The sequence below is a fragment of the Rheinheimera sp. D18 genome (genome assembly GCF_004345025.1).
Lineage (GTDB): Bacteria > Pseudomonadota > Gammaproteobacteria > Enterobacterales > Alteromonadaceae > Alishewanella > Alishewanella metallidurans.
The window spans coordinates 576,716-807,401 of record NZ_CP037745.1; the positions used below are offsets into that span (position 1 = coordinate 576,716).

Consider the following 230,686-nt stretch of genomic DNA (forward strand, 5'->3'; position numbering starts at 1 on the left):
GTTGAGCGCCACTTTAAACCTGAAGCCAAAGCGCGGATGGAAACCTTAGTAGCTAACCTGATTAAAGCCTATGAGCTGTCCATTAACGAACTGGAATGGATGACGGCAGAAACCAAGGTAGCCGCGCAGGAAAAACTGAGCAAATTTACGCCGAAAATTGGTTACCCGGACAAGTGGAAAGATTACTCTGCGCTGGAAATCAAAGCCGATGACTTAGTCGGTAACTTCGTGCGCTCCAGTCACTGGGGCTACGACGAAATGGTGGCCAAATTAGGTAAGCCAATCGACAAGAGCGAATGGTTTATGACGCCACAAACGGTGAATGCCTATTACAACCCGGTGAATAACGAAATCGTGTTCCCGGCCGCTATTTTACAGCCTCCGTTCTTCAATATGGACGCTGACGACGCGGTAAACTACGGCGGTATTGGTGGTGTTATCGGCCACGAAATTGGCCACGGTTTTGACGATCAAGGCGCGAAATACGATGGTGACGGCAACCTGCGTAACTGGTGGACCGAGCAAGACAAAGGCCAGTTCCAGGCCCGCGGCGCTAAGTTAATTGGCCAGTACAACAAGTTTGAACCGTTGCCAGGTGTTAACGTTAACGGTGCCGTGGCACTGGGTGAAAACATCGGTGACTTAGGCGGTATGACAGTAGCGCTTAAAGCTTACCAGTTATCACTGGATGGCAAAGCAGCGCCGGTAATGGACGGCTTTACCGGCGAGCAACGGTTCTTTATCAGCTGGGCGCAAGTTTGGCGTACTAAGTTCCGTGAAGAAGCGCTGCGTCGTCAGTTAAGCACTGGCCCGCACTCACCGGCGCATTATCGCGTTATTGGTGTGCTGCCGAATATCCCGCAGTTCTATACCGCTTTTGATATCAAAGAAGGCGATGCGATGTACTTACCACCAGAGCAGCGCGTTAAGATTTGGTAAGTTAATTCTGTTATACTACACAGGCTGAGCACGCAAGTGTTCGGCCTTTTTTATATTTTATTAAGCTCATCCTAGGTGCAGGTTAGAATTCCGCTCTGGTCGACACAGAGTGTTTGAGCCCTGCCGTAGGCATTAGGGCGACAAATTCGTCGGGAACGAATTTGAACAGCTTTGCTGGCTTGCGAAGGGCAGGATGCCCGAAGTAGTTGCTGTGGCGAGCCAGGGCGGGGTTGTAACCGGCAGTCTACTTAGCTAAGCTGCCCAATTCGGGATTCCAACCTCGTTTCCTCATTTTTAAGTAACGAGGTCTGACCATTATAACTCGTGGATATGTAGAGTTTGCTCTTGTATTCACGGTATTTATATCCACTATAAGTGGCGTTGTTAACGGCCCGATGTCAATTTGGCCTGAATTTTCATATAATTGACCCCATTCATTCCGTTGAATGACGTTGCAGTGGCAAGACTGCAGCCAACGACCAAGAGGATCATACTGTGCTACAACAATATCGCGAACATGTGGCCGAGCGCGCAGCGCAAGGCATTCCGCCAAAGCCGCTCAATGCCGAGCAGGTAGCAGCATTAGTTGAACTGTTAAAAAATCCGCCAAAGGGCGAAGAAGAAACCCTATTAGATTTATTAATAAATCGCGTACCGCCGGGTGTAGACGAAGCGGCTTATGTTAAAGCTGGCTTTTTAGCTGCGCTAACTAAAGGCGAAGTAAGCTGCAGTTTAATTAGCGCCGAACGTGCTACTGAACTATTAGGTACTATGATGGGTGGTTACAATATTGAGCCATTGATCAGCCTGTTAGATAACGAAAAATTAGCACCTATTGCTGCTAAAGCCTTGTCACACACCTTACTTATTTTTGATGCATTTCACGATGTGACAGACAAAGCCGATGCCGGCAACGTGCATGCAAAACAAGTTGTACAAAGCTGGGCTGATGCCGAGTGGTTTGAAGCTAAACCAGCATTAGCAGAAAAAATTACCGTAACGGTATTTAAAGTATCGGGCGAAACTAACACTGATGATTTATCACCAGCGCCAGATGCATGGTCACGCCCAGACATTCCTCTGCACGCGTTAGCAATGCTGAAAAACGCCCGTGAAGGTATTAACCCCGATCAAGCTGGCACGGTAGGCCCAATTAAACAGCTAGACGAGCTGAATAAAAAAGGCTTCCCACTGGCCTATGTTGGCGACGTAGTAGGTACTGGTTCATCACGTAAATCTGCGACTAACTCAGTGCTGTGGTTTATGGGTGACGATATTCCCTACGTGCCGAACAAGCGCGGTGGTGGTTTTGTTTTAGGTGGTAAAATTGCGCCTATTTTCTTCAACACCATGGAAGACTCAGGTGCACTACCAATTGAAGTTGACGTGAACAAGCTAGAAATGGGCGATGTGATCGACATTCTACCGTTTGCTGGCAAAATTGTGCGTCACGGTACTGATGAAGTATTAGCTGAGTTTACCTTAGCAACCGACGTATTAATTGACGAAGTGCGCGCCGGTGGCCGTATTCCGTTAATCATTGGTCGTGGTTTAACTGACCGCGCCCGTGAGTTTTTAGGCTTTGGTCATTCAGATAAATTCCGTCGGCCACAAGCTAAAGTTGACTCAGGCAAAGGTTATACTCTGGCGCAGAAAATGGTGGGTAAAGCCTGTGGTGTGAAAGGTGTTCGCCCAGGTGTGTACTGTGAACCAAAAATGACCACTGTAGGTTCGCAAGATACTACCGGCCCAATGACACGTGACGAGTTAAAAGACTTAGCCTGTTTAGGTTTCTCTGCTGACTTAACTATGCAGTCATTCTGCCACACTGCCGCTTATCCAAAACCGGTAGACGTTGATACCCACCATACGCTGCCAGATTTTATTATGAACCGTGGCGGTGTATCACTGCGCCCAGGCGACGGTATTATTCACAGCTGGTTAAACCGCATGTTACTGCCTGATACCGTAGGTACGGGTGGTGATTCGCATACGCGTTTCCCAATTGGTATTTCATTCCCTGCGGGTTCTGGTTTAGTGGCCTTTGCCGCGGCAACCGGTGTTATGCCACTGGATATGCCGGAATCGGTATTGGTGCGCTTTAAAGGTGAAATGCAGCCCGGTATTACGCTGCGCGATTTAGTGCACGCTATTCCGTACGTAGCTATTCAAAAAGGTTTATTAACCGTGGATAAGAAAGGCAAGAAGAACGTGTTCTCTGGCCGTATCTTAGAAATTGAAGGCTTACCTAACTTAACCGTTGAGCAAGCTTTTGAATTGTCAGACGCTTCTGCAGAGCGTTCAGCAGCGGGTTGTACTATTAAGCTGTCAAAAGAATCAATCGCGGAATACTTAGAATCAAACATTGTTATGTTGAAGTGGATGATTGCTGAAGGTTACGGTGATGTGCGTACTATTGAGCGCCGCGTTCAAGCCATGCAAGCTTGGTTAAAAGATCCGCAGTTAATGTCTGCTGATGCTGATGCCGAGTATAACGAAATCATTGAAATTGACTTAGCTGACATTAAAGAGCCGGTATTGTGTGCGCCAAACGATCCGGATGATGCGCGTTTATTATCTGAAGTGGCTGGCGATAAGATTGACGAAGTATTTATCGGTTCATGTATGACCAACATTGGTCACTTCCGTGCTGCAGGTAAATTACTCGACAAGTTTAAAGGCCAGTTACCAACCCGTTTATGGATAGCACCGCCTACCAAGATGGACCAAGCACAGTTAACTGAAGAAGGTTACTACAGTATTTTTGGTAAAGTCGGTGCACGTACTGAAATGCCAGGCTGTTCACTGTGTATGGGTAACCAAGCACGGGTTGCTGAAAATTCAACCGTAGTATCTACTTCTACGCGTAACTTCCCGAACCGTTTAGGTCAGGGCGCTAATGTGTATTTGGCATCAGCGGAGTTAGCGGCAGTGGCGTCTATTATTGGTAAATTACCAACAGTAGCCGAATATCTGGAATACGCTAAGCAAATTGATGCTACGGCAGCTGATACTTACCGTTATTTGAATTTCCACCATATGCCGCAATACACCAAAAAAGCGGATAACGTGATTATTCAACAAGCGGTATAAGCGCTAACGTTAATCAAAAGGCCTGTTACGACAGGCCTTTTTTGTTGCTAAACCTACTGAATATTGATCTTTCTACGCTAAGTTGAGACACTGCTGGCCTAAAACGGATATTAAGTGAGACAAAATTGCATGTTATCAGATGTTTAATACTCGGAAGTATTTTCAGTTTTGTCTTTAGTACAGTATTGGCCAATGAGCTAAGCTTACCTGAATATAGTAAGTTGGCTAAAACCGATCCACAGGTACTAATAGAATTATTAACCAACGCCAATACCGTACCTAGCGTGTTAAGTGCCGCTGATAACGCGTTGTTGTTAAGTACTGCGTATTACGCCTTATCGCAAGCTCAACCTGCTATTGAATACGCTGAAGCAGGCTTAGCTGATAGTGCATTGCAGCAACAAAACCCTATTGTTTTTCATCAGCTTAAGCTAGCACGGGCGGTTGCCTATGATCTAGCAGGAACACCGGCAAAAGGCCTAGTTGATGCTAGTAATGCTATTACTTGGGCACAAAATAACCAGCAAACCGGTGTCTTAGTTGGTGCATTATTTAGCCGCGGTGCGTTGTATATCAGTTTAGTTAATTATCTTGATGCCTTACGCGATCTAAACCTCGCATATCAGTTGGCTGAGCAGCAGCCGGATCTTGACACGCATAAAGCAGAAGTTGCTGGCATGATTGCGTTGGTATATGAATATCGACGTGAAGATGCTTTAGCCATACCGTATTTTACCGAAGCCGTGGCTTATCAGCGTGCTGAGAAAAATTGGTTAGAGCTAAGTGTCGCTCTATATGGCTTGGGCCGAGCCATCAAAAACACCGGCGATCTCAAACAGGGTTTAGCCCTGCTAACTGAGTCGGCAACCATAGCGCGCCAAGTTGATGACTTTCAAGGTATTGCTTATGCGGAAAAAGAAATTGCCGGCATTGAATTAATACAAGGGCAAAACGCCAACGCAAAACAGCTTTTTCAAAGCGCACTGCAGATATTTAATCAGGGCGACAACCGCTATATGCAGCTTGATACTAATCTTAGTTTGGCCAAAATAGCCTTGTTAGAACAAGATGCCAAGCAAGCTGCACAGCATTTGCAGCAAGCCGAACACTTTGTTAACCCTGAGACGATGCCAATTCAAGCCTTAGCCATTGAAAGCACTAAGGCAGAGCTTTTGGCGCTAAATGGCGAATACAAGCAAGCATATCAACTGTTGTCAGCTAACCAGCAGCGCAAACAACGCTTAGACAACCAACAAAGTGCAGAGCAGTTGCATCAGTTACGAGTTAAATATGATGTTGAAGCCCAGCAAGCCGAAAATAAGTTGCTGGCGCAACAAAATACGTTACAGCAGATCCAAAATGCCGCGCAAAATCAGCAAAAATGGTCACTCATTTTATTATTGGTGTTAAGTTCAGCGTTAATTTTCTTATTGCTTATGTTGTTTCTTCGCGCGCGAAAAAATAAACGATATCTTGAGTTATTGGCAGAAACCGACGGCCTAACTGGGGTGTATAATAGACGTAAAATTATGGAGCTATTTCAGCAGCAGTTTGAACTGGCGCAGCGTAGTGACCAAGCATTAAGCATAGCGATATTAGATTTAGATTGGTTTAAACAGATAAATGACCAATTTGGCCATCAAACGGGTGACGAAGTATTATGGCGTTTTGCCTCATTATGTAAGCAGCAGTTGCGAAAAAGTGATCTGATTGGCCGTATTGGTGGAGAGGAGTTTATCGTTATTTTTCCATGCACCGATCTTGCTGCGGCAGAGCAACTAGCCAAACGCCTATGTGCGAAAACGCGTGAGTTAGAAACGATGATGCCCAAGCCGGGTTTATCGGTGTCGGTATCTATAGGCTTAGCCTGTAATCAGCAGTTACTATCGGGCACTGAATTTATTGCAGCAGCAGATAAAGCGTTATATTTAGCCAAACAGGCGGGTCGAGATCAGGTTAAGCTGGCCGATTACAGAAAACTTAGTGTTTAAGCGCTGTTTTAATTCTGCATTTTAAGCTTGGAGTAGTTAAGTGGAATACGATTTTATTTATGACCGTAATAGCCGCAATTATAGTATGCGGCTGGGTACTGAGCATGAAGTGTTAGGCCGGTTTTTATTAGATGAGTTTGGCCAGCAAGTTGAAGCTTATTTGCCGCTGCTGCAACAGCTTAATGCGCTGAAACCGCAGCAGAGCATGCAATATCAGGGGCGGGAGTTTCTGTTAGAAGTTGAGCGCAGTGAAGTGACAGTGCGCCATAATACGTTGCTAGGTAGTGCCCACACCACGCTAGCTGAGCAGCAACAATTAGCCTATGATGATTTGCAGCTAGATGAGCAGGGTATGATTAGCCAGTGTGGCTTAGAAGATTTACTGCAATTGCTGCAGGCATGGCAGCAGTTTTTAGCCGGTAAATAAGTTAAGGCTGCCAGCTTTGCATTTCAAATAGCCGTGAGCTGCAACGCTCAAAGGCAAAGCTTAGTTGCTTGGCTTGGTATAGCTGTAAAATATCCACTTCGGCACTAATCAGTAGTAAGCACTTTTGCTCATAACATTCATCTACTAAAGCAATAAACCGCCTGGCTTCGTCGTCTAATTTGCTAACAAAGTACTCTTTATTTTCGCGCTGATACTGATCTTCAACGCCATGCACTATCGCTTTTGCTGCCTGATAACTAAATTGCGGTACTTGATACAGCGCAATAGCCTGATAATCGCTAGCCAGCGCCATATAATCGAGCTGACTGCGTGGGCCGGAGCACAGTGCCATAAAGTCAAAGCCAATAACCTTATCGTTGCGCCACAACACAGCAATATCTCGGTTCGCGATAGTTATTGCTGAGCAGGGCGTAACACTACCAAACGTTTGTTCGGCTAATTTCTGTAATTGCAACATGCTGGCGTGCTGTAAATAATAAGGCTGTGCCGTGGTTATTTGGCGCCGATAGTCGATGCCGTTATCCAATGCGATAACCTGACAATATTGTTGTAGCAAGGCAATAGTGGGCAAAAATCGCTGTCGTTGCAAGCCGTTATAGTACAGATCGGTTGGTGGCGCATTGGATGTGGTTACTAGCACTACGCCTAGTTCAAATAAATAGCGCCAAAGGGTGCCAAGTAGCATGGCGTCGCCAATGTCTGAGACAAAAAACTCATCAAAACACAGCAGCTTGTACTGTTTGGCCCAATTAGTGGCGATATGCTGTAGTGGTTCGGCGGTGCCACTGATGGCGTGTAGTTCTTTGTGCACCCGTGCCATAAAGTGATGAAAATGCAGTCTGATTTTGCGCGGTGTTTGCACCTGCTGGTAAAATTGATCCATCAATAAGGTTTTACCCCGGCCAACCGGGCCATAAATATATAAGCCGTTAATGCTGGCGTTGATATCAGCATTAAGCTGCTGCGCTAAAGCATGTAATTGCGCCAGCAGTTGGTATTGTTGTTCATCGTAATGCAACTGACCTTGTTCAATTAGCTGTTGGTAATGCGTTAGCACGGCTGCTTATAATCCTTTTAACTTAACACCCTAAATATGGCTAGTTTAACACGGTTCTAACTGTAGGTGTTTAGCATGGGCAATGCTAACCCGCTGATGACTAACAATAATCAGTAGGCCATCGCGTTGGCGTTTCAGCAGTGCGGCTAATACCTGTTCGGTGCTGGCGGGGTCTAGCCCGGCGAAGGGTTCATCGAGTAATAATATCGGCCTTTCTGCTAATAATAACCGCGCTAGCGCAATGCGCCTGGCTTGCCCGCCTGACACTGCCGCGCCATATTCGCCCATCACCGTATCTAAGCCAGCGGGCTGTTGCTTAGCCCAATCCGCTAAGGCGACGTCAACAAGCACCTGCCACAGTTTGTCATCGCTAGCATCTGGTGCTGCTAAACGCAGGTTTTGTGCTAGCGTGAGATCGAAAATATCTGGTTGCTGAGTGAGGTAACCTAAAGTTTCGTCTAACTGCCAGTGCGCATAAGCGTGGTTATTTAATTCAAGTGCACCGGTGCAGGATAATTGATTAGCCAGAGTCATTAGTAGTGTGGTTTTGCCACTGCCAGATGCACCACTAATTAATAGAACATCGCCGCTGCGCAGGCTGAAACTGACGTTATCGGGGCCGTGCAAGGCTTGGCCTTGTCGAGCAGACAGTTTACTGACATTTAAACTAAAGGGTGCATTAGGTATGGCCTGCTTGACGTCAGCTACAACAGCATAGCCGTCAGCTAACTGATTTAACCGATCTCGTGCTGACATACTTAAACCTAGCGCCATAAAGCTCTGGCATAGCGGCAGTAGCGCTTCATTTAATGCCCAAAGTGCCAACAGTGCAGATAGCAATAAGGGTACGCTTAGCGCAGCATGGTTCACCAAGACACTGCCTTGCCACAATAATGCCAGTAGGCTAAGTGCCAACAAGCTTTGCTGAATTAAGCTAACCCGACTAGCAAGCTGCTGCTGACGTAATTGTAGGCTCATGTAAGCATGGTCGTGCTGGCTAAAATATCGAGTTTTGTCTTGCCAACGCTGCCAAAGTAATAATGAGGTTAGCATTGCTAACTGCTCTAATAATACGGTGCGTCGTGTCGCTGCGGCTTGGGTGTCTTGTTTGGCCAGCGCAATGCCTGGGCGTAATGTAAGCAGCGGTATTATCAGTGCTAATACTAATGGTAGGCCTGCGCTATAAAATAGTGCTGGCGCTAGCAGGTACCAAAATAATAATACCAGTGCGCTAAGGCTGCAGGCCCAAAACCACGGTGTAACGACTTTGAGTGGCAGCTGGTCAAGTAAATCAATATCAGTAACTAAGCGCTGTAAGGTATCGGCTGAGTGGCGGTTATGCTGCTTGCTGCGCGCCAACGTAGCAAAGCTCTGTACGCGTAAATCTTTTAGTAAGCCCAACGCAGCATAGTGCGAAGTTAGGCGTTCGGCATAACGCCCAGCAGTGCGGCCAATAGCGCATAAGCGAATAATGGCGGCGGGGCGAAAGTAATCAAAACTTATTGCACCAATGCTGGCCATGCCGGCTAAGGCTGCGGCGCTAATAAACCAGCCTGATAAGGCCAATAAGGTAACGGCAGACAATAGCGTAATAAACCCCAGCAACAGTGCTAATAGCCAAGCTTTGCTGCGGCTATGTAATAAGTTGCGCAACTTAATTGGCTGATTAGCTAACATGGTTAAACGTTGCTCCTGTGGTCGGCTTAGTGCTATCGGCAAGATTTATTACCTTATCGAGCCAAGCTAAACCGTCAAGCTGATGGCTAACAATAATCACTGTCTTGCCCACGCTTAACTCGGCAATAAGCTGATGTAGTCGATAAGCTGTGTCGGGGTCTAAATGCGCAGTTGGTTCGTCTAATAGCCAAAGCTGGCTATCACGCAGCAGCAATTGCGCTAGCGCCAAACGTTGTAATTGCCCGCCTGATAAACCTAACCCGCGTTCACCCAACAAGGTATTTAACTGCAGCGGTAACTGCTGAACTAATGGCCAAAGCTCTACTTGTTGCAAGCTTTGGATCAGTTGTTGCTCGCTGGCTTGTGGTGCGGCCAAACGTAAATTGTCGGCAATGCTGGCGGCGGCAATACTGCTGTGTTGTGCCATATAACCCAGTTGCTGTTGCCAGTGCAGACGCTCAAGTTGCAGCAGCGGTAGTTGATTAACGGCAATAGCACCTTGATAGGGCAAGAAGCCAAGCAGCGCATGTAATAAACTGGATTTGCCGCAACCACTTGGCCCTTGTAATGCTATACGTTCGCCAGCTTGAATACTTAGGTTTACCGGCGCTAAGCGTTGTCGGCCATCGCTAGCAAGAATATGTAGCTGCTGAAACTCAATGCTTGGCGCTTGGGTTAACTTAAGTTGTTGTGTACCTGGGTGTTGCCAGGCATGGCTTTGCAATATTGGCGTAAGTTCAGCTATAGCTGCTTCGGCTTGCGCTTTGGCATGGTAATCACTGCCTAGTTGGCGCAGTGGTGCATAAAATTCAGGCGCGAGTAATAAAATAAACAACGCCCCTTGATAAGGCACCGGTATTTCGCCTTTAGCCCAGGGTAAAATACCCAGTAAACCTAAGCCCAAATATACAGCTAATAAGGCGATAGCTAGGGCAGAGAAAAACTCCAGCACCGCGCTAGATAAAAAAGCCAGTTTAAGCACCGCCATAGTGCTGTCACGGTAGCGCTCAGCAGCGTTTGCCACTGACTGCTCGGCACGCTCGGTTGCTTGTAATTGTTGTAGCGTATTCATACCGCGAACTAAGTCTAAAAACCTGCCACTCATCCGGCTAAGTAACTGCATTTGGCGCTGGCTGGCCGCTGCGGCAGCATTGCCTAGCAGCACCATAAATATGGGTACTAAGGGTGCGGTAACTAATAAGATAATGCCGGCTAAAGTGCTGTAGCTCAGGATGGCAATGACTAACAATATTGGTGTAATTAACACCAGATAACGCTGCACATAGTAACGGCTAATAAAGCCATCTAGTGCATCAACTTGATCCAGCAATTTACTGCTTAAGCTACCATCGCTGCCATACTGGCTTTTGCCCGGGCCGGCCGCAGCCAGTTTGTCGAGCAAGCTACTGCGTAAATTTTTTCGCACGATTAAACTGGCATTAAGGCTTAATTGCTCACGGCCATATTGCAACAGTGGCCGACCAAGCAAACATAACACTAGCCAAGGTAAAACTGAGATTAATAGCGTGTTGGTAAGTGGCTGCTGTTGCTGACTGGTTATTAGCCAATCAGCAAACAGCATTGCCAGTAGGTAGCTTTGCAAAATAAACAGCAGGCTACTAGCAACCGCCAACAGTAACGCTAAGTGCAAAGGTTTACGCTGTGGCCGCAATAACTGCTTTAGCTGCGCCACCGCGGTAACCGAACTAGTCAGCTTGAGTTTCCTCGTCTTCGTAACCGTTAAATTCCAGCCACATTGCGTTGATAATGCCAAACGAGCAGGCCATTAATACGCCTAAAATCCAGGCAAAATACCACATGATTTATTCTCCTTGGTTTAGTACAGCGAATTACTGTTATCGCGAATATGCTGCTCAGTAACCCGGCCACGCATCACAAAATAGCTCCACGCCGTGTACATTAATATTAACGGCACAAAGATACAGGCGACGACAAACATAATCATCAGCGAGGTTTCACTTGCGGTAGCGTCCCACATAGTTAAGCTATGCGCAGGCGTACTGCTGGAGGGCATAACAAACGGGAACATACTAATGCCAGCAGTAAGAATAACCATCGCTATTGCTGTAGCCGAGCTGACAAAAGCCGTAATATGCCTCTGAGCTTTGCTGGCTAAGGCGCAAACTAAAAAGCCTACCACGCCCAGCACCGGCACTAGCCATAATAGCGGCCATTTACCATAGTTTGAGAACCATGCACCTGCTGCTATGACTACGCTTTTTTCTGTAGTGCGGTTAGCTCCGTTAGTATCAATAATGCTAGTAACGCTGTAACCGTCAACGCCAAAATATAGCCACACGCCAGCGAGAACAAAAATAACGGCGCACATTGCTGCAATTGCAGTAGAGAGTTTTTCACTGCGGGCTTTTAGTACCCCATCGGTTTTTAGTTGCAGGTAAGCCGCACCATGATTAACAAACATCAGCAAGCTAAGCACACCAGCAAGTAGCGCAAAGGGGTTTAATAGCGCCCAAAAACTACCGGTGTAATGCAAGCGTAGAATGTCATCAAAGTAAAACGGTACACCTTGTAGTAGGTTACCAAAGGCGACACCAAAAATAAGCGCTGGAATAGCCGAGCCTGCGGTTAACGCCCAGTCCCAGCGGTTACGCCAAGCATCGTTGTCAATTTTAGAGCGGTATTCAAAACCGATTGGCCGTAAAAATAAGGCAAATAATGTCAGCATTAGCGCGATATAAAAACCACTGAACGACGCAGCATACACCGTGGGCCAAGCGGCGAATAAGGCACCGCCGGCAGACACTAGCCACACCTGATTACCGTCCCAGTGTGGGGCAATGGTGTTAATCATAACGCGGCGTTCGTTATTGGTTTTACCAATAACTTTTAACAAGGCTGCTACGCCCATATCAAAACCATCGGTAACGGCAAAGCCAATCAGTAATACGCCAATGAGCAACCACCAGATAAATCTTAGTGCTTCGTAATCCATGTTATGCCTCCTTCGTTACAGCAGGGCTTTCTAAATCATATTTACCGGTATGTAAGGTAGATGGGCCAATTTTGGTGTATTTAATCATTAGCCACATTTCGATAATAACGAAGATGGTATACAGCACCACTATGCTACCCAAGCTAAACCAAATGTCGCTAACGCTAAGTTGTGATACCGCCATATGGGTTGGCAAAATTTCACCAATTGCCCATGGCTGACGGCCATATTCAGCAACAAACCAGCCGGTTTCACACGCTAACCAAGGTAAAGGTAAGCTAATGACGGCAAACCTAAGCAGCCATTTGGGTTTGTTTACCGTGCGTTTGGCGCTGTGCCAAAATGACAACGCAAATAGCAGTAGCATTAACATGCCGCAGGCGACCATGACACGAAACGCCCAAAATAACGGCCACACTTTAGGAATTGAGCCTTCTACCGCAGCGGCTATTTGCTCGGGGCTGGCATTAGCCACATCGTCGGTGTAGCCGCTTAATAACATACCGTAACCTAAATCGGCGCTAACTTCGTTGAAACGGTTTACGGTAACGGCAGATTTATCGCCAGCGCGGTATTGCTGCATTAACACATAGGCTTCTTGACCACGAATTATACGTTCTAAATGTTGCTGTTTTAGCTCGTGCAAACCCGGCACTTCTTTATCCAGCGAACGTGTGGCAATAAGCCCTAATACCGCTGGAATTTTTAACGCGTAGTCGGTAGTTTGTGTTTCACTATTGGGTAAACCAAATAAGGTAAAGGGTGCTGGTGCAGGGTGGGTGTGCCATTCGGCCTCTACTGCGGCCAGTTTCACTTTTTGCACGTCACCTAGTTCATAACCTGATTCATCACCCAGTACAATAACGGATAATGCGCTGGCTAAACCAAAGGCTGACGCGATAGCAAAGCTGCGCCTTGCAAAGGCGAGGTCGCGGCCTTTAAGTAAATACCAGCTAGAAATTGCTAACACGAAAATGGCACCAGTGACATAACCGGCTGATACGGTATGCACAAATTTGACCTGAGCGACGGGGTTAAAAATAACCTCGCTAAAGCTGGTTAGCTCCATGCGCATGGTATCAATATTAAATACTGAGCCAACCGGATGCTGCATCCAGCCATTGGCAACTAAGATCCACAGTGCGGATAAGTTGGTCGCTATGGCCATTAACCAAGTAACTAATAGGTGTTTTTCTTTACTGAGTCGATCCCAGCCAAAGAAAAACAAACCAAATAATGTTGATTCAAGGAAGAAAGCCATTAAGGCTTCAATAGCCAGTGGCGCGCCAAAAACATCACCCACATAGTGCGAATAGTAGGACCAGTTTGTACCAAACTGAAATTCCATCGCGATACCGGTAGTTACGCCGATTGCAAAGTTAATACCGAATAACTTACCCCAGAATTTGGTCATATCACGATAAATGGTTTTGCCGGTCATCACATAAACCGATTCCATAATTGCCAGTAAAAATGCCAAACCGATAGTAAGAGGAACAAACAGGAAGTGGATCATTGCCGTAAAGGCGAACTGAAGCCGTGATAGGTCTACAATATCCATCTGCATACTCCGCGTGCGCAGGTTAAAAGGAGCTGTACTCACAAAGTGGTACAGTTTTGACACTATACAAGCATAGGCAGCTAACACCTATGTGTTAGATCAAGTTTTCAAAACTTTATATTAGCGAAATTGAATATTTTACCGTTTGCGCGCTAAAAAGGTATCGACAGCTTTATTTGATGCTGCAAGTTTTTTTCGACCTTGGGGGCAGGTTTGGGTTAACAAAATAAATAAGGTATCTATAACTAACTCTTGGGCGTTGCGCGCCAGTATTGATGATAACCGTGCTGAACCTTCGTCTGCCACCGTGTACAAGTTTACCCCAGCTAGCTTAGCCACGCTATTATTGCCATAAGAGGTAATAGTGATTATCTGTACACTATTGGCTGCGGCTTGTTCGGTTATTTTTACACTATCAGGTGTTTCGCCAGATTCACTTAACACCACCAATACGTCTTCTAAGGTGTAATTAGCAATATTAGCGAGCTGAACGTGGGTATCGGTTTCGGCTAATGCGGCAATACCTAATTTTTGTAGCTTAAAAGAGAAATCTTTTGCTACTAATGCCGAGCCGCCTTTGCCACATAACAATACTCGTTTAGCATTACGTAACCATAATGCCGCCTGTTCAAAATGAGTTTGCGAGTTAATAGCATGGGTTTTTTGCAGCACATTAATTTTGCTCGCAAGTAATTTTTGCGTCATGGCGCTAAACGTATCGTCTAACGAAATTTCACCATGCAATTTATCAGTGCTTAGTATCGGAGCTTGACGATGTAGGCTGTCGTTAATGGCAAATTTGAAATCAGGGTAACCTTTATAGCCTAGTTTTTGGGTAAAACGCACCACGCTTGCTTGGCTTATGCCGACTGCTTTAGCCAGCAGTTGTGAGGGCATATCACGAATATGATCAGGGTTAGCTAAAATGTAGTCTGCCAGTTGCTGTTCAGCGCGAGGAAGCTTTTCACGTAGGGCATTAATTTTATCGAGTACAGACATCTGGTGGTCCTGTTTACTTGGCAGCTAGGCACAGTAGGGTAAAACGGCTTTAACCAGCAGCTTATTACGATAGAAACCAATTGAAAAGCCCAGCCTGTAATACAGGCTGGGAAACACCGAGTCTTAGCTTAAAACGCGGGTGTGTAACGCAGTGAAACGCCTAAAGTACGACCTAAAACTGAGTAATCGCTAACAGTATTAAAATGGTTAGCGCCAGATAGGGGTAACGGTGGTGCTTTATCTAACAAGTTATCAACACCGGCTGTAACGCGCACCTCATCAGTTGCTTGCCATGATGCTGATAAGTCAATATAGTTTTGCGCGGCAATACTGATACTGCGGTTAGCATCATTTTCAACCGAGCCAATACGGCGCCAGCCCAGTTGTACGCCTACTGTGTCAATATTCCAGTCTAGTGTCATGCGGTGTTTGTAGTCGGCTTGTAACACGCTAGCAAAGTCGCCTGAACACGCACTGCCAAAGGTACCTTTACAATCTATTGCGGCAACTGTGGCATTATTTTGCCGAGTTTGTTTAGTAATAATTGTACCTTGGTATCCCGCTTTCATGCTGCCGCCCATAAAGGCAGGTGCTGCAAAGCGGTAATTTAATGCTAAATCAAAGCCACTTTGTTTCATTGCCGCTAAGTTAAAGTCGTTCACTATGGCGGTGCTAATTAACCCCGTTTGTGGGTTACGTGGTACTGCATCACATAATGGGTTGCCGGCGACAGGGTTGTCGATATAGCAGTTTTTCAGAGCGGCAGCGGGCTGTATTTGGCTTACCGCGTCCGTAATTTCAATATTGTAGTAATCCAAAGTTGCATCGAAGCCGTCGATATAAGACGGTGTGAACACCAAGCCTAGGGTCGATGATTCGGCTTGCTCTGGTTTAATATTGGGGTTACCACCATAGGTATAGCTTGCCGTTGATGCATCAAACGGCGTGCCAACAGCTGCTGCGCCATAGCGCGCACACTGCTCAGCATTACCCGTGCCTAATAAACACGGATCACCGTTAAAACGACCAGCAAAGCGCGGTACAAATTGGGCGTCGGTTTGATCAAACAACGCCAGTGATAGCGCGGTAATAGGGCTAGCAAATTCGCCTAGGTTAGGCGCACGAAACGCGGTTTGGTGGCTAGCGCGAATACGGACATCGCTATTAATCGCCCAGTTTAAACCTAACTTATAAGTGTTTTTAGCATCGGTATTAGAGTACTCCGAAATACGATAAGCGCCTTCAAAATCTAATTGATCAAAAAACGGCATATCAAATAACAACGGAACTAAAACTTCGGCATAAACTTCTTTACTATCAAAGCCAGCGTTCATATCAAATACGCTAACAGCCGCATAACTGGTGCCATTACGAAAAGCATCGCCAGGTATTTGTTTGCCAGACTCTTTACGATATTCATAACCTAACGCATAGCTTACTGCGCCGGCTGGTAGTTCAAATAGGGGAGTTGAGTCGCCAGAAAGTGTTGCGGCAAGCACGTTTTGCGTACGCTCACGGTTTGAATAGAGTAATGGTGTGCTAAAGGAGCTTAGGTCTAAATTAGGGTCAAATAAGTCGACGCTATTGGCAATTGCAGCAAACCTGCTGCCACCTGTATTGTTGATCTTATAGGCATTGTTATAAATAGTTGAGGTTTCGTCGGTACGGCCAAACTGCGCGTACATGTCATAGCGTAAGCTATCGGTGATATCGCCTTTTAAGCCAAACTGATACTGACTAGACTCACGCACGGCATCGGTATGCTGTAAACCTAAACCTAAATTCCGTGCCACGTTAACTACGGCTTGTCCATTGCTATCAAAACTAATTAAATTTCGTGCTTCAGCTGGAATAAACGGATTATCGATGGTTAATGTTACCTTCTCGTTAACGCTAACCGGAGTTTGACCACTAGCGCCAGCACCGTTTACCTTAACTTTGGCATACATAACCCGGCCATATAGCTGAGCATAATCGCTAAATTCTGTATCAAAAAATAAGCCCGCTGATAAACGGTCCATAGGCTGAATTAAGTTACGCTCACCATTGATGTTAGTGTTATTGGCAGTAGCCGTAACTGCGCCACTATCACTAATACCAAAGCTATTACCGCTGGCTACATCAGTATAAAAACCACCGGTGTTAATCATGCTGTTACTGTTTTGCATGGCCCAACTACGATCACCCGCCAGCAACGCTTTACGCTCAGAATAACCAACATAACCGGTAAGATGACCACGACCATTAGCAATATCACCACCAAACACAGCTTCAGTGTTTAGCTTTTCTGCACCATCTTGCGCGGTTTCATAGCTCGCTGATAGCTCAACGCCGTCGAACTGGTCGTCCATAATAAAGTTCACCACACCAGCAACGGCATCGGCACCATAAACAGCAGCAGCGCCGCCAGTTAATACGTCAACCCGCTTAATTAAACCAGCAGGGATAATATTAACGTCAACCGAGTTACGAAAACTAAAAGGCACCGCCCGAGTGCCATTAATTAATACCAGTGTACGGTTTTGGCCAAGGCTGCGCAGGTCAATGGTTGAAGAACCTAAAGAGTCACCTACTGTAGCGCCGGTCGCATTTGCACCAGCGGCTGCTTGTGGCAGTTTTGCGGTAATATCTTCTACGTTTACCGCGCGGTCTAGCTGAATTTGCACTTCATCTACTGAGGCAACAGGGCTTGATGCAACTAACTCAGTACGCGCAATACGCGAACCGGTAATAGTAATAACTTCCGGCTTTTCAGCACTGTTAGTACTGTCTTGTTGCTGAGCTAATGCTAGATGGCTAAACAGTGCTAAATTAACTGCTAGCGCCAGTTTGGATGCGTTGCGTAGATTAAAGCTGTTATGTTTATTGCTGAGATAGGTTGTCATCTTTATATACTCCCTGTTGCTAGCGCAATGATATTCGTTCAGATTAATGGATTTTTTATACGTTGTTCGCTATTTATGCTGAATTTATACGCCAGCTGTTTTGCTTTTGCAATTTTATTTAGTGAGAATACATATATTGTTGGATAAATTATTCATGGTAAAGTTAAGCTTCGTGCCCGAACGTCATGCTCAAGGAAATAATAATGCACAGCCATATACAGCAGCTATTTGATATTGCCGCTAAACCCAGTCGTAAAATAATTGGCCTAATGAGCGGCACCTCGCTTGATGGTTTAGATGTGGCATTGTGTGAGCTGAGTGGCGACGGTTTAGACACTAACATTAGCGTATTGCAGTTTATGACCGTTGATTATGACGCTGACTATAAGCAGCGGGTAAAAGCGGTGTTTGCTAAGCGCGAGGTTGATTTACAAAGTGTCACCTTACTTAACCCGTGGATTGGCCTAGAGCATGGCAAAATGATTAACCAGTGTTTAGCCAAATGGCAGTTAACTGCGGCGGATGTTGATGTGATAGCCAGCCACGGCCAAACTATTTTTCATTGCCCTAAACGCAAACATAACCTTGCCGAATATGGAAATGCGACGCTGCAAATTGGCGATGGCGACCATCTTGCAGTAACAACTGGCATAACTACGATTAGCGATTTTCGCCAAAAGCATATTGCTGCGGGTGGCGAGGGTGCGCCTTTAGCGGTGTATGGTGATTATCTATTGTTTAGTAGCCGTGACGAAAATCGCATAATGCTGAACATTGGCGGTATCGCTAATTTTACTTGGCTGCCACAAACTCTTGATGCTAATGCGGTGTTTAGTAGTGATATTGGCCCCGGCAATACCATGATGGATGCGTTTATCCAGCGGCATTATCCCGCTCAATACTTTGATGCCGATGCTAAGCTAGCAAGGGCCGGTAAGGTAAGTGAGCCTTTACTGGGGGCCTTGATGCAAGATGAATTTTTTACCCTTAACTTTCCTAAAACGACGGGGCCAGAGGTATTTAATTTAGCCTATTTAGCTAACGCCCAACAGCAGTCTGGCACGCAAAGTTTAAGCCATGCCGATATTATGGCAACGTTAAACTGTTTTTCCGCACAGATGATTATTGCGGCTATTAAGCAAACCACCGCGCAGCTAGATAACTTTGTTATTTATGCCAGTGGTGGTGGCATTCATAACCCCGTATTAATGAGCCAAATTCAACACGCATTACCTGAAGTAGCTATAAAAACTACTGCCGATTTAGGTATAAACCCAGATGCTAAAGAAGCGGTGTTATTTGCCGTACTGGCAAATGAATGTTTAGTTGGTGGTAAACAGCAGTTTAGTAATGCGCGTGAAGGCATACCTGGCGTAACTATGGGTAAAATTAGCTTTGCTGATTAGTACATGCGTTCGCTCTACAATATAGCTTGCTGGCGCAACGTTTCCAGCTGTGCCAGCCGTGCATGGTAGCTAACATAGTTTACAGTCATGCTGTTCAGTACCTTTCCTACCGGATTGTATAGCCAGCTGTACCAAGTTGGTTCAGTTGCCGCATGGCCATTAACCTGAGCTAACAACATGCCAGCGAGCTGATTACGACTTGCTTGACTTTGAAACAGCGGCTTTAGTATCAGCCATTCTAATTTATCAACTGCGCTCAGATCATTTGTTGCTGTATCACTTAGTAGCAATGTTTCTGTTACGTTGTTGCTAAAAGCCCATTCGCCAGACATTGCTTGAAGCAGGCTTAGCTCTTGCTCAGTAAAAGGGCTTAGCCAGCTTTGCGGTCGTATAGCAGCGTACTGCTGTGCACTGAGTTGCTGCCTAATAGCCTGGGCAAAATTAAAATGCCGTTTTATAGCCTCAGCGCCTATTAACTTAGTTAACAGCATATTGTGCTTAGGCTGTAGTGAGCGCCAAAACTGCATATCTTGCTGCAACAGTAGCTGTACCTTTTCGGTGTCTTGTTGTTGTGCTGCCAGCCAGGCTTGAACCAGAAGCAGCCGTTGGCCGTTTAACAGGCTGCGAAAAGACGGCAAGGTTGCAGCGGCATCGGCAGGAATAAGTTCATACCAGGCAGTAAAGCTGCGCACCTGCTGATAAAAATCGATTGTATCTTGATGCTGTGCTATCCATAGCGCCAGCTCTGGTTGGGCCATTAATACCGCGTTGCACTCGGTTATATTGCACTGGCGCAACAACTGAGCAAGGGGTTCTGACAACTGATATTCACCCTGCAGCTCATATTGCTGCAAAAACAAGTAGCCATTATTGTCAGCGCTTTGTTCAACGTCTGGCGCTACGCTTTGTTGCAGTTGCTGCAGCGTGATTGCGGCCTCTGATGGCGCTTCGTCTTGCCAGTTAATCAGCACCAGTAGCAAATACAATATGACAAACAGCGACACCAATGCTGCTAAAAATTTACCCAACCCTTTAACCAGTTTTAATAACAGCGCCATTCCGTTAGCCTTATAAAATAATTCAACTGTATACTTCAAATCTATTACCCAAAAAACCGGTTAATGATACACCACGAATGTTCATTACCCAAATAAGCATACCAGTTCATGGCGTCTTGGTAGCTAATGGGGTCGGTTTGCATAAAGCGGCCTAGCTTTGGATGATATACCCGAGCTTTGTAATGGTAAAGCTCGGTGCCGGGTATCAGGATTTGGCCGGTGTATCTAAAGCGTGAAGCGCTTTGGTTAATCGGCTCGCCATAGGGGCCGTAGCGGTGGGTAGTTACTACACCGCCTGTGGCGTTGGTTTCACTGACAATAGAGCCGCGCTCATCAGCTAGCAGGTAACGCTTATTGCTGGTGCCAGTGCCGGTGTACCACACTAGCGGGTCGTCGGTGCCGGCGCCATGTATGTAGCGGTTTAGCAAAGCGCCGCTGGCGTTGTATTCGGCCACCAGCTCGTCGCCGTCGTATAAAAAGGTGGTTTTACTGCCGTTTAACGTACTGCTGTTCAGCCGGCCTATGGCTTAAGGTAGTGCCGGCTAGGCGCCGCCTGGGATCAAATCTTGGCTTTGCTATTCAGCAGAGGCAAAAGTCAAGACCCGACCCCAAGGCTCCACGACCCCAAGGCTCCACAGCAGAGGCAAAAGTCAAGACCCGACCCCAAGGCTCCGACCCCAAGGCTCCATGAAACTGATTCAACTCGGTTACCAACATGCTCTGCGAGAGGTCCCGGAGCTTTAGAATCAATGGGGTGATTCAATGAACCTGACCCTTTTGATTGTTAAGCCATACTTGGGATCAAATCTTGGCTTTTGCTACTCAGCAGAGGCAAAAGTCAAGACGCGACCCTGAGGTTTCCTGCGCTACATAACATGCTGTGTGCTACCCGGCAAATAAAGGCGGGGCAATCGGGCCATCAGGTTTCCTCCTTGAAGTACCTGAAAAAACTAGCCCGCTAATGGCGTAGATTCAATGACCCTATTGATTCTTGCTCACATATACTTAAGCAGTATCCCAACATAAGCAAAGATATAGACGATGAAAGCTGTTGTACGTATAGGCAAATTCTCTTTTCCTGCATCTACCTTGTCGCCCAAGGCAACATAAACCTCTCCGCCTCCTAAAAAGTAAATAATATTTCTCAACAGAAAAATTATTGCGACAAACAAGACTAAATCAGTGACGAGCTCACCCGAGTAATCAACTAAGAACAACAAAAAGACAAAATGAACAAGCACAACAATTAACCATGCAAACGCTAAGGTTTTTTTATTTTCCTTCATACGAAGATACCTGATCAGCTACTAAATTACCTATTGCGCCTCTTACAGGCTGAGGGACTGTAATGCGATAAAGTTGGAATGTTACTAAGGCACCTACAGTGAATCCCGTTAACGGGCCGTATTCTCCACGGTAGGTAAGGAAGCCAGTAGCACTCACACCTGCAATGAACATTACTCTGTTAGTTGGTGCCATGATTGCAACTTTACCTACAACATTGCCAATATCAGAAACTACATTAATAGCTTTAGCTTCAGCATAGGCGTGGTTTTCTTCATTTTGTAAACCACGCATCAAACATTGTGGCTGATTGCAAGCACGCATTTTGGTTGGGTATACTTTACCATTAGCTTGCCGCGACGAATACCTGTCACGCATGCGTCCTGAATCGTTAAGATCAGACACATCTCCGTCAATTTTATACCCACCACAGCCTCTGTCGGTTTTATACTTTCCGCATAAACCACTTGGGTCAACCTTATTAACCGGATCATTCCCGCCATAGGCATACCAGTTCATGCCATCCTGGTAGCCTATCGGGTCGGTTTGCATAAAGCGGCCGAGCTTTGGATGATATACCCGCGCTTTGTAGTGGTAAAGCTCGGTGCCGGGGATAAGAATTTGCCCGGTGTACCTAAAACGTGAAGCACTTTGGTTTATCGGCTCGCCATAGGGGCCGTAGCGGTGGGTGGTTACTACACCGCCTGTGGCGTTGGTTTCACTGACAATAGAGCCGCGCTCGTCGGCTAATAGGTAGCGCTTATTGCCAGTGCCAGCGCCGATATACCACACCAGCGGGTCGTCGTTGCCAGCACCATGAATATAGCGGTTGAGCAAGGTGCCACTGGCGTTGTATTCGGCTACTAGCTCGTCACCGTCGTATAAAAAGCTGGTTTTACTGCCATTTAGGGTACTGCTATTAAGCCGGCCTATGGCGTCGTAAGCCAAATTCGTGGCAGGACCTGACCCTATTTATAAGTAGTTCGTTATAACAATAAGGCTCGATCTACCACGGGTAATATCTCAGCAGACTTTAAAAGCATATTTCCAACATCTTTAATTAAGATACCTTTAATATATTTAGAATCATGCTGTGCCGAGTGGCAAAATAAATCCAGCATACTTACTATTTCCCCATATGTTGGATTAGAATAAAGCTCTTTTACAGCGTCATAACCGATGACTTCTTCTAGCATAATCCAAGGTTCTGCATCATAAGACCTGTTTTCATTCACAGCAGTAACACATAATTTGATGATTTCAGCAAGGAGAACCAATCGCTCACAATTTGTATCCATTAAAGTCTCTCCCAAAATTCCCACTTCGGTACGCCTGGCGTTTCTTGCCAAGGTCTGTGCCGCCCAATCCCTCCTGGACCCCTTCTATGATAGTGAGGCAATACTTTACCTCTTGCCCATTTAGGTAAGCGGCTCGCAGCTTTACCTTGATTAGGAAGACGGCCTACATCTAGGCGAGCATTATTTTGTCCAATACCTATTGAAAATCCACCATATTTATCATGATGGCCGAACTTAAGCCAACCTGTCTTAGTTAATCTAGCGCCAAGAGCACCAACACCAGCAGTTCCAAGCGTAAGAGATGTATTAACAGCTGTTTCGGATGTCCATAAAACAGCTAAAAACAAACCAGCTCTTGCAGTAGGATCTTCGTGCCAATCTGAACTTACAACTCGTTCAGCCCAATATTGAGCTGCATTGTCACCCGCTTCGGTACCCGGTAAATAGCTTCCTAACGTCCGCTTCTTTTGTGAAAATCCCCCTGTCAGATCAGACACATCTCCATCAAATTGATACTCACCGCAGCCTCTGCTGCCCTTAAATCGGCCACATAAACCATTTGGGTCAGTCATATTAACCGGATCATTGCCCACATAAGCATACCAGTTCATGCCGTCTTCGTAGCCAATAGGGTCAGTCTGTAAGAAGCGGCCTAGCTTTGGATGATATACCCGAGCTTTGTAATGGTAAAGCTCGGTGCCCGGTAGCAGGATCTGGCCGGTGTATCTAAAGCGAGAAACGCTTTGGTTAATCGGCTCGCCATAAGGGCCGTAACGGTGGGTGGTAAACAGCCGTTTAGTAATGCGCGTGAAGGCATACCCGGCGTTACTATGGGTAAAATTAGCTTTGCTGATTAGCGCATGCGTTCGCTCTACAATATAGCTTGCTGGCGCAACGTTTCCAGCTGTGCCAGCCGTGCATGGTAGCTAACATAGTTTACAGTCATGCTGTTCAGTACCTTTCCTACCGGATTGTATAGCCAGCTGTACCAAGTTGGTTCAGCTGCCGCATGGCCATTAACCTGAGCTAACAACATGCCAGTGTGCTGATTACGACTTGCTTGCCTTTGAAACAGCGGCTTTAGTATCAGTCATTCTAATTTTTCAACTGTGCTCAGCGCCTATTAACTTAGTTAACAGCATATTGTGTTTAGGTTGTAATGAGCGCCAAAACTGAAAACTGGCTGCAGCAGTAGCTGTACCTACATCAAAAGAACTATGTTTTCGACATGACGTAGTTGCCTTGTTAAAGTTTCCGTGCTAGTTTTTTTGCTTAAATGTTTCTTTAATTAAACAGGGAGTGTTTACAGTGAATCTAAGAAAATTTTCTGTTTTTGCTTTATACCTCGGCATGGTGTTTACATTGCAAGCTCAGACACTAACAGTAAAGGAAAAGCCTTTTGCCTCGTATGAACCTTATGCGAATTTTTTTGGTTTTTCTGATACTGAAGCATATATGAAATTTGCTCAATCAATGGAGAAACTAAGAAGTCAACAATTAAGGTCTGAAGTAGATATTTGGGCTTTACCTCAAGTTAAAAAGGCGTTAAATGATAATTATCAAACGCTTGGCTCAGAAGAAAAATCAGAATTAAGTGTAGTCGTCAATCAAAGGCAACGAGAGTTAGCAGATTTGCTTGGTGTGACAGTTAAAGATTTACTTCCGCTGATGAATAAATATTTGGATTTCGCTGAACTGCAGGAGTCGTTGCATCAGATAGAACAATCTAAAAATAAAGACTTATACTCATCCGCGGAAGATGATGAGGAAATTGAACGTATAACGGTTAATGGACAATTATTATTCTCTTGGGGAGGATATGGCTCAATAATGATGGGAATTGGTTTAGCTGAGTTAGCCGGAACTAGAGGAATAAGCCAATATCAAGAATTTGAGGTGGTTTTTATTGAGCGGCAAACAGTCCAAACATTTATGTACAATAATTTTTCTGGGGCGTGGGCTCGGTCTTCAGAGCGGGAGCTATTGCCCAATGAGCACATTGGAATTGAGTAATGATGGACTAGCTCTTCATAGAGCTGACAGGGAACAATTTTGTGATAGCACATGTCAGATTCTTTTGCGTGTAGTCGTCTCTCTATAAGCCTCATGATCTGATTCTGAGGTATTTCAAGGTATTAGCGCGTAATGTGCAGCTGAAACAGGATTACCCTAACAAACCAACCGTTGAAGCCCTAGACGGGCGAAAACGAGTCCCCATGGATGGGTTTACGACGTGTTGGCGTGGGTAAGCATGTTGAAAATAGCAGCTAACTAAGAACGCTACGCTTTTTGCACTGTTGGATGCACACCCGCAATCATACAGCGCACTGAACCGCCGGCGGCTTCTATTGTTGGCACTGCTAGCGGCAGTAGGCGGGTATATTGGCCAAGCGTGGTTTTTTGTGCTTCGCTTAGCGCGTTAAATGCCGTTTCAGATAATGCTAACACTGAGCCGTCTGCAGCTTGCAATTCTAAAGCATTGCCGCAAAACTGATGAATTTGCTGGTTGCTTAGCTCAATTACACTAAGGCCACTTTGTTTAAATAAGTTATATAAACGCGGCTTATCGGCTGTGGCCACCATGTTCATGCCAATCATGACAAACTGTGTTGCCACGCACATTAAAACATTGGTGTGATAAATGGGCATATTATGCTCATCAGCCGCATTAAATAGCACGTCTTGATAACCAAGCAGCTGACATACTTGGCGCAATAGTTCAGCATCAGTGCGTTTAGATTCTACGGCGTAGGCCAGTTTATGCTGGTGATCAAATACAATAGAGCCCGTGCCTTCTAAAAACGTATCTTCGTTGGCAAAGTGGCGAAAATCAACGTATTGCTGGTACTGATAGTTGGCTTGTAAAAAATCGATAATATCTTGGCGATATTCTAAGCGCCGGTTGTCGGCATACATGGGGTAGCTAATAACTAAGCCATTGTGATGAGTGGAAAACCAGTTGTTTGGGAATACCGAGTCGGGTGTGCTGGTGCCTGTATCTTCAAAAACATGCACTTGTATGCCGTTATTTTGCAATGTTGCTATAGCATTAGTCACTTCAGCATAAGCTGCCTGTGCTGATTGCTTCGCATCAAGTGGCCGTTGAAAGGCGTTATCGGCCATGGTTTGCGGGTTAGACACAAACTGATGTGGGCGCACCATAACAATAGCGTTAGGTGCTTGTATATTTACTGTTGTATTCAAGGTTTAGCTCTCACGAATGACCGAAAATAAATTACGCGGATCGGCTTGCTGGGTAATTAAATCTAAAATTTGATATTCCGGCTGTTGCAGCAATAAATCACGGATAAACACCAGCGCAGAAAAATCTTCACTGGCAAAACCCACGCCATCAAACACAATTAATTGCTGATCATTATCGCGCGCTGTTACCTGCTGGTTTACCACCTGATGAAACTCGGTAACGGCAAAGTTAGCTGGTAAGTGTTGAATTTCACCCTCAATACGCGTTTGTGGCTCAAACTCGACAAATACTTTATCGGCACGTTGTAAAATTTTACTGTCCAGCTCGGTTTTACCCGGGCAGTCGCCGCCAATAGCATTAATAAATACGCCGTTTGTTATCATATCATTGTGCAATACGATGGCGTTTTTCTTATCAGCAGTGCAGGTAGTAATAATGTGTGCACCAGTAACGGCTTCAGCGGCAGATGAGCATATAACCACGTCAATATTAAAACCCTGCAAGTTGTTGTAGGTTTTTTCGCTGGCGCTGCGGTCAATGTCATACAGCCTAAATTGGCGAATACCTAACACGGTTTTCATTGCTAAAGCTTGGAATTCAGATTGGGCACCATTACCTATTAAAGCTAAGGTGGTCGCATTAGTTGGTGCGCAGTATTTGGCCACCATAGCTGAAGTAGCAGCCGTTCTTAATGCGGTTAACACACACATTTCAGATAATAGGATAGGGTAACCGGTAGCCACGTCGGCTAATAAACCAAACGCAGCCACGGTTTGTAAGTCTTGCTTGGTATTAATCGGGTGGCCATTTACGTACTTACAGGCAAACATATTGCCATCACTTACTGGCATTAACTCAATAACACCATCTTTAGAATGGCTGGCGTAGCGGGCTGATTTTTCAAATAAGTGCCAGCGCTTATAGTCGGCTTCCACACACTTAACTAACGCGCTAATGCAGGCCTCTATACCAAGCGTATTAATGAGCTTTTTCATGTTTGCCACGCTAACAAAGGGCACTCCTTGCTTGGGCGCGATTATAAAATTATCCATGTTTTACCTTGTTACGTCGTTGTGTTGTGAATCGTTTATCTGTGTCGCTAATGTTAGAAGATGTCGCTGTTATTTAAAATGTCAAAAATATATACTAAGTGAGTTGTTTTTAGGCAAATTGCTAATTGTTAACTTGCACTTTGCTATGTCTGGCCGTTAACTGAAGTAAAACCAATGAAAGCTTATATATATGACTCATTAGATAGCGCGCTAATTGGCGAATTGCGTAAAGATGGGCGGGCGTCTATTTCTTATTTGGCTCAAGCACTAAAGGTGTCGCGGGCGACAGTACAAAACCGCTTAGATCGACTGGTGTCATCCGGCGCTATTTTAGGTTTTACCGTGCGAGTGCGGGCCGAGGTAGAGCAGCAGGTAGTGCGCGCCATTATGATGATTGAGGTGACGGGTAAATCGACGTCTCAGGTCGTGCAAAAAATACGTGGCATACCAGAGCTGGTTAAATTGCACACCACGAATGGCGCGTGGGATCTCGTTGCAGAAATACAAACCACCAGTTTAGCTGAGTTTGACCGAGTATTGCGCCAGGTAAGGGAAGTAGACGGCATTCTTAATAGTGAAACCAGTTTGTTACTATCCAGTATGTAGTTCATGCGCTTGCAGGTAAGAAAAAGCGACGCCTGATTGATAAGCGTCGCTTTATCAGAAGCTTACTGGTAACTCCACGTTTGTGTTAAGCCACTAAAGCTTTGATAAGCACGAATGCCAACGTGCCACTTACCGGCTTGTGGGTTAGTGATGGTACAAGACTCTGTGCTACCGTTTTTATATGGACGGCAAGTATAGGATGAGGTGGTAGGTGCGCTGCCAAAACGCAGATATAAGTCAGCATCGCCGCTGCCACCGCTAATGTTTACTTTTAAGCTTTTAGCGCCGGCTGGCACCGTAATTTCGTTGCGTGCCCAGTTACCGCTAGTCGCGCTTAAGTTAGTTAAGGTGCCTGAATTACTGTCACCTGGAGGCGTAGTGCCGCCACAAGCGGCATTAACACCTACCACGGAAAAGGCCGCGGTTACATCGGCTTGGCTGTAACCTTTATCTGCGGTAGCTTTATACACACCACAGGCCGCGTTGACATAATTACTGTTGGCGTTCCAGTAAATTTGGTTGGCAAGGGTAAATACTTCAAAGGCTTTACGTGTAGTCCAGCCGCTAGTGGTGGCGAGTTTGTAAAAGGCTTTGTTAAATACACCAGAACTGTGGTGAACGTCCATGCCCGATCTAAAATCACTGGCGTGGCCTATTGAGCTGCCATCTTGCGGCGGGTTAGCCATGTAGCGTAGCGCACCATTACTTTTGAAAATATCAGCACCTACTTTCCAGTCATTGCTGCCGTGCATAAAGTTTTCTGCCGCTTCACCAGCCATATCGGAGAACGCTTCGTTAATACCACCTGATTGGCCGCTATACACTAAGCCTGAATTAAATTCGGTAAAGCCGTGGCTTACTTCGTGCGCAGATACGTCTAGGCTTACTAATGGATAGAACGTCGAACCACCGTCGCCAAAGGTCATTTGGCTGCCATCCCAAAACGCATTTTCATAGTTATTACCGTAATGCACGCGCATCCGCAGTTTGCGCTGTAACGGGTTAACGCCAATCCACGCTTGATACATATCAAATACTACACCACCATAATAGTGAGCGTCGTTAAGGGGTGAGTAAGCGCCATTAATTTGCTTTACGGTATTGGTTGGGCAGGTGAACTGATGAATGCTGCCACCAGAAGTTGAGCCATTCATATTAATAGTTTCAACATTGTTATTAGTCATACGGCAATTGTTGTCGACGTTTAAATAACCGTAATCTACACCGTAATAGTACTGGCCGGTTTTCTGGTTACCGCCTGGGCCTTGTGCATCTTTATGCGCAATACCTTCCCATTGCTGCAGTACTTCTGCGCTATTAGCGTCAATAATATAGAATGGGCGGCTTGGCTCGCCATTTACCTCGGTAACATAATCACTGATATACACTAAACGCGCTTGCTGGTTGTCATCGAGATACACCCACAATTTCGCTTTTTCGCTAAGTTGTTTTAATGCTTGTAGATCAACCTTAAGTGCACCACCCAACTGCTTTGCCACAGGCAAGAAAGCTTTACTTGCTGTAAGCGCGGGTGTCGCAGAAGCTAAATCATGGCTAATGGCATTAACTACTTCGCCACTAACATCGCTAAAACCTGCTGCTGACTCTAATGCCACCACACTATGGCCCCACACCGGAACACCTTGGTACAACTGCTGTAAACGAACCTTGTTTTGGCCATCAGCACGCACAATGCTACGGCTAACTGCAAACGCCGGTTCATCGGCATTCATGGTTTGCTGCTGGCTTTGACTAGATAATAATTTTATATCGGCAGTAGTTGCGGGGGTAACGTCAGCAGCAACAGCCGATTGGCTGCAAGCGAGCAGCACCGCGATAGCGGTAGCTGATAATATCGGATTACGCATCTCGTGTTTCCTTAATAAGGTTAATTATTTGTTTAATTCTTTAGCTTTGCATTCACAGCAACTGTAGCGGAATGCCAAACAAATAACTGAGATGAGAAATAAAAATCAGCAATATATCAGCTGAATATCAAAACGCTGTTTCAGCGCTGGGTAAAGTCGTAAATGAATAAAAAATGTCGCGTCTATTGATAAAAAAATAATGGCTTAACTTACTTTTAGCTACCAAAACGAGTTGCAGCAAAACGATTTAATAAGCGGTGTACGATGTAACACATTAATAATGTTGCGATAATGGCAACAGCTATGCTGCTAAAACGGTATAGCGCACTGTAAATAAGATCATTGGTTGGCGTTAAGTATTGGCCAAATAAAATACCTAAGGTTGTCATAGCACCAAACCCGACCCCCGAGCCACTGGCTTCTTTTACATGCACCTGAGCAAACAGTAATACGCCCAACCAAAACAAGGGTGCGATCAGTATTAACAAGCCATACCAATTATATAAAACCACTTGTATTAGCACGCCAAAGGTTACCCCTAATAAGGTGCCAATGGCCCGTTTACGCGCGTAGCCTAGTGCACCATTCCAGTGCATTGGGAACAGCAACAGTAGGGTGGTGGCCTGCGCTGACATCGAATCCCGTAAATCAAAAACTTGGAAGAAAATGAAAGACGCCGTGGCAATTAGAGTACCTAATAGCGCTTCATGGCGCATACGATTAGCGGATTTGTCGACTTTTTCTGGCGATTGCCGTGGTGCGACATCAGGCCAAATTGCGGTCATTACATAGGCGATAACGCCTGCTAGTATCGTAGCCCAGAAGTTACTAAAAATAAGCGCATTGATATCCGAGCCAGGGTAGCTAGCAAAGTGCAGCATAATACTTAGGCTGATTACGCCATTGGCGCCAAATAAAAATAAGCTACCTTTAGACATAGCGATAAAGCGGTATAAGAATAGGCCAAACACTATCGGTAGCATTAATGCCGGGTGGCCACCAAATAGCCCACCGATAATGCCAACCTCAACTCCGGTCATCGCGGCTGATGCTAATAATTGCCGCATAGCATGGCCGTTCATTACGGGTACTAAGCCAAGGAGTAACATGGGTGTTACGGTGAAAAATACACCATAGGGTAAATTTAATAATTTACAAATCATAAAACCAATACTGGCGCCGGTAGCAATGCGCAAGCATTGGCGTAAGTCGTTGGCGCTTAATGGGCTATGGCGTAATAACATCTAACTTGGCCTATGCATAAAGGGGGGCTATGGTTTAATAAATATAATGTAAAATGCTAATGGCTTTAATTTGTAGCTTGGCAAAAAAGCCTAGTACCGGGTTATCTGGCACTAGCTGCACGGTGGCGCGAGCACCGGCGGCTAAGGTGTCACTGGGCGTGTGTTGCAGCTGCAGATGTAAGCGCAGGCGTTGAGCATCGCGCACCCAGCGCTCTGACTCTTGTGGTGCGGCCAAACGTGCGTTAGCATCAAATTGCCCCGCACTTACACCGGCGTCAATAGAGGTAACGGTTGCAGCATATAGTTTGCCGGGTTCGGCATCAAAGCTAATCATTGCCTGATAGCCTGGGTTAATGCCGCGTAAACTTTTCTCTCTAAAGTCAGCAATAATATCAATCTCATCGGATACTAAAGCTAATAATGGCTGGCCTGTAGCAGCAAAACTACCGGCGTCTAGCTGTAAGTTGGTGACAATACCCTGGTGATCGGCACTAATGCGGGTATAAGCAAGATTCAGCTCAGCCTGCTGCAAATGATTTTGTGCTTGGCGTAGTTTTAAATTGTCATCACCTAAGGTGCCGCGATTAACCTTAAGTTTCTCTAAACGCGCTTTAGCTGCCAGTAAATTTGCCTCAGCGGCTAAGGCATCACTATTCGCTTGGTCAGTTAGTTGCTGTGACACTCCGCGGGTTAGATATAAAGTATTTAGGCGTTTAGCAATAATCTGTTGTTGCTCAGCCATGGCACTACTGGCCTCAACTTCTGCGGCGGCGGCATGTAAAGCGGCATCAAGTTCGGTGTTATCTTGTTTTGCTTGTTCTAGCGCTAATTTGGCTTGAGCAACGGCAAGTTGATAAGGCGCAGCATCAATAACAAATAGCAGCTCTCCTTGCTGTACCCTTTGGTTGTTTTTTACCGCGACAAGGCTAACTTTACCGCTGATCTGAGGCGTTACCTTGGTAACCGTTCTGGTAACCATAGCTTGCGGTGTTAGTGGAATAGTGGCATCGGCAAACATAAAGTAACCAAATAGCAGCACAAATAACAGGCTAGATAATTTCACTAATCTGGCAAATTGTTGATCGGGAGTTCTAGCGTTTTTCATTACAGCGTACCGTGTTGTTGGCGAGTTTAGTTAATGCGTTGTCGGTAATAACCGCGAGTACGCGGCTAAATTCTGTTAGTTCCTGCTCGTTAACGCTGGCTAATAATTCGCCGCGTACCCTGACTATATGAGTTTCCATTTGTTTTAATATCTCTACGCCGGCATCGGTTAGGCTAACTACCCGCGCGCGTTTGTCGTTAGTACAGCTGCGGCGAATAATAAACTGCTGCTGTTCTAACTGGTTTAAAGTACGCATTAACGAAGCTAGCTCAATTTCTAGCGCATCAGCTAATACCTTTTGGCTTACGCCATCGCCTAGTTGGCTAATTTTCCACAGCGCTGTCCAGCGCGGATGGGTTAAACCCAGCGGAATTAATTCGGCGTCGGCCACTGTGCGCCATAGGCGATGTAAACGCCCTAAGCGTTCGGCAAGTGATAATTCAGTAGTGAGGTGGGCCATACAATTAACTATTTTACTTAGCATGCTAACAATTGTAATTGATTAGCACGCTAAGTAAATATTTTTTTGTTAGAAAGTTTAGTGAGACTCGCCTAACGATTTAATGGCTTGCACCATGGCAACCATTACTTTTTGCGCATCGCCATACACCATCTGGGTGTTGTCGGCATAAAACAGTGCGTTTTCTACGCCAGAATAGCCTTTACCTTGGCCGCGTTTAACCACGTAAACTTGCTTTGCTTGATCTACGTTTAAAATGGGCATGCCGTAAATAGGCGAGCTTTTATTACTGCGCGCGGCTGGGTTTACGGTGTCGTTAGCGCCAATAACAATAGCGACATCGGCTTCTTTAAACTCGGCGTTAATGTCTTCCATGTCAAAAATAATATCGTAAGGCACGCCGGCTTCAGCCAATAATACGTTCATATGGCCCGGCATACGGCCAGCTACCGGGTGAATAGCAAATTTTACGTCTACGCCCGCGTCTTGCAGCAGCTTTACCAGTTCATAAAGTTTATGTTGGGCTTGTGCTACCGCCAAACCGTAACCCGGCGCAATAATTACCTTGCTGGCATAGCGCATATTGATACCCGCATCTGCGGCATCAACGGGTTTTTGGCTACCCGCTATTTCGCCTTGTTCCTCATCACCGTTGGCGCCAAAGTTAGAAAACAACACATTGGCAACCGAGCGGTTCATGGCTTTTGCCATTAATAAGGTTAATAGCGAACCGGCGGAGCCAACGACCATACCGGCGATCATCAGTGCGGGGTTGTTAAGCACATAGCCTTCAAAGCCCACCGCCAAACCAGTAAAGGCATTGTATAACGAAATTACCACCGGCATATCAGCGCCGCCAATGGGCATGGTCATCATTACGCCATAAATAAGTGCGACGACAAAAAAAGCAATAAATACCGTCATTGCCACTGCGCCACCTTGCGATACCATATATGCGCCTAGCGCTAATAATATAAGCAATAGGCTGCCGTTAACCGCTTGTAAGCCAGAAAAACGCAGGGTTTTACTAATGCGCCCATCTAGTTTTGCCCAAGCGATTAGCGAACCTGATAACGACACTGCACCAATAACGCCACCCAGTATGGCCAAAGTTAAGGAAATGCTGCCGTGAGTTTTGTAGCCAATAAGTTCGATGGCAGCAATGGCCGCTGCCGCGCCGCCACCCATTCCGTTATATAATGCCACCATTTGAGGCATTTCGGTCATAGCCACTTTTTTACCGCTGCGCCAAGCCCAACCTAAGCCTAATACTAGGGCGATAACAGCAAGGCTAATATTGGTAGTTAAATGGGGTTGTGCCGCTGGATTAACATCTAGGGTATAAAGAAAACTTGCCAGCACAGCTAACACCATGCCGCTACCGGCAACCACAATGCCTGAACGAGCCGTAACCGGTGATGACATGCGTTTTAGGCCGTAAATAAATAGAAATGCGGCAATAAAGTAACTTGCATCAATTAACAACGCTGCATTCATTGCTTACTCCTTCACCTTTTTGCCAGATGGCTTAAACATTTGTAGCATGCGCTCTGTTACCACATAGCCGCCAGCAGCATTGCCAGCGCCCAACAATACGCCAACAAAACCAATTATTTGTTCGGGTAAGCTGGTAGCATTAAGCAGCGCCCATAGTGCGCCGACTACGACAATGCCGTGAATAAAGTTAGAACCCGACATTAGCGGGGTGTGTAAGATAGCTGGCACACGGCCGATAATCTCAAAACCAGCAAAAGCAGCGAGCATAAAAATATACAGCGCGACAAAGCCGGATAAAACCGTAGTGGTGTAATCCATGATTATTTCCTAAATAGCTGGTGCATTACTGTTGTTCTAAAGCGGTTTTTACCGCTGCAGGTTTAATCTCGCCGTTATGGGTAAGTACGGTTTTTGCTAAAACTTCATCGTCCCAATTTAAATTAATGGCGTTATTGATAATCATCAGTTGTAGTAAGTTAAGCAGGTTTTTGGCGTAGAGTTCTGAAGCATGCTCGGCCAGCATTGACGGCACGTTAAACGGTGCAGCTATAGTTATTTGGCCTTGCTCAATAGTTTTGCCAGGTTGGCTGTATTCACAATTTCCACCGCCTTCGGCGGCAAGATCAATAATTACGGCACCGAGTTTCATGCCGTCTACCTGTGCTTTACTAATTAGCTTGGGCGATGGCCGACCAGGAATAGCTGCAGTGGTAATAACAATATCGGCCTGTTGAATATGCCGAGTTACCACGCTGGCAATTTTTTCTTTTTCGTCAGCAGTTAGCTCGCGAGCATAACCGCCTTCGCCACGAGCATCGACGCCGGTATCAACAAATTTTGCCCCAAGTGATTCGGCTTGTTCTTTAGTTTCAGGGCGTACGTCGTACCCTTCTGTGATAGCGCCTAAGCGTCTAGCGGTAGCTAGAGCTTGTAAGCCAGCGACACCTAGCCCCATAACTAAACAGCGTGCCGGACGAATAGAGCCGACTGCTGTGGTCATCATGGGTAAAATACGCGCGAGCTTAGTGGCGCCGAGTAATGCAGCATAATAGCCGGCTAATGCCGCTTGAGAAGACAGGGCGTCCATGGCTTGGGCTCGGCTAATGCGAGGTACCTGCTCCATGGCAAAGCAGGTGATGTTTTTATCGCGCAGTAAACGGGTGAGTTCAGGCTCTTTATGGGCATAAATAAAACTGAGTAAAATGGTGCCGGGTTGCAGTAAGTTAACTTGTTCTAGCGTAGGTGGCTGCACGGCAAGCACAATGGCGGCATCGCTGAGTAGTTCGCTGTCGCTGTGGGCAAAGCTAACTGTGCTATAAGCGCTGTCTGGTAATTTACTATTAAGACCTGCGCCACTAAAAATACAAATATCACAGCCAAGCTTGCTGAGCTTTTCTGCTACAGCCGGCACCATGGCAACGCGTTTCTCGTCTGGCCTGCGCTCCAATAGCACGGCGACCTTAATGGGCATATTTTATACTCCTTAATATAACTGTTTGAGGAGTATAGTCTTTATTGACAGACTTGTTACTGTAGCGAAAATGATATCAACTATTTTTGTCGCTGATATGGCAAAGTTTCGTGACAAAAAATAGCGGGTTAATGCGGACTGGTAAGGTTGTCTAAAGCGTGTTGTAGCGCGGCTAAAATATCCGAGCTTTTACGCAGCACCCGTAATTGCCAAAATAACTCTGCTGCTGCCGGATACTGCAGTTTTAAATAACTAAACCATTGTTTAATGCGATTGGCATAGTATTGGCCTTTATCGCCAGCAATTTCAAATTCAGAATATTGCATCAACAGGGTTAATACTTGCGGCCAAGGCATAGCGGCAGTGTTATTGCGGATCGTTTGCGCTAAATTCGGCATCGCTAAGGCGCCACGGCCGAGCATAATATCTTGGCAATTAGATTGTTGCTGGCACAACTTGGCATCGCTGGCGGTCCAAATTTCACCGTTGGCAATTAGCGGGATAGCAACCTGTTGTTTTATTTTCGCGATCCAAGGCCAGTAGGCCGGCGGCCGATAGCCATCGCTTTTAGTTCTGGCGTGTACGGTCAGCATGCTGGCGCCCGCAGCGGCTATCGCTGATGCGTTATCTAAGGTTAGGCTTGTATCATCATAGCCAAGGCGAATTTTGGCGCTAACTGGAAATTGTGCTGGCACGGCATCACGTACGGCTTTAACAATCTGGTATAACTGCTCGGTTTCCTTTAATAATACGGCGCCGCCGCGGCTTTTATTGACGGCTTTGGCGGGGCAGCCAAAATTTAAATCGACACCGGGCGAGCCTAATTCCACTGCCCGCACCGCATTTTCTGCTAGCCAGTGTGGTTCTTGGCCAAGTAACTGAATACGCACGGGTGTGCCAGCAGCGGTTTTGCCAGCAGTTAATAACTCTGGACATATTCGTGTAAATACCCGCGCAGGCAACTTTTGATCGACGATACGAATAAATTCGGTAATACATAAATCGTATCCACCAATCCGCGTTAGCATGTCACGCATTAGGTGATCGACCACACCTTCCATTGGCGCTAGAATAATATTCATCGACGACGGGTAATATAATGGATGCGAGCTAACTGAACAGGCAAGGCTTAAACTTTATAAATGGTATTGATTTGCTGCCGATGCAGTAACTCAGCAAGCTCGGGCAACTGCAGCAGTTCAATTTCTAACACCTCAAGTATGGTGCTGTTGTGCTGCTCCCATTCAGGGTCTAAGTTTAAATTAAATAGTTGTCGGCTTTCGCCAGTAAAGTGTTCTGCCAGCTTTAACAAAGCAAATAATTGTCGTTCGATCAGACTGTCTGATTCAAGGATTAACGCTGGGCTATGATGGTAGGCAATCACATTGCATAGCTCTGTGGTTAAGCCCCAAGACTCTGCAATTAAATAGCCGAGTACTTCATGGCAGGTGTGAAAATGCTGTTCTTCTATTTCGCTGTAACCATACTGGGCAACTAAGCCCTGCTGCATCAGTTGCTCATAATTAGCAGCCTGTTGCTGAATTAGTGCAATACCGGCATTGTGGAATAACCCTAAGCTATAACAATCGTCCTGTATAGCCTGCGAGAAGTTGAAATGCTTTGCCAGCGTCATGGCAGTATTACCGGTTTGCAATGCTGTTGCCCAGAGCTTTAGGCTAAATTTATCGTCTTTACCGTCGGATAACGTAAAGCGTATCAGTACACTGCGCACCAACTTTAACACGCGGCTGACACCTAAAAATTTACAGGCGTGCTCAACCGATGTGATTTTTTGACGTAAGCCAAAAAACGCGGAATTTACCACTTTTAACGTAAAGCCAGCGATGCCGATATCTAGATTAATTAGTGTAGCAATACGCTTAATGTTGGGTTCTGGAGCGTCGAGTTGCTGCTGAATATGCAGCAATATTTCTGGCTGTGGCGGTATGGTAAAACCATTTAGCGCCTGTTCAATTGCTGACATGTCAATGGCCTGTGCCATGAAGCTCTCCGTAATAAACCGCATAACAACACGCTAGCAAAAGCCGGCATGGTAAATAATTCTGCGTCATTATGACGGCTATGTGCTTAAGAGTCGAGGTAGGGGCGACCTGACATGAGCTGTTGCGCAAATTGTTGCTCACTTTGCTGCTCGTTTAATTGTAAGTCATTAAACTGCACATCAAACTGGATCAGTTCTTCATCATCTAAATGCTGGGCAACTAAACGATCAGGTACATGGCCAACTTGACGATAAGCATTAATTGCAACTTGAGCGGCTTGTTCCATGAGCAATAAAAAGTGGCCAAGCGGAAATTCTTGAAAAATTTCTGCATCTAAATGTGCCCAGCCTAATAAGTCACCGCTAATGCTGCCATCTGAATGATCGGTAAACAGCATAGATACCGCAGCGCAAGCTGGGTTTTCGCCCATCTGATATTGTTCAACATCTTCGCTGCTAAACAGTAACACATAGCCAAAACCAGGGCTGCCCTCAGCGTCCATGTCGTCGAATGAGGTATCGTACAACAAAAAAAAGCGATCTTCGGTCATGACTGGCTCCTGCTGAAAAAGTGGCCGCTAATTCTACCTGAATTTGCGCCAATGCTAAAGCTGCAACGGTAAATGCTACTAAGTTGTTGGTAAATGGGCGCTATTAGTGCTTAAAGTTAGGTTTGTGCTTGATAGGGTATTTCTAGCAATAAAGCCAAAGCCAATAATAAAGCTTGTTCTTGCATTTCTAACAAGCCATCGGCACGGACGCAGGCATCAATGGCTTGCCATAATTGTTGCTTTTGCTGTGGTGCTAATGCCAATAGTGCTGGCAGCTGTGTGTTTAAGCAGGCAAATATGTCGGTTGGGCGTGACGCTGTAACGCTAAAAGGTAAGCTGGCAATCGCGGCTTGCCAAGCTTGTTGTTGTTTGTCGGTATCACCGGCGGTACTACTAACTAAGCTTAGTAAGGCTAATACGCTGTCACTGTGTTGCGCTAAATCTTGGTTAGAATAACGACGAGCTATTTTTTCGTTGTCAAAGTACACCGCAACACTGTGTTTTATAAACTGGCTGCTCAGCCACGCCGCTAAGGTTGGTTGGCTGCTAGCTGTTAAAAGCGCCTCTAACAAAGCATTAAATTGGCTAAACTGGGTTTTTGACAACATTTTAAGTGCGGGGATCACGCGTTGCAGCAGTTGAACTTGTTGTAAGGTGTCTAAGGCATCAACGCTGTCGCACAGTTGGTCGACCTGTTGTAATAATTCAATAGAACCGAGTTGTTTAATCTGCTGTAACTGTGTCGCACGGACAGTATCGTCGTTGTGCAGTATTAGGCAGCAAACGAGCGCTTGAGCTGGTTCGGGTTGCCGACTGCTATGCAGCAATAACAACGGCAAGGCTTGCTGTAACCGTTCGGCATTACTCTTTTTCTGACCACTATTGTCGGTTGTTTGCTCGTCAACTAAATTAGGTTCAGTGCCTGTTTGTGCCGGGCGCGGTGTCGGAAACTTACCATTCCATTGTGGTTCTAAGCGTTTAATCCGGGTAGCTAATGGCGGGTGGGTCGCAAATAGTGATAGCCAGTGGCTAACCGCATTACCAAAAAATAAGTGGCTGTTTTCATCAGCATTTTGATTGGTAATTTTACTACCATTACTAGAGCTGCCAATAATTTTTAGCGCGCCAGCAATGCCGCGCGGGTTGCGAGTAAATTGCACTGCGCTAGCGTCAGCTAAATACTCGCGTTGTCGGCTGACGGCTGCTTTAATTAGATTGCCAAAAAATGAGCCAAGGTAGCCAACGGCCACCAAGCCAACGGCTAAAAGTACGATACCACCCGCGCCATTTTTATTGTTACCAGAACGGCTACTGCTGCGCATTACCCGGTTATGGCTGCTGCCACGTAAAATGTAATAGCCAATATGACCAACAAATAAAATGCCATTTAAAATAGCGATAAGGCGAATGTTCATCCGCATATCGCCATTTAAAATATGGCTGAATTCATGGGCAATTACCCCCTGTAATTCATCGCGATTTAGCTGTTGCAAACAACCTTGAGTAACGCCAATTACCGCATCGGCAGGGCTATAGCCTGCGGCAAACGCATTTATGCCTTGCTCCGGTAATACATACACTAGTGGCACGGGCGTGTTCGCGGCTAGTGCAACTTCTTCAACAATATTTAATAAACGTCGCTGCAAGGGATCTTGGCTGTCGGGGGCTAACCTAACGCCACCTAAGGATTCGGCAACGACCTTGCCGCCGGCTTTTAGCTGTAGCCACTTCACTAGCACCGCCACGCTGACACCAGCAATGACCACAGTGGTTATTAGCAGGAATAAGTCCCAAGGTAAATGCTGCCAATTACGGCTGTCGGAAAAGTGTTCTGTATCAACAAAGCCTAGCGCTATCACAGCAATAACATTAGTTAGCAGTATCAGCAGCAATACAGCTAGCGAAAACAGCGCAATAAGAATGCGCGTATTGCGCCGCGCTAAGTCTTGTTGGGCAAAAAAGTTACTGCTCATTTATTAACCGGCGTTAGCGATTAAAAGCTAACTTTTGGCGCAGCTTGAATAGCGGCGCTGTCAGCAAACTCAAGTAATTTCGCATCGGCGGCATGGCCAAAGCTGGCGGCAAAAATAACCGGCGGAAAACTCTGTTTGTAGCTATTGTATTCGGTAACCGCATCGTTAAAGGCTTGGCGTGCAAAAGCCACGCGGTTTTCTGTGCTGGTTAACTCTTCCGATAGCTGCATCATATTTTGATTAGCTTTTAAATCTGGATAGGCTTCCATTACCACGTTTAAGCGGCTCATTGCGCCTTGTAATGCTCCTTCGGCACTGGCTAACTGCGATATAGCACCTGCATCACCAGGGTTATTTGCGGCAACTTTCAAGCCGGCTAATGCCGCATTACGTGCATTAATTACCGCTTCTAACGTGTCGCGCTCATGTGCCATATAGGCTTTGGCAGTTTCAACTAAATTAGGGATCAGGTCATAGCGGCGCTTAAGTTGTACTTCAATTTGCGCAAAGGCATTTTGAAAACGATTTTTTAATTTTACTAATGCGTTAAAAATGCTAATAACCCAGAACACTAGTGCAACGAGGATAACGAGGATAATTAAGCCGGTCATGATGACTCCGATAAATGGGGTAATATTGCTAATCATTGTTAACAATAGTTTAAACTCTGTCTAGTCTTTATTCGGTGAAACAGCACTAAAGTATGATAATTAGTGTTTGCTGTCCTAGCGTTGGTAATTCAGGTTGGCTGCGGTATTATAAAGGCAATGAATTAAGGGGTTTATATGAGCGAGTTTCAACATATTTCGGTAATGCAAACAGCAGAGTTATTGGCTGCAGGTAAGGTAGTGGTTGCCGATATTCGTGATGAACAAAGTTATAACACAGGCCATATCGAGGGGGCTTATCATCTTACTAATGGCAGCCTTAATAGCTTTATGCAGCAGTTTGAGTTTGACCAACCTGTGGTCGTGGTATGTTATCACGGTAACTCTAGCCAAGGGGCGGCGCAGTATTTAGTGCAGCAAGGCTTTGAGCAGGTATTTAGCCTAGACGGGGGCTTTGAAAGTTGGCGCACACAGCAACCTTTTGTGAGTGATGACCGTGCATAAATTTGCTGAGTTAAATTCTGCGCAGGCCGCACAATTGTTTGCTGATTATTGCAACGCCAATGGGCTAGATGTGAGTGCGGTTGTAAAGCAGCCTAATTTTGCCGAGCTTTATGTCGCACCCGAACAGCTTGCTCAGGTTGAAATAGAGTTTCAACGTTTTATAGCGCAGCCTTCCGATGCGCGCTATCAAGCAGCCGCTTGGCAATTAAGCCAGCCTAAAGTGGTGCAGGGCAAGGCGCTGCCAGCGTTTAATTTACTTAACGTTTGGCAACAAGCGCCAATAACCTTGTTCGTGATAGCGCTATGTGTACTGGTTTATATCTGGCAACAGATAGACTGGCCTAGTGTTAGTGCGTTATTGCAATTAGACAAACCCAGCCAGCTATGGCGTTGGTTTACACCAATGTTATTGCATTTTGATCCTACCCATTTAGTGTTTAATTTAGCCTGGTGGTTATATTTAGGCCGGCAATTAGAGTCACGCTTAGGCGGTCTGATGTTGTTGAACATCGCTCTATCGGTTGCGCTGGTGTCAAACGCGGCACAGTATTTTATGGTGGGTCCGCATTTTGGTGGTCTGTCGGGAGTGGTATACGGGCTATTTGGTTACTTTTGGCTGACAGGGCGGCTTAACCCTGCGCAGGGCATTAATATTAGTTCAGGCTTAGCCGGCTTTATGCTGTTGTGGTTAGTGCTAGGCTTTTTCGACATACTTTGGGTTAGCATGGCAAACTGGGCACATTTAGGTGGCTTACTTGCAGGCGTGGCTTGGGCCTGGCTATTGCGCAATCAGCCAGGGCGTAAAGTGATATAAGTTGTCAGGCTGAATTATTGATAGAGGTATTTAGTAAATAAAATATCTCTGATCATGGGTTCACCCGCTTCTTTTTTCATGGTTTCTTGCAGCTTTTGTAGCATAGCCATGCGTATTTCTTCACGGCCGGTAAGTGATTTAATTTTATCCTCCGGCTGTTTGGTGAACATGCCAATAATAATATCTAAGATTAGTGGTTCATGATGTTCTATCGCTGGTAAAAACGCTTTGTCTTCAAGCATTAATTCTACCGTAACGCGAATATAACCCAAGCTGCGACGATTACCCGATATATAGTTAGTAACGATGTCTGGGTCGAAGCCGTAATAAACAATTTCTTTGGGCGTTTCTTGCCCAGCTGACGGCAAAGACACCAGTAATAACGGCGCTGATAACAGCAGTGAAAGCAGCAAACGTTTTATCATAAGTATCACTTTTAGTTGGTAAAAAAGGGTAGGCAGCACGCTAACCATAGCGCTAAGCCAAGTATTTTACCAGTTAAGCTTGGCTGCGGTAAGGGGTTTTTCTGCGTTTGCTATAGCTGAAAAAACTTGCTGAAGTTGTTATGATGGCGCTAGATTTTTTTGCACAGAATTATTGTTGTGAGCATACCCTTTATTTCACTTGATAGTAGTTGGCAGGACGCTAACAAAGCTGTGTTACCAGCAACCTTAGCGGCTTGGGTTTTAGAACCGGCCTCGTTGACCGCACGGTTAAAGCAGCATTGTAGCGAGTTTCGTGTGCAGGTATTGCAAGAGCGGCCGGTAGCGTTGCCTAATTTTTTACAGCCGCTGTTACCTAATACCAAGCAAGCACAGGTACGTGAGGTTATTTTGTGGTGCGATAACCAGCCTTGTGTCTACGCTCAAAGTTGGCTACCTGAGCAAACTATTAATACACTGCGGCCACTAGCCAGTTTAGGTGAACGGCCGTTGGGTGAATATATTTTCCAACATCAAAGCCTCCGTCGTGGGCCAATAGAAGCAACCACATTAGCGATTGAATTCGCACAATTAAATTTAGCAAGTACCTGTTATGTAAGACGTTCGGTGTTTCAGTTAGAAAATCAGCCCTTACTAGTAGCAGAAGCCTTTTTGCCGGCAATGGCGAATTTGGCTAGGTTAGTACGATGAAATTAGCACTAACTGCGTCACACTGGCGTTACTATTTGCAGCTAATGCGCTTAGAAAAACCGATTGGCACTTATTTATTATTGTGGCCAACCTGGTGGGCCTTGTGGTTTGCGTCAGAAGGCGCACCACAGTTACATTTCTTATTAGTGTTTACACTAGGCGTAGTGCTAATGCGCGCTGCCGGCTGTGTGATTAATGATTATGCTGATCGACATTGGGATGGTGCCGTAGAGCGTACCCAGCATCGACCGTTAGCCAGCGGTGTGGTAAGTACAACTGAAGCCTTGCAGCTATTCACCTTACTACTGTTATTAAGTGCCAGTTTGTTGGTGTTTCTTAACTGGCAAACGGTACTGTTATCTTTGGTCGCGGTGCTGCTTGCTGCAGCGTACCCTTTTATGAAACGTTATACCCAGTTACCGCAAGTAGTGCTAGGAGCAGCTTTTAGCTGGGGGATGCCCATGGCCTTTATGGCGATTCAGTTACACTTGCCTCCTGTGTTATGGTTGCTTTATTTCGCCAACTTACTGTGGACAGTGGCGTATGATACCTATTACGCGTTAGTTGACCTGCCGGACGATGTTAAAGTAGGTATTAAATCTACGGCCATTTTATTTGGCCGTTATGTGTTACCTATTATTGCGTTACTGCAATTCAGTAGTTTGTTGTTATTGCTTGCTGCAGGTTATTTGGCACAGTTGCATTGGCTATATTATTTAAGCCTAGTTGCGGCGCTGGGCTGTTTTGTTTATCAGCATCGCTTAGCCAAAAAAAGCCGGCAGGGCGCCTTTGCTGCCTTTTTACATAACCACTATGTGGGTATGCTAATTTTTGCTGGCATAGCGCTAAGCTATCTCGTTCAAGGATAAGTAAAGATGACGCGATTTTTAACCAGTTTAGTTTTATTGCTGCCATTGTTTGCCTGTGCCGTAAGTGAACAGCAATTAGCCGAATTTAGCGTAGTGCCGCTACAAATAGGCACACAACATATACAGGTACAGCTGGCCGATACTGATGAAAAACGTGCTCAAGGCCTTATGTTTCAACAAACTGCTGAACCGGGCATGTTTTTGTTATATCCAAAGCCAAGAGCTATTTCGTTGTGGATGGCTAATACGGCGCTAGCACTAGATGTAGCTTACATTGGCCCAGACTGGAGTATTGTGCAGCTCGTGCAACTGGACCCCTATGATGAAACACCAGTGCCATCGCCTGGCGCCATTATTGCTGCATTAGAAATGCCGCGTGGCTGGTTTGCCAAACACGGGGTAATGCTGGGACACAAAGTACGTTTTAATCCTAATCCTAATCCTTAGCGTGGCGTTTTACGCTTAAGCCTTGACCCGAGTTACAATTCTAGCTCGGGTCAAGGCTATAATTTTACTTTGTTAATTTGCGTTGTAACAGCAGATAATACAACACCGGCATTAATAACATTGAGACTAAAGGTGCGGCTAACATCCCGCCGAGCATAGGCGCGGCAATTCGCTGCATAACCTCATTACCGGCGCCACTACCAAACATGATGGGTAATAGGCTGACTATTATCGTTAATACGGTCATGGCTTTTGGCCTTACCCGCTGCACGGCTCCTTGCATAATCGCCTGCCAGAGTTGCTGCCTATTTTGTGGCTTAAGCTCTTCTACCGCGCGTTTTAAGTACAGTAGCATAACGACGGCAAATTCAGCAGCCACGCCGCCTAGAGCAATTAACCCTACCGCTACCGCTACCGAGAGTTGATAATCGAGCAAATAGAGTAACCATAGGCTGCCACTTAGCGCGAAGGGTAGTGAAATAAGCACCAGTATCACGTCGCTAAAACGGCGAAAGGTGAGGTAAAGCAAAAATACGATAAGGAGTAAGGCAAATGGCACTAAATGTTGCAAACGCGCTGTAACTCGCTGCATGTATTCATATTGACCACCTAAGCTAACACTGACTTGGGTTGGAAACTGCTGTTGTGCCAACAGAGTTTCAAGTTCGTTAAGGTAGTGGCCAAGTTCGGTATCAGGCAGTAAATCAATATATAGCCAAGTGGTTAAACGTGCATTTTCAGAGCGGATCATTACTGGGCCAGTTTCCACTTTAACCGTAGCAACCTGCTCGAGTAAGATATAGGCCCCATCAGAGGTTTGCAGCGGCAACTTTGCGATGTCATCCGGATGGCTGCGGCTATCACGAGGAAAGCGCAGGCTAATGTCATAACGTTCACGGCCTTGAATACTTTGCGCAACGGGTGCGCCACCAATAGCAAAGGCAACATATTGTTGTAGCTCGGTTAGGGTTAAATTATAGCGCCCTAGCTGATCGAGTTTTGGTGTGATGGTTAAATACAAACCAGCATCAGGGCGTTCGGCAAACACTGAACGGCTGCCTGCAAGAGGCTTTATTGCGGCTTCTAACTGTTGAGCAACAGCAGAAATTGTCGTTAAATCTGGGCCACTAACTCTTACCCCCACGGGTGTACGAATGCCGGTAGATAGCATATCAATACGGGTTTTTATCGGCGGAAGCCAAGCGTTGGTCAGCCCAGGTATTTGCACGGCGTGATCGAGGTCGGCAATAATATCGTTTAGGCTGTAACCCTCACGCCATTCGCTTTGTGGTTTTAGCTTAATACTGGTTTCAAACATAGTAAGCGGCGCCGGATCGGTCGCGGTGTCGGCGCGGCCGCTTTTGCCCAATACTGCCGCGACTTCTGGCACGGTTTTAATTAGTCTATCGGTTTGTTGTAGTAAGCGCGCAGCCGTTGCTGGGCTTAATCCCGGTAACGTTGTTGGCATATAGAGTAAATCGCCCTCAGCAAAGGCTGGCATAAATTCGCTAGACAAGCGCTGCCAAGGTAGCGCGCTTGACGCAAGTGCAATAAGCGATAATAAAATAAGTAGCTTAGGAAAGCGTAGGCTTATACTTAGCAACGGGCGGTATAGCGCAATTAAGCTGCGGCTTAGCGGGTTACTGCGCTCGGACGGTATCTTGCCGCGTAATAGATACAACATTAACACCGGAATTAAGGTTATAGCTAACACGGCTGCGGCGGCCATGGCAAAGGTTTTAGTATAAGCCAATGGCGCAAATAATCGGCCTTCTTGCGCCTCTAGCAAAAATACTGGCATAAAACTAACGGTAATAATTAACAGCGAAAAGAACAGCGCTGGGCCTACATCAGTGCAAGCGCTAGTAATGGTTTGCCGAAACTGTAGCTTGGTTAGCGTTTGGCCTTGCTCTCTAGCTTGCTCGAGCTTTTTATGGCCATGTTCAACCATAACAATAGCGGCATCGACTAAAGCGCCAATAGCAATAGCAATGCCGCCTAAGCTCATTACGTTGGCGCTAACGCCTAATAACTGCATTAACAAAATGCTGGCTAACAATGCCAATGGTAGGCTAATTACGGCAACTAGCGCTGAGCGCGCATGTAGTAAAAATACCAAGCAAATAAGTGCAACGACCGCCATTTCTTCTAGCAGCTTAGAGCTCAGATTATCTACGGTATGATGAATAAGCTCAGAGCGGTCATACACCACAACAAACTCAACGCCCTGCGGTAAGCCGGCTTGCAGCTGAGTTATTTTGTCCTTTACTGCATTAATCGTGGTTAGCGCATTTTCGCCATGACGCATCACAATAACGCCGCCAATAACTTCACCTTCACCGTTAAGCTCAGCAATGCCGCGCCGTGCTGCCGGCACGCTTTGTACTGTACCTACATCGGCTAGTGTTAATGGGTAATCTGCACTATTTCGCACGCCCAGAGGCACGGCTGCCAGATCCGCTAACGTCTGAATATAGCCACCGGCCTGCACTAAAATTTCGGTTTCGGCCACTTCAATAATGCCACCGCCCTGTTGCTGGTTGTGTTGACTGATGGCATTAATAATTTGCGCTAAGGTGACATTAAACGCACGCATTAAACGAGGCTCTAATTGCAACTGATAGGTTTTTTTCATGCCACCAATACTGGCCACTTCGGCCACACCGGCAACACTTTGTAGTTCAGGTTGTAAATAAAACTGCTGCAAACTAGTAAGTTGTTCTAGCGATTGTTTGCCAGTTTTATCTTGTAATGCATATTGAAAAATCCAGCCTACACCGCTGGCATCTGGGCCAAGTGATACCTTAGCACCGCTGGGTAAATTAACGGTTTGTAGATATTCTAGCACCCGAGATCTTGCCCAGTATGGGTCGGTGCCATCTTCAAAAATAACGTAGAGATAGCTATCGTTTGGCATAGAAAAGCTGCGTACCGCTTTGGCTTTCGGTACGGCTAACAGTGCACTAGATAGTGGGTAACTTAGTTGTTGCTCAATCGTTTCTGGCGTTTGCCCAGGATAACTGGCTTTTATAATTACCTGTACATCAGATAAATCGGGTAGGGCATCAAGCTTTATTTGCTGGCTGGCTTGGTAACCGAACAGCGCCAAAGCGAGGGTAGAAAGTAGCACTAATAACGGGTTTTGCACCGACCAACGAATAATAGCCTTTATCATTTAAGCGCTCCTAATGCTGATGCGCGCTGGCGCTGCTAACAGGTAACTGGCTTAAGCTGGCTTCTGCATCGAGTAAGAATTGGCCTGATACCACAATTTGCTCATCGGGCATTAAACCAGACAATACCTCAACGTAATCTTGGGCATGATAGCCGGTGGTAATGGTGCGTACGCTAAAGTTGTCGTCGTGCTTAATAATAACGCGACTTGCTTTGTCTGATAACAACACCGCTTCGCGCGGTACGGTTAATACGTCGGTTAAGGGCGTACCGTATAGCCTTACTGGCAACAGCATATTGGGTTGAAATAGTTTGGCGCGGTTATTTGCGCTCATGCGTACTTTGCTACTGCGACTTTGTACATCGAGTGCAGGATAAATAAAATCTACCTTAGTTTTAATTGCGTTTTGGTGCTGCGCAGGTATATCGACTTCGGCCGCCATACCTGTTGCTAACATGCGTTGTTGTGCTTCTGGTACATCGGCAACAAGCCAAACTCGGTCGAGCTGAGTTATTTCCATTAGCGTGTCGCTGGGGCGAATAAACATGCCGTCACGCACGTTTAACATGGTAATTACGCCGTCTTGCTGTGCATAGGCTGTGATATGGTATTGGCTTTGTTTAGTTTGTTGTAATTGCTGAATATCTTTTTCGGCTAACCCCAGTAAACGCAAACGGGTTTGTGCACGTTTCACTAAACTAGCGCTACGCTCGCCATTTTGCGCGCTAACGGACAATGCTTGCAGGTAGTCATCTTGAGCAACCAAGAGATCGGGCGCGTAATAGCTAAATAACTTATCGCCCGCTTTAACTTGTTGGCCAAGTGTACGAACATAAAGTTGCTCTATCCAACCTTCCGCACGTATATGGCTATGATAAATAGCATCTTCTGGATATTGTACCTGAGCAAAGCTATCAATAATGCGCTCCAAGGTGCGGGTTTTCACGGTTGCAACTCGTATCGCTAGTGCTTGTTGTATTGCGCCAGAGACATTAACACTCGGCTCACTTTGCCGTTGCTTTTCAACTAAGTGCATACCGCAAATCGGGCAGCTACCCGGTTTATCTTGTTGAATTTGCGGGTGCATAGGGCAAGCAAAAATAGTTTTTGCGTCGGTGGGAGTCGCTTCATGTTTCGTATGACTAGCGTCATGCTCGGTATGACTGGTTTTTTCGACTAAGTGCATACCGCAAATCGGGCAGCTACCCGGCTTATCTTGTTGTACTTCTGGGTGCATAGGGCAGACATAAAGGCTTTGTGCCTTGCTGTGGTTAACCGCAGGCGCGGTTACTGCTGACGTATGACTTTGGTGTTGATGCTCGTGTTCATTATGCTGTTGCGCGGATAACGAAAAAGCTACCTGTAATAACAGGCCCATCAAAAAATAGATGCGCATAAAATGCCTCAAATTAAATAAAAAAAACGCTGTGCTAAAGCACAAGTAACGTAAATTTAACTAATTTAGACATTTATAGGTGGTGGCGGATCATCCGCAAATAGCATTAAGGGTAGGCTGGGTGAGTATTGCGTAATAACATTGGTCGGGCGTAGATAACAAAAAAGCTCAGTACCAAGCAAAGCACCTGATGACGCACAATGCTTAGCGCAGCAATCACCCTTGCATTGATGCTGATCTTGATTGCAACAACTGTGGTCGGTGTCAGCAGTTACCACTACTGGGTCGTTATGACAATGCCCTGCACTGGCTACACTGATGGTGTGTGGTTGCTGTTCAAGTACCGTATTTACCGAGTTATGAGCATGGGCTAGTTGCGCCGTGCCGGTAAGACCGGATAGCGTTAAGGCAAATAGCAATACATAACTGAGTAGGGTGCGCATGCTGATCATAATAAACGCTTTAGCTTGCCGGATCTACTATGCCGTTAATACTCGTGTTTTTACGAAACCAACCGGCAATACTGTAGCGGGTGTCTATAGCTGGCAAAACTTCATGTGGAAAACGCTCGCTTTCAAATAACACTAGGCTGCCTGCGGTGGGTAATAACTTATCTATTAACACGTTATGTTCATTGTATAGTGCCAGTTCACCACCTGCTGTCACCGAGTTTAGATAACTGACTGTAGTAAGCACTCGGTTAGAGCGACCGCTAAAGGCATCAATATGCTTTTGGTAATAATCGCCTTGACGATAACGAGCGAAATGACATTCAAAATCAAATAAGCCTAAAAAGCAGCGTCGATTAAATGCTTGTTGTAGTTGTGCCATTAATTGCAAATAGGCTTGTTGTGCTGCGCTACGCCCATTAAACCACTGGGTTGCATCGCGGCGAATTTGCTTGTTAAGTTGATGGTCGTTTTTTCGGCCAATACCCGCCGGCGTTAGCTCTGCATCAAATTGAGCTTCATGCAACAAGTCGGCATTTAATTGTGGCTGTAAAAAGTTAGGTAACCAAACCCAACCGTGCTGATAAAACGCGGCAATAATTGCATCGAAATTAAGCTGGTCGTTGAGTAAAACCGCAGAGTGCATAGCCGTGCTCAATAAAGTAAACAGCGCTATTGTCGCTGAAAAACTCATGGTAACAAAGCGGATTTTATTATGTTGTGATAATAGTTTATTTCGCTTACTTCTAGACTAAAGTTAGCGAAGTTACGTAATCCTATTTACTAACGGAGGATTTATGCAGCAAAAATATCTTTATACCACAATGTTATTAGCGCTACTGACCGGATGTAGTCAGTCAGTATCTGACTATAACAACGAAACGCCAGTATTGAAGTTAAGCGAATTTTTTCAAGGTGAAAGTAAAGCTTGGGGTGTATTACACAACTGGCAGGGCAAACAAAGCGTGCGATTTAGCGCGGAACTGTGCGGAAGCTGGCAAGAAAACAACGGCAACTTGTACGAGCTATTTCATTTTAGTGACGGGCGCGTTGAGCAACGACACTGGCAGTTGCAACAAGCCGCGGATGGCACAGTAACGGGCACTGCTGGCGATGTTGTGGGTAAAGCGACTGGGCAACTAGCGGGTAACGCCTTGTATTGGCAATACACATTGCGCATTCCTTATAACGGCGACACCTTAGATGTAAAGGTTAAAGACTGGATGTATCTTATTGATAATGAAAATTTAATTAACCGGAGTACCTTGCATAAGTTTGGTTTGAATGTCGGTGAACTCACGTTATCTATTCAGCAGCAAAATAAAAACGCCGACTGTGCGGCGTTACAGGAAAAAATTGTTCAACTGGTACGTACTCAAGCCGAATAAATGGCTTGAGTTTTACGGCTTAGCCGTCGGTTGAGTAGGGTACTGTTGAAATATTAAACCGACTACTTTGGCAATAGCTTGTTTAGGCTGTTTTAAATCAGAGTTTTTCAATGTGCCTTCTGAAATGCCTTCCCAAACGAGCTGCTTTTTCACCGAGTCTATAACATCAATATTTACCGTACCGTGCTTATAGTGAATAGTGTCAACGTCGTTAGCAAAAATTGGAAAACCAGCATAGATACCGCGGCGATAATTATAATAGCCATAGTTAATGCTTGCCGATGGCGTAGAGCGCACCTCAGTACGGTTTTCGACATTGGAGTTAAAGTTAATGATCAAATCAGCGTTAGTTTCACTATATTTATAACCCAACGCTGTCATTTCGTTATTAATAGCATCTTTAAAGTGCTGTGTTATCAAAGAGGTATAGCCAGCACTGTCGGTTGCCGGTTCAGCCATAAAACTAAAGGTTTTATAGCCGGAAAAATTAGTATTAGCGGCGGTATCTGTGCGTACACTTGGTCCACTTGCACAACTAGCAAGCAGCAAACTTGTTGCGGCAGTACATGCAATGAGTAGATATTTAATGTTTTTGCGTAGCATATAGATATTCCTATGCGTGATCTGGTAACGGCATCTTTGCCAATAAATAGTACAACCAGATGAGTTTAGCCATGTATTGCTTAAAGCCAGCTTAACATTTGGACAGCTTATTTAGCTAATAAGTTCTCTAATGTTAAATATAACTAAGTTGCAATATAGATAATACAGAGTACGTTTTGCCTTGGCTAACGGCCCAGTTGAGACGATAAATTAGCTGACCCAAACCGTGCTAAATAAATTAAGCTTATGATTTAAATTGAAAATTAACTATATAAGCCTAACCCCTATCTTGATATAAATAGCGTTAGCTATAGCTTGCAACTCATATTAAACTAGATAACAGCATAGTATGCGACAACCTGAAATACTGCTAAGGTAAAGGCTGTTGATATACCAAACTGATGATGTTGTGTTTGTTGATTAAAAATACAAATACTACTGGAGTATAGCGAGAGCTGATAATGAATGCAGTGAACCAAAACAACAATAAAAATGAACAACAGGTTATTGCCGACTTGACGCAAACTGCACAGCAGCAGTTAGAGGCCAGTTTAGTCGATTTTTCTAGCCAGCTATTAAATGCGCAGCAACAACAGTTGCAACATTTTGCTACTACGGTAATTGCTGATAGCCAAAAGCAGTGGCAACAGCGCTTGCTTGAACAAGAGCAGGCCTATCAAAAATTATTTAAAGATTGGCAGCAAACTAAGCTGCAGCTAGATTCGACAGCATCTGTTAATGGCGTCGATAATCAAGAGCTAATCAAGTTACGTCAGCAATATCAAAGCGCTAGCGAAGAGTTAGAAACCGTCAAACAAAAATTGACAGATTCACTACAAGACCGTTCTGAACACGCTATGCAGCTTGAACATTTGCAGCAACATTTAAAGCAAGTGCAACAGTCTGGAAGTAGTAATGCTGATACAGAACACAAACTGCAACAAGCTGAGCAGCGTGTTAGCCAACTTCAGCAGCAAATAGCTGGCGCCGAGGCCGACGCCGAGCAAGCTAAAGCTGCCCTGCATGAAATGAAACTGGTGGTGCAACAAAGTAAAACAGAGCTTAAGCTTGCCGTTGAGCAGCAACAAAGCCAAGTACAGCAAATTAATGCTCTACAAGCCAAATATGAACAACAGCTTGAGCACCTGCAACAGCAATTAGTAGAACAAACCAAAGCTTTTGCTGAAGAGCAGCAGCATTTTGCACAAGTAGAGCTTGCACAGCAGGAACGGCAGCAGGCGATGGTGCAGTTGCAGCAAGAAGTGTATGACCGTAAAAAAACGCATGAACTACAGCAACAAAAAATTCAGCAATTACAGCAACAGGTTGCGTCGGTATCTGAGCAGCATCAAGCACAAGTCGAGCAGTTACAGCAGCAAGTTGCAGAAGCGCAGCAGCAACTTGATGCAGCGGATCAGCAATTAGCGCTAACGCAAAATGAGGCAAGTAATTTAGGCTCTGAGCTTACTCGTCTGCAAGCTGACTATGTTAATTTAACTGAACAAAGCCAAAATAGTCAGAATAAACAGCAAAAACTAGAAGGCCAACTTGAACATGCGCAGAACCGTCAATATGCCGCTGAGCAAAAGCAACAACAAGAAGCCGATAGTAGCCGCGAGCTGATCCGTACCCTGCGTATTGAACTACAACAGCAGCAGGAAGCGCATCAGTTGCAAATTCAAGATATGGAAGAGCGCTTGATGGAATTCAAACTTAAGTTTGAATATGCGCAAAAACAGCTGAAAGTAATCAGCTAAATTTAATAGGTACTTGCTACCCATTCGTAATAATTACAGCCTTAGTGCACGCAGCAGTATTACTACTGTAGCGCATTAAGGCTGTAACTGTTTTCATCGTTACAGCCTATGCCTTCAGGACAAAAATGAAACAAAAAGCCAATAATTTTCAAGTAATGCGCGAACTGAGTTTTTATCAGCAAGCCGCTATCGCTGCAACCTTGCTAGAGCGGATGTTGCCAAATTACGAGTTGTTTGCCGAAGTAACGCAAACGGGTGATGCCCAATTAACGCGCCATATTCTTACCTTGGTATGGGAGTGGCTAACGGTAAAAAAAGTTAAAATTAACTTTGAAAAATTATCTGATGAGTTGGATCAAGTAACACCAGAAGTAACTAATTTTGATATCTTTGGTGTGTACCCCGCAGTTGACTGTGCTACAGCATTGGACATGATGTTAAGTGGTATAGCGCAGCAAGACGCCAGTGAATTTATTAATGTGGCGAAAATTTCTCAAGCAACAGTCGCGCGTTTAATAGAGCACGAGAGTATTGATGATGATATTACTACTGAAGCTGAGTTGAAAAAAATTGTGCGCGATCATCCATTAATGCAATATGAAATGGACTGTTTTGCTGAGTTAATTGCGCTGGTAACACCGTTAAAGCAATTTGGTCGTGAAGAACGTCAGCAGTTGCAAAACTGGGTAAAAGAGCAAGGACTAACCAATTTAGGTATGGAACTTAGCTCTAGTTAATAAGTGCGGATTAGAACCTAGGCTAACCTATCAATTTACGCATGATGGTTAGCTGCGCTGGTACAGGCGATACGCTAGTTGACCAGCAATTTTTTCTTTTAGTAAACGCCAGTTTACCGGCAGTTCTGCTACTTTAAGCTCTTTCTCGGTTTCTAAATAAATTAGCGCGTTTTCTGTTAACCAATGATTTTTTTCTAATGCTTGGCAGCAGTTAATGGCTAGATCTTTGCGAAATGGCGGGTCAATAAACACTAGGTTGTATTGTTGGGTTGCTGTGCTTGCTAACCAGCTTAAGCAGTCTTTATTTACGACATGGGCGTTATCGCATTTTAGCAAGGTTAAGTTTTTAGTCAGGTTTTTCGCTAGCGGCAGCTCGCGCTCAATTAAGGTGGCGTGGCTGGCATAACGTGACAACGCTTCTATCGCTAAACTGCCGCTACCAGAAAAGCAATCAAGCACATTAGCACCGTCTATATCATGCATTAACCAGTTAAATAGCGTCTCTTTAACTCTATCGCTAGTGGGCCGTAAGCCGTCAGCATCTAAGACCGCTAATTTACGACCACGCCATTTACCGCTAATAACTCTTACTTCGCCAGGTGCACCGCTAACGGCAGCTAGTTTATTAGCTTTGTTGGGCGAGTTTTTTGCTCTGCTTTTTACCTGTTTCATCTAATCCGTTTTGCCTTTAACACAAAGGTGTTAGTATATCTGTCAAGTTTACCTTAGTTTTTAACTGCATACACTTACGCTTATGAGCAAAAAAAATAAACTCTTCTCTTGGCTGGGGTTTGGTAAAGAAGACCGTCAAGCAGAAACCACTACGTCACACACTGAACCATCAGACACGGCGGTGCATAGCACTGAGCCGGCTGAACCCATATTGCCTGAAACCACGCTGGTTAAAGCCATAGTTGGTCAGCCTGTTATTAGCGAAAAAGTTACTGAACCTGACGTGGCGACAGAGCCTAGCATTATAGTTGAGCCAACAAAAAAAGTAGGCTTTTTTGCCCGACTTAAACAGGGTTTATCTAAAACCAGCCAAAATTTAGGTTCAGGCTTAGCTGATTTATTTAGCGGGCGTAAGATCGACGAAGAGCTATACGAAGAGCTAGAAACCCAGCTGTTAATGGCTGATGTAGGTGTAGACACCACGCAAAAGCTGATTAGTCAACTTGAGCAGCATGCTAGCCGTAAAGCACTAAAAGACTCGACTCTGTTATTTGATAAGCTGCAATCAGATATGGCAGCTTTGTTACATGATGTGGAAAAACCACTGCAGCCAGTCAATGAAACTGGGCCGTTTGTTATTTTAATGGTTGGAGTTAATGGTGTCGGTAAAACCACCACCATTGGCAAGATGGCGCAGCAGTTTAGGCAACAGGGTAAAAGTGTGATGTTAGCTGCCGGTGATACCTTTCGTGCTGCTGCGGTCGAGCAGTTACAGGTGTGGGGTGAACGTAACCATATACCTGTTATCGCTCAGCATACCGGCGCCGATAGCGCATCAGTCATTTTTGATGCGTATCAGGCAGCAAAAGCACGTAAAGTAGATGTGCTTATTGCCGACACCGCCGGTCGGTTGCAGAATAAAGCGCATTTAATGGAAGAGTTAAAGAAAATTGTCCGAGTACTGCAAAAAATAGACGTAGCTGCGCCACATGAGGTAATGCTGACGCTAGATGCGGGAACCGGACAGAACGCACTGAACCAAGCTAAGGTATTTAATGAAGCCATACCGTTAACCGGTATCAGCTTAACTAAATTAGACGGTACGGCCAAAGGTGGAGTAATTTTTGCCATTGCTGATCAGTTTAAAGTGCCACTGCGTTATATCGGTGTAGGTGAGGGCATTGACGACTTGCGGGTATTTAATAGCCAAGACTTTATTCGCGCCTTATTCAACCGGGAAGTATAACCATGCTGGAGTTTGATCAAGTTAGTAAAAGTTACGCCGGCGGTTTTGTTGCGTTAGACCGGGTGAGCTTTAAACTAGAAAAAGGTGAAATGGCATTTTTGACTGGGCATTCAGGCGCTGGCAAAAGTACGCTATTAAAACTTATTAGCTTGATTGAACGTCCGAGTGTTGGCCGCGTGCTAATTAACGATGTTGATTTAAGCCGGATTCGCCGGCCACTTATTCCATACGTGCGTCGTGATATCGGTATTATTTTTCAAAACCATCGCTTACTGATGAACCATACCGTATTTGATAATGTTGCTCTGCCATTAGTGATAGAGGGCTTTAGTGGTAAAGACATGGTAAAGCGGGTACATGCTGCGCTAGATAAAGTCGGCTTGCTAGATAAAGTGCGTTGTTTGCCGCAAACGTTATCTGGCGGTGAACAGCAGCGCGTAGGTATTGCCCGTGCCGTGGTGAATAAACCACCACTATTACTAGCTGACGAACCTACCGGTAACCTTGACCCTGACTTATCAAAAGACATTATGCGGGTATTTGAAGCCTTTAATCAGGTTGGAGTGTCAGTGTTGGTTGCTACGCACGACTTAGGTTTAGTCGCGCGTATGAAATATCGCACGCTAACCTTGAAACAAGGCAAGATGATTAATGACGGCTTGCTGCAATATCAAGAGGACCCACTATGAGTATTTTATTTTCGGGTCGAGTAAGTAGTGGCGCAACAACCCGCAAAGTCGGTGTTGGTCGGCGTTTTTTCATGTTTTGGGTTAACCATGTGCGCCAAGCATTATTTAGCCTTGGTGAGCTGTGGCGTACGCCCTCGGCGTCTATTCTTACCATTGGTGTACTTGGCGTTAGCCTTACTTTACCGGCAACACTGCATCTGCTGGTTAAAAACGTACAACAGGTCAGTGACAGCTTTACTCAAGCGGCTGAAATAAGTTTATTTATTCGAGAGGGGGTTAGCGACACACAAATCAGTAGCCTGCATAAAATCCTGCAGGCAGATCAAGATATTGCTCGGGTTACACACATTAGTAAACAACAGGCCTTAGCTGAATTTGCTCAAGTAAGCGGTTTTGGCTCGGCGTTAAATTACCTAACCGATAACCCGCTGCCTGATGTGCTGCTAATACTACCAAAAAACACCAGTGCCGATAGTGCTCGGCAGTTGATGGCGCGATTGTCTAAAGAACGTATTGTCGAATTTGGCAAGCTGGACATTGATTGGCTAACTCGGCTTGATGCTATTGTTAGCCTATTGCGCCAAGCTGTACTTATTATTGCGGTGTTATTGCTCGGTGCAGTATTGCTGATTATAGGTAATACCATCCGTCTGTCTATTATGAGTAAAAAAGACGAAATTGAAGTAATGAAGCTGGTTGGCGCAACCGACGCCTTTATTCAGCGGCCATTCTTGTATAGCGGCATATGGTATGGCGTATTTGGCGGTTTATTAGCTTTTTTAATCGTCGAAACCATGTTGTGGTGGCTGCAAGGTGCTATTGTTAGTGTTACGTCGTTATATGAAAGTGAATTTCACTTAATGGCGCTGAGTATGGCTGAATTTTTAAGTCTGATGTTACTTGCAATACTGCTTGGCCTAAGTGGCTCTTATTTATCGGTGCGCCGTCATATAAGCGCTATTGAACCTACCGGCCCTTAATAGCATTTCATTATTACATTCTATTTTTTAGATTAAGCAGTTCTAAAGTTTGATGAAACTTAAATTAGCACTCTATGTCAAAGAGTGCTAATATCGATGCAATTAGTTTAGGACAGGACGCAAAAATGAGCGATACAGCAGAAATGATCTCCTTACCCGTAGCAACCAGCAGCAGCTTGGAAGCGTACACTCATGCTGTCAGTTCCATTGCCATGTTAACTGCAGATGCAGAGCGCAGCTTGGCTGAACGCTTACACCAAAACGGTGATTTAGAAGCTGCACGTCAGCTAATTATGTCGCACTTGCGCTTTGTAGTGCATATTGCTCGCAGCTATTCAGGTTATGGTTTACCGGTAAGTGATTTAATTCAAGAAGGTAATATTGGTCTGATGAAAGCGGTAAAACGCTTTGATCCAAATGTTGGCGTGCGCTTAGTATCATTTGCTGTGCACTGGATAAAAGCCGAGATCCATGAGTACGTGCTGAAAAACTGGCGCATAGTTAAAATTGCGACCACTAAAGCGCAACGCAAATTGTTTTTTAACCTGCGTAAAGCGAAAAAGCATTTAGGCTGGTTTAATCAAGAAGAAGTGAAAAACGTTGCTGAGTCGTTAGGTGTTGCGGAGCATGAAGTGCGTGAGATGGAAGCACGTATGAGCAACTACGACATGCCGTTTGATGCTCCAGATGAAAACGAAGAAGCGGCTTACACTGCGCCAGTGTATTATTTGGAAGATAAAGCATCAGACTTAGCAAACCGTATTGAAGAAGACCAGTGGGATACCGCAGCAGTTGACCGTCTGCAAGCCGCAATGCGCACGCTTGATGAGCGTAGTCAGGATATTGTGCGAGCGCGTTGGTTAGACAATAACAAGTTAACCCTGCAAGAGTTGGCTGACCGTTATAGTGTTTCTGCGGAACGCGTGCGTCAGTTAGAAAAAAATGCGATGAAAAAATTACAGGCTGTACTGAGTTAGTAACGCAAACAATTTTCGGTTTGGTTAATGCCGGTCAGTTAAGCTGACCGGCATTTTTATTTCTACTGGCGTAAGTAAGAACATGTTCTCTGTGCTAGTACGAATACTCTTCTATGCTATCAACTTTTAAGCTATAGGCTGCTTGGCCTAAATCATGCGACATCACTTCCGTTGTTAGCGTACCGGTGATCCAAAACGGCGAATAAATCATGTCGGCATTTAATTTTTTTGCTCCGCTGACAAAAATCATTTGGTTTGGCGGCGGCGGCGGCACGTGAATACAAGCACCGAAATAGGGCACTAAAAAGAAGCTGGTAACGTTTTGCGCGTTATCGAACTCTAGCGGCACCACAAAGCCCGGGATCCGTACCTTAGTGTTGTTATATTTTTCTACAACCTTGGCCGAGCTAAGTATTTGCTGCCACTGTTTTGCTGCAGGGTCATCGCCTTGATAGTTCTCATCAAACGGCGATGGCTTAGTATAATCGTGTTCTACTTCTGGTAATTGTTGTAATGCTTTTAAGTCTTCTTCAGGCATTAAATCTGTCCACTCAAGCGTGGTAACATCATTAGCGCTGGCCGTGACACAAAGCAGACATGCGACCAGTGTCAAATATAACGCAATAGATAACGTTCGTAGCATTGGAGCTCGCCCCTCTAAGTTGGCATAATGGTAAAAACGCCAACATCATAACATGACACTAAGGGCGCCTGTGACCGACAAGCCGAAAATTCCCGCGATTGAACTCAAACAATTACAATTTTATTACCTTGCTAACGGCTGGCAACTTAACGTACCAGAGCTTAGCTTGCGTGTAGGCCAGCACTTATTTGTTCGTGGTGCGTCTGGTAGTGGTAAAACCACATTATTAAACTTACTTTGTGGTATTACAAAACCTGTTAGCGGCGAACTTTATGTCAGTGGCCAAGCCTTGCATAGGTTGTCAAGCAGTGCGCGAGATAGCTTAAGAGCAAAGCATATTGGTGTAGTATTTCAGCAACTAAACCTGATCCCCTATTTATCGGTACTGGACAACACCTTATTAAGCAGTCATTTTGCCGGCCAGAATAAAGCTGATGCCACGGTGCGGGCAAAAGTACTACTGCAGCGGCTTGGCTTAGAGTCAACGATATGGCATCAAAAAGCCGCAGCTATTAGCGTTGGCCAACAGCAACGTGTGGCTATTGCTCGGGCGTTGCTACCAAAGCCTACTTTATTAATTGCCGATGAACCTACATCGGCGTTGGATAGCGACAACCGTGATGCGTTTATGAAGGTAATGCTAGCAGAAGCGGATAGCAATGGCTGCACGGTGATATTTGTTAGCCATGATCAAAGCTTAGCTCAGTACTTTGCTTACCAATTAACGATGCAGAATTTGGCGCTTGGGGTGCAACCATGTTAATGAAGCTAGCAAGGTTAAGTTTATGGAACCGTCGTGGCACTGTGCTAATGACCTGGTTATCGTTAACTATTAGTATTGCATTGCTAATTGGTATTAATCATTTACGCATTGAAGCAAAAACCAGCTTTACCAGCACAGTGTCAGGTACCGACCTGATTGTTGGTGCGCGCTCTGGCCAACTTAATTTATTACTGTACTCGGTATTTCGCATTGGTAATGCCACCGCGAATATTAGCTGGCCCAGCTATCAGCGCATTATTAAACATCCGCAAATTGCCTGGAGTATTCCTATTTCGTTGGGCGACTCGCATCGAGGCTATCGAGTAATGGGCACTAATAGTGATTATTTTACCTATTATCGTTATGCGAATAATCAGCCATTAGTGTTGCGTCAGGGCCAGCCATTCGCAAGTGTTTTCGATACGGTATTAGGCGCCGAAGTAGCGCAAAAGCTAGGCTATAAATTGGGGCAACAAATAGAGTTGTCACATGGCGTTGGTGCGGTAAGTTTTAGCCAGCATAAAAATAAGCCCTTTACTGTCGTTGGTATCTTGGCGCGCACCGGCACTCCGGTTGATCAAACGGTGCATGTTAATCTTGAAGCTATTGAGGCAATACATTTAGATTTGCAACAAGGCGCACCCAAGCCAACGCAGGTAACCCGCGAGCAAGCGTTAGCACACGACTTAACCCCTAAAGCAATTACCGCTTTTATGCTGGGATTAACGTCACGAATGGCAACCTTTACCGTGCAGCGACAAATTAATGAATTTAAAACCGAACCCTTAACCGCAATTTTACCCGGCGTTGCGTTAGCTGAACTGTGGCAAATGTTAGGTATGGTTGAGGGCCTACTATTGTTGATTAGCTTATTAGTTTTGCTGGCGGCTCTGGTTGGTATGATTACAACACTACTGGCTTCAATGAAAGAACGGCAGCGTGAAATGGCCATTTTACGTGCTGCAGGTGCGCATCCTTGGTATTTGTTTGTGCTAATTCAGCTTGAAGTATTATTAGTAACCCTAGCGTCGATGCTATCGGCATGTGTATTACTATTTATGAGTTTGGTGTTGTTACAAGACAAATTAGCGGCTGATTTTGGCTTATTTATTAGCTTAAACATTCTTAACCAAGCTACGTTGTATTGGGCGGTCGGTATTCTGGCATTATCTAGTGTGTTAGCCACTATTCCTGGCATGTTAGCCTATCGAAATACCTTAGCCGACGGCCTTACGGTTCGTTTGTAGTTAACTGCAATGGGCAGTTTAGCGTAACAACACAGCCTGTATCTGCGTTATGCAGGCTAATTTCACCTTGTAACAAGTGTGAAACTAGGTTGAACACTAAGGTTAAACCTAGGCCTTTTGCGCCCGCGCTGCGTCGCGTGGTAAAAAAGGGCTCAAAGGCTCTGGCGAGTTCGTGCTTATCCATACCTCGACCATTATCTCTAACCTCAAGCTGCCAACTGTGTTTATTCTGGCTAGTACGAATAATAACTTGCCGTTTTTGTTCGGTATTAAAAGCATGAACGCAGGCGTTTTCAATTAGGCGCGTTAAAATGAGCGCCAGAGGGCTGGCAAAGCTTTGCACTTGCATACGCTCTGGAATATGTATTTGCACTTCAACATGGTGCTGTTTTAGTATCGATTCGATGCTAGATAATACGTCGGGAATAAATCGATTTAACTGTAAGTTTTCTGCTTTTTTCTGCTCTGAACTTGCAGCAGCCGTTTGTTTAAAGCTATTAACTAAATCGACGCTGCGCTGCAGGTTGGCATTTACCATTGCTATGCAGTTTTTAATGGCATTACCGTTATGGGCAAAACGCTGGCGCGTAAGTTGGTTGGCGTGAAACAATTGTTCTAACTCTAGCAAGGTAGCTTCCGCGTGGCTATTAGCGGTTACGGCAATACCTAATGGCGTATTAATTTCGTGAGCAATACCCGCCACTAAACGGCCCAAACTGGCCATTTTTTCTACTTCAATTAAACGATGTTGAGTCTGCTGTAGTTGCTCTAAAGACTGAGTTAACTGCTGAGTACGTTGGCTAACTATTTGCTCTAGCCCGCTATTTAGTTGCTCTAATTCGTTTTGGTAGCGAACGCGCTCCGATGCACTAAGCGCGCGGCCATAAATATCCGCGAGAAAACTGGCGAAGGTAATTTCATCGTTATTCCATAATTTCGCTTGGCGATGTTCAAGGCAAATAATGCCAACCATAGCACCATGATGATGTATTGGAGTATCTAGCATTGAACAAATCTGTAACGGCGTAAGGTAACAAGCCGAAAACTCGCTGGTTTGTGGATGCTGGTGTGCATCACTCGCCACGATATTTCGTTCGCCATCTAAAGCCGCAAAGTAACGTGGGAAATCAGCGCGTGCTAACGCCATATTAGGTTCAGGATGGTGTTCGGCGCAATCAAGCAAGTAAATACAGCGCATTTGCATCCGATCGTCTGATAACAACCAAACGCTCGCACGATCAATTTCTAGCCCTTGCGCAATACTACTTAACAGCAAGCGGCTACTTGCCGTTAAATCGCCTTTATCGACATCCGGGTTACGGCTAATGTTAAATAAAATATCGTGTAAATTAGTTAGCATAACGACAATTAATACTCCGCATAATCGTATTTTACAGAGAGAACCCATTGTTTGTATACCAACAAGGTATAGCATTTACATTAGGTGAATACGAAACTTTTCTGAGTATTTTCATTGTCTTGGTAACATAGCGTTTTACACAAACTGCCTAGCGTGCAAACCGCGACCAGCTATTCACACTTGTGATGCGCTATAGCACAGCGCCAGTTGCGGCCTTGCATTAGATAAGGTGTCAGATAGCTGAGCTTCTAGCATAGTATGCAATTGCAGATAATCCGCATTTAACGTAGATGAAATAGTACGCGCATCTAAATAGTAGGGCGCTCGAATACCATTAAAAGCGATGGGTTTGCCTATTTGTATAAAGTGAATACCAACGCGACGCAGTGCTCTGGCCAGTGCGGGCTCTATCATAACGTAAGCATGCACACGACCTGCGCGTAAACACGTTATTTGGGCAATTAAATATAATGAAATAGCCACTAATTTACTGCAGCTACGCTCAGCACTTAGCGCGTTTGGCGTTAACGATGTTGCGCAACGAATTTCTGCTGGCACCGCAAGCCGAGAAATCTCACAAATATGTTGACGGTCAAAGTTTTGCGGCGCAAATGAGGTATCAATCCATTCATTGTCAAAATGCTGCTCTATTGGCAATAATTCGTGGTTGTCGCTGCTAGTAACGATACGTACCGTACCGGCAATAGTGTTACTTGCTAAATGATTTACCGCAATGTGTACCGATCTCTGATCAAAATTGTCTTGCTCTAGCCGGCCAACTCGGGTTGGCTCAAACTGTAACTCTTCACAGTACACTTTGTGGCGTAAGCGATAAACGCGCTTTTTTTGCTGCGCTGAGTTCGCTTGCGTTGCCTGAAAGTAGTGTAGAAAATGGTGCCACGGCTTATTTACATCAACAGCCTGTTCTTGCTCTGTTAGCACCGCAGCATTATTGGCTGCAAACCCTAAGCTCATTTTTTGCCCCAAAGATACGCGCTATGGTTTAATTGCACGTTATTATTTTTTAAGATCTAAGTTAAACCTGACAAAACCAATCCTTGGGTAGGCTGCCTAGTATTCACAAGTGAATTTTGGGCGAAAAGCACTATGCTGCTGAAAATGACGCAGGTCAAACCCTGCAGAAGAAATAATGTGTAAAAAACAGCAGTTTTTTACTAAAGCTTTGATTTTAACAAAGTTAAAAAATTAACCTTTTAATGATAATTAGTGTGTTTTATTCAGTTTAAATTCACGAAAACACTAATTTTTAACCTTAAGCTATTTACGTCGGCCTTGTTCAAGGTTCTGAATTGTTAATTGCACTTGACGCGCCAAGGTGCGTAGCATGACTAAGCGGTCGTCATCCAGCGAAATTTGACAACGTAATGCTGGCATCACCCCGGCAATGTGCTGCTCTAATGCTCTGCCAGCGTCGGTTAGCACGACTTGCTTTACTCGTTCATCGTGCGTGGCACTCTCGCGCTTTAACCAACCTTTTTGCTCTAGCTTTTTAACTAACGGCGTTAAGGTTCCAGAGTCAAACAGGGTTTGGCTACCTAAATCACCTAAACTGATGTTGTCTTGCTGCCATAAAGCCAGCATCACCACATACTGCGGGTAGGTAAGATCGAAGGGCTGCAATAATGGCCGATATAGCCTGATAACGGCATTAGACGCGCTATATAACGCAAAGCAGATTTGTTGCTCTAAAGGCACGGTTTTAGTCATTGGCAATTATCCAGAAAATTTACGCTAGTGTAGCAAAAATACCCGATGTCGCGAATATAACTACGGAATATACCTTTCGCAAAATAATCTTGCGCGCAAGATTATTTGTTGCTAGTATAACCAGGTTAGCAAATGGCAACTAAACGTATTTACGAGGTTATAATGGATATTTTATATAAAGCTGTAGTGACATCAACCGGTGGTCGTGATGGCAGTGCAAAATCGAACGATGGTTTACTTGATGTAAAACTTGCCCCACCAAAAGAACTTGGTGGTAACGGTGGCGCAACTAACCCAGAACAATTGTTCGCCGCGGGTTATTCAGCCTGCTTTATTGGCGCAATGAAGTTTGTCGCAACTCAGACTAAGCTGTCATTGCCTAATGATTTAAGCCTACGTGCTGAAGTTGGTATTGGTAAAATTGAAGGCGGTTTTGGCCTAGATGTTGATTTATTTGTTAGCTTGCCAGGAATGGATAACGGCGCCGCTGAAGATTTAGTGAACCAAGCGCACCAAGTATGCCCATATTCAAATGCCACTCGCGGCAACATTGAAGTGCGTTTGCACGTTAGTGTTTAAATGACAGATAAAGAAAAAGGCCAGCATTTCTGCTGGCCTTTGTCATTTGGTGGAGCTGGCGGGAGTTGAATTATGTATAAAATCAAACATATTAGATACTTATAGTGAAAATGGCATTGCCATGTTTATATCCCTTATAGAGTATTTTGGCAATCCTTTCAAAATTTACCAGTTAGCTTCTTCTTTTGCACTTGCCATATATGACTTAAGATCAATTAAAGAGCGAGAGATCGAGTCTTCTGCTTGAGAAACGATTGATTTTTCGCTAATGCCAGAGTTATTAAACGCATCTAGAAAACTAATTCCATTATCAATTGGAGTATTAGTGTAACGAAAATTATTATATCGAATCTGATATCTCCCATCTTTTGTACGTATCTCAAGTGTGTGTGGTATCCAAATTTTACTAGTTATATAGCTTCCTGTGAAAGAGCCCTTTACAATTAACTGATTGTTCTCCCTATCGTTTAGTTGAATCACATCATTTGCAGAGACATAATTTCGAGTGACCCAAACTAAGGCACTGTCATACAATTCCTTTGCTGTACCAGTCTGATTAACAATCTCACTATATTGAAAGCCATCAGAATTTTTTTCCAAATTGATTCTTTGTCCACTAGGAATAGGTGGTTGTGAAGTTGCAGCACAAGCTGACAAAATAAAAGCACAAAGGAAAACAATTGAAAATTTTAAGAAGTTTTGCATAATTTATAAATCCTTTTTTTAACAATTTTAATTACATATCTTGGAATAATTAGTTAGTAAGTTCAAGCATCAAGCCCTTAAATATTAGATAATATCAACTTAGTATAAAAAGAGATTGAAATACTTGGCTAAAGGTAATTTGTTTAAATTATTTTTAATCTATCCAGCGCCCGTAAATCAATCGAATCATACCCCAGTCTTTATGCCCCATTTGTTTGGCTAACCATGTTGGATCTTTCCCCGCGGTTAGCATGGTCGATGCGTAGGTATGGCGGCATTTATAGGGGCGGCGATATTTAACTTGTGCTTGTTTTAATGCAGGTGTCTAGAAGCGTTCACGTATCATTTTTTTTGCGCTACGAGGTGCGGGGAAGGCACAATCTGCGCTTCTAACTTAAGTGTTAATATTTTGTACGATGAAGTACTTTTAACATCTGTTGGCTCATTTAGCGGGAAGTGGAATGAGCAGCGAGTTCTATTTAACTTATCCAATTTTCTAATCGTAGACCTTGTACACGTTCAAACTCTTTCATGTTATTTGTAACTAAAGTCAAACTTTCGCTTCTAGCGTGCGCACTAATATGCAAGTCGTTAACACCAATCGGAGTGCCTGCTTTTTCTAGCTCAGCTCTGACTTCACCATAGTGCTGTGCTGCTTTTTCACCATATTGTAAAATAGTTAATCTAGAAACAAAATCTTCTACTGCTTGCCGGTTTTGTTCAGGCTTAGTACTTTTTTCTACACCATGACAAAGCTCTGCGTATGTTATTGAGCTAATGCACATTAACCCTGCGTACTTGTTAAAAGTTTCTAGTACTTCAATTGGGCGGCGTTTTATCACGTAAATGCATATATTGGTATCAAGCATGTATTTCAGCATTAAAAGGCTTCCCGTTCTTGCTGTTCTTGCGATGCCCGTTCAGTCATAAAGTCATCAGTAACAGTTGTACCTTGCAAGAAAAACGAATCCCAGCTGTTAGTCACAGGGGTTAATATGCGGTCTTTACCGACTATACGAACCGCGACCTTTTTAACATCATCAGGAAAGCGGGCGTCAATTGGCAAGCGAACTGCTTGAGTATTATTGTTTTTAAACACTGTACCTGTACTCATAATTACCTCCACTAACTAGATAGTAGAAGTATATACCTTGATTGGTAGATACTCAAAGTATCTACTTTTGTTTTGTTAAACTAATTTAGCATTAGAGCAGGCTAACTGCTGGATAATTGGCGTTTAAAAAAGAACAAAGAAAAAGGCCAGCATTTCTGCTGGCCTTTGTCATTTGGTGGAGCTGGCGGGAGTTGAACCCGCGTCCGAAAAACCTAGATCGTCGGTACTACATGCTTAGCACATTCATTTAGTTAACCCTCTGAGCGCCGAATGGCAGGCTATCGTCGGGCGAGCCTGATTGGTTTTAACGTTTTGTCTCCAGGCGAAGACGCGACGCGATCCTGTTAGGGGTGATCTTCCAGAGTCTCAGCTTACAGGCATGCGTGAGGGGAAGAGCTATCTACTGCCTATTAAGCAGCGATTGCGTATGTTTCGTCGTTTGCGACTAGTTTTTTGCGGTTTTTTTACGAGGCCTACCGCACCTCGGCATGCACCTAAGAGTTCGTGAATCCCGTCGAATCCAGAATCAGCCCCGAATTCTGTGGTGTTACACTTACTACATCAGTGTTTGGCTATTGTACGCAGCTGCTAGATGTTACACAAGTAGCTAATGTACCTTTACCGTTTTTCTACCTCAAACCTTAGATGGGGTTAACCAATAAAAGTTTCAAGGGCTGTATTAACGTTTTGAATGTTTCATCATACGTTCTTTTTCACGTGACCAATCTCGATCTTTTATATCGTCACGTTTATCAAACGTTTTCTTACCTTTCGCTAAATGAAACTCTAGTTTCACCCAGCACGCTTTCCAGTACATCGCGGTGGCAATTAGCGTAAAACCCTCACGATCTTTTAAACCAATCAGTTTATCGAGTTCGCGTTTGTGCAGTAACAGTTTACGGTTACGTTCAGGGTCGCAAACAACGTGGCTTGAAGCACTATTTAGTGGCTGAATTTGCGCACCTAATAAGTAGGCTTCGCCCTGATGTAAAATAACGTAGGAATCGGATAGGTTAACTTTACCTTCACGAATGCTTTTTAATTCCCATCCTTGCAAGACCATACCGGCTTCATAGCGGTCTTCTAAAAAGTACTCGTGTCGCGCTTTTCTGTTTTGCGCGATAGTACCATTTTTATTTTTACTGGTTTTTTTAGTGCTCATAATTTGTTATTTTCGCAGCTCTATTTTGGGTGTCGGCGATGGCTCAAGCCTTGTTGCAGCGCGTCAATCTGTTACAATCGGCGGCGAGTTTATAGGGGAGTGAGTATGCCACAAATTGAGCGCAGTGCGCTGGTTTTTTATAGTGCACAGCAGATGTTTGATTTAGTCAATGCTGTACCTGACTATCCGCAGTTTCTGCCTGGCTGTACCTCTGCCCGTATTGTTAGTCGGTCTGATACAGAGATGGTGGCGGCGCTTACTGTTTCCAAGGCCGGTATTGGTCATACTTTTACTACGCGTAATACGTTGTATCCCGCACAGCGCATTGCTATGCAATTAGTTGATGGCCCGTTTAAACAATTACAGGGTGGTTGGGAGTTTCAGCCATTAAGCGCGACGGCGTGTAAGGTGATACTGAAACTAGAGTTTGAGTTTTCTAACAGATTAATTCAATTCGCCTTTGGTAAAATATTTACTGAGCTTACCGCGTCAATGATTAATGCATTTACACAACGGGCAAAACAGGTATACGGGGTGCAGCATGACTGAGCAAATTACTGTAGAAGTAACGTACGCCTTACCTGAACGACAAAGCTTACTTACCTTAACTGTAGGGCGCTTATGTACAGTGCAGCAAGCAATTGAACAAAGTGGTATTTTGCAGCAATTTGTCGATATAGATTTAACCCGGCAAAAAGTAGGTATTTGGAGCCGTCCGGTTAAACTAGATGATGTGGTAAAAGCGGGTGACCGCGTAGAAATTTACCGAGCGTTAATTGCCGATCCAAAAGATTTACGTCGACGCAGAGCTGAAAAAGCTAAAGAAGAAGGGCGAGCAGATAAAACTACCGGCGGCCGAGTACATGATGCTAAACCAGTTAGCGAATAAAAAACCAGCTTAACGCTGGCTTTTTATGTTGCGGTTTTTTTAAATATCGAGTGGCGTGTTAAAGTCTGCTGATTTTTCAAAATCACCTTTTAAATCAACTAGCTTGTCGTCTTTAAACTCAACAATAAGCTGTTTCTTAAACTGGCTGCCGTTACCGCCTTTTAATGCGTAAAAATAATGCCAGGTATCATTGTCAAAAGCATTACTGGCCACTGGCGTACCTAGTACATACTTTACTTGTTCTTTAGTCATGGCAATGCGCAGTTTATCGATATCTTTTTGCTCTAAAAAGTTACCCTGTGGTACATCAATGCGATATACCCAGCTACTACAGCCATTTAGGCTTAATAAACCGATTACCAATACTAAGGTTGCTATTACTGCTTTCATTTGTCACATCTACTTTATCTGAATGGGCTTATCATACCTCATGACAAGCCCGCTGAAAAATCTTCTTTCAGACTACGGGGGCACATAAAAGTTCGCGTGCATTGGCAAGCGCACTGGCACTAATATTTTCACCGGCCAGTAAGCGGGCAATTTCACTGATCCTGTCTTCATCACTGAGTTGGCGCATACGGGTTTCTGTAGCTTGACCGTCGGTATATTTTTCGACAAATAATTGTTGATGCCCCTGACTTGCTACCTGTGGCAAGTGGGTAACACAAATAATTTGTGTTGATTCACCTAACTGGCGTAATAAACGGCCAACGCCGGCGGCTACAGGGCCACTGATGCCTACATCTACTTCATCGAATATAAGTGTTGGTGTAGTAATTTTATCGGCCAAAATAACTTGTATGGCTAAGCTGATACGGGATAACTCACCGCCTGATGCCACCTTGTGTAGTGCTTGCAGTGGTTGCCCAGGGTTAGTTGAAACCTGAAACTCTATTGCATCTATACCGTTTGCGCTGGCTTGCTCTGGCGTTAACTTTTGCATTTCTATGCTAAAACGTGCGTTAGCCATACTTAATTCGTGCATGCTACGGCTAATTTTTTCACTTAGCGTTGCGGCAGCTTGCTGACGTAAGTCGCTTAGCTGTTCGGCCTGCACCATATAGTGCTGTTGTGCTTGTATAATATCTTCGTTGAGTTGCTGTAGCCGTTGATCATTGCCAGTTAACGTGGCTAATTGTGCTGCTAGCTGCTGGTGTAGTATTGGTAGCTCTTCGTTAGCAACTTGATGTTTGCGCGCTAGGTTTAACCATTGACCAAGTCGCTCGTCAATTTGAGCTAAACGCTCAGGGTCTAACTCAACTTTATCGGCATAGCGGCGCAGTTCACGGCTGGCTTCTTCGGTTTGCAGTAGGGCATCATTGAGCATTTGGCTGATATTGTTTAACGCAGGGTCTAAACTACTGAGTTGCTCAAGCTGTGCGGTGGCGACGGATAACGCCTGATAAATATTTTGTTGTTCATCATCGTAGAGTAGCTGTAAACATTGTTGGCTTTGGCTTAGTAATGTATTGCCATGGCTTAACCGGCTATGTTCGGCTTCAAGTTCTGGGTATTCGCTTTCTAAGGCAGCAAAATTATCCAGTTCTGCAACTTGATATTCCAACAGCTGGCGTTGTGCGTCGCGTTGATGTTGTGATTGCTCTAATTCGCTATATTCGCGCTGCAGTTGTTGCCAGTGGCGCCAAGTATTGCGGGTTGCTTCACGTGCATTGCTGTTAGTGGCAAATGCATCAACTAATTGACGTTGGTAATCTTGTTTTAGCAGTTGCTGATGCGCATGCTGACCGTGAATGCTTAATAAATGCTGGCCCAAGGCTTTAAGCTGCTGTGCCGGCACTTGCACGCCATTTATATAACCACGTGAGCGGCCTTCACTGCTAACCACACGGCGCACTATACATTCATTGCCCATAGCGAGGTCTTGTTCGGCTAACCACTGTTGTGCAGCACTAAGTTTACTAATATCAAAACTGGCAACAATGTCGGCTTTGTCCGCACCTGGGCGAACTACACCGGCATCGGCGCGTTCACCTAAACATAATGATAGGGCGTCAATGGCAATTGATTTACCAGCACCGGTTTCACCAGTAATGGTAGACATACCGCTGGCCCAATCTATTTCTAGCGCACGGACAATGGCAAAATTACTGATATGCAGATGACATAGCATAGGATGCTCCGGTTCTGGAAATTGTTACTGTGAAAAATAACAGTGGTTATTTATACAGTAACTTTATACAGTAATTTACGCGCTGGCAAGTGGGGAGTTAATAAAGTTTGCTGCCCCAACCGAGTTTGTTACGTAGCACGTGAAAATAGCTGTAACCCGGCGGGTGCACTAGCCTAAGTGGCGTGGGGTATTTGCGAATATAAATATCATCACCGGGCATAACGGCAAGAATAACGTGGCTGTCGCAGCTTATTTGTAAATGAGCATCATTGGTACTGGCAACCTTAAGCCGAATTTCACTGCTGCCTGATACCACTAATGGCCTGCTGCTTAGTGTATGGGGGAACATTGGCACTAAGGTTACCGCGTCTAAATCCGGGGTAAGGATAGGGCCGCCACCAGATAAAGAATAAGCCGTAGAGCCGGTTGGTGTGCTAATAATTAAACCGTCAGAGCGCTGACTATAAACAAAGTCGTCGTTAATATAGGCTTCAAATTCAATCATGTGTGCCACCTTGTCGGCGTGCAACACTGCTTCGTTTACTGCGCTGTTACTGCTTTTGATTACGCCATGGCGATGCACTGATATTTCTAGCAGGTTACGCTTTTCGGTAACAAAGTTACCTGCCAGCACTTCGCTTAGCGGTTGTTCAAAATTTTCGGGAGCGAGATCAGTTAAAAAGCCTAAATTACCTCGGTTAACACCCAGTACGGATACATCAAACCGCGCGAGCACTCTGGCTGCGCCTAGCATATTGCCGTCGCCACCGACCACGATTGCCAAATCACATTTTTCGCCAAGCGCCACTAAATCTAATACATCGACATTGGGAATGGTTAGCGATTCTGCTACGCGCTCTTCAACATACACCTTTAAGCCTTGCTGCTGTAAAAAGGTATACAGTGCCATTAGGGTGTTGTTAGCACCCGCGTGGTGGGGTTTGCCAATTAGGCCGACGGTGTTAAAGGCGTGTTGCATAGTGGTGTCCTTTCAATGCGTTATCGCAGTATAACGGCAGCAAGCGTAACAGACTAGCGGTGAATGTCGCTTGAATTATAAGCCGATGCCCCCATATCAAAACTCAGTAAAGCAGTGAGAGCGGTAAATGACGTTAACCCTTAGTAGGCCTGAGCTAATTTTAAAGTTGATCGTAGAGCAGTATCTGTTAGACGGCCAGCCAGTGTCATCTAAGTTATTGGCAGATAATACTCAACTAGCAGTGAGCTCGGCTACGGTTCGAAATACTATGATGGCACTTGAGCAACAGGGCTTAATTCGCTCGCCACATACTTCGGCAGGGCGAATTCCTACCTCTGCCGGTATTCGATTATTTATCGACAAAATGTTGCAACTGCAACCTTTAACTAGCTTTTGGAACAATGAGCTTCAGCGCAAATTAGTGCCGCAGTTGCCGGTATCGTTGCTATGCCAACAGGCGGGGCAACTGTTAACTAACTTAACTGGGTTTGTCGCTATTGTTAGTGCACCAAAGGCCGATGGTCGTATTGTGCGGCAAATTGATTTAGTGCGTCTTGCAGCCGATAGATTATTATTAGTTGTAATAGATGAAGACGGTGATATTTTGCACCGTGTGTTGCACTGTGAAATGGCAATTGATAACAGTACATTAAGTAAAGTATTGTGTTTGCTTAATGCGGCATTAGGTGGTGGCGGCCAGTGGCAGGATGGCATTGAGCGGCTCGGCACTATAATGCGTAGCGAAACAGCGTTGTGTCAGCAGTTGTTACAAAAAGTGCTGGGGCAACTAAGTTTAGATGAGTTACAGCAACATCAGCCGTTAGTTTATGGCCAACATCAGTTATTATTGACGCCAGAATACCAGCAAAATTCTGCTTTGCAGCAGGTTATGCAAATGCTAGAGCGGCCAGATGGTTTAATGCAGTTGTTAGATACCGTGACACATGATGACCAGCCCAAATTGTTGTTGGGTAAAGAGTCAGGTTTTGTTGAGCTAAGTAATGTTAGCGTTATTGTGCGGCGCTATCAAACTCAGCCAAAACGCTTGATTGCGTTATTAGGCCCAAGGCGAATGAATTACGCCCGTTTAATTCCATTAGTTGACGCTTGTGCTCGCCAGTTAAATTTAAACTTGAATCGGCGCCAAGCATCCCCATAATACATCTACTTAATTTGGGAGTAGTAATGCATGACTGAGCAACAACAGCCAAACGAAAATACCACTGAGCAAGCAAACGAGCACGCCGACACTGTAGAGTTATCAGGTGAGCAGGCTGTTATAGCCAAACTTGAAGCCGAGTTAGCCGATGCCAAAGCGCAGTTAACTGAGCAGCAAGATCTGATGTTGCGTATTAAAGCTGAATCAGAAAACGTGCGTCGCCGCGCCAGTATGGACGTAGAAAAGGCGCATAAATTTGCGCTAGAAAAATTTGCCGGTGAGCTATTATCCGTAGCCGATAATTTAGAGCGGGCGTTAGAATTTATTAACCGTGAAGACGAAGCGGTAAGAGGTTTAGCTGAAGGTGTTGATTTAACACTAAAAGGTTTCTTAGATACCATCGCTAAATTTGGTGTTAACCAAGTTAGCCCGTTAGGTCAGCCGTTTAACCCTGACTTACACGAAGCTATGAGTATTCAGCCATCGGCAGACGTGGCGCCAAATACCGTTACCTTTGTTATGCAAAAAGGCTATGAGTTAAATGGTCGCTTGTTACGTCCGGCTATGGTTGGTGTTTCTAAAGCTCCCGAATAGGCTGCGGTGTCACCACTAATATTTTGATAAAACCGGCATCTTGCCGGTTTTTTTATGTTAAAACTAACGTATTACTATACCGTGTAAAAAGTGGCTGATAGCGTGCTTAAGCGACAATATATACAACAAATTCCAGAGGTTTGTATGCCACCGCAGTTTATTCGGGCTGTAAAACAACTTATTCCAGCAGAACGCTACTTTGACGATCCGATCGCGACACTAGCCTTTGGTACTGATGCCAGTTTTTATCGTTTAATACCTAAATTAGTGCTACGCATTGAAAGCGAGTCTGAAGTTGTCGCGCTGTTAAAGCTTGCTAATCAATATCAGGTTGCTATTACTTTTCGTGCCGCAGGCACCAGCTTATCCGGCCAAGCGGTAACCGATTCGGTGTTGTTGGTGCTAGGTGAAAACTGGCAACAGCGCGAAGTGCGCGGTTTAGGTGAGCAAATTCGTTTACAACCCGGAGTTATAGGTGCGCAGGCCAATAGTGCGCTTAGCAAATTTCAGCGCAAAATTGGCCCAGATCCCGCATCAATCAACAGCTGTAAAGTTGGCGGTATTGTTGCTAATAATGCCAGCGGTATGTGCTGCGGCACGGCGCAAAATAGTTTTAATACTATCGCGGCAATGCGCATAGTGCTGTTTGACGGCACGGTTTTGGATACCGAAGATGCGCTCAGCGTGACTGCATTTAAGCAAAGCCATGCCCAGCTATTAAATGATTTGGCATTGCTAGGCGCACAAACTCGCGCTAACACAGTACTGCGTGAAAAAATTCAACATAAATATCGATTAAAAAACACCACGGGCTTTTCATTAAATGCGCTAACAGAGTTTAACGACCCGATAGATATTTTAATGCATTTAATGGTGGGTTCTGAGGGTTGCCTTGGTTTTATTAGTGCCGTTACCTATAACACCGTGCCGGATTATCCGCATAAAGCCAGCGCTTTACTGGTATTTGAGTCAGTAGAAAGTTGTTGTCAGGCGGTTAGGATCTTAAAAACGGCTAAGGTGTCAGCGGTTGAATTGCTAGATAGGCGCAGCCTACGCTCAGTTGAACACAAAGAGGGTATGCCAAGCTGGGTGAAAACCTTATCTGCGAATGCGTGCGCTTTGCTAATTGAAACCACCGCAGCTAGTGCTAGCTTATTGCAACAACAGTTAGCTCAATTAAATATAGTAATTCAACAGTTTACACTAGAGCAGCAAGTAAGCTTTAGTACAGATCCGGCAGTATATAACCAGTTGTGGGCTATTCGTAAAGGTACCTTTCCTGCGGTTGGTGCGGTGCGCAAAACGGGCACTACGGTAATTATTGAAGATGTGACCTTTCCACTAGAAAAACTGGCCGAAGGCGTGTCTAGGCTGCAGCAATTATTTGATAAATATTATTACACTGAAGCGATTATTTTTGGTCATGCTTTAGAAGGTAATTTGCATTTTGTTTTTACTCAGGGGTTTGACGACGGTACGCAGGTTGCGCGGTATGAAGCCTTTATGCAGGAAGTAACCAGTTTGGTAGCTACTGAGTTTGGCGGCTCGTTAAAAGCTGAGCATGGCACGGGTCGTAATATGGCGCCCTTTGTTGAACTAGAGTGGGGTAGTGACGCTTATCAGCTAATGTGGCAGATAAAGCATTTACTAGACCCGAAACATATTTTAAACCCTGAAGTGGTGTTAAGTCATAATCCTAGGTTGCATTTGCAAAACTTGAAGCCGCTCCCCCCGACGCATTTTTTAGTTGATAAGTGCATAGAGTGTGGTTTTTGTGAACCAGTGTGTCCATCGAAAAAACTTAGCTTAACGCCGCGCCAGCGCATCGTAACGCAGCGTGAAATATCACGTTTAAATCGCAGTGGTGATGACCCTAAACGTTTAGCTGCTTTGCAGCAGGCCTACCAATATCAAGGCAACGATACTTGTGCTGGCTGCGGTATGTGCAGTACTGCATGCCCTGTGGGTATTAATACCGGCGACTTAACCCGACAACTGCGCGCCGCCAATAATCGGCGCTGGCAGGGTACGGCCACTTTTTTAGCTCGGCATTTTGCTACTGTATCTAGGTTAGCTAAGTTGGGGCTAACGCTAGGTAAGCTATTTAGCCCACTACTGCCATTTTGGCACTCGGCTATGCCGCAGGCTAATTATGCTAAATTACGCACTCGCGATAATGGCTTACAGCCCGTTATTTACCTTGCGGGTTGCTCTGGCCGGGTAATGGCGCCACAAGCAAACAGCAAAGATAGCCGCAGCTTATTGCAGGTTAGTACCGATTTATTAGCTAAAGCCGGTTATCAGCTTATTGTACCTGAGGGCATTAATAGTCAGTGCTGTGGTATGCCGTTTCAGTCGAAAGGTCAGTTTGCTGCAGCTAGCCAAAAACAGCTGCAACTAGAGCAGTGGCTGTTGCAAGCAACCAATAACGGTGAGTTACTGGTGTTTTCGGATACCAGCCCATGCAGTTTAACGCTTAAAGGTAAGTTAGATGGTCGGTTACAAATTATTGATAGTGTTGATTTTTTATTAAGCAAGGTGTTACCTAAGCTTAATGTTACACCGCTTAACGACGCGGTTGCACTGCATGTTAGCTGTAGTGCAAGCCAGTTGGGACAGCAGGATGCGCTGCAAGCGTTACTTAGTGCCTGTAGTAATAATATTGTCGTGCCAGAGGGTATTAGTTGTTGTGGCTTTGCGGGCGATAAAGGTTTTAACTTACCTAAGCTTAACGCATCGGCATTATCTGGCTTAAAAGCGCAAGTCCAACAATGCGCGCAAGGCGTATCAACTAGCCGTACCTGCGAAATTGGTTTATCACACCATAGCGGTGTCGAGTATCAGCATATTGTGTATTTGCTTGATAGATGCAGTAGTTAAGTATATTTACTGCAATATTTTAGCTAAGGTTAAAGCTATATTGGGTTACTTGTCCCAGTATTGTTGATTGCAATTATTTATCGCAACTATTTAGTGCAACTTAGGAGTCGCATGCAACCGCCGCTAACACCCATAAATGAAAGTGATCGCCTTGAGGCACTTTATGCGACAGGTTTGCTTGATACACCAAGTGAGTTACGTTTTGATCGCTTAACCCAACTGGTTCAGCTGTGTTTAGGCAGCGACATTGTTTTAGTGTCGTTAATAGATACAGCACGGCAATGGTTTAAATCAAAGCAGGGCGTAGCCGTTTGTGAAACGCATCGCGATATTTCTTTTTGCGGCCATGCGGTGCTTGCAGACGATATTTTTGAAGTTACTGATGCCAGTCTTGATCCGCGCTTTACCGACAATCCGCTAGTAACCGATGCGCCCTTTATCCGTTTTTATGCCGGTGCACCACTTACTGTGCAAGGTGAGCGTATTGGCACACTATGTATTATCGATGCTAAGCCACGTCAGCTAAATGCCAAAGAGCGCCAAATTTTACGTAAGTTTGCGGATGCGGTAGAGCAAGAAATTATCGACCGCCAACAAGAATATGCCGAAGTAGCGCTAAACGCCAGTCGCGATCAATTTGAAAGTTTAGTGGCTAACATACCCGGAATTACTTATCGCTGTGACGCCGATGAACATTGGACTATGCGCTACATGAGTAGCAGCATTGACCCGTTATCGGGTTATCCAGCCAGTGACTTTATTGCTAACTCGGTGCGCAGCTATAGCAGTGTCATACACCCCGATGACACGGCACGTGTAGAAACGGTAGTAGCCGACGCGGTGTTGCACCGGCACGGTTGGATACTTCAGTATCGAGTGATACACAAAGATGGCCGTGTGATATGGGTAGAAGAGCGCGGTAAAGCTGGCTATGACAGCAATAACAACGTGCGCTATCTAGATGGTTTTATTCTGGATATCAGTGAAGAGAAAAAGCTAAAACATCAACTTATTACGTTAACTTCACAGTTGCCGGGCGCGGTGTATCAGTACCAACAGTGGCCAGATGGTCGGGTCGCGTTTCCTTACGCTAGCGCGGCTATTAGGTCTATTTATGGCCTTACACCAGCGCAAGTTAAAGATGATGCCAGTGTTGTCTTTAGTAAAATTTGTAGCGAAGATTTGCCTGCATTAGCCCACAGTATAGAACGGTCGCGCCAGCAGTTAACGGTTTGGCAGTGTGAATATCGGCTACGTCGCGACGATGGAGCAATAGCTTGGATACTAGGTAAGGCAAACCCAGAGCGAATGCTTGATGGCAGTACACTCTGGCACGGCTATATTCAGGATATCACAGAAACAAAACAGCACTATTTACAGTTAGAGCAAGTGAATCAGCAGCTACACTTGGCGCAGCAGCGCTTAGATACCGCGAGTGAAAACGCGCTAATTGGCTTTTGGCAGGAGTCCTTAACTCACGATGAAGTGTGGTGGTCGCCGATTATTTACCATATTTTAGGTTTTGAGCAGGCCAATACCGTACCTAGCGTGGCATTATTAAGAAGTGTAGTGCACCCGGATGATCGTCAGCTTGTAGCCGAAAGTGACAACGCAGCCTTAGAAACGGGTACGCAAGATGTAGTGCATCGTATTATTCGTTCTGATGGCAGTATTCGTTGGGTGCATGAATTAGCACGGGTGCTGACGAATGCGGATAACGAAGAGCAGTTTCTAATTGGCTCAGTGCAAGACGTAACTGAGCGCATGCAGCTACAGCAGCTGAAGAATGAGTTTATTTCTACGGTAAGCCATGAGCTAAGAACACCTCTTACTTCGATTAAAGGGGCGCTAAGCCTGTTGAATTCAGGCACCCTTGGCCAGTTGCCAGAAACTATTAGCCGCTTAATTAATGTCGCCTACAGCAATAGTGATCGCTTATCTCAGCTTATTAACGATCTACTGGATATAGAAAAACTTGCAGCGGGTAAAATGAACTTTGAGCTGCAAACCGTCAGTCTTTTTGCTGAGCTAGAACATACGGTAATGAATTTACAGCCTTATGCTCATCAGTTTACTGTGCAGTTGCGTTTAGAGCCTATCGCGTCGGCAATACAAATTACGGTTGATACCTCACGCTTGCAGCAAATACTGACTAACCTGGTATCTAATGCTATAAAGTTTTCGGCTAAAGATGCAGTGGTAACATTAAACGCCACGCCGACAACAGACTCTGTGCGCATTGACATTACAGACACCGGGGTTGGTATTGCGCCAGAGTTTCATACTCGGGTGTTTGAGCGCTTTGCGCAAGCAGATAGCTCTAATAACCGCCAAACAGGTGGTACCGGTTTGGGTTTGGCCATTTGCAAAGAATTAGTCGAAAAAATGGGTGGGCAAATAGGTTTTGATTCGGTTTTTGGTGAAGGCTCAACCTTTTATATTATTTTGCCATTGAATAAGCAAAACAATACTAGCAACGTGCTAAGTCGTGTAAATAATGAAAACATCAAATAGCAATAAAGCGGATATCTCGCAGGCTTTTAATAGTGTAAGGCAACGCTTTGCCGAGGGTTTACCGCAACGAGCTGCAGCAATGTTGGCGACCGTGCAGCAAAAATCTAGTGACGCAATGTTGCGTGAGATTATTGCTGAGTCGCATAAATTATCAGGTGCCTGTGGCACCTTTGGCTATGCTTTGCTTGGTGCCATGGCAAGGCAAATTGAACAGCTTGCCCAAGCAATAAAAGCAAAGGCTGAGCAAGAGCAGGAGCAAGCAATACCCGAGCTGATTCATTTAGTGCAAGAATTTGATATTGAAGCGGCACAAGTTACGGCTGCAATATTGCAGAACACCGCGTCGTCAGAACAGCTGTTGGTCACTAAAAATAGTATTTGGTTGTTATTAGATAACGTTGCACTAACTGATGAAATTACCGAGCAGTTACACGGGTTTGGTATGCAAGTTGAGTTTTTTACCAATTTTACCAGCTGTGTTAAACGTTTAACTAAGGATACGCCACTTATTTTGTTTTCTGCGGTCACCTTAGCCAATGGCGAGTCATTGTTCGAGCAAAAGTTACTGTTAAATATGCTGGTAAAGCAACAAGTTCGTTTAATGGTGCTCGCTAAGACTGATAGTTTTGCCACACGTATTCAAGCTGCACAATTACGAGCAGAAGCCTTCTTTTGCTTGCCTTTAGATGTACCTGAAATAATTACGCAAATTAGTGAGTTACTCGATTACAGCATTACTAATGCTGGCCGAGTGTTTATTGTTGATGACGATAAATTGCTGGCCGAACATCACGCTTTAGTATTGGCCGAAATAGGTATAGAAACGCGAATAAATGCCAATGTTGAGCACATTATTGAAGAGATTATGAGTTTTCAGCCTGACCTAATCTTGATGGATATGTACATGCCAGATTACTCCGGCGCAGAAATTGCTGGTTTGTTGCGGCAGTATCGTAGTTTAAAGCGTTTGCCGATTGTGTTTCTATCGTCAGAAATGAATAAGGCACTGCAAATTCGTGCTATGTCGCACGGCGCAGATGACTTTATTACCAAGCCAATTGACGATATTCAATTAGCGCAAGCTATTAAGGTGCGTTTAGCCCGCAGTTTACAGCTAAAAAACCTGATTGAAAAAGATGGCTTAACCTCGCTGGTAAGGCACGCGGCAATTAAAGATGCAGCAGAAATGGAGTTTTTGCGGGTTGAGCGTACCGGTAAGCCGTTGGGTATTGTCATGCTAGATATTGACCGTTTTAAAACCGTAAATGATACCTATGGCCATGCTACCGGCGATTTAGTTATTGCGTCTTTGGCGACGCTATTACGCAAACGTATTCGTAAAACTGATCGTGCAGGGCGTTACGGCGGTGAAGAGTTTCTATTAGTGTTACCAGATTGCAATACCGAACAAGCAAAATTGCTAACTGAGCAAATTTTAGCAGCATTTAGTGGGCTCTATTTTAATGCCAAAGATCAGCAATTTAATTGCACATTTTCTGCCGGTGTAGTGTCAAGTGGTGATGATAATTTTGCTAACGCCGCGCAAATGATCGCGGCTGCAGATAAGGCGATGTATCAGGCTAAAGAAAGTGGCCGCAACCGAGTGTTGCACTGGCAGCCGCCAGCAAGTAACTAAGGCGGCGCCACGATAGCAATTAAAGCTTATTTAAAATTTCTGCTGGTAAAGCTAACTCGTCGTTTTGATTAACACCAACACCGCGGTCTAAGATGTTTTTCGCAATTTGTTTGGCTTCATCTAATGAGTGCATTTGCGCCGTGCCGCACTGGTAAATGTTTAACTCGGGAATATCGTTCTGGTTGGCAACGTGCAATACGTCATCCATCGCCGCTTGCCATGCTTTGGCTACACGTTGCTCGTCTGGTGTGCCAATTAAGCTCATATAAAAACCGGTACGACAGCCCATCGGCGAAATATCAATAATTTCAACATCATTACCGTTTAAATGGTCACGCATAAAGCCAGCAAATAAGTGCTCTAGTGTATGAATACCTTTCTCAGACAGTATTTCTTCATTTGGTACACAAAAGCGTAAATCGAATACGGTAATAGCATCACCTTTAGGCGTATTCATTTTCTTCGCCACTCGCACAGCCGGCGCTTTCATAATGGTATGGTCTACGGTAAAGCTGTCTAATAATGGCATGGTAACAATCCTTAATACGCTTACGTTAATGGCCGCTATTATAGGCAGTTCAAGCGGCATAAGTTAACTGCTTTTGTAATTTAACGCGTTAAACGCAAGCTAAGACCATAGAATTAGGTCTTAAATGAAAAAATTTTATAATAATAACCTTGAATGGATTAGGGCTAATCCCCATTAAGTCTTCAACACAATTTTTAATTGTTCAGATTATAAATGGAGAGCAGTTATGGGCAGAATCATTGGTATTGACTTAGGTACAACTAACTCATGTGTGGCGGTATTAGACGGCGATAAACCTCGCGTATTAGAAAACGCGGAAGGTACTCGCACTACGCCATCTATTATTGCGTATGCTGAAGATGGCGAAGTATTAGTTGGCCAGCCAGCAAAACGTCAGGCAGTTACTAACCCTAAAAATACCTTATTCGCAATTAAGCGTTTAATTGGTCGTCGTTTTGAAGACGAAGAAGTTCAGCGCGACATTAAAATTATGCCTTACGCAATTGTTAAGGCTGATAATGGTGATGCGTGGGTTGAAGTTAAAGGTAAAAAATTAGCTGCACCACAAATTTCAGCTGAAATTTTGAAGAAAATGAAAAAAACCGCTGAAGACTTTTTAGGTGAAGCGGTAACGGCAGCAGTAATTACTGTTCCGGCCTATTTTAATGATGCACAGCGCCAAGCAACTAAAGACGCTGGCCGCATTGCAGGCTTAGACGTAAAACGTATTATTAACGAACCAACAGCTGCAGCACTGGCTTATGGTATGGACAAAAAGAAAGGCGACACCAAGATTGCAGTGTATGACTTGGGTGGTGGTACTTTCGATATTTCTATCATTGAAATTGATGACGTAGATGGTGAACAAACGTTTGAAGTATTAGCAACCAACGGTGATACGCACTTAGGTGGTGAAGACTTCGATAACCGTTTAATCAACTACTTAGTAGAAGAATTCAAAAAAGAGCAGGGCATAGACCTGCGCAATGATCCACTAGCAATGCAGCGTTTAAAAGAGTCTGCGGAAAAGGCAAAAATTGAATTGTCTTCAGCTTCGCAAACCGAAGTTAACCTGCCGTATATTACGGCCGATGCCTCAGGCCCTAAACACCTGAATATCAAGGTAACGCGCGCTAAGTTAGAGTCATTGGTTGAAGATTTAGTACAACGCACTATGGAACCGCTAAAACAAGCGTTAAAAGACGCCGGCTTAAGTGTTGGCGAAATTAACGACATTATTTTGGTCGGTGGCCAAACACGTATGCCAAAAGTACAGGAAGCAGTAACTGCTTTCTTTGGCAAAGAGCCACGTAAAGACGTTAACGCCGATGAAGCGGTAGCCGTTGGTGCTGCGATCCAAGGTGCGGTGTTATCGGGTGATGTTAAAGACGTCTTGTTATTAGACGTTACACCATTGTCTTTAGGCATTGAAACCATGGGTAGCGTAATGACTGCGCTAATTGAGAAAAACACCACGATTCCTACCAAGAAATCGCAGGTATTCTCAACCGCGGAAGATAATCAGTCTGCCGTAACGATTCACGTGCTGCAGGGTGAGCGTAAGCGTGCGACGGATAACAAATCGTTAGGTCAGTTTAATTTGGAAGGTATTCGTGGTGGTCGTCGTGGCGAACCGCAAATTGAAGTCACCTTTGACTTAGACGCGGATGGTATTTTGCACGTATCAGCTAAAGATAAAGAAACTGGTAAAGAGCAAAAAATTACCATCAAAGCCAACTCTGGTTTGAGCGATGAAGAAATTCAAGCCATGGTACGTGACGCCGAAGTTAACGCTGAAGAAGATAAGAAGTTTGAAGAGTTGGTGCAAACCCGTAACCAAGCTGATGCCATGGTGCATGCTACGCGTAAACAGTTGGACGAAGTGGGTGACAAGCTAGCCGCAAATGATAAAGCTGCAATTGAATCGGCCATTAAAGAGTTAGAGGCCGTATTACAAGGTAGCGATAAGGCAGCAATTGATGAGAAATCTCAGGCGCTGATGCAGGCTGCACAAAAATTGATGGAAGCGTCTCAAGCAGGTGCACAACAAGGCGGTGACGAAGCAGGCCAACAGGCCGGCGACGATGACGTAGTTGATGCTGAGTTTGAAGAAGTTAAAGACGACAAAAAGTAAGTTAGATCTAAACTAGGCTGCAGTATACTGCAGCCTTTTAAATTAAGAAGCACTGAGCGAGAAGTATGTCCAAGCGTGACTATTATGAAGTATTAGGTGTCGCTAAAGGCGCCGACGATAAAGACATCAAAAAGGCTTATAAACGCCTCGCCATGAAACTTCACCCCGATCGTACTCAGGGTGATAAAGCTCTGGAAGAGAAGTTTAAAGAAGTCCAAGAAGCCTATGAAGTATTATCGGACGAGCAAAAGCGCGCAGCCTATGACCGTCATGGCCATGCCGGTGTCGATCCGAACCGTGGTGCCGGAGGTTTCGGTGGTGGCGCCGGTGGTGGCGATTTCGGTGATATTTTCGGTGATGTGTTCGGCGATATTTTTGGTGGTGGTGGCCGTCGTGGTCAGTCCCGCGCTCAACGTGGGTCTGACTTACGCTACAACCTAGAGCTAAGCCTAGAAGAAGCTGTTCGTGGCAAATCGGTAGACATTAAAGTACCTACCATGGTGGGTTGTGATAGTTGTGATGGTTCAGGTGCGAAAAAAGGCACTGCTGCTAAAAGCTGTCCAACATGTCATGGTGCCGGCCAGGTTACTATGCGTCAGGGCTTTTTTGCCGTGCAGCAAACCTGCCCAACCTGTAGTGGCCGCGGTAAAATTATCCCAGAACCTTGTACTAAGTGTCATGGTGATGGTCGGATAGAAAAAACTAAAACGCTGTCAGTTAAAATTCCAGCTGGCGTTGATACCGGTGATCGCATTCGTTTAACCGGCGAAGGCGAAGCTGGTATGCATGGCGCGCCTGCGGGTGACTTGTATGTACAAGTGCATGTTAAAGAGCACCCAATCTTTGTGCGTGAAGGTAATAATTTATATTGTGATGTGCCGCTAAGTTTCACTATTGCCGCATTGGGTGGTGAAATTGAAGTACCAACACTCGATGGCCGATTAAAACTGAAAATTCCTGCCGAAACGCAAACAGAAAAAATGTTCCGTTTACGTGGTAAAGGTGTGCAGTCTGTACGCGGCGGTGGCGTTGGTGATTTAGTGTGTAAGGTGGTTATCGAAACACCGGTAAACCTAAGTGACAAACAAAAAGAGTTGTTACGACAGTTAGATGACAGCATGGCGGGTGATGGTGAGGCAAAACATCGTCCTAAATCGAAAGGTTTCTTTGATGGAGTGAAGAAATTTTTTGATGATCTAACCAGCTAATCTTTGTTAAAGAACCACCTTCGGGTGGTTTTTTACTATTTCATATATACAATAAACGTCAGTTCAGCTTACTAACGCTGTTGTCACAAATAAGGAAGTTTTTATGTTTAAAAAGTTATTTATTACTGCAACCTGTGTTTTAGTCATCGCAGCTTGTGCCCAGTCACCCACTGGCCGTCGGCAAATCATGCTCTTTAATGACACCGAGCTTAGCAAAATGGGCGCGCAAACCTTTGACACTATGAAGGCCGAAACACCTATTGCGAAAGATGTAAAAGTTAATAAGTATGTGCAATGCGTAGCTAATGCCTTGTTGGCGGTAACGCCAGAAAACTTACGGGCAAAAAGCTGGGAAATCGTGGTGTTTGACTCGGAGCAAGTGAACGCCTTCGCCTTACCCGGTGGTAAAATTGGTGTCTACACCGGGCTGCTGAAAGTTGCAGAAAACAAAGATCAGCTAGCTGCTGTTATTGGCCACGAAATAGGTCACGTTATTGCAGGTCATAGTAACGAACGCTTATCAACGAACCAAGCGGTGCAAACGGTACTGTCGTTAGGTGATGCCGGTATGAAAGCTTACGGCGTAAAGTATCAGCAAGAATTAATGACCGCATTTGGTTTAGGCGCACAACTTGGCGTAACGTTACCCTTTAGCCGTGCCCACGAATCGGAGTCAGATATTATCGGCCTAGATTTAATGGCTAAAGCCGGTTTTGAACCACGCCAAGCCGTTAATTTATGGCAAAATATGGCTGCAGCAGGCAGTGGCGGTACGCCAGAGTTTATGTCAACTCACCCTGCACCAGAAACCAGAATTAAAGATTTACGCGACAAATTACCCGAAGCAATGAAAACCTATAACGAACGTAAAGCCGCTGCGTCTTTACCAAAATGTTCATTATAATACTGAGCTAATTAGCGAATATAATGCCCAACATACTCGCAGCGGGCATTATATTGCTATGCAATTTTTCTATCTGCACTAGTTAAGCCGCCGTACTTTTTCTCAATAGTATGGTAAACATGGCGACAACAAGTAGGATTAAACAGTAGTAACTTTGTGTCACCACTTGCCACGGCGAAATACCAAAACTAGCCCCTAACAATAGCGCCTGTGCACCATAAGGCACCAAACCTTGACTAATACAGGCAAAAATATCCAATAAGCTGGCGCTGCGACGTGGCGATATCTGGTGTTGCTGCGCGAGTGTTTTAGCAACGTCACCGGTTAACACGATAGCTACCGTGTTATTGGCAATACACAGGTTACTAATAAAGACTAATGCTGAGATCGCCAGTTGCTGCGCTTTATTACCAGAGAGTTTTAAGCCGTTTGCTGCGTGTTGAATTTTGCTAGCAATCCAGCTTAACCCGCCCTGTTGTTTAATAAATTCACTTAACGCACTGACCAGCATCGCTAAAATGAATATTTCTTGCATGCTGGCAAAGCCACTAGCAATATCTTTACCCAAGTTAGCCAACATATAATCACCCAAAAACGCACCCTGCAACGCAGCCAGAACTATCCCTAGCAGCAATACGACAAATACGTTTAAGCCAAGTACAGCAAGCAACAAAATAGCCGCGTAAGGTAATACTGCACTCCAGTTAATATTCTCTGTTGTTATTACTACACCGTCACTGGCTAGTGCGATATATAGCAGCAGCGTAAGTAACGCCGCTGGCAGTGCTATTTTAATATTTTCGCGAAACTTGTCTGACATTTTTGCGCCCTGAGTGCGGGTGGCGGCAATGGTGGTGTCAGAAATGATAGATAAGTTGTCACCAAACATAGCGCCACTTAGCAATACGCCAGCGACTAAGGCTGGGGCCATATCGGCTTGGTTAGACAAGCCAGTAGCAACCGGCGCTAATGCACCAATGGTACCCATCGATGTACCCATAGCAGTAGAAATAAGCGCAGCTATAACAAATAATCCTGGTAATAACCACGGTGCCGGTACCAAACTCAAGCCTGCATTTACGGCCGCATCAACACCACCGGTGGCTGCGGCAACGCTAGCAAACGCGCCAGCCAGTAAATAAATAATACACATAGTGATGATATTGCTATTACCTGCGCCTTTAATCATCACATCAATAGATTGCTGCAGTGGTGCCTTATGTAACCAGACTGCCAATATTAATGCCGGAATAATGGCCACGTGGCCGGGTAATTGATAAAAAGCATACGCCACACCTTGGCTTTGCAAATATAAGCCAGTACCAAGAAAAAGTATGATAAAAAGCAGCAGTGGCAACAAAGAGCGTTTAGCCCCTAGTGTTGCAATAATATTTCGATTCATAGTGTTACCTTATAAAAAACCATCTGGTTCTGGCTGCAATGGCGTGCAATATATAGATGGCTAGATGGCCTGTCAATTGTGAAGGCATAATCAGCTACTGGTATAAATTACCTGAGTTGATTATGCTGGCAACTTATTTATTACATTGCTTTTATTGGAGCTCGGATGTCAGCAGGTAAGCTAATTGTTTCTAAGCGTTTTTTGCCCTTTTTTCTTACTCAAGCTAGCGGCGCGTTTAACGACAATGTATTTAAAAATGCGTTAATGCTAATGCTTACCTTTGCCGCAGCAAATGCCCTGCCATGGGACATTGATTTAACCATGAATTTGGCGGCCGGCTTGTTTATTTTGCCGTTTTTACTATTTTCAGCTACCGCAGGCGCTTTAGCTGATGCGGTGTGTAAAACTAGGTTAATTCGTGCATTAAAGTTGCTTGAAATCGGTTTAATGTTATTAGCCGGTGCTGCATTTTACTTTGAACAATATATGTTGTTGCTTGCGCTACTATTTTTAATGGGTAGCCAATCTGCATTTTTTGGCCCCGTTAAGTACGCTATTTTGCCGCAATTACTGACTGAGAAAGAATTATTAGCGGGTAATGCTTGGGTAGAAATGGGCACTTTTATCGCTATATTACTGGGCACTATTACCGGAGGTGTATTGGTTGGCTTGGCTGGTGCGCCAATATGGATCGCGTTAATTGTTATCGCATTTTCTGTGTTGGGTTATCTGATTAGTCGAAAAATACCCTTGGTAGATAAAATGGCTGGTGCTGAGCACTTTCGCTTTGCCCCTTGGCAGCAAACTAAAGCGGCAATTAGCATTAGTTACAGCAACAGAACGCTGTACTTAGCTATTATGGCGATTAGCTGGTTTTGGTTTTTAGGCGCTAGTTATCTAACCCAGTTTCCTAATTTTACTAAAACCATACTCGGTGGTGATAACACCGTTGTGACCGCGCTGCTAGTGGCATTTTCAGTGGGCGTTGGTATAGGGTCTATGCTTTGTGAGCGGCTATCTGGCGATAGAGTAGAGTTAGGTTTAGTGCCGATAGGCTCGGTAGGCTTAACGGTGTTTGGTGTTAGTTTATTTTTTAGTAGCCCAGCGCAATTATCCGTAGAGCTATTAAATTTGCAACAGTTTTTAGCAACCGGTTTTGGTTGGAAAGTACTGATCGATCTTATTTTTATTGGTATATCGGGTGGTCTATTTATTGTGCCGCTATATGCATTATTACAGCAGCGCGCAGAACCGCAGCAGCGAGCGCGAGTGATCGCGGCTAATAATATTTTTAATGCCTTGTTTATGGTAGCCAGCGCAATTGCCGGTATTGTCTTTTTAACCGTGTTTAATTTAGCGATACCAGAATACTTTTTAATACTGGCCGTAATGAATGCAGTTATTGCTATTTATGTTTATAGCCAAGTACCAGAGTTTGCCGTGCGCTTTGTTATTTATTTGCTCGGCCATACTATATACCGCGTGAAAAGTCACGGGCTTGAGCATATCCCAAACGACGGCGCCGCTATACTGGTGGCAAATCACGTAAGCTATGTAGATGCATTGCTGATTGGCGGTGCGGTGCGCCGTCCGGTAAGCTTTGTGATGGAAAAGGCAATTTATGATTTACCTGTTGCCAATTGGTTATTTAAAGCCGCTAGAACCATTCCAATTTGTGCCAAGCAAAAAGATGAAGCGGTGTATGAAGCTGCATTTGCCGCGATTAAACACGAATTAGCGCAAGGTAACTTAGTATGTATTTTTCCGGAAGGACGCTTAACTAAAACCGGAGAAATTGACAGCTTTCGTCCCGGTATCGAGCGTATTGTCGCCGAAACGCCAGTACCCGTTATCCCTATGGCGCTACAAGGCTTATGGGGCTCATTTTTTAGTCATCATGGTAATGGCGCATTTAAATTTAAAGGTCGATTTTGGTCAAAGGTTAATTTGATAGCTAGCGCTGAAATTCCAGCAGAACAAGCATCGGCAGCAGAGCTGGAACAACAGGTCAAGCGCTTAAGAGGCGCGGGACGTTAAGTGTAACTGTCAGGTTAATTGACATTATGGCTGTACCATCATCTTGTATGTGGTATAGCTTTTAAACGGTCTATCGTGTTTATTTTAGATATAGCTGTTCATATATTATACAGTAGTTAAGTTTTACTGCGGTTATCGCTATAGCGCTGTTGGTGTGTTAGCGCACCAAGCTCAATGTTACCTCTTCTATTTACTATTAATTGTGGTTTTTCACTTGTAGGCATGTAAGTTGCTGTAGCAACGTGCAGGCCTGTCTAGGCCGCTAATAAAAATAAAGGGATAACGAATGAAAACAATACCATCATTTCTTTGGTTGAAGTGTTTTGTGCTCAGTATCAGTTTAACTTTGCTCACTTTACCTGTATCTGCGTCGATAATTTTTTCTGACATTTATATTTTTGGTGATAGCTTGTCTGACACAGGTAACACCAAAGCTACTGTGCCTCTAGGTAGTCTTGGGCCTGTAGCTGCATTGGCTGGTTATGGTCCAAACGGCCGTTTCTCTAATGGTAATGTTTGGCATGAATACCTAGCGAGTGATTTAGCGTTATCTACGACACGCTCTACCTCTGGCGGTAATAATTTCGCTTACGGTGGTGCTCGCATTGATAACACGTCAGGTGTGTCGACAGGCGTATTAAATCAGTATGACCAGTATTTAAACCGTTTGTCAGGTAGCGCTTTTGACGCTGATGCATTGTATATTGCTTGGGCTGGCGGCAATGATATGCGTGATTTAGTGGGTGTGACTAGCCCACTGATGATGGTGACGTCTATTATTGGTAACTTTCAAATGATGCTGACCGACATGATTGCACGAGGGGCAATGACATTGTTGGTGCCCAATTTGCCGGATCTTGGCAGTATTCCTGAGTTTGCTGCAACGGCAGAAAGCTTTTCCGGACATGAAGTAAGCATGTTATGGAATAGCATGCTGGAAGATATGCTAATTAATTTGGCAAAAAATTCCGATGCACAAATTTACATGTTAGATGTACGTAGTATATTTGACGGTATTTTAGCCGATCCTTTATCTGAAGGTTTTAGTAATACTACCGACCAATGTAGATCCGTTACTGGTGGGCTTTTCGCTAGTGAACGTACCTGTGCTAACGTTTCACAATATGTGTTTTGGGATGAAATTCATCCGACCAGCCGGGCTCATGGTATTTTAGGACGTGAAGCCTATGCTTTATTGGCAAGCGGTATTACCGTTTATCAGCAAGTTCCTGAGCCTGCAACCTTAGTATTATTTCTTTTAGGCGTTGGCTACATCGCAAGACGCAAGCGTTTTCATTAAATAGAAAATAGCAAACAGCACGCAAAAATATGCGTGCTGTTTACTTAATTTGTTAACAGATACTTGTTCTAACACTGTGCTGCCCTCATTAACTAAGTTAATTATAAATGCGCACGGAGAGCTTTATGCTCAATTTTTCATTTCAAAACCCAACCCGTATTGTTTTTGGCCAAGCTCAGTTGGCAAAGCTAAGTACCTTAATTCCTACTGGTAGTAAGGTATTGCTGCTATATGGCGGTGGTTCAATTAAAAGTAATGGTGTTTACGATCAAGTAGTTAAAGCCTTATCAGGTTTTGATTGGCAAGAGTTTAGTGGTATAGAGCCTAACCCAAGCTTTGAAACACTAATGCGTGCGGCAGATATTGTGCGCCGTGAAAAAATTGATTTTTTGCTGCCAGTAGGTGGTGGTAGTGTAATTGATGGTAGTAAATTTATTGCCGCAGCGGCGATGTTTCACGGTGACGCTTGGGATATTCTAGCCAATGGTGCTCGCGTAACTTCTGCTGTGCCTTTAGGCTGTGTGCTAACACTACCAGCAACCGGCTCAGAAAGTAACGGTAACTCGGTGGTTACTCGCTATGACACTCAACAGAAGTTGTCGTTTTCAAGCCCTTTAGTTTATCCAAAATTTGCGATTCTTGACCCAAGCGTAACCTTTAGCTTACCGCCTAAACAAGTAGCTAATGGTGTGGTTGATGCTTTTATACACGTGATAGAGCAATATTTAACCTATCCGGTTAATGCGCCAGTGCAAGACCGTTTTGCTGAAGGTTTACTGCAAACCCTTATTGAAGAGGGGCCTAAAGCATTACGCGATCCAGATAACTATGATGTGCGCGCCAATATTATGTGGGCAGCAACGATGGCACTTAATGGTTTGATTGGCCAGGGTGTGCCGCAAGATTGGGCAACGCATATGATAGGTCATGAAATTACTGCAGTGTATGGCTTAGATCATGCACAAACCTTAGCTATTGTGTTGCCAGCGTTACTGCAACAGCAACGGCAACAAAAACGCGAGAAACTGCTGCAATATGGTCGTCGCGTATGGCAACTGCAGCATAGCGATGAAGAGCGTTTAATTGATGAAGCCATTAACCACACTCGCGCTTTTTTCGAGCAAATGGGGGTGCCAACACGCTTAGCTGACTACGGTATTACAGCCGATGCGGTGGATATCTTGGTAGCCAAATTAGAGGTTAATGGCATGGTTAAGTTAGGCGAGCATGGCGACATTACGCCAGAGATCACCAAGCAAATTTTGCGCAGCGCAATATAACTACAGGTTAAAGCATTAAAAAATAGCCATTAAGATGGCTATTTTGCTTTCTACTATTGGTTGTTTTTGTTTTAATAGCCGCCTTAGTTATTGATGAACAGAGTTTTATGATGCCAACTATCGGAATTTTTGGTGCTAATGGCCGGATGGGGCGCACGTTAATTAATGTTGCTCACGAGCAGCAGCTAAAACTTACCGGCGCAACGGTACGTCAAGATTCGCCATTTATTGGGCTTGATGCTGGCGAGCTAGCAGGTTGTGGCAAACTTGGGCTATTACTTAGTGCTGCTAATACTTGCAGCATTAACCAAGCGGATATTTGGCTTGATTTTACAATGCCAGAGCCAATGCTGCAGCATTTAACGTTAGCGGTAGCAGCGCAAAAAGCTATGGTCATCGGCGTGACAGGGTTAACGGATCAGCAATACCAGCAAGTGCAACAAGCCAGCCAGCATATTCCTATTATTTGGGCACCTAATATGAGTGTTGGTGTTAACTTGTTGCTACATTTGGTGCAAACCGCAGCCAAAGTGATGGGGCAAACTGCAGATATAGAAATTATAGAGGCGCATCATCGCTATAAGAAAGATGCGCCCTCTGGTACGGCTATGGCAATAGGCAATAGTATTGCTAAGGTACTAGGACGTGATCTAAATGACGTTGCGGTATATGGGCGTGAAGGTATAACCGGTGAGCGTGAGCAACAAACTATAGGGTTTTCTACTATACGTGCGGGCGACGTTATTGGCGATCATACTGCACTATTTGCAGATTTAGGCGAAAGACTCGAAATAACCCATAAAGCGTCTAGTCGAAACACCTTCGCACAAGGCGCACTGCGCGCTGCGCACTGGTTGCAAAATAAGCAGCCTGGGCTTTATACCATGCAACAAGTGCTAGGTTTAGCTAACTTAAGCTAGTTTTATACCGAGCTTGGGCAACAAAGCAACGCAAGTCGATATTTATAATAAAACAGAAAAATTTATAGCTAATTATCCTGCAATCGCATAGAATAGTCAGGTTTGCCCAAGGCAAATTTGCTATCACATTTTGGGTCAAAACGGGTTGTAAAACAGTTGCGGTTTTTGCCCGTTTTTTGCTGTTTGGAGGTTATTTTGTCTAAGTCCGCCCTGCTCGTACTGGAAGACGGCACCGTATTTCACGGTACAGCCATTGGCGCTAAAGGAGTTTCTGTAGGTGAAGTGGTGTTCAACACTTCGATGACCGGGTATCAAGAAATATTAACAGATCCCTCATACGCAGAACAAATCGTCACTCTTACTTATCCGCATATTGGTAACACCGGCACAAACGCTGAAGATGAAGAATCAAATCAGGTTTGGGCTAAAGGTTTAATAATCAGAGATTTACCACTTCTTTCAAGTAACTTCCGTAATCAACAATCTTTAACCGACTACCTCTCTGCACACAATGTTGTGGGTATTGCTGATATTGACACCCGTAAGCTAACCCGAATTCTGCGCGAAAAAGGCACACAAAACGGCTGTATTATTGCCGGTGATAACCTTGATGCAGCTAAAGCCTTGCAGTTAGCCAAAGATTTTCCTGGTTTGGCTGGTATGGATTTAGCAAAGCAGGTTACAACAAAGCAGCCGTATCCTTGGACTGAAGGGGTTTGGCGTCTGGGTGAAGGTTATAACCAGAATACCTCAGGTGAGTTTCATGTGGTTGCCTACGATTTTGGTGTAAAGCGTAATATTTTACGTTCTTTGGCTGAGCGTGGTTGCCGCTTAACGGTAGTACCTGCGCAAACTTCTGCGGCTGAAGTGCTAGCGATGAAGCCCGATGGGATATTTTTATCAAACGGCCCTGGCGACCCAGCACCTTGCGATTACGCCATTGAAGCGATTAAAACTTTTTTAACTACTGATATACCGCTGTTTGGTATCTGTTTAGGCCACCAGTTATTGGCTCTAGCTAGTGGTGCACGCACGCTGAAAATGAAATTTGGTCATCATGGTGCTAACCATCCGGTGCAAATTTTAACTACGAAGCGAGTGATGATTACGGCTCAGAATCACGGTTTTGCGGTAGATGAAACCAGCTTGCCAGAAACCTTGCGCGCTACTCATAAATCGTTATTTGATGGTACTTTGCAAGGCTTAGAGCGCACAGATAAACCTGCGTTTAGTTTTCAAGGACACCCTGAGGCTAGCCCTGGACCGTTTGAAGCCGCTGAGCTATTCGACCATTTTATTGCGCTGATGCGTAAACATTCAGCCTAAGCAAACACGAATTACGGAGACTCAGACGCAATGCCAAAACGTACCGACTTAAAAAGTATTCTTATCTTAGGCGCTGGCCCTATCGTTATCGGTCAAGCTTGTGAGTTTGACTATTCAGGCGCCCAAGCCTGTAAAGCGCTAAGAGAAGAGGGGTATCGAGTTATTTTAGTTAACTCAAACCCCGCTACTATTATGACTGATCCAGAGATGGCTGATGCTACCTATATCGAGCCAATTCATTGGCAAGTAGTAGAGAAAATTATTGAAAAAGAGCGGCCATGTGCCGTATTGCCAACTATGGGCGGTCAAACCGCACTTAACTGTGCGTTAGATTTAGAACGTCACGGTGTACTGGCTAAGTACAATGTTGAAATGATTGGCGCAACAGCTGATGCTATTGATAAAGCTGAAGATCGTAACCGTTTTGATCAAGCGATGCGTTCTATTGGTTTAGCTTGCCCACGTGCCGGTTTTGCTCATTCAATGGAAGAAGCTTTTGCGGTACTAGAAGACATTGGCTTTCCTTGTATTATTCGTCCGTCATTTACTATGGGTGGTTCAGGCGGTGGTATTGCTTATAACCGCGAAGAATTTGAAGAAATTTGTGCTAATGGTTTAGATTTATCGCCGACCAAAGAATTATTGATTGATGAATCATTAATTGGCTGGAAAGAATATGAGATGGAAGTAGTACGCGATAAAAACGATAACTGCATTATCGTTTGTTCTATCGAAAACTTCGATCCAATGGGTGTGCATACGGGCGACTCAATTACCGTAGCGCCAGCACAAACCTTGAGCGACAAAGAATATCAAATTATGCGTAGCGCCTCGTTAGCGATACTGCGTGAAATAGGCGTTGAAACGGGTGGTTCAAACGTACAGTTTGGTATTGACCCTAAAGATGGCCGGATGGTGGTTATTGAGATGAACCCGCGGGTATCTCGTTCATCTGCATTAGCGTCTAAAGCAACCGGCTTCCCGATTGCTAGAGTAGCGGCAAAGCTGGCGGTGGGTTACACGCTAGATGAACTGGCTAACGATATTACCGGTGGTAAAACCCCAGCGTCGTTTGAGCCAAGTATCGACTATGTAGTAACGAAAGTACCACGCTTTAACTTTGAAAAATTTGCTGGTGCTAATGACCGCTTAACCACACAGATGAAATCGGTTGGCGAAGTGATGGCAATTGGTCGCAACCAACAAGAATCATTACAAAAAGCGTTACGTAGCTTAGAAACGGGCATGTCGGGCTTAGACCCTATTATTGACTTAACCAGAACCGATGCCAAAGACATTATTATTCGTGAACTAAAAGAACCGGGTGCCGATCGTATTTGGTACATCGGTGATGCATTCCGCTTTGGTATGTCAATTGACGATATTTTTGCCCTCACCAATATTGACCCTTGGTTTTTAATACAAATTGAAGATTTAATTAAAGAAGAAGCCACCTTGGCCGCGGCTGGTTTTGCTGGTTTAGATAAAGCCGCTATAGCTCGGGTAAAACGGAAAGGTTTCGCCGATAAACGTATTGCCGATGTATTAGGTGTTAGCGAAAACGAAGTGCGTAAAAAACGGCACAGTTTTGCTATTCACCCAGTATACAAACGGGTTGACACCTGTGCCGCTGAATTTGCTTCAGATACCGCTTATATGTACTCCACTTACGATGAAGAATGTGAAGCCGCAACCACTAATCGCGATAAAATCATGATTATTGGCGGTGGACCAAACCGTATCGGTCAAGGTATCGAGTTTGATTACTGTTGTGTGCACGCGGCATTAGCGCTGCGTGAAGATGGTTATGAAACCATTATGATCAACTGTAACCCAGAAACCGTATCAACCGATTATGACACCTCAGATCGCTTGTACTTCGAGCCAATTACTTTAGAAGACGTATTAGAAATAGTGCGTAAAGAGCAGCCCAAAGGTGTGATCGTGCAATACGGCGGCCAAACGCCACTAAAATTAGCCCGTGCCTTAGAAGCTAACGGCGTGCCAATTATTGGTACTTCGCCTGATGCGATAGACCGTGCTGAAGACCGCGAGCGTTTCCAGCAAGCGGTAGTGCGCTTAGGCTTAAAGCAGCCGAAAAACGCCACCGTTACTAGTGTTGAAGAAGCCTTAAGTAAAGCGGCTGATATTGGTTTTCCAATGGTAGTGCGCCCGTCTTATGTACTAGGTGGTCGCGCCATGGAAATTGTCTATGACGAACCAGATTTACGTCGTTATATGACTGAAGCCGTAAGTGTGTCGAATGACTCTCCGGTACTGTTAGATAACTTCTTAGACGATGCTATTGAAGTCGATGTTGACGCTATTTGTGACGGCACAGAAGTGGTTATTGGCGGCATTATGGAGCATATCGAACAAGCCGGTGTGCATTCTGGCGACTCGGCCTGTTCGTTACCACCGCATTCGTTATCAGCTGAAATACAAGACGTGATGCGCGACCAAGTGCGTAAATTAGCGTTAGAGCTGGGCGTTGTAGGCTTAATGAATACGCAGTTTGCGGTTAAAGATAACGAAGTGTATTTAATCGAAGTTAACCCACGCGCTGCACGTACTGTGCCCTTTGTGTCGAAAGCAACCGGTGTTGCCGTGGCGAAAATCGGTGCGCGTTGTATGGTTGGCCAGTCTTTAGCATCACAAGGTGTAACCAAAGAAGTGATCCCACCTTACTACTCAGTTAAAGAAGTGGTTATTCCGTTTAACAAGTTCCCAGGTGTTGACCCTATTCTTGGCCCTGAAATGCGTTCTACTGGCGAAGTAATGGGTGTGGGCGAAACCTTTAGCTCGGCGTTCTCAAAAGGCCAGCTAGGTGCAAGTACTTACATTCCTACTGGCGGTAGAGCCTTGCTTTCGGTACGAGACAGCGATAAAGTGCGCGTAGTTGAATTAGCTAAATTAATGGTAAGCAAAGGTTTTGAGCTTGATGCTACCGGTGGTACAGCTAAAGCATTACAAGCTGCAGGTATCGAATGTCGTACGGTAAACAAAGTATTTGAAGGCCGGCCGCATATTCTCGATAGAATTAAAAACGGTGAATACAGCTATATTGTGAATACTACCGATGGTCGTAAAGCAATAGAAGACTCTAAAGTGATTCGCCGCGGTACGTTGCAGCATAAAGCCAATTACACCACAACCCTAAATGCCGCCTTTGCTACTGTAGAATCCAGTGCAGCCAGTGCATTTGAAAGTGTTGTTTCGGTGCAGGAACTACATAAGAGAGTAAACGGATGAGTCAAATTCCGATGACAGTTCAAGGCGCAGAGCGATTGCGTGCTGAACTGCATGAACTTAAATCGGTTAAACGGCCAATTATTATTCAGGCTATTGCTACCGCACGTGAGCACGGCGACTTAAAAGAGAACGCCGAGTATCACGCTGCGCGTGAGCAGCAAGGGTTTTGCGAAGGGCGGATCCAAGATATTGAAGCCAAGTTATCTAACGCGCAGATTATTGATATCAGTAAGTTAGCTAATACTGGCAAAGTTATTTTTGGCTCTACGGTAACTATTCTGAATCTTGATAGCGAAGAAGAAGTAACCTATCGCATTGTTGGCGACGATGAAGCCGATATTAAAAGCAACTTAATATCGATTAATTCACCAATAGCACGGGGCTTAATAGGTAAAATGGCTGACGATGTTGCAAACATTACCACACCAAAAGGTGTGGTAGAGTTTGAAATTGTCGCAGTGCAATATATCTAACGAGCTCGGATATTAAAAAAGCGCCTTCAGGCGCTTTTTTAATACTAAATACGGGTTAACCGCGTGGTATATGAATTTTCTTGTGTTCAGACGGGCGGAACAATACCAAGGTTTTACCGATAACTTGTACCTTGTGCGCTTTAGTTTCACGAATGATAGCGTCCATAATTAACACTTTTTCTTCGCGATCTTCAGTAGGTACTTTAATTTTAATTAGCTCATGAAAATTAAGAGCAACTTCTATTTCGGCAATAACACCTTCCGTTAAACCGTTATTACCAAGTAGAATAACTGGCTTAAGTTCGTGCGCTTTGGCTTTTAAAAACTGTTTTTGTTTATTGGTTAAGCTCATAAAATGACTATTTCCGCAGATAACGCTTGAATTTTCGTTATTGTAACGCCATCTAACCCATAAGACTAATTAAGAGTGATAGCATGAGCAAGAAAAAACGCTCTGGTAGTTCAACCCGCTGGTTACAAGAGCATTTAAGTGACCACTTTGTGCACAAAGCACAAAAGCTAGGTTTAAGATCGCGTGCCGCTTTTAAGTTAGAAGAAATTAATCAGCAAGACAAGTTGATTAGAACGGGCATGACGGTAGTTGATTTAGGCTCTGCGCCGGGCAGTTGGTCAAAATTTTGTGTTGGCTTAGTGGGAGATAAAGGCACTATTATTGCTTGTGATATTTTGCCGATGGACCCGATAAACGGTGTGAGTTTTTTGCAGGGTGATTTTCGTGAAGGTGATGTATTAAATGCATTGCTAAACCGAATTAACGGCCAGAACGTAGATGTGGTATTGTCTGATATGGCACCCAATATGAGCGGAAATGACACTATAGATCAGGCTCGCTCATACTATCTGGTCGAGCTAGCTTTAGATATGTGTAGCAAAGTATTGAAGCAAAATGGTAGTTTTGTGGTCAAAGTATTTCATGGTGAAGGCTTCGAGCAATTTGTAAAAGATGTGCGCGCCGCTTTTACCACAGTAAAAATTCGTAAGCCCGATTCGTCCCGTGCGCGTTCACGTGAGACATATATCGTGGCGACCGGCTTTAAACTCTAGTAAAGTAGCTGGGTAATTTTATGATTTTCGTTAAGAAGAGGTTATAACCTTGAGTGACATGGCAAAGAATTTGATTGTCTGGTTAGTGATCGCCGTCGTACTAATGTCGGTATTCAATAGCTTTGGTCCTGGTGATAGCAGCGAGCGGCAAACCAGCTACACCCAGTTTATCAAAGAGGTAAACCAGGGGCAGATCCGCGAAGTCAAAGTAGACCGCACTGGTGTAATAACTGGTGTGAAACGCAGTGGCGAGCGCTTTGAAACCGTGATCCCAACCGGTTACGACGCTAAGTTAAACGACGACCTGATTAAAAACGGCGTTGATTCTTTTGGTAGTAAGCCAGAAGAAAGTAGCTGGTTGGCAACTATCTTTATTTCTTGGTTCCCGATGTTACTGCTTATCGGCGTATGGATTTTCTTTATGCGTCAAATGCAAGGCGGTGGTGGTAAAGGCGCAATGTCGTTTGGTAAAAGTAAAGCGCGCTTAATGGGCGAAGACCAAATTAAAACGACTTTTGCTGATGTTGCCGGGTGCGACGAAGCCAAAGAAGAAGTGTCAGAGCTAGTGGATTACTTAAAAGATCCCTCTCGGTTTCAAAAGCTCGGTGGCCGTATTCCTAAAGGTATCTTATTGGTTGGTCCACCTGGTACGGGTAAAACTCTATTAGCTAAAGCCATTGCTGGTGAAGCTAAGGTGCCGTTTTTTACTATTTCAGGTTCAGACTTCGTTGAAATGTTTGTTGGTGTTGGTGCTTCACGTGTACGTGACATGTTTGAACAGGCGAAAAAAGCCTCGCCTTGTATCATCTTTATCGACGAAATTGACGCAGTAGGCCGTCAACGTGGTGCCGGTTTAGGTGGTGGTCATGATGAGCGTGAGCAAACATTAAACCAAATGCTAGTAGAAATGGATGGGTTTGATGGCAATGAAGGTATCATCATTATTGCTGCAACTAACCGTCCTGACGTATTAGACCCAGCATTGCTGCGTCCAGGTCGTTTTGACCGTCAAGTGGTAGTTGGTTTACCTGACGTTAAAGGCCGCGAACAAATTTTAAAAGTGCATATGCGTAAAGTACCATTAGCCGAAGGCGTTGAGCCATCGGTTATTGCCCGTGGTACACCGGGTTTCTCAGGTGCCGACTTAGCTAACTTAGTTAACGAAGCCGCGTTATTTGCTGCTCGCACTAACCGTCGTGTGGTATCAATGGATGAGTTTGAAAAAGCCAAAGATAAAATTATGATGGGTTCAGAACGTCGCTCTATGGTGATGACTGAGAAAGAAAAAGAAATGACGGCGTACCATGAAGCTGGACACGCTATTGTTGGTCGTTTAGTGCCAGATCACGATCCGGTGTACAAGGTGAGTATTATTCCACGTGGCCGTGCGTTGGGTGTCACTATGTATTTACCTGAGCGTGATAGGGTATCGCACAGCAAGCGACATTTGGAAAGTATGATTAGCTCGTTGTTTGGCGGTCGTATTGCTGAAGAAGTGATCTATGGTTTTGAGCATGTTACTACTGGCGCATCTAATGATATTGAACGCGCTACTGACTTAGCCCGTAAAATGGTAACGCAGTGGGGCTTCTCAGAGAAATTGGGTCCGTTACTGTACGCTGATGAAGAAGGCGAAGTGTTTTTAGGTCGTTCAGTGTCAAAAAATAAGCATATGTCTGAAGACACCGTTAAAGCGATTGATGCAGAAATACGTGATTTCATTGACCGTAACTACGATAGAGCAAAAGCGCTAATTGAAGAAAATATGGATGTATTGCATTCAATGAAAGATGCGCTAATGAAGTACGAAACTATTGATGCTAAACAAATTGACGATTTGATGGCAAGACGCGAAGTGCGTCAACCAGAAAACTGGGAGCCGCGCGAAAAAAGCGGTTCTGACGATACGCCAGACACGAAAGCGAGTAGTGATGATGATACCGTCGTATCAGCGAAGCCTTCAGAGGGCAACCTGCACTAAATTGCTATCCTGCTAAGCATACAAGCCCCGGTTCTTCCGGGGTTTGCCTTTACTAGCAAACGGTTTTATTGAGTAGCTGGAGTATTTATGTTGTTGTCTCTTCCGCGTCAGCGTCAACTTAATTTAACTCGCCCGGTCGTGATGGGTATTTTAAATATTACGCCAGACTCTTTTTCTGACGGTGGTAAACACCAGCAATTAGATGCTGCGCTGCGCCAAGCGGAACAAATGCTTAACGACGGTGCACTAATTCTCGATATTGGCGGTGAGTCTACTCGCCCAGGCGCTAACGGTGTTAACGAGCAAGATGAGCTAGCGCGTGTGGTGCCAATCATCAGTGCTATTCGTCAACGTTTTGATTGTGTAATTTCTATTGATACCAGTAAAGCGGCGGTAATGTCAGCGGCGATTCAGGCTGGCGCCGATATGATCAATGATGTTCGCGCTTTGCTTGAGCCTGGGGCATTGGATGTGGCAGTGACCAGCCAAGTGCCAGTGTGCTTAATGCATATGCAGGGCGCGCCACGCAGTATGCAGCACCAACCGCAATACCATGATGTGGTAGCCGAAGTTAAGCAGTTTTTATTAACACGGGCCGCCAGCTGTGAACAAGCGGGTGTAAAAAAAGCGAATATTTTACTCGACCCCGGTTTTGGTTTTGGTAAAAACCTAACGCATAACTATGCGTTGTTGCAGCAATTGTCACAATTTGTTGACACGGGATATCCAGTACTGGCTGGCATGTCGCGTAAATCGATGATTGGCCAATTATTAAATATACCGATTAATGAGCGTTTGGCAGGCAGCCTTGCCTGCGCTACTATTGCAGCATTAAATGGTGCACAGATAATTCGTGTACACGACGTAAAAGAAACCGTGCAAGTGGTCAGGGTTGTGACTGCAATGCAGTATGGAGCATAAAGGATGAGCAGAAAATATTTTGGCACCGATGGTGTACGCGGCAAAGTGGGTGATTTTCCGATCACACCAGAATTTGCCATGAAATTAGGGTGGGCCGCAGGTCGGGTGCTATCGCAGCTGGGAACACGTAAAGTGTTGATCGGTAAAGATACGCGTATTTCTGGTTATTTGCTGGAAACCGCGCTAGAAGCCGGCCTAATTGCAGCAGGTATTAACGTGCGCTTGCTTGGCCCTATGCCAACGCCAGCCGTGGCTTATTTAACGCGCACCTTTCGCGCTGAAGCGGGTATCGTCATTAGTGCGTCGCATAATCCTTATTATGACAACGGTATTAAGTTTTTCTCGGCTGACGGTACCAAATTACCGGACGAAGTTGAGTTGGCTATTGAATATGAGCTAGAGCAACCTATGGTGTGTGAGCCTTCAGAAAAGCTTGGTAAAGCTGAGCGTATTGAAGATGCCGCTGGCCGTTATATCGAGTTTTGTAAAAGCCACTTGCCAAACCATTTATCGTTAAGTGGTATGAAAATTGTTATTGATTGTGCTCATGGCGCTACTTATCACATTGCACCTGCCGTATTTAGAGAGCTGGGCGCTGATGTTGTATTGATAGGCGCTAGCCCAAATGGCATTAATATTAATGCTGATTGTGGTGCTACTCATACCGCGTTACTAGAAAAAACCGTGGTTGAACAAGGTGCTAACTTAGGTATTGCTTACGATGGTGATGGCGACCGAGTAATGATGGTTGATCATACAGGGCGACTTATTGATGGCGATGAAATTGTTTATATTATTGCCCGCGCAGCGCAAGCGCAAAATAAGCTGCAGGGCGGCGTAGTCGGTACGCTAATGAGCAACCTTGGCTTAGAGGTTGCGCTTAAGCAGTTAGGCATTCCCTTTGCCCGCAGTGCCGTTGGCGATCGCTATGTTATGGAATTGTTGCGTGAGAACAATTGGCGTATCGGCGGTGAAAATTCAGGGCACGTGTTGAATTTAGACCACACGTGCACCGGCGACGGTATTATTGCGTCATTGCAGGTACTAACTGCGATGATCGAAGCTAATATGTCGCTGGCCGAGTTTAGCCAAGGCATGCATAAAATGCCGCAGGTACTGGTAAACGTGAAGTTTGAAAAGGGCACCGCGCCCTTAGAGAAGCAGCATGTAAAACAGGTAATTGCTGATGTAGAAGCCAAGTTAAATGGCGGTGGCCGAGTATTAATTCGTAAAAGCGGCACCGAACCACTGATCCGAGTTATGGTTGAAGGTGAGGACGCTGTGTTGGTGCGAGAGTATGCCGAGCAGATTGCTGCCGCGGTGAAAATAGCCAGTTAAATGGCTAATTAAGCCAATAAGGCTTGTTTGACTTGGCGCGGTTCGTTACTATCGCGCCCGTTAAATAATGGGGATAGTTTTCATGCAACGTACACCACTGATTGCTGCTAATTGGAAAATGCACGGTTCAACGGCGTTAGTTCAACAGATGAGCGCAGCACTGTCTGAACTGCCACCGACTAATTTAACTATCGTTGTGTGCCCGCCGGCAACGCTGTTACCACGCTTTTCTCAAGTATCTTCTTTTGCCTTAGGTGGCCAAACATTAAGCCACGAAGTTAGTGGCGCATATACCGGTGAACTCAGCGCTGAATTGCTGCAAGAAGCCGGCGCACACTATGTTATTGTGGGTCACTCAGAACGCCGCACCCTGAACAACGAAGATGACGCATTAGTTGCCGCGAAGCTAGAACGGGCGGTTGCGGCGGGCTTAATACCCATACTTTGTATCGGTGAAACCTTAGCGCAGCGCCAACAAGAAAAAACTGAGCAGGTTCTTGCACAGCAATTAGATGCAGTGTATGCTTCGCAGCCCGAATTACTGGCAAAATCAGTGATTGCGTACGAGCCAGTATGGGCCATAGGCACAGGAGAGTCGGCCACGCCAGAACAGGCACAGGCTACCCACGCTTTTATTAGGCAACATCTGGCGCAATACGATACACAGTCTGCAGTAAGGGCTAAAATATTATACGGCGGTAGTGTTAATGCAGGAAACTGTGCAGCACTATTTCAGCAAGCCGACATAGACGGTGCTCTGGTTGGTGGCGCTAGCCTAAAACCGGCAGAATTTGCGCAAATTTGCCTTGCAGTTACACAAGGTGCAAAGGAATAAGCATGTACGAAATTTTTATAGTAGTTTATTTGTTAGTTGCAATGGCGTTAGTTGGCCTCATTTTAATTCAGCACGGTAAAGGTGCTGATATGGGTGCAGCTTTTGGTGCAGGTGCATCAGCTACCGTATTTGGCTCATCAGGTACTGGTAACTTTTTAACTAAAACCACTACTATTTTGGCCACTATTTTCTTTGTGTTAAGTATTGTGCTTGGCAACTACAGTACTAGCCATAGCAAAGGCGTTAGCACATGGGATGATATGTCTGCACCGGTAACCGAGCAGATTGAGCAGAAGAAAGATGACGCTAGCGATATCCCTGTAGGAAACTAAGTTAACTAAATTCAGCCGAGGTGGTGAAATTGGTAGACACGCTATCTTGAGGGGGTAGTGTCCTAGGACGTGCGGGTTCAAGTCCCGCTCTCGGCACCAAATATAATCAGCAGTTAGCTCCGGCAAAGCTTGCGATTAACCAGTCAGCGCTATATAATAAGCGCGAATTACGGACGCGGGATGGAGCAGCCTGGTAGCTCGTCGGGCTCATAACCCGAAGGTCGTCGGTTCAAATCCGGCTCCCGCAACCAATTTACTAGTAGTACCTTAGTAAGTATTAAGTTTTCAGCTAACATTGGCGATATGTTAACTGATTAGATGCCCATTCGCCCCGCTAGTTCGGGGCGTTTTCGTATCTGCAGACTCAGTTTTACGCAGTAATGGGCTACGGGCCCTTTTTTTATTTGCTTTGCTGCAGCCAAAGTCTGAGTAAAGTAAATGTTTTGGAGGTCATGTTGAACAAGCAAGAACAGAATTTGACAGAGCTATTGTTGCCAACAATTGAAGCGGTAGGCTTTGAGTTATTGGGGCTAGAGCTGGTTCAGGCTGGCCGTCATTCAACATTACGGCTGTACATTGATCATGCTGATGGCGTAAACGTGGATGATTGTGCACGGGTAAGCCGCGAAGTTAGCGCGATTTTAGATGTTGAAGATCCTATTACCAACGAATACCTGCTGGAAGTGTCATCACCAGGTTTGGATCGACCTTTGTTCACTCCTGCACATTTTGTTGCAGTGGTAGGGCAGAAGATAGAAGTAAAACTGGCTATTCCGCAGGATGGTCGGCGCAAGTTTAAAGGTGTACTAACAGCTATTGAAGACGATATGTTGATAGTGGAAGTAGATGGCAAACCCTATCGTTTGCTGATGGATAACGTAGACAAAGCAAACGTGGTACCCGTTTTTTAAGGTATCGGGGCAAAGCGAGGCAACACACAATGGCAAAAGAAATATTATTAGTTGTTGATGCAGTTTCAAACGAAAAGTCAGTCCCTAGGGAGAAAATTTTTCAGGCTTTGGAATATGCATTAGCAGCGGCCACAAAGAAAAAAAATGAAGGCGACATTGAAGTCCGGGTTAACATTGATCGTAAAACTGGCTCTTATGAAACCTTCCGTCGTTGGCAGATTATTCCTGACGATCAGGTGCAAGAGCACCCATACCGCGAAATGACCTTATCGGCAGCGCAGTATGATGACCCTACAGTAAAAATTGGTGATTATTACGAAGAGCCAATTGACTCAATAGAGTTCGACCGTATTACTACGCAAATGGCAAAGCAAGTTATCGTACAAAAAGTACGTGAAGCCGAGCGTTCACAAGTAGTAGAAGCCTATATTGATCAAGTTGGTGAGCTCGTTATTGGCGTGGTTAAAAAAGTAAACCGGGACAGTATCATTGTCGATTTAGGCAACAATGCTGAAGCGATGTTAGGCCGCGAAGAAATGTTACCGCGTGAAACGTACCGTCCAGGTGACCGTATTCGTGCGTTGTTGTACGAAGTAAAACCAGAAGCACGTGGTGCACAGCTATTTTTAAGCCGCTCACGCCCTGAAATGCTGCTTGAGTTATTTCGCATTGAAGTGCCAGAAATTGGCGAAGAAATGATCGAGTTGCGTGGCGCTGCACGTGATCCGGGTGCGCGGGCGAAAGTAGCGGTGAAAAGTAACGATCGTCGCATTGACCCAGTTGGTGCGTGTGTTGGTATGCGTGGCTCGCGGGTACAGGCTGTATCAAATGAGTTAGCCGGCGAACGTGTTGATATCGTGTTATACGACGATAACGATGCGCAATATGTAATAAACGCGATGGCCCCAGCTGAAGTCGCATCAATCATTGTTGATGAAGATGCGCATTCAATGGATATCGCAGTCGAAGACTCAAACCTTGCCATGGCAATTGGTCGTAATGGCCAAAACGTGCGTTTAGCTAGCCAGTTAACCGGCTGGGAACTTAACGTTATGTCGTTATCAGCCATGAAACAAAAACATCAGGAAGAATCAGATCGCGTTCGTCAGATCTTTATGGACGGCTTAGAAATTGATGAAGATTTTGCTGATGTATTAGTAGATGAAGGTTTCTCTTCGTTAGAAGAGGTTGCATATGTGCCGATTAGCGAGCTATTAAGCATCGACGGTCTGGACGAAGCAACCGTAGAGCTGTTGCGTAGTCGTGCCAAAGCGGTATTAACGACGCGTGCACTTGCCAGTGAAGAATCATTAGGCAATGCGAAACCAAGTGAAGCGCTATTAGCGCTAGAAGAATTAGATACCCATATGGCCTATGTATTAGCCAGTAAAGGGGTAACAACGTTAGACGACCTAGCTGAGCTGGGTGTAGATGATTTACTGGAAATTGCCACTATGTCGGAACAACAAGCCGCCGACTTGATTATGGCTGCCCGTAACATTGTCTGGTTTAGCGAAGAAAATAAGTAGTCAACGGAGGTAACAACACAAATGGCAGAAGTCACTATAGAAAAGCTAGCCAGTGATGTCGGTACTACTGTTGAACGGTTAGTACAGCAATTTGCTGATGCCGGTATCAGTAAAGCAGCCGGACAAATGGTCAGTGAAGGCGAGAAAAAATCGTTGCTTGAGCATTTAAGTGCGCAACATGGCGGAACTACTGCAGAGCCAGCGCGTTTAACATTGCAGCGTAAAGAAAAAACCACGTTAAGTGTATCTAGCGGCGCAGGTCGTAATCGTGAAATTCAGGTAGAAGTGCGTAAGCAAAAAACTTACGTGAAAAAACCAATGGTTGATGAAGCTACGCTAAAAGCGCAAGAAGAAGCGCGTTTAGCCGAAGAAAAAGCGCAAGCTGAAGCTGATCATGCACGTCAAGAAACTGATCGTAAAGCTAAAGAAATTGCTGCAACAAAAGCCAAAGAAGAAGCTGAACGTAAAGCAGTTGAAGCGAAGCGTCGTGAAGAAGCAAAACAGGCTCAGTTGTTAAAAGACGATCCTGAAGAAGCAGCACGCCGTGCAGCGAAAGAAGAAGCACGTAAAGAAGCCGATTACATTCGCCAACAGCAAGAAGCCGAAGCATTGCGTAAGCTAGAAGAAGAAGCAGCTAAGCAAGCTGAAGCAGCACGTAAATTAGCTGAAGAAAACGGTGAGCGTTGGGCGCAAGAAGAAAAAGCCAAACCTGCTGATACTGATGATTATCATTTAACCAGTAACGAATTTGCTAAACAGGCAGAAGACGAAGTTGACGCCAAAGAAGAGCGTGCAGGTCGTCGTGGAGCAGGTAAAAAAGCCCCAGTTGTTAAAGGCAAAAAGAAAGATGATGCCAATGACAAAGAAGCCTTTAACCGCGCTAATCGTCATGTAAAGAAAAAGAAAACACCTACCAGTATGCAGCATGGCTTTAACAAGCCAGCGCAACCGGTTGAGCGCGAAGTGAAAATTGGTGAAACCATTACGGTTGCTGAGCTAGCGTCGAAAATGGCGGTTAAAGCGTCTGAAGTAATTAAAGTAATGATGAAAATGGGCGCCATGGCGACTATTAACCAAGTTATTGACCAAGAAACCGCGGCCATTGTTTGTGAAGAGATGGGCCATAAAGTTACGTTAACTAAAGAAAACGAGCTAGAAGAGGCAGTAATGTCAGCTCGTGAAGGTGAAGGCGCGTTAGAGCCACGTGCACCAGTAGTTACCGTAATGGGTCACGTTGACCATGGTAAAACCTCGTTACTTGACTACATTCGTAAAGCAAAAGTAGCCGCAGGCGAAGCCGGTGGTATTACCCAGCATATTGGTGCCTACCACGTAGAAACTGAACGCGGTATGGTTACCTTCCTTGATACACCAGGTCACGCTGCGTTTACCTCAATGCGAGCTCGTGGTGCCAAGGCAACGGATATCGTTATTCTGGTTGTGGCATCTGACGATGGTGTAATGCCACAAACTAAAGAAGCTATTCAGCATGCTAAAGCGGCCGGTGTTGCTTTAGTCGTTGCAGTAACCAAAATGGATAAGCCAGAAGCCGATCCAGATCGGGTTCGTAATGAGTTATCTCAATACGGAGTTATCTCTGAAGAATGGGGTGGCGACACGCAGTTTGTGCCGGTATCAGCCAGAACAGGCGAGGGTATTGATGAGCTGTTAGAAGCAATTCTAAACCAAGCTGAGTTGTTAGAGTTAACGGCGGTTAAAGAAGGTTTAGCACGTGGTGTCGTTATTGAATCGCGTCTAGATAAAGGCCGTGGTCCAGTTGCTTCTATTCTGATCCAAGAAGGCACATTAAAGCAGGGCGAAATCGTTCTGTGTGGTTTCGAGTATGGCCGTGTTCGTGCAATGCGCGATGAAAACGGTAAAGAAGTTAAAACGGCAGGCCCGTCTATTCCAGTAGAAATTTTGGGTTTATCAGGTTGTCCGCAAGCGGGTGATGAAGTTACGGTAGTAAAAGACGAGCGTAAAGCCCGTGAAGTAGCACTGTATCGTCAGGGTAAATTCCGCGATGTTAAACTGGCCCGTCAACAGAAGTCTAAATTGGAAAATATGTTTGCCAATATGACTGAAGGTGATGTATCAGAACTTAATATCGTACTTAAAGCAGACGTGCAGGGTTCAGTAGAAGCTATTATTGAATCATTAATGACACTGTCTACTGATGAAGTAAAAGTGAAAATTGTTGGTAGTGGCGTAGGTGGTATTACTGAAACTGACGTAACACTGGCAGCCGCATCATCAGCTATCGTAATCGGCTTTAACGTTCGTGCGGACGCCTCAGCTCGTAAGATGATAGACGAGGAAGGCTTAGATTTACGCTATTACGGCATCATTTATGAGCTGTTAGATGAAGTGCGAGCGGCTATGACCGGCATGTTGGCACCTGAATTTAAACAACAGATCATAGGTTTAGCTCAGGTACGTGACGTATTTAAGTCACCTAAGTTTGGCGCAGTAGCAGGTTGTATGGTTACTGAAGGTTTGATTAAGCGTAACGCACCAATTCGTGTACTGCGTGACAACGTAGTGATATACGAAGGTGAGCTAGAATCACTGCGTCGTTTTAAAGATGACGTTAGTGAAGTGCGTAACGGTTTTGAATGTGGTATCGGTGTGAAGAACTACAATGACGTGCGCGCTGGCGACCAGATCGAAGTGTTTGAAGTTATTCAGGTTGAGCGAACACTGTAAGTACAGGCAAGTAACAATAAAACAGGGGCCTAGCGCCCCTGTTTCGTCTGACAAAGATAATGGAAGTAAATGATATGGGTAAAGAGTTTTCGCGGGTCGATAGACTGTCGCAACAAATGAAAAAAGAAATGGCGGTGATCCTACAACGTGAAATTAAAGATCCGCGCTTGCATAGCATGATCACGGTATCTGACGTTGAAGTATCACGCGATTTATCGCATGCCAAAGTATTTGTTACTTTTTTAGGCTTAGCCGATGATATGGTTGAAGATAACCTTAAGCTATTAAATGAAGCGTCCGGTTTTGTGCGAAAGTTAATTGGTAAACGTATTCAGGCTCGTATTGTGCCAAATATTCGTTTTGCCCATGATGCATCGTTAAATGAAGGCATTCGCATGGCTAGCTTAGTTGCTGAGGCGCGCCGTGATGATGACCGTCGCCGTTTAGATTCTGGCCAAGAACTAGATGCTGTAGTAAGTGATGCAGATGACGTTACTGAGCAGGATACTGATACAACTACTGATAGCGAAGAGCCTAAAAACTAATGGCACGTAAAAATGCCCGAGTGGTCAACGGTATTTTGTTGTTAGATAAGCCGTTAGAAGTCAGTAGTAACGGCATATTGCAGCGTGTGCGCTGGTTATATCAGGCGCAAAAAGCGGGACATACTGGTGCGCTAGATCCGATGGCATCTGGTTTGCTACCAATATGTTTTGGTGAGGCGACAAAATTTAGCCAGTTTTTACTTGATACCGATAAAACCTATTTTGTTTCGGCGGCATTTGGTGTGCGCACCACCACTAGTGATAGTGAAGGCGAAGTTATTAGTGAAAAACCAGTAAACTTTAATCTGCATGATTTAGAACAGGCGATGCAAGCTTTTCGCGGTGACATTATGCAGGTGCCAACCATGTTTTCTGCGCTTAAGTATCAAGGCCAACCATTATACCGTTACGCAAGGCAAGGTATTGAAGTGCCGCGTGAAGCGCGTCCCATCAGTATTTTTCGTTTTGAGTTATTGGCTTTGCATGGCAGCAGTGCGGACTTTATCGTGCACTGTTCAAAAGGTACCTATATTCGCACTCTAATTGACGATCTTGGCGAAGCCTTAGGTTGTGGTGCGCATGTGGCTAAATTACATCGTACTCAGGTCGGCCCTTTTCACGCAAAGCAAATGATTACCCCAGAGCAATTAGATGCGTTAGCCGAACCTTGCCATCAAACCGGTGATTTTTTAGCTATGGATAACCTATTGCTGCCGATGGATGCAGGTATTGTGTCTATGCCCAAGTTACAGCTTAGTGCTGCGCAGCAACATCGGTTACAGCATGGTCAAAGCTGTGAACTAGCTGTTGAGGATGTGACAGTAATAAAATTGCATGGTCCTGACGATAGTTTTTTTGGTATTGGCCAAATAGAGCAGGGCGTGCTGAGCTCAAGGCGTCTACTGAACACGGTTAGTGTTAATAGTAGCAGCCAGAGTAGTAATGCCGCGAAGTTGTAGGCGGTAATAGAAACGTATTGTAAAAAGCGAGTATAATGCTATTATATCCGCGATTTTTGGGCTTGCTGGATGAGTGATCGGCAATTCCCTTACTTTAGTTCACTCAGATTTGGAGTTTCATATGTCTTTAAGCGTTGCTGATAAAGCAAAAATTGTTGCTGATTATGCTGTTAAACCAGGCGATACTGGTTCTCCAGAAGTTCAAGTTGCTCTGTTAACTGCATCTATCAACCATTTACAAGGCCACTTTGCTGAACATAAGCATGACTTCCACTCACGTCGTGGTTTGTTGCGTATGGTTAGCCAGCGTCGTAAGTTACTGGATTACTTAAAAGGTAAAGACCAGAACCGCTACGCAACACTGATTGAGCGTTTAGGCTTACGCCGTTAATTCGCATTCAGTAAAAAAGGGGCTTTAAGCCCCTTTTTTTATAGATAAGATTATTTTTTTATCCAAAGTTAACGATTGACTGAACTATCTTTCCACTTTGGTTACAGAGTATACTAGTAACGTATTAAACGACAAAAATGACATCGCAATTAGGCGATTAAGTAAAGGAAACAAACACGTGACTCCTATCGTAAAATCATTCCCATTCGGCCAACACACATTCACTATTGAAACCGGCGTAATTGCTCGTCAGGCAGATGCCGCGGTGCTAGCTAGCTTGGGTGACACGTCAGTTTTAGTAACGGTAGTGGGTAAGAGAGAACCTAAACCAGGTCAAGACTTCTTCCCATTAACGGTAAATTATCAAGAAAAAATGTATGCAGCAGGTCGCATTCCAGGTGGCTTCTTCAAACGTGAAGGCCGTCCATCTGAAGGCGAAACCTTAATTGCACGTCTGATCGACCGACCAATTCGTCCGTTGTTTCCTGAAGGCTTTATTAACGAAGTTCAGGTAGTGGCAACGGTAGTATCAGTGCAGCCAGAAATTCAGCCAGATATCGTGGCATTAATTGGTGCATCTGCGGCCCTTGCCATTTCGGGTATTCCGTTTAGCGGCCCTATTGGCGCGGCGCGCGTAGGTTATATTAATGGCCAGTACGTATTAAACCCATCTGAAGATGAATTAAAAACGTCTAAGTTAGACTTAGTGGTTGCAGGTACTTCAACAGCAGTATTAATGGTTGAATCTGAAGCCGAAGTGTTATCAGAAGACATTATGCTAGGTGCGGTGGTTTATGGCCACGAACAGATGCAAGTTGCAATTAACGTAATTAATGAATTTGCTGCAGAAGCGGCGAAACCAGCTTGGAATTGGCAAGCTCCGGTAAAAAATGCCGCTTTAATTGAAAAAATTGAAGCCTTAGCCACTGCTGATTTAGGTGATGCGTATCGTATTACAGAAAAAGCTAAGCGTTATGAACGTATTGGTGAAATTAAAACCGCATTGATAGCTAAGTTAACTGAAACTTTAGCCGAAGATGAGCGTTTAAATACATCAGATGTTGGTGAGATTTTCCATAATTTAGAATCAAAAGTAGTGCGCGGTCGTATTACTAAAGGTGAACCGCGTATTGACGGGCGTGATCCAGAAATGATCCGTGGTTTAAGTGTAATGACCGGCGTGCTGCCACGTACACACGGTTCAGCACTGTTTACCCGCGGTGAAACTCAGGCATTAGTTACTGCAACTTTAGGTACCGCGCGTGATGCACAGACAGTAGATGATCTGTTAAGTGCAAAAACTGATACCTTTATGCTGCATTATAACTTCCCTCCGTACTCCGTTGGTGAAACCGGTATGATAGGCTCACCTAAGCGCCGCGAAATTGGTCATGGCCGTTTAGCTAAGCGTGGTGTGCAAGCGGTAATGCCAGAGTTTAACGACTTCCCTTACACAGTACGTATCGTTGCAGAAATTACTGAGTCAAACGGTTCAAGCTCTATGGCGTCTGTTTGTGGTGCATCACTAGCGTTAATGGACGCAGGTGTGCCAATTAAAGCCTCTGTAGCCGGTATTGCTATGGGCTTAGTAAAAGAAGGTGACGATTACGTTATTCTGTCAGACATTTTAGGTGATGAAGATCACTTAGGTGATATGGACTTTAAAGTAGCCGGTACTACCGAAGGTATTACTGCACTGCAAATGGACATTAAAATTGACGGCATTACCCAAGAGATTATGCAAACTGCCCTTAAACAGGCTAAAGCTGCACGTTTGCATATCTTGAACGTGATGGACCAGGCAATCAGCGGTCACCGTGAAGAAATGTCAGAATACGCACCGCGTATTTACACCATGAAGATTAACCCGGAAAAAATCCGTGAAGTTATCGGTAAAGGTGGCGCGGTTATTCGTCAAATCACAGAAGAATCAGGCACAACAATTGAGCTAGAAGACGACGGTAGTATCAAAATTGCCGCTACTACGGCTAAAGCCGCACAAATTGCTATCGACAAGATCAACGCTATTACAGCAGAGATCGAAGTTGGTACAATTTATCAAGGCGAAGTAGTTCGTATCGTTGATTTCGGTGCTTTTGTTAACGTACTGCCAGGTAAAGATGGTTTGGTACATATTTCACAAATCTCTGACGAGCGCGTGAACAACGTATCTGAGCATTTAACTGTTGGCCAGAAAGTGGCGGTTAAAGTTCTTGAAGTCGACAAGCAGGGCCGTGTCCGCTTAAGTATCAAAGAAGCGACTGCGAAACCGGCTACTGAGTCTACAAATGTTGAAGATAATGCCTAATCGGCTATTACGTCAGGTAGCGCCTTTGGCGCTACTTACGCTTATGCTTGGCGGCTGTGCTTCACAGCCGACTTCACAAGCTGCTTGGCTTATACCAGAGCCACTGATGGTCTCGCCTCGCACTGAACTTGCTATTGCACGTTTAAGTGAAATTTTATATCGAGCTGAATTAACCGAAGAGCAGTCTGCTCAGTTGTATTATGACCGTGGTGTTATGTACGACAGCGTTGGTTTAAACACCTTAGCAAGATTAGATTTTTTGCGTGCGTTACGTTTAAAACCTGATTTAGCCGACGCCTATAATTTCGTTGGTATACACTATACCGTTAATCGCGAATTTAATTCCGCGTTTGAAGCTTTTGACTCGGTGCTTGAACTGGCACCTGAGCATGAGTTTGCTTACTTAAATCGCGGTATTGCGCTGTATTACGCAGATAAAACAGAACTGGCACAAGGCGACTTTGAGCGTTTTCTGGCGTTAAAACCTAGCGATGCATACCGTGTTATTTGGTTATATTTAGCGCAAAGTGAATTATCGACTGTTGGAGCTAAAGCACGATTAAGTGAAAATTTAGCTGCGTTGGATCCTGCAGAATGGTCAACTCAAATTGTTCGCTTTTTTAACGGTGATATAACGGAACAGGCTTTGCTTGATTCGGTACGGCAAGATTTATCCAGTGCCCAAGTTTTGGCTGAACGTTTGTGCGAAGTGTATTTTTATCTCGCCAAATGGCATGAAAGCCAAAATCGGCCAGAACAAGCGCTTAGTTATTATAAACGAGTGTTAGCCACTAACGTATTCGAGTTTGTTGAGCACCGCTATGCTAGGTTAGAAATGGCGCGTTTACGCGGTGAAGTTGGTCCTGATCAAGAATACGATGAACCCTAAACTAGTGTTCAAGAGAGTATTAAAAAGCCGATTTATCGGCTTTTTTGCTTTTGTATTATTAACAAGCTGTCAGCCAAATACCGACAGCCAAGCTGAGTTAATACAACGCGCATTACACGAACCCGCAGCAGCGATGCAGCTGGCGAATCAGCGTTTAGCCACCGCGCAATACAATGAGGCTTTGTATTGGTTTCGTCAGGCGGCGTTACTTGGTAATAACGCGGCCCTAGAACATGCGCTACAGTTGCAACAGCGTGTGCAAGGACGGCTTGCTAGCGCGCAATGGCTGCAGCAGCAATTAGATGCTAACGCTATTGCCATATCGGCTGTAAGTGACGCACAGCGCGCAATCTTGGGGTTGTGGGCCGAACATCAACCGTTAGTTAGCGGTTTTAAGCATGCACAAGGCTGTCAATTAACACTGCAGCCAGTAATCAGTCAGCAACTGGGCGCAGATACCTGGCAGCGGCTGTTACAGCAATGGCAGCAAGATCGACAGTTATCACAATTACCGGTGTGTTTTTTATCTGTTTATACGGTAAATAGTACAGAACTTGCGTGTACAGAGAATAGCGATAGCCTAATACAGTGTCAGTATAATGTGCTAAATTCACTAGTAGCAAAGGGCACATTTAGCCAATTACTGGTCATTGCTGGGCGTGGTAAAGCAGGCTATAACAACGGTATAGTGCAGTTACCCGATAATGCTAGCTTAGCGCTGTTACGCCATGAATTTATGCATATATTAGGTTTTGTCGATGAGTACCAACTAGCCGCACGCAATGCGCAGCAAGTCTGTCAGCCGGGAGTCATTTATCCGAATGTTATTATTGGCAATGACGTGACGGGTTATTTACAGCAATGGCAGCTAACACGTGAGGACATTACGTTAACCGCAGTAGACAGTTGTCAGGTTACGCCGTTACAGGCGTATCGAGTGGTTAGTCAGGCAAATGTTATGCGATTTTATGAACTAGAACTACCCGATCTGTATTTCCAGTTAGCCAAGAAGGCTATTGCTCAGCCTGAGCAATTAATGCCAGTGCAGTATTACTTTGCTTATTTGGCACGGCAGCAACAAAATTGGCCACAGTGGCAGCAGTTTATGCAACAAGCCTCAGCCATGGGCTATGCCGATGCAACCCAAGCCTTAGCGCTTTAACTGAAGCCATTATTGATGCTCGGTTAACTCGGATAATTCGCGACTTAGTAAGTCGGCATCACCAAGATTAAGCTCTAACAAGCGACGTAAATGCGATACGCTATCAATATCTATTTTTTCACAGTGCAAGCCAATCAAACTGTCTGACATATGCGCAACACTAACGGTCATGGCTAGCTCTATAGGTAAATCTTCAAGTTGAATACGTAACTGGAGCAATGAAGCTACGTCAGTTGGCCAGTTGCTGGGTTTCGTAACAAGTGCGCCTTTTAACGAGAGATCTAATACATCGGTTACCAAGCTTTGGTTACCGATATCAAGATGAGCCTTGCCCTTAAAATTTACCCGGCTAAAACGTCTGTTGTTCATTGCATCTCCTATAACACTATAAGAAGAATAGCGGCTTTCAGTAAAAAGAACAGCCGCTACGGGAAGCGCAAACTGATGTTACTTAACTAATATCTTCACCAGCCGCTTGGCGATCGGCGTGGTAGCTTGAGCGCACAAATGGGCCACTGGCGACGTGTTTAAAGCCTAGCTCATAAGCAATACGTTTTATTTCATCAAACTCTGCCGGTGGCATATAACGCTTAACGGGTAAGTGGTGTTTACTCGGCTGTAGATATTGCCCTACGGTAAGCATGTCTACGTCGTGCTCACGCAAGTCTTTTAGCACTTCAATTAGCTCTTCAGTAGTTTCACCTAAACCTACCATTAAACCCGACTTGGTAGACACTTGCGGGTGTGCGGCTTTAAAGCGCTTTAATAGTTGTAGCGACCACTTATAGTCGGCACCTGGCCGTGCCAGCTTGTATAAGCGTGGCGCGGTTTCTAGGTTATGGTTAAACACGTCTGGCGGTGTTTGCGTCAGTATGTCTAATGCCGTATCCATCCGGCCGCGAAAATCGGGTACTAACACTTCAATTTTAATCTGTGGGCTGTGTTGGCGAATTTCACTAATACAATCAGCAAAATGCTGGGCACCACCGTCGCGCAGATCGTCACGATCTACTGAAGTAATAACTACGTATTTTAACTTCATATCACGGATAGTTAATGCAAGTTTTTCTGGCTCTTCTGCGCTAGGCGGTAATGGACGGCCATGAGCAACGTCACAAAACGGGCAGCGGCGGGTGCAAATAGCACCCAAAATCATAAAGGTGGCCGTACCGTGGTTAAAACATTCGGTCAGGTTTGGGCAGGCCGCTTCTTCGCATACCGAATGCAGGCCATGTTTGCGTAATGCACCCTTGATGTGATCAATACGTTCAGAACTTTTTGGCAGTTTAATTTTCAGCCACTCTGGCTTGCGCAGCATTTGCTCAGGCTCTGTTGGCAGTACTTTTATTGGAATAAGCGCCATTTTTTCAGCGTCGCGCAGTTTAACGCCAGGTTCCATGCGTGCAGTTTTAGTCATTTTGCCAGTCTAACCCTGTTGTGTGCTGCGGTGTTGCGACATTCAATTGCTGCAAAAAACACTGCACTATTTGCTGTTTGGCCTCGGCAATATTTTGCGGGCCGCCTAAATCTTTACTCTGTACCATTTGCATACCGGCATAACCACAAGGGTTAATGCGAGAAAATGGCGTTAAATCCATATTTACGTTTAATGCTAAGCCATGAAACGTACAGCCTTTGCGTACTCTAAGGCCTAGTGAGGCTATTTTAGCCTCATCAACGTATACGCCTGGGGCGTCTGCTTTGGCATAGGCGCGAATACCGTATGGCAATAATAGTTGGATTAGTACTTGCTCAAGCATAGTGACTAATTGGCGTACGCCTAAATTACGACGTTTTAAATCCAGCAATACATACACCACAAGCTGACCTGGGCCGTGATAGGTTACTTGACCGCCTCGGTCTACCTTAACCACAGGAATATCGCCAGGAAACAGCAGGTGCTCTTCTTTACCGGCTTGGCCTTGGGTAAACACTGGATAATGCTCTAATAACCAGAGCTGATCTAGCGTGGTAGCGTTACGCTGATCGGTAAACTGCTGCATGGCTTGCCACACCGTAGTGTAGTCTTGTACGCCAAGCTCTCGTACTACAAGCTGGTCGGCTATGTCTGAAACTGCGTTCATCTAGGATCCGGCGTATTTAAAATGCGCGGTATTATACCGTTTTATCACGATAATACGAATGGCACTGCAGGTGGTACTACCTTAGAGTACGTAACGCACCAGTTCTATTTTGCCAAGCTCAGTGTACAGCAGTTCAATATGATGTTTGCTGGTAACAGTAACATTTACTGTAACTGAGTGATAATTACCTTTACTACTAGGTTTAACGATGGGGCTGTAATCACCCGCATCAGTGTGCTGACGCACAACCGTCATTATGTGGTCGACGAGATTTTCGTGAGCCACACCGAGAATTTTAAAGTTAAATGAGCAAGGAAACTCAAGATATTCATCAAACTTAGTGTCTTTTACTTCATGCGCCATGGCTATCTCACTATCGCGGGGCTATTACATCCGCGTTTATTGTAACAAAAAGTCCCGAACATTGCCGGGACTTGATACGTTAACCTACAGATTTACTAATTAAACTGCATTTTAATCGAATCAATCATTCGGCTGAAAAAGCCGCCTTCAGCTGCATCTTCAAGCGCGACTAAAGGGTAGGTAGCAATATCTTCACCGTTAAGTTTTAAATACACAGTGCCAACCTGTTGCCCTTTATTGATGGGGGCAATCAGTTGTTGATTCAAGGTGAAATCTGTTTGTAAGTTTTTGCTCTGACCGCGGGCTATGGTTACCTGTGCGTCTTGTAAAATACCTAGTTTGATTTTATCTTGCTTCCCTTTCCAAATTTGCTGTTCAGCAAACTCTTTACCTGCAGCGTAAGGCACAATAGTTTCAAAGAAGCGAAAGCCGTAAGTGAGTAACTTTTTATTTTCGGTTTGGCGTGCGCGCTCGTTGCTGGTACCCATAACTACTGAGATTAAACGCATGCCGTCACGTTTGGCCGAGGTAATTAAGCTAAAACCCGCTTCGTCAGTATGGCCAGTTTTAATGCCGTCCACTTCTAGGCTGCGATCCCATAATAGTGAGTTACGGTTGTATTGTTTAATTTTATTGTAGGTAAACTCTTTTTCTGAATAGATGGCGTATTCGTCGGGCACGTCACGGATTAATGCCGCTGATAATAGCGCCATATCGCGTGGTGTAGAAAAGTTTTCCGCACTAGGTAAGCCATGTGCATTACCAAAGCGGCTGTTGTGCATGCCTAAACGTTGAGCATGAGCATTCATTAAGTCAACAAAGGCACTTTCGCTACCAGCAATATGTTCTGCCATGGCGACGCAAGCATCGTTACCCGATTGAATGATAATGCCTTTGTTTAAATCAGCGACTGAAACTTGGGTACCGACTTCAATAAACATCAGCGATGAACCAGGGAAATTCTTCGCCCACGCATTTTCGCTAATAGTAACCATGTCGGCGTTAGTAATATTGCCCTTTTTCAGCTCTGTACCAATAACATAGCTAGTCATCATTTTAGTTAAACTAGCTGGGGCTAATGACATATCTGCATTATTTTCTGCTAATACCTTACCTGTATCAAAATCGACAAGTATGTGCCCTTTAGCGGCAACTTCAGGCGCAGAAGGCAAGATAGTTTGTGCTTGGGCAGTTAGGCTAATACTAGCAAAAGTAAGGGCGGCGGCAGAGAAAATATGGCAATAACTATTCATGAGACCTGTTCTTATATTTTATTGATAATGATGGTTAATACAGCGATTAACTGCACAGTGTGCTGTCAGCAAAATAAGCTGACGGGAAACTACCCGCTCTTAATTGATTAAGCCAACGCTGAGCTTGCTGTTTGTCCGTAGTAGGACCAACCAACAGGCGGAAAATTCCACTGGCGGGCTTAATCTCTGTAGGTAATGCCTGTTGTTGATGCAACTGTTGTTGTAATTTATTTAATTTGGCACTGTCTGAACTGGCGAAAACTTGAATAAAACATTGTTCTGGCTTAGTTGCTTGCGCCAACATAGCCGGTGACTGTAACAGTTCAAGCTTAACTCTGGCTGTACCTAGTTGTAACATGCCGAGTTTATTTGCTGCTGAGTAAGATAAATCAATAACGCGATCGCGATGAAATGGCCCGCGGTCATTAACTCTGACAATAGCCGTTTTGTTATTATCTAAGTTAGTCACCTTAACATAAGAGGGCAGAGGCAAGGTTTTGTGAGCGGCGCTCATGGCAAACATGTTGTAGGTTTCACCATTTGACGTCAGGTGACCATGAAATTTATTGCCATACCACGAAGCCATACCAACTTCATCATGTGCTGTGGCGCTAATTAGCGGGCTGTAATCTTGGCCAAACAAATTGTATGGTTTGTTACCTCCACGGCTTAATGGTTCAGCCAGTGGTGTAGGATCGGTCATTTCTAATAAAGTGGGTAAACGCTGCGGAATACTGTCTTTATTTTGCTGATAACGCCCAGCGTTAGGTTCTGGCGCACTGGTTACCGACGGTTGGCGCGTGCTACTACAAGCGGTCAGTATAAAAAGGCTAACTAGGGTTATAACAAGATATTTCATTAGGGTGCTGCCAATATACGTTTATGAGTGCCTAGCGACATAATGATACCAAATGCAGCCATTAGCGTTACCATTGAAGTGCCGCCATAACTTACTAACGGCAAGGGCACGCCAACCACAGGTAATAAACCCGATACCATACCTATGTTAACAAAAACATAGACAAAAAACGTTAGTGTAAAGCTGCCGGCAACTAATTTACTGTAATTATCTTGAGCTTGGCTAGAAATAACCATACAGCGGTAAATAATAAATAAATACAAAGCTAATAACACTAACACGCCAAGTAAACCAAGCTCTTCACTAATTACGGCAAAAATAAAGTCGGTATGGCGCTCAGGTAGAAACTCTAATTGCGACTGAGTGCCTTGCAAGTAACCTTTACCGTCTAAACCGCCTGAGCCTATAGCTATTTTTGACTGAATAATGTGATAGCCAGAACCCAGTGGATCACTCTCTGGATTAAGAAAGGTCAGTACGCGTTGACGTTGATAATCGTGCATCAAAAAGATCCACAGCACCGGTAAAAAAGCCGAAATAATGCTGGCAACAAAAATGATAATACGCCAGCTCATACCTGACATAAACAAGACAAATACACCTGCGGTGGCAATAAGGATTGAGGTGCCAAGGTCGGGCTGAACGGCAATAAGTAGTGTAGGCGCGGCACACATTATAACGCCAACGACTAAGTGCCAAATTTTCGGTGGTAGGCTATGTGTGGCAATAAACCAAGCTACAGCCATAGGCACGGCTAATTTCATTATTTCTGACGGCTGAAACTTCATAAAGCCTAAGTCTAACCAGCGCTGTGCGCCTTTACCAATGTGACCAACCATTAATACCGCGACTAATAAAGCTAAGCCGACAAGAAATAACGGCATTGACCAGCGCCTGAGTGTTTGTGGTTTAATTTGTGCTAAGGCAATCATTACCGCCATTGCGATACCCAGTCGAATTATTTGCCCTTGCATCATGGCGATATTTTGACCAGATGCGCTATAAAGAATAACTAAACCAAAACTCACTAATGCTAGCAGACCCAGTACCAGGGGCCCGTCAATATGAAATTGCGTTAATGTGCTTTGTCGGGTGGAATTATCAAACAGCTTAGTCATTGCTGTTTACTCCAGCAGAAAAATAATAATCTAATATGTGACGAGCAATCGGCGCAGCATTACTACCACCGCCGCCGGCGTTTTCTAGGGCAACCGCGATAACAACAGTGGGGTTATCAAAGGGCGCATAACCAATAAACATCGCATTGTCTCGTAAGCGTTCATCAATGGCATTGGCATCGTATTTTGCATCTTGGGCAATAGCGGCTAATTGCGCAGTACCGGTTTTGCCTGCAGCATCATAGGTACTGCCAATAAAAGCTTTATGGGCTGAGCCACCTAATTCTTTTACCGTACGATGCATGGTATCCATAATTACCTGCCAATTTTTTATGTTCACCACTTCTATAACTGGGGTTAAATCAGGCAAGTTTGGTACTTTAGCTTGTTCATCACTAAAGGCGGTAACAAGATGAGGCGTTGGCCGCTCGCCGTGGTTTAATATCACTGAGGTAGCAACGGCCAGTTGCAATGGCGTTGTAGTCCAGTAACTTTGGCCAATACTTAGTGGTACTGTATCGCCTTGATACCATGGCTGATTATGTTTAGCGCGTTTCCAACCTCGCGATGGCATAATGCCACTATTTTCTTCTAGAATATCAACGCCTGTTTTTTCGCCAAAACCCATTTTACCCATGTAATCAGAAATACGATCTATGCCTAACTTAACCCCTAACTCATAAAAAAAGGTATCACAACTTTTCGTAATGGCTAGGTAAAGATCAACCCAACCATGACCCCAGCGTAGGTGGTCGCGATAACGATGGTCAACGTTGGGTAGCATAAAATAACCTGGATCCCAAATTTTGGTTGTGGGCGTAATGGTATTAGTTTCTAAACCAAGTAATGCGAGATGCGGCTTAATGGTGGATGCTGGTGGGTAAGTACCTTGGGTTACTCGGTTAATCAGCGGTCGATCGCGAGAGTGGAGTAATTCGTTATAGTTAGTTGAGCTGATACCAAGCACAAACAAATTAGGGTCATAACTTGGGTTGCTGTAAAACGCCAGTACTGCGCCATCGCGCGGATCCATGGCAACAATAGCTCCTCGTTGTGTTTTAAGTACTTGCTGCGCAGTAAGCTGCAAACCGACATCTAAACCCAAATGAATGTTTTTGCCGGATATCGCAGGCACCGAGCGCAATACTCTAATTAAGCGACCGCGGTTATTTACTTCAACCTCTTGATATCCCATGGTGCCGTGCAGTTCTCGCTGATAAAAACGCTCTAGGCCAATTTTACCAATGTCCCGGCTAGCGGCGTAGTTCGGTGCTTCGCCGTCAGCTTCAAGTTGTTGTAACTCACGCACGTTTATTTTGCCAATATACCCCAGTGCGTGGGTAAATAAGTTGCCAAATGGATAGTGGCGGCTTAAACGGGCTTCAACCGACACCCCCGGAAAACGATGTTGGTTGGCCGCTATTATGGCAACTTCGGTGTCATTAAGTTGTTCTTTTAACGCAATGCTATTAAAGCGACGCTGGGCTTTAACTTGCTTTAAAAATGAAGCGGTTTGCTCCGGATTAAGTTCAATCAACTCTGCGATGGCGGCAAGCGTTGACGGCATATCCTTAATTTGTTCGGGTACTAGTTCTAGTGAAAATACCGGCCGGTTTTCGGCGAGTAAAATACCGCTGCGGTCAAAAATAAGGCCGCGATTAGGCGCCATGGGGACGACTTTAATACGGTTGTCTTCAGAGCGGGTTTGATAATCTTGATAAGATACAATTTGCAGCTGGTATTGGTTAAAAATAATGATACAAAAAAGCAGTACCACGACTAGCATTGCAACTACCGCTCTGTGATTAAACAGTCGGGCTTCGGCAGCAAAGTCTTGAATGGCTACGCGCTTTTTTAACATCTTTACTCGCGATGATAAGGGTGATTAGTGCAAATGCTCCAAGCGCGATAGAGGCTTTCTGCCAATACCACGCGAACCAGTGGATGTGGTAATGTTAGGGCTGATAATGACCACTTAGCCTCACTTGCCGCAATACACGCTGGCGCAAGGCCCTCAGGGCCGCCAACTAATAAGCACACATCTCTACCGTCACGCAGCCAGTCTGTTAATTTAGTTGATAGCTGGGGGCTGCTCCACGTTTCACCGGTGACTTCTAGCGTCACTATTTTGCTACCTCGTGGTACGGCAGCCAACATTTTTTCGCCTTCTTGCTCTAAAATGCGCTTAATGTCGGCATTTTTACCGCGTTTTCCGGCCGGAACTTCTATCAGTTCCAGTGGCATATCGCGCGGAAAGCGGCGAGCATATTCGTCATAGCCGCTTTGCACCCACGCTGGCATTTTACTACCAACAGCGATCAGTATTAACTTCATACTGGCTTAGGCACTCCACAGTTTTTCCAATTGATAAAAATTGCGGCTCTCTTCTAGCATTACGTGCACTACGACATCATCTAGATCGAGTAATACCCATTCACCTGAGCCTTGACCTTCGATACCTAGCGTTTCAATGCCCGCTTTTTTGACTTCAGCTGCAATATAGTCAGCAATAGATCTTGTATGACGGTTAGATGTGCCTGAGCACAGAATCATAAAGTCAGTAACACTTGATTTACCCCGAACATCTAAGGTTATGATATCACGGCCTTTCATGTCGTCAATTTTGTCCTGAATAAAGCTTACCAGCTCGGTTGTTTGCACCCTAATTCCTCTGCGAGTTAAAAAAGCGGCATTTTAGCATAGTTTAAGCCAGTAGATAGCTCTTACGCCTGATAGAGTTGTTGTGTTTGAATATAGTTCAATACAGCAGGATCTAAAGTTTTTGTGCAAAGGCTAGTAATGTTGAGCGATGGCTGACGAAGCTGCTGGCGGATTTCACTAGCACTGATATCGGCTAGCGGATTTTTCAGTACTAAAATACAGCCAGCTTTAGCTTGGCGCTGTAACTTAATATCTGTAACCCCATAGTGACTAAGCATAAATGGTGCGTCGCCGTCATCCGCGCTATAGCCAGGCCGCTCGCATACTAGAAGGTGTGCGTACTGAAGAATGTTTTGCCAGTCTTTCCATTGCCGAAAATAGCATAACGAGTCCATACCAATAATAAAGTAGAACTGACTGTTAGGCTCATTTGCCGTTAGTAGCTTTAAGCTGTCGATCGTATAAGAGGGGCTATGTTTATCTAGTTCTAGCCGTTCTAGTTGTAGTTTTGGATAAAGCTGAATAGCCAGTTTTACCATGACTGCGCGTTGTTCAGCGCTAACCCCCGGTGTCTCGCGGTGTGCGGGCAGATGGCAAGGCATTAAGCGCACCTCATCTAACCCACAGTGTTGTTGTACATAGTTGGCACAACTTATGTGGCCATAGTGTACTGGATCAAAGGTGCCACCTAAAATACCGATATGCTTAATCATAACTGGCCTGTTGTTGCAGTGAGAATACCTTAGGCACAGGTTTAATAAACAACGTAACTAAATGCGCCAGTGCAACTTCTGCATTACTTAGCTGGCCACTTTTATACAAGCGGTCAAATGCTGCTAGCTCTTGTAATAAATAGTCGAGCCAGTTCAATGATAAGCGTTTTAGTGCCGCTTGGTATAGCGGTTGGCGTTTAGGCCAAATTGCCATGCTTTTGTATAGATCATTGGGGTTTTGTTGTAGCTGTATGGCCAGCTGTAACTGACGTAACTGCAATATTTCTTTTTGTAACTGCCACGCAATAATAACCGGTTCAGTATCTTGCTGACATAATCGATGTAAGCGGTGCAATGCGTCGTCTGCTTGACCTTGCAAAATTACATCCACAAGTTGAAATACAGTAAAGTTAGAATAATCAGCCAAAAATGTGTTTAATGCATTAGCATCTAATGGCTGAGGCATATTAGCCAGCGCTAGTTTTTCTAGCTCTTGCCTCGCAGCTAATAAGTTACCGGCGCAGTGTTGCTGTAATAAGGTTAAGGCATCGCTACTTAGCTGCAATTGTAACAGCCGCGCACGGTCGCGCAGCCATTGCTGACTTTGGCGTTCATCCAGTGGGTATATAGGTACTTGCACCGCGTTGGTTTGTAATTGTTTAAACCACGCTAGCTTACTGACTTCACTGTGGCTGCGGTCGCCGTGAATAAGCAAAATAATATCGCTGTGTAATTGCTGAGGTAGCGCTTTTAGTTGTTCATTCGCTGCAGGTGACAGCTTTTGCTGTGCCAGCTCAAGTTCAATCAGACGACGCTCGGCAAATAGCGACATGGCTTGGAGCTCATTACTTAGCTCTTGCCAATCAAATTGCGCATCGGCTGTTAAACTGATGCGCTCGGCATAGCCTTGTTGTTTTGCCGCCGCGCGAATTGCGTCGATAGCTTCAAGCTTTTGCAGTGGTTCATCACCAAATAGCAGGTAACAGGGGGCTAGAGAGCTGTTTAAGTGCGCCGGTAGCTGATTTGCGTACAGTTTTTGCATCAGCAAGCCTGTTCTTGCATTAGTGCAGTCGAGCCAGCTGGCGCATAATGCGGTTCGCGGCTTGCTGGCGTAGCTCGTCAAGCATAAGATCTAACTCTTTAGCTTTAGCCAATGCTTGATTTGGGTCGTCCTGATAATCGCGAAATAGCTCAAACTGATACTCTGAGGGCTCACCGTCAGGCATGGTTAGCGCGTAGCGTACTTTGTAAATCAGTTCGTACTCGGCAACCTGCCCATTTGAAAACAATGACAGCGTACGGCGCTCTAATGTGTCGTTAATTAGATGAAGCATTGGCGCCGACTTTTGATAGCTTTCAAGTAATTGTACTTTATTATACTCGAGCCTTGCGCTGAGCAATGCGGCAAGCTCAGAGTGGCGTTGGCTTTGAATATACATTGCCGAAAAGTGGCTTAGCGGTAAATCGCCGCGCAAATGAAAGCCGCAGCTGCTTAGTAATATACTACTAAACAGCAGGCATATAACGCTAAAGCGGGCCATATTAGCCCACCACCAAGTTCAATAATTTACCCGGTACATAAATAACTTTATGCACACTGACGCCCTCAAGGTGACGGCCAACATTGTCGTCAGCCTTAGCTGCTGTTAATACCGTATCTTGGTCTGCACTAGCCGCTACAGTTACCTTACCGCGTACCTTGCCATTAACCTGAACGACCACCAGTTTTTCATCTTCTACCATTGCAGCGTGATCGGCTTGTGGCCATGGCGTGTGTTCTATATCGGTGTTTTGACCTAGTTGCGCCCATAAATACTGCGCAACGTGCGGGGTAATAGGGTTAAGCATTTGCAACAGTGCTAATACGGCTTCTTGCATTACTGCGCGGTCTAGTTCTGTGGTTAAACTGGCTTTTTGCAATTTGTTGCTTAGTTCCATCACGGCGGCGATGGCGGTATTAAAGGTATAACGCCGGCCAATATCGTCAGATACTTTAGCGATGGTTTTATGTAGCTCACGACGCAAGGTTTTTTGCTCGTTATTTAGTGCACTCAGGTTTAAGTCACCTACGGTGCCACTAGCAATAAAGTCACTAACCAGTGCATAAATACGTTTAATAAAACGATGTGCGCCTTCAACAGCAGAGTCTGACCATTCTAGCGTTTGCTCTGGTGGTGCAGTAAACATCATAAATAAGCGCACGGTATCTGCGCCGTACAGATCGATAACTTTTTGTGGATCGATGCCGTTGTTTTTTGATTTCGACATCTTACTCATGCCTGATGCTACAACCGGCTTGCCATCGGTGTTTAATACTGCAGTTAAAATGCGGCCTTTCTCATCACGGCTTACGTTAACATCTTGTGGTGAAAACCACTGTTTGCCACCGTTGTCAGCCTCACGATAAAAGGTTTCTGCTAATACCATACCTTGGCATAACAAGCGTTTAAACGGCTCATCAGATTGTACTAAACCCACATCACGCAGTAATTTATGGAAGAATCGGCTATACAATAAATGTAAAATGGCGTGTTCAATACCACCTATATACTGATCGACTGGGAGCCAGTAATTGGCCTTAGCTGGGTCAAGCATGGCTTTGTCGTGATCAGGACTGCAGTAACGCGCGTAATACCAGCTAGATTCCATAAAGGTATCGAAGGTATCGGTTTCATGAAACGCTTCTTCGCCATTATAGGTGGTTTTTGCCCATTCTGGGTCGGCTTTAATGGGTGATGTTACACCATCCATAACTACATCTTCAGGCAAACGTACTGGTAGTTGATCTTCTGGTACCGGCACTTGCGAGCCATCTGCAAGATTAAGTATTGGAATTGGTGTACCCCAATAGCGCTGGCGTGACACGCCCCAATCGCGTAGGCGATAGTTTACTTTTACTTCGCCACGACCAATGCTTGCAAGCTTGTCGGCAATTGCTGAAAATGCTTGCTCAAACGCTAAACCGTCAAACTCGGCCGAGTTAATAAGTACACCTTTTTCTGTGTAAGCGGCTTCGTTTAGATCGCAGGTTGGTGCGCTGTTAACCGCCGGGGTAATAACCTGTTTAATCGGTAGGTTATATTTTTTGGCAAATTCATAGTCGCGTTGATCGTGTGCGGGAACCGACATAACGGCGCCCGAGCCGTAATCCATTAAAACAAAATTAGCTACCCATACCGGCATGGGTTCGCCGGTTAGTGGATGTATGGCATATATGCCTGTAGCGCAGCCTTTTTTCTCCATGGTCGCCAATTCGGCTTCAGCCATTTTGCTGCCTTTGCAGTCTTCAATAAAAGCGGCTAATTGCGCGTTGTGTTGTGCGGCTTTTTGCGCGAGCGGGTGCTGGGTTGCCACGGCAACATAGGTAACCCCATACAGCGTGTCTGGGCGAGTGGTGTATACGCTTAATTGGCTATTATCATCTTTAATGTCAAAACAAATTTCGACACCTTCGGAGCGACCAATCCAGTTTTTTTGCATGGTTTTAACTTGTTCAGGCCAACCATCTAGTTGATCTAAGTCTTGCAATAGCTCTTCAGCGTACGCCGTTATTTTAATAAACCACTGTGCTAACTCACGTTGCTCAACTAAAGCACCTGAACGCCAACCCCGACCATCAATAACCTGCTCATTTGCTAATACACATTGGTCAACTGGATCCCAATTGACGGTAGCCATTTTCTTATAAACCAAACCTTTTTCGTACAACTTGGTAAAAAACCACTGTTCCCATTTGTAATACTCGGGTTTACAGGTGGCTAGCTCTCGGCTCCAATCGTAACCAAAGCCTAAGCGTTTTAATTGAGTGCGCATGTAATCAATGTTTTCGTAGGTCCACTTAGCTGGCGCGGTATTATTGTTTATTGCCGCGTTTTCAGCAGGTAAACCAAAAGCATCCCAGCCCATCGGTTGCATAACATTTTTGCCCTGCATGCGCTGAAAACGGCTAACCACATCGCCTATGGTGTAATTACGCACGTGGCCCATATGTAGACGGCCACTTGGGTAAGGAAACATAGAGAGGCAGTAGAATTTTTCTTTATTTTCATCTTCTACTACTTTAAAGGCGTTGCTTTGTTCCCATTGCTGCTGCAGCGTGGTTTCAATCTGCTGCGGGTTATATTGTTCTTGCATTAAGGTCGTCCGAAAGTGGGGTTAATATAGCTGCCGCTTAAGCGACAAAAAAGTAGCTATAGCATACCGCAGCCAGGTTTTGACAACAACAAGCAGCGCATTGTCTATACTGGTTTTAAATCATTGGAGGGGCTATGACAGATTTTATAAAGAAGTATAACGCGTGGTTGCATGAGTTTACGCAGATTATGCAACAGGCAGAGCGCCGACAGCTTGATAATATGGTTGATTTTGCTGAGCAGTTAAAGGCTTATTTACATGCCGGAAAAGAACTCAGCGCGTATGAAACGCAGTTATTTGTCGAAACCTTAAGGCGGCAATGGCAAGGCTATAATAAGCAACAAGAAGAACAAGATAGCACTACAATACCTTCTTTATGGCCGGAAGCCTTATGGCAAGAGCTAAGCGCTATTACTGATAAAAGCCAACTAGAATGGCAAGAGTTAGCACAGGACTTTAAACATCAAGGCGTGTACTACCAAGGTGAAATTGTTGGCATGGGCCGTTATCGTTGCAGTCAATGTTTAAATTGTGCTGATTACACTCACCCAAGCGAATTGCTTGCCTGCAGCCAATGTGGTGCTGTGCAGTTTTTCCGCGAAGGCTTGCCAGTGTAGTGCGACATTAGCTTAGTAACCGATTGCGAGAACTGTAATGGGCAGGGGTACGGTTTTTTGTTAGAGTACCAGCCCATTGCGATAGTTAAAATGATACCCATGCTTATTTATTTAAAACAACACTGGTTTTCAAACCTGCGCGGTGACGTGCTTTCTGCTTTAGTCGTTGCCCTAGCACTTATTCCTGAAGCTATCGCATTTTCAATAATTGCCGGTGTTGACCCTAAAGTGGGCTTATATGCCTCATTTTGTATTGCGGTAATTACGGCTTTTGCTGGCGGTCGCCCAGCAATGATTTCAGCTGCTACTGGTGCAATGGCATTAGTCATGGTGACCTTGGTGCGTGAGCATGGCTTACAGTACTTACTGGCCGCTACGTTGTTAACTGGGGTTATTCAAATTGTGTTTGGCGTATTTAAACTGGGCGATTTAATGCGTTTTGTTTCGCGTTCAGTGGTTACAGGTTTTGTTAACGCGCTAGCTATTCTTATTTTTTTGGCGCAGTTACCTGAGCTTAGCGGCCAGCACGGCACTACCTTAGTTTACGGTATGACCGCACTAGGTTTGGCTATTATCTATTTATTTCCGTATATCACTCAGGCGATTCCGTCACCATTAATTTGTATTTTAGTGCTTACTGCGCTGGCACTGTATTTTGGTATGGATATTCGTACGGTAGCCGACATGGGCGAGTTGCCCGATAGCTTACCCATATTTCTCTGGCCTGAAGTACCACTTACGTTGGATACCCTTAGCATTATTTTTCCGTATGCTTTAGCCCTTGCTGTGGTTGGCATTTTAGAGTCATTAATGACAGCGACTATTGTGGATGACTTAACGGATACGAACAGTAACAAAAATCGTGAATGTGTAGGCCAAGGTATTGCTAATATTGGTTCAGGTTTAATGGGCGGTATGGCGGGGTGTGCGATGATTGGCCAATCGGTGATTAACGTTAAATCGGGCGGCCGAACTCGGTTATCTACGTTATTAGCTGGCGTGTTTTTGCTAATTTTTATTGTGTTTTTAGACCAGTGGGTTGGGCTTATTCCCATGGCTGCGCTGGTAGCCATTATGGTTATGGTCTCAATTGGTACGTTTAACTGGAGTTCTATTAAGGGGTTAGCGAGTAACCCAAAAAGCTCAAGCGTGGTGATGATTGCGACCGTTCTAGTGACAGTGTTTACACATAACTTAGCTTATGGTGTGTTGGTTGGTGTGCTATTTAGTGCGTTATTTTTTGCTAATAAAGTGGGTAAGATTTTATATATTAGCTCTACGTTGACAGAGCACGGCCAACAGCGCCAGTATCAGGTAATAGGGCAAGTATTTTTTACTTCAGCGGAACAGTTTGTTGCGGGCTTTGATTTTAAAGAAGCGATAGAGCAGGTACAGATTGACGTTAGCCGTGCGCACTTTTGGGATTTAACCGCCATCAGCTCGTTAGATAAGGTAGTGCTAAAGTTTCGTCGCGAAGGCACAACAGTAACGCTAATTGGTTTGAATGATGCCAGTGCGACCTTGGTTGATAAATTTGCGCTGCATAATCAGCCAACAGCAATAGATAAGCTAAGTGAACACTAACTACTAATACGCGTACCTAGCCAAGGATAAGAATAATGAAGAGAAAAGTGCTGGCCTGTATTGATGCATCACCCTACGCCGACGTGGTATCAGACTACGCGATATGGGCGGCAGCAAAACTTGATGTTGCGGTATTGTTGGTGCATGCATTAGATAAAGCTCAACATACCCAAACCCCAGACTTAAGTGGCAGCATTGGTTTGGGCTCACAAGAACTCTTATTACAGCAGTTGGCTGAGCTTGATGAAAAGCACGGCAAGCTGGCGTTAGAGCAAGGCCGACAGTTGCTTGATACTGCCAAGTTGCGAGTTGAGCATGCTGGTGTTAGTGCAGTAGCAGAGCATTTGCGCCATGGCTCTCTATTAGAAACACTCACTGAGCTAGAGGAACAAACGCGTTTAATTGTTATCGGTAAGCGCGGAGTAAGTAGCACCGATGCGCATGGCCAGATGGGCCAGCATGTTGAGCGGCTGATCAGAAACGTACAAAAACCGATTTTGTTAACACAACAAGCTTACGCTGAGCCAAAACGTATTATGTTCGCATATGACGGCAGCGCAACGGCATTAAAAAGTCTTGAGATGCTAGCAGCAAGTCCGTTAGTGCATGGTTTACCAATACATTTAGTTATTGCTGGCGCTGAAGATGATGCGACAAGAATGCAGTTAAGTAGTGCCGCAGAACTATTAAAAACGGCGGGTTTTGATCTGAAAACCGCGATAGTTGAAGGTGAGCCACAAACAGTATTGCAACAATATCAGCAAGACCACCTAATAGATTTAATGGTAATGGGGGCTTATGGCCATTCGCGTATTCGCCAATTTATTTTAGGTAGTACGACAACAGCAATGATCTGCAATGTTAAATGCGCTCTATTAATTTTACGCTAAACCAAAAAAACGGTTAAAAATCGTTTTTTGTTCCCGCAACTCAACTTGGACATCGTTACCATGATAAAGCAGCAAAAAAGCCTATTTTGGCTAGCGTTACTGATATGTTTTTTTGTGCCACCGGTATTTGCTGCAACAGGAGGCGTCGATTTAGCTCATAGCTTTACCGGTTATGCTGCTATTGCGATCTTTGTTTTAGCTTATGCATTGGTCATGGTAGAAGAAAAAATTCATCTGCGTAAATCGAAGCCGGTATTAGTAGCGGCCGGCATTATTTGGGTACTTATCGGTTGGCAATATGTGCAAGCGGGCATGCCCGCGCAATCAGAAGCCGCATTTCGTCATACCTTGCTAGAGTTTTCTGAGTTAATGCTGTTTTTGTTGGTCGCTATGACCTACATCAACGCCTTGGAAGAGCGCCGATTATTCGATGCGTTACGCAGCTGGATGGTGCGCAAAGGCTTCACTTACCGTCAGTTGTTTTGGTTAACAGGCTGTTTGGCCTTCTTTATTTCACCGGTCGCCGATAACTTAACGACAGCATTACTCATGTGCGCGGTAGTAATGAAGGTAGCCGAGGGCGATAAGAAATTTATTAACTTGTGTTGTATCAATATTGTTGTCGCCGCCAATGCCGGTGGTGCGTTTAGCCCGTTTGGTGATATTACCTCATTAATGGTTTGGCAGGCTGGCTTCTTACACTTTGCTGAGTTTTTTGCGCTATTTATCCCGTCATTAGTTAACTTTTTAGTGCCGGCACTGGTAATGAGTTGGTTTGTTGAAAATCGAAAACCTAGTGCGGTATTAGAAGATGTTGAGCTTAAACGTGGTGCGCTGAGAATCTTAGTTCTGTTTCTATTAACTATTGCCACCGCGGTAACTTGTCATGCCGTATTGCACTTGCCGCCAGTGCTAGGGATGATGACTGGTTTGGGCTATTTACAGTTTTTTGGTTATTTTTTACGGGTATCTTTACCCGGTTCATTGGCGCGCAAGAAGGCACTGGCTGAGCGCGCTGGTGACGAAGAGCGCATTCGCTCGTTAGGTCAGGTGGTGCCCTTTGATGTGTTTAGTCGGGTAGCTCGCGCAGAATGGGATACCTTATTGTTTTTCTATGGCGTAGTAATGTGTGTTGGTGGGCTGGGCTTTATTGGCTACTTAGCCATGTTATCTGATGTGTTATACACGCAGTGGGATGCAACATCAGCCAACGTGGTGCTGGGCTTAATATCTGCAGTAGTCGACAATATTCCCGTGATGTTTGCCGTACTTACTATGCAGCCCGAAATGTCGCACGGTCATTGGTTATTGATTACCTTAACGGCGGGGGTGGGCGGTAGCTTACTTTCTATTGGTTCTGCCGCTGGTGTCGCACTTATGGGGTCAGCCCGCGGCGCGTACACCTTTATTGGCCATCTAAAATGGGCCCCAGTAATCTTTTTAGGCTATGTCGCCAGTATTTTGGTGCACTTTTGGATAAATAGTACCAGTTTTTCAGTTTTTAGTGCGGGTTGAGTAATTTTTTTATGCAAATTGCTTTATAATGCGCCGCCCGGTATCCACTGGGCGCCATTCTTCCAGAACTGAGGACAAAATTGTGAAGCAGTCTGTGCTGTACCTGTTGATATGCGCGTTATTCTCTCCTGCTGTTTTTGCCACTACCGGCGAATTAAATCTGACTTTAGCTCCCATCGGCATTATTTCGCTGGTGTTATTTGGCCTTGCATACCTGCTGGTAATGGCTGAAGAAAAAATTCATTTGCGCAAATCAAAACCTGTACTGGTAGCCGCAGGTATTATCTGGGCACTTATTGCCTGGAAATATATGCAGGAAGGCATCCCAGGTGTGACATCGGACGCGTTTCGCCATGCCTTGCTTGAGTTTTCTGAGCTGATGCTATTTTTGTTAGTCGCTATGACCTATATCAATGCGCTGGAAGAGCGCCGTTTATTTGATGCATTACGTGCTTGGATGATCCGTCGCGGTTTTAGCTACCGTACATTATTCTGGATAAGCGGTGTGCTCGCCTTTGTTATTTCCTCTTTTGCTAACAACATGACCACCGCCATGCTGATGTGTGCTGTGGTAATGAAAGTAGCAGAAGGCGATAAACGCTTTATTAACCTTACCTGTGTCAATATTGTCATTGCCGCCAATGCCGGTGGTGCCTTTATTCCTTTTGGTGACATAACCACCCTAATGGTGTGGCAAGCGGGTATCGTTACTTTTAACGAATTCTTTACGTTGTTTATACCGGCAGTAGTTAACTATATCGTGCCGGCAATTATTATGAGTTTCTTCGTTGAAAGGCGTTATCCTGCTGCATTACAAGAAGAAGTAGAGTTAAAGCGCGGCGCGCTGCGTATTTTGACTTTATTCCTAATTACTATTGCCATTGCTGTGCTTTACCATTCTTGGTTAGATTTACCGCCGGTACTAGGCATGATGACAGGTTTAGGCTTGCTACAGTTCTTTGGCTTCTTCTTACGTAAAACCTTGCCAGGTTCACTGGCGCGTAAAAAGGCCATGGCTGAACGTAACGGTGATATGGAGCGTATTCGTTCATTAGGTCAAGTTGTACCTTTTGATGTGTTTAACCGTATTGCGCGCGCCGAGTGGGATACCTTACTGTTTTTCTATGGCGTAGTAATGTGTGTTGGCGGTTTAGGTTACATAGGTTATTTAGAAATGTTGTCGGTTAGCTTATACGGTGGTGGTAACCCAACAACAGCCAACGTTATTTTAGGTTTAATGTCGTCAGTGGTTGATAACATTCCTGTTATGTTTGCAGTGTTAACCATGCAGCCTGATATGTCACACGGCCAATGGTTACTTATTACTTTAACGGCAGGTGTTGGTGGTAGCTTACTGTCTATTGGCTCTGCTGCAGGCGTGGCGTTAATGGGCCAAGCCCGTGGATATTATACCTTTGTTGGCCATTTAAAGTGGGCGCCGGTAATATTACTTGGCTACGCCGCTAGTGTGGCAACACATTTATATTTAAACGCCGACTTATTTGAAATATTTGGTCGCCCTTAAGCAATAAGTGTCAGCCCTAAAGTACTGCTAATTGTAGTGCATTAGGGCAAAATGAGGACAAGGTATGTCGAAAAAAGTTTATTGTATTGCGCAGTTTTTACCTAAAGAAGGTAAGGCTGATGAGCTATTTAACGTATTACAAGGCTTAGAACCAAATACTACGCGCGAAGACGGTTGTTTGCAGTATGTTGTAACACGGCAAATCAGTAGCCCGTTTGCTGAGGGTAAAAGTTTCCCTATCGCGTTTAACGAAATTTGGGCCGATATCGCTAGCTTTGAAGCTCACTGTCAGCGTAAAGAAATTACCGAGTTTTTTGCTACCTACTGCACTGCAGAAGCGGGCTTAGCGGCAGACTGGAATGTTTGTATATACAGCGACGAGCCGGTAAATTTTGATGCACCTAAGTTAGCTTAGCTATACTGGTTAATGTTGAACACCGAGGTTATTACAACGTAAAAGCCTTGGTGTAATAAACAATATAACTGGAGCTAAATGTGCCAACACCCGTCGAAATATTACTTATTTATGATAAAGACTGCCCAGTGTGCAATGCGTTTAGTCAAGTCGTGCGTATTCGGCAGAGTGTGGGTGAGCTAACGCTGATTAATGCGCGCGAGAATAGCGATGTTTTGGCGCAAGTGACCGCGAAAGGCTTTAATATTGATCAGGCTATGGTGCTTAAAATCGGCGATAGCTGGTACAGCGGAGCCGATGCGATGCATATGCTTGCGCTTATTAGCAGTCAATCTGGTTGGTTTAATCGTTTAAATTATTGGCTATTTAAATCGCCAACTAGGGCAAAGTACCTTTACCCAATGTTGCGCGGATGCCGAAATCTGCTGTTAAAACTACTTGGTAAGAGCAAGATTAATAATCTTGGCAGCGATGATAGCCATCGCTGATGTAGAAAAATTATTAAACTTAAGCAGAAAAAATAAGCTTTTCGTTCAGTTTTTTCGGTAATTGCTGTAAATCATCAATATTACTACTTACTATCACGATATTTGCTTTAGGCATTGCCATGGCCAACCCTAAATACTGTTGATCTGAAAATTGGGCAACAAAATCAAGTTCTGCCTGTTGAGGGACGACAAAAATGGTGGCGTAACCCGTCGCGGTTTTTACGGCGAGATGCAGTGAACGTATACCTTCGAAGGTGCAGTAACGCGCGTATATAATGTCATCTTGCCAATTGTCTAAGTGCGCATCAAAGCTAGCAAGTTTTAAATTTACGTCAGCTAGTGATTGTGTACTCGCCTGTTGTAATAATTTCGCTTCTTCTTTGTGTACATGCGCCAGCGCATGCTCGCCAATATTGCTTATTGTACTGTTGTTATAACGCTGAATGCCAAGCGTAGCAAATAGCGCGATACTGGCTGCCATGGTTAGTGGTACAAACCAGCTGCGTTGAATTTTAGTTGACGCCTTTGCCAGTTGTGCGTTATTTGCTGTCGGTATTTGCAGTAAACGTTCGCTAAGCATAGGCGGAATTGGCACCTGTAATGCATCATCTAAAGCCAAATGTTGCTGTTGTAATTCAAATGCAAACTGCGCTAAATCGGGATCTTGAGCTATTGCTGCTAGTACCTTGGGCTCAGTACTAAACGGGTTCACTAATAATATTTGTTGTAAGGTTAAATTATCCATGACTAGGCTCCCGTTGTGCATTAAGGTTATCACGCAGCATGTTACGGGCGCGAAACAGGCGGGTGTTAACGGTATTAACATTTAGCTGCAATAACTGAGCAATTTCGTCACTGCTAAAACCGCCAAGCGCTTGCAGTACTAAGGGTTCTCTATATTCCTCTGCTAACGCAGCAATATGACGGCGTAATATTAAGTTGTCGTAATTTTGCTCTGCACTTAGCTGTTCGGTGTCAGCTAAACTGTCTTGCTCAGTGGCATCATCATAAGCAAATTGTTTGCGCTCAAAGCGGCGCGCATTTTCACGGCGTAATATAGTAATTAACCAGGCTTTTGCCGCATTGACGTCTAATAGGCTATCGAGGTTTTTCCATGCGCGTAAGAAGGTTTCTTGTGTAAGATCTTGCGCAACTTCGCGATCTTTCGTTAGCCAAAAGCCATAACGAAAAATGTCTGCATGGTAATGTTGCACCAATAGCTCATAGCGCCGCTGCTTATTATCCGTTAATTGAAATACGGCTGCGCTATTAGTCGCAGTGGGTATTTTGCTTTGGCTTGATTTAATAGGTTGCTCACTCATAGATGAAGCGTCATTTGCCGCTGAGTTAGCTGCTAGCCTAACGTTATTTTGCCGTGCTGGCAAAAAATGAACATTGCCCATGATTTAAACTTATATACGCGTTTAATTGAGCTATAAGAACGGAGGATGAAAAGAAATATTTCAGCGGTTCATTAATTTATCCTTCTTGATGATAAATTAATGAACACGATATAAACGACAGAAAAAGTCGATAACGGCATCAGCATCTAGGCTACTGAAACGAACTTTACGTTTAGCCATAATGGCTTGGCCTAATGTTTTTAACGAATGCTCTAATGGTAAACCACAAGGGCGCTCTAGTTCATGATCAGCAAATAAGAAGTTTAACGCTGTGCTCGCATAAGATTTACCCGGTGCGATAGATACCAATTCTAGTTCTTGTAAACGCACACCTAGGTTGCGAATTTTCTCTAAACGGTAAGTCTCATTCATGGCTGGCTCCGTATTCTCTTTGCTCTGTTAAGCAGCGTATCGACCAGATAAGCAGATTCTTTAATTAAACTAAAAAATGACCAGCACAGCAGCACGACTTTTTGCTAGTATAGCCGCCATAAATGCTGGTTTAGCTAAGGTAATACATGACCCAACACCCACACCCATTGGCATTGACGGTACCGCAACTCGGGCCGCAACTGGATAGCAAACTGATTCAACAGGCACTAGATATAAAGCAGTTAACCCCTGCTTTTATCGGTCAAGACCGCGCTAAGTCGGCGCTGGCTTTTGCCATTGGCATGGATATGCCGGGTTATAACCTGTATGTAATGGGTGAGGCAGCACTTGGCCGTTTTACGCTGGTGCAGGACGTGTTGCAGCAAGCGGCTAGCGAAAAGGCAACGCCAGAGGAATGGTGTTATCTAAATAATTTTGATGACGAGCGCGTACCTAATACGCTGCGCTTACTCCCCGGTGAGGGCAAAGTTCTCGTTAAAAAAATGGAAGCATTAATTGATGAGTTGCTAGATACCTTTCCTGCCGCTTTTGATAACCCTGGTTATCAGCGTAAGAAAAAGGCGATTGCTCGCTCGTTTGATGACAAATATGAACAGGCCATTGAGCTGGTAGAGAAAAAGGCACTAGAAAAGAATGTTGTGCTGTATGAAGAAAATGGCGCAGTAAGCTTTTCGCCAATAATTGACGGTAAACCGCTGGATGACCAAGAGTTTTCCAAGATAACTGAAGAACAGCGCCAGTATTTCTATAGCTTAGTCAGCGAGCTTGAAACCATATTAAACGAGCAACTTATTGAGTTGCCGCAATGGAAGCGCGAGCTGTCAGAAAACCTACGTACTTTAAGAAAAGATACGATAGAACAAGCAATTAAACCGCTACTAAAACAGTTAGAGCATGATTATGTTTCTACTCTTGGTGTGCAACGTTATATTCGTGAAATGCGTAGTCATCTGGTAAAAGCCGTACTAGAGCTGATGCCAGATGATTCTGAAAGCGAAAAACTGGAAGAGTCAGACAATCGTGAGATTTTTATTGAAGAATTTGTACCCAACGTGCTGGTACATTTTGAAACCATGTCTGGCGCGCCAATTATTTTTGAACCCAACCCCAGTTATGGCAATTTATTTGGTCGTGTTGAATATAATTCGGCCAGTGGCAACCAATATACTAACTATCGAATGATCCGTCCAGGTGCGTTGCACCGTGCTAATGGTGGTTACTTAATTCTTGATGCAGACCGTTTACTGCCACAACCCGCGCTGTGGGATGCGTTAAAGTTAGCGCTAAAATCTGGTGAGTTATTGATTGATACTCTGTCGGATCATGCGGTAACTAACTCAACTATTATTACGCCCAAAGCCATACCGTTAAACGTTAAGGTGGTATTGCTAGGGTCGCGCGATCTGTACTACTTGATCCAAGACGTCGATGATGAGTTTAATGAGCTATTTCGCGTATTGGCAGACTTTGAGCATTATTTGCCTTATACCGAGCAAACTGTTAGCTACATGACCATGCAAATTCGTGAGCAAATGCGGGCACTGGATATTGAAGAGCTTAGCGCCGGTGGTTTAACGCAATTGCTCAACTTTAGTTTTCGCCAAGCAGAGCATCAGCGTAAATTGTCAGCCCGATTTGCCGATGTATTAGAGCTAGTGCGTGAGGCTTGCTATTACGCAGTGCAGCAACAGTGCAGCAGTTTAACTGAAGCCCATATTCTGCAAGCATTAAAAGGTAAACAGTATCGTACCGGCCGTATTAGTGAGAGCTTTTTAGAGGATATTCAAGAAGGCCAAATATTAATTGACACCGACGGTTTAGCTGTGGGTAAGGTTAATGGTTTGACGGTACTTGAAATTGGCGATACTGCATTTGGCACACCGGCGCGAATTAGTGCCACTGTGTTTGCTGGCTCTAGCGGCGTGATAGATATAGAGCGTGAAGTCGAGCTAGGTAAGGCGATTCACTCTAAAGGCGTATTATTATTAACGGGTTATTTAGGCGCCAAATATGCGCGGGAATTTCCGCTTACGTTATCGGCAAATATTGCGCTGGAACAAAGCTATGGTCATATTGACGGTGATAGCGCCGCGTTGGCTGAAGTGTGCGCGTTGTTGTCTGCAATAACAGATTTGCCAATTAAGCAAAGTTTGGCCGTTACAGGCTCAATTAACCAACATGGCCAAGTGCAATCTATCGGCGGTGTAAATGAAAAAATAGAAGGTTATTTTCGTCTATGCCAAAGCCGAGGTTTAACCGGTGAACAAGGCGTTATTATTCCCGCGAGTAACCAGCTTAATTTAGTATTAAACGACGAAGTAATTAATGCGGTAGCGCAGCAGAAGTTTCATTTGTATGTGGTAAAAAACGTAGATGAAGCGCTAACCTTGTTAATGGGTGTTGAAGCTGGCGAAAAAAATAGCCGTGGTCAGTATCCCAAAAAATCTGTTAATGGCCGTGCATTAAAGCGTTTAGCTGAGATAGCAGACATTGTTAATGGTGAAGCAGAAGAAGAGTAATGGCGTTATAAAGCAGTAAAGGCGTCAAGATATAATACCTTGCCGCCTTTACCCTGTAATGCGGCCTCTGCTAGCGGTAACAGCATAAAAGTGTTGCCTAACGCCTGCACTGGGCTGTGAATATTAAAATTAACGGCAGGCACAAAACCAAAACGCGAGTAGTAGCTCGCTGGGCCTAGTACCACAACTGCGGTAATGCTTTGCTGGCGGCAGAGTTCTAAACCGGCGCGTACCAGAGCCGAACCAATTCCATGATGCTGTAACACATTACTCACTGCCATAGTGGCTAGTGCCATTAGCTGGGTATTGCCGGATTGCTCTAGTGTTGCTGGGGCAAATAAAATATGGCCAACAATTTTTCCGTGCTGCTCTGCTACTAGAGATATACAGTTGCTGCAGGCCTGGCGCAGTGAGTTAATTACGTTAACGTTAGTATTATTATGAAACACCGTCTGTGTAAGCAGAGCTACCGCATCCGCATCTGCGGCTGTGGTTAGGCGCACACTGGTATCATAACCCATGGCGTGCCAAGTGCTGTTGCGGCGGCGCTGCAAAGCGCGGTTGATGTTGTGCAGCAAGGTCATAACAAATGCCAACAAAGCAAAGCGTGTGTTTAGTCTACCGCACTGAGCGGGGTTCTCAAGTGAAACATGCCATAACCCTAGGTTTAAATACTGCGCTTGTTGCGGCGCCAATGGCCTAACGCAAATAGCATTAACAGCACTAAGCACAGTATCCGTAAAGGCGTATCACCATAGTGTGTGTAAGGCGTAATGCCTTGGGTTAAGCGTAACTGATCTGTCAGTACAGCTTCACTAAACTGCGGCGCTTGTGCACTGATATTGCCGCCAGCATCTACAGTCGCGGTAACGCCATTGTTTGTCGCCCGAAGCAACGGCCGGCCAAATTCTAATGCTCGCATTTGCGCAATTTGTAAATGTTGATGCGGGCCAATACTGTCACCAAACCAGCCATCATTACTTACCGTTAGTAGCAATTGCGTATCATCAGTCATATTGGCGGCAATTTGCTCTGGAAAGGCAATTTCAAAGCAAATTGCCGGTAATAGGTGGTAGCCATTTGCGACTAAGTTGGGTTGCACATAACTACCTCGAGTAAATGAACTCATGGGTAAGTCAAAGATGGGGGCTAACTTACGTAGCCAGTTTTCAAAGGGTACAAACTCGCCAATAGGCAGTAAATGGTGTTTGCTATAACGATTACCATGGCCATAAAAATAATCGCCATCACTGGAGTCTGAATCGCGCTTACCTAACACAATAAGGTTATTCCACGCCTGCTGGGTTTTAAAGTTGTAATCTAAAATGCCAGTTATTACTGCTGTGTTGGCATAAAGTGCAGCACGATTTAAATTGTTGAGATAGGTTTCTGCTTGCGGTTCTAATTGAGGAATAGCCGCTTCTGGCCAGATCACTAAGTCGGTTTTAAAATGTGGTCGAGTTAAATCAAGGTATTTAAGCATGGTCGGCCACTCTTGCTCTGGCGCCCAACGTAGCTCCTGTTTAACGTTGCCTTGTACCAGCAGAACAGATAGCGTTTTGTCGCTGTATTGCCAGCCGCTAAAGGGCTTAAGTAATGGGCTAAAGGCAAAAACAATACCCGCAATAATAACATAGCTATAACGGCTAATAGCACGCTGCGGTTGCAGCAATTGTGCAAGGGCAGCCGCGGCAAACGCTAACACAAAGCTAATGCCGGTTTCGCCAATTAATGGTGCTAAATCTTTTAAGCCGGCTGACGTTTGGCTATAACCCATGGACAACCATGGAAACCCGGTAAGTAATACACTACGCAGCCATTCGGCTAGTGCCCAGCACACGGCAAACAGTAAGGGGGTAAAAGTAATGGAACGCAGTTTATAACTAAGCCAGCTGGCCAATGCCGGAAATAACGCAAGGTAACCAACCAGCAACGCCATAAGCGCTAAACTGCCTATTAGCGGTAGGCCGCCAAACTGGTCAATACTAACATGCACCCAGCTAACACCAACGCCAAACCAGCCTAAACCAAAACTAAAACCCCGCAGCCAAGCTTGCTTTGCATTAGTGGCGTGTTGTAAATAAAATACTAATAGTGCCAGGGTTAACACTGGCAGCCACCATAGCGTAAATGGTGCAAATGCTAGCGTAGTTGCGCCACCTGCTAGTATCAGTAGCAGGTAAGGCAGCATGAGTTTAAATCGAGTATTAATGTTGGCCAAGAGTGTTAGCTTTCTTCAGCCATGGCAGGATCTTTAGCGCGGATGACTTGCAGTTGCACTAAGCGCCGGCTGTTAGCTTTATTCACTTTAAAGGTTAAGCCTTGTAGTTCAATGCTCTCACCTTTAGTCGGCATATGGCCAAAGGCATGCAATACAATGCCGCCAATGGTATCCGCGTCCTCTTCGTCAAACTTGGTATTAAATGATTCGTTAAACTCGTCTAAAGGCGTAAGCGCGCTAACTTGGAATACGCGAGAGGCCATTTTTTTAATGTCGTCTTCTTCTTCGTCGTCGTGTTCGTCTTCAATTTCACCAACAATTTGTTCGAGAATATCCTCAATGGTCACTAAACCCGACACACCACCGTATTCGTCAACGACGATAGCCATGTGGTAGCGTTTTTGCCGAAACTCTTTTAATAGCGCATCTACTCGTTTGCTTTCAGGAATAATTACCGCTGGGCGCAGCACATCACGCAGATGCAAATCGGCCGCGTTTGGCATAAGCGCATGTTGCAGTAAATCTTTTACCAGCAGTATACCTTCGATATGGTCTTTATCTTCATTCACCACGGGATAGCGACTGTGGTTATTTTCCATCAAAATGGGCAGCATGTCGGCAACGGAATCATCTATGTCGATGGTTGCCATTTGTGAGCGGGGCACCATAATATCGCGTGCCCGCATACTCGATACCTCTAGCACGCCTTTTAGCATACTTTTTGTATCGGCATCGATCAGGCTACGTAGTTCAGCCTCGTTTATAATTTCTTGTAAATCTGAAATATCTTGTGGCTCTGCATTAAAGATACTGGCGATACGCTCTAACCAGGACTTACCGGCAGAACCACGACTAGAGTGGGGGTTATCGTCACTCATGGGTGAACTATTACTCCAAAAAATAAAAAAACCTATTCGTCATCCAACAAATAGGGGTTAGTAAAGCCAAGTTGCTGCAATATGGTTACTTCTTCAGTTTCCATTTGTTCAGCATCATCGTCATTTATATGGTCAAAACCTAATAAATGCAAGCTTCCGTGTACGACCATATGTGCCCAGTGGGCCGTTATCCTTTTGCTTTGTTCTTTCGCTTCGGTCACGACTACGGGGGCACAAATAACTAAATCGCCCAATAATGACAATTCAATACCTGGTGGGCATTGAAACGGAAAGCTTAACACATTAGTGGGTTTGTCTTTACCGCGATAAGCTAAGTTAAGCTGTTGGCTTTCATTGTTATCGACAATGCGTACGGTAACTTCAGCCTCTGCTTGAAACGGCAATATAGCAGCTTCTAACCATTGCTGGATCTCTGTCTCTAACGGCAGATTGTCTGCTGTGCTAGCCAATTGTAAATCAAGAATAATGGCCATTATTCACCTTTAATAGCAACAGTAGCGGCAAGTTTGGCTGCTTCGTGGGCTTCATAAGCCATAACAATACGTTGCACTATTGGGTGGCGCACCACGTCCTTGGCATTAAAGTGATTAAAACTAATTTCTTCAACATCACTAAGCACATCAATAGCGTGTTTTAACCCAGAATATTGGCCCCGTGGTAGGTCAACCTGAGTAATATCGCCAGTAATAACTGCTTTAGAGCTAAAGCCAATACGGGTTAAAAACATTTTCATCTGTTCTACCGTCGTATTTTGGCTTTCGTCCAGAATAATAAAGGCATCATTTAAGGTACGACCGCGCATGTACGCCAATGGCGCAATTTCAATTACGCCGCGTTCAAGATACTTTTCTACTTTTTCAAAGCCGAGCATTTCAAATAATGCGTCGTATAGTGGCCTTAAATATGGGTCAACCTTTTGTGCTAAGTCACCGGGTAAAAAACCCAGCTTTTCGCCAGCTTCTACTGCTGGGCGAGTTAAAATAATTCGCCGCACAAAATTACGCTCTAACGCATCTACCGCACAGGCTACCGCCAAGTAAGTTTTGCCTGTGCCGGCAGGGCCAACACCAAAGCAGACATCGTGACGCAGCACGTTACTTACGTAAGCGGCTTGGTTTGGGTTACGCGGCTTGATCAGACCTTTTTTAGTTTTAAGGCTAAAGTCAGCATGTTCGCCATCTTGCTGCTCGTATTGAATATCGTAGTTCTGACTAATTAATAAATGCACTTGCTCTGGTGTTAGCTCAGCATTGGGCGCTGCTGTAGCTGCATATAACTGTTGCAATACATCTAGCGCTGCGGCGACGTTATCCGCAGGCCCTGAGATTTTCAGCTGGTCATCGCGATGACTAATGTCTACCAATAACCGTCGTTCAATATGACTTATATTGTCGTTAAACGGGCCACATAATAGGGTTAAACGTCTGCTGTCGGCGTTCTCAAGCGTTAAATCTGCGGTATGTAAGGTTGTAGTCAAATGCTTGCCTCAGTGCAAAAAGGGGGCATTAAAGCCCCCAGAAGTTATGGTGTAAAGGTAGCGACGCCAATAGCATTAGCTACCGGTTCGGTTTTTTGTCTGGCTAAAATTTGCTGTGGGCTAATTTCTCGGCGCAGGCCCATATCTTGTTCGGTGCGCAGCAAATCGCCACGTAAAGAATTACTAAATACATCGGTAATTTTCACGTCAACAAATTGGCCAATCATCTCGGGCGAGCCTTCAAAATTAACCACGCGATTGTTTTCGGTGCGGCCGGTTAATTCCATAATGTTTTTCTTGGATGGGCCCTCAACCAAGATGCGTTGTTCTGTGCCCAGCATACCGCGAGCAATACGCAGTGCTTGCTGGTTTATACGGTCTTGCAGAATGTATAGCCGTTGCTTTTTTGCATCTTCGCTTACATCGTCAGGTAAATCGGCAGCCGGTGTACCTGGGCGAGCACTGTAAATAAAGCTAAAGCTCATATCAAAATCGATAGCTTGGATCAAATCCATCGTCGCTTGAAAATCGGCATCATCCTCACCAGGAAAACCAATAATAAAGTCTGACGACATGCTTAAGTTTGGCCGAACACGTTTTAATTTACGAATTTGCGATTTGTATTCTAATGCGGTGTGGCCACGCTTCATTAGGTTTAAAATACGGTCTGAACCCGATTGTACGGGTAAATGTAAGTGGTCAACTAATTCAGGCACATCGCGGTACACTTCAATAATGTCATCGGTAAATTCTACCGGGTGTGACGTGGTGTAGCGAACGCGGTCAATACCATCAATAGCCGCCACTAAACGTAATAGCTCAGAGAAATGGCAGATAGTGCCGTCATGTTTTTCGCCACGAAACGCATTTACGTTTTGGCCTAATAGGTTTACTTCCCGCACGCCTTGCTCGGCTAATTGGGCGATTTCAAATAATACGTCGTCTAATGGTCGGCTAACTTCTTCGCCACGTGTATACGGCACTACGCAAAAGGTACAGTATTTAGAACAGCCTTCCATAATGGAAACAAAGGCGGTAGGGCCATCGGCTCTAGGTTCTGGCATACGGTCGAACTTTTCAATTTCTGGAAAAGACACGTCAACTACTGGCGATTTTGAGCCGCGTACTGAGTTGATCATCTCGGGTAAGCGGTGCAAAGTTTGTGGGCCAAAGACGATATCGACATAGGGCGCACGTTCACGAATGGCCGCGCCTTCTTGCGAAGCGACACAGCCACCAACACCGATAATTAAGCTTGGATTTTTTTCCTTTAGCAGACGCCAACGACCTAGTTGGTGAAATACTTTCTCTTGCGCTTTTTCGCGAATAGAGCAGGTATTTAGCAGAATAACATCTGCCTCTGCAGCTTCTTCAGTCAGAGTAAAGCCATGAGTGGCATCTAGCAGGTCAGCCATTTTTGATGAATCGTATTCGTTCATCTGGCAGCCCCAAGTTTTAATGTGCAGCTTTTTGCCCATTGCGTGTAATTACCTGTATCGTCACTTGGAAAAAAGGGAGCATATTTTAGCCTGTTCGCGCCTTCGTTGCCATAGCTTGCGTAAAACAGTCGTCAGAGTAATTTTTGCCTAGTGGTTATGTAGCCCGCATACAGAATAACCAAAACGCCACTAAGCCACGCTAAGGTTACAGGTTCTTGCCAAAATAAATAACCAAATAAGCCGGCGAAAATAACGCTGCTATAGGTCCACATGCCTATATCGCTGGCGGGCGCGATGGCATAGGCACGTGTCATGGCAAGTTGGCCAATAGCCGCCAATATACCCATGGCAACAAAGGCAAACCATACGGTATTGTTAAGCGGTTGCCAATAAAATGGCACCGGAATAGCCGATAATATTGCCGTAAGTAATGAAAAATAAAATACGATGCGCACCGCAGGTTCAGTATCAGACATATAGCGGATGGTGGTTTTAGTAACTGCAACTAATACTGCAGATAATAAGCCGACTAATAAAATAGCCTCGGCATTGCCGTAATTGGCTGGCATTGCCAATACCACGCCAATAAAACCTAATAAAATACTAAATAGAGTTAAACGGCTAGGGCGCTCTTTTAACCAAAATCGGGCGATTATTGGCACAATAAAAGGTGATAGCAACAATACCAGCATGCCTTGAGCTAGTGGCAAACGCGCTAACACATAGAAGAAACAGTACATGGAGATAATGCCGGTTAATGCTCGGCTAAGATGTAAATACCAGCGGTTTGTTTTTAATAAGCTAAAACCATGCTTATACAAAAAAGGTAGCATCAATATTAAGGCGAAAAAGTTACGAAAAAAGACTACTTGAACTTCTGATGCTGTGCCGCTAGTGAATTTAACAATAGCGCCAATGCCGGCAAAGCAGGCTTCTGCCAATAATAGGAGTAGTGCCCCCTTAACTAACGGCGATAGCATAAATAACCTGAATACAGACTAAGATAACGCAGTATATCAGACCGGTTAGCCTTAGCCGTAGTAGCTGCGTAATTATTGTCGCGTTGCTGTAGCACCCTAACGCAGTGCGTTAGGGTGCTAACGTTTGCTGTTGTAAAAACGCCATTACTTGTGCACTTGGCATAGGTTTGGCAAATAAATACCCTTGAATAAGGTAGCATTGGCGGCGGCTGAAAAACGCCAGTTGTTGTTCGGTTTCAACGCCCTCAGCAATGCAGTACATACCTAGGCTGTTAGCCATACTGAGTATGGCTTCTATTATGGTTTCATCGCTGCTATCAATGCCAATGTCTTTGACAAAGCTACGATCGATTTTAATGCCATCGATCGGAAGTTCTTTTAAGTATTTTAACGATGAGTAACCGGTGCCAAAATCGTCAAGGGCAAGTTGTATACCTAACTTACTTAAAGCCAACATGGTTTCTATGGCGCTTTCATGATCGCGCATTAATGCACTTTCGGTAACTTCATAACGTAAGCAGCTAGCAGGTAAATCATATTTTTGTAGCAGTTCTTGGGTATGCTCAGCTAGCGCGGGTTGCTCTAAATGCTGGGTAGATAAGTTAATAGATAAATATATTTTATGGCCGTTGTCATGCCAGTGTTTTAAATCTTGCAGCGCGCGCTCGAGTAACTGCTGCGTCATTTGAATAATTAAACGTAGTTCTTCAGCCAGTGGAATAAAGTCTGATGGTGGGATCATACCTTCAGTGCTCTGCCAGCGCAGTAATACTTCAGCACCAACGATTTCTTGGCTTTGGCTATTAACGATAGGTTGATAATAGTTAATAAACTCATCATGTTGTAGTGCTTTGCGTAAGCGAGTTTCCCGAGCAAGGCGCATATGGGCTTTTTCGTTCATTTCTGCAGTGAAAAACTGGAAATTATTACGACCCGCTTCTTTAGCATGATACATAGCAACGTCGGCATGTTTTAGTAATGCCGCCGCTGTTACGGCATCTTCAGGATACACCGCAATACCAATACTGGGTGATACACCAACGTTATGTGTGCCAAGCAACATGGGCTCGCTGATTATGGTCAGCATTTTACGTGCGACGTGGCTAATATTGTCTTGGTTTTTATAGCCTTCAAGTAGGATCACAAATTCATCGCCACCAAGCCTCGCTACCGTGTCGCTGTCGCGTAACGCCAGCGTTAAACGTCGTGCTACTTCTTTTAGCAGTAAATCACCAATATCGTGGCCTAGCGAGTCGTTAATTTGTTTAAACTTATCAAGATCGATAAAACACAGCGCCAAGCTACGCTTGTCTCGCTTTGCTTGGTCAATACCGTGGTAAATTCGATCCATTAACAGCGCTCTATTAGGTAAGCCGGTTAATGCGTCATAGTTAGCAAGATAACGCAACTCGTCTTCTGCTAGTTTTTGTGCGGTGATATCGGTAAAAACTAAAACGAAAAAACTTTGTTGCTGCTCGCCAATTGCACTGATATTAATCAACGTAGGCCGTTCTCGGCCATCAGGTGTAATAACCAACTCTTCACCTTGCCAATGCTCACCGCTTTTTAATGTATTTAACAATTTGGTGTAAAAACGCCGCCGCACCAGGCTGATACCAAGATGGTGGGTACGTGGTTGGTCAATATATTGTTCTAAGTTACCAAAAGCAGTAGCGAACGATTGGTTGGCGGCAATGACGCGTTGTCGGTGATCTAGAATCACTACCCAGTCACGAGTTTGCTGAAACGCTTCACCAAACAAGCGTGCTTTTTCTTGGCTGGCTCTGGTTTCTGTAATGTTACTAAAGGTGCCATGCACACGTAATACATTGGCATTGTCGTCTTGTAATGTCGCCTTACCTATATCGCGAAACCATAACCACTGTCCGTTGTGATGTTGCATACGGTAAGTGCAATCAAATTGTTGCTCGGGTTGCTGAATAAAGCGCAACCATTGTGCTTGGTAATTTGCTTTGTCATCAGGATGAATTAATGCTTCATGCTGCGACAAGGTCATCGGATCCATCTTTTCTTGATAGCCAAGCATGTTGTAAATACGTGAAGCATAAAATAAATTATTACTGGCTTGCCATTCCCACGCGCCGCTATCAACCGAGGCTAACGCTTGCTTTAGTTGTTGCTCACTTTGCTTAACATTGCGGTAGGCTTGGCGAATAAGTTGTTGTTGTCGGCGTCTTATGTTTAACAGATAAACGCAAATAATTAATATACTTGCGGCGTAACCCGCAATAGCCCTGCTAGACAACCACGGGTTGGCTGAGATACGTAAATATAACCTAGCGGGTTTACTTTCAAGCCCACTGGTTGGTGATATTGCTGTAACGTTAAAAGTATAATAACCACTGTTTAATTGCGGAAAAACAACTTTGCCGGATGATTGCAGTGGGTACTGAATGTCTTGCCCGCCTTCTAACCAAAGGCGATATTTCATTTTATGTGCATCACGAAAATTCATGCTGCTGAAGTTCAGTTCGATGCCGTAATCTTTATAGGATAAGTCGACGTGCCGCTCATTTAGATTACCGTTCAGGTTTAATTTATTACCGGTTTGTGTGCTAATAGCGGTGATAATAATATTGGGTTCTTTCTCTTCGGTGATAAGTGCTGCGGTATTTACCAGCGTAACGCCCCGCATACTGCCAAAGGCTAAAGTGCCATCGGCTAATTTTACTGATGCTGAGCCATTATACTCGTGGGTTGGTAAACCATCGGCTTTAGTAAATTGTTCAATTTGTAATGAGTTAGGGTTTAATCTTGCTAAACCATTGTGAGATGAAAACCAGACATTGCCTTCAACATCATATTGCAACGCGTAAGCTTTATCAGAGCTTAGCTTGTTGTCGTCAAAGCGATGACGTAATGCTAATGTCTGACTATCAAACCCCAGTAAACCAAGGCCAGCGAAGCCAACCCAAAGCGTACCGTTTTTGTCAGTAACCATGGCGTCGGCTTGGCGATTAAGTTCAGGTTGGTAATGTGGATGCTGATAAACTAATTTGACATGGCGTTGTTGGCTATCATAAAGCCAAAGTTGATCGGCAGCACCGAGTAATAATTGTCCCGAGTTATTAGTTGCACCAACAAAGCGGCCAAATGCAATACCAGCAAAAGCCGTATCTAGCTCGGGCAATGCAACTAATTCACCAGAGCTAGGGGTGTAACGAAAAAAAGCGTTATCGCTAACAAAATAAAAGTGCTGTTTATACTGGTAAACAAGGCTTAAAGGCTTGGCTAAACGCCTAGCGTCATTATCGTTGTTGGTTGGCGGTAAACTAAGCTTGCCAAGTTCAGAGTCGAAATATCTTAAACCCTCTGGCGACTGTATCCATAGTTTGCCCTTAGTATCTGGGTATATATTGACGATAGAACCAGCGTGCCAGTATGATTTTACATCTTCGCTAACCAAATACTGGGTAATATTATGACTAGCTAAATCTAGTTTATTTAAACCATTGCTGGTGCCGACCCAAAGCGTATTTTTCCCATCAGAAGCCAAGGCAAACACCTTTTCGCTGCTAAGGCTGTTAATTTCGCCCGGTTGTCGGTTTATATTAGTAAACGCTTTGCTGCGTGGGTGCCAATAATATGCGCCATCATCGCGCGAGCCTAACCAGTATCCGCCGTAGTTATCGGCAGCGATATCCATAATATTGTTGTCGAATAAATCAAGCCCGCTTTCAGTAAAACGCAATACTGTAGCGGTGGTGTTGTTGTTAACATCAAATTGATACAAACCCATCTCGGTTGCAATAAGGGCTTTATCGTCTTGCCATAATATTTGCCATATATTGTGGTGAGCAATGTGCTGTATTGGGGTATAGGGTGTGTTATCACGCAAATAACGTTGTACATCGGTATAGGCAATACTATATAAGCCTTCGACGGCACCAACCCAGATGCGGTCGTGTTTTAGCGCTAAGTATTTAACGTGTTTTTGGTCGTCATTATTGGCTAATTCAGTGTTTGCCATCTCGGGTGTAAGATGGGGTAAGAAGGTGTGCTGTTTACTGGCATAGTCAAGAAAGTACAAGCCATTAAATGCGGCAATAAAAATATTACCGTCATTGACTAGTAAATCACGCAGCCAGCCGTCTTTAATGCCGTTAGCTGATAAACTGAAAATTTGCTCGGGTATGCCAGTAGCCAGTGATAATTGATATAACGCATCGCCCATAATGAACAAGAGCGTTTTGTCATCGTATTCTTGTAATGAAATTATGCTGTGTTCGTGGGTCAGCTCATTAACAGCGTCTTTGGGACGAGGCATAAAGAGTTCAAATACCGACGATTGACTGTTAAATAAGTAAATACCAGCGTTGTCAGAGGCGGCCCATATTCTGCCTTTTGAATCTTGTAGCAACTTACTAAACGACAGTTCTTTTAGCTGGTAGCCTTCCGCGGTGATGTGACTTATTTTGGTACTACCGTAGCGATTAATTCCGCCATTAGTAGCAATCCAGAGAAAACCGTCGTTATCTATTAGTAAGTCTCGCACTGAGCCTTGAGATAAGCCTTGATCCGGAGTCAGTGGCCGCAATATTGGCGCAGCGGAAAGGCTGCAAGCCGTTAAAGTAAGAAATACGGTTATGCAGCGCAAGAAATGCGGCAAAAAATTCACTTAAACTCCTGACTCATAGCGTTATTAATGGCACTGCGCTACTGTTATCGTATTGGCAAAACATATAACGATAATGTGTAGCTGTCCAGCATTCTAATTTTAACTGTTATTTAGTAAGTTCGGTGCCACACCAGCTGTAATACGCTACTGCAGGCAATAATAATCAGCAAACATAAATGAGAAAACTGTAATAGCTTTACTAGTGCGCTGATATCAGCAGCGTGCGGTTCGTGTTGCTGCACTATTTTACTACGTTGTTGTTTTTGTGCTCCATAGTATACAGGGCCACCTAAACTGCGGCGCGTTGCAACGCTGGCGCAGCACAACAAATAAAAAGAATAACGGTTTATATTTAATCTTGTCTGCCGACACTGACGGTAGCAGCGGATAACGCCAAACTGAATAGCTAATAACAATGTTGCACATAACTTGGGTACTGCACTTAATGTATTACCAACAAAAGCCACTGGTGCAGCAAAATAGCGATAAACGCGGAGCTTTGTGTTCCATTGCTGTTGCAACTCTAACACTAAGCGGTAGCCAAGAGCGGCAAGACCTCCACCGAGTAAAAACCAAAACAGTACGCCGATAAATTGGCTTGCCGAGCGTAAAGTTAAACTTTCTAATATTGCCTTGCTGATGCCCATTGCGCTTAGCATGCTGGTCTGACGGCATAATAATGTTTGCGCCTGCTCACGCGCTAACGTTAGCTGGCCAGCTTGCAAGCGCTGTTGTATAGCATAGGCCTGTTGCTGCTTAGTATGCCAGTCTAAACTGCAATACAATAACAACGCGTCCAATATTAATGGCAACTCAGAAAACAGATAAAGGCTATATACTAATGCCATAGGCAGTAGCCACGCCAACAACAATGCTAAGCTGCCCGATATCAGTAACTGCTTTGGTGAACGGTTAGGATCTGGGTTAACTTTTATCGCTAGTCTGGTTGCTAGATGACTAAATAGCGTTAGTGGATGATACAACACTGGCAGCGGAAAAATACGCGCTGCCAACACCACAACTAATAGCAAAGCAGGATAGGTTGAAACACCTTCAGGCCAGATTAGGCTATTAAACCAAGGCATCTTATAACGTAACGCTGCTTAGGCGACTTAATAACTCAAGCACCATCGCAGAACTGTTTTTCGACGCAACCTCAAGGTAGGCTTCAAATGATTGTGGTGATTCTTTGCCCGCAATATCGCTTAAACTTCTAATTACAACAAAAGGCGTATGTAGCATGTGGCAAACTTGAGCAATAGCTGCGCCTTCCATTTCTACTGCCAACATAGTAGGAAACTGCTGACGAATAACATTAATACGCGCCGGATCGCAAATAAAGCTGTCGCCAGTGGCAATGAGACCTTTTTTTGTTTTACAAAAACCTAAGGCTCGAATGCTTTGTTCAGCCGCATTAATTAATAACGGGTGGGCATTATATGCTGCTGGCATCTGTGGTACTTGGCCAATTTCATAACCAAAAGCGGTAACATCAACGTCATGATGGCGCACTTCGGTGCTTATTACGACATCACCTACGTTAAGATCTGGATCAAAACCGCCAGCTGAACCGGTGTTAATAACCGCGGTAGGTTTGAAATGTTGGATAAGTAAAGCCGTAGCCAGCGCTGACGCTACTTTACCAATGCCTGATTGCACTAACACAATTTGAACATTAGCTAAACTACCACAATAAAAAGTATAACTACCTAGCGTGGTGGTCGTTACGTTGTTAATTTGCTGGCGCAGCAACGCCACTTCTGGCTCCATTGCGCCGATAATGCCAATTAAGTGCATGCTTTATTCTCTTCAGTGACAAAGGCGCTAGTATAAAGCGCCATGAAAAGAAAAGCCCGTTTCTGATGCGTTATCTGCAGTTTATTGTTGTAAGGTAATGCTTTGCATTGTGCTGTCAACGGCAAGTTTACCCTGTTGGTAGTCAAATATTGCCTGTTCAATTTCAGCCGCAGTGTTCATTACAAAAGGGCCATATTGCACTATCGGCTCACCAATGGGTTGTGCGGCTAATATTAGTACTTTAGCGGCGTGCTCGGCGTGTATTAGCAGAGTGTTGCCTAAGCTTAAGATACCCGCCTGATGCAATGGAACTTGCTGCGTGTCGGTTTCAGTTTGTACGCTAACAGTACCAATATAAGGGTAAATAAAAGCATTGTGCTCTGCTGGTAGCGTCAAGCTAAGGCTTTGTCCAGCATTTAAGTGCACGTCATAATATTGTGGTTCGGTAGTTAAGCCTTGAATTGGCCCACTTAACTGTTGGTTATTCGTGTGTAGTGTACCTGCAACAACCTTAATACTGCCCTGCAACAGCTGAAGTGTCGGGATCTGCTCGGGCGTAATATCGACATAGGCTGGTGCCTTCATTTTTTCTTTGGCTGGTAAATTAAGCCAAAGCTGAAAGCCTTGCATTACACCCGCTTCCTGTTGTGGCATTTCAGAATGAATAATACCACGACCGGCCGTCATCCACTGCACGCCACCGCTTTTTAAATGCCCTTGGTTGCCTAAATGATCTTGATGCAGCATATGGCCATCTAACATATAGGTTACGGTTTCAAAACCGCGATGAGGGTGGGGCGGAAAACCTTTAATATAATCGCCGGGTTGATCTGAACCAAAAAAATCCAGCATTAAAAATGGATCTAACCTCGTGTGCTGGTTTTGGCCAAGGCTGCGTTTAATTTTTACACCGGCACCGTCAGACGCGGCAATTGAAGGAATTAGACGCACTAAGGTACGATTTGTCATGATGTACTCCGCAAGGTTTTTTCTATTAAACATCATGGGAAATATAAATAAAACCGCATAATTTGCCATTAATTTATCTATAAAAGCGAATGGTTGCACTGCGAGTAGTTCAGCCAGCGTTAATTCGTGAGCACTAAGCTAACGTCATTAAAACAAAGCAGTACCTAACATCCCTCATCTAGGGGAAAACAAGGAGCAATAAAATGAAAAAGTCATTAGCATTAGCGAGTATTGTAGCATTAGCGTTTGCAGCAGGTGCGCAAGCTAATATCAAATGGGATTATGTAGGCGCTGGTTATACCGACATGGGTTCTGATGGCCCTTATATTGAAGGTTCATTCCGTGTAGATAACAACTGGGTAGTAGACGGTAGTTATACGCGCTTATCAGAAGGGCAATTTGATGCCAACCTAGTTCAAGTGGGCGCAAAGTATTTAACTGGTTTTAAACTAGATTTCTCGCCTACTACACAAACTTACGTTTTAGCCGGTATTGAAAATGCATCTGGCGATGCAGACGATACAGGTGGTTACGGTGGTGTAGGTATGCGTCATCCACTAACTGCACAGGTTGAGTTGTACTCTGAAGCTACCTACCACTCTATTGGCGATAATTACGGTAGTTTAGCCGGTGGTATCGCATTTTATTTAAGCCCAGATTGGGCAATTCGTAGCAATATCGCATTAAATAGCGGCGATACAAAAAATGAATTCCGTTTTGGTATGTCATACCAATTCTAATTTAGATTTAAGCTTTAACGCACAGCGCCTATTGGCGCTGTTCGTGTTTTAGCAACCAAGTTTTTTTATCTAGCCCACCATTGTAACCGGTAAGGGTGCCGTTCGCGCCAATCACTCTGTGGCAAGGTACCACTATTGCAATTGGATTGCGGCCATTAGCACCGCCGACTGCGCGCACGGCTTTGATATTATTAATCTGCTGTGCAATGTCACCATAGCTACGGGTAGTGCCAAAAGGGATGTCGCATAGCGCATGCCAAACTTGTTTTTGAAATACGGTACCTGTAGCGTCAAGTGATAAATTAAACTGATTAAGTTCACCGGCAAAATAAGCGCTTAACTGCAGCGCTGCCTGCTTGGTTAAGCTTGAGGTGTTGGTAGCCGATAGGGTGCTGCTAACAAAAGCAATTTCAGTGATACCCTTGTCGTTAGCCTGTATTTTAATGGGCCCAAGCGGGCTATCTATATATTGAGTAAACACTGGGTAACCTCCAAATTTATAGCATTGCCGAGCAATAACGTGGTCTAAGCATATTATATGACAATAGTGACTGTTCCTATTGGTTGTATTGCGAAGTTTGCTGGGTGCGCTTAGTATTACCGCTGGAGAGTTTTATGGACGGTATTGCATAGGAATTGCCATGTTAGAACATTTTTTTATCCAACTAAGTACAGAACCGCTAAGTATTAGCTTTATACAAAGTATAACGTTGATCGATGAATTGTATAACTTTACACCGAGTGCATTTAAAAATGGCGAGCTATTTAACGCCGCTGGCGAAAATAATGGTTCGTGTAAAATCTTAGCCTTTGGTGCGCTACATCAATTATCTGCTCCACAAACGTTACATTTGTATGGCGATTATTACCGGCAGGTAATGGCAACACCTAAAGCGCACGATCATCAAAATATCCGAAACTTTATGCGTAGTGGTTGGGCTGGCGTAGTATTTGATAACCAACCTTTAACTGCGAAAATGGGCTAATTTATCTCAGCATTAACGTAAATTGGCTACTACTTAGGTTGGTCTACTTTGTTCTGGGCGAGTGCTGTGGTATTTTGGCAGCCGTTTGTCTACATAACAATAACTTAATTTTCAAGGTTCCCAATGCAAGAATCCAGTGTACTTATCACTAATGATGCCGTAGTACTTGGTTTAATGGCGGCTATTTTAGGCGCTGTTTTTTATACCAGTCACAGCGATAATCGTTTTTTTAAAGCGTTCTATAAATATGTACCAGCATTACTGCTGTGTTACTTTATTCCATCACTGTTTAATAGTTTTGGCATTATTGATGGTGAAGGTTCATCATTATATAAAATGGCGTCACGCTATCTACTGCCAGCAAGTTTAGTATTGTTGACGCTTAGTGTTGATTTTAGAGCTATTCTTGGCCTTGGCCCTAAAGCATTAATTATGTTTTTAACCGGTACCGCCGGTATTATTATTGGCGGGCCTATAGCGCTAATTACTATGGGATATTTTTTCCCACAAGAGCTAGGTGGCGATGACGTATGGCGTGGTATGACGACCATTGCTGGCAGTTGGATTGGCGGTGGAGCTAACCAAGCCGCAATGAAAGAAGTATTTAACGTTGATGGCAGCATTTTCTCGGTAATGATTACTGTAGATGTACTGGTGGCAAACGTATGGATGGCGGTGCTGTTATTTATAGCCAGCCGTGCTGAGTTTTTTGACCGTAAAAATGGTGCGGATACCAGCGGTATTATGCACCTGCGCGAAAAAATCGAAAAATACCAAGCTGAAAATGCGCGTATTCCTACATTAACTGACATTATGTTGATTGTTGCAGTAGCCTTTGGTGTAACCGGATTGTCGCATGCACTGGCCGATCTTATCGCGCCTTGGATTGAGCGTGTAGCACCACAACTTGCAATATACAGTTTAACCAGTAGCTTTTTTTGGTTGGTGGTTATTGCTACTACTTTGGGCTTAATTATGTCGGCAACCAAGGTGCGTAACCTTGAAGCTGCGGGGGCATCCAAAGTAGGCTCAGCATTTTTATATATTTTGGTTGCTACCATAGGCATGCATATGGATGTTACTGCCATTCTTGATTATCCACTGATGTTTTTAGTAGGTATTGTCTGGATGTCAGTGCATGCCGGTTTATTAATTATTGTCGCAAGACTGATCAAAGCACCGATGTTTTATATGGCAGTTGGTAGCCAGGCTAATGTGGGTGGTGCTGCGTCAGCACCTGTGGTTGCAGCGGCGTTTCATCCGTCACTCGCACCAGTTGGTGTGCTGCTAGCGGTGCTGGGCTATGGCTTAGGGACATACGGTGCTTACATTTGCGGTTTAATTTTACAGCAGGTTGCGCCGTAATAAAGGCATAATTAAAAGGATATATTGATGGCTACAAAGTTTCAAACAGAGTCGCGTCACTATGTGCTAATTATTGCGTTATTACTGGCGCTGTATGCCAGTTATTTACTTGTGGCACCCTATGTCGGTGCCATCGTCTTGGCTTTTGTGCTGTCATTATTATGCTTTCCAGTACATCAGTATATTGAACGAAAAATTCCCGGTAAGCCTAACCTCGTCGCCAGCCTTTCTTGTTTGTTATTGGTTGTCGTAATTTTGGTGCCCGCTTCATTGGTGTTTATAGCAATAGTACAGCAAGGTATAGTCTTTACTAAGCAAAGTTATCATTGGTTAAGTACCGGCGGCGCTGAGCAACTAATGCAGCATGGCGCGGTGCAACGGACACTTGATTATGTAAATCAAATATCGCCGGCTGGAGAAATTAGCGGCGAAAGCATTGTGAAACAACTTACCGAGTTTTCATCTGGCTTTGGCAAAGAACTATTAAATTTCAGTACCCAATTGGTTGGTGATATTACCGGTTTGATATTTGGTTTCGTATTGATGCTGTTTATCTTGTTTTTTTTACTACGCGACCATGAAAAAATCGTAAATTCATTGCACTGGATAATTCCGTTATCACGTTCGCAGGAAGAGGCGTTGTTAAGTGAAGCTAAAACTGTAGCGCGTTCGGCAGTCATTGGTTCGTTTTTAACTGCCATTGCCCAAGGTGTCGCTGGTGGTATTGCCATTGCTATTGTTGGTTTGCCAGGCTTATTTTGGGGGACGATGATGGCATTTGCCTCGTTTATTCCCGCGGTAGGCACGGCACTAATTTGGATCCCAGCCTGTGTATATTTATTACTAACGGGTGATTGGCCATGGGCATTGTTTTTAGCGATATGGGGTGTAGTCGTAGTGGGCTCTATTGATAACGTGCTTAGGCCGTTGCTGATGCAGGGCAGTTCAGGCATGAGTACTTTACTTATATTTCTATCGCTGATTGGTGGTATTCAATTGTTCGGTTTAATCGGTGTAATTTACGGGCCAATAATATTTGCCCTAACCATAGTGCTTATTAGGCTGTACACCATAGAGTTTAAAGACTTTTTAGCACAACAAGATAAAAGTTAAGCATAGCGGTGCATGTCACATAAAATACAAAAGGCCAGTTTTTATACTGGCCTTTTTTCTTAAAAATATTAATTACACCGTAATATTAATATTTTGTCCCAAGTTACCAACTGGGGCAGAAGCTTGTACTTGCTCAACTGATTGCATAGCACTTTGTACTAGCATAGTTGCCATTTTAGCTTCTTGATTTTGCTGCTTATTAGCCATTACAGCTGCCAAAACTTCATAGCCTTGGTTTGATGATGCAGCGCCAACGGATTGACTCATAGTACCTCCTTTGTCAACTCATCTAGACTGTAGCGGCAGACACTAAGATTACTTTAGCTTAATTTTGCATAAAAAAATACCGCCCGTTGCAGCGGGCGGTATTTCAACTTAGCGCGGAGTGACTCATTTCTCCAAAGCGTTAAGAAGCCTGTATAAGCGCAGTTTGCTGCGCCTTAATTTGAGAGTGTGATAAAGCGGGCACTGGCAAAGTATTGCCGCTAACTGCCGGTTTTAGCGAGCGTACCGGACGTGTTGGGCCTTTCTTCACTAAACCTTTAAACATAGGTTCTGGCTTAGCTACTGTTTTACCTAACCGTGCCGCAATAGCCGTTTGAATATCTGCTGCGGTGTAACCTACTTTTATTTTCATGCGCAGATAAGGCACGCCTGCAGCATCTAAAGCGCCATTTACAAACCAGTCAGGTACGGCATTGTGTCCATCTTTAGTGCTGTTGTTTACCAAATCTAGCACTGCTACTACGCTTAAATCCGTCGGATCGCAGAGTACAAAATCAAGATACTTGGCATTTAGCTTTAATAGCGTGTTATTGCGCGCTTTATCGCTGATACCGGTTTTTAAATCCAACACATCTGACAGGCGCACACGATTTAATATTTTATATTCGTTAATTACGGCTTTTTCTAGCAGTTGCATAAAAGAGCGTTCAACTGGGCTAAATAAACTGGTTTTTCTTTGTAGTGGAAACGGATTGCCACTGTCGACAAAGCGGCTAGCCACCAGCGCGACCACTATTACTAACATTAATATTAATAGCAGGACAAATTCCATGCATACCTCCGACAGAAAATTGACAAGGTGTCAGATACACCAATAACTTAAATATTATTAAGCACAAGTTGTGCCATCTTTTTGGTTTAAACCTAAAATTGTGTATTTCAGTAGTGAATGGCTAGCATTGTTGGCATTAATGTATTTTATAGTTAAAAAGCGCTTATAGTTCGTGCTCAATCTGATACCCAGCCGCTAATGCGCCAATATTGGTATCCGTCGATAAAAGGACAGACTTATGACTACAAGCATCAGCCGTGCCGGTTTAACTATAAATGCAGCATTAAATGCAGATTATGACAGTATTCTAACTGAGCAAGCCTGTGCCTTGCTGGTTGAATTGACTCGTAAATTTCGTCCAGAGCTAACTAAATTACTAGCAGCACGTCAAAGCAAACAGCAACAGTATGACGCTGGTGCACTGCCTGATTTTTTGCCGCAGACGGCTAACATTCGTCAGTCGGAATGGCAGATAGCGGCAATACCGGCTGATTTACAAGACCGTCGTGTTGAAATTACCGGCCCAGTAGAGCGCAAGATGATCATCAACGCCTTGAACGCCGATGTAAAAGTGTTTATGGCTGATTTTGAAGATTCGCAAGCACCGAGCTGGAGCGGTGTTATCGAAGGGCAAATAAATTTACGTGATGCCAATTTAGGTCAAATTAGTTATACCGATGCGCAAACCGGTAAACATTACGCCTTAAACGCTGACCCAGCGCTGCTGATTGCTCGGGTGCGTGGTTTGCATTTATTTGAAAAGCATCTGCTAGTTGATGGCGAGCAAGTGCCTGGTTCGCTGGTTGATTTCGCGCTGTATTTTTTACACAACTATCAAGTTCGACTTGCCAAGAATACCGGTGTTTATTATTACCTACCTAAATTACAAACTCATGTCGAGGCTAAATGGTGGGCTGACGTATTTAGCTATACCGAACAAAAGTTTAGCCAAAGTACGGGTACTATTCGTGCGACCGTGTTAATTGAAACTCTGCCGGCAGTATTTGAGATGGATGAAATTCTATATATGCTGCGCGATCACATTGTAGCGCTCAATTGTGGCCGCTGGGATTATATCTTTAGTTATATTAAAACCTTAAAAAATCATGCTGATCGCGTCCTACCTGATCGGCAAGTGGTTACCATGAAACAACCATTTTTAAATGCCTACTCACGCTTGCTGATAAAAACCTGCCATAAAAGAGGGGCGCTAGCCATGGGCGGTATGGCTGCATTTATACCCGCCAAAGATGCGGAACAAAATGCGGCCATTTTAGCTAAAGTGCATGCCGATAAAGAGCTAGAAGCGAGTAATGGGCACGATGGCACCTGGGTTGCGCACCCTGGGTTAGCTGCGACAGCAAATGCGGTGTTTGCTAAATATTTAATAGGTAATAAGCAAAACCAGTTGGATATTAGCCGCCAAAGTGATGCAGAGATTACCGCAGCGCAGCTATTAGCGCCTTGCGAGGGCGAGCGCACCGAAGAAGGTATGCGGACTAATATTCGTGTGGCACTGCAGTATATTGCTGCATGGCTAAGCGGCAAAGGTTGTGTGCCTATTTACGGCTTAATGGAGGATGCTGCAACGGCAGAAATTTCTCGTACCTCGATTTGGCAATGGATAAAACACGGAAAAAGCTTAAGTAATGGCAAGCTGATTACCAAAGCCCTATTTGTCGCGATGCTAGAGCAAGAAGCAAAGATCGTGCGCTCAGAAGTAGGTGAAACTAACTGGGCCGAGCAAAATTTTGTTCGTGCTCAGCAATTATTACTAGATATTACTACTTCTGAACAGCTAGTAGACTTTCTTACCCTGCCAGCCTATCAGTTACTAGATTAAGCTGAGTAAACCAAATGCAAAAGGCGCTGTCAGTCTGACAGCGCCTTTTTCGTGTTTGTTACTTAGCCTTTTAATATAGCGGCTATGGTGTTAGTTACTCTTAGTATATTTGGCGTTTTAATTTAGTTCATCGGCCGTTTCTACTATTAATCGGCGAAACCAAATATGACTAGCATCTTGATGCAGCAAAGGGCTCCAAATCATTTTTAGCTCAATCGAAGGAATGGCAAACGGTGGGTCCATAATGGCCATAGTAGGGTCATTGGCATAAAGCCGAGCCGCATGGCTGGGTAGGGTCGCAATTAAATCTATACCAACCGCGAGGTGCATTGCGACATGATAATTACGGGTAAATACCGAGATGTTGCGTTGTTTACCCAGCTTAGCGAGTGCCTCATCTACCCAGCCTAATTTCTGTACGTCTTTAGGGTCCATACCTACGCCAACACCGAAGCCGGTTTTACTTACCCAGATATGTTGGGCTTTTAAATAGCTGTCTAAATTGAAGTTTTTTAGTACTGGATTTTGTGCATTAATGAGGCAAGAAAAACTATCACGCCAAACGGTTTTTTGATGAAACGATTGCGGTAGTTGGTCAAAGCGGTTAATCGCCATATCTACCTTACCGTTTTCTACGTCGTGAAAGGTAACGTCTGATGGCGTCATGATATCTAAACTGGTGTGTGGTGCTTGTACACGCATTTTCTTCAGCAGCGCAGGGATCAAGGTAGATGCTGCGTAATCACTGGCCATGATACGAAATACGCGCTGGCTAAGAAGCGGTTCAAAGTCTTTGTTAGGTTGCAGAGTTTCTTCTAGAGTTAGCAATACGCCACGTACAATGGGTGCTAACTCACGAGCGCGTTCGGTTGGCACCATACCTTCAGATGTGCGCACAAGTATGGGATCATTAAGTAAATCACGCAGTCGTTTTAAGCCATTACTCATCGCCGGCTGGGTAATATTAAGTTGGTGCGCGGCCCGAGTAACGTTTTTTTCCCGCAGTAATACGTCTAGATAAACCAGCAGGTTTAAATCCATTTTCTTAATATTCATATATTTAATAACCGACTGACTTTGTATAAGTGTAATGAATCATAGCACTGGCTATACGGCAGTCGTCAAGTGCGCTTTTTCATAAGTTGCGTGAATGATAGGCATAACAAAAATCATCTTTATGAATTGTTGAAATCAAACCTATAGTGGAAGCCGTCAGGTTGACTATCAGCTTGAGGAAAATAGCGCCCAGCCTATTGGGCTATAAGCAAAAGAAGGATATCGCGATGTCAGCTTACCAAGATGCAATACAACAGATAGCTCAGTTACGTCAGCAAAATGGTGCGGCATGGGCAGCCATTAATCCTGAATCAGCCGCTAGAATGCGCGCACAAAACCAGTTTCATACTGGGTTAGATATTGCTAAATACACTGCCAAAATTATGCGTGCTGATATGGCAGCATATGATTTAGATAGTAGCCAATATACACAATCACTCGGTTGTTGGCACGGTTTCGTAGGCCAACAAAAACTGATCGCTATTAAAAAACACTTTGGCACCACCAAACGCAAATACCTGTATTTATCCGGTTGGATGATCGCCGCACTGCGTTCAGAATTCGGGCCATTGCCCGATCAGTCAATGCATGAAAAAACGGCAGTGCCCGCACTAATTACTGAGCTTTATACCTTTTTAAAGCAAGCCGATGCGCGTGAACTTGGTGGTTTGTTCCGAGAGCTAGATGCAGCTAAAGCGCAAGCAGATAAAACTGCGGTTGCGGCAATACAATATAAAATTGATAACTTCGAAACTCACGTAGTGCCTATTATTGCTGATATTGATGCTGGTTTTGGTAATGAAGAGGCTACTTATTTGTTAGCGAAGAAAATGATAGAAGCCGGTGCTTGTGCCATTCAAATTGAAAACCAAGTGTCTGACGAAAAACAATGTGGCCATCAAGATGGAAAGGTAACCGTGCCACATGCCGATTTTTTAGCCAAAATTAATGCAGTACGTTATGCCTTTTTAGAACTTGGTGTCGACGACGGTATTATTGTCGCTCGCACAGACTCATTAGGTGCTGGCTTAACTAAACAAATCGCGGTAACCAATAAACCTGGTGATTTAGGCGATTTATACAATAGCTTTTTAGATGGCGACGTTATTAGTGGTGCCGATGATATTGCCAATGGCGACGTTGTAGTAAAAGCGAATGGTAAGTTATTAAAACCAAAACGTTTAGCCAGTGGTTTATTTCAATTTAAGAGTGGCAGTGGCGTTGACCGCGTAGTACTTGATTGTATTACCTCATTGCAGCATGGTGCCGACTTGTTATGGATTGAAACCGAAAAACCGCACGTCGGCCAGATTGCCGAAATGGTAAATCGTATCCGCGAGGTAGTACCTAATGCCAAGCTGGTTTACAACAATAGCCCAAGCTTTAACTGGACACTCAATTTCCGCCAACAAGTATTTGATGCATGGCAAGCCGCGGGTCGGGATCTTAATGCATATAACCGCGCGCAGTTAATGGGGGAGGAATATGATGCCAGCGAATTAGCGTTAGAAGCGGATAATCGGATACGAACCTTCCAAGCCGATGCGGCACGTGAAGCCGGCATATTCCATCATCTTATCACCTTGCCTACTTATCATACGGCGGCATTATCAACCGATAATTTAGCTAAAGAATACTTCGGTGCCGCTGGCATGTTGGGTTATGTTGAGGGTGTGCAACGTAAAGAAATACGCCAAGGTATTGCCTGCGTTAAACATCAGAATATGTCGGGTTCAGATGTAGGCGATGATCATAAAGAATATTTCTCAGGCGAAGCGGCGTTAAAAGCGGGCGGTAAAGATAACACCATGAATCAGTTCTAAATTAGTTATGAAATAAAGCGCAGTCAACGATATCTAACGTTAAACGCCAGCATTAAGCTGGCGTTTTTGTGACAACAAAATCGCGGCGCAATTATACGGTTACGCAAGAGGCTAAAAATTGTTAAACTGCTAAACAAATTACGTAGTGTGCAGTAAAAGCAGAGAAATTGGACAGCTAATGAAAAACACCTCTTTTAGTCGGCCTATCTTTAAGCGCCTTATATTACTCAGTTTATTTACGCTATTAGTGCAAGCTGGCCTGTTTATGGCGTTAAATCAGCCAGATCCTAATTACAATGATAAGCAGTTAGCTCGCCTTAGTGCTGACGCTACGTTAGTACAACGTGCAATAACGCCGTTGCTGCAAAGTAATAATAGTAGCGCTACCGAGCAGGTATTATTTCAAACGCGTAATGGCGATCCAACTAGAGCCTTATATTTATATCGCCAAGCAGAACGTGGTGATGTTGAACTTATTGCTAATACTAATAACGTACAAGGCTTTGTACCCCAACCACTTTGGACTGAGAGCGCTGAGCAAAATAATGAATATTTGGTGGTGCACCAGATTATAAGTTTAAAGCCAGAACAGAAAGCACTACTCATTTATGTACAACAACTCGATATTAAGCCGCAGTGGCCTTATGCCGCAGCTTTTGGCGTAAGTTTAGTGATTGGCTTGATACTAAGTTTGCTTTTTGCGTCAATTATTTCAGGCTTTTTTAGCCGCCGTATAAAACCGCTATTGCTTGGCACACATCAAGCTTTAGACAACGAGCAGTTTGATATCAGTGTCGATAGCCATGCACAAGATAGTTATGGCGTGCTTGGCAGTCATATTAATCAGTTGTTTCGTAAAATTGAGCAAGGTCATGCTGCGCTGGCTGAGTCAGAGCAAAATATTAAAAACCTTAAGCAAGAAGTGGACACGCGGATTAAAGAGCGCACCGATGCTTTAGAAACGGCAAAATTAACCGCTGAAAAAGCGAATGAAGCTAAGTCAACGTTTTTGGCAACGATGAGTCATGAAATCCGAACGCCAATGAATGGCATTATAGGTACTATAGATTTACTGCGTAAAACTCAGTTATCTACGTCACAGTTTCGCATGACAGACACGATACGCGAATCATCATTCTCATTACTGCGCATTTTAGATGATATTTTAGACTTCTCGAAAATTGAAGCTGGTAAGTTACAATTAGAAACGATACCGCTGTCATTGGTCGAAATTATTGAAGCCGTGGGCCGTATCTTAGTGTCGGTTGCGTATCAGCGACAAATCGATTTAAAGCTATTTATTGACCCACGTATTCCTTATGGTTTAGTTGGCGATCCGGTGCGCTTAAGACAGATTTTGTATAATTTGGCGGGTAACGCGATAAAGTTTACCCAAACCACGCCAGAGAAAATTGGTTTAGTCATTATTAAAGCTGATTTGCTAGAAGAGAATATGGATTTTAGCCAGATCCAGTTCAGTATTATTGATAACGGCAAAGGCATGACTCAGCGTCAAATTAGCTATGTTTTCCAACCGTTTAGTCAAGCTGAAGGCTCTATAACGCGCAAGTTTGGTGGCACAGGTTTAGGTTTATCAATTTGTCAGCGCTTAACGTCGTTAATGTATGGCGATATCAACGTTAAAAGCCAGGTTGATCAAGGTACGGAGTTTATTGTTCGCGTGCCTATGCGTCGCTCTGATGAAATTCAGTATCTTGATAAAGAACTATTACGTGATATTCATTTGTGCTTGTTTACTACCGACCCGCACAACCAAACGCATTTGACCGAGTACTTTGAATATGCCGATGCAGAGCTTGAAGTCGCCAATAGCTTTGAGGCTTTGTTGCAGCGCGCAGAGAATACCAAGCCCTTACCGCCAAAACAGGCAGCTGTTTGGGTCTTAGATGCAACTTACGAGCAAATTTCAGCGAACCAGATTGATCAGCTACAACAAATGCCGACTATGGGGCAGGTGCAGTTTGTTATTATTACTAACCAAGTTGAGTTATCTGAACGCAGTACAGACCGTGTCTATTATTTACATAGCTCGCCAATTTGCCGCAGTCATCTTTATGACGCCGTGCTTATCGCGGCCAAGCGTAAAGCTAAACCAGTATATGCTGGTGAAAAAATTACTGCGACTGCAGCACCGTCGATCGAGCAGGCTCGTAAGCAGCGTAAGCTAATACTACTGGCTGAAGATAACTTAATGAATCAGCGCGTTATTGTTGATCAGCTTAATGCCCTAGGTTATGCCGTTGAGGTTGCGGACGACGGTGCTATAGCGCTGGAAAAATGGCGCCAATTTCACTATCCACTTATTTTAACCGACTTGCATATGCCGAATATGAGCGGTTACGATTTAGCCAGTGCTATTCGTAAAGAAAGCCTGCATTTAAGTGAGGGTGCCGAATTTACGCGGATTGTTGCTGTAACAGCGAATGCGCTTAAAGGTGAAGAGCAAAAATGCCTGAGCATTGGTATGGACGGCTATATAACTAAGCCAATAGAGCTTGCCACGCTTGAAATTATGTTAACCCGTTGGTTGCCGCACAAGGCCGATATTAAAAAGCTTGTTAGTCTAAATAGTGAGGTTGCGCAGCAAGCTTCGCCTATTTGCTTTACTACTATAGCTAATTTTCTTGGCAACGATTCCAGTAAGCACGAAGAGCATTTAAACTATTTTGTTAAGCATGCTGCTGATTTACTTGCTACGTTAGCGACGCATTTAGAAAGCAATGATCGCAGCGGAGTTAGGGCTGTGGCACATCAACTAAAATCTGTAGCAAAAAGTATCGGAGCGCTAAGTTTATCAGAGCAAGCTCTCAGTCTTGAAACTGCTGCAGAGAATAGTGACTGGTCGGTAATTAAAGAATACAGCCGAGTAATCCAAGAAAAATATCAAGATGTGGTAAATTACGTCAAGCAGCGTTATTAAGGTAAAATACACATTAAACCGGCATAGCGGTGGCGGTTTAGTGTGTAATTCGCACTTATTGTATAACTAATAAGCTAACAGTACTTGCTTGATAAAATATCTGTTGACTTAATATCGTAAAATCCGTTTAATACGACCCGCGTTGCCCAGATAGCTCAGTCGGTAGAGCAGCGGATTGAAAATCCGCGTGTCCCTGGTTCGATTCCGGGTCTGGGCACCATTAATTAGGTGCTAAAGTTGTTAAGTGTAAAATTAGAGCAACTTTTTCTATAACGTAGTTTGCCGCTTTAGCTCAGTTGGTAGAGCAACTGACTTGTAATCAGTAGGTCATCCGTTCGACTCGGATAAGCGGCACCATTTACGTAACACAGTTTTGCCCAGATAGCTCAGTCGGTAGAGCAGCGGATTGAAAATCCGCGTGTCCCTGGTTCGATTCCGGGTCTGGGCACCATTACAGCGAAAGCCAGTCATTTGACTGGCTTTTTTGCTTTTTAATCTTATATCGCATAAAAATCGATTGCCTGAAATAGGCAAAACGGCACATCTTTGTTAAGCTCAGGCGCGATAAAACAACAAGAAACAGGGAGCTCTTCGATGAAACACGTACTTAGTATTCTAGCGGTATCTTTGCTAGCCGCTTGTGGCGGTGAGCCAAACACGGCTACTGTAACCGAACCGAATAATGTAACTATGACTGAAACTACAAAAAACGCGCTAACTTACCCGCAAACAGCCAAAGGTAAAGTAGTTGATAGCTATTTTGATAATAAAATTGCTGATCCTTACCGCTGGCTTGAAGATGATCGCAGTAAAGAAACTGAAGCTTGGGTTAAAGCACAAAATAAGGTCACTTTTGATTACTTAGCTACTATTCCCTATCGTGAAACAATAAAGCAAAAATTAGCCGCGTCATGGAATTATGAGAAAATCAGTGCGCCGTTTAAAGAAGGCAAATATACCTATTTCTATAAAAATGACGGCTTACAAAACCAGTATGTGCTCTATCGCCAATTAGACGATGGTAGCAGTGAAGTGTTTTTAGACCCGAACACCTTTAGTGCTGATGGCACCACGTCATTAGCTGAAACCAGCTTTTCTAAAGACGGTTCTAAACTTGCCTATTCTATTTCAGAAGGTGGCAGTGACTGGCGCAAGATCATCGTTATTGATGTTGAAACTAAACAGAAATTAGAAACCGAACTGGTTGATGTAAAATTCAGTGGTATTAGCTGGTTTGGTAATGAAGGCTTTTATTACTCGAGTTACGACAAGCCCGATGGCAGTGAGTTGTCAGCTAAAACTGATCAACATAAGTTGTATTATCACCAGTTGGGCACAGCACAGAAAAATGACCCAGTTATTTTTGGCGATACTGACAGCGAAAAGCACCGTTATGTTGGCGCTTCTGTAACTGAAGATGACAAATATTTGCTGATTACAGCAGCGGTTTCAACGTCAGGTAATAAGCTGTTTTTAAAAGATTTAACTAAGCCAGATAGCGCGCTAGTTACTATTTTAGATCACACTGATTCAGATACCCGTTTATTGGATAACGATGGTAGCAAGTTGTATTTAGTTACCAACCTAAACGCACCTAATAAGAAGGTGGTAACGGTAGACGCAGTAAAGCCTCAGCCTGAATATTGGGTTGACTTAATCCCGCATACTGAACATGTGTTAAGTGCATCTACCGGTAGTGGTTTTATTTTTGCTGAGTATATGGTTGATGCCATTGCTAAAGTGCAACAGTACGATTACAGCGGCAAGTTGGTGCGTGATGTAGAGCTGCCAGGTGTAGGTAGTGTCGGTGGTTTTAGTGGCAAAAAGCAGGATGCTAATCTGTACTATACCTTTACCAATTACACGACAGCACAAACGATTTATAGCTTTAACCCGGCTTTAGGTGATTCAAAGGTTTATAGTAAATCAGGTGCTAATTTTGACAGCGAAAACTACGTGTCAGAACAGGTATTTTATAGCTCAAAAGATGGCACTAAAGTGCCTATGATTATTAGCTATAAAAAAGGCTTAAAGCGCGACGGCACTAACCCAACCATATTGTATGGTTATGGCGGCTTTAACGTTAGTTTAACGCCAAGCTTTAGTATTCCTAATGCAGTATGGCTAGATATGGGCGGCGTATATGCTGTGCCTAATCTACGTGGTGGTGGCGAATACGGTAAAGCATGGCATCAGGCTGGTACTCAGTTGCAAAAGCAAAACGTATTTGATGACTTTATTGCTGCCGCTGAATACTTAGAAAAGCAGGGCTATACCTCAAGCAACAAATTGGCTATTCGTGGTGGCTCTAACGGCGGCTTATTAGTTGGTGCAGTAATGACCCAACGGCCAGACCTTGTTAAGGTTGCACTGCCAGCGGTAGGCGTAATGGATATGCTGCGTTACCATACCTTTACCGCAGGCGCTGGCTGGGCCTATGACTATGGTACTAGCGAGCAAAGCCAAGAAATGTTCGATTACTTACGTGGTTATTCACCGGTGCATAATGTTAAAGCGGGGGTTTCGTACCCTGCAACTATGGTGACAACGGCCGATCACGATGACCGCGTAGTACCGGCACATTCATTTAAGTTTGCTGCAGAGTTACAAGCCAAAGACGCCGGTACAAACCCGCAGTTAATACGCATTGAAACTAATGCTGGCCACGGTGCAGGTACGCCGGTATCGAAACAAATTGAGCAAATGGCCGATATCTTTAGCTTTACATTATATAACATGGGCTATAAACCACTACCGTAAATAGGTGTTGTTTTAGTTGTTGTTACAATTAAACCCCGCCCTTGTGGCGGGTTTTGTCTTGGTTTTATGCTGTGCGGTTATAGCCATAGTGTTGTATTGCCGCTGGCTTAGTTTTACACTGTTTGCCCTTTTTGAAAACTGCGTTGTAGCACTATTGTTTTGCGCTTAACGTAACGTAATTACTCACCCAGTTAACACCACATCGGAGCAGGACTATGACAAAAAAAGTAGTGATCCTAGTACTAGATAGCTTTGGTATTGGTTATGCACCCGATGCGGCTAAATTTGGTGATGTTGGTGCGAATACTTTCGCTAGTATTGCTAAGGTGTTTCATCAGCAAAAAGGCCGGCAGTTAGCCTTGCCTAATTTAGCTAGGTTAGGCTTAGTTAAAGCGGGCACAGCGGCTTCGGGTGGCGTACAGGCTGATATAGCAGACACTGAGCAACTACTCGGTGGTTATGGTTATGCGCGTGAGCTTAGCAGCGGTAAAGATACCCCTAGTGGGCACTGGGAAATGGCTGGTGTACCCGTGTTATTTGAATGGGGCTATTTTCTTGATAAAACCCAGAGTTTTCCTGCCGCACTGATAGACGAATTATGTCGGCGCACTGGTGTGCCAGGTATTTTAGGTAACTGTCATGCTTCAGGCACCGATATTTTAGTAAAACTGGGCGACGAGCATATTAAAACCGGTAAACCTATTTGCTATACCTCGGCGGACAGCGTATTTCAGGTAGCCGCGCACGAAACGCACTTTGGCTTAGACCGCTTACTCGATTTTTGCTTGGTAGCGCGTGAATTACTAGATAGTTACAACATCGGCCGTGTTATTGCTCGGCCGTTTTTAGGCGACAATGCAACTAATTATGCTCGTACCGGAAACCGACGAGATTACTCGGTACTGCCACCTGCAGCTACAGTATTAGATAAGTTAACTGCTGCTGGCGGTAAGGTAGTTAGCATTGGTAAAATTGCCGACATTTATGCGCACCAAGGCATTAGTAGCAGTATTAAAGCCACCGGTTTAGCCGATTTAATCGACACCACCTTGACGCAAATGGCACAGCAAGTAGACAATAGTATTGTATTTACTAACTTAGTGGATTTTGATCAAAACTTTGGTCATCGCCGCGACCCTATTGGCTATGGCGAAGCTTTAGAATACTTTGATCAACGTTTACCTGAACTGATGGCGGCCTGTGCGCCTGATAGCTTGTTGTTGCTTAGCGCGGATCACGGTTGCGACCCTACTTGGCATGGCACTGAACATACGCGTGAGTATATTCCGGTGCTGGTGTATAAACCGGGCATGCAGCCAGTAAACTTGGGTGAGCGCATGAGCTTTGCTGATATAGGCCAAACGCTGGCTGACTATTTTGGGCTGGACGCTATGGCGTACGGCGATTCATTTTTAACTTCGATTAATTAAGAGACTTTTATGGCTACTCCGCATATTAATGCAGCAGCAGATGCTTTTGCGCCAACCGTATTAATGCCAGGCGATCCACTTAGGGCAAAACATATAGCCGAAACCTATTTAACTGACGTGGTATGCGTAAATACGGTGCGTAACATGTTGGGTTACACCGGAACTTATAAAGGTAAACCAGTTAGCGTGCTGGGCTCTGGCATGGGCGTACCGTCTATCTCTATATATGCAACTGAGCTGGTTAAGTTTTTTGGTGTAAAAAACATTATTCGTATTGGTTCTTGTGGTGGTTTGCCGCTAGATGTAAAGGTACGAGATGTCGTCATTGGTATGGGCGCCAGCACCGATTCTAGTGTGAACCGCAACCGTTTAGGCGGCTTAGATTTTGCTGCTATTGCTAGCTTTAATCTGCTAGAAAAAGCCGTCGTTGCCGCCCGAGCCAAGCAGATTGACGTTAAGGTAGGTAATGTTTTTACCTCTGACTTATTTTATAACCCTAACCCAACCTTATTTGACACCTTAGAAAAATATGGCGTGTTGGCAATAGAAATGGAAGCTGCCGGTTTATACGGTGTTGCCGCCGAGTATGGTATTAACGCGTTAGCCATTTTCACCGTGAGCGATCATATTCGTACCGGTGAGTCACTGAGTGCTGAGCTGCGCCAAACCAGTTTTAATGAAATGGTTGAAGTGGCGCTGGGCTGCTTATAATTTTTGCGTTAGCCAATGTGTAGGGCAGGGTATGTCATTATCAACAAATAAAATGTTTTACGTGTCGTGGGAGTCGTTTCACCATGCCACTAAAGAGCTGGCACATCGGCTGCTAGGTAAAAACTATACCGCTATTGTTGCAGTAAGCCGTGGTGGTTTAGTACCCGCGGCTATTTTAGCTAGAGAGCTGAATATTCGTGTTATTGATAGTATTTGTGTTGCCAGCTACCAGCATGATAAACAAGGTAAGCTAAGTATTTTAAAAGCGGCGAGTTTGCAAGATGATGCTAGTTTGCTGATTGTTGACGATCTGGTTGATACCGGTGAAACTGCCAGGGTCTTGCGTGAGCATTTCCCCAAAGCGAGCTTTGTTACCGTGTATGCTAAACCGCAGGGTAAACCCCTAGTTGATTACTATGTTGCTGATATAGAACAAGATACCTGGATCCAGCTACCTTGGGATATGGAGCTTGCCTATAGCAAGCCACTGGTAGATAAGTAAGCTCGGTTAAGACGCTGTATTAGTGCTACTGATACAGCTTTTCTGCAATATATAACTCTTCAACTTTCTGCCGTGCCCAAGGTGTTCTGCGTAAAAATTTTAGACTGCTTTTAACCGAAGGGTCTAGTTTAAAACAGTTAATATCAATCTGTTTAGCCAGTTCTGTCCAGCCAAAATGCGTAACTAGTGCAGTAACAATTTGCTCTAAGGTTACGCCATGTAATACGTTGTTAGGTTGCGACATACCCAGCTCCTCGTTTATAGGCAAAAAAATAGCCATACAATGATGGCTATTATAACAAAACCAATGCTTATAAGCGCTCTAATACTGCGGCGGTAAAGTCTGTAGTGCCAAAGCTACCGCCTAGATCGCGAGTCGTGCGATCGCCAGTGGCAATAACATCGGCCAGTGCTGCGCGAATTTTCTCTGCCTTATCTTGTTGGCCTAAATATTCTAACATTTGAATAGAAGCTAAAATAACTGAGCTTGGGTTAGCTAAGTTCTTGCCAGCAATATCGGGCGCACTGCCGTGTACCGCTTCAAAAACTGCGCAGTCAGTGCCAATGTTTGCGCCAGGTGCCATACCCAAACCGCCAACTAAACCCGCACATAAGTCAGATAAAATATCGCCGAATAAGTTAGTGGTAACAATAACGTCAAATTGCTGCGGGTTCATCACTAGTTGCATACAGGCGTTATCGACAATCATTTCTTGGGTTTCAATGTCGGGATAACGGGTTGCCACTTCACGCGCGGTTTTTAAGAATAAACCCGACGTTGATTTTAAGATATTGGCTTTGTGTACTATGGTTACTTTTTTACGTTTTTCACGGCGTGCTGTTTCAAAAGCAAATACCGCAATACGCTCTGCGCCCTCGCGGGTAATAATGCTGGTGGCTTCCGCTACCATGCCATCAGCAGACACCACCTGACCATGGCCAGAGTACATACCTTCGGTATTTTCTCGGATCGTAATAATGTCAATATTCTCGTAGCGAGCTTTAGTGCCCTTAAACGAAATGACTGGGCGCACATTGGAATACAGATTAAATTTTTTCCGTAACGTGACATTAATCGATGTAAAACCATCACCTACTGGCGTCGTTAGTGGGCCTTTTAGCGTGATCTTATTACGCGCAATAGCATCTAATGTGGCTTGTGGTAGTAATTCGCCGGTTTTTTCTAGTGCAGTTAAACCCGCGTCAACATATTCGTATTCAAATTCACAGCCAACTTTGTCTAGTACCTGAATGGCGGCTTCAACGATGCTTGGGCCAATGCCATCGCCTTTAATGACAGTAATAATTTGCTTGCTCATGGGGATCCTTAGCTGTCGTACTACATAGATACAGAAGGCCCAGAACGGGCCATAAACGGCGCAGAATATAGCATTTTTCGGCTATTCACGCCAGTTTACGGTACTGTTGCGACAGCAGTAACGATTATACTCTGTATAAGTAAGATAAATGGTGTAGTAACGCTATAAGCTAAGTTGTAGCGGACAATAACATTGGCAATGGCTAGCTAACTGCAGTAACCAGTTTGATAAATTATGGTTAAGCAGCTGGCTTTGTTGTGCACGGCTTATTAGCGGTGGCAATTGTTGCGGTATTTGATTAGTTAGCACGGCTATACCGCTATACCAAGCCAGCTGCAGCGCTAAACTTTGTTGGCTATTAGGTAGCGTTTTTTCTGCTTGTAGCCAGTGCTGTGCTGCCGGCTGCCATTCACTAAGGTTGTACTGTCGTAGCAAGCCAAAAACCAGTTGCTGAGTGTCTGGTTTTTGGTAGTGGTTATCGGATATACGTATACGAAAACCGGTTTTAGTGCGCACGAGCAAGGCCGATGCATAACTTGTATTGTCCAGCCATAGTGGCGCGCTAATGCACAATGATAAAGCTTGCCAGTAGGCAATGCTGTGTTGTTTAGCTGGCAAGAGCACACTAAGTGCATACGCCACAATAGCGCTAAACTGTTGTAGTACCAGCTGGTTAGGCTGGTGTAATTGCATTAGATTGGCGTGTAGCTCAGCTTCGGTCAAAATGTGCGGTAATTGGGTTCGGCCAAGTAAATTTAGCGCTAAATGTAAATCAACAACTTGAGTCTTAAGCCGGTTTAACTGGCTTGCTCTTGCTAATACTGTGATACCAAGAGCCGCAGACTGACGCAGATAATGTTCAATATCTTTATTATCGGCAGCAAATAGCTGATAAATTTTGGCGTTACTAATTAAGTCTGTATTGTCTGTTAGATGATCATCAGTTACTGCATTATCTAACGCGGCTGGTAAGGTTAAATAGCATAAAATATGCTGCAGCAAACGCAATTCATACTCACTGTTACTTAGTGCGATACGTATACCTATGCGTTGCAGCAACGGTTCTGATCCTTTGCGATTATCGCTTAAGTATTCTGCCTGGGTAAGCACCAAACTTAACGGGTTTTGCAACCAACTTGCTTGTTTACGCTCGCTTGGGTAGCAGCCGGCTAGTACGGTTAATAACGAGGTGTTTTGACCATTTAATTGTAGCAAGCGCGCAGCCGCTAAGGCAGGAAAAGGCAATAAACTCGGCCATTGTTGCTGTTGTGGCATAGCCCGCACCAAGATACTACAAAAAGCAGCCTGTAATAGTAATCGCCAAATTGGCTTAGGCCATTGATAATGCTGGCATAACAGCAAGGTTAGCTCAATTTTCTCTACGCTAGGTGGTAGGTCAGCATGCTCCTTTAGCAAGCTTAGGCTGTTATCAACGAGGCTTAAGCGCAGCGTTGTGAGTTGTTGGCTTAATTTCAGCAGGTTGGTTGTGTCGGCAAGCTTAGCGATATGAGCGGTACTTTGTTGCAGCAAACGTTGATAGCGCAACCAGTCGACGTTATGGTTTTGCACTGGTGGTCGCTGCCTGATACTGCGAAGTTGCAGCATCACCAATCGCAATTAAGCGACGATTTTTAAATAATAATGCGGTGCATTCATCGGCAGTGGTAATACCGTCAGCTTTACTGCGATGGGTACGATAATAAAGTATCTGATATAGCACCTTGCCTTGTTGTTGGGCAAAGGTAATATCCGGAGCGCCTAACCGCGCTAATACTTGCTGCTGTAAAACAGTGTCATTAAGCTGATATTTACTAATTATTTTATGGTTAAACACTTCACGATCGGCCCAATTCATTTGCTCAACATCATCTTGATACCACAACAACACCGCCGCAGTAAGCAATACGTATACAACTAAACCGAACATAATGCCGCTAAATTTGCCGAATCGAAGTTGAGTATGAGTTAAAGCGGTTAGCCATTGCATATCTAATGAGCCTGCGGGTTAATACGCATTTCTTGCAGGTTCAGCCCAAGTTGTACATCGGTTCTTAAGGTTAAAAGCTGCATAAAAATTTTGATTTGCTCTTTGTGTTGTAAAATTTTTTCACGTAGTTTTTTATGGCAATCAGGGTGTTCCAAAGCGTCGGTTAAGGTTGCACCTAATGCCAGTAAATCGTGAGCACCTTTGGGGCCAATACCGTTTACACCAGGAATATGGTTAGTACTATCGCCGACTAAACTCCAATAACGCACCAGTTGTGCTGTGCTAACGCCAAACTTTTGCTGCACACTGTCTTCGTCATGAAATTGGCGTAAAAACGGGTCATAAATATGAATATTGTCAGCAAGTAGCGGTAAAAAACCTTTGTCGGTAGACACTATAGTTACTTGCTGCCCATGTTGTGCCAGTTTAGTCGCGACAGAGGCAATAATATCATCGGCTTCATATTCGTCTTGTTCTACGCTATTAATGCCGATAGTACTGGCGCAATGCTTTAAACCCACAAGAGCATCAGCCAATATCGCTGACATCGGTTTGCGGTTAGCTTTATAGTCAGGATATAGCGCCTTACGCCACTGGCTGCCACGACCATCAAACACCAATAGTGCATGGCTGGGTTTTAGGTCGTGTTGTAGCCGCGTTAGGGCTTGGCGCAACATATTTTCGGTATTATGCACAATTTGTATTTTAGTGCTTTCTGCTACGTCATCTTGCAATGGTAAATACGGCCGCTCTTGAACCGCATATAACCGCCGGATTAAGTTAAGCGCATCAATAAGTAGCAGGTGTACCATTTAACGTACAACCTTATAGCAAGGTTCATATTTACTACCGGGTAGTTTCATTCTGCCTTGATTAACAAAAGCTTGTAATAAGTTATCCATCATTTGCATTAACTTAGGTTCACCGCTTATTTGAAATGGCCCTTGCTGACGAATAGCTTTAATGCCGTCATCTTTTACATTGCCGGCGACAATACCCGAAAATGCGCGCCGCAGATTAGCAGCCAGTGTTGCGCTGTCTTGATCCAAGTGCAAGTCGAGTGCGGCCATATTCTGATGATTTGGGATAAAAGGTTGCTGAAAACCCGGTTCAATTTTCAGCGTCCAGTTAAAGTGATAAGCATCGCCTACCGATTTACGGTAGTGTCGCACCGCTATCGTGCCTTGTTTCAGCTTACGCGCTACCTCTGGTGGGTTATCAATAATAATTTCAAATAGGCTTAACGCTTCTTTACCTAAGGTATTTTCAATAAAGTTAGAAATATCATTAAAGTAAGCTTCGCTTTGTTTGGGGCCTGTTAAAATGATAGGTAGAGTTTGTTGGCGGTTGTCTTGGTGCAACATAATGCCTAACAGGTACAGTAATTCTTCTGCTGTGCCAGCACCACCAGGAAAGATAATAATACCGTGCGCCACACGAATAAAGGCTTCAAGCCGTTTTTCAATATCTGGCAAAATAACGAGCTCATTAACAATGGGGTTAGGTGGTTCAGCCGCAATAATGCCGGGTTCGGTTAAGCCGAGGTAACGGCCTGTGCTGCGGCGTTGTTTATTATGGCCAATGGTCGCGCCTTTCATTGGACCTTTCATGGCGCCTGGGCCGCAGCCAGTACAAATATCCATGCCGCGTAGGCCAAGTTCGTAGCCCACTTCTTTGGTATATTTATATTCTGCTTCGCTGATGGAGTGGCCACCCCAGCACACGATCATATTAGGTTCATTGCTGGCGTCGATAACTCGGGCATTGCGTAAAATATCAAATACCGTATGGGTAATATGGGCACCGTTGTTTAAATCTAACCAGCTTTTGTCGCTTTGCAAGCGGTTGTGATAAAACAGAATGTCGCGCAAAACGGCAAATAGGTGTTCATGTATACCTTTAATAATCTCGCCGTCAACAAAGGCACTTGCTGGCGGATTAAATAACTCAATTTTAATGCCGCGCTCTCGGCTTATTAAATTAACCGCAAAGTCTTGGTACTGCTCATAAATTTCTGCTGAGCTGTCGGTATGGCTGCCAACGTTAAGTACCGCTAGGCAGCAATTACGAAATAATTTAAATGCTTCGCGCTGGGTATTTTGTTTTAAATGGTCGACTTCTAATTGTGATAATAAGTCCATTGACCCTAGTGGGTTTAGCTGCACATGCATATGTGCTCCTTAATGTATTAACAACACCCGCTGTTACTTAGCGGGTTTAAGTATTACTTTGTCTCGGCCGGATTTTTTCGCTTCATATAAAGCTTCATCGGCGCGGTCAAAAGCACTGCGGCTAGTATCGTTACTGCTAAATTGGGTCGCACCAAATGAAATAGTAATAGGGACACTAACATTTTTAAATTTAAACGGAATTTTACGAATTTTTTCACGAAGCATATTTAACGGCGCTTCTACTTCGCTAAGCTCACTTTCCGGGAATAGAATAATAAATTCTTCGCCGCCGTAGCGGGCAATAAAATCGGTTTCACGCAAATGCAGTTTTAATGCCTTGGCGATAACCTGTAAGGTTTTATCGCCTGCGCTGTGGCCATAGTTATCGTTAATGCTTTTAAAGTGGTCAATGTCGGCTAATGCCACACACAATGGCTTGTTATAGCGCTGAGCCCGTTTAATTTCTAACTGGTAGCGCTCGTCAAAGGCGGCGCGGTTTGCTATGCCGGTTAGCGCATCTTGCAAACTACGGAAGTTTTGATCAGAAATACGTTTTTTAAAGGTTAGCGCATCGGCTTCTAGCTCATTTAACCGTGCTTCCATGCTGTCCAGTGTGCTAAGCAAGCTTTGTCTATCTTGTTGCTCTAGCTTATCTTTTGCGCGCATTGAATTAGCAATAGCCGACAATTTGTCACTTACTAAGGCTTTTAATTGTTCTAACGAGGTCGCACGTTGGCTAGCTGCACCTAAATGGGTAATTTGCTGCTCTATTTGCTGGTTTAGCACCAGCATTTTTTCTTGTAGTTCAGAAGAGGTGTTTAGCGATGAAACAACGGCTTGTTGCACACTAGAGAGTGCGTCATTTAGTTTTAGTAAAAAATGCTCCGCTGACTGCCGCTCTTGGTTAATGCTGGTAATGATAATGCTAATGGTTTTAAGGCAAGCTTCTAGCAACACATCAATGGTTAGGTTGCCAAGTAAGCTAACCCGAATTTTATCCATTTCAGTGGCGCAGTCATCGGCAAACGCCAGCTCACTAAGTAAGTTGGTTAGCTCAATGCTTATTTTGCGGCAAGTATGGCTATAGCGATCATCGTCTGCGTTGTCACCAGTGAGTTGTTGCTTCGCCTGTAAAGCCTGCTGATACAGCTCGGTCAGATTATTTATATGTGGTAAGAAGGCGTGAACTGTCGCTGATGGCGTTTCCACCTTAGTTAATAAGTCGCGTAAATCACGGCGTAACTGATCAGGTAAGCCTTTTTGTTTTTGCAGTAATTTACCAGCATCAGTTAAGCCCTGCTGCACTTTTTGCACATCAGTTTGGTGCTTAGCTTCAAACTGCTTTAAGGTTTCACTGGTGCCTTCTATAAATGGCAGCAGTTTTTCTAAGTCAGTACCGCGATTTAGCTCAGTGCGTAATTTAGCCAAACGGTTATCTAGCTCAACATCGACACCTTTACACGCTAATGACAGTCGGGCAACAAACTGCGCCAGTATTTTAAACTGTGCTTCGTAAGTGTCTTCAAGCACTTTACGCGCTTTAAGGGCGTTGCTTAGTTGTTTTTTCGTGTCATCTTGCAAGGGCATCACCTGCCTGCTGTTTATTAAATAGTTGTTTAAACATAAGTATATCGACTATCGCTATAAATGCGATATCTGATTGTCTAGAAATGAAGTTTTTGTTAAAACCGAGCTGGCAAACACGTTACGGTAGGCAAAACGCCTACCGGGTTAGCATTGTATAATAATGCGAATTATCTAGATTACTGGCGGCTTAAACGAATCGCCGGAGGAGTATAAGGTGCGCTAGCACGCCATGGGTTAATATCTAAACCGCCACGCCTAGTATAACGCGCGTAAACGGCCAAAAAGCTTGGTTGGCAACGCGTCCAAATATCACTAAATATACGCTCAACGCATTGTTCGTGAAATTCATTGTGGCCACGAAAGCTGATCAAGTAACGTAGCAAGCCTTCATGATCGATGGCTTTACCACGATAGTGGATATACACACTTGCCCAATCAGGCTGAGAAGTAATTAAGCAGTTTGATTTTAATAAATGCGAGTGTACACGTTCGTCTACAACATCTGCATCCGGCTGTACCTGCAACAAACTTGCGTCATATTGGTATTGATTAACTTCAATATCCAGCTCGTCGATACAACGCCCAGGGATCCAGGTTGGTTGAAACGCCATAATTTCATTAACATTATGTAGGCTTACTTTTACCGGTTTGCCGGCACAAGCTGATAAATCTGTATGTAAATGCTTATAAACCTTACTTAAATCAGTAAATCTGCTTTGGTTAAAGCTATTTAGGTATAACTTAAACGATTTAGACTCAATTAAGTTTTCTGAGTCATACGGCACCACAAAGGTCGCTAAAGCCACCATGGGTTTACCTTTGGCATTAAGCCAAGATAGCTCATAACCGTGCCAAATATCCTGACCAATAAAAGGCAGAACAGTCGTGTTTATGCCTATATCGTCGCGGCCTAAACTACGCGGTACCGCTTGTAATAAACTGGCATCATATTTATCAGCATAGGCGGTTACTTTACCTAAGCTTAGCCCAGCAAGAATATCGGATTGGCTTTGACTCATGTCGGTTACTGTTATCACTGCAAGGTTAACGATACAATGACGCTAGTTTATCATAAAGTATGACGGAAGGTCGCGTGAGTCTGGCAAGCAATTACTCTCAGTTTATTCATCAAGCGTTGCAGTGGCATCAACAGCAACAAAGCGTGCTAACAACTTGGGTTGATACGGCAAGCCCTTCGCCATGTCAGCACGGCGATATTATCGATAACAATGTAGCGTGGCAGCCAGTATTACAGCAACCGAGCGCCGATTTCACTAATGTTGAACAGGCGCTTGAGCTTACACTGCATGATGATATTAAAACCTTCTATAGCCAGCACTATGGTGCTGGCTTAGCGGCTGAACATCAGCGTGGTAAGTTAGCCTTGCTAATGGTGTGGAATAACGATGATTTGAAGCGGCTGCAAGAAAATATTATCGGTCACATTATGATGAAACGGCGGTTAAAACAGCGTGAAACCGTATTCTTTGCCACCACAGAAGATGACGCTGTTTTACTCTCTGTACTAAATAGCAGCGGTGAAGTGTTCGTTGAACATGTTGGCCAAGAAGTCTCAGAAAAGCTCGCTGACAACTTGGCTGAGTTTTTTACCCAGTTAACGCCGTGCCATTACGATGAGCTTTGACAATCCCAAGCGATATTACTCAGCAGCCTACAGCTATCACATTTAAAATCAAAAATGTCATGCATAGGTTGTACTAAACGCCAATTTTTGCCACATCCAGGGCAGGTTTTATCTGCTTCTGCTGAGCAATTAGTGCTGGTGCCGCTATACAACGCATAAAAAACCGGTATGCCGTTTGTGAGCTCCAGTTGCTTTGCCAGCTTTCTACCTTGCTTATTCAGTGTGCTATGCAACTGCTGCAGGCTTCGCTCTGCGGTTTTATCTAGTACACGAGTGTGCTGCATCTGAATTTCATCTAATGCTTGATACTGCAGCTGCCAGCGGATCAACTGTTCATGATCTGGCTCCGATGTCTTTAACTGATACAAGGCTGTAGGCGCAAAATGTTCGCCGCAGCGCAGTGGCGAGCAGGTATCGCTAAATCGAGTATATAAAATATAACTTTTGGCTTTAGCGCAGGGATCGGTATGAGGTGACATTAAATCCATTCCCAATACGTGCAATTGCGGATAGGCCAGCCCTGCGTTGCCAAGCTGCTGTAACGCGGTATTACCTAGTTTGCTGTGATACTTAGCTAATAAGGCGTGCTCATCGGGGATTACAATACGGCTACAAAAACGATCTTGCTGCCAGGCAGTAGGAAACTCGCGGCCTAATATTTGGCCGTTAAAAATCAGCTTTTCAATATAATGGCGAATGGCTGATTCCGCCTGAGCAAAATTGGTATCGGCAATAATTTTAAATTCTAGCTCGGCCACATACATATTTAGTTGTCCAACTTGCTGAGTAATAAATCAAGCTTCGCTTCAATTCTGGCTAAGGTTAGCTCTAGTTCCCTCGATGAGGTTTGAGGTGTTATTTCAGTTTGTGGCACAGCAATGTTTACGTCAGTGGCAATAACAGGGTTAGCTCGCCAGTGTTGATAAGCACTAAACAATTGTTGTGGCGTAATGCGGCCGGCTAAGCGGGCACGAAATAAGGCCAAACTGGGTGTTTTACCTTCGTACTGCAGTTGCGCGGCTATCTGCTGTAGCAATGTTACTGGATCTGTCATTAGTATTGCCGAATTGACTAACAAGTAGCGAAATTTACCATTGTTAGCGCAGCAATAGTAGAGTTAACTTTATAAGTTGCTGTTTTCAAATTAATTAATGTTTGGCATGCGCTTTGCTGTATGTATTTTAACAAATAGTATTAAGCCGCAAAGGCTTAGTTTTTATTAAAATAAACAGGAAAATTATTATGTTAGCTAAATTTTTAGTCGCGGCAACTTTGGCGATAACGTTAACAGGGTGTGTAGTAGCGGTGGGTGGTAAGCACGAATTTGATGATGAGAGCAATTGGCAAAAAACTCAGCGTTATAACCAAGACCAAGTTAATCAGTTGGAACTGGACAGGTCGCTACAAGATATTCGTAACCTAATGGGCGCCCCTGATTTTAGTGAATCGTTTAGCAAAGATGGTGAGACGGTGCAGGTATTGTTTTATCGTACCCATCATGTAAAAAGTGATGGCAAAACCACAAAGGATGAATGTACAGCACTTATTTTTAAACAAAATAAATTAGTAGGTTGGGGCGATAAAGCCTATCAATATTTATAAAGTGATTAGCAATTCGGCAGTGAATAGTGGTGGTGGGACAGCAGTAAGGTGTTGTATTTGTCAACGACTAACCTTGCTGTTATTGTGGATAATATATCGACAATAGAACAAGGGATCGTTATGTTAACTGAATTAAATACGGTAGAGCTAGAACGACTAAAAGCCATATTACTTACTGCTGACGAGCTAAAGCTTGCCGCATCGCTATTGTTTCAGTCTTATCATGATGACCCGTTGTTTATGGAGATTTTTCGCGCAGAAAAGCCAGACTATGAACAGCGCTTACGTGCCGCAATTCGTGAAGAACTAAATGCCTTTTGGCAAGCTAAGCAGCCAATTATTGGCCTATTTCAAGGTGAGCAATTGTATGGTGTGGCCTGTGTTATAACACCAGACTCAGGCATCGGCTCTAATCGGCTTTGGCATTGGCGTTTAAATATGTTGCTAACCGCAGGCTATGTTTCTACCAAGCAATTACTAGAAAAAGAACAAAAAATTCATGCAGCAATTCCCGCTGAGCGCTACCATATGTTGGCATTTATTGCCGTGGCACCGAAACAACAGCAATTAGGATTGGGGCATTACCTGGTACACGCGGTTGACTCTATTGTTGATAAAGACGAAACATCAGAGGGTATTGGCGTGTTTGTTACGCTAGAAAAATATAAAGCTTTCTTTGCGGATGATAAATATCAAACGGTCACTGACTTAGCATTTAATACCGTAAGTGGCACCCTGATGTTTCGGCAAAGACAGCCATTATTGGCTAGATAGCAAGGTAAGTGGTATGCAAAAATTTAATAGTTTCGCTGAATTTTATCCTTATTACCTTAGCGAACACCGCAGCCCTATATGTCGTGCATTACACTACATTGGTAGCAGCTTAGTACTGGGGGCATTGCTATTAATGCTAGTAAGCCAGCAGTGGCGCTATTGGTGGCTATTACCGCTAATGGGTTATGGCTTTGCGTGGGTGGGACATTTAGTATTTGAACACAATAAACCCGCTACCTTTAAATATCCGTTTTATAGCCTAGCCGCCGATTGGGTGATGTTAAAAGATTTCTTAACCGGGCAGTTAAAACATAAGCTACCCAGTTAAATAGGCGGGGTATTAGTTAATGCGATAAGCAGGCAAATTAAAGGCTGCTAATCGCATACCATTAAGTTGTAATTCTGCTTGATAGCGGCTTTCACCATCACCGCTAAAATCGACCTGATAAAAAGTAATAAAGCGCAGCCGGCCATTGATTTTTTTAAAGCTATGGCCTGAGCGGCCGCAATCTAGCATTTGTAATTGCTGTTGCTGGCATAACTGGTTTGCGACCACAATGGCGCGTTCATCTTGCTTGCGCTGTAACCAAAAAGCATAACAAATTGTGCTGATAATCAGCAATAGTAATACTGAACCCATACATCTCTCCATAGGCTAATGTCTGATCATGCTGTTAGTTAGATGAATTTACAAGGGCTGGCTGCGGCTATTGCTTATGGTAAACTACAGCGCATTAAATGAGGTAGTTATGTCAGATGTAGTTGAGTCGTTACTAGCAGCGTTAGAGACCGAGCTTAAACAGTTACAATATTGGAGTGTGTTACCGCCATCGGCAAAGGCTATGGCCAGCAATCTGCCGTTTTGTTATGACACGATGACACTGCAGCAATGGTTGCAACATGTGTTTATTCCACGCATGCGTGCGCTACTAGAGTCAGAACATCCTCTACCGAATAAGATTGGTATATCGCCAATAGCAGAGCAAGCCTTTAACCCTGCAGATAAACGTGTGGTGCCATTACTGACTATTATTGCCAAGCTAGATCAAACTCTTTGTGGTGCAACATGAGTTCAGCTGTACCTTTTGCATTAACCGAACTGCTTAAGATTATTTATCAAGATGAGCATATTGTCGCGGTAGATAAGCCTAGCGGTATGCTAGTGCATCGCTCATTTTTAGATAAACATGAAACCGTGTTTGTAATGCAAACGTTGCGTAACCAGATTGGCCAGCATGTGTTTCCGGTGCATCGTTTAGATAGGCCGACTTCCGGCGTGCTATTGTTTGCTTTATCTAGTGAGGTAGCGCGCTTCCTCAGTGAGCAGCAAGAGAAAAAATTTTGGCGCAAGCATTACCTTGCTGTTGTAAGAGGTTTTTTGCCGCAAGGTGGCGAGCTAAATTATGCGCTCAAAGAACAATTAGATAAAATTGCTGACAAATTTAGTCGCGATGACAAGGCCGCGCAAGAGGCTATCACCCGTTATCAACCGCTAGCACAAGTTGAGTTACCTATTGCGGTAAGTAAATACCCAGCCGCGCGTTATTCGTTAGTTGCACTGCAGCCAATAACCGGACGTAAGCATCAATTGCGTCGTCATTTAGCCCATTTACGCTACCCCATTGTTGGCGATACTAGCCATGGCGATGGCAAGCATAATGCGTTGTTCAAAGACCATTTTAATTGTCGCCGCTTAATGCTAATTGCGAAACAGCTACGGTTACCGCACCCGGTTACGGGCGAGTTATTAATACTTAATGCCAGCCTCAATGAGCTAGAGCCTGTGTTTAGCCAGTTTGGCTGGCCAATAGATGATGATTATTACCAACAACAATTCACTACGTTTTTTTCGGAGGATAAATGGCAAAAATCGCCCTAATGGTAGGTACTGTTTATGGTGCTGCCGAATATGTTGCTGAACAGGCACTGCCGTTATTAGCTAGTTTTGACCACGAGGTTAGTTTTTATAATGACGCCAAACTCGATAACGTATTAGCATTTGATGCCGATATTTGGCTGGTTATTACCTCAACTACGGGTGATGGCGATATTCCAGATAACCTGTTTCCATTCTATTTGGAGTTACAAAACCGCTTCCCATTATTAACCGGTAAGCGGTTTGCTGTGGTTGCACTGGGAGATAGCAGTTACGATACATTTTGTGGCGCCGGCGAGCAGTTTAGAAGCTTGCTGCTAGAGCTACAAGGCACCGAGTTAGCGCCTATGCTGCGTATCGATGCGGGTGAAACCCTAGAGCCAGAAACGCTAGCTTTACCGTGGTTAGAGCAATGTTTTTCGGCTGTTTAGCAATATTTATCTAGTTTGTTGTAGGCTTTGGCTCCTGGCGCTTTAAGTGCTGGATCATTTTGTGCAGCCAGCTTGTCTACCCACATTGCTGTAGCGCCGCAAACGGCTATTGGCATAACAAATAGGTTAAACAAAGGGACCATGCAGGCAATATTAACGGTAATGCCAAAGGCAAAGCTGGTGCTTGGTTGGCTGCGCAGTTGTTGTCGCATAGTACTAAAACTAATTTTATGGTTGTCGTAAGGGTAATCAACATACTGAATTGCCAGCAACCAGCTGGTAAATAAAAACCATAAAATTGGACCAATAACCGGTAAAAATAAAAATAGAACAAATAGTACAATAGCCCGTGGTGCGGCATAAATAAATTTTTGCCACTCGCGGCCCAACAAACGCGGCACATCTTTTAAAAAGCCCGCTATGCCAATGTCGGGTACGGTTTTACCGCTTAAATGCGCTGCTACTTTTTCACTTAACAAACCATTAAAGGGCGCGGCAATAAAGTTAGCCAGCATAGTAAAGCTATAAGCTAAGCCCAGTACTAAGGTCATTACACCAAGTGGGATCAACAGATATTCAAGCCAGTGTAGCCAGCTTGGCAAATATTGCTGTATAGCGCTAATCAGCAGGTTGACTTGCTGCAGTAAAAAATAAAAGGCAAATGAAAACAACACTAAATTTATGCTTAGCGGTACTAATACAAAACGTTTTAAACCTTTGGTGTGGATCAAACTTAAGCCACGAAAAAAATAGTACATTACAACCTCAATCTGTAATAGCTTGCCAGCTTAGTTGGTAGTATAAGGCACGACCGTGCGAGATAGGTCGGTGAGATGCGGAATTTTTGGTAACAGAATATAACGCATGTAATGGTAGCTAGCTTTTTAGTAGCAGTTTTATGCTAGAATATAAGCACTTTTTGCCGCAGCGCGGTGTGTTTTAATATTTACAACAACTTCAGATAGGGGTGGGATATGATGATGTTAGGCTCTGCGCTGATATTTGCTATAACGATATTGTGTTTGTTGGCAGGGTTAACCTTTCTGTTTTCAGCATTCTTTGTGCCGGCAACTGTTGGCGCAGAAAAACAATTTGAACAACGTTTAGAATACGGCATGTTTGCTGCGGCAGGCTTAATAGGCTACGCGGTAATGTTGTTTATGGGCTAAGTAGCGTGCATTAAATATAGAAATGGCAGCGTAGGCTGCCATTTCTATCAGTACACTTATACTTCTTCTATTACTATATTGTCTATGATTCGCGTATTACCAAGCCAAGCGGCCGCTAAAACTACTTTTTTCTGCTCTTTGTTGGTGGCTAACGCTAAGTCGCTTTGCGCAGAAATATCGATATAGTCTGGTGTAAAACCGGCATCAATTAACTGCTGCTTCGCTTGCTGTTCTAATTGGCGGTAGTTATGGTTACCGGCTAAAATTTGTGTGCGTAACTGCTTTAGTATTTTAAATAGAGCTGGTGCCTGAGCCCGTTGTTCTGCAGTTAAATACCCGTTACGTGAGCTTAGTGCGAGATCATCTTCGGCACGTTCAGTTTGCACGCCAACGATATCAATCGGCATAGACAAATCTATAACCATCTGACGAATAATGGCGAGTTGCTGATAGTCTTTTAAACCAAAGCAGGCAACATCTGGCTGCACAATATTAAACAACTTACACACAATGGTAGATACACCGCGAAAATGCCCAGCACGGCTGGCGCCACAGTGTAAGTCGCCCAGTATTGGCACTTCAACATAGGTTTGTACATCTAGGCCACGTGGATACATCATTTCGGGCGTGGGTGTAAATACGACGTCGGCGCCATAGTCGCTTAACCCTTGGCAATCGGCTTCTAAGGTACGAGGGTAGCTATGTAAATCTTCGTTTTTACCAAATTGCATTGGGTTAACAAAGATGCTGACTATAACTCTATCAGCTTTAGTTTTCGCAACCTCAACCAAGCGCAAATGTCCTTGATGCAGGTTGCCCATGGTAGGCACAAAAGCAATGGTTTCACCATTTCTACGCCAGATACTAATTTGTGCACGTAGTGCGTCAATCGAGTTAAGTATATTCATCGGCTTTAAAAACTATGTTCGTTACCAGGGAAAGTTTGGTTTTTTACTTCGCTAACGTAAGCACTGATTGCACTTCTTATCTCACCAGTTTGCGCAAGATAGTTCTTAGAAAACTTAGGGATATAGCCGCTGCTGATGCCTAACAAGTCGTGCATAACTAATACTTGGCCGTCGGTGACGTTACCGGCACCAATACCAATAACCGGTATAGTTAATGCGTAGGTAATTTGCTTGGCCAACGCTGTTGGAATGCATTCTAGCACTAGTAGCTGTGCCCCCGCGTCCTGCAAGGCTTTAGCCTGAGCTATCATGGCGGCGGCTGCAGCATCGGTTTTACCTTGTACTTTATAGCCACCAAAAATATTTACTGACTGTGGCGTTAAGCCTAAATGGCCACATACCGGCACACCACGTTCGGTTAGCGCTTTTACCGTAGCTAATAAAAACTCACCACCTTCAAGCTTTACCATGTTGGCACCCGCTTGCATTAGCGGTACTACGCTTTGCATAGTTTGCTCTACCGAGGTGTAGCTCATAAACGGCATATCGGCAATAACAAAGGCGTCGGGAGCACCTGCGCGTACAGCGCGGGTATGGTAGGCAATATCGTTAGTAGTGACGGCTAGGGTGTCATTTTTTCCGTGCAGTACCATGCCTAATGAATCACCTATTAGCAGTGTTTCTACACCTTGTTCGGCAAATAGCTTAGCAAAGCTGGCATCGTAGGCTGTAAGCATGGTGATTTTTTCACCTTGCAGTTTCATTTTTTGTAATACGGCAGTGGTGATTTTAGCCATAATATCTCATCCGACCAATTCGCAGGAGGCGCAAGATCGCACAAAGTGCGATTAGCTGCAACTGCTATCAAGTTTTTGCAGGCCATTACGCGGCAGCTGCCCAAGTATAGACGTTAGCGTTGTGCCATCGGGCAACACCAGCTGCGGTGCAATGTCATGCAGTGGATACAACACAAACTCGCGGCTACGCATACCATAGTGCGGCACAGTTAAACGTGCCGTGTTAATGATGTGGTCGCCATACAGCAAAATATCTAAATCTAGCGTGCGTGGCCCCCAACGCTCGGCTTTACGCTTACGGCCTTGCAGTTGCTCTATTTGTTGCAGTGCATCAAGTAACTGCTCGGCTTCAAGCTTAGTATCTAAAGCGACAACAGCATTAACGTAGTCGGGCTGATCTTGTGGCCCCATAGGTTTAGAGCCATAAAAATCAGACACAGCGATTAGGCTGCAAAGTGGTAAATTACGCAATGCTTCTACCGCTAGTTGCAGTTGCGCTATAGGTTGCTCTAAATTAGCCCCTAAACCAAGATAACAGCGTTGCATGTTTACGACTCTGACGATTTGCGTTTATAGCTGCGTCTGCGGCGTGGACCTTTATCGATGCCTTCTTTACCTAAGTGATTTATTAGCTGTAAGCGGCCTGTTTCGTCAGCAAATTGGAAACGTTCCCACCACAGTGCTAATTCTGGCAAGCCGCTGTCTTGGGCTTCAGCTTTGGCACGCAGCTGTAAAAAGTCATATGCGCCACGAAATTTGGGTTGTTCAAGCAGTTTAAATGCGCGACGGCCAGCCCGTTTTGTTAAACGACTTTGCAATGCCCAGATATCTCGCATCGCCAGTGTAAAGCGTTTCGGAATAGCGATAGTGCGCTGGATATCGTCTAAAACTTCAGTTATAGCAATATTCATGGCATCAATTTCACTTAAACCATCAATAACTAGGGCCTGACTGCGTAGTTCTACTGGATACCATAGTAATGCGGCAAAAATAAACGCCGGTGTAACTGGTTTGTCCGCATCAACGCGTTCATCGGTATTTTGTAGTGCTTTGGTCGCTAATTGAAAAGCTTTACCGGCCGGATCTTGATTGATCAGCTTATCTAGCTGCGGCAGCAGTTGCTTTAATACCTTGGTGTCGCGCATTAGCATAAAGTTATCAAAGGCTTTACCAACTAGCAGTAATTTTACTAGTTCGTCAAATAAACGTGCTGGCGGTATGTTTTTCAGCATTACGGCAAGTTGCGCTATAGGTTCTGCTGTAGCTGGAGCAATTTGCATATTTAATTTAGTGGCAAAGCGAATGGCACGTAAAATACGTACTGGATCTTCACGGTAGCGGGTTTCTGGATCGCCAATCAGCTCAATTTTACGTTCTGCTATAGCCTGCATGCCGTTGGCAAAATCGTATACCGAAAAATCGCTTACTGAGTAATATAAGGCATTAATAGTAAAATCACGCCGTTCGGCATCTTCTTCAATAGTGCCATATACGTTGTCACGTAAAATTTGGCCATGATCGCTTAAACTTGCAGTTTTCTGCTTAGGAGCAACATCAGTTTCATCGTCGGCGCCACTATGGTGACCACGAAAGGTGGCTACTTCAATGATCTCGCGGCCAAAAACCACATGTGCTAAGCGAAAGCGGCGGCCAATCAAACGGCAATTACGAAATACTTGCTTTACTTGCTCTGGGTTGGCACTAGTAACCACATCGAAATCTTTTGGTTTAATACCTAACAGTAGGTCGCGAATACAGCCGCCAACTAAGTAAGCATCAAAACCTGCATCTTTAAGCCGGTAGAGTACTTTAAGCGCATTAGGGCTGATATCTTTGCGTGATATAGCGTGCTGATCACGGGTTATGCGTTGCACCGCTGGCAGTAAGCTGGCAGCAGCAGGGGCACGAGGCGCACGCACCGGAGTTGGTGTGGTATTTTCTCGGCTAATTTCTTGGGCTTTATTAGCCTTGGACTTACCGCTGATGGTTCTGCGGCAAAAATCTAACACTCGCGAAATAATGGTAATTCTCCTGAGCAATACCGTTTTATACGGCATTTTTAAAAACGGGCTAATAATACCGCAGCTAGGCAGAAAAAAGAATTAATCGGCCGACGCTTAACGAAATTCTGTAATATTTATTTCCAATTGTGCTGGGATTTGCTCCAGCCGCCAATTTTTACTCGCCCAGAGTAGCTGTTCTGTCACCGGTGCTAGCTTTAACTCTTTGGGCGGTGTATGCCCTAAGAAGCTTAAAACCTGAGTTAAAACGCTATTTGCCGACCATTGGCTAATTGCCGTGGCGTAGTTTTGCTTGCTGAGTTTAAAGCCTGGCGCTAACACCGCCAGTGGTAGGTGGCCATAGCTGGGTGGCTTTGCTTTTAGTAATTGGCATAACGCTTGTTGACGCGGTGTCATCGGTAATAAGTCCGCACCACGAATAACCTCAGTAATGCCTTGATCAATATCATCAATAACGACCACTAACTGGTATGAAAATAACCCATCGCGACGTTTAACTATGTAGTCTTCGTTGGCAAGTTCGGTACTTATATGCTGCTCGCCAAAAATACGATCAGTAAAATAGGGTTGTACGTTGTTGCTGCACAGACGCCAAGCAAGTTTACCGGAATGTAATTGGCGTGGGGCACAATAATTATTATAAATACCGCCCAGCTCACTTATTTGCTTACGGCTACACTGGCAACCATAAACCAGCTGTTGTTGTTGTAATTGTTGAAAAATATCTTGGTAGCGGTCAAGCCGTTGGCTTTGATAAACCACCGTGCTATCCCAGTTTAGGCCATATTGCTCTAGAGTACGCAGAATATCGCTGTCCATACCAGCAACCATGCGTGGAGTATCAATATCTTCCATGCGCACTAGCCATTGGCCATGCTGGCTTTTCGCCTGCAAGTAACTACCAACTGCAGCAATAAGGGAGCCAAAATGAAGAGGGCCGGAAGGCGAGGGCGCAAACCGGCCTATATAAGTAGGCATAACACCGGGCATCTTAGCCGCCCAGTTGTTTTTCCTTAATTTCAGCTAAGGTTTTGCAATCGATACACATATCGGCAGTAGGGCGAGCCTCTAACCGTTTAATACCAATTTCAATACCGCAGGTGTCACAGAATCCGAAATCATCATCTTCGATTTGCTGTAACGTTTTTTCAATTTTCTTCAGTAGCTTACGCTCACGATCACGGGCGCGCAGTTCCAAGCTAAACTCTTCTTCTTGGGCGGCGCGGTCTACTGGATCCGGAAAGTTAGCCGCTTCGTCAGCCATATGATTTTTGGTACGATCTACTTCTTCGCGTAACTGTTGACGCCAAGCGTCCAGAATACGACGGAAATGTTCCAATTGCTTCGGGTTCATGTACTCTTCCCCGACAGCTTCTTGATAAGGTACTACGCCTGCAAGGGCTAGTAAGCCAAGAGTTTTGTTAGTATTGCCCTCTGGCATAATCATCTCCTGTAAAATGCCAAGCCAACATAATGGCGGCTATGGATAGCAGAATATTGCACGCATCGCAATCTGATTTAAAAGACGCGGCAGTATACAGATAGCCTATAGCAACGTCATCTTTTTTCGAACGGCACGGTATAGCATTGTACTTAACTTGTTGCAACTGCAAAATGACGTGTCGGTGTTTTACCAGCAAAGCCTTGTGATACACTCTAGACCATAAATAAGCGATATTTAGTCAACAAGGACAACTTATGTTAGACGTGGTGCAAATTCAATTACAGTCAACTAATGCGGCAGATAAATGGGGCAAAGCATTAATAACACCCGTAGCCGATGGTTTTCAAATTCATTTTAATCAGCAAGATGCCCTACGCAGTGTGCAAAAAGCGGCCCGCAGCTTAGACAACTTTGGTTTAACACAGGTACAGCTAACGGGTGAGCTTTGGAGCGTCGAGCTTCAGTGGGCGTTTTATCAAGGTTTTTGTTCAGCGAAAAAACAAGCTGGAGTAACGTTTTGTGGTGATGCCGCGACACAAACGCAACTTAAGCATTTAGTGCAGTGTTTTGCTTGGGCGAAAAAAGTTATTAATCAAGCACCAGAAGATTTGTACCCTGAACAGCTTGCAAAAGCCGCGATAGCCTTTATTACTGACGTTGCTGCACCTGGTACAGTGCAAAGCCAAATATTACTGGATGAGCAACTATTAGCATCAGGTTGGCATGGCTTGCATGCGGTTGGCCGCGGTAGTGCACGTAAACCAGCAATGTTGGTGTTAGATTTTAATCCAACAGCTAATGCTAATACGCCAGTGAGTGCAGCTTTAGTGGGCAAGGGAATAACGTTTGATAGCGGCGGTTACTCGATTAAAGCTACCGAAGGTATGTTAACTATGAAATGTGATATGGGTGGTGCTGCAACGGTAACTGCTGCATTAGCACTGGCCATATTGCAGGGCTTAACTAAGCGAGTAAAACTTATTTTATGTTGTGCTGAAAACCTGATTAGCAGCAATGCCTACAAATTAGGTGACATTATTACCTATAAAAACGGCACCACGGTTGAGATTGTTAATACCGATGCTGAAGGTCGTTTAGTGTTAGCCGATGGTTTAATGTGTGCAGCAGAAACTGGGGCGAAATTAATTATTGATGCGGCAACGCTTACCGGCGCAGCAGTAACTGCGGTAGGTGCAGAATATAATGCTTTATTCGCACTAGATAAACCACTGGCGCAAAAAGCGCTAGCGTATGCGCAACAGGTACAAGAACCAACCTGGCCATTACCCTTAGAACTTTGGCATCAGCAGCAGTGCCCATCAGCTTATGCTGATACCGCTAATAGTAGACCGGTAAAAGGCGGTGGTGCCGGCGGTGCCAGTAACGCTGCTGGTTTTTTAAGTCGTTTTGTACCGAACAACGGTGCAGGTTGGCTACATTTTGATTTAGCTGCCGCCTTTAACAACAATAATAGTGGTTATTGGGCCGCTGGCGCTACTGGGCAAGGTATTCGTACCATCAGCGCCACATTATTAGCTGAAGCCTAATTAAATTTGCCGCACCTTAGCAACTAAGGTGCGGCTTACTAACTCTATTTAAGTTGGATTAACCGTTGTTACCTGTTGCTGATGTGCTGCCAGAATTGCTGTTGTTATTGCAGCAACATAATAAAGTTGTATTGTCGGCTCCACCCGGTGCTGGCAAATCGACCTTCCTACCGCTGTATTTATTACAGCATCCAAGTTATGCCAAAAAAACCTTGTTGATGTTAGAACCGCGCCGACTAGCGGCGAAAAATATTGCCGCTTATTTAGCTCAACAGTTAGGGGAAGCTGTTGGCGAAACCGTTGGTTATCAAATTCGCCAAGAACATAAGCATAGTGCTAAAACACGGTTACTTATTGTTACTGAAGGTATATTAACGCGTAAGTTACAGCAAGATCCTGAGCTATCTGACGTTGACCTGCTATTGTTTGACGAATTTCACGAGCGCTCGTTACATGCCGATTTAGCGCTAGCATTGTGCTTAGAGGTGCAACAGCTGCGACCCGAGTTACAGCTGCTTATTATGTCAGCAACATTAGACATGACTCATTTAGGTCAAGCACTACAAGCTCCAACCTTGCAAAGCGAGGGGCGTAGCTATCCGGTCACTATTGATTATGTACTACCCGAACAACAACCTATACCGGCGCAAATTGCGCGTGTGGTGCAGCAAGCTCTGCAGCGGCATTCGGGTAATGTTTTGGTATTTTTACCGGGACAAAGTGAAATTCAGCAGTGCGCGCAGTTATTAGTAAAGCAAGGCTTGCCGGATAATACTCAGCTGCACTTATTACTCGGTAGCTTAACACTAGCACAGCAGCAAGCCGCTATTGCCGCACCACCGGCAGGGCAACGCAAAATAGTATTATCTACTAATTTGGCTGAAACCAGTTTAACCATAGACGGTATTACCGTAGTTATTGATAGTGGACTGTGTCGGCAAAGTCGGTTTAATCCACGCCAGGGTTTAAGCGTGCTAGAAACCGCTGCTATTAGCCAAGCTGCCGCGACACAAAGGGCTGGCCGAGCGGGCCGGTTACTAGCAGGCCATTGTTACCGACTAGATACTGCAGAAAAATGGCAACGTCGGGCGCGGTTTGAAGCACCAGAAATTGATAGTAGCGATCTAACTGCACTGCGTTTAGAGGTGGCAGCTTGGGGCTGTCAGATTAACGATTTACATTGGCTTACACCGCCACCGGTTGCGCATATAGTGGTGGCTGAGCAACTGCTGCAGCAATTAGGTTTTATTGATACCAAAGGCGTTATTACCGCTAAAGGCCGAGCTGCGCACCAACTTGGCACCGAGCCTAGGCTGGCCGCAATGTTATTGCATGCAAAAACGTTAGAGCAGCAAGGCCATGCTGGTGCTATGGCATTAGCTTGTTTGTTAGCGGCATTAATGGAAGATAGCCGCGTATTACAAGATGATATCTACAGCTTGCTGGGTAGAATGAAGCAAACTTTGCCTCAGCAATGGCAACAAGCACAGAGCTTTGCTCGGATCTTAGGTTGTCAGCTTAGTGCGGCAATGCCGACTGAATTAACGCCGATACTTTTATTGCGCGCTGTTCCCGATCGATTAGCCAAACATCGCGGCCAGGGTTATCAGTTATCAAACGGTATTGGTGCAACGTTACAACCGCATCACAGCTTAACCGGGCAAGCTTGGTTAGTGGTTTTATATATACAACAGTTTGGTCGCGAAAATCGTATCTATCATGCGGTGGCTATTACGCCTGAGCAGCTGATGGCAGACTGGCAAGATGAATTATGCTGGCAGACCCAAACCTTTTGGGATGATAAAGTCGGTAGTTTTTATACCGAACAGCAACTTAATTTTGGCCAGTGTCAGCTAGCGGCTAAACCTGCGCTATTACAGTTAAGTGCTGAACAAAAGCAACAGGCGTGGCTAAACTACATTACATCTAAAGGGCTTACTTGCTTAAATTGGAGCGATAGTGCATTGCAACTGCGTAGTCGAGTTTTGCTGTTGCAGCAAAAGCAGCCCAATGTCGGTTGGCCAGATTTTTCTGATAGCACTTTGCTGAGCAGCATAAATAGTTGGTTGGGCGCATATTTAGCTAATATTAGTAAGAGTGCAGCACTGCAGCAACTGCCGGTGTATGAAGCATTAATGCAGTGTTTAAGCTATACGCAGCAGCAACTGTTAAATCAGCTATTACCTACACACTGGCAAGCGCCTACCGGTTCCAATATAAAAATTGATTACTTGCCCGATGCTGGGCCAAGGCTTTCAGTGCGTGTTCAGGAAATGTATGGTCAAATGCAGTCACCGACGTTACTGCAAGGTAGCCAAAATATTACTATCGAGTTGTTATCGCCATCGCGACAGCCATTACAGGTAACACAAAATTTGGCTAGTTTTTGGCAAAACGCTTGGCAAGATGTACGAAAAGAAATGCGCGGGCGTTATCCAAAACACTATTGGCCAGAAAATCCGGCGCAGGCAATGCCAACAACAAAAACAAAAAAGGCGATGCTAAAGTGAGTAAAAGCAACACAACTAACCGAGTAAAGCCAAAAGCTAAATCAACAAAACCTAGACCAAAATTGGTGATTTATATACAGCGCATAGCCATGTTGTTGCTTAAGTTGGCAATATTAGCGCTGTTGGTTATGGTATTTTATCTGGTTTATCTTGATAGCAAAATCAGCAAAAAATTTGCTGGCCAAAAATGGCAAGTGCCGGCACAAATTTATGCCCATAGTATGGAATTAGTACCAGGTAAGTTAATCAGCCAGCAGCAACTTATAGCCCAGTTAGAAAGCCTACAGTATCAGCGCAATGCTGAACTATCTGCGCCCGGACAATATAGCGTATCGCGCAACCATATTACTATTTATCGTCGCCCGTTTACTTACATCGACGGCTACGAAGCCGCACAGTTATTTAGCGTCGAGTTTAATCGCAGTGGCATTAACCGCATCATGCAGCGCCAACAAAAAGAAGGGCTTAATTTTGCTCGGCTTGAACCGCAGTTAATTGAACATTTAGTTGCCGCACAACAAGAAGACCGCGAACTGGTGCGCTTAGAACAGGTACCTGAATTATTCAAAGATACACTGTTGTTAGTCGAAGACCGTGAGTTTTATCACCATCATGGCGTATCTCCGCTGTCAGTACTGCGTGCATTATGGGTAAATATGGTGGCGGGGCGCACGGTACAGGGCGGCTCAACACTTACTCAGCAGTTAGCTAAAAATATGTTTCTTAGTAGTGATCGCACTATTTGGCGTAAAGCTAATGAAGCGCTAATCGCCTTGGTATTAGATTACCGTTTTAACAAAGATCAAATTTTAGAAGCCTACCTAAACGAAGTGTTTGTTGGACAAAACTACGCCAATGCTGTGCATGGTGTTGGCCTTGGTAGCCGGTTTTATTTTGGTAAACCGCTAAGCGAACTGCAACCCGCAGAATATGCCTTACTGATTGGTTTACTAAAAGGCCCGTCTTATTTTGATCCTCGTCGCTCCCCCGAGCGTGCGCAACAGCGCCGAGATTTGGTATTGCGCTTAATGTTTGAACAGCACTTGTTAGACCGACAACAGTACGAACATGCGGTTAAACAAGCGATAACAGTTATATCGCGCAACCAATATCTTAATGTCGGTAATGCAGCGTACATAGATGCGGTTAAAAAGGAATTACGCCAGTTAAGTATTGATGCCAATGATAAAAATCAGGGTATTAAAGTATTTACCTATTTAGACACCCAAGCACAACTTGCTGCTGAACAAGCGACAAAAGCGCAGTTGGCAGGGCTTGATCCTGAACTGCAAGCGGCAGTAATTGTTGCAAATTATCAGCAGGCCGAAATTATTGCTATGGTTGGCAGTAAAGATGCTGTGCAAGGTGGCTTTAATCGAGCTATAGATGCTAAGCGCCAAATAGGTAGCATTATTAAGCCGGTGATCTATTTAGAAGCCTTAGCACAACAAGGGCGTTATTCATTAGCATCGATGCTAGAAGATGTGCCAATAAGGTTGCGCAGCAATGATCAAGATTGGCAGCCACAAAATTTTGATAAGCAACACCGCGGCCCGGTAATGCTAATTGACGCCTTAGCCAACTCGCTAAACGTACCCACAGTGCGTTTAGGATTACAGGTTGGTTTACCGGCAGTAGGTGATGGTTTAAGAAAGTTGGGCTTACGCCGAAAAGTAAAGTTACATCCTGCCGCGCTTCTTGGCGCCATTGAATTAAGCCCACTTGAGGTTACACAACTGTATCAAACCATTGCGAATAATGGCTTGCATCAGCAATTAACCACCATTCAGGCGATAACCGATAGCAGTGGGCATGTATTACATTTACGCGATACCCCGCTAACGCGGCGTTACAAAGAAGAAGAAGTATATTTGTTGCAATATGCATTAAAGCAGGCAGCAAAAACCGGTACCGCAAAAGCATTGCAAGCAGCGTTTCCTGGGCAAATTCTGGCGGGTAAAACGGGGACATCGAGTGATTATCGTGACAGCTGGTTTAGTGGCTTTGATCAAGACACACTGACGACGGTTTGGTTGGGGCGGGATGACAACAAAGCGATAGGGCTTACCGGCTCAACCGGAGCCTTAGGTGTATTTAGCCAGTTTTACCGTCAGCATGGTGTTAATTCGATGCTGCGCGTTATACCTGACAAGATTTCTTTACAGGCATTTTCGTTAAAAACAGGTTATCCGCAAGGATCTAATTGTTTTAACATATTGTTATTACCAGCGATTTCAGTTGAAATGCCAGTAATGTCTAAATGTATCGCAGAATAACATCGGTTATCGGAACTTATGGCAATAAAACCTGAAAGCCCCTTGCAAGTGGGTGAATGGCAGTATTTACCTGAGCAAGACAAACTGGTGCAGTTTGCTAGCGACGGAAAAATAGCTGTTACCGCAGATTTAGATAACCTGTCACAAAAGGTAGCTAACTATTTTATTGTTAATGCGGGAAGGCTCGTTACCAAAGACGAGTTATTACAGGACGTATGGGGTATTCGCGACGTATCGGACGGTCGCGTTACCCGCGTTATCCGGGTATTACGTGTCGCTTTAGGTGATGATACTCGTGAACCTCGTTATATCGAAACCATTCCTAAGCGCGGTTATCGCTTTATTGCGCCGGTGTCTGTAATTCAGAATGCAGTAAATATATATAATGGCGAACCATCAGACGCTGTTACTAGCAGTGACGAACCGCAAAAGTTAAAGCGTTTAGTAATGTATGTCTTAGTACTACTGCTGCTTGTATCAGCACTTTTTTGGTGGCTATGGCCTGCCGATTCAGGTGCAGTAGAGAAAATGGCAACGGATATCCCAATGCTGCGCTACAAACCTGTCACTTCGATGGATGGTTTAGAGTTTTACCATAACGTTTCTGCTGATGAGCGGTATCTTGCTTTTAGCTATGCTAGTCCGGATGCTGAAAGTGTGACTGTGCTGATGTTACAGGATTTACTGGAGTACAAACAAACACGGATTACAGAACCTAGCTACAGCAGTTTTGGTGCGGCATTTAGCCCAGATAACAAACAAATTGCTTATCACAGGATGTATCCGGATGGTGCTTGTGAGATTCGTGTTATTAAACTTAACTTAGAAAAACTAACAGTTGCTAGCGATGATCTTGTTGTAACTTGTGGTGTTAATTCCATTTCGTCTCGTATCTCATGGTCTCCAGATGGTAATTATCTAATTTATCCAACCATGAGTGCACAAAAGCAAATGGTCATTATGCTTAAACCTGTGCATAGCGGGCTTGCTGAACAGCTTACTGTGCCGCCACCAAATAGCTTTGGTGATTATGCTGCGAGATTTTCACGTAATGGTTCCAAGATACTTTTTTTACGTGATGCAGCTGGAGCGGCTCAGTTATGGATATTAAACTTATCGAGCCGAGAAACAAAAATGCTGACTAACATCACTGATACTATGCCGGGAAATGCTGATTGGGATCTTACTAATAATGCTATTATTTATCCTTCAGGGCCCACGACACTCAGCAAGGTAGATGTTAATAGCGGTGAAGTTAAAGTTATCGCTTACACTGATTCTTCAGCTTCGGAAATTCAAATTGCCAAAAGTGGTAGGGTTTATGCCAGTGTTGGCAATTTTTCGCATATCAATATTACTAAAACACCCAATATGTTGCATAATTCTAAAGTGTCTACACAGACCGTATTTAGCTCTAACCGAAACGAAAGTTTGGTTGAAGTAAGCCCAATAGCGGGTGATCCTATTGCTGTGGTCTCTAGACGCTCGGGTTTGCCACAAGTTTGGTTATTTTACCCCGACGGTAGTCAAAAACAAATTACGTTTTTTAACACTAGAGAGCGCTTTAGAAGCTTAGTATTTTCACCAGATGGTAAAACTTTAGCAGCGCAGGTAAATAACGAAGTATGGTTATTGTCAGCCACTCAGTCACCAAGAAAAGTTGCTACCGGCGGCGATAATTTAATTTCCTCACCAGTATGGAGTAGCGATGGAAGTGCCATCTATTATGCAGAATCAAAAAATGCTCGTTGGAATATTATTCGTTTAATTATCTCTGGCGAAGAGGAAACAGCGAGCATATTTGCTGAAAACCGAGAGCTATATATTGAAAGTTATGATGGCAAATACAGTATATGGCGTGATGCAATTAGCAAAAAGTTTTACGTGCGATGGCATAGCAATAACAAAGTAGAAGAATTGCCGATTCAGCTGCCAGAAAATCAACTTTGGCTGAAGTTTCAGTTGAAAAGTAAAGGTGTGTACTTTACCTATTTACTGAATGATATTAACTATCAGCTGCAATATTATGATTTCACCACCCGCGAACTATCCATTGCTTTAGAATCAAATTTATACCACAGCCGCTTCAGCTTATCGCCTGATGAGGAGTCGGTGTATATACTACAATCGGTTCGCGGTGACTTTGATATTGCTCAAATTGATTTGCCCTAAGTGTTTTATAACCACTTTATAATAATTTCGTAGAGATTAAATAAGATTAAAATACTAGCTTGGTCACGATGCATATATAAATACTTCGACGTTATCAACATTTTACTTAGGGCTAAAAATATGAAAGTAAGTATATTAGGGTTGGCAGCCGGAATGGCTTTATTAGCCGTAGCAACCAGTGACACTGTAATTGAATTTAATAATAACTCGGCAGAGCTTATTGCTTGTGGCTGGTTTCCCTTGTGTGGTGATCCAGATATCTATAACCCAATGATAGAACCTAAAGATTCAAAATCAATAACAGACAGCAAAGATAACAAGAACGATAAAAACGCTAAATTAGCATAAGAAGTTTTTCAGCTGTTTGATGAATGGTTTAGTAAACAGAAGCGCTAAACATTTTGTCGAGTTAATGTATACTCCGCCCAGATAGTTTGCAGTAGGGCGGTTGTTAATGTTGAATATTCACGCTGTGGTACAGTTTGGTGATTGGTACTATCAGGTGATATATGGTCAGTTATGGCCTGTTAATCAGCCAATGACAAGTGAACATATGGTTCGGCTTGAACCGCGGCTGCATAGTCTACTCAATTTTTTTCTACAACATCCCAATACCTTACTAGCAAAAGACATCCTAATAGATAAAGTTTGGCCAGCAAATGAAGGCACAGACGCTGCCGTTATGCGTGCAGTTGGCGCTTTGCGTAAGGTATTAGGCGATGATGCGCGCACTCCGGTTTATATAGCAACAGCATCTAAAAAAGGCTATTGCTGGCTTGCTGAGGTTCAGGCTGCTTCTCTGCCTGCTGATGCACCAATAATTAATGCCGACGTTGAAATAGACCATGCTACAGTGCCAATTAACGCTGACGTTATCGCTAAACCGTGGTCGTGGCGCTTTATGGTTGCCACTACACTCACCGTGATTTTAGGCTGCGCCAGTGTGGCTTTTGTTCTAGCAAAATTTACCGCTACACCTTTAATTCGACTACCAGATAGTATAGTGCCAATTAGCGCATTAAGCGGGCAAGAATATTGGCCGGCACTTAACGCTAACCAAACGCATGTGATTTATCAGCATAAAGCACTTGAGACTACGGCATTAAATTGGAGTATACAAAATCTTACTGATTTGCGCGTGAGGCATGCGCCAGAGCGTTATCAGCAGTTATCGCAGGCAATTTGGTTAGATGATCAACATATCGTGTTCCGTGGCATTAAAGCTGACACCGACTGTCATTTTTATCGTCAGCAATTGTTACCAAGTATTGGTGCAGCTGAAATGCTATGGCCATGTAACACGGTGTTAGCCCAAGGCCTAACCGCATGGCAAGATCAGTTGCTGTGGTTAGACAGTGATAACAACAATAACGCACAACTGTGGCAAGGAACGCCAGATAAACCTGCAAAGATGTTAAGTGTGCTGCCAAATGCGTGGCGTAAGCTTGAGCACCTATTAGTTAGTAATAACAGTGCATATTTACTGGCTGAAGAGACGGTAAATAATAGTATTTTGTTAAAGCTTGACCTACCTAATGGCGCGTTAGAGTTAGTTAAACGTTTTCCGTTTATTGTTAGTCAGTTTTCTTGGTGGGATCAGTCTCAGCTGCTTCTTTCGCCACAAGATCTTGAGCTGGAAATAGTTGACATTCTCAGTTTAACTAGCCAAAAACTTGGGCCGTTATCACGCAACCTAACTCAGGCTATACGCTACCCTGGCCAGGTAATAGCAGTGCAATACCTTAACTATACGACCGATATCTTTGAGGTTTCAACCCGGCCGCAATTGCCTGAAGTTACAACTTATAAACCGTGGCATGTTAGTAACCGCAGTGAGCGTTTGCTGGCAGCAAGTGCAGAAAAAATCGCCTTTGTATCAGAACGGACTGGGAATAATGAAATTTGGTTAGCCCAAGGCGCAGATAGCATCCAGCTTGCGCGGCTGCCGGATGATCAGCAGGTGCAACAGTTGTTGTGGCATAAAGGTAATTTGCTCGTGCTGCTCAATAGTCAGTTATATACATTAGATATTGTTAAGCCTGCACTGATACCGCAATTGGCGCAGCCCACTAGCCCTGGACGTTACGCCAGTTGCGAAGATGTGTTGTATTGGACCGAACTGACTAATGATGGTTGGGCGTTGTTTACGCAAACACATGATACGAAGCAACTTGTCCATCGTGGCGTAGTTGATGTGCGCTGTGCACCAGAACAAACGCTAGTATTGCAGTTTGCTGAAAATAACAACTTGATGCTACGGCACAACGATGGCCGCCTTGCGCAGTTACCCGTACAAATTAATTGGCGCCAGCAAAATGCTGAACAGTGGTTTGTTGATAGCAGTGGTATTTATTGGCTAGATCAAGCCAACCATAGAATACAGGCTTATGCATGGCTAGAAGGCGGGGCTCAAAGTTTCGCTTTGCCGCAATCACAGCCACCGGTGGCGATATACAGTAAGGGGAAAGGGGTGGGTTATATCGTGCAGCCAAGGCTGCACGATACCGATATTGTTTGGTTAAAAAACCGTCGCTAAAGCTGTAAGCTTATAATTGTTTAAAACTATGCTCTGCTGCGGCTATAGTTTGTGCTAGATCGTCATCGCTGTGTGCTAGTGACAAGAAACCCGCTTCATACGCTGACGGCGCTAAATAAATACCTTGATCTAACATAAGATGGAAGAACTGCTTAAAGGCGTTGATATCGCACTGGGTCGCTTGTTGAAAGTTAGTAACAGTGGTTTCTTTGCTAAAGAACATACCGAACATGCCACCAACCTGATTCGTGGCAAAGGGAACGCCGTGCTTAGCTGCTGCTGCGCTAATGCCTTGAATTAATGTCGTGGTTTTTGCGGTTAGGGCTTCATACACGCCAGGTTTGCTAATGGCCGTTAACGCCGCTAAGCCAGCTGCCATAGCAATAGGGTTACCAGATAGTGTGCCCGCCTGATACACCGCACCTAGCGGCGCTATATGCTGCATAATTTCACGTTTACCACCAAAAGCGCCCACTGGCATGCCGCCGCCAATAATTTTACCCAGCGTGGTTAGGTCTGGTTTTACGTTATAAAACGCTTGTGCGCCACCTAAGGCTACGCGAAAACCTGTCATAACTTCATCAAAAATGAGCACTGCGCCGTATTGATCACACAACTGGCGCAAGCCTTCAAGAAAACCTGGTGCTGGTGGTATACAGTTCATATTGCCGGCTACTGGCTCAACAATAATACAAGCGATGTCGCTACCTTGTTCGGCAAACAGTTGCTGCAATTGTGCTAAGTTATTAAATTCGCTAGTGAGCGTATATTTAGCAAAATCGGCCGGTACGCCAGGTGAGTTTGGTACGCCTAACGTTAATGCACCTGATCCCGCTTTAACCAATAATGAGTCGGCATGGCCATGATAGCAGCCTTCAAACTTAACAATGGTATTACGGCCGGTGTAGCCGCGCGCTAAACGTATAGCGCTCATGGTTGCTTCAGTACCAGAGCTCACCATACGTAGCATTTCCATACTTGGCACTAGTTGGCTGACTAATTCAGCCATAGTCACTTCGGCCGGGCAAGGCGCGCCAAAGCTTAAACCTTTAGCTGCCGCATTGATTACCGCATTGCGAATATCTGGATGGTTATGCCCCAGTAACATTGGGCCCCAAGAGCCAATGTAGTCGATATAGCGTTTACCATCGACATCATATAAATAGGCACCATCAGCACGGTCAATAAATACTGGCGTGCCACCGACACTTTTGAAAGCGCGAACCGGTGAGTTTACGCCGCCAGGAATAGTATGCTGAGCACGTTGAAATAATTCTGCAGATAAAGACATTAATTAGGTTCCAGTAAGTAAGGTTAAAAAGATTACGGCACTGTTAGCCACTGTGTTTATTGCTATACCAAGGTACGGCGCATTCATAGTTAGTGAGAATATTTTCAACACCCAAGGTTAAAGCAAATAGTGCCATGCGAACTAAAATACCGTTATCAGCTTGGCGAAAAATAGCTAAATTGGGGTTTAGGTTTAAGTCGTTGTCTAGCTCATTTGCTTCAGCTCGCGAATCGCGCGGTAGCGGATGCATAATGACGGTGTTCGATTTGCAGTACTTGGTATAAATTTCCTGATTAAGGCGGAATTTACCACGGTATAAGTTGGCTTCATCTTTTGATGGGAAACGCTCTTCCTGAATACGAGTTTGATAGACAATATCAGCGTTAACGTTACCTTCAAGCACCTCGGTTATATGCACCTGGTGGCCTGCATTTTCTATGGCACTGATAATATCATCAGGCATCGCTAGCTCTTTGGGTGCAATTAACGTGAAGCGAACATCTTTGTACAGCGCCAGCAGTTTAGATAACGAATGTACAGTACGGCCAAATTTTAAATCACCCACCATCGCGATATGCATGCCATCAATAGTCAAGCCGGAACCGGCAAGTTCGCGTTCAATAGTAAATAAATCTAATAAGGCTTGGGTTGGGTGCTCATTCGCACCGTCGCCACCGTTGATCACCGGCACTCGGCTACCTAAAGCAAATTCTGCAACAGAGCCAGATTGCGGATGGCGCATAGCGATAACATCGCTGTAGCTACTAATAACCCGAGCGGTATCAAATAACGATTCACCTTTAGACAAGGCTGATGACTCCATACCGGTGGTTTCGCGCACTTCGCCACCTAGCAGGTTAAACGCACAACCAAAACTGACACGGGTGCGAGTACTGGGTTCAAAAAATAAGTTACCAAGAATCGCACCTTCAAGTACCTTGGTGCGTTTTTGCCGACTGGCATAAGGTTGCATGCTGCGTGCTATTTGAAAAACATGTTGAATGTTGTCGCGGTCAAACTGGCTTACAGAAAGAATGTGGTCGCCTTTAAAGCTCATAGTCAGTGCTCTTTTCGCTGAAAATTAACAGAGGCCGGAACCGGCATTATTGCGGCGTATTATAGGCGAATTTAGCTAGTAAAAGCGAATGTGTTACCACATAGGTTTAATGTAAGCGAGTAATACCACAGCAAGCAAAACCAGTACCGGCAGCTCATTAAATATACGATAAAAACGTGGGCTACGCTGGTTGCGGTTATGTTTAAAGTCGGCCAACAATTTAAAACAATAAATATGGTAAACGTACAACAAGCTGACTAACACTAGTTTGATATGTAACCAGTGGCTGGCTGCAAACCAAGCTGTGCCGTAGTGATAAATGACTAAGCTGCCAAATACCAGCGTTAGGATGGCAAAGGGCGTAACAAAATACAGTAACCGGCGTTCCATAATTTTAAATTCGGCATCGCAATCAGAACTTTGCGTGCTAGCGTGATAAACAAACAGTCGGGGTAAATAAAAAATACCGGCAAACCAAGCCACCATAAAAAATACATGCAACGCTTTAAAAACAAGAATAGTGGTCATAATAAGTTATTCTGCTCTACTAGTAAGCTGCGGACTTGGTCCCAGCGAATAATACCAATTAGTTGCGGCATATCTTGCTCGCGATAAATATATACCGCACCTTCGCGCCGGTCTTCGAGAATAGCAAATACTTCTGCCATCGTCGCTTGATGATTAACACCTCGTAGCGGCAGATACTGAATGGCGTTATTGCCCGATAGCGATAGCTGTACGTCATAACTGGCGAGAAAGTACTCCGTAGCGTTATTGTTTGTGCGCTGCACCAATAATTGGTGTGGTGGTTCTAGTTTATCTAAAGCCTGCTGTACTTGTTGCTCGTCAGGGTTGTTGAGTAAATGATATTGATTATCCAATAGGGCTAATACGCCTACTTTTTGCAATACGTCATCAGCCGGTGACAGTTTATAGGGCATTTGCAGAAAATCGAGTTGTAGTAAGAAAATTGACTTAGTATTAAAAAACTGCACGCCGGTAATATAGGCGGTGGTGATCACCAGCATGGCGGGAATAATAATAGTGGGGTTGTGAGCTAGCTCCATTACGGCCACTAGCGCTGCAAGCGGCGCATGCATAGTGGCCGCCATTAAACCCGCCATACCTAAAACGGCGTAGGTGCCGGCAATGCTGCTATCGCCGATCACGGCTGATGGAATAATAGCTAATAGCGTACCTAGTACAATTCCTATACCAAACACTGGGCCAATTACGCCACCGGGCACGCCTAAACCTAAAGCAAATAGCGTAAGCAGCATCTTGCCAATAAATATTGTTAACAGCAGTGTAATATCATCTGGCGCATTAACGGCATAAAAAATGGCGCCAGTTTCAGCACCCATAGCTTGTGGAATAACATAGCCTACTGCGGCTGTAAGCAATGCAGCTAATAGTAAGCGTGCCGTAAATGGCCAGTTTTTAAATAGCTTGATTAAGCGCATCATGTTTTTATTAAACACAAAAGCCAGCGCACCAAACACGATGCCGCAAAGCACTAAGTAGGGCAGATGCCAGCCACTAATAGGAATAATATTAAGCAATGACAGCTCGTTGACGCTATCAAACACGCCTTGAGTTACTAATGCGCCAACTACAGATGACAGCATAATAGGAATAAATACGTGCACGCGATATTCGCGCAGTACTACTTCCATCACAAAAATAACAGCGGCCAACGGCGTATTAAACGAAGCAGAAATACCCGCAGCAATACCGCAGCCAGCGAGAATACGTATGCTGTTATAAGGCAGCTGTAGATATTTACCTAAGGTGCTAGCGGCATAGGCACCAAGATGCACCGATGGGCCTTCTCGGCCTACAGAAAAACCACTGGCCAAGGCTAAAATACCACCAAAAAATTGATTGAGCGTATTACGGGTAGGCATAATACCGTATTTCAATTTAATACGGTGAATAACAAAGGGAATGCCTAGGCGATAATGCTTATAACCGGTAAGCCACGCAAACACGGCAATCAGTAGTGCGCCGCCAATCGGCAGTAGCCAGCGAATATCGGCACTGGCAGTAGAGAAATCATCGGCGCGGTCCAAAAAGAAACTTTGTAGGCCAATAATAGCTAAACGAAACAGGATAATAAGCGTAGCCGCCGCTAAGCCACCGAGCATACCTAAAAGGCACAGTTGTAGCGATGTTTGCGGTAATGCTAACTGACGTTGTAAAGACGGAAGCCAGATTTTCCAGCGTTGCATAAGCCATAACACCCGTATTAGTTAGCTAATAGTTTAACATAAGTTGCTGAGTTAGCAGCGCTAATCTAGGTTTTGTTAATGATTAAGCGACAGTGTTGGCTAATACTTGAATAAAACAGTCAGGTATTAGATAATTCGCATCTTAGCTAAACCTGTGGAGTTGTTATGTCAGAGCCCGCTGTACCAATTGAATTTACTGAAGCCGCAGCGCGAAAAGTAGCGTTGTTGGTAAGTGAAGAGGAAAATCCAGAGCTTAAGCTACGGGTTTATATTACAGGTGGCGGTTGTTCAGGTTTTCAGTACGGTTTTACCTTCGATGAAAAAGTGAATGATGGTGACTTTGTAGTAGAAAAACAGGGCGTATCTATGGTTATTGACCCCATGAGCTTGCAATATTTAATGGGCGGTGTGGTTGATTACATTGATGGGTTGCAGGGTAGCCGTTTTACTGTGCAAAACCCTAACGCTACCACTACCTGTGGTTGTGGCTCGTCGTTTTCCGTTTAAATGTACTTAAGCGTAAACTAAAAAATACACTTGCTGTTGATCTAGCTTAGCGCTGTGTCAGCAGCATGATTACCCATAATGTCGCAGCCAACACAACATTAAAGCCAATAATATAACTAAAGCCTTTCCAGCCCTGCTTTATGCCCCAGCCATACTGCCGTATATAGGCATACCAAGCACCACACATAATCAATGGTAGAAGAAATAGTAGTTTTATCATGATCTTTCTCTCTAGCTGTAATACCTAGTATTTTAACATGTCGTTACACCAAGTTATTCAGGTGCTTGTAAATTATAGTTTTTTAAAGTGTAAAGTTCTTATACAAATTTTAACGCTTGTAGCTGTACGCTTGTCGTATCCTGTGGTTTAATTAACCGATTTATCTTGCTTATTGCATTTGCAATAAGGTTTGGAATGGCAGGAAGTATTATACATATAAAAGCGTTACACGCTGGGAGAAGAGCAACATGAAAGGTACAAAGAGCGTTATTTCTGATGAAAACAAACGTTTATGCGTTTGGCTAAAGCGTCAACGTCAAGAGAAAGGCCATACGATGCGTAGCTTGTCAGAAATATTAGGTACGCCGCATTCCTTTATCGGCAAGGTTGAAAACCAAGAACGCAGATTAGATGTAATAGAATACGTGCGTTATTGCCAAGCACTAGAAGTTGACCCCGGCGAAGGGTTAAACCAAGTGCTATCGGTATAGTTGTTAGCACAACACCGCTAAATGGCGGTGTTGTGGTTTTGTTTACCGTATTTGGCTAGTAGTATAATTAAAATTAATGCTGGAGCGCCTAGCAGCGCAGTAATAATAAAAAATTGGTTATAACCCACCTGTTCTACCCAAGCCCCAGAAAAACCGCCAACAAATTTAGGCAGCAGCAACATTAATGAGCTAAACATCGCGTACTGCGTAGCGGTAAATGCCCGGTTCACCAGCGACGATAAATAAGCAATAAACGCACTGGTAGCGATACCGGCACTGAGATTGTCAGCCGAAATAATCAAAGTAAGCCAAGTAATGTCATAACCAATTTGGCTTAGTGCGGCAAATAATAAGTTGGTTAGCGCGCTTAATAACGCGCCAAGAAACAAAATTCGCATAGTGCCAAGCTTGTTAATTAGCACGCCGCCGAGACCTGCGCCGATTAACGTCATTACTACACCATACAGTTTAGATATGCTGGCAACTTCTTCTTTGCTATAGCCCATATCAACGTAAAATGCGTTAGCCATTACGCCCATAACAATGTCGGTTAATCTGTAGCATGCAATTAATGCTAGCATCATTAAGGCTAACCATTTGTAGCGACTGAAAAAATCAATAAAGGGAGCAAGCACCGCCTGTTTTAACCAATGCAAGAAGCGAGTAAATATATTGCCTTCAATGCTAAGGTGTTGCTTTAACTCGCTATCTGGTTCTTTGCTAAGTAGTGTAGTAATAATGCCGGGCAGCATACACAACGCCATAACAACGTAAGCAAATTGCCAGCCTGATAAATCATAATTACTGTCTTTAGAAAACACTGCCGCTAACCAAAGCGTGCCGGCAGAGGCGAGGATCATCGCTAGCCTGTAACCGGTAAGGTAGGCCGCCGCTAACGCAGCTTGTAACTGTTCTGGTGCACTTTCAATACGAAAAGCGTCAACATTAATATCTTGGGTGGCTGAAGCGAATGCCAGTATTACCGCAAATATTGCCATTAATGCTAAATCTTGTTGCGGGTCCATGTTCGCCATGCAAAGTATAGCTGCGACAACCAAAAATTGAGATAACACTAGCCAGCTGCGGCGACGGCCCAACTTATGGTGCAAAAAAGGAATTTGTAGATGATCGGCCAGTGGTGACCAGAGCCATTTAATGGCGTACGCCAAAGCTACCCAGCTAAAGTAACCAATGTCGGTGCGCGACACGCCGGCCTCGCGCAGCCAAAACGACAGTACACCAAAGACCAACATTAATGGCAAACCACTGGAAAAGCCTAGAATAAAAATAGCGAGTACTCGGCGTTGGCAATAAATGCTTAGGCTGCTAAGCCAAGTTAAATAGTAAGGCAAGAGGGTTACCAGTAAACTGCTGTAATATTCTAGTAGCTTACCTATCAACAACTTGTGGTCAAGTGTTTATGGTCTTATTCCAATACAGTTATTTGGCGCTATGCCACAGCCCTTTAAATAACTAACACAATCTTGAATATTGCGCCTAAGCAGTTTGTTTTCTCGTAAGGTAACGTCGGGCCAAAATTCAAGTTGATGGATCAGGTGCCAGAATACTTGTTCTTGACGAGTGTAAGGTAATTGTAGGGCCTGATTAAGCTGAGCCCATTCTTCTAAGGTATCCCAGACAAACAGGTGTAGCTCGCTATGTTGCAAACGACCAAGAAAATAACGCGAAATGTAGAAAACTAATTGCTTAGATTTCTGCTCGATAAATAGGTTAGTCATATTGGGCTTAACAGTACCTAATAATTAACACTGTTAAGCCAAGTATAGTCGGTTTTATTGCTCTGGCAGTACGATAACGGTTTTTAGCAGTACCTTTTCTACCGGCACATTTGGCCAGCCCAGTTCAACGGAAGTATCCGTTTGAATTGCACTGATTTTCTCAATAACGTCAAGGCCTGAAGTAATATAACCAAATACGGCATAACCCCAACTGCGACCAGGATCAAGGTGGCTGTTATCGGCTAAATTAAAGAAAAACTGGCTAGTGGCACTGTGTGGTTCGGTCAGCCTAGCCATGGCAATAGTGCCCAGTTGGTTTTTCAAGCCGTTACCCGATTCATTAAAAATAGCTTTCAGCTCTTCTATCGGCTTATAGTTGGCATCGTAGCCGCCGCCTTGCAGCACAAACTCAGGCTCTAACCGATGAAATAGCGTATTGTCGTAGGATTTCTGCTTTACATAACTAAGAAAATTATTAACGCTAATTGGTGCTTTGCTGCGATCTAGCTCTACAATTATCTCGCCATATGACGTAATCAGCTTTACCTTTGGGTATAAGTTATTTGGCTGAATAAACTGGCCCGGATTGGCATAAGCGGTTGCGTTGCCAACTAGCAGTAATAAAGCAAAAAAACAGCTGCGCATGCTATTGCTCCTTTATTACCTGTTGCCAAGAGCCATCTTGCAGTAGCTGCACTAACACTTGTTCGGTTAATACACGTAGCTCACGTTCTACCGCCGCAATATCCATTTTAAACGGCGCAGTAAAGCTGCTGTCGCCAGAATAGGTTTTGCTAAATAAACCCTGAGAACTTTGTACCTGAACCGTCAGTGCCACCTGATTCGTTACTACATGTTCTAGAGTACGTTGCTCAACCAAGGCTTGTAGTTGGGCTATTTTTATCGTCATTTGCGTGCTGCTATTTACATCAAGTCTTGCGCCTTGATCAATAAGCGCTTGAGATAGCGTTTGTTCTAATTGCGCACGCACATCATTGCTAGTAGCAATTTGTTGTACCTTATTGCCATTACGCACCCGTAACGAGTATGCAACACCACGCTCATCCGTCACTGCAAACGCAAATTGAGCTTGTTGTAGTTGATTCGATTGCGACAGAAATACTTGGGGTGCCAGAATAAAGCTAGGTATTGTGCTACTACAACCGGCTAATAGTATTGCTGCTAGTATAATAAAACGCATTATTAACTCCTTTTAACCACTTCTAAAATAACAAATTTTGCATCGGCAGCCAGTTGTCGGCAATTACCAAACAAACGTGTTAAAACATCGCTATAACCTAAATGACGGTTTGCCACTATACGCAGGTGACCACCTTGTTTTAGCACTCTTTTTGCATCAGTAAACATTTGCAATGCAATATGGCTGGTAACTATTTGGTTCTGATGAAACGGTGGATTACATAAAACGTAATCGGCTGTTCTATCTGCTTGCAGGCTTAGGCAATCATCGACCACAAATTGGCAGTATGCTAATTGTTCAGGAAAATTGGCCGCTACTGTCATTTTGGCGGAATCTACAGCCATGTATGATTCATCGCAATAAATTAACTGAATATCTTTGCCCTGAGCCAATATTGGCAAACTCAATACACCATTGCCACAGCCGAGATCAATAACCACATCATTTAGCTTAACTAAGGGTAGATGCTGCAGAAAAAAGCGCGCACCTTGGTCCAATTTTTCTCGTGAGAACACATTCGCATGGTTTATCAGTATATAAGGTGAATTCTCTAGCGGCCAACGTAGCGGAAAGGCTAGGGTTTCTGTATCGCGCAGTGCAGGGTTAAACTGACAGCTAATTAGGCGGCACTTTTTAACCGTTAATGACGCGCTCGCCTCACCTAAACAGTTATTAAACATTGCTAGCACATTACGGTTAATATCTTTGGCTTTGGCACTAGCTAAGATAATACTGTCAGTGGTTACTACCTTTGCCAGTTGCTGCAAAATATAGTGCAGATAACTATGATTATTCGGTAGTTTTAGTAGCACAATATCCGCTGAGTTTGGCAATGGCTCAATACTGCTTTGTTGTTGCAGATTAGCAATGCCTAAAGTGTTTTGCTCTCTATTATACAGGCTGCCACGGGCCGCAAGTACCGAGTCGTTTATTTGTACCTGAGCATACTTTGCTAAAGCACAAGATAACGCGCCAAAACTATCATTAATAATCAGTAAATTTGGTTGGCGATTATGCTGCATAAAAAACTGAACCGCCGCTTGCTGCGTATGCTCTATCAGTAATTCGTCTGCCGCATCCCAAGCTTGTAGGCTGGTATTGGGCTGCTGTAACGGCCAGCGACATAATTGCAAGTTGTTACCCGCATAACTAAAAGTAGTATTCATAGTGCCACTATCGGTGAAATAAGGTGAACATTTTGACACGCCAATCACATAGCGACAACCTGCAACTTACCCTGCAGCAGTTTAATCTGCCGGATGCCAATATTAGTTTGTGGCCTAATTGGTTAACTGAGCCATTTAGTTATAATTTACAGCAGCAATTAGTGTCGCAGTTAAGCTGGGCACAAGATAGTATTATAATGTTTGGTAAACCCGTTAAAATACCTAGACAGCAAGTATGGATGGGCGACAGTCATTGTCGTTATCGATACTCTGGCACTACTTTTATACCACAACCTTGGCACCCAGCAGTGCGCCAATTAGCTGACAATCTTAGTCAGTTTTTACAGCAACCATTTAATTGTGTTTTGCTTAATCTATATGCTGATGGCCAACACCATATGGGCTGGCATGCTGACAATGAGCCCGAACTGGGGCATGATCCGGTTATTGCTTCGGTTAGCCTTGGCGCGGCTAGGCGTTTTGAGCTTAAGCATCGCACTCAACCTTGGCAGTTGACTTTAGACTTGCCGAGCGGCAGTTTGCTACTAATGATCGGCCAGTGTCAGAGGCATTGGCTGCATCGCTTGCCAAAACAAAGTAGAATAAACCATTGCAGGTTAAACCTGACGTTTCGTTATATAGAGGCCGTATCTTAGACAAATTTATTTTTAGTAAGGCCGCCAATTCGTTACTGCAAATTAATTAACTTGACAGCGTTCTTGACTGGTAAGTTTAAGCTTGGCATCTAGAGTTATTAGTGGGAATAAAGAAGGATTAAAACTATGTTGATTCAAACCGCTATTGAACAGAAGTTACTGAGTAAGTTTGATCCTGAATTCCTTGAGGTAGTAAATGAAAGCCACCTACACAACGTACCCCAAGGGTCAGAGTCACATTTTAAGGTTGTGATTGTTACGCCAGCATTTAATGGCTTGCGTCTAATACAGCGCCATCGTGCCGTAAATGCCGAGTTAGCAGAAGAGTTGGCAGAAAAAATTCATGCGCTGGCGCTGCATACTTATACCCCGTCAGAATGGCACGAGTATTATGCTGATAAAACACCTATTTCGCCACGCTGTTATGGCGGCAGTCAAACTGCAAATAATGATAAAGCGTCGGTGTGACGCTTTTTTTCTGTAGCGCAAAATTTAAGCCAAATAAGAAAAAATATCTGGTCAGATCTGTTTTCTGGCGTAAAGTTTTACACTAGCGTCAATTTTTTCGAGACAACAGCAGGAGCTGTCATGGTTATTCAACCTAAAATACGTGGTTTTATCTGTACTAACGCCCATCCTGTCGGCTGTGCCGCGCATGTGCAAGAACAAATAGATTATATAAAAGCGCAAGGCCCGGTAGCTAACGGCCCTAAAAACGTGCTGATAATTGGTGCTTCAACCGGCTATGGTTTAGCATCGCGCATTACTGCCGCTTTTGGCTCTGGCGCAAAAACACTGGGCATTTTCTTTGAGAAAGAACCTAGCGAAACTAAAACGGCTTCAGCAGGTTGGTATAATACTGCTGCGTTTGAACAAGCAGCAGAAGCTGAAGGTTTATGGAACAAGCATATCAATGGTGATGCGTTTACCGATGAGTTAAAAGCACAGACCATTGATATTATTAGCCGCGAAATGGGTAAAATTGATTTAGTAGTATATAGCCTTGCAGCACCGCGCCGTAAAGACCCAGTAACAGGTGAAGTGTTTAGTTCGGTACTTAAGCCTATTGGCCAAGCCTATACCGCTAAAACGCTAAACACGAGTAAGCGCGAAATTGAAGATATTTCAGTTGAGCCGGCTAATGATGATGAAATTTATCAAACCATTAAAGTTATGGGCGGCGAAGATTGGGAGCGCTGGTTAGATCAGTTAAATGCTGCAAATGTGCTGGCAGATAACTGTCAAACGGTTGCCTATACCTATACGGGTAAAGAATTAACTTGGCCAATTTATGGCAAAGCCACCATTGGTAAAGCGAAAGAAGATTTAGACCGCGCCGCCGCTGACATTACCAGCAAGTTAAGTGCTAAAAAAGGTAAGGCTTATGTTGCATCGTTAAAAGCCTTAGTGACACAAGCTAGTTCAGCTATTCCTATTATGCCGCTGTATATCTCTTTACTGTATCGCGTAATGAAAGAAGAAGGCTCACACGAAGGCTGTATTGAACAGATTAATGCACTATTTCGTCAGGGATTATATACAGACAAGCCTATTTTAGATGAAGTAGGGCGTTTACGTATGGATGGTAAAGAGTTAAGTGATCATATTCAGCAAACGGTAAAAGACTTATGGGGCCAGGTAACAACCGACTCTATTGATACGTTGACTGACTATAAAGGCTATCATAATGAATTTCTTAGATTATTTGGTTTTGGTTATAACCAAATAAATTATGATGCTGAGGTATCACCTTTAGTTATGCTAAAAAATATCAGTGCTTAACAGACAAAAGCCGCCTAATGGCGGCTTTTGTTTATACAGAAATGCGCTAAAATTGTCCAAAACTTGTCACAATAAGCCATTAAAAGAGTCAGGCGGCAAGGTTAGACCAATGGTGGAATTGTGTAGGTAGTTTGCTGGAAAATTTACGCATTAGCATAGATAGGTCGTGGTAATAATGATAGAATCCGCGACTTTAAACACGTGTATCTGGTATAAAAATAAACAGTGGGAAACCCTGATAAACCAAACCAGATGCGCTGCGCATTGCGCAGCTGAAAAACAAGGCCCTGTTTCTTCCCAAAATAGTAGTGCAAGTACGTATGATAAAACTCAAGAAAGGCTTGGACATTCCCCTGGCGGGCAGTCCTAAACAAGAGATCAGTACGGGCAATGCCATTACCACTGTCGCTGTATTAGGCGAAGAGTATATTGGTATGCGTCCGACCATGTCGGTTGATGTTGGCGATACAGTAAAAAAAGGTCAGGTACTTTTCGAAGATAAGAAAACACCCGGCGTTAAGTTTACTGCTCCGTTGGCAGGCACTGTTAAAGAAATTAACCGTGGCGCAAAGCGCGTGTTGCAATCTGTAGTTATTGAAGCTGCAGGTAATGATGCGGTGCAATTTGCTAAATATTCTGCAGACCAGCTAAGTGGCTTAAGTCGCGAGCAAGTTACGCAGAATTTGGTTGATTCAGGGCTTTGGGTTGCTCTGCGTACCCGCCCGTTTAGCCAAACGCCGGCTATTGACAGCACGCCTCGGGCAATCTTCGTTAACGCAATGGATACCAATCCGGTTGCTGCTGACCCAAGCGTAATAATTGCTGCAAATAGCGATGCTTTCACTCAAGGTTTAACCATACTGGCTACTTTGACCGACGGTAAACTTTACCTAGCAAAGAAAGCTGGTGCTAATGTTCCAAGCGTAAGCAAGGCGCAAGTGGCAGAGTTTTCTGGCCCACATCCAGCAGGTTTAGTTGGCACGCATATTCATGCGCTTGATCCAGTAAGTGCGAAAAAAGTGGTTTGGCATATTGGTTATCAAGACGTTATTGCTATTGGTAAGTTATTCACTACCGGTGAATTACATAGCGAGCGTGTTATTGCTTTAGCTGGCCCAGCGGTTAAGAACCCGCGTTTAGTTAAAACTGTACTTGGCGCTTCAGTTGCTCAGCTTACGGCTGGCGAACTGGTTGAAGGGCAGAACCGTATTATTTCTGGTTCAGTATTATCTGGTGCAACAGCTCATGGCGTGCACGGTTATATTGGCCGGTTCCATACTCAAGTATCGGTATTAGCTGAAGGCTTTGAAAAAGAGTTTTTAGGCTGGATAGCACCAGGTGCAACCAAGTTTTCGGTAACTCGGGCGTATTTGTCACATTTGAATCCAAAGCGGTTATTCAAGATGACGACTACAACCAACGGCTCAGCCCGTGCCATGGTACCTATTGGTAATTATGAGCGCGTAATGCCTTTGGATATTCTGCCCACGTTACTGCTTCGTGACATGGTCTCTGGTGATACCGATGGCGCACAAACGCTGGGTTGCTTAGAGTTAGATGAAGAAGATATGGCGCTGTGTACCTTTGTGTGCCCAGGTAAATACGATTACGGCATCATTTTACGTAATTGCCTGACGACCATTCAGAAGGAAGGCTAATCATGAGTTTGAAGCATTTTTTAGAGCGCATTGAACCGTCATTTGAAAAAGGCGGTAAATATGAAAAGTGGTATGCGCTGTATGAAGCCTTTGCTACTGTGCTTTATACCCCAGGTCTGGTAACAAAAAACGGTACCCACGTACGTGATAGTATCGATTTGAAACGTATCATGATCTTCGTTTGGCTGGCATTATTTCCAGCATTATTTTTCGGTATGTACAACGTTGGCCATCAGGCAGTAATTGCTTTGCAGGCTGGTTTTGCTACGCCGGATACGTGGCAGGTTGCACTTTATCAATTATTTGGTGGTGCATTATCGGCCGATTCTGGCTGGATCAGCAAAATGTGGTACGGCGCGGTATGGTTTATACCTATCTACGCAGTTACTTTTATTGTTGGCGGCTTCTGGGAAGTATTATTTGCTACCGTGCGTAAACATGAAGTAAACGAAGGTTTCTTTGTTAGCTCTATTTTGTTTGCGTTAATTCTGCCAGCAACTATTCCATTATGGCAGGTTGCGCTGGGTATTACCTTTGGTGTTGTTATCGCTAAAGAAGTATTTGGTGGTACTGGCCGTAACTTTTTAAACCCAGCATTAGCTGGCCGTGCGTTTTTGTTCTTTGCCTATCCAGCGAATATTTCTGGTGACGCAGTATGGACAGTGGCTGACGGCTATTCAGGCGCGACTTGGTTAAGTAAAGCCGCTGCCGGTGAGTTAGATTACTCAGCAAACATGCAGGTGTGGTGGGATGCATTCTACGGTTTTATTCCAGGTTCAGTTGGCGAAACCTCAGTATTGGCTTTATTAGTCGGTGGTTTAGCCCTTATTTATTTCCGTATTGCTTCTTGGCGCATTGTGTTGGGTGTCATGGTAGGTATGGTGCTAAGCGCTTACCTGTTTAATGCCATCGGCTCAGAGTCTAATGCCATGTTTGCTATGCCTTGGCATTGGCATTTGGTATTAGGTGGTTTTGCCATTGGTATGTTCTTTATGGCAACCGACCCAGTATCAGCGTCGTTTACTGACAAAGGTAAATGGGCGTACGGTATTTTAATTGGTTTTATGGTGGTAATGATCCGTGTAGCTAACCCTGCATATCCAGAAGGTATGATGTTAGCAATACTGTTTGCAAACCTGTTTGCGCCACTGTTCGATTTCTTCGTGGCACAAGCTAATATCAAACGGAGGCTGGCACGTAATGTCTAGTAATAACGATAGCATCAGCAAAACGCTGATCGTAGTCATTTCTTTATGTCTGATCTGTGCGGTAATCGTATCAACAGCTGCAGTGCAGCTGCGCCCACAACAGATAGCGAATAAACTACTAGATTCACAGAAAAACGTCCTTGCAGTGGTAGGCTTGTTGTCTGGCTCAAATATTAATGAGTTATACAACACGCATATTTCTGAACGTTTTGTTGACTTAGATAGCGGTGAGCTGGTTGAAAAACCAAAAGATTACGACTATCGAAAAGCAATGAAAGACCCAGCAAAAAGCGAGCGTTTGGCAGCTGAAGATGACATGGCTTCAATAAAAAGCCGTGCCAATATTGCGCCAGTATATTTTGCTTATGATAAAGGCATTGAGTCAGGTGAATTATCAGCCATTGTGCTGCCAATTCATGGTTATGGCTTGTGGTCTACCATGCACGCTTTCTTAGCATTAGGGGCTGACGGTACTACTATTAAAGGTCTTAACTACTATGAGCAAGGCGAAACGGCTGGCTTAGGTGGTGAAGTGCAAAACCCGAAATGGGCGGCGCAATTTGATGGTAAAAAATTACTCGATGCATCAGGTAAACCAGCAATTAAAGTGGTTAAACCAGGCAATGCCAGTGCTGATTCAGCATTTGAAGTAGATGGTTTATCGGGCGCAACCTTAACCAGTAAGGGTGTGCAATATACTTTCGATTTCTGGGCTGGTGCTAAGGGTTTTGCCCCGTTTCTGGCTAAAGTTCGCGATGGAGCATTAAACAATGGCTAACGCAAAAGAAATTAAAACCGTTCTGTTTGGGCCGGTATTTGCAAATAACCCTATCGCATTACAAGTACTTGGTATTTGTTCTGCGCTAGCGGTAACCACGAAAATGGATAAAGCCTTGGTAATGTGTATTGCACTTACCCTAGTAACCGCATTTTCTAACTTTTTTATCTCGTTAATTCGTAACCACATTCCATCTAGCGTACGAATTATCGTGCAGATGACTATTATTGCGTCTTTAGTAATTGTTGTTGACCAATTATTGAAAGCCTTTGCTTACGATGTAGCCAAAGAGCTGTCGGTGTTTGTTGGCTTAATTATTACTAACTGTATCGTAATGGGTCGTGCTGAAGCTTATGCCATGAAAAGCCCGCCAGTTATCAGCTTTTTAGATGGTATTGGTAACGGTTTAGGTTATAGCGTTGTGCTTATGGCACTGGCCTTTATTCGTGAACTGGGCGGTTCAGGTACGGTATTTGGTTTTGAGATACTGCCATTGGTTAAAGACGGCGGTTGGTATCAGCCTATGGGCTTACTGTTAATGCCACCAAGTGCATTCATTATCATTGCCGGCTTTATCTGGATTTTACGTACCTTCCGTACCGAACAGGTAGAGAAGGCCTAAGGAGATATTGATGGAACATTATATTAGTCTATTCATCCGTGCCATCTTTATTGAAAACTTGGCATTATCATTTTTCTTAGGCATGTGTACCTTTATTGCTGTTTCTAAAAAAATCACTACGGCTTTTGGCTTAGGGGTTGCGGTAACAGTGGTATTAGGTATTTCAGTACCAGTAAATAATTTGGTATATCAGAATTTGTTAGCTCCAGGTTCACTTGACTGGGCTGGCTTTCCTGAAGCTGATTTAAGCTTCCTAGGGTTTTTAACCTATATCGGTGTTATTGCGGCACTGGTACAAATTCTAGAGATGATCTTAGATAAGTTTTTCCCAGCTTTATATAACGCTTTAGGCATTTTCTTACCGTTAATCACCGTTAACTGTGCTATTTTTGGTGCAGTAGCCTTTATGGTAGAACGTGATTACAACTTCGGTGAAAGCGTAGTATTTGGCTTAGGTAGCGGTATTGGCTGGATGTTAGCTATTACGTTGCTGGCAGGTATTCGTGAGAAATTAAAGTATGCAGATATTCCACAAGGTTTACGTGGTCTGGGTATTACTTTCTTAATGGTTGGTTTAATGGGGTTAGGCTTTATGTCTTTCTCTGGTGTTTCACTGTAAGGGGTAAAGGCACACAAGATGGAAAATTTAGACATATTTCTTGGCGTTGGCATGTTTACCCTAATGATTTTAGCATTAGTGCTAATTATATTAGCGGCAAAATCTAAGCTAGTTGCTACAGGTGACATTACCATAGGTATTAACGGCGACCCGAAAAAAGCCATAAAGGCGCAAGCGGGCGGTAAATTATTAAGCGTGTTAGCAGGCAAAGGTATTTTCCTATCGTCTGCTTGTGGTGGCGGCGGTTCTTGCGGTCAGTGCAAAGTACACATTAAGTCTGGCGGTGGTGAAATACTACCAACAGAATTAGGCCACATTTCCAAAGGTGAAGCCCGTGAAGGTTGTCGTTTATCTTGTCAGGTAAACGTAAAAACTGACATGGAAATTGAAGTTGAAGAAGAAATCTTCGGTATTAAAAAGTGGGCATGTGAAGTCATTTCTAATGATAACAAGGCTACGTTTATTAAAGAACTGAAGCTGCGGATCCCAGATGGCGAGTCTGTGCCTTTCCGTGCGGGTGGTTATATTCAGATTGAAGCACCAGCGCATCACATTAGGTACAAAGATTTCGATGTTCCAGAGCAATACCGTGGTGATTGGGAGCGCTTTAAATTCTTCACGTTAGAGTCAAAAGTAGACGAAGAAACAATTCGCGCTTACTCAATGGCGAACTATCCTGAAGAGGAAGGCATTATTATGCTGAACGTGCGTATTGCGACGCCGCCACCAAATAACTTGACCTTACCTTGCGGTAAAATGTCATCTTATATTTGGAGCCTAAAAGAAGGTGATAAAGTCACTATTTCTGGCCCATTTGGTGAGTTTTTCGCTAAACAAACCGAAGCAGAAATGGTGTTTATTGGTGGTGGTGCAGGTATGGCACCGATGCGCTCGCATATTTTTGACCAAATGCGTCGTTTAAAAACCACTCGTAAAGTTAGCTTCTGGTACGGTGCTCGCTCTAAGCGTGAAATGTTCTACGTTGAAGATTTTGATATGCTTGCGGCTGAAAACCCGAACTTTGAATGGCACGTTGCTTTATCAGATCCACAACCTGAAGATAACTGGACTGGTTACACAGGGTTTATTCATAACGTAATTTATGAAAACTACCTGAAAAATCATAAAGCGCCAGAAGACTGTGAGTTCTACATGTGCGGCCCACCAATGATGAATAAAGCAGTAATTAGCATGCTTAAAGACCTTGGTGTAGAAGACGACAATATTCTATTAGACGACTTCGGCGGCTAATAGACAACGCAACAACAAAAGGGGCGACCGTAAGGCAGCCCCTTCTGCTTTCTGGATATTATATGCACGCATATTCATTAATAAAAATCTGGTTTATTACTATTTGTCTGTTGGTAATCTCGGGATGCAGCCCTGCAAAGCCAGCGAGCGAGCAGGTACAGCTAAATGGCAATACCATGGGTACCTATTATGTGGTTAAGTATTATGACGATAGCCCTATAGATAGCACCGATTTACAACAGCAACTGGATACCGAACTAGAATTAATTAATGATTTAATGTCAACGTACCGACCTGAATCAGAGCTAATGCGCTTTAACCATCATAACGACGCCAGTGCCTTCGCTATATCGAAGCCGACTAGGCTAGTGGTAGCTGAAGCATTAAGGCTGGCACAGCAGACCGATGGCGTGTTAGATATCACCGTTGGCCCATTAGTTGAACTATGGGGCTTTGGTGCTAAAGGGCGTGTTGAAAAAGCGCCGTCACAAACTGATATTGATCAAGCACGCGCGGTAGTAGGTTATGAAAAATTAACGTTAACCGATAACGGGCTTATAAAAGCAGTACCCGGTTTAGCTGTCGATTTGTCGACCATTGCCAAAGGGTATGGTGTTGACAGGGTTGCAGAAATACTCGAGCAAAATGGCATCTCTAATTATTTAGTCGAAATTGGTGGCGAAATGCGCATCAAGGGCACTAAGCCGTCAGCTCAACCTTGGAAAATTGCGATAGAAAAACCGGTAAATGCTGGACAAACTATGCAGCGCGTTCTACAAACGGGTGATATGGGAGTGGCTACGTCAGGGGATTACCGTAATTACTTTGAAGCTGAGGGGGTTCGCTATTCGCATTTAATTGACCCACGAAGCGGTAAACCTATTCAGCATCATACGGTATCAACTACCGTGTTACATCCATCTTGTATGACAGCAGATGGCTATGCTACAGCACTAAATGTTATGTCATCAGATGAAGCTATTATTTTCGCAAATCGGTATAATATAGCAGCATTGTTAGTGGTTAAAACTGATGATGGCTTTATAGAGCTAGCATCTGATGCGTTTAAACCTTTTTTAACTGAGTAGTGAGGCCGACATGACCCTATTTTTAATGACGTTTGGTTTATTTTTGCTAGTAGTCGTTGCCATGGCACTGGGCTATTTAATGCAACGTAAAACTATTGGCGGCAGTTGTGGTGGCTTAGATGCTCTAGGTATAGACAAAGCCTGTGATTGCGCCGATCCCTGTGAAGCACGCAAAAACCGTTTAGCCAAAGAAAAATTTTGGCAGGAAAATAAGATTGTTTAACGGCCTATTAGTCATGTAGTGCTTGTCGCAAGTTAATGCACTGGTTATGCTGTAGCTCTGGGTATAAGGGTGCAGGGTAACACCACGTGCTAACCACGTCAGGGCAGGGATGAAATTACGTGACACTTTAGTTGCTTACATGCTGCCGTTGCTGGTGCTACCTGTGATGTTGTTCGGCTATATGGCGTATCACTTTAGTAAGCAGTATTTACAACAGCAACTCTATTTTAATGCAGATAAAGCGATAACAACACAGCAAGAGATGCTTAGTCAGTTCTTGCAACAGCAACAAATTCGACTTGGCATGCTGGCACAAAGCCCGCTGCTGCAACAGTACATTCAGCAACCCAATGCGCTATCACTCAGTGAAGTAGACAAACAATTTCGTCAGTTTGTTGTCGCAGATCCACAAATTCTATCGCTCAAGCTGATTAATTTAAACGGTGATTACGAATTACAATTACCGGCAAAACCCACGTATTCGTCGTTACCTAACCGGTTTCGTAACGAATATTTTTCTTCACTGCAGGCGCAAGTAGACAAGGCTGGCTATTTTTTAGCAGAAGACGCTGATAGCAAACGGCTACAGCTATTTTTTGCTCACAAGCTTTATGGCAGCTCAGTTACTGAAACTCGTCGTCTTTGGGGTTATCTGGTTGTTGTGGTGAAACCCGATCTGTTTGACGAAGTAGTCAGTTATCGGCACACACCAAATAGTGTTACCTTGCTAATTAATCGGGCAGCAACTATCACCTACGCGAATAATTCAGCACTAATAGGCAGCGCGTTTGCACCGAGTAACTTTCGAGCCATTCAACGCAGCATCGATACTGATGAATTTACGTCCGATATTTTGTTAGGACAACAACGGATTTTATTAGGTAAAAGTTTACCTGGCGCATTTCAGTTACTTTACGGTATTGATGAAACTGAACTGATGGCCCCGCAACGCGCATTATCTTTTTCGCTAATTTTGTTTACTTTAGCGATATCTATTATTTTGCCACTGCTAGTTTACTGGTTGCTGATCCGTAACGTTTTTGAACCTATTAAGCGGCTAACTGCAGCAAAAACGGCTGTCGGTCGCGGTGATTTATCTACGTTGCTTGAAGTAAAAAAGCAAGACGAATTAGGTGACATGTTTGCGGCTTTTAACGTAATGGTGAGGCAGCTTCGCGTATATCGAGAGCGTGAGCGCGCTTATAAACAGCAGTTAGAAGATAAAGTACTGCGCCGAACCCATGACTTAGCTCGTGCTAATGATGAGCTTGAAGCCGCTAACCAAGAGTTAATATTAGCTCGTGAAACTGCTGAGCAAGCTAACCGGTTAAAGAGCGTATTTTTAGCTAATATGAGCCATGAAATACGCACGCCGTTAACGGCGATTATTGGTTTTTCAGAGCAAGCACAGAGCGAAACAGATACCGCCAAATTGCAGAATTATTTACAGCGCGTGCTAAAAAGCGGCGATCATTTACTGCGATTAATTAACGATATTCTTGATTTATCAAAAATTGAAGCGGAAAAGCTAGAGTTAAACTATGAAGCATTTAGTGGCTTAACATTAATTGATGACGTGTTTTTACTTACCCGTAGCCAAGCAGAAGCAAAAGGTGTGCAGTGCCAGCTTAAACTTAATTTTCCTTTACCCGCGCAGCTCTATACCGATGCGTTGCGTTTTCGCCAAGTCTTGCTGAACCTAACCAGCAACGCGGTGAAATTTACGCAAAAAGGTAAAATTGTTATTGAGGTATCTTTTGATGTACTGCTGAAGCAGTTATCGATTAAAGTTAAAGACACCGGCATTGGCATGACGCCAGAAGAATTAAGTAGGATATTTAGACCCTTTGTTCAAGCAGATGCTACCGTAACTCGCCATTATGGCGGAACTGGGCTTGGCTTATGTATTTCAAAGCAATTAATGCTACAAATGGACGGCAATATTTATGTAGAAAGTGTTAAAGGCATAGGTAGCTGTTTTGAATTACAGTTTAATTGTAACGCGATGCCTTTAACATTAATTGATAACTATGTTAAAGCAGCAACGAGTCAAATTAATATTCTTTCCGAACCGCAGACTACACATAAGCTGCATATTTTAGTTGCAGAAGACAACCTTGATAACCAGTTGTTGTTGCAGCTGATGTTAGAAAAAGCTAATGTCAGTTGCCAAGTAGTTGATAATGGCCAAAAAGCGGTTGAACGAGCATTAACAGATAATTTTGATCTGATTTTTATGGATATGCAAATGCCATTAATGGGAGGCGAAGAAGCGACCCGTTTAATTAGAGCTGCGGGTGTGCTAACGCCCATTATTGCGGTAACGGCAAATGTAATGTCAGAGGATCTAGAACGTTATCTAGCGTCGGGCTGTCAGGGCTTATTACCTAAGCCAGTAATACAAGCAGAATTAATGGCGATATTAGCCAAATATGGCAACCGAATGGCATCAAATGCCGACAAGTTGACGCAACAATTAGCTTTAGATCCACAAATGCAGGCGTTAAAACAGCAATTTACTGCGCAGTTACCCCTGCTGCTACAAGAGCTGCAGAGTTATTTTACTGACGCTAAGTGGCACGAATTAGCTTACGCGGCGCATAGCCTTAAAGGCAGTGCAGGCAGCATGGGCTATCCAGAGTTAACTGTGTTGGCCGGTGAACTTGAACGATCTGCTAATAAGCAGCAAAATGTTATGTGTGACACGCTACTTAACAGTATGACGCAGATTATTATGCGATAACGGCAGCCCATTGGGTAAATGCGGTTAATGAAGGAGATAGTATGACAGCGCAACAACAACTGCTTCAGATCTTGCAGCATAAAATTCAGCACGACCAATTGTTACTGCCGACATTGCCTGATGTTGCATTAAAGGTACGACAGCGCTCTGCAGAGCCTGATATTAGCCTTAATGAAATGGCCGATGTTATTGCCCAAGACCCTGCATTAGCCGCCAGAATGATCAGAGTGGCAAATAGTGCATTTATGGGCCGCTCGATTAAAGTAAACACACTAAACCAAGCTGTTACTCGAATTGGCTTAAGTCAAATTCGTAACATTGCTATTGCCATGGCACTAGAGCAAATTTTTGTGTCACAACACAAAGAAGTGCAGCGTCAACTTGATGCCTTATGGCAAAACAGCATAGAAGTAGCCAGCATCGCGGCTGCCTGCCTTACCTTTTATAATAGTAAAGTTGGCCGCACCGGTTTAAACAAAGATATTTTAACCTTAATGGCGCTAGTGCATAACATAGGGGCTTTGCCGTTAATTAGTGAGGCAGAGCGGCAGCAAGATCTGTTAGGGGATTCACGGTTTTTATTGTTTTTAGCCAGCAACTTAGCGATCGAAGTCAGTGTGCGAATACTGTTTGCCTGGGGCTTTGCGGAACCCTTTCACGAAGTTGCCAGAACATGGCAGACATTAGCACCTTGTAATCCAGGGCCAGATTATACCGATTTTATTCGTTTGGCGAATATTGCCCGTGATGGTTATAGCGATAAAGAACTACAGCAACGCTTACTCCAACACTACATAAATTTGCAAATGGTGCCCGAGGAAAACTTTATGCTACATCCTGATATACAGACGGTATATCAGGATGTGCGCGCAATCTTTAGCTAGTTAGTGTGATATTACTCTGCAGCGGTTAACTGCTGGCTAATGCTTAGTAAGGCATTATTTAGCGCTGCAGTCATCAGTAATAGATCAGCATCAAGACGAGCGGTTAAATCCTCCCAGCCAAGTTCTTCATTTTGGCCGGTAATTAAATCGTGAAATTTAATCCGTTTTATTGCGCCGTCGTCAGCTATTGCTAAAGATAGGTTGTCATTTTGCTCTAAGCTGATGCTGGTTACTAATTTATCCTGCAAGTGGCTTTGTACTTCATCAGCACTGAGTAAATGATTGCTAAATTTTACCTTAGCGCCTTCTTCGTCCGGTGCTTTAAGCTCAGCTTCGCTACCTAAACTGAAACCTTGGGGCAAGGCCTTGTCTTGCAACCAGAGCTGTAAATGTGTGTTTAGTTTGTGGGTATCAAGCCAAGGTAGCGCGGGCAAAGAGCCTAGAGCTTTACGTAGTAAAGCTAAAATATCTTCGGCTTTGCTAGCACTACTGCTGTTAATCACTAGCCACTGATTTTCTGGATCGTAATAGCCTTGAGTTAGGCTTGAACGGCTAAATGCTCGTGGCAATAAGCTAAGCTGAAGCTCTTCTTTTAAACTTTGTTTTTCTTTTTTACTCAGCGGCCGGCCTTTTTCTTGCTCTAAAGCTTCTAGCTTGGGCTGCATTTCTTCGTTAATTACCGCCGCCGGAAGAATTTTTTCTTGGCGTTTTACGGCGAAAAATATGATCTGACCATTAATGTGACTATAGTGCTTAATACTTGGGTGTAATGGAAAGCTAAAGCCGCTTCTTACCAATTCTTGCGCGCTTAACGGCGCAAATTTAAACTCGGCTAAAGCTTGATCCCATACCGCAACATCAGTACTTAGTGGTGCACTAAGCTTATACACACGAACATTTTTAAACCACATATCTTAACATCCATCAAAAAACATGGCCGGCAGTATAGCGCGGAACCAACCTAGATTTTTAGATTTTTTGGGAAGCAAATATGGTAATGCAAACCTTTTCCGAGTTCGCTACTTACCTGAATGCTGCCACCTAAGGTTTGGCGCACCAAGTTGTAGGCAATATGAGTGCCTAAACCGCTGCCCCCTTGGTCGCGTTTAGTGGTAAAAAATGGATAAAATAGCTTGTCTAATTGCTCTGGTGGCAGACCTCGGCCATTATCACTGTATTTAATATCCACGTTTTCGTCTTCATCTAATACGGTAATGCGTACTAAACCATTCTCAATATTTTCAAAACCGTGGATCAACGAATTCATTAGTAAGTTAGTGAATATTTGCGAGATCGCACCAGCAGGGCAGTTTAAGATAATATTATCAGGGCAGTTTACTTCAATCTGATGATGCGTTTTTTTAAAGTTAGGCTGTAATGAGCGAATAATTTCGTTTAGGTAGTCAAACAAGTTAATGGTTCTAATTGCCTCGCTGGCTTGGTCTACCGCAATTTGTTTAAAACTTGCTATTAGCTCAGAGGCACGCATTAAGTTTGATTGCAGCAATTCGGTACTCTGGCCTGCCTCTTCAATAAAGCTTTCCAGCATTTTTGGTGTTAGGGTTTTATCGTTATAAGCTATGGCTAAAGCTTGTAACTTTTCGTCTAAAAAGCTGGTTGCGGTAACGCCAATGCCTACTGGCGTATTTACTTCATGGGTAATACCCGCCACTAAACCACCTAGTGCGGCCATTTTCTCTGATTGCACTAACCTGTCTTGTGCCTGCTTTAAATCTTCAACAATTTTCTCTAGTTCTGTTTGCTTGCTACGTAGCGCATCTTCAATATGACGACGTCGTTCAATTTCTTCTTTTAAGCTTTGTTGTTTTACTTCAAGCTCTTGTTTTTGCTGCTGTAAATCCATCATGGCTTGGCTTAAGCCAGACGTTTTGCGAGCAACATCTTGTTCTAACATCAGATTTTGCTGATCTAGTTTTTCATTAGATAGTAATAGTTGCTTTTGTGTCGTTTCTAGTTGTGTTTTGTAATCTTGTACTCGGCTGATTAAACGGTTAAACGCATCAGCAGTAACACTAAGTTCCGAGCTATCGTCGTGCTGAATTTCAATTCTAGCGCCATCTAACTGGTCTAATTCTATATCTTCTATCTGCTGGGTAAGCTCTGCTAGCGGCACAGTAAGCTGTTTACGAAATGCCATTAAAAATAAAATGATTAAAAATGTGGTTTTTAACATGGCATTGCCAACTAAAAAGTAAATGCCTACTTTTATTCGGTCAATAACCACTGCGCGGCTTGAAAATAGCGTAACGTCGCCTACTTGAGTAGCGCGGCCAGAGAACTCAAAAATAAGCGGGAAAGTATAACCAAAGATGCCGGATTGTTGTTCGGTAAGCCTAACGCCTTCACGGACTAATTGGGTACTAAAGCGCTCTTGTATATTGATATAACGGCCCAGTTGCGTAATTACCGCACCGCTGTCATCACGCACAATAATGCCTTCAATTGCTGGAATAGCTAATAAGCCATCGGCGATGATCATCGCCTGTTGGGTATTTAACTCCCAAATAGCACGCGTTAGGCTGCCAGAAAACGTTTGCTGCAGCGTTTCTAATTCACCATTGATATGTGCTTTAGTATTAAAGTACTCCGCAACAATTTGTCCTAATGTAACAACAAAAGTTAAAATAAAATAAACAGACAATACCTTGGTTAACAGCTTACGAGATAAGCTTTTATGCTGCATGAGAAAACCTTGTGGTAAAGAAAATTAGCATTATTGTACACAATAACGAATAACCAGTGGTTTGCAAATAGCGTATACGGCTATAGGCTATTTATAGCGTATATGTTGCTTTATGATGGCGTAATGTATATATTTTTTCACCAATGGCGCCAATCTTAAGACGACAAAATAGGCAGTAGTAAATGGCTTTAACCGCGTTAATATGTGACGACTCTTTACTCGCTCGTAATCAGCTAAAAAAATCTTTGCCGGCAGACTTTGATGCCAACATTATTACCGCGAGTAATGGCTTGGAAGCCTTGGCTATGTTGCGTACTCAAGAAGTGGGTATCGTGTTTCTTGATTTAACCATGCCAGAACTTGATGGTATTGGCGTACTTGAAGCAATAAAGTCAGAGGGCATGGACTGTTTAGTTATTGTCGTGTCAGCAGATATTCAGCCAGAAATGCAAAAGCGAGTAATGGACTTGGGCGCATTAGCCTTTATTCAAAAACCAGCAAATGCGGCTAAATTGACTGATGTTATGCATAAGTATGGCCTAATATGACAGATTTTAGTTTTAGCGAAGAGCAACGTGATGGTTTGCAAGAGCTAGTAAATATAGCTATGGGCTTAGCCAGCGATAAGCTTGCTCGCTATCTTAATACGCTAGTGCATTTACAAGTGCCAGCGATCAAGCTGGTGAAGACCGACTATTTGCCTACGCATTTTGCTAACCGTTATCCACAACAAAGCATGACTATGATTAGCTTGGGGTTTTTTGGTGATCACGGCTTGCGTGGTGAAACCATTATGCTGTATCAACTAGCCAATGTTGATACTATAGCTAAGCTGCTTGGTTACAATAATGACGATAGCTCTGAAGCAGAAATGCTGACTGATATCAGTTCTATTTTAACGACAACCTTTCTAAATGGTTTGGCCGAACAACTAGAAAACAATTTCTCGTACGCTGCACCACGTATTTTATCAAGCCGTGATCAACATTTTGCGGAAAAGCTAGCATCAACCGCTAAACAGTGGCAGCTAGCATTACAAGTAGATATTCGTTATCAACTGATCGATTATAGTTTTAACTGTGACATGATCTTGCTGATCCCAGGCGAAGCAGTGCTACGCTTGCGTGTCATTTTGGATAAGATTCTGGCAAATTTCTAGTGCAACTTGATTGGTTATTGCAACCACTACTCTCACAGCTAAATACCGGTGTGTTGATTTTAGACAGTCAACATAACGTTGTATTTTTAAATCAGTTTATCACTAGGCGTGCCGATCTGCAGCTGGCTGAAGTTGAAGGCAAACTGGTTTACACTGTTTTTTCTGGTTTACCTGAAGCTTGGCTAAGGCGCAAATTAGACGGCGTGTTGGCGTTGCAGGCTCCCGCGTTTAGTAGTTGGGAGCAGCGGCAATATATTATTAAATTACCTCATCTGCGGCCAGTTAGTAGTGATAGCGAGTATATGGCGCAAAACTGCAGTATGTTGCCGTTAACTGCGCCTGATGGCGTATCGCAGTATGTGTGTCTGTTAATAGAAGATGCAACCGATGCTTATGTATATCAGCATCAGTTGCAGCAAAGTATGTCTATGCTAGAGCTGGCGAATCGTACTGACGGTTTAACCGGCGTATATAACCGCAGCTACT

At 44.3% G+C, this 230,686-nt stretch carries 217 protein-coding genes, 5 tRNA genes and 1 other RNA gene (2 of these 223 cut by a window edge); 110 read left to right on the forward strand and 113 right to left on the reverse strand.

From position 1 onward, the window contains the following. The 4 genes from E0Z06_RS02765 to E0Z06_RS02780 form a co-directional block, all read left to right on the forward strand. On the forward strand, positions 1–939 hold the end of the coding sequence (locus tag E0Z06_RS02765) for a M13-type metalloendopeptidase (RefSeq protein WP_132581676.1). 1,131 nt of this gene lie to the left of the window's left edge; 939 of the gene's 2,070 nt are visible here — the last part of the coding sequence; the start codon falls outside the window, past its left edge; it ends in the stop codon at positions 937–939. Between the two features lie 495 nt (positions 940–1,434). Continuing rightward, positions 1,435–4,032: a bifunctional aconitate hydratase 2/2-methylisocitrate dehydratase gene (acnB, locus tag E0Z06_RS02770; protein ID WP_132581678.1), complete on the forward strand. Its 2,598-nt coding sequence runs from the start codon at positions 1,435–1,437 to the stop codon at positions 4,030–4,032. Positions 4,033–4,217: 185 nt separating this feature from the next. Next, the gene (locus tag E0Z06_RS02775; protein WP_132581680.1) at positions 4,218–6,023 is read left to right on the forward strand and encodes a GGDEF domain-containing protein; all 1,806 of its coding nucleotides are present in this window, start codon (positions 4,218–4,220) and stop codon (positions 6,021–6,023) included. A gap of 40 nt (positions 6,024–6,063) precedes the next feature. Further along, the gene (locus E0Z06_RS02780; RefSeq protein WP_132581682.1) at positions 6,064–6,450 is read left to right on the forward strand and encodes a YacL family protein; all 387 of its coding nucleotides are present in this window, start codon (positions 6,064–6,066) and stop codon (positions 6,448–6,450) included. Position 6,451: 1 nt separating this feature from the next. Here the strand turns inward: E0Z06_RS02780 and zapE are convergent, their stop codons facing one another. The 8 genes from zapE to E0Z06_RS02820 all read right to left on the reverse strand — a co-directional run bounded on the left by zapE (position 6,452) and on the right by E0Z06_RS02820 (position 17,624). Further along, complete coding sequence (zapE, locus tag E0Z06_RS02785; RefSeq protein WP_132581684.1) at positions 6,452–7,528, reverse strand: cell division protein ZapE; 1,077 nt, start codon at positions 7,526–7,528, stop codon at positions 6,452–6,454. 45 nt (positions 7,529–7,573) lie between these two features. Next, positions 7,574–9,205 (reverse strand): ATP-binding cassette domain-containing protein, encoded by a 1,632-nt coding sequence (locus tag E0Z06_RS02790; RefSeq protein ID WP_165907363.1) that lies wholly within the window; start codon positions 9,203–9,205, stop codon positions 7,574–7,576. Beyond that, on the reverse strand, positions 9,195–10,898 hold the full coding sequence (gene cydD, locus E0Z06_RS02795) for a thiol reductant ABC exporter subunit CydD (RefSeq protein ID WP_207903131.1): 1,704 nt from the start codon (positions 10,896–10,898) through the stop codon (positions 9,195–9,197). The genes E0Z06_RS02790 and cydD overlap by 11 nt, the downstream gene beginning before the upstream one ends. A 13-nt stretch (positions 10,899–10,911) precedes the next feature. Next, complete coding sequence (gene cydX, locus E0Z06_RS02800; RefSeq protein WP_132581688.1) at positions 10,912–11,025, reverse strand: cytochrome bd-I oxidase subunit CydX; 114 nt, start codon at positions 11,023–11,025, stop codon at positions 10,912–10,914. Between the two features lie 17 nt (positions 11,026–11,042). Continuing rightward, the gene (cydB, locus tag E0Z06_RS02805) at positions 11,043–12,179 is read right to left on the reverse strand and encodes a cytochrome d ubiquinol oxidase subunit II (RefSeq protein ID WP_132581690.1); all 1,137 of its coding nucleotides are present in this window, start codon (positions 12,177–12,179) and stop codon (positions 11,043–11,045) included. Position 12,180: 1 nt separating this feature from the next. Continuing rightward, on the reverse strand, positions 12,181–13,746 hold the full coding sequence (locus E0Z06_RS02810; RefSeq protein ID WP_347812434.1) for a cytochrome ubiquinol oxidase subunit I: 1,566 nt from the start codon (positions 13,744–13,746) through the stop codon (positions 12,181–12,183). A 132-nt stretch (positions 13,747–13,878) separates the two neighbouring features. Further along, on the reverse strand, positions 13,879–14,739 hold the full coding sequence (locus tag E0Z06_RS02815) for a MurR/RpiR family transcriptional regulator (protein ID WP_132581694.1): 861 nt from the start codon (positions 14,737–14,739) through the stop codon (positions 13,879–13,881). Between the two features lie 128 nt (positions 14,740–14,867). Continuing rightward, entirely contained in the window at positions 14,868–17,624 is a 2,757-nt protein-coding gene (locus tag E0Z06_RS02820; RefSeq protein WP_132581696.1) for a TonB-dependent receptor, read from the reverse strand. Between the two features lie 203 nt (positions 17,625–17,827). Here E0Z06_RS02820 and E0Z06_RS02825 point away from each other — a divergent pair, with 203 nt between their 5' ends. After that, positions 17,828–19,030, forward strand: coding sequence for an anhydro-N-acetylmuramic acid kinase (locus E0Z06_RS02825; protein ID WP_132581698.1), 1,203 nt, complete (start codon positions 17,828–17,830; stop codon positions 19,028–19,030). Between the two features lie 14 nt (positions 19,031–19,044). Here E0Z06_RS02825 and E0Z06_RS02830 read toward each other — a convergent pair whose 3' ends face one another. From E0Z06_RS02830 to E0Z06_RS15555, 7 genes are all read right to left on the reverse strand, one after another. Beyond that, entirely contained in the window at positions 19,045–20,088 is a 1,044-nt protein-coding gene (locus tag E0Z06_RS02830; protein ID WP_132581700.1) for a hypothetical protein, read from the reverse strand. Between the two features lie 44 nt (positions 20,089–20,132). Continuing rightward, a complete protein-coding gene (locus tag E0Z06_RS02835) occupies positions 20,133–20,543 on the reverse strand; it encodes an RHS repeat-associated core domain-containing protein (protein WP_165907364.1) in 411 nt (136 codons plus the stop codon). Between the two features lie 540 nt (positions 20,544–21,083). Continuing rightward, positions 21,084–21,374, reverse strand: a complete 291-nt coding sequence (locus tag E0Z06_RS02840; RefSeq protein WP_132581704.1) for a hypothetical protein — start codon at positions 21,372–21,374, stop codon at positions 21,084–21,086. Then, entirely contained in the window at positions 21,361–22,320 is a 960-nt protein-coding gene (locus E0Z06_RS02845) for an RHS repeat-associated core domain-containing protein (protein WP_165907365.1), read from the reverse strand. Before E0Z06_RS02845 ends, E0Z06_RS02840 begins: the two co-directional genes overlap by 14 nt. A 38-nt stretch (positions 22,321–22,358) precedes the next feature. Beyond that, positions 22,359–22,670, reverse strand: a complete 312-nt coding sequence (locus tag E0Z06_RS02850; RefSeq protein WP_132581708.1) for a hypothetical protein — start codon at positions 22,668–22,670, stop codon at positions 22,359–22,361. Then, positions 22,670–23,548 (reverse strand): RHS repeat-associated core domain-containing protein, encoded by an 879-nt coding sequence (locus E0Z06_RS02855; RefSeq protein ID WP_132581710.1) that lies wholly within the window; start codon positions 23,546–23,548, stop codon positions 22,670–22,672. The genes E0Z06_RS02850 and E0Z06_RS02855 overlap by 1 nt, the downstream gene beginning before the upstream one ends. Continuing rightward, positions 23,542–23,706, reverse strand: a complete 165-nt coding sequence (locus tag E0Z06_RS15555) for a hypothetical protein (RefSeq protein ID WP_165907366.1) — start codon at positions 23,704–23,706, stop codon at positions 23,542–23,544. Before E0Z06_RS15555 ends, E0Z06_RS02855 begins: the two co-directional genes overlap by 7 nt. A gap of 272 nt (positions 23,707–23,978) precedes the next feature. Between E0Z06_RS15555 and E0Z06_RS02860 the strand changes: the two genes are divergently transcribed. Beyond that, positions 23,979–24,683 carry a hypothetical protein gene (locus E0Z06_RS02860; RefSeq protein ID WP_132581712.1) on the forward strand — a complete coding sequence of 235 codons (705 nt, stop codon included), beginning with the start codon at positions 23,979–23,981 and terminating at the stop codon, positions 24,681–24,683. Positions 24,684–24,950: 267 nt separating this feature from the next. On the opposite strand, the gene E0Z06_RS02865 is transcribed toward E0Z06_RS02860, so the two are convergent. Both E0Z06_RS02865 and E0Z06_RS02870 read right to left on the reverse strand, forming a co-directional pair. Beyond that, positions 24,951–25,874, reverse strand: coding sequence for an arginine deiminase-related protein (locus E0Z06_RS02865; RefSeq protein WP_243695549.1), 924 nt, complete (start codon positions 25,872–25,874; stop codon positions 24,951–24,953). A 3-nt stretch (positions 25,875–25,877) separates the two neighbouring features. Further along, the gene (locus E0Z06_RS02870) at positions 25,878–26,927 is read right to left on the reverse strand and encodes an ornithine cyclodeaminase (protein WP_132581714.1); all 1,050 of its coding nucleotides are present in this window, start codon (positions 26,925–26,927) and stop codon (positions 25,878–25,880) included. 174 nt (positions 26,928–27,101) lie between these two features. Between E0Z06_RS02870 and E0Z06_RS02875 the strand changes: the two genes are divergently transcribed. Further along, a complete protein-coding gene (locus E0Z06_RS02875) occupies positions 27,102–27,533 on the forward strand; it encodes an Lrp/AsnC family transcriptional regulator (RefSeq protein ID WP_132581716.1) in 432 nt (143 codons plus the stop codon). A gap of 62 nt (positions 27,534–27,595) precedes the next feature. On the opposite strand, the gene E0Z06_RS02880 is transcribed toward E0Z06_RS02875, so the two are convergent. The 12 genes from E0Z06_RS02880 to E0Z06_RS02935 form a co-directional block, all read right to left on the reverse strand. Beyond that, a complete protein-coding gene (locus E0Z06_RS02880) occupies positions 27,596–29,401 on the reverse strand; it encodes a M4 family metallopeptidase (RefSeq protein ID WP_132581718.1) in 1,806 nt (601 codons plus the stop codon). A gap of 215 nt (positions 29,402–29,616) precedes the next feature. Then, entirely contained in the window at positions 29,617–30,645 is a 1,029-nt protein-coding gene (locus E0Z06_RS02885) for a DUF2955 domain-containing protein (protein WP_132581720.1), read from the reverse strand. A 34-nt stretch (positions 30,646–30,679) separates the two neighbouring features. After that, on the reverse strand, positions 30,680–31,750 hold the full coding sequence (locus E0Z06_RS02890) for an HlyD family secretion protein (RefSeq protein ID WP_132581722.1): 1,071 nt from the start codon (positions 31,748–31,750) through the stop codon (positions 30,680–30,682). Then, on the reverse strand, positions 31,737–32,210 hold the full coding sequence (locus tag E0Z06_RS02895) for a MarR family transcriptional regulator (protein ID WP_132581724.1): 474 nt from the start codon (positions 32,208–32,210) through the stop codon (positions 31,737–31,739). Before E0Z06_RS02895 ends, E0Z06_RS02890 begins: the two co-directional genes overlap by 14 nt. 78 nt (positions 32,211–32,288) lie before the next feature. Beyond that, positions 32,289–33,707, reverse strand: a complete 1,419-nt coding sequence (locus E0Z06_RS02900) for an NAD(P)(+) transhydrogenase (Re/Si-specific) subunit beta (protein ID WP_132581726.1) — start codon at positions 33,705–33,707, stop codon at positions 32,289–32,291. A gap of 3 nt (positions 33,708–33,710) precedes the next feature. Further along, complete coding sequence (locus E0Z06_RS02905; RefSeq protein WP_132581728.1) at positions 33,711–34,025, reverse strand: NAD(P) transhydrogenase subunit alpha; 315 nt, start codon at positions 34,023–34,025, stop codon at positions 33,711–33,713. 25 nt (positions 34,026–34,050) lie between these two features. Next, positions 34,051–35,178, reverse strand: a complete 1,128-nt coding sequence (locus tag E0Z06_RS02910) for an NAD(P) transhydrogenase subunit alpha (RefSeq protein ID WP_132581730.1) — start codon at positions 35,176–35,178, stop codon at positions 34,051–34,053. 128 nt (positions 35,179–35,306) lie between these two features. Next, the gene (gene dusC, locus E0Z06_RS02915) at positions 35,307–36,260 is read right to left on the reverse strand and encodes a tRNA dihydrouridine(16) synthase DusC (protein WP_132581732.1); all 954 of its coding nucleotides are present in this window, start codon (positions 36,258–36,260) and stop codon (positions 35,307–35,309) included. 47 nt (positions 36,261–36,307) lie between these two features. Further along, positions 36,308–37,180: an HDOD domain-containing protein gene (locus tag E0Z06_RS02920; protein ID WP_132581734.1), complete on the reverse strand. Its 873-nt coding sequence runs from the start codon at positions 37,178–37,180 to the stop codon at positions 36,308–36,310. An 86-nt stretch (positions 37,181–37,266) separates the two neighbouring features. After that, complete coding sequence (locus E0Z06_RS02925) at positions 37,267–37,731, reverse strand: hypothetical protein (RefSeq protein ID WP_132581736.1); 465 nt, start codon at positions 37,729–37,731, stop codon at positions 37,267–37,269. Positions 37,732–37,847: 116 nt separating this feature from the next. Next, complete coding sequence (locus E0Z06_RS02930) at positions 37,848–39,704, reverse strand: M48 family metallopeptidase (RefSeq protein ID WP_132581738.1); 1,857 nt, start codon at positions 39,702–39,704, stop codon at positions 37,848–37,850. Between the two features lie 20 nt (positions 39,705–39,724). After that, positions 39,725–40,315, reverse strand: coding sequence for a LemA family protein (locus E0Z06_RS02935; protein ID WP_132581740.1), 591 nt, complete (start codon positions 40,313–40,315; stop codon positions 39,725–39,727). Between the two features lie 174 nt (positions 40,316–40,489). Here E0Z06_RS02935 and glpE point away from each other — a divergent pair, with 174 nt between their 5' ends. Together glpE and glpG are read left to right on the forward strand one after the other, a co-directional pair. Next, positions 40,490–40,816, forward strand: a complete 327-nt coding sequence (glpE, locus tag E0Z06_RS02940; protein ID WP_132581742.1) for a thiosulfate sulfurtransferase GlpE — start codon at positions 40,490–40,492, stop codon at positions 40,814–40,816. Continuing rightward, positions 40,803–41,630, forward strand: a complete 828-nt coding sequence (gene glpG, locus E0Z06_RS02945) for a rhomboid family intramembrane serine protease GlpG (RefSeq protein ID WP_132581744.1) — start codon at positions 40,803–40,805, stop codon at positions 41,628–41,630. Before glpE ends, glpG begins: the two co-directional genes overlap by 14 nt. 14 nt (positions 41,631–41,644) lie before the next feature. Here glpG and E0Z06_RS02950 read toward each other — a convergent pair whose 3' ends face one another. After that, positions 41,645–42,055 carry a flagellar basal body-associated protein FliL gene (locus tag E0Z06_RS02950; RefSeq protein ID WP_132581746.1) on the reverse strand — a complete coding sequence of 137 codons (411 nt, stop codon included), beginning with the start codon at positions 42,053–42,055 and terminating at the stop codon, positions 41,645–41,647. A gap of 177 nt (positions 42,056–42,232) precedes the next feature. Here E0Z06_RS02950 and E0Z06_RS02955 point away from each other — a divergent pair, with 177 nt between their 5' ends. Genes E0Z06_RS02955 through E0Z06_RS02965 form a run of 3 tightly spaced genes read left to right on the forward strand, consistent with a single transcriptional unit; the run spans position 42,233 to position 44,079 of the window. Further along, complete coding sequence (locus E0Z06_RS02955; RefSeq protein WP_132581748.1) at positions 42,233–42,763, forward strand: chorismate lyase; 531 nt, start codon at positions 42,233–42,235, stop codon at positions 42,761–42,763. Beyond that, entirely contained in the window at positions 42,760–43,632 is an 873-nt protein-coding gene (gene ubiA / locus E0Z06_RS02960) for a 4-hydroxybenzoate octaprenyltransferase (RefSeq protein ID WP_132581750.1), read from the forward strand. Before E0Z06_RS02955 ends, ubiA begins: the two co-directional genes overlap by 4 nt. Positions 43,633–43,638: 6 nt before the next feature. Then, the gene (locus tag E0Z06_RS02965) at positions 43,639–44,079 is read left to right on the forward strand and encodes a DUF192 domain-containing protein (RefSeq protein ID WP_132581752.1); all 441 of its coding nucleotides are present in this window, start codon (positions 43,639–43,641) and stop codon (positions 44,077–44,079) included. A gap of 64 nt (positions 44,080–44,143) precedes the next feature. Here the strand turns inward: E0Z06_RS02965 and E0Z06_RS02970 are convergent, their stop codons facing one another. The 4 genes from E0Z06_RS02970 to E0Z06_RS02985 form a co-directional block, all read right to left on the reverse strand. After that, positions 44,144–47,254 (reverse strand): CusA/CzcA family heavy metal efflux RND transporter, encoded by a 3,111-nt coding sequence (locus E0Z06_RS02970; RefSeq protein ID WP_132581754.1) that lies wholly within the window; start codon positions 47,252–47,254, stop codon positions 44,144–44,146. Between the two features lie 10 nt (positions 47,255–47,264). After that, positions 47,265–48,650 carry an efflux RND transporter periplasmic adaptor subunit gene (locus E0Z06_RS02975; protein WP_132581756.1) on the reverse strand — a complete coding sequence of 462 codons (1,386 nt, stop codon included), beginning with the start codon at positions 48,648–48,650 and terminating at the stop codon, positions 47,265–47,267. 65 nt (positions 48,651–48,715) lie between these two features. After that, positions 48,716–49,102, reverse strand: a complete 387-nt coding sequence (locus tag E0Z06_RS02980; RefSeq protein WP_132581758.1) for a hypothetical protein — start codon at positions 49,100–49,102, stop codon at positions 48,716–48,718. Positions 49,103–49,112: 10 nt separating this feature from the next. Next, positions 49,113–49,745, reverse strand: coding sequence for a 2OG-Fe(II) oxygenase (locus tag E0Z06_RS02985; RefSeq protein WP_132581760.1), 633 nt, complete (start codon positions 49,743–49,745; stop codon positions 49,113–49,115). Positions 49,746–49,896: 151 nt separating this feature from the next. On the opposite strand from E0Z06_RS02985, the gene E0Z06_RS02990 reads away from it, so the two are divergent. Next, positions 49,897–50,487, forward strand: coding sequence for a DUF3833 domain-containing protein (locus E0Z06_RS02990; RefSeq protein ID WP_132581762.1), 591 nt, complete (start codon positions 49,897–49,899; stop codon positions 50,485–50,487). 12 nt (positions 50,488–50,499) lie between these two features. On the opposite strand, the gene E0Z06_RS02995 is transcribed toward E0Z06_RS02990, so the two are convergent. Next, positions 50,500–51,090, reverse strand: a complete 591-nt coding sequence (locus E0Z06_RS02995; RefSeq protein ID WP_132581764.1) for a DUF4136 domain-containing protein — start codon at positions 51,088–51,090, stop codon at positions 50,500–50,502. A gap of 461 nt (positions 51,091–51,551) precedes the next feature. Between E0Z06_RS02995 and E0Z06_RS03000 the strand changes: the two genes are divergently transcribed. After that, a complete protein-coding gene (locus tag E0Z06_RS03000) occupies positions 51,552–52,847 on the forward strand; it encodes a hypothetical protein (protein ID WP_132581766.1) in 1,296 nt (431 codons plus the stop codon). Positions 52,848–52,972: 125 nt separating this feature from the next. Then, positions 52,973–53,584, forward strand: a complete 612-nt coding sequence (locus tag E0Z06_RS03005; RefSeq protein ID WP_132581768.1) for a YjaG family protein — start codon at positions 52,973–52,975, stop codon at positions 53,582–53,584. Between the two features lie 48 nt (positions 53,585–53,632). On the opposite strand, the gene rsmD is transcribed toward E0Z06_RS03005, so the two are convergent. After that, positions 53,633–54,256, reverse strand: coding sequence for a 16S rRNA (guanine(966)-N(2))-methyltransferase RsmD (gene rsmD, locus E0Z06_RS03010; protein WP_132581770.1), 624 nt, complete (start codon positions 54,254–54,256; stop codon positions 53,633–53,635). Positions 54,257–54,338: 82 nt separating this feature from the next. Between rsmD and ftsY the strand changes: the two genes are divergently transcribed. From ftsY to rpoH, 4 genes are all read left to right on the forward strand, one after another. Continuing rightward, entirely contained in the window at positions 54,339–55,502 is a 1,164-nt protein-coding gene (gene ftsY / locus E0Z06_RS03015) for a signal recognition particle-docking protein FtsY (RefSeq protein WP_132581772.1), read from the forward strand. Positions 55,503–55,504: 2 nt separating this feature from the next. Then, complete coding sequence (gene ftsE / locus E0Z06_RS03020) at positions 55,505–56,191, forward strand: cell division ATP-binding protein FtsE (RefSeq protein WP_132581774.1); 687 nt, start codon at positions 55,505–55,507, stop codon at positions 56,189–56,191. Then, entirely contained in the window at positions 56,188–57,171 is a 984-nt protein-coding gene (gene ftsX / locus E0Z06_RS03025) for a permease-like cell division protein FtsX (protein ID WP_132581776.1), read from the forward strand. Before ftsE ends, ftsX begins: the two co-directional genes overlap by 4 nt. 125 nt (positions 57,172–57,296) lie before the next feature. Next, entirely contained in the window at positions 57,297–58,148 is an 852-nt protein-coding gene (gene rpoH, locus E0Z06_RS03030; protein ID WP_132581778.1) for an RNA polymerase sigma factor RpoH, read from the forward strand. A 94-nt stretch (positions 58,149–58,242) separates the two neighbouring features. Here the strand turns inward: rpoH and E0Z06_RS03035 are convergent, their stop codons facing one another. Further along, entirely contained in the window at positions 58,243–58,791 is a 549-nt protein-coding gene (locus E0Z06_RS03035; protein ID WP_132581780.1) for a DUF3299 domain-containing protein, read from the reverse strand. A gap of 70 nt (positions 58,792–58,861) precedes the next feature. Between E0Z06_RS03035 and E0Z06_RS03040 the strand changes: the two genes are divergently transcribed. Next, positions 58,862–59,554 carry an ABC transporter ATP-binding protein gene (locus tag E0Z06_RS03040; protein WP_132581782.1) on the forward strand — a complete coding sequence of 231 codons (693 nt, stop codon included), beginning with the start codon at positions 58,862–58,864 and terminating at the stop codon, positions 59,552–59,554. Then, positions 59,548–60,801 (forward strand): ABC transporter permease, encoded by a 1,254-nt coding sequence (locus E0Z06_RS03045; RefSeq protein ID WP_132581784.1) that lies wholly within the window; start codon positions 59,548–59,550, stop codon positions 60,799–60,801. The genes E0Z06_RS03040 and E0Z06_RS03045 overlap by 7 nt, the downstream gene beginning before the upstream one ends. On the opposite strand, the gene E0Z06_RS03050 is transcribed toward E0Z06_RS03045, so the two are convergent. From E0Z06_RS03050 to E0Z06_RS03060, 3 genes are all read right to left on the reverse strand, one after another. Beyond that, entirely contained in the window at positions 60,785–62,161 is a 1,377-nt protein-coding gene (locus tag E0Z06_RS03050; RefSeq protein ID WP_165907367.1) for an ATP-binding protein, read from the reverse strand. The two genes, E0Z06_RS03045 and E0Z06_RS03050, sit on opposite strands and share 17 nt — an antisense overlap. Before the next feature lie 174 nt (positions 62,162–62,335). Next, a complete protein-coding gene (locus E0Z06_RS03055; protein WP_132581788.1) occupies positions 62,336–63,136 on the reverse strand; it encodes a PEP-CTERM/exosortase system-associated acyltransferase in 801 nt (266 codons plus the stop codon). Positions 63,137–63,439: 303 nt separating this feature from the next. Further along, complete coding sequence (locus E0Z06_RS03060) at positions 63,440–63,889, reverse strand: MarR family transcriptional regulator (RefSeq protein WP_132581789.1); 450 nt, start codon at positions 63,887–63,889, stop codon at positions 63,440–63,442. A 162-nt stretch (positions 63,890–64,051) separates the two neighbouring features. On the opposite strand from E0Z06_RS03060, the gene E0Z06_RS03065 reads away from it, so the two are divergent. Beyond that, complete coding sequence (locus E0Z06_RS03065) at positions 64,052–64,468, forward strand: organic hydroperoxide resistance protein (protein ID WP_132586657.1); 417 nt, start codon at positions 64,052–64,054, stop codon at positions 64,466–64,468. 165 nt (positions 64,469–64,633) lie between these two features. Here E0Z06_RS03065 and E0Z06_RS03070 read toward each other — a convergent pair whose 3' ends face one another. From E0Z06_RS03070 to smpB, 5 genes are all read right to left on the reverse strand, one after another. After that, positions 64,634–65,173 (reverse strand): DUF4468 domain-containing protein, encoded by a 540-nt coding sequence (locus E0Z06_RS03070; protein ID WP_132581791.1) that lies wholly within the window; start codon positions 65,171–65,173, stop codon positions 64,634–64,636. A gap of 479 nt (positions 65,174–65,652) precedes the next feature. Continuing rightward, complete coding sequence (locus E0Z06_RS03080; protein WP_347812437.1) at positions 65,653–66,051, reverse strand: type II toxin-antitoxin system VapC family toxin; 399 nt, start codon at positions 66,049–66,051, stop codon at positions 65,653–65,655. A 2-nt stretch (positions 66,052–66,053) separates the two neighbouring features. Further along, a complete protein-coding gene (gene vapB, locus E0Z06_RS03085; protein WP_132581795.1) occupies positions 66,054–66,287 on the reverse strand; it encodes a type II toxin-antitoxin system VapB family antitoxin in 234 nt (77 codons plus the stop codon). A 173-nt stretch (positions 66,288–66,460) separates the two neighbouring features. Then, positions 66,461–66,821, reverse strand: a transfer-messenger RNA (tmRNA) gene (ssrA, locus tag E0Z06_RS03090). 145 nt (positions 66,822–66,966) lie between these two features. Beyond that, positions 66,967–67,449, reverse strand: a complete 483-nt coding sequence (gene smpB, locus E0Z06_RS03095) for an SsrA-binding protein SmpB (protein ID WP_132581797.1) — start codon at positions 67,447–67,449, stop codon at positions 66,967–66,969. A gap of 105 nt (positions 67,450–67,554) precedes the next feature. Here smpB and E0Z06_RS03100 point away from each other — a divergent pair, with 105 nt between their 5' ends. Together E0Z06_RS03100 and E0Z06_RS03105 are read left to right on the forward strand one after the other, a co-directional pair. Then, a complete protein-coding gene (locus E0Z06_RS03100) occupies positions 67,555–67,998 on the forward strand; it encodes a type II toxin-antitoxin system RatA family toxin (RefSeq protein WP_132581799.1) in 444 nt (147 codons plus the stop codon). After that, positions 67,991–68,338 (forward strand): RnfH family protein, encoded by a 348-nt coding sequence (locus tag E0Z06_RS03105; RefSeq protein WP_132581801.1) that lies wholly within the window; start codon positions 67,991–67,993, stop codon positions 68,336–68,338. Before E0Z06_RS03100 ends, E0Z06_RS03105 begins: the two co-directional genes overlap by 8 nt. 39 nt (positions 68,339–68,377) lie before the next feature. Here E0Z06_RS03105 and bamE read toward each other — a convergent pair whose 3' ends face one another. The 3 genes from bamE to nadK all read right to left on the reverse strand — a co-directional run bounded on the left by bamE (position 68,378) and on the right by nadK (position 71,448). Further along, positions 68,378–68,728: an outer membrane protein assembly factor BamE gene (gene bamE, locus E0Z06_RS03110; RefSeq protein ID WP_132581803.1), complete on the reverse strand. Its 351-nt coding sequence runs from the start codon at positions 68,726–68,728 to the stop codon at positions 68,378–68,380. A 67-nt stretch (positions 68,729–68,795) separates the two neighbouring features. Next, on the reverse strand, positions 68,796–70,469 hold the full coding sequence (recN, locus tag E0Z06_RS03115) for a DNA repair protein RecN (RefSeq protein WP_132581805.1): 1,674 nt from the start codon (positions 70,467–70,469) through the stop codon (positions 68,796–68,798). 97 nt (positions 70,470–70,566) lie between these two features. Beyond that, positions 70,567–71,448 carry an NAD(+) kinase gene (gene nadK / locus E0Z06_RS03120; RefSeq protein ID WP_132581807.1) on the reverse strand — a complete coding sequence of 294 codons (882 nt, stop codon included), beginning with the start codon at positions 71,446–71,448 and terminating at the stop codon, positions 70,567–70,569. 127 nt (positions 71,449–71,575) lie between these two features. On the opposite strand from nadK, the gene hrcA reads away from it, so the two are divergent. From hrcA to E0Z06_RS03145, 5 genes are all read left to right on the forward strand, one after another. Beyond that, positions 71,576–72,607 carry a heat-inducible transcriptional repressor HrcA gene (hrcA, locus tag E0Z06_RS03125; protein ID WP_132581809.1) on the forward strand — a complete coding sequence of 344 codons (1,032 nt, stop codon included), beginning with the start codon at positions 71,576–71,578 and terminating at the stop codon, positions 72,605–72,607. 30 nt (positions 72,608–72,637) lie between these two features. Continuing rightward, complete coding sequence (grpE, locus tag E0Z06_RS03130; RefSeq protein ID WP_132581811.1) at positions 72,638–73,201, forward strand: nucleotide exchange factor GrpE; 564 nt, start codon at positions 72,638–72,640, stop codon at positions 73,199–73,201. Between the two features lie 144 nt (positions 73,202–73,345). Continuing rightward, the gene (locus E0Z06_RS03135; protein ID WP_132581813.1) at positions 73,346–76,081 is read left to right on the forward strand and encodes an FAD-binding and (Fe-S)-binding domain-containing protein; all 2,736 of its coding nucleotides are present in this window, start codon (positions 73,346–73,348) and stop codon (positions 76,079–76,081) included. A 111-nt stretch (positions 76,082–76,192) separates the two neighbouring features. Further along, positions 76,193–78,595: a PAS domain-containing protein gene (locus E0Z06_RS03140; RefSeq protein ID WP_132581815.1), complete on the forward strand. Its 2,403-nt coding sequence runs from the start codon at positions 76,193–76,195 to the stop codon at positions 78,593–78,595. Further along, complete coding sequence (locus E0Z06_RS03145) at positions 78,579–80,231, forward strand: diguanylate cyclase (RefSeq protein WP_132581817.1); 1,653 nt, start codon at positions 78,579–78,581, stop codon at positions 80,229–80,231. Before E0Z06_RS03140 ends, E0Z06_RS03145 begins: the two co-directional genes overlap by 17 nt. Before the next feature lie 19 nt (positions 80,232–80,250). Here the strand turns inward: E0Z06_RS03145 and luxS are convergent, their stop codons facing one another. Then, on the reverse strand, positions 80,251–80,760 hold the full coding sequence (luxS, locus tag E0Z06_RS03150; protein WP_132581819.1) for an S-ribosylhomocysteine lyase: 510 nt from the start codon (positions 80,758–80,760) through the stop codon (positions 80,251–80,253). 226 nt (positions 80,761–80,986) lie between these two features. On the opposite strand from luxS, the gene dnaK reads away from it, so the two are divergent. From dnaK to E0Z06_RS03165, 3 genes are all read left to right on the forward strand, one after another. Further along, positions 80,987–82,894 carry a molecular chaperone DnaK gene (gene dnaK / locus E0Z06_RS03155; RefSeq protein ID WP_132581821.1) on the forward strand — a complete coding sequence of 636 codons (1,908 nt, stop codon included), beginning with the start codon at positions 80,987–80,989 and terminating at the stop codon, positions 82,892–82,894. 65 nt (positions 82,895–82,959) lie between these two features. Further along, positions 82,960–84,102 carry a molecular chaperone DnaJ gene (gene dnaJ, locus E0Z06_RS03160; protein WP_132581823.1) on the forward strand — a complete coding sequence of 381 codons (1,143 nt, stop codon included), beginning with the start codon at positions 82,960–82,962 and terminating at the stop codon, positions 84,100–84,102. A gap of 103 nt (positions 84,103–84,205) precedes the next feature. Then, complete coding sequence (locus tag E0Z06_RS03165) at positions 84,206–85,006, forward strand: M48 family metallopeptidase (RefSeq protein WP_132581825.1); 801 nt, start codon at positions 84,206–84,208, stop codon at positions 85,004–85,006. 82 nt (positions 85,007–85,088) lie between these two features. Here E0Z06_RS03165 and E0Z06_RS03170 read toward each other — a convergent pair whose 3' ends face one another. Then, on the reverse strand, positions 85,089–86,408 hold the full coding sequence (locus E0Z06_RS03170; protein ID WP_132581827.1) for a Na+/H+ antiporter NhaC family protein: 1,320 nt from the start codon (positions 86,406–86,408) through the stop codon (positions 85,089–85,091). Positions 86,409–86,573: 165 nt separating this feature from the next. Here E0Z06_RS03170 and E0Z06_RS03175 point away from each other — a divergent pair, with 165 nt between their 5' ends. The 7 genes from E0Z06_RS03175 to greA all read left to right on the forward strand — a co-directional run bounded on the left by E0Z06_RS03175 (position 86,574) and on the right by greA (position 96,996). Further along, a complete protein-coding gene (locus E0Z06_RS03175; RefSeq protein WP_132581829.1) occupies positions 86,574–88,445 on the forward strand; it encodes an MFS transporter in 1,872 nt (623 codons plus the stop codon). 286 nt (positions 88,446–88,731) lie between these two features. Further along, positions 88,732–89,745, forward strand: coding sequence for an SGNH/GDSL hydrolase family protein (locus tag E0Z06_RS03180; RefSeq protein ID WP_132581831.1), 1,014 nt, complete (start codon positions 88,732–88,734; stop codon positions 89,743–89,745). A 125-nt stretch (positions 89,746–89,870) separates the two neighbouring features. Continuing rightward, positions 89,871–91,025: an iron-containing alcohol dehydrogenase gene (locus E0Z06_RS03185; protein WP_132581833.1), complete on the forward strand. Its 1,155-nt coding sequence runs from the start codon at positions 89,871–89,873 to the stop codon at positions 91,023–91,025. Positions 91,026–91,135: 110 nt separating this feature from the next. Then, positions 91,136–91,945, forward strand: a complete 810-nt coding sequence (gene dapB / locus E0Z06_RS03190; protein WP_132586658.1) for a 4-hydroxy-tetrahydrodipicolinate reductase — start codon at positions 91,136–91,138, stop codon at positions 91,943–91,945. A 195-nt stretch (positions 91,946–92,140) separates the two neighbouring features. Next, positions 92,141–93,271: a glutamine-hydrolyzing carbamoyl-phosphate synthase small subunit gene (gene carA, locus E0Z06_RS03195; RefSeq protein ID WP_132581835.1), complete on the forward strand. Its 1,131-nt coding sequence runs from the start codon at positions 92,141–92,143 to the stop codon at positions 93,269–93,271. A gap of 30 nt (positions 93,272–93,301) precedes the next feature. Next, positions 93,302–96,523: a carbamoyl-phosphate synthase large subunit gene (carB, locus tag E0Z06_RS03200; protein WP_132581837.1), complete on the forward strand. Its 3,222-nt coding sequence runs from the start codon at positions 93,302–93,304 to the stop codon at positions 96,521–96,523. Continuing rightward, a complete protein-coding gene (gene greA / locus E0Z06_RS03205; protein WP_132581839.1) occupies positions 96,520–96,996 on the forward strand; it encodes a transcription elongation factor GreA in 477 nt (158 codons plus the stop codon). Before carB ends, greA begins: the two co-directional genes overlap by 4 nt. A gap of 55 nt (positions 96,997–97,051) precedes the next feature. Here greA and yhbY read toward each other — a convergent pair whose 3' ends face one another. Then, entirely contained in the window at positions 97,052–97,348 is a 297-nt protein-coding gene (gene yhbY / locus E0Z06_RS03210) for a ribosome assembly RNA-binding protein YhbY (protein WP_132581841.1), read from the reverse strand. A gap of 83 nt (positions 97,349–97,431) precedes the next feature. On the opposite strand from yhbY, the gene rlmE reads away from it, so the two are divergent. The 17 genes from rlmE to E0Z06_RS03295 all read left to right on the forward strand — a co-directional run bounded on the left by rlmE (position 97,432) and on the right by E0Z06_RS03295 (position 114,868). Next, positions 97,432–98,061 carry a 23S rRNA (uridine(2552)-2'-O)-methyltransferase RlmE gene (rlmE, locus tag E0Z06_RS03215; RefSeq protein WP_132581842.1) on the forward strand — a complete coding sequence of 210 codons (630 nt, stop codon included), beginning with the start codon at positions 97,432–97,434 and terminating at the stop codon, positions 98,059–98,061. Between the two features lie 58 nt (positions 98,062–98,119). Next, a complete protein-coding gene (gene ftsH / locus E0Z06_RS03220) occupies positions 98,120–100,042 on the forward strand; it encodes an ATP-dependent zinc metalloprotease FtsH (protein WP_207903133.1) in 1,923 nt (640 codons plus the stop codon). An 87-nt stretch (positions 100,043–100,129) separates the two neighbouring features. Beyond that, on the forward strand, positions 100,130–100,963 hold the full coding sequence (folP, locus tag E0Z06_RS03225) for a dihydropteroate synthase (protein WP_132581845.1): 834 nt from the start codon (positions 100,130–100,132) through the stop codon (positions 100,961–100,963). Between the two features lie 3 nt (positions 100,964–100,966). Then, on the forward strand, positions 100,967–102,301 hold the full coding sequence (gene glmM / locus E0Z06_RS03230) for a phosphoglucosamine mutase (RefSeq protein ID WP_132581847.1): 1,335 nt from the start codon (positions 100,967–100,969) through the stop codon (positions 102,299–102,301). Positions 102,302–102,383: 82 nt separating this feature from the next. Further along, a complete protein-coding gene (gene tpiA / locus E0Z06_RS03235) occupies positions 102,384–103,136 on the forward strand; it encodes a triose-phosphate isomerase (protein WP_132581849.1) in 753 nt (250 codons plus the stop codon). A gap of 2 nt (positions 103,137–103,138) precedes the next feature. Next, on the forward strand, positions 103,139–103,468 hold the full coding sequence (gene secG / locus E0Z06_RS03240; RefSeq protein ID WP_132581851.1) for a preprotein translocase subunit SecG: 330 nt from the start codon (positions 103,139–103,141) through the stop codon (positions 103,466–103,468). A 14-nt stretch (positions 103,469–103,482) separates the two neighbouring features. After that, a tRNA-Leu gene (locus tag E0Z06_RS03245) sits at positions 103,483–103,567 on the forward strand. Positions 103,568–103,642: 75 nt separating this feature from the next. Further along, positions 103,643–103,719: transfer RNA gene (locus E0Z06_RS03250), tRNA-Met, on the forward strand. Between the two features lie 201 nt (positions 103,720–103,920). Continuing rightward, positions 103,921–104,379 (forward strand): ribosome maturation factor RimP, encoded by a 459-nt coding sequence (gene rimP / locus E0Z06_RS03255; protein WP_207903134.1) that lies wholly within the window; start codon positions 103,921–103,923, stop codon positions 104,377–104,379. A 29-nt stretch (positions 104,380–104,408) separates the two neighbouring features. Further along, a complete protein-coding gene (gene nusA / locus E0Z06_RS03260) occupies positions 104,409–105,908 on the forward strand; it encodes a transcription termination factor NusA (RefSeq protein ID WP_132581853.1) in 1,500 nt (499 codons plus the stop codon). A 21-nt stretch (positions 105,909–105,929) separates the two neighbouring features. Then, positions 105,930–108,614 carry a translation initiation factor IF-2 gene (infB, locus tag E0Z06_RS03265; RefSeq protein ID WP_132581855.1) on the forward strand — a complete coding sequence of 895 codons (2,685 nt, stop codon included), beginning with the start codon at positions 105,930–105,932 and terminating at the stop codon, positions 108,612–108,614. Between the two features lie 59 nt (positions 108,615–108,673). After that, the gene (gene rbfA / locus E0Z06_RS03270; protein ID WP_347812435.1) at positions 108,674–109,159 is read left to right on the forward strand and encodes a 30S ribosome-binding factor RbfA; all 486 of its coding nucleotides are present in this window, start codon (positions 108,674–108,676) and stop codon (positions 109,157–109,159) included. Next, positions 109,159–110,118: a tRNA pseudouridine(55) synthase TruB gene (truB, locus tag E0Z06_RS03275; RefSeq protein ID WP_132581857.1), complete on the forward strand. Its 960-nt coding sequence runs from the start codon at positions 109,159–109,161 to the stop codon at positions 110,116–110,118. Before rbfA ends, truB begins: the two co-directional genes overlap by 1 nt. 121 nt (positions 110,119–110,239) lie before the next feature. After that, positions 110,240–110,509, forward strand: a complete 270-nt coding sequence (gene rpsO, locus E0Z06_RS03280) for a 30S ribosomal protein S15 (RefSeq protein ID WP_132581859.1) — start codon at positions 110,240–110,242, stop codon at positions 110,507–110,509. 178 nt (positions 110,510–110,687) lie between these two features. Beyond that, positions 110,688–112,817 carry a polyribonucleotide nucleotidyltransferase gene (gene pnp, locus E0Z06_RS03285; protein ID WP_132581861.1) on the forward strand — a complete coding sequence of 710 codons (2,130 nt, stop codon included), beginning with the start codon at positions 110,688–110,690 and terminating at the stop codon, positions 112,815–112,817. Next, positions 112,798–113,706, forward strand: a complete 909-nt coding sequence (gene nlpI / locus E0Z06_RS03290) for a lipoprotein NlpI (protein WP_207903135.1) — start codon at positions 112,798–112,800, stop codon at positions 113,704–113,706. The genes pnp and nlpI overlap by 20 nt, the downstream gene beginning before the upstream one ends. After that, on the forward strand, positions 113,696–114,868 hold the full coding sequence (locus E0Z06_RS03295; RefSeq protein WP_132581863.1) for a hypothetical protein: 1,173 nt from the start codon (positions 113,696–113,698) through the stop codon (positions 114,866–114,868). Before nlpI ends, E0Z06_RS03295 begins: the two co-directional genes overlap by 11 nt. Positions 114,869–114,877: 9 nt before the next feature. Here the strand turns inward: E0Z06_RS03295 and E0Z06_RS03300 are convergent, their stop codons facing one another. The 14 genes from E0Z06_RS03300 to leuS all read right to left on the reverse strand — a co-directional run bounded on the left by E0Z06_RS03300 (position 114,878) and on the right by leuS (position 128,053). Then, a complete protein-coding gene (locus tag E0Z06_RS03300) occupies positions 114,878–115,237 on the reverse strand; it encodes a PilZ domain-containing protein (RefSeq protein WP_132581865.1) in 360 nt (119 codons plus the stop codon). 82 nt (positions 115,238–115,319) lie between these two features. Beyond that, positions 115,320–116,285 (reverse strand): lipoyl synthase, encoded by a 966-nt coding sequence (lipA, locus tag E0Z06_RS03305; protein ID WP_132581867.1) that lies wholly within the window; start codon positions 116,283–116,285, stop codon positions 115,320–115,322. Next, positions 116,278–116,952, reverse strand: coding sequence for a lipoyl(octanoyl) transferase LipB (gene lipB / locus E0Z06_RS03310; protein ID WP_132581869.1), 675 nt, complete (start codon positions 116,950–116,952; stop codon positions 116,278–116,280). Before lipB ends, lipA begins: the two co-directional genes overlap by 8 nt. Before the next feature lie 81 nt (positions 116,953–117,033). Next, positions 117,034–117,315: a DUF493 family protein YbeD gene (ybeD, locus tag E0Z06_RS03315; RefSeq protein ID WP_132581871.1), complete on the reverse strand. Its 282-nt coding sequence runs from the start codon at positions 117,313–117,315 to the stop codon at positions 117,034–117,036. Positions 117,316–117,410: 95 nt separating this feature from the next. Beyond that, positions 117,411–118,568: a serine hydrolase gene (locus tag E0Z06_RS03320; RefSeq protein ID WP_132581873.1), complete on the reverse strand. Its 1,158-nt coding sequence runs from the start codon at positions 118,566–118,568 to the stop codon at positions 117,411–117,413. Positions 118,569–118,614: 46 nt separating this feature from the next. Further along, positions 118,615–119,427 carry a septal ring lytic transglycosylase RlpA family protein gene (locus E0Z06_RS03325; protein WP_132581875.1) on the reverse strand — a complete coding sequence of 271 codons (813 nt, stop codon included), beginning with the start codon at positions 119,425–119,427 and terminating at the stop codon, positions 118,615–118,617. Continuing rightward, complete coding sequence (rodA, locus tag E0Z06_RS03330; protein WP_132581877.1) at positions 119,427–120,545, reverse strand: rod shape-determining protein RodA; 1,119 nt, start codon at positions 120,543–120,545, stop codon at positions 119,427–119,429. The genes E0Z06_RS03325 and rodA overlap by 1 nt, the downstream gene beginning before the upstream one ends. Then, a complete protein-coding gene (gene mrdA / locus E0Z06_RS03335; protein ID WP_207903136.1) occupies positions 120,538–122,406 on the reverse strand; it encodes a penicillin-binding protein 2 in 1,869 nt (622 codons plus the stop codon). The genes rodA and mrdA overlap by 8 nt, the downstream gene beginning before the upstream one ends. Before the next feature lie 2 nt (positions 122,407–122,408). Continuing rightward, positions 122,409–122,879 carry a 23S rRNA (pseudouridine(1915)-N(3))-methyltransferase RlmH gene (gene rlmH / locus E0Z06_RS03340; protein WP_132581879.1) on the reverse strand — a complete coding sequence of 157 codons (471 nt, stop codon included), beginning with the start codon at positions 122,877–122,879 and terminating at the stop codon, positions 122,409–122,411. Between the two features lie 6 nt (positions 122,880–122,885). After that, positions 122,886–123,206 carry a ribosome silencing factor gene (gene rsfS / locus E0Z06_RS03345; RefSeq protein WP_132581881.1) on the reverse strand — a complete coding sequence of 107 codons (321 nt, stop codon included), beginning with the start codon at positions 123,204–123,206 and terminating at the stop codon, positions 122,886–122,888. 62 nt (positions 123,207–123,268) lie between these two features. Next, a complete protein-coding gene (nadD, locus tag E0Z06_RS03350) occupies positions 123,269–123,919 on the reverse strand; it encodes a nicotinate-nucleotide adenylyltransferase (RefSeq protein WP_132581883.1) in 651 nt (216 codons plus the stop codon). Beyond that, positions 123,912–124,961, reverse strand: a complete 1,050-nt coding sequence (gene holA, locus E0Z06_RS03355; RefSeq protein WP_132581885.1) for a DNA polymerase III subunit delta — start codon at positions 124,959–124,961, stop codon at positions 123,912–123,914. Before holA ends, nadD begins: the two co-directional genes overlap by 8 nt. A 19-nt stretch (positions 124,962–124,980) precedes the next feature. Beyond that, complete coding sequence (gene lptE, locus E0Z06_RS03360) at positions 124,981–125,460, reverse strand: LPS assembly lipoprotein LptE (RefSeq protein WP_132581887.1); 480 nt, start codon at positions 125,458–125,460, stop codon at positions 124,981–124,983. 1 nt (position 125,461) lies between these two features. Next, positions 125,462–128,053, reverse strand: a complete 2,592-nt coding sequence (gene leuS, locus E0Z06_RS03365; protein ID WP_132581889.1) for a leucine--tRNA ligase — start codon at positions 128,051–128,053, stop codon at positions 125,462–125,464. A gap of 134 nt (positions 128,054–128,187) precedes the next feature. Here leuS and E0Z06_RS03370 point away from each other — a divergent pair, with 134 nt between their 5' ends. From E0Z06_RS03370 to E0Z06_RS03400, 7 genes are all read left to right on the forward strand, one after another. Further along, positions 128,188–128,670, forward strand: a complete 483-nt coding sequence (locus E0Z06_RS03370) for a hypothetical protein (RefSeq protein WP_132581891.1) — start codon at positions 128,188–128,190, stop codon at positions 128,668–128,670. 99 nt (positions 128,671–128,769) lie between these two features. Next, positions 128,770–130,254 carry a SulP family inorganic anion transporter gene (locus E0Z06_RS03375; protein WP_132586667.1) on the forward strand — a complete coding sequence of 495 codons (1,485 nt, stop codon included), beginning with the start codon at positions 128,770–128,772 and terminating at the stop codon, positions 130,252–130,254. A 35-nt stretch (positions 130,255–130,289) separates the two neighbouring features. Further along, positions 130,290–131,144 carry a universal stress protein gene (locus tag E0Z06_RS03380; protein WP_132581893.1) on the forward strand — a complete coding sequence of 285 codons (855 nt, stop codon included), beginning with the start codon at positions 130,290–130,292 and terminating at the stop codon, positions 131,142–131,144. Between the two features lie 60 nt (positions 131,145–131,204). Beyond that, the gene (nhaD, locus tag E0Z06_RS03385) at positions 131,205–132,659 is read left to right on the forward strand and encodes a sodium:proton antiporter NhaD (protein WP_132581895.1); all 1,455 of its coding nucleotides are present in this window, start codon (positions 131,205–131,207) and stop codon (positions 132,657–132,659) included. A 79-nt stretch (positions 132,660–132,738) separates the two neighbouring features. Further along, positions 132,739–134,184, forward strand: coding sequence for a sodium:proton antiporter NhaD (nhaD, locus tag E0Z06_RS03390; RefSeq protein WP_243695595.1), 1,446 nt, complete (start codon positions 132,739–132,741; stop codon positions 134,182–134,184). A gap of 64 nt (positions 134,185–134,248) precedes the next feature. Further along, positions 134,249–134,599 (forward strand): antibiotic biosynthesis monooxygenase, encoded by a 351-nt coding sequence (locus E0Z06_RS03395; RefSeq protein ID WP_132581899.1) that lies wholly within the window; start codon positions 134,249–134,251, stop codon positions 134,597–134,599. A gap of 80 nt (positions 134,600–134,679) precedes the next feature. Then, entirely contained in the window at positions 134,680–135,087 is a 408-nt protein-coding gene (locus E0Z06_RS03400) for a DCC1-like thiol-disulfide oxidoreductase family protein (protein ID WP_243695550.1), read from the forward strand. A gap of 19 nt (positions 135,088–135,106) precedes the next feature. On the opposite strand, the gene E0Z06_RS03405 is transcribed toward E0Z06_RS03400, so the two are convergent. The 3 genes from E0Z06_RS03405 to E0Z06_RS03415 all read right to left on the reverse strand — a co-directional run bounded on the left by E0Z06_RS03405 (position 135,107) and on the right by E0Z06_RS03415 (position 136,862). Next, entirely contained in the window at positions 135,107–135,832 is a 726-nt protein-coding gene (locus E0Z06_RS03405) for a DUF3379 family protein (RefSeq protein WP_165907368.1), read from the reverse strand. Continuing rightward, the gene (locus E0Z06_RS03410; RefSeq protein WP_132581903.1) at positions 135,825–136,490 is read right to left on the reverse strand and encodes a sigma-70 family RNA polymerase sigma factor; all 666 of its coding nucleotides are present in this window, start codon (positions 136,488–136,490) and stop codon (positions 135,825–135,827) included. The genes E0Z06_RS03405 and E0Z06_RS03410 overlap by 8 nt, the downstream gene beginning before the upstream one ends. Before the next feature lie 96 nt (positions 136,491–136,586). Beyond that, on the reverse strand, positions 136,587–136,862 hold the full coding sequence (locus tag E0Z06_RS03415) for a hypothetical protein (RefSeq protein ID WP_132581905.1): 276 nt from the start codon (positions 136,860–136,862) through the stop codon (positions 136,587–136,589). 146 nt (positions 136,863–137,008) lie between these two features. Here E0Z06_RS03415 and E0Z06_RS03420 point away from each other — a divergent pair, with 146 nt between their 5' ends. Then, entirely contained in the window at positions 137,009–139,402 is a 2,394-nt protein-coding gene (locus tag E0Z06_RS03420) for an ATP-binding protein (RefSeq protein WP_132581907.1), read from the forward strand. A 5-nt stretch (positions 139,403–139,407) separates the two neighbouring features. Here the strand turns inward: E0Z06_RS03420 and E0Z06_RS03425 are convergent, their stop codons facing one another. From E0Z06_RS03425 to E0Z06_RS03475, 11 genes are all read right to left on the reverse strand, one after another. Further along, the gene (locus tag E0Z06_RS03425; RefSeq protein WP_132581909.1) at positions 139,408–139,986 is read right to left on the reverse strand and encodes an N-acetyltransferase; all 579 of its coding nucleotides are present in this window, start codon (positions 139,984–139,986) and stop codon (positions 139,408–139,410) included. Between the two features lie 83 nt (positions 139,987–140,069). Beyond that, positions 140,070–141,623, reverse strand: coding sequence for an apolipoprotein N-acyltransferase (lnt, locus tag E0Z06_RS03430; RefSeq protein WP_243695551.1), 1,554 nt, complete (start codon positions 141,621–141,623; stop codon positions 140,070–140,072). Positions 141,624–141,628: 5 nt separating this feature from the next. After that, entirely contained in the window at positions 141,629–142,501 is an 873-nt protein-coding gene (locus E0Z06_RS03435) for a transporter associated domain-containing protein (protein ID WP_132581911.1), read from the reverse strand. Positions 142,502–142,533: 32 nt separating this feature from the next. After that, positions 142,534–142,995 carry an rRNA maturation RNase YbeY gene (ybeY, locus tag E0Z06_RS03440; RefSeq protein ID WP_132581913.1) on the reverse strand — a complete coding sequence of 154 codons (462 nt, stop codon included), beginning with the start codon at positions 142,993–142,995 and terminating at the stop codon, positions 142,534–142,536. Continuing rightward, on the reverse strand, positions 142,995–143,999 hold the full coding sequence (locus E0Z06_RS03445) for a PhoH family protein (protein ID WP_132581915.1): 1,005 nt from the start codon (positions 143,997–143,999) through the stop codon (positions 142,995–142,997). The genes ybeY and E0Z06_RS03445 overlap by 1 nt, the downstream gene beginning before the upstream one ends. A gap of 44 nt (positions 144,000–144,043) precedes the next feature. After that, positions 144,044–145,477, reverse strand: a complete 1,434-nt coding sequence (miaB, locus tag E0Z06_RS03450) for a tRNA (N6-isopentenyl adenosine(37)-C2)-methylthiotransferase MiaB (RefSeq protein ID WP_132581917.1) — start codon at positions 145,475–145,477, stop codon at positions 144,044–144,046. Between the two features lie 92 nt (positions 145,478–145,569). Next, positions 145,570–146,418 carry a DMT family transporter gene (locus tag E0Z06_RS03455; RefSeq protein ID WP_132581919.1) on the reverse strand — a complete coding sequence of 283 codons (849 nt, stop codon included), beginning with the start codon at positions 146,416–146,418 and terminating at the stop codon, positions 145,570–145,572. A 109-nt stretch (positions 146,419–146,527) separates the two neighbouring features. After that, positions 146,528–151,057, reverse strand: a complete 4,530-nt coding sequence (locus E0Z06_RS03460; RefSeq protein ID WP_132581921.1) for an EAL domain-containing protein — start codon at positions 151,055–151,057, stop codon at positions 146,528–146,530. 110 nt (positions 151,058–151,167) lie between these two features. Beyond that, positions 151,168–152,142 (reverse strand): cobalamin biosynthesis protein, encoded by a 975-nt coding sequence (locus E0Z06_RS03465; RefSeq protein ID WP_132581923.1) that lies wholly within the window; start codon positions 152,140–152,142, stop codon positions 151,168–151,170. 1 nt (position 152,143) lies between these two features. Next, positions 152,144–152,854 carry a 5'-methylthioadenosine/S-adenosylhomocysteine nucleosidase gene (gene mtnN / locus E0Z06_RS03470; RefSeq protein WP_132581925.1) on the reverse strand — a complete coding sequence of 237 codons (711 nt, stop codon included), beginning with the start codon at positions 152,852–152,854 and terminating at the stop codon, positions 152,144–152,146. A gap of 81 nt (positions 152,855–152,935) precedes the next feature. Then, positions 152,936–153,823, reverse strand: a complete 888-nt coding sequence (locus E0Z06_RS03475; protein WP_132581926.1) for a pirin family protein — start codon at positions 153,821–153,823, stop codon at positions 152,936–152,938. 203 nt (positions 153,824–154,026) lie between these two features. On the opposite strand from E0Z06_RS03475, the gene E0Z06_RS03480 reads away from it, so the two are divergent. Then, positions 154,027–154,563, forward strand: a complete 537-nt coding sequence (locus tag E0Z06_RS03480) for a hypothetical protein (protein ID WP_132581927.1) — start codon at positions 154,027–154,029, stop codon at positions 154,561–154,563. Positions 154,564–154,591: 28 nt separating this feature from the next. On the opposite strand, the gene E0Z06_RS03485 is transcribed toward E0Z06_RS03480, so the two are convergent. Beyond that, the gene (locus E0Z06_RS03485; protein WP_132581928.1) at positions 154,592–155,044 is read right to left on the reverse strand and encodes a methylated-DNA--[protein]-cysteine S-methyltransferase; all 453 of its coding nucleotides are present in this window, start codon (positions 155,042–155,044) and stop codon (positions 154,592–154,594) included. A gap of 160 nt (positions 155,045–155,204) precedes the next feature. Between E0Z06_RS03485 and E0Z06_RS03490 the strand changes: the two genes are divergently transcribed. The 3 genes from E0Z06_RS03490 (at position 155,205) to E0Z06_RS03500 (ending at position 158,027) form a co-directional block, all read left to right on the forward strand. Beyond that, on the forward strand, positions 155,205–155,549 hold the full coding sequence (locus E0Z06_RS03490) for a HopJ type III effector protein (RefSeq protein ID WP_132581930.1): 345 nt from the start codon (positions 155,205–155,207) through the stop codon (positions 155,547–155,549). 123 nt (positions 155,550–155,672) lie between these two features. Then, the gene (locus E0Z06_RS03495) at positions 155,673–156,914 is read left to right on the forward strand and encodes a DUF819 family protein (protein WP_132581932.1); all 1,242 of its coding nucleotides are present in this window, start codon (positions 155,673–155,675) and stop codon (positions 156,912–156,914) included. A 27-nt stretch (positions 156,915–156,941) separates the two neighbouring features. Next, entirely contained in the window at positions 156,942–158,027 is a 1,086-nt protein-coding gene (locus E0Z06_RS03500; RefSeq protein WP_132581934.1) for an AI-2E family transporter, read from the forward strand. A 72-nt stretch (positions 158,028–158,099) separates the two neighbouring features. On the opposite strand, the gene E0Z06_RS03505 is transcribed toward E0Z06_RS03500, so the two are convergent. Next, on the reverse strand, positions 158,100–158,294 hold the full coding sequence (locus tag E0Z06_RS03505) for a hypothetical protein (RefSeq protein ID WP_132581936.1): 195 nt from the start codon (positions 158,292–158,294) through the stop codon (positions 158,100–158,102). A gap of 139 nt (positions 158,295–158,433) precedes the next feature. Further along, a complete protein-coding gene (locus E0Z06_RS03510; protein WP_132581938.1) occupies positions 158,434–159,084 on the reverse strand; it encodes a DUF2726 domain-containing protein in 651 nt (216 codons plus the stop codon). Between the two features lie 238 nt (positions 159,085–159,322). Here E0Z06_RS03510 and aceB point away from each other — a divergent pair, with 238 nt between their 5' ends. Then, complete coding sequence (aceB, locus tag E0Z06_RS03515) at positions 159,323–160,927, forward strand: malate synthase A (protein ID WP_132581940.1); 1,605 nt, start codon at positions 159,323–159,325, stop codon at positions 160,925–160,927. Positions 160,928–161,044: 117 nt separating this feature from the next. Here aceB and E0Z06_RS03520 read toward each other — a convergent pair whose 3' ends face one another. After that, positions 161,045–161,983, reverse strand: coding sequence for a LysR family transcriptional regulator (locus E0Z06_RS03520; RefSeq protein WP_132581942.1), 939 nt, complete (start codon positions 161,981–161,983; stop codon positions 161,045–161,047). Positions 161,984–162,210: 227 nt separating this feature from the next. Here E0Z06_RS03520 and E0Z06_RS03525 point away from each other — a divergent pair, with 227 nt between their 5' ends. From E0Z06_RS03525 to gpt, 9 genes are all read left to right on the forward strand, one after another. Beyond that, positions 162,211–163,806 (forward strand): isocitrate lyase, encoded by a 1,596-nt coding sequence (locus tag E0Z06_RS03525; RefSeq protein ID WP_132581944.1) that lies wholly within the window; start codon positions 162,211–162,213, stop codon positions 163,804–163,806. A gap of 178 nt (positions 163,807–163,984) precedes the next feature. Next, on the forward strand, positions 163,985–166,747 hold the full coding sequence (locus E0Z06_RS03530; RefSeq protein WP_132581946.1) for a hybrid sensor histidine kinase/response regulator: 2,763 nt from the start codon (positions 163,985–163,987) through the stop codon (positions 166,745–166,747). Positions 166,748–166,891: 144 nt separating this feature from the next. Beyond that, positions 166,892–166,967 (forward strand) — tRNA-Phe (locus E0Z06_RS03535). Positions 166,968–167,028: 61 nt separating this feature from the next. Then, positions 167,029–167,104, forward strand: a tRNA-Thr gene (locus E0Z06_RS03540). Positions 167,105–167,122: 18 nt separating this feature from the next. Beyond that, a tRNA-Phe gene (locus tag E0Z06_RS03545) sits at positions 167,123–167,198 on the forward strand. Positions 167,199–167,341: 143 nt separating this feature from the next. Then, entirely contained in the window at positions 167,342–169,507 is a 2,166-nt protein-coding gene (locus tag E0Z06_RS03550) for a prolyl oligopeptidase family serine peptidase (RefSeq protein WP_132581948.1), read from the forward strand. A gap of 215 nt (positions 169,508–169,722) precedes the next feature. After that, positions 169,723–170,937 carry a phosphopentomutase gene (locus E0Z06_RS03555; protein ID WP_132581950.1) on the forward strand — a complete coding sequence of 405 codons (1,215 nt, stop codon included), beginning with the start codon at positions 169,723–169,725 and terminating at the stop codon, positions 170,935–170,937. Between the two features lie 9 nt (positions 170,938–170,946). Beyond that, the gene (deoD, locus tag E0Z06_RS03560) at positions 170,947–171,648 is read left to right on the forward strand and encodes a purine-nucleoside phosphorylase (RefSeq protein ID WP_132581952.1); all 702 of its coding nucleotides are present in this window, start codon (positions 170,947–170,949) and stop codon (positions 171,646–171,648) included. A gap of 31 nt (positions 171,649–171,679) precedes the next feature. Then, on the forward strand, positions 171,680–172,150 hold the full coding sequence (gene gpt / locus E0Z06_RS03565; protein WP_132581954.1) for a xanthine phosphoribosyltransferase: 471 nt from the start codon (positions 171,680–171,682) through the stop codon (positions 172,148–172,150). A 25-nt stretch (positions 172,151–172,175) separates the two neighbouring features. Here gpt and E0Z06_RS03570 read toward each other — a convergent pair whose 3' ends face one another. From E0Z06_RS03570 to queF, 8 genes are all read right to left on the reverse strand, one after another. Further along, positions 172,176–172,394: a VF530 family protein gene (locus E0Z06_RS03570; RefSeq protein ID WP_132581956.1), complete on the reverse strand. Its 219-nt coding sequence runs from the start codon at positions 172,392–172,394 to the stop codon at positions 172,176–172,178. Between the two features lie 67 nt (positions 172,395–172,461). Continuing rightward, positions 172,462–173,469, reverse strand: a complete 1,008-nt coding sequence (locus E0Z06_RS03575; RefSeq protein ID WP_132581958.1) for an isocitrate dehydrogenase — start codon at positions 173,467–173,469, stop codon at positions 172,462–172,464. Between the two features lie 162 nt (positions 173,470–173,631). Then, positions 173,632–175,038 carry a hypothetical protein gene (locus tag E0Z06_RS03580; RefSeq protein WP_132581960.1) on the reverse strand — a complete coding sequence of 469 codons (1,407 nt, stop codon included), beginning with the start codon at positions 175,036–175,038 and terminating at the stop codon, positions 173,632–173,634. Further along, positions 175,025–175,456 carry a DUF3192 domain-containing protein gene (locus tag E0Z06_RS03585; RefSeq protein ID WP_132581962.1) on the reverse strand — a complete coding sequence of 144 codons (432 nt, stop codon included), beginning with the start codon at positions 175,454–175,456 and terminating at the stop codon, positions 175,025–175,027. Before E0Z06_RS03585 ends, E0Z06_RS03580 begins: the two co-directional genes overlap by 14 nt. A 2-nt stretch (positions 175,457–175,458) precedes the next feature. After that, on the reverse strand, positions 175,459–176,268 hold the full coding sequence (xni, locus tag E0Z06_RS03590; RefSeq protein ID WP_132581964.1) for a flap endonuclease Xni: 810 nt from the start codon (positions 176,266–176,268) through the stop codon (positions 175,459–175,461). Beyond that, on the reverse strand, positions 176,269–177,627 hold the full coding sequence (ppnN, locus tag E0Z06_RS03595) for a nucleotide 5'-monophosphate nucleosidase PpnN (RefSeq protein WP_132581966.1): 1,359 nt from the start codon (positions 177,625–177,627) through the stop codon (positions 176,269–176,271). Positions 177,628–177,660: 33 nt separating this feature from the next. Continuing rightward, positions 177,661–179,214 (reverse strand): GGDEF domain-containing protein, encoded by a 1,554-nt coding sequence (locus E0Z06_RS03600; protein ID WP_165907369.1) that lies wholly within the window; start codon positions 179,212–179,214, stop codon positions 177,661–177,663. A 176-nt stretch (positions 179,215–179,390) separates the two neighbouring features. Beyond that, on the reverse strand, positions 179,391–180,233 hold the full coding sequence (queF, locus tag E0Z06_RS03605) for an NADPH-dependent 7-cyano-7-deazaguanine reductase QueF (RefSeq protein WP_132581970.1): 843 nt from the start codon (positions 180,231–180,233) through the stop codon (positions 179,391–179,393). A gap of 74 nt (positions 180,234–180,307) precedes the next feature. On the opposite strand from queF, the gene syd reads away from it, so the two are divergent. Then, complete coding sequence (syd, locus tag E0Z06_RS03610) at positions 180,308–180,859, forward strand: SecY-interacting protein (protein WP_132581972.1); 552 nt, start codon at positions 180,308–180,310, stop codon at positions 180,857–180,859. Here syd and E0Z06_RS03615 read toward each other — a convergent pair. Together E0Z06_RS03615 and E0Z06_RS03620 are read right to left on the reverse strand one after the other, a co-directional pair. Beyond that, complete coding sequence (locus tag E0Z06_RS03615; RefSeq protein ID WP_132581974.1) at positions 180,844–181,623, reverse strand: DUF2310 family Zn-ribbon-containing protein; 780 nt, start codon at positions 181,621–181,623, stop codon at positions 180,844–180,846. The genes syd and E0Z06_RS03615 overlap by 16 nt on opposite strands. Positions 181,624–181,625: 2 nt before the next feature. Further along, positions 181,626–181,913 carry a hypothetical protein gene (locus tag E0Z06_RS03620; RefSeq protein WP_132581976.1) on the reverse strand — a complete coding sequence of 96 codons (288 nt, stop codon included), beginning with the start codon at positions 181,911–181,913 and terminating at the stop codon, positions 181,626–181,628. Positions 181,914–182,101: 188 nt separating this feature from the next. Between E0Z06_RS03620 and E0Z06_RS03625 the strand changes: the two genes are divergently transcribed. From E0Z06_RS03625 to E0Z06_RS03635, 3 genes are all read left to right on the forward strand, one after another. Then, positions 182,102–182,461, forward strand: a complete 360-nt coding sequence (locus E0Z06_RS03625; RefSeq protein WP_132581978.1) for a DUF3192 domain-containing protein — start codon at positions 182,102–182,104, stop codon at positions 182,459–182,461. A 120-nt stretch (positions 182,462–182,581) separates the two neighbouring features. Beyond that, on the forward strand, positions 182,582–183,235 hold the full coding sequence (locus E0Z06_RS03630) for a GNAT family N-acetyltransferase (RefSeq protein WP_132581980.1): 654 nt from the start codon (positions 182,582–182,584) through the stop codon (positions 183,233–183,235). 13 nt (positions 183,236–183,248) lie between these two features. After that, positions 183,249–183,563: a DUF962 domain-containing protein gene (locus E0Z06_RS03635; RefSeq protein ID WP_132581982.1), complete on the forward strand. Its 315-nt coding sequence runs from the start codon at positions 183,249–183,251 to the stop codon at positions 183,561–183,563. Between the two features lie 12 nt (positions 183,564–183,575). Here the strand turns inward: E0Z06_RS03635 and E0Z06_RS03640 are convergent, their stop codons facing one another. Continuing rightward, positions 183,576–183,875, reverse strand: a complete 300-nt coding sequence (locus E0Z06_RS03640; protein WP_132581984.1) for a DUF3301 domain-containing protein — start codon at positions 183,873–183,875, stop codon at positions 183,576–183,578. A gap of 109 nt (positions 183,876–183,984) precedes the next feature. On the opposite strand from E0Z06_RS03640, the gene E0Z06_RS03645 reads away from it, so the two are divergent. From E0Z06_RS03645 to E0Z06_RS03655, 3 genes are read left to right on the forward strand one after another with little or no spacing between them, the layout of a single operon-like run. Continuing rightward, on the forward strand, positions 183,985–184,305 hold the full coding sequence (locus E0Z06_RS03645) for a YqcC family protein (RefSeq protein WP_132581986.1): 321 nt from the start codon (positions 183,985–183,987) through the stop codon (positions 184,303–184,305). Continuing rightward, complete coding sequence (gene truC, locus E0Z06_RS03650) at positions 184,302–185,114, forward strand: tRNA pseudouridine(65) synthase TruC (RefSeq protein WP_207903138.1); 813 nt, start codon at positions 184,302–184,304, stop codon at positions 185,112–185,114. The genes E0Z06_RS03645 and truC overlap by 4 nt, the downstream gene beginning before the upstream one ends. Then, on the forward strand, positions 185,096–185,542 hold the full coding sequence (locus tag E0Z06_RS03655; protein WP_132581987.1) for a flavodoxin: 447 nt from the start codon (positions 185,096–185,098) through the stop codon (positions 185,540–185,542). Before truC ends, E0Z06_RS03655 begins: the two co-directional genes overlap by 19 nt. On the opposite strand, the gene cysZ is transcribed toward E0Z06_RS03655, so the two are convergent. After that, positions 185,539–186,300: a sulfate transporter CysZ gene (gene cysZ / locus E0Z06_RS03660; RefSeq protein WP_132581988.1), complete on the reverse strand. Its 762-nt coding sequence runs from the start codon at positions 186,298–186,300 to the stop codon at positions 185,539–185,541. The two genes, E0Z06_RS03655 and cysZ, sit on opposite strands and share 4 nt — an antisense overlap. A gap of 216 nt (positions 186,301–186,516) precedes the next feature. Here cysZ and E0Z06_RS03665 point away from each other — a divergent pair, with 216 nt between their 5' ends. After that, positions 186,517–186,711 carry a hypothetical protein gene (locus E0Z06_RS03665; protein WP_132581990.1) on the forward strand — a complete coding sequence of 65 codons (195 nt, stop codon included), beginning with the start codon at positions 186,517–186,519 and terminating at the stop codon, positions 186,709–186,711. Positions 186,712–186,767: 56 nt separating this feature from the next. Here the strand turns inward: E0Z06_RS03665 and panC are convergent, their stop codons facing one another. Genes panC through dksA form a run of 6 tightly spaced genes read right to left on the reverse strand, consistent with a single transcriptional unit; the run spans position 186,768 to position 191,878 of the window. Next, positions 186,768–187,619, reverse strand: a complete 852-nt coding sequence (gene panC / locus E0Z06_RS03670) for a pantoate--beta-alanine ligase (protein ID WP_132581992.1) — start codon at positions 187,617–187,619, stop codon at positions 186,768–186,770. Between the two features lie 5 nt (positions 187,620–187,624). Then, positions 187,625–188,416 carry a 3-methyl-2-oxobutanoate hydroxymethyltransferase gene (panB, locus tag E0Z06_RS03675; RefSeq protein WP_132581994.1) on the reverse strand — a complete coding sequence of 264 codons (792 nt, stop codon included), beginning with the start codon at positions 188,414–188,416 and terminating at the stop codon, positions 187,625–187,627. Positions 188,417–188,467: 51 nt separating this feature from the next. Beyond that, on the reverse strand, positions 188,468–188,962 hold the full coding sequence (gene folK / locus E0Z06_RS03680; protein WP_132581996.1) for a 2-amino-4-hydroxy-6-hydroxymethyldihydropteridine diphosphokinase: 495 nt from the start codon (positions 188,960–188,962) through the stop codon (positions 188,468–188,470). Positions 188,963–188,964: 2 nt separating this feature from the next. After that, positions 188,965–190,473, reverse strand: a complete 1,509-nt coding sequence (gene pcnB / locus E0Z06_RS03685) for a polynucleotide adenylyltransferase PcnB (protein ID WP_132581998.1) — start codon at positions 190,471–190,473, stop codon at positions 188,965–188,967. A 60-nt stretch (positions 190,474–190,533) separates the two neighbouring features. Continuing rightward, positions 190,534–191,415 (reverse strand): tRNA glutamyl-Q(34) synthetase GluQRS, encoded by an 882-nt coding sequence (gluQRS, locus tag E0Z06_RS03690; protein WP_243695552.1) that lies wholly within the window; start codon positions 191,413–191,415, stop codon positions 190,534–190,536. 13 nt (positions 191,416–191,428) lie between these two features. Further along, positions 191,429–191,878: an RNA polymerase-binding protein DksA gene (gene dksA, locus E0Z06_RS03695; protein WP_132582002.1), complete on the reverse strand. Its 450-nt coding sequence runs from the start codon at positions 191,876–191,878 to the stop codon at positions 191,429–191,431. Positions 191,879–192,135: 257 nt separating this feature from the next. Between dksA and pepB the strand changes: the two genes are divergently transcribed. The 6 genes from pepB to E0Z06_RS03725 all read left to right on the forward strand — a co-directional run bounded on the left by pepB (position 192,136) and on the right by E0Z06_RS03725 (position 202,922). Further along, entirely contained in the window at positions 192,136–193,428 is a 1,293-nt protein-coding gene (gene pepB / locus E0Z06_RS03700) for an aminopeptidase PepB (RefSeq protein ID WP_132582004.1), read from the forward strand. Positions 193,429–193,493: 65 nt separating this feature from the next. Next, complete coding sequence (gene hrpB, locus E0Z06_RS03705) at positions 193,494–195,938, forward strand: ATP-dependent helicase HrpB (protein ID WP_132582006.1); 2,445 nt, start codon at positions 193,494–193,496, stop codon at positions 195,936–195,938. Next, positions 195,935–198,214, forward strand: a complete 2,280-nt coding sequence (gene mrcB, locus E0Z06_RS03710; protein ID WP_243695553.1) for a penicillin-binding protein 1B — start codon at positions 195,935–195,937, stop codon at positions 198,212–198,214. Before hrpB ends, mrcB begins: the two co-directional genes overlap by 4 nt. Before the next feature lie 18 nt (positions 198,215–198,232). Further along, the gene (locus tag E0Z06_RS03715) at positions 198,233–200,386 is read left to right on the forward strand and encodes a winged helix-turn-helix domain-containing protein (RefSeq protein WP_132582008.1); all 2,154 of its coding nucleotides are present in this window, start codon (positions 198,233–198,235) and stop codon (positions 200,384–200,386) included. Positions 200,387–200,506: 120 nt separating this feature from the next. Next, complete coding sequence (locus E0Z06_RS03720; RefSeq protein ID WP_132582010.1) at positions 200,507–200,734, forward strand: hypothetical protein; 228 nt, start codon at positions 200,507–200,509, stop codon at positions 200,732–200,734. Between the two features lie 106 nt (positions 200,735–200,840). Then, positions 200,841–202,922, forward strand: coding sequence for a winged helix-turn-helix domain-containing protein (locus tag E0Z06_RS03725; RefSeq protein WP_132582012.1), 2,082 nt, complete (start codon positions 200,841–200,843; stop codon positions 202,920–202,922). A 10-nt stretch (positions 202,923–202,932) separates the two neighbouring features. Here E0Z06_RS03725 and hemL read toward each other — a convergent pair whose 3' ends face one another. From hemL to E0Z06_RS03745, 4 genes are all read right to left on the reverse strand, one after another. Next, positions 202,933–204,213 (reverse strand): glutamate-1-semialdehyde 2,1-aminomutase, encoded by a 1,281-nt coding sequence (gene hemL / locus E0Z06_RS03730; RefSeq protein WP_132582014.1) that lies wholly within the window; start codon positions 204,211–204,213, stop codon positions 202,933–202,935. A gap of 43 nt (positions 204,214–204,256) precedes the next feature. Continuing rightward, positions 204,257–205,270, reverse strand: a complete 1,014-nt coding sequence (locus tag E0Z06_RS03735) for an aspartate carbamoyltransferase (RefSeq protein ID WP_132582015.1) — start codon at positions 205,268–205,270, stop codon at positions 204,257–204,259. A gap of 93 nt (positions 205,271–205,363) precedes the next feature. Further along, positions 205,364–205,798 carry a CopD family protein gene (locus E0Z06_RS03740; RefSeq protein ID WP_132582017.1) on the reverse strand — a complete coding sequence of 145 codons (435 nt, stop codon included), beginning with the start codon at positions 205,796–205,798 and terminating at the stop codon, positions 205,364–205,366. Beyond that, positions 205,795–207,501, reverse strand: coding sequence for a chloride channel protein (locus E0Z06_RS03745; protein ID WP_132582019.1), 1,707 nt, complete (start codon positions 207,499–207,501; stop codon positions 205,795–205,797). The genes E0Z06_RS03740 and E0Z06_RS03745 overlap by 4 nt, the downstream gene beginning before the upstream one ends. Positions 207,502–207,666: 165 nt before the next feature. Between E0Z06_RS03745 and erpA the strand changes: the two genes are divergently transcribed. Next, positions 207,667–208,008: an iron-sulfur cluster insertion protein ErpA gene (erpA, locus tag E0Z06_RS03750; RefSeq protein WP_132582021.1), complete on the forward strand. Its 342-nt coding sequence runs from the start codon at positions 207,667–207,669 to the stop codon at positions 208,006–208,008. 46 nt (positions 208,009–208,054) lie between these two features. Here the strand turns inward: erpA and E0Z06_RS15560 are convergent, their stop codons facing one another. Next, a complete protein-coding gene (locus E0Z06_RS15560; protein ID WP_165907370.1) occupies positions 208,055–208,228 on the reverse strand; it encodes a hypothetical protein in 174 nt (57 codons plus the stop codon). Between the two features lie 248 nt (positions 208,229–208,476). On the opposite strand from E0Z06_RS15560, the gene E0Z06_RS03755 reads away from it, so the two are divergent. Continuing rightward, a complete protein-coding gene (locus E0Z06_RS03755; protein WP_132582023.1) occupies positions 208,477–208,719 on the forward strand; it encodes a helix-turn-helix transcriptional regulator in 243 nt (80 codons plus the stop codon). Between the two features lie 17 nt (positions 208,720–208,736). On the opposite strand, the gene E0Z06_RS03760 is transcribed toward E0Z06_RS03755, so the two are convergent. From E0Z06_RS03760 to E0Z06_RS03780, 5 genes are all read right to left on the reverse strand, one after another. Beyond that, a complete protein-coding gene (locus E0Z06_RS03760) occupies positions 208,737–210,071 on the reverse strand; it encodes an AmpG family muropeptide MFS transporter (RefSeq protein WP_132582025.1) in 1,335 nt (444 codons plus the stop codon). A 66-nt stretch (positions 210,072–210,137) separates the two neighbouring features. After that, positions 210,138–210,458, reverse strand: a complete 321-nt coding sequence (locus tag E0Z06_RS03765) for a hypothetical protein (RefSeq protein WP_132582027.1) — start codon at positions 210,456–210,458, stop codon at positions 210,138–210,140. A 54-nt stretch (positions 210,459–210,512) separates the two neighbouring features. Further along, positions 210,513–211,103: a peptidylprolyl isomerase gene (locus E0Z06_RS03770; protein ID WP_132582029.1), complete on the reverse strand. Its 591-nt coding sequence runs from the start codon at positions 211,101–211,103 to the stop codon at positions 210,513–210,515. Between the two features lies 1 nt (position 211,104). Then, positions 211,105–211,659 (reverse strand): YajG family lipoprotein, encoded by a 555-nt coding sequence (locus tag E0Z06_RS03775; protein ID WP_132582031.1) that lies wholly within the window; start codon positions 211,657–211,659, stop codon positions 211,105–211,107. Positions 211,660–211,661: 2 nt separating this feature from the next. Further along, positions 211,662–212,825: a methyltransferase gene (locus E0Z06_RS03780; protein WP_132582033.1), complete on the reverse strand. Its 1,164-nt coding sequence runs from the start codon at positions 212,823–212,825 to the stop codon at positions 211,662–211,664. 23 nt (positions 212,826–212,848) lie between these two features. Here E0Z06_RS03780 and E0Z06_RS03785 point away from each other — a divergent pair, with 23 nt between their 5' ends. The 13 genes from E0Z06_RS03785 (at position 212,849) to E0Z06_RS03845 (ending at position 226,337) form a co-directional block, all read left to right on the forward strand. Continuing rightward, positions 212,849–213,481, forward strand: coding sequence for an alpha-ketoglutarate-dependent dioxygenase AlkB (locus tag E0Z06_RS03785; RefSeq protein ID WP_243695554.1), 633 nt, complete (start codon positions 212,849–212,851; stop codon positions 213,479–213,481). A gap of 126 nt (positions 213,482–213,607) precedes the next feature. Continuing rightward, on the forward strand, positions 213,608–213,949 hold the full coding sequence (locus E0Z06_RS03790) for a BolA/IbaG family iron-sulfur metabolism protein (protein WP_132582037.1): 342 nt from the start codon (positions 213,608–213,610) through the stop codon (positions 213,947–213,949). Positions 213,950–214,069: 120 nt separating this feature from the next. Next, positions 214,070–215,263 carry an enoyl-ACP reductase FabV gene (gene fabV, locus E0Z06_RS03795; RefSeq protein WP_132582039.1) on the forward strand — a complete coding sequence of 398 codons (1,194 nt, stop codon included), beginning with the start codon at positions 214,070–214,072 and terminating at the stop codon, positions 215,261–215,263. A 320-nt stretch (positions 215,264–215,583) separates the two neighbouring features. Continuing rightward, positions 215,584–216,921 (forward strand): Na(+)-translocating NADH-quinone reductase subunit A, encoded by a 1,338-nt coding sequence (locus tag E0Z06_RS03800; RefSeq protein ID WP_132582041.1) that lies wholly within the window; start codon positions 215,584–215,586, stop codon positions 216,919–216,921. Positions 216,922–216,923: 2 nt separating this feature from the next. Then, the gene (locus tag E0Z06_RS03805) at positions 216,924–218,129 is read left to right on the forward strand and encodes an NADH:ubiquinone reductase (Na(+)-transporting) subunit B (RefSeq protein WP_132582043.1); all 1,206 of its coding nucleotides are present in this window, start codon (positions 216,924–216,926) and stop codon (positions 218,127–218,129) included. Then, positions 218,122–218,907 (forward strand): Na(+)-translocating NADH-quinone reductase subunit C, encoded by a 786-nt coding sequence (locus E0Z06_RS03810; RefSeq protein ID WP_132582045.1) that lies wholly within the window; start codon positions 218,122–218,124, stop codon positions 218,905–218,907. Before E0Z06_RS03805 ends, E0Z06_RS03810 begins: the two co-directional genes overlap by 8 nt. After that, complete coding sequence (locus E0Z06_RS03815) at positions 218,900–219,529, forward strand: NADH:ubiquinone reductase (Na(+)-transporting) subunit D (RefSeq protein ID WP_132582047.1); 630 nt, start codon at positions 218,900–218,902, stop codon at positions 219,527–219,529. The genes E0Z06_RS03810 and E0Z06_RS03815 overlap by 8 nt, the downstream gene beginning before the upstream one ends. A gap of 10 nt (positions 219,530–219,539) precedes the next feature. Next, positions 219,540–220,148 carry an NADH:ubiquinone reductase (Na(+)-transporting) subunit E gene (nqrE, locus tag E0Z06_RS03820; RefSeq protein WP_132582049.1) on the forward strand — a complete coding sequence of 203 codons (609 nt, stop codon included), beginning with the start codon at positions 219,540–219,542 and terminating at the stop codon, positions 220,146–220,148. 18 nt (positions 220,149–220,166) lie between these two features. Further along, positions 220,167–221,399 (forward strand): NADH:ubiquinone reductase (Na(+)-transporting) subunit F, encoded by a 1,233-nt coding sequence (gene nqrF / locus E0Z06_RS03825; RefSeq protein WP_132582051.1) that lies wholly within the window; start codon positions 220,167–220,169, stop codon positions 221,397–221,399. A gap of 62 nt (positions 221,400–221,461) precedes the next feature. Beyond that, positions 221,462–222,487, forward strand: a complete 1,026-nt coding sequence (locus E0Z06_RS03830) for an FAD:protein FMN transferase (protein WP_132582053.1) — start codon at positions 221,462–221,464, stop codon at positions 222,485–222,487. Between the two features lie 10 nt (positions 222,488–222,497). Then, positions 222,498–222,710 (forward strand): (Na+)-NQR maturation NqrM, encoded by a 213-nt coding sequence (gene nqrM, locus E0Z06_RS03835; RefSeq protein ID WP_132582055.1) that lies wholly within the window; start codon positions 222,498–222,500, stop codon positions 222,708–222,710. A 109-nt stretch (positions 222,711–222,819) separates the two neighbouring features. Beyond that, positions 222,820–225,453 (forward strand): hybrid sensor histidine kinase/response regulator, encoded by a 2,634-nt coding sequence (locus E0Z06_RS03840; protein WP_132582057.1) that lies wholly within the window; start codon positions 222,820–222,822, stop codon positions 225,451–225,453. 41 nt (positions 225,454–225,494) lie between these two features. Beyond that, entirely contained in the window at positions 225,495–226,337 is an 843-nt protein-coding gene (locus E0Z06_RS03845) for an HDOD domain-containing protein (RefSeq protein WP_132582059.1), read from the forward strand. 11 nt (positions 226,338–226,348) lie between these two features. Here the strand turns inward: E0Z06_RS03845 and E0Z06_RS03850 are convergent, their stop codons facing one another. Continuing rightward, complete coding sequence (locus tag E0Z06_RS03850) at positions 226,349–227,248, reverse strand: recombination-associated protein RdgC (RefSeq protein ID WP_132582061.1); 900 nt, start codon at positions 227,246–227,248, stop codon at positions 226,349–226,351. Between the two features lie 50 nt (positions 227,249–227,298). Beyond that, positions 227,299–229,041: an ATP-binding protein gene (locus E0Z06_RS03855; protein ID WP_132582063.1), complete on the reverse strand. Its 1,743-nt coding sequence runs from the start codon at positions 229,039–229,041 to the stop codon at positions 227,299–227,301. A 182-nt stretch (positions 229,042–229,223) separates the two neighbouring features. On the opposite strand from E0Z06_RS03855, the gene E0Z06_RS03860 reads away from it, so the two are divergent. The 3 genes in view from E0Z06_RS03860 to E0Z06_RS03870 are tightly spaced (each overlapping or abutting the next) and all read left to right on the forward strand, a layout consistent with a single transcriptional unit that may run on beyond the window. After that, complete coding sequence (locus tag E0Z06_RS03860) at positions 229,224–229,589, forward strand: response regulator (protein WP_132582065.1); 366 nt, start codon at positions 229,224–229,226, stop codon at positions 229,587–229,589. Next, the gene (locus E0Z06_RS03865; RefSeq protein ID WP_132582067.1) at positions 229,586–230,200 is read left to right on the forward strand and encodes a chemotaxis protein; all 615 of its coding nucleotides are present in this window, start codon (positions 229,586–229,588) and stop codon (positions 230,198–230,200) included. The genes E0Z06_RS03860 and E0Z06_RS03865 overlap by 4 nt, the downstream gene beginning before the upstream one ends. After that, positions 230,200–230,686: the 5' portion of a GGDEF domain-containing protein gene (locus tag E0Z06_RS03870; protein WP_132582069.1), read on the forward strand. 449 nt of this gene lie beyond the right edge of the window; the window shows 487 of its 936 coding nt (coding positions 1–487); it begins with the start codon at positions 230,200–230,202; its stop codon lies off the right edge, out of view. Before E0Z06_RS03865 ends, E0Z06_RS03870 begins: the two co-directional genes overlap by 1 nt.

Coding starts and splice junctions, on each gene's coding strand:
- E0Z06_RS02790 (WP_165907363.1), bottom strand. CDS start 9,205: ATGTTAGCTAATCAGCCAATTAAGTTGCGCAACTTATTACATAGCCGC.
- cydX (WP_132581688.1), bottom strand. CDS start 11,025: ATGTGGTATTTTGCCTGGATTTTAGGCGTATTAATGGCCTGCTCGTTT.
- cydB (WP_132581690.1), bottom strand. CDS start 12,179: ATGGATTACGAAGCACTAAGATTTATCTGGTGGTTGCTCATTGGCGTA.
- E0Z06_RS02810 (WP_347812434.1), bottom strand. CDS start 13,746: ATGCAGATGGATATTGTAGACCTATCACGGCTTCAGTTCGCCTTTACG.
- E0Z06_RS02815 (WP_132581694.1), bottom strand. CDS start 14,739: ATGTCTGTACTCGATAAAATTAATGCCCTACGTGAAAAGCTTCCTCGC.
- E0Z06_RS02820 (WP_132581696.1), bottom strand. CDS start 17,624: ATGACAACCTATCTCAGCAATAAACATAACAGCTTTAATCTACGCAAC.
- E0Z06_RS02825 (WP_132581698.1), top strand. CDS start 17,828: ATGCACAGCCATATACAGCAGCTATTTGATATTGCCGCTAAACCCAGT.
- E0Z06_RS02830 (WP_132581700.1), bottom strand. CDS start 20,088: ATGGCGCTGTTATTAAAACTGGTTAAAGGGTTGGGTAAATTTTTAGCA.
- E0Z06_RS02840 (WP_132581704.1), bottom strand. CDS start 21,374: ATGAAGGAAAATAAAAAAACCTTAGCGTTTGCATGGTTAATTGTTGTG.
- E0Z06_RS02850 (WP_132581708.1), bottom strand. CDS start 22,670: ATGGATACAAATTGTGAGCGATTGGTTCTCCTTGCTGAAATCATCAAA.
- E0Z06_RS15555 (WP_165907366.1), bottom strand. CDS start 23,706: ATGTTGTTAGCTCAGGTTAATGGCCATGCGGCAGCTGAACCAACTTGG.
- E0Z06_RS02870 (WP_132581714.1), bottom strand. CDS start 26,927: ATGGATAATTTTATAATCGCGCCCAAGCAAGGAGTGCCCTTTGTTAGC.
- E0Z06_RS02875 (WP_132581716.1), top strand. CDS start 27,102: ATGAAAGCTTATATATATGACTCATTAGATAGCGCGCTAATTGGCGAA.
- E0Z06_RS02880 (WP_132581718.1), bottom strand. CDS start 29,401: ATGCGTAATCCGATATTATCAGCTACCGCTATCGCGGTGCTGCTCGCT.
- E0Z06_RS02885 (WP_132581720.1), bottom strand. CDS start 30,645: ATGTTATTACGCCATAGCCCATTAAGCGCCAACGACTTACGCCAATGC.
- E0Z06_RS02890 (WP_132581722.1), bottom strand. CDS start 31,750: ATGAAAAACGCTAGAACTCCCGATCAACAATTTGCCAGATTAGTGAAA.
- E0Z06_RS02895 (WP_132581724.1), bottom strand. CDS start 32,210: ATGGCCCACCTCACTACTGAATTATCACTTGCCGAACGCTTAGGGCGT.
- E0Z06_RS02900 (WP_132581726.1), bottom strand. CDS start 33,707: ATGAATGCAGCGTTGTTAATTGATGCAAGTTACTTTATTGCCGCATTT.
- E0Z06_RS02905 (WP_132581728.1), bottom strand. CDS start 34,025: ATGGATTACACCACTACGGTTTTATCCGGCTTTGTCGCGCTGTATATT.
- E0Z06_RS02910 (WP_132581730.1), bottom strand. CDS start 35,178: ATGCCCATTAAGGTCGCCGTGCTATTGGAGCGCAGGCCAGACGAGAAA.
- dusC (WP_132581732.1), bottom strand. CDS start 36,260: ATGAATATTATTCTAGCGCCAATGGAAGGTGTGGTCGATCACCTAATG.
- E0Z06_RS02920 (WP_132581734.1), bottom strand. CDS start 37,180: ATGGCACAGGCCATTGACATGTCAGCAATTGAACAGGCGCTAAATGGT.
- E0Z06_RS02925 (WP_132581736.1), bottom strand. CDS start 37,731: ATGACCGAAGATCGCTTTTTTTTGTTGTACGATACCTCATTCGACGAC.
- E0Z06_RS02930 (WP_132581738.1), bottom strand. CDS start 39,704: ATGAGCAGTAACTTTTTTGCCCAACAAGACTTAGCGCGGCGCAATACG.
- E0Z06_RS02935 (WP_132581740.1), bottom strand. CDS start 40,315: ATGACCGGCTTAATTATCCTCGTTATCCTCGTTGCACTAGTGTTCTGG.
- glpE (WP_132581742.1), top strand. CDS start 40,490: ATGAGCGAGTTTCAACATATTTCGGTAATGCAAACAGCAGAGTTATTG.
- glpG (WP_132581744.1), top strand. CDS start 40,803: ATGACCGTGCATAAATTTGCTGAGTTAAATTCTGCGCAGGCCGCACAA.
- E0Z06_RS02950 (WP_132581746.1), bottom strand. CDS start 42,055: ATGATAAAACGTTTGCTGCTTTCACTGCTGTTATCAGCGCCGTTATTA.
- ubiA (WP_132581750.1), top strand. CDS start 42,760: ATGAAATTAGCACTAACTGCGTCACACTGGCGTTACTATTTGCAGCTA.
- E0Z06_RS02965 (WP_132581752.1), top strand. CDS start 43,639: ATGACGCGATTTTTAACCAGTTTAGTTTTATTGCTGCCATTGTTTGCC.
- E0Z06_RS02970 (WP_132581754.1), bottom strand. CDS start 47,254: ATGATAAAGGCTATTATTCGTTGGTCGGTGCAAAACCCGTTATTAGTG.
- E0Z06_RS02975 (WP_132581756.1), bottom strand. CDS start 48,650: ATGCGCATCTATTTTTTGATGGGCCTGTTATTACAGGTAGCTTTTTCG.
- E0Z06_RS02980 (WP_132581758.1), bottom strand. CDS start 49,102: ATGATCAGCATGCGCACCCTACTCAGTTATGTATTGCTATTTGCCTTA.
- E0Z06_RS02985 (WP_132581760.1), bottom strand. CDS start 49,745: ATGCACTCTGCGGTTTTACTCAACGACCAGCTTAATTTCGATGCAATT.
- E0Z06_RS02990 (WP_132581762.1), top strand. CDS start 49,897: ATGCAGCAAAAATATCTTTATACCACAATGTTATTAGCGCTACTGACC.
- E0Z06_RS02995 (WP_132581764.1), bottom strand. CDS start 51,090: ATGCTACGCAAAAACATTAAATATCTACTCATTGCATGTACTGCCGCA.
- E0Z06_RS03000 (WP_132581766.1), top strand. CDS start 51,552: ATGAATGCAGTGAACCAAAACAACAATAAAAATGAACAACAGGTTATT.
- E0Z06_RS03005 (WP_132581768.1), top strand. CDS start 52,973: ATGAAACAAAAAGCCAATAATTTTCAAGTAATGCGCGAACTGAGTTTT.
- rsmD (WP_132581770.1), bottom strand. CDS start 54,256: ATGAAACAGGTAAAAAGCAGAGCAAAAAACTCGCCCAACAAAGCTAAT.
- ftsY (WP_132581772.1), top strand. CDS start 54,339: ATGAGCAAAAAAAATAAACTCTTCTCTTGGCTGGGGTTTGGTAAAGAA.
- ftsE (WP_132581774.1), top strand. CDS start 55,505: ATGCTGGAGTTTGATCAAGTTAGTAAAAGTTACGCCGGCGGTTTTGTT.
- ftsX (WP_132581776.1), top strand. CDS start 56,188: ATGAGTATTTTATTTTCGGGTCGAGTAAGTAGTGGCGCAACAACCCGC.
- rpoH (WP_132581778.1), top strand. CDS start 57,297: ATGAGCGATACAGCAGAAATGATCTCCTTACCCGTAGCAACCAGCAGC.
- E0Z06_RS03035 (WP_132581780.1), bottom strand. CDS start 58,791: ATGCTACGAACGTTATCTATTGCGTTATATTTGACACTGGTCGCATGT.
- E0Z06_RS03045 (WP_132581784.1), top strand. CDS start 59,548: ATGTTAATGAAGCTAGCAAGGTTAAGTTTATGGAACCGTCGTGGCACT.
- E0Z06_RS03050 (WP_165907367.1), bottom strand. CDS start 62,161: ATGCTAACTAATTTACACGATATTTTATTTAACATTAGCCGTAACCCG.
- E0Z06_RS03055 (WP_132581788.1), bottom strand. CDS start 63,136: ATGAGCTTAGGGTTTGCAGCCAATAATGCTGCGGTGCTAACAGAGCAA.
- E0Z06_RS03060 (WP_132581789.1), bottom strand. CDS start 63,889: ATGACTAAAACCGTGCCTTTAGAGCAACAAATCTGCTTTGCGTTATAT.
- E0Z06_RS03065 (WP_132586657.1), top strand. CDS start 64,052: ATGGATATTTTATATAAAGCTGTAGTGACATCAACCGGTGGTCGTGAT.
- E0Z06_RS03070 (WP_132581791.1), bottom strand. CDS start 65,173: ATGCAAAACTTCTTAAAATTTTCAATTGTTTTCCTTTGTGCTTTTATT.
- vapB (WP_132581795.1), bottom strand. CDS start 66,287: ATGAGTACAGGTACAGTGTTTAAAAACAATAATACTCAAGCAGTTCGC.
- smpB (WP_132581797.1), bottom strand. CDS start 67,449: ATGAGCACTAAAAAAACCAGTAAAAATAAAAATGGTACTATCGCGCAA.
- E0Z06_RS03100 (WP_132581799.1), top strand. CDS start 67,555: ATGCCACAAATTGAGCGCAGTGCGCTGGTTTTTTATAGTGCACAGCAG.
- E0Z06_RS03105 (WP_132581801.1), top strand. CDS start 67,991: ATGACTGAGCAAATTACTGTAGAAGTAACGTACGCCTTACCTGAACGA.
- bamE (WP_132581803.1), bottom strand. CDS start 68,728: ATGAAAGCAGTAATAGCAACCTTAGTATTGGTAATCGGTTTATTAAGC.
- recN (WP_132581805.1), bottom strand. CDS start 70,469: ATGCTATGTCATCTGCATATCAGTAATTTTGCCATTGTCCGTGCGCTA.
- nadK (WP_132581807.1), bottom strand. CDS start 71,448: ATGCAACACGCCTTTAACACCGTCGGCCTAATTGGCAAACCCCACCAC.
- hrcA (WP_132581809.1), top strand. CDS start 71,576: ATGACGTTAACCCTTAGTAGGCCTGAGCTAATTTTAAAGTTGATCGTA.
- grpE (WP_132581811.1), top strand. CDS start 72,638: ATGACTGAGCAACAACAGCCAAACGAAAATACCACTGAGCAAGCAAAC.
- E0Z06_RS03135 (WP_132581813.1), top strand. CDS start 73,346: ATGCCACCGCAGTTTATTCGGGCTGTAAAACAACTTATTCCAGCAGAA.
- E0Z06_RS03140 (WP_132581815.1), top strand. CDS start 76,193: ATGCAACCGCCGCTAACACCCATAAATGAAAGTGATCGCCTTGAGGCA.
- E0Z06_RS03145 (WP_132581817.1), top strand. CDS start 78,579: ATGAAAACATCAAATAGCAATAAAGCGGATATCTCGCAGGCTTTTAAT.
- luxS (WP_132581819.1), bottom strand. CDS start 80,760: ATGCCATTATTAGACAGCTTTACCGTAGACCATACCATTATGAAAGCG.
- dnaK (WP_132581821.1), top strand. CDS start 80,987: ATGGGCAGAATCATTGGTATTGACTTAGGTACAACTAACTCATGTGTG.
- dnaJ (WP_132581823.1), top strand. CDS start 82,960: ATGTCCAAGCGTGACTATTATGAAGTATTAGGTGTCGCTAAAGGCGCC.
- E0Z06_RS03165 (WP_132581825.1), top strand. CDS start 84,206: ATGTTTAAAAAGTTATTTATTACTGCAACCTGTGTTTTAGTCATCGCA.
- E0Z06_RS03170 (WP_132581827.1), bottom strand. CDS start 86,408: ATGAATCGAAATATTATTGCAACACTAGGGGCTAAACGCTCTTTGTTG.
- E0Z06_RS03175 (WP_132581829.1), top strand. CDS start 86,574: ATGTCAGCAGGTAAGCTAATTGTTTCTAAGCGTTTTTTGCCCTTTTTT.
- E0Z06_RS03180 (WP_132581831.1), top strand. CDS start 88,732: ATGAAAACAATACCATCATTTCTTTGGTTGAAGTGTTTTGTGCTCAGT.
- E0Z06_RS03185 (WP_132581833.1), top strand. CDS start 89,871: ATGCTCAATTTTTCATTTCAAAACCCAACCCGTATTGTTTTTGGCCAA.
- dapB (WP_132586658.1), top strand. CDS start 91,136: ATGCCAACTATCGGAATTTTTGGTGCTAATGGCCGGATGGGGCGCACG.
- carB (WP_132581837.1), top strand. CDS start 93,302: ATGCCAAAACGTACCGACTTAAAAAGTATTCTTATCTTAGGCGCTGGC.
- greA (WP_132581839.1), top strand. CDS start 96,520: ATGAGTCAAATTCCGATGACAGTTCAAGGCGCAGAGCGATTGCGTGCT.
- yhbY (WP_132581841.1), bottom strand. CDS start 97,348: ATGAGCTTAACCAATAAACAAAAACAGTTTTTAAAAGCCAAAGCGCAC.
- rlmE (WP_132581842.1), top strand. CDS start 97,432: ATGAGCAAGAAAAAACGCTCTGGTAGTTCAACCCGCTGGTTACAAGAG.
- ftsH (WP_207903133.1), top strand. CDS start 98,120: ATGGCAAAGAATTTGATTGTCTGGTTAGTGATCGCCGTCGTACTAATG.
- folP (WP_132581845.1), top strand. CDS start 100,130: ATGTTGTTGTCTCTTCCGCGTCAGCGTCAACTTAATTTAACTCGCCCG.
- glmM (WP_132581847.1), top strand. CDS start 100,967: ATGAGCAGAAAATATTTTGGCACCGATGGTGTACGCGGCAAAGTGGGT.
- tpiA (WP_132581849.1), top strand. CDS start 102,384: ATGCAACGTACACCACTGATTGCTGCTAATTGGAAAATGCACGGTTCA.
- secG (WP_132581851.1), top strand. CDS start 103,139: ATGTACGAAATTTTTATAGTAGTTTATTTGTTAGTTGCAATGGCGTTA.
- rimP (WP_207903134.1), top strand. CDS start 103,921: ATGTTGAACAAGCAAGAACAGAATTTGACAGAGCTATTGTTGCCAACA.
- nusA (WP_132581853.1), top strand. CDS start 104,409: ATGGCAAAAGAAATATTATTAGTTGTTGATGCAGTTTCAAACGAAAAG.
- infB (WP_132581855.1), top strand. CDS start 105,930: ATGGCAGAAGTCACTATAGAAAAGCTAGCCAGTGATGTCGGTACTACT.
- rbfA (WP_347812435.1), top strand. CDS start 108,674: ATGGAAGTAAATGATATGGGTAAAGAGTTTTCGCGGGTCGATAGACTG.
- truB (WP_132581857.1), top strand. CDS start 109,159: ATGGCACGTAAAAATGCCCGAGTGGTCAACGGTATTTTGTTGTTAGAT.
- rpsO (WP_132581859.1), top strand. CDS start 110,240: ATGTCTTTAAGCGTTGCTGATAAAGCAAAAATTGTTGCTGATTATGCT.
- nlpI (WP_207903135.1), top strand. CDS start 112,798: ATGTTGAAGATAATGCCTAATCGGCTATTACGTCAGGTAGCGCCTTTG.
- E0Z06_RS03295 (WP_132581863.1), top strand. CDS start 113,696: ATGAACCCTAAACTAGTGTTCAAGAGAGTATTAAAAAGCCGATTTATC.
- E0Z06_RS03300 (WP_132581865.1), bottom strand. CDS start 115,237: ATGAACAACAGACGTTTTAGCCGGGTAAATTTTAAGGGCAAGGCTCAT.
- lipA (WP_132581867.1), bottom strand. CDS start 116,285: ATGACTAAAACTGCACGCATGGAACCTGGCGTTAAACTGCGCGACGCT.
- lipB (WP_132581869.1), bottom strand. CDS start 116,952: ATGAACGCAGTTTCAGACATAGCCGACCAGCTTGTAGTACGAGAGCTT.
- ybeD (WP_132581871.1), bottom strand. CDS start 117,315: ATGGCGCATGAAGTAAAAGACACTAAGTTTGATGAATATCTTGAGTTT.
- E0Z06_RS03320 (WP_132581873.1), bottom strand. CDS start 118,568: ATGAATAGTTATTGCCATATTTTCTCTGCCGCCGCCCTTACTTTTGCT.
- E0Z06_RS03325 (WP_132581875.1), bottom strand. CDS start 119,427: ATGAAATATCTTGTTATAACCCTAGTTAGCCTTTTTATACTGACCGCT.
- rodA (WP_132581877.1), bottom strand. CDS start 120,545: ATGACTAAGCTGTTTGATAATTCCACCCGACAAAGCACATTAACGCAA.
- mrdA (WP_207903136.1), bottom strand. CDS start 122,406: ATGTTAAAAAAGCGCGTAGCCATTCAAGACTTTGCTGCCGAAGCCCGA.
- rlmH (WP_132581879.1), bottom strand. CDS start 122,879: ATGAAGTTAATACTGATCGCTGTTGGTAGTAAAATGCCAGCGTGGGTG.
- nadD (WP_132581883.1), bottom strand. CDS start 123,919: ATGATTAAGCATATCGGTATTTTAGGTGGCACCTTTGATCCAGTACAC.
- holA (WP_132581885.1), bottom strand. CDS start 124,961: ATGCAAAAACTGTACGCAAATCAGCTACCGGCGCACTTAAACAGCTCT.
- lptE (WP_132581887.1), bottom strand. CDS start 125,460: ATGGCCCGCTTTAGCGTTATATGCCTGCTGTTTAGTAGTATATTACTA.
- leuS (WP_132581889.1), bottom strand. CDS start 128,053: ATGCAAGAACAATATAACCCGCAGCAGATTGAAACCACGCTGCAGCAG.
- E0Z06_RS03370 (WP_132581891.1), top strand. CDS start 128,188: ATGACAGATTTTATAAAGAAGTATAACGCGTGGTTGCATGAGTTTACG.
- E0Z06_RS03375 (WP_132586667.1), top strand. CDS start 128,770: ATGCTTATTTATTTAAAACAACACTGGTTTTCAAACCTGCGCGGTGAC.
- E0Z06_RS03380 (WP_132581893.1), top strand. CDS start 130,290: ATGAAGAGAAAAGTGCTGGCCTGTATTGATGCATCACCCTACGCCGAC.
- nhaD (WP_132581895.1), top strand. CDS start 131,205: ATGATAAAGCAGCAAAAAAGCCTATTTTGGCTAGCGTTACTGATATGT.
- E0Z06_RS03395 (WP_132581899.1), top strand. CDS start 134,249: ATGTCGAAAAAAGTTTATTGTATTGCGCAGTTTTTACCTAAAGAAGGT.
- E0Z06_RS03405 (WP_165907368.1), bottom strand. CDS start 135,832: ATGGATAATTTAACCTTACAACAAATATTATTAGTGAACCCGTTTAGT.
- E0Z06_RS03410 (WP_132581903.1), bottom strand. CDS start 136,490: ATGGGCAATGTTCATTTTTTGCCAGCACGGCAAAATAACGTTAGGCTA.
- E0Z06_RS03415 (WP_132581905.1), bottom strand. CDS start 136,862: ATGAATGAGACTTACCGTTTAGAGAAAATTCGCAACCTAGGTGTGCGT.
- E0Z06_RS03420 (WP_132581907.1), top strand. CDS start 137,009: ATGACCCAACACCCACACCCATTGGCATTGACGGTACCGCAACTCGGG.
- E0Z06_RS03425 (WP_132581909.1), bottom strand. CDS start 139,986: ATGACCTTGCTGCACAACATCAACCGCGCTTTGCAGCGCCGCCGCAAC.
- E0Z06_RS03435 (WP_132581911.1), bottom strand. CDS start 142,501: ATGAGTGACGATAACCCCCACTCTAGTCGTGGTTCTGCCGGTAAGTCC.
- ybeY (WP_132581913.1), bottom strand. CDS start 142,995: ATGGCCATTATTCTTGATTTACAATTGGCTAGCACAGCAGACAATCTG.
- miaB (WP_132581917.1), bottom strand. CDS start 145,477: ATGGGCAAAAAGCTGCACATTAAAACTTGGGGCTGCCAGATGAACGAA.
- E0Z06_RS03455 (WP_132581919.1), bottom strand. CDS start 146,418: ATGCTATCGCCGTTAGTTAAGGGGGCACTACTCCTATTATTGGCAGAA.
- E0Z06_RS03465 (WP_132581923.1), bottom strand. CDS start 152,142: ATGCCTTGGTTTAATAGCCTAATCTGGCCTGAAGGTGTTTCAACCTAT.
- mtnN (WP_132581925.1), bottom strand. CDS start 152,854: ATGCACTTAATTGGCATTATCGGCGCAATGGAGCCAGAAGTGGCGTTG.
- E0Z06_RS03475 (WP_132581926.1), bottom strand. CDS start 153,823: ATGACAAATCGTACCTTAGTGCGTCTAATTCCTTCAATTGCCGCGTCT.
- E0Z06_RS03480 (WP_132581927.1), top strand. CDS start 154,027: ATGAAAAAGTCATTAGCATTAGCGAGTATTGTAGCATTAGCGTTTGCA.
- E0Z06_RS03490 (WP_132581930.1), top strand. CDS start 155,205: ATGTTAGAACATTTTTTTATCCAACTAAGTACAGAACCGCTAAGTATT.
- E0Z06_RS03495 (WP_132581932.1), top strand. CDS start 155,673: ATGCAAGAATCCAGTGTACTTATCACTAATGATGCCGTAGTACTTGGT.
- E0Z06_RS03500 (WP_132581934.1), top strand. CDS start 156,942: ATGGCTACAAAGTTTCAAACAGAGTCGCGTCACTATGTGCTAATTATT.
- E0Z06_RS03505 (WP_132581936.1), bottom strand. CDS start 158,294: ATGAGTCAATCCGTTGGCGCTGCATCATCAAACCAAGGCTATGAAGTT.
- E0Z06_RS03510 (WP_132581938.1), bottom strand. CDS start 159,084: ATGGAATTTGTCCTGCTATTAATATTAATGTTAGTAATAGTGGTCGCG.
- aceB (WP_132581940.1), top strand. CDS start 159,323: ATGACTACAAGCATCAGCCGTGCCGGTTTAACTATAAATGCAGCATTA.
- E0Z06_RS03520 (WP_132581942.1), bottom strand. CDS start 161,983: ATGAATATTAAGAAAATGGATTTAAACCTGCTGGTTTATCTAGACGTA.
- E0Z06_RS03525 (WP_132581944.1), top strand. CDS start 162,211: ATGTCAGCTTACCAAGATGCAATACAACAGATAGCTCAGTTACGTCAG.
- E0Z06_RS03530 (WP_132581946.1), top strand. CDS start 163,985: ATGAAAAACACCTCTTTTAGTCGGCCTATCTTTAAGCGCCTTATATTA.
- E0Z06_RS03550 (WP_132581948.1), top strand. CDS start 167,342: ATGAAACACGTACTTAGTATTCTAGCGGTATCTTTGCTAGCCGCTTGT.
- E0Z06_RS03555 (WP_132581950.1), top strand. CDS start 169,723: ATGACAAAAAAAGTAGTGATCCTAGTACTAGATAGCTTTGGTATTGGT.
- deoD (WP_132581952.1), top strand. CDS start 170,947: ATGGCTACTCCGCATATTAATGCAGCAGCAGATGCTTTTGCGCCAACC.
- gpt (WP_132581954.1), top strand. CDS start 171,680: ATGTCATTATCAACAAATAAAATGTTTTACGTGTCGTGGGAGTCGTTT.
- E0Z06_RS03570 (WP_132581956.1), bottom strand. CDS start 172,394: ATGTCGCAACCTAACAACGTATTACATGGCGTAACCTTAGAGCAAATT.
- E0Z06_RS03575 (WP_132581958.1), bottom strand. CDS start 173,469: ATGAGCAAGCAAATTATTACTGTCATTAAAGGCGATGGCATTGGCCCA.
- E0Z06_RS03585 (WP_132581962.1), bottom strand. CDS start 175,456: ATGCAATGGCTAACCGCTTTAACTCATACTCAACTTCGATTCGGCAAA.
- xni (WP_132581964.1), bottom strand. CDS start 176,268: ATGGTACACCTGCTACTTATTGATGCGCTTAACTTAATCCGGCGGTTA.
- ppnN (WP_132581966.1), bottom strand. CDS start 177,627: ATGCATGTGCAGCTAAACCCACTAGGGTCAATGGACTTATTATCACAA.
- E0Z06_RS03600 (WP_165907369.1), bottom strand. CDS start 179,214: ATGCCCTTGCAAGATGACACGAAAAAACAACTAAGCAACGCCCTTAAA.
- queF (WP_132581970.1), bottom strand. CDS start 180,233: ATGAGTCAAAGCCAATCCGATATTCTTGCTGGGCTAAGCTTAGGTAAA.
- E0Z06_RS03615 (WP_132581974.1), bottom strand. CDS start 181,623: ATGTATGTGGCCGAGCTAGAATTTAAAATTATTGCCGATACCAATTTT.
- E0Z06_RS03620 (WP_132581976.1), bottom strand. CDS start 181,913: ATGACAGATCCAGTAACATTGCTACAGCAGATAGCCGCGCAACTGCAG.
- E0Z06_RS03625 (WP_132581978.1), top strand. CDS start 182,102: ATGTTAGCTAAATTTTTAGTCGCGGCAACTTTGGCGATAACGTTAACA.
- E0Z06_RS03630 (WP_132581980.1), top strand. CDS start 182,582: ATGTTAACTGAATTAAATACGGTAGAGCTAGAACGACTAAAAGCCATA.
- E0Z06_RS03635 (WP_132581982.1), top strand. CDS start 183,249: ATGCAAAAATTTAATAGTTTCGCTGAATTTTATCCTTATTACCTTAGC.
- E0Z06_RS03640 (WP_132581984.1), bottom strand. CDS start 183,875: ATGGGTTCAGTATTACTATTGCTGATTATCAGCACAATTTGTTATGCT.
- E0Z06_RS03645 (WP_132581986.1), top strand. CDS start 183,985: ATGTCAGATGTAGTTGAGTCGTTACTAGCAGCGTTAGAGACCGAGCTT.
- truC (WP_207903138.1), top strand. CDS start 184,302: ATGAGTTCAGCTGTACCTTTTGCATTAACCGAACTGCTTAAGATTATT.
- E0Z06_RS03655 (WP_132581987.1), top strand. CDS start 185,096: ATGGCAAAAATCGCCCTAATGGTAGGTACTGTTTATGGTGCTGCCGAA.
- cysZ (WP_132581988.1), bottom strand. CDS start 186,300: ATGTACTATTTTTTTCGTGGCTTAAGTTTGATCCACACCAAAGGTTTA.
- E0Z06_RS03665 (WP_132581990.1), top strand. CDS start 186,517: ATGATGATGTTAGGCTCTGCGCTGATATTTGCTATAACGATATTGTGT.
- panC (WP_132581992.1), bottom strand. CDS start 187,619: ATGAATATACTTAACTCGATTGACGCACTACGTGCACAAATTAGTATC.
- panB (WP_132581994.1), bottom strand. CDS start 188,416: ATGGCTAAAATCACCACTGCCGTATTACAAAAAATGAAACTGCAAGGT.
- folK (WP_132581996.1), bottom strand. CDS start 188,962: ATGCAACGCTGTTATCTTGGTTTAGGGGCTAATTTAGAGCAACCTATA.
- pcnB (WP_132581998.1), bottom strand. CDS start 190,473: ATGCCGTATAAAACGGTATTGCTCAGGAGAATTACCATTATTTCGCGA.
- gluQRS (WP_243695552.1), bottom strand. CDS start 191,415: ATGCCTACTTATATAGGCCGGTTTGCGCCCTCGCCTTCCGGCCCTCTT.
- dksA (WP_132582002.1), bottom strand. CDS start 191,878: ATGCCAGAGGGCAATACTAACAAAACTCTTGGCTTACTAGCCCTTGCA.
- pepB (WP_132582004.1), top strand. CDS start 192,136: ATGTTAGACGTGGTGCAAATTCAATTACAGTCAACTAATGCGGCAGAT.
- E0Z06_RS03715 (WP_132582008.1), top strand. CDS start 198,233: ATGGCAATAAAACCTGAAAGCCCCTTGCAAGTGGGTGAATGGCAGTAT.
- E0Z06_RS03720 (WP_132582010.1), top strand. CDS start 200,507: ATGAAAGTAAGTATATTAGGGTTGGCAGCCGGAATGGCTTTATTAGCC.
- E0Z06_RS03725 (WP_132582012.1), top strand. CDS start 200,841: ATGTTGAATATTCACGCTGTGGTACAGTTTGGTGATTGGTACTATCAG.
- hemL (WP_132582014.1), bottom strand. CDS start 204,213: ATGTCTTTATCTGCAGAATTATTTCAACGTGCTCAGCATACTATTCCT.
- E0Z06_RS03735 (WP_132582015.1), bottom strand. CDS start 205,270: ATGAGCTTTAAAGGCGACCACATTCTTTCTGTAAGCCAGTTTGACCGC.
- E0Z06_RS03740 (WP_132582017.1), bottom strand. CDS start 205,798: ATGACCACTATTCTTGTTTTTAAAGCGTTGCATGTATTTTTTATGGTG.
- E0Z06_RS03745 (WP_132582019.1), bottom strand. CDS start 207,501: ATGCAACGCTGGAAAATCTGGCTTCCGTCTTTACAACGTCAGTTAGCA.
- erpA (WP_132582021.1), top strand. CDS start 207,667: ATGTCAGAGCCCGCTGTACCAATTGAATTTACTGAAGCCGCAGCGCGA.
- E0Z06_RS15560 (WP_165907370.1), bottom strand. CDS start 208,228: ATGATAAAACTACTATTTCTTCTACCATTGATTATGTGTGGTGCTTGG.
- E0Z06_RS03755 (WP_132582023.1), top strand. CDS start 208,477: ATGAAAGGTACAAAGAGCGTTATTTCTGATGAAAACAAACGTTTATGC.
- E0Z06_RS03765 (WP_132582027.1), bottom strand. CDS start 210,458: ATGACTAACCTATTTATCGAGCAGAAATCTAAGCAATTAGTTTTCTAC.
- E0Z06_RS03770 (WP_132582029.1), bottom strand. CDS start 211,103: ATGCGCAGCTGTTTTTTTGCTTTATTACTGCTAGTTGGCAACGCAACC.
- E0Z06_RS03775 (WP_132582031.1), bottom strand. CDS start 211,659: ATGCGTTTTATTATACTAGCAGCAATACTATTAGCCGGTTGTAGTAGC.
- E0Z06_RS03780 (WP_132582033.1), bottom strand. CDS start 212,825: ATGAATACTACTTTTAGTTATGCGGGTAACAACTTGCAATTATGTCGC.
- E0Z06_RS03790 (WP_132582037.1), top strand. CDS start 213,608: ATGTTGATTCAAACCGCTATTGAACAGAAGTTACTGAGTAAGTTTGAT.
- fabV (WP_132582039.1), top strand. CDS start 214,070: ATGGTTATTCAACCTAAAATACGTGGTTTTATCTGTACTAACGCCCAT.
- E0Z06_RS03800 (WP_132582041.1), top strand. CDS start 215,584: ATGATAAAACTCAAGAAAGGCTTGGACATTCCCCTGGCGGGCAGTCCT.
- E0Z06_RS03805 (WP_132582043.1), top strand. CDS start 216,924: ATGAGTTTGAAGCATTTTTTAGAGCGCATTGAACCGTCATTTGAAAAA.
- E0Z06_RS03810 (WP_132582045.1), top strand. CDS start 218,122: ATGTCTAGTAATAACGATAGCATCAGCAAAACGCTGATCGTAGTCATT.
- E0Z06_RS03815 (WP_132582047.1), top strand. CDS start 218,900: ATGGCTAACGCAAAAGAAATTAAAACCGTTCTGTTTGGGCCGGTATTT.
- nqrE (WP_132582049.1), top strand. CDS start 219,540: ATGGAACATTATATTAGTCTATTCATCCGTGCCATCTTTATTGAAAAC.
- nqrF (WP_132582051.1), top strand. CDS start 220,167: ATGGAAAATTTAGACATATTTCTTGGCGTTGGCATGTTTACCCTAATG.
- E0Z06_RS03830 (WP_132582053.1), top strand. CDS start 221,462: ATGCACGCATATTCATTAATAAAAATCTGGTTTATTACTATTTGTCTG.
- nqrM (WP_132582055.1), top strand. CDS start 222,498: ATGACCCTATTTTTAATGACGTTTGGTTTATTTTTGCTAGTAGTCGTT.
- E0Z06_RS03840 (WP_132582057.1), top strand. CDS start 222,820: ATGAAATTACGTGACACTTTAGTTGCTTACATGCTGCCGTTGCTGGTG.
- E0Z06_RS03845 (WP_132582059.1), top strand. CDS start 225,495: ATGACAGCGCAACAACAACTGCTTCAGATCTTGCAGCATAAAATTCAG.
- E0Z06_RS03850 (WP_132582061.1), bottom strand. CDS start 227,248: ATGTGGTTTAAAAATGTTCGTGTGTATAAGCTTAGTGCACCACTAAGT.
- E0Z06_RS03855 (WP_132582063.1), bottom strand. CDS start 229,041: ATGCAGCATAAAAGCTTATCTCGTAAGCTGTTAACCAAGGTATTGTCT.
- E0Z06_RS03860 (WP_132582065.1), top strand. CDS start 229,224: ATGGCTTTAACCGCGTTAATATGTGACGACTCTTTACTCGCTCGTAAT.
- E0Z06_RS03865 (WP_132582067.1), top strand. CDS start 229,586: ATGACAGATTTTAGTTTTAGCGAAGAGCAACGTGATGGTTTGCAAGAG.